The 225,514-nt window shown below is 68.7% G+C and carries 215 protein-coding genes, 11 tRNA genes, 2 pseudogenes and 1 riboswitch (1 of these 229 cut by a window edge); of the genes and pseudogenes, 89 read left to right on the top strand and 139 right to left on the bottom strand.

All coding sequences use genetic code 11. The features are described from left to right. The 7 genes from sdhA to pstB form a co-directional block, all read left to right on the top strand. Positions 1-961, top strand: partial view of a succinate dehydrogenase flavoprotein subunit gene (sdhA, locus tag DTO57_RS12560; RefSeq protein ID WP_114118570.1) — the 3' portion only. The gene continues 866 nt to the left of window position 1, outside the view; the window shows 961 of its 1,827 coding nt (coding positions 867-1,827); its start codon lies beyond the left edge, outside the window; its stop codon occupies positions 959-961. Continuing rightward, entirely contained in the window at positions 961-1,719 is a 759-nt protein-coding gene (locus tag DTO57_RS12555; RefSeq protein ID WP_114118569.1) for a succinate dehydrogenase iron-sulfur subunit, read from the top strand. The genes sdhA and DTO57_RS12555 overlap by 1 nt, the downstream gene beginning before the upstream one ends. A gap of 66 nt (positions 1,720-1,785) precedes the next feature. Beyond that, a complete protein-coding gene (locus DTO57_RS12550) occupies positions 1,786-2,655 on the top strand; it encodes an exodeoxyribonuclease III (protein WP_114118568.1) in 870 nt (289 codons plus the stop codon). Positions 2,656-2,791: 136 nt separating this feature from the next. Beyond that, on the top strand, positions 2,792-3,916 hold the full coding sequence (locus DTO57_RS12545) for a phosphate ABC transporter substrate-binding protein PstS (protein ID WP_114118567.1): 1,125 nt from the start codon (positions 2,792-2,794) through the stop codon (positions 3,914-3,916). Between the two features lie 96 nt (positions 3,917-4,012). Next, a complete protein-coding gene (gene pstC, locus DTO57_RS12540) occupies positions 4,013-4,996 on the top strand; it encodes a phosphate ABC transporter permease subunit PstC (protein WP_114118566.1) in 984 nt (327 codons plus the stop codon). Between the two features lies 1 nt (position 4,997). Then, positions 4,998-6,104, top strand: a complete 1,107-nt coding sequence (pstA, locus tag DTO57_RS12535) for a phosphate ABC transporter permease PstA (RefSeq protein WP_114118565.1) — start codon at positions 4,998-5,000, stop codon at positions 6,102-6,104. 30 nt (positions 6,105-6,134) lie between these two features. Beyond that, on the top strand, positions 6,135-6,914 hold the full coding sequence (pstB, locus tag DTO57_RS12530; protein ID WP_114118564.1) for a phosphate ABC transporter ATP-binding protein PstB: 780 nt from the start codon (positions 6,135-6,137) through the stop codon (positions 6,912-6,914). Between the two features lie 305 nt (positions 6,915-7,219). On the opposite strand, the gene DTO57_RS12525 is transcribed toward pstB, so the two are convergent. Continuing rightward, on the bottom strand, positions 7,220-7,849 hold the full coding sequence (locus DTO57_RS12525; RefSeq protein WP_114118563.1) for a DNA-directed RNA polymerase subunit beta: 630 nt from the start codon (positions 7,847-7,849) through the stop codon (positions 7,220-7,222). A 73-nt stretch (positions 7,850-7,922) separates the two neighbouring features. On the opposite strand from DTO57_RS12525, the gene DTO57_RS12520 reads away from it, so the two are divergent. After that, a complete protein-coding gene (locus DTO57_RS12520) occupies positions 7,923-8,906 on the top strand; it encodes a pirin family protein (protein ID WP_114118562.1) in 984 nt (327 codons plus the stop codon). Positions 8,907-8,914: 8 nt separating this feature from the next. Further along, positions 8,915-9,244, top strand: a complete 330-nt coding sequence (locus DTO57_RS12515) for a GNAT family N-acetyltransferase (protein ID WP_114118561.1) — start codon at positions 8,915-8,917, stop codon at positions 9,242-9,244. A gap of 499 nt (positions 9,245-9,743) precedes the next feature. Here DTO57_RS12515 and phoA read toward each other — a convergent pair whose 3' ends face one another. Both phoA and DTO57_RS12505 read right to left on the bottom strand, forming a co-directional pair. Then, on the bottom strand, positions 9,744-11,204 hold the full coding sequence (gene phoA / locus DTO57_RS12510; protein WP_114118560.1) for an alkaline phosphatase: 1,461 nt from the start codon (positions 11,202-11,204) through the stop codon (positions 9,744-9,746). A 164-nt stretch (positions 11,205-11,368) separates the two neighbouring features. Continuing rightward, on the bottom strand, positions 11,369-14,170 hold the full coding sequence (locus DTO57_RS12505) for an FAD-binding and (Fe-S)-binding domain-containing protein (RefSeq protein ID WP_222843273.1): 2,802 nt from the start codon (positions 14,168-14,170) through the stop codon (positions 11,369-11,371). Positions 14,171-14,277: 107 nt separating this feature from the next. On the opposite strand from DTO57_RS12505, the gene DTO57_RS12500 reads away from it, so the two are divergent. From DTO57_RS12500 to DTO57_RS12475, 6 genes are all read left to right on the top strand, one after another. Then, positions 14,278-14,751, top strand: a complete 474-nt coding sequence (locus DTO57_RS12500) for a tRNA (cytidine(34)-2'-O)-methyltransferase (RefSeq protein WP_114118558.1) — start codon at positions 14,278-14,280, stop codon at positions 14,749-14,751. Between the two features lie 39 nt (positions 14,752-14,790). Next, on the top strand, positions 14,791-15,423 hold the full coding sequence (locus DTO57_RS12495) for a hypothetical protein (RefSeq protein ID WP_114118557.1): 633 nt from the start codon (positions 14,791-14,793) through the stop codon (positions 15,421-15,423). 135 nt (positions 15,424-15,558) lie between these two features. Continuing rightward, a complete protein-coding gene (locus tag DTO57_RS12490) occupies positions 15,559-16,173 on the top strand; it encodes a copper resistance CopC family protein (protein ID WP_114118556.1) in 615 nt (204 codons plus the stop codon). Between the two features lie 34 nt (positions 16,174-16,207). Continuing rightward, entirely contained in the window at positions 16,208-16,750 is a 543-nt protein-coding gene (locus DTO57_RS12485; protein ID WP_229730595.1) for a copper chaperone PCu(A)C, read from the top strand. Further along, positions 16,750-17,997 (top strand): Dyp-type peroxidase, encoded by a 1,248-nt coding sequence (locus DTO57_RS12480; RefSeq protein WP_114118555.1) that lies wholly within the window; start codon positions 16,750-16,752, stop codon positions 17,995-17,997. The genes DTO57_RS12485 and DTO57_RS12480 overlap by 1 nt, the downstream gene beginning before the upstream one ends. A gap of 13 nt (positions 17,998-18,010) precedes the next feature. After that, positions 18,011-19,477: a PepSY-associated TM helix domain-containing protein gene (locus tag DTO57_RS12475; protein ID WP_114118554.1), complete on the top strand. Its 1,467-nt coding sequence runs from the start codon at positions 18,011-18,013 to the stop codon at positions 19,475-19,477. Positions 19,478-19,531: 54 nt separating this feature from the next. Here the strand turns inward: DTO57_RS12475 and DTO57_RS12470 are convergent. Further along, positions 19,532-19,604 (bottom strand) — tRNA-Lys (locus tag DTO57_RS12470). A 46-nt stretch (positions 19,605-19,650) separates the two neighbouring features. Then, positions 19,651-20,295 carry an SDR family oxidoreductase gene (locus DTO57_RS12465; RefSeq protein ID WP_114118553.1) on the bottom strand — a complete coding sequence of 215 codons (645 nt, stop codon included), beginning with the start codon at positions 20,293-20,295 and terminating at the stop codon, positions 19,651-19,653. A gap of 85 nt (positions 20,296-20,380) precedes the next feature. Between DTO57_RS12465 and DTO57_RS12460 the strand changes: the two genes are divergently transcribed. After that, complete coding sequence (locus tag DTO57_RS12460) at positions 20,381-20,989, top strand: rhomboid family intramembrane serine protease (RefSeq protein WP_114118552.1); 609 nt, start codon at positions 20,381-20,383, stop codon at positions 20,987-20,989. A 72-nt stretch (positions 20,990-21,061) separates the two neighbouring features. Then, positions 21,062-21,592 (top strand): thioesterase family protein, encoded by a 531-nt coding sequence (locus DTO57_RS12455; protein ID WP_229730596.1) that lies wholly within the window; start codon positions 21,062-21,064, stop codon positions 21,590-21,592. A 31-nt stretch (positions 21,593-21,623) separates the two neighbouring features. Here DTO57_RS12455 and DTO57_RS12450 read toward each other — a convergent pair whose 3' ends face one another. Beyond that, a complete protein-coding gene (locus tag DTO57_RS12450) occupies positions 21,624-22,508 on the bottom strand; it encodes an aldo/keto reductase (RefSeq protein ID WP_114118551.1) in 885 nt (294 codons plus the stop codon). Between the two features lie 27 nt (positions 22,509-22,535). Continuing rightward, the gene (locus DTO57_RS12445) at positions 22,536-23,945 is read right to left on the bottom strand and encodes an MFS transporter (protein ID WP_114118550.1); all 1,410 of its coding nucleotides are present in this window, start codon (positions 23,943-23,945) and stop codon (positions 22,536-22,538) included. Positions 23,946-24,061: 116 nt separating this feature from the next. Here DTO57_RS12445 and DTO57_RS12440 point away from each other — a divergent pair, with 116 nt between their 5' ends. Then, the gene (locus tag DTO57_RS12440; protein WP_114118549.1) at positions 24,062-24,928 is read left to right on the top strand and encodes a helix-turn-helix domain-containing protein; all 867 of its coding nucleotides are present in this window, start codon (positions 24,062-24,064) and stop codon (positions 24,926-24,928) included. Positions 24,929-24,981: 53 nt separating this feature from the next. On the opposite strand, the gene DTO57_RS12435 is transcribed toward DTO57_RS12440, so the two are convergent. The 4 genes from DTO57_RS12435 to ispG form a co-directional block, all read right to left on the bottom strand. Beyond that, a tRNA-Thr gene (locus DTO57_RS12435) sits at positions 24,982-25,054 on the bottom strand. Between the two features lie 94 nt (positions 25,055-25,148). Next, the gene (locus DTO57_RS12430; protein WP_114118548.1) at positions 25,149-26,672 is read right to left on the bottom strand and encodes an alpha/beta hydrolase; all 1,524 of its coding nucleotides are present in this window, start codon (positions 26,670-26,672) and stop codon (positions 25,149-25,151) included. After that, complete coding sequence (locus tag DTO57_RS12425; RefSeq protein ID WP_114118547.1) at positions 26,669-27,820, bottom strand: DNA polymerase III subunit delta'; 1,152 nt, start codon at positions 27,818-27,820, stop codon at positions 26,669-26,671. The genes DTO57_RS12430 and DTO57_RS12425 overlap by 4 nt, the downstream gene beginning before the upstream one ends. Positions 27,821-27,876: 56 nt before the next feature. Then, a complete protein-coding gene (gene ispG, locus DTO57_RS12420) occupies positions 27,877-29,004 on the bottom strand; it encodes a flavodoxin-dependent (E)-4-hydroxy-3-methylbut-2-enyl-diphosphate synthase (RefSeq protein ID WP_114118685.1) in 1,128 nt (375 codons plus the stop codon). A 236-nt stretch (positions 29,005-29,240) separates the two neighbouring features. On the opposite strand from ispG, the gene DTO57_RS12415 reads away from it, so the two are divergent. The 3 genes from DTO57_RS12415 to DTO57_RS12405 all read left to right on the top strand — a co-directional run bounded on the left by DTO57_RS12415 (position 29,241) and on the right by DTO57_RS12405 (position 33,774). Continuing rightward, positions 29,241-31,166, top strand: coding sequence for an anthranilate synthase family protein (locus DTO57_RS12415; RefSeq protein WP_114118546.1), 1,926 nt, complete (start codon positions 29,241-29,243; stop codon positions 31,164-31,166). Positions 31,167-31,285: 119 nt separating this feature from the next. Beyond that, positions 31,286-32,698, top strand: coding sequence for a phytoene desaturase family protein (locus DTO57_RS12410; RefSeq protein ID WP_114118545.1), 1,413 nt, complete (start codon positions 31,286-31,288; stop codon positions 32,696-32,698). Between the two features lie 101 nt (positions 32,699-32,799). Further along, the gene (locus tag DTO57_RS12405; protein ID WP_114118544.1) at positions 32,800-33,774 is read left to right on the top strand and encodes a zinc-binding dehydrogenase; all 975 of its coding nucleotides are present in this window, start codon (positions 32,800-32,802) and stop codon (positions 33,772-33,774) included. 240 nt (positions 33,775-34,014) lie between these two features. Here the strand turns inward: DTO57_RS12405 and DTO57_RS12400 are convergent, their stop codons facing one another. From DTO57_RS12400 to DTO57_RS12385, 4 genes are all read right to left on the bottom strand, one after another. Further along, positions 34,015-35,298, bottom strand: coding sequence for a M50 family metallopeptidase (locus tag DTO57_RS12400; RefSeq protein WP_114118543.1), 1,284 nt, complete (start codon positions 35,296-35,298; stop codon positions 34,015-34,017). Next, a complete protein-coding gene (locus DTO57_RS12395) occupies positions 35,298-36,857 on the bottom strand; it encodes a Mur ligase family protein (protein WP_114118684.1) in 1,560 nt (519 codons plus the stop codon). The genes DTO57_RS12400 and DTO57_RS12395 overlap by 1 nt, the downstream gene beginning before the upstream one ends. Positions 36,858-37,052: 195 nt before the next feature. Further along, complete coding sequence (gene dxr / locus DTO57_RS12390) at positions 37,053-38,129, bottom strand: 1-deoxy-D-xylulose-5-phosphate reductoisomerase (RefSeq protein WP_114118542.1); 1,077 nt, start codon at positions 38,127-38,129, stop codon at positions 37,053-37,055. 6 nt (positions 38,130-38,135) lie between these two features. After that, positions 38,136-39,116, bottom strand: a complete 981-nt coding sequence (locus DTO57_RS12385; RefSeq protein WP_114118541.1) for an FKBP-type peptidyl-prolyl cis-trans isomerase — start codon at positions 39,114-39,116, stop codon at positions 38,136-38,138. Between the two features lie 143 nt (positions 39,117-39,259). Here DTO57_RS12385 and DTO57_RS12380 point away from each other — a divergent pair, with 143 nt between their 5' ends. Then, on the top strand, positions 39,260-40,012 hold the full coding sequence (locus tag DTO57_RS12380; protein WP_114118540.1) for a lysophospholipid acyltransferase family protein: 753 nt from the start codon (positions 39,260-39,262) through the stop codon (positions 40,010-40,012). Here the strand turns inward: DTO57_RS12380 and DTO57_RS12375 are convergent. Beyond that, positions 39,981-40,463, bottom strand: coding sequence for an OsmC family protein (locus DTO57_RS12375; RefSeq protein ID WP_114118539.1), 483 nt, complete (start codon positions 40,461-40,463; stop codon positions 39,981-39,983). The two genes, DTO57_RS12380 and DTO57_RS12375, sit on opposite strands and share 32 nt — an antisense overlap. A gap of 28 nt (positions 40,464-40,491) precedes the next feature. Between DTO57_RS12375 and DTO57_RS12370 the strand changes: the two genes are divergently transcribed. Then, positions 40,492-41,484 carry an asparaginase gene (locus tag DTO57_RS12370; RefSeq protein WP_114118683.1) on the top strand — a complete coding sequence of 331 codons (993 nt, stop codon included), beginning with the start codon at positions 40,492-40,494 and terminating at the stop codon, positions 41,482-41,484. A 16-nt stretch (positions 41,485-41,500) separates the two neighbouring features. Here the strand turns inward: DTO57_RS12370 and DTO57_RS12365 are convergent, their stop codons facing one another. The 17 genes from DTO57_RS12365 to prmC all read right to left on the bottom strand — a co-directional run bounded on the left by DTO57_RS12365 (position 41,501) and on the right by prmC (position 57,945). Beyond that, entirely contained in the window at positions 41,501-44,326 is a 2,826-nt protein-coding gene (locus DTO57_RS12365) for an FtsK/SpoIIIE domain-containing protein (protein ID WP_114118538.1), read from the bottom strand. Positions 44,327-44,413: 87 nt separating this feature from the next. Then, positions 44,414-45,226 (bottom strand): PP2C family protein-serine/threonine phosphatase, encoded by an 813-nt coding sequence (locus DTO57_RS12360; RefSeq protein WP_373285674.1) that lies wholly within the window; start codon positions 45,224-45,226, stop codon positions 44,414-44,416. Positions 45,227-45,343: 117 nt separating this feature from the next. Further along, complete coding sequence (locus DTO57_RS12355; RefSeq protein ID WP_114118536.1) at positions 45,344-46,315, bottom strand: hypothetical protein; 972 nt, start codon at positions 46,313-46,315, stop codon at positions 45,344-45,346. Positions 46,316-46,367: 52 nt separating this feature from the next. Beyond that, a complete protein-coding gene (locus DTO57_RS12350; protein WP_114118535.1) occupies positions 46,368-47,147 on the bottom strand; it encodes a YaaA family protein in 780 nt (259 codons plus the stop codon). A gap of 81 nt (positions 47,148-47,228) precedes the next feature. Continuing rightward, positions 47,229-47,492 (bottom strand): F0F1 ATP synthase subunit epsilon, encoded by a 264-nt coding sequence (locus DTO57_RS12345; protein ID WP_114118534.1) that lies wholly within the window; start codon positions 47,490-47,492, stop codon positions 47,229-47,231. A 2-nt stretch (positions 47,493-47,494) separates the two neighbouring features. Next, the gene (gene atpD, locus DTO57_RS12340; protein ID WP_114118533.1) at positions 47,495-48,940 is read right to left on the bottom strand and encodes a F0F1 ATP synthase subunit beta; all 1,446 of its coding nucleotides are present in this window, start codon (positions 48,938-48,940) and stop codon (positions 47,495-47,497) included. 24 nt (positions 48,941-48,964) lie between these two features. Next, complete coding sequence (locus DTO57_RS12335; RefSeq protein WP_114118532.1) at positions 48,965-49,864, bottom strand: F0F1 ATP synthase subunit gamma; 900 nt, start codon at positions 49,862-49,864, stop codon at positions 48,965-48,967. A gap of 18 nt (positions 49,865-49,882) precedes the next feature. Further along, entirely contained in the window at positions 49,883-51,526 is a 1,644-nt protein-coding gene (gene atpA, locus DTO57_RS12330; protein ID WP_114118531.1) for a F0F1 ATP synthase subunit alpha, read from the bottom strand. A gap of 53 nt (positions 51,527-51,579) precedes the next feature. Further along, the gene (locus DTO57_RS12325) at positions 51,580-52,362 is read right to left on the bottom strand and encodes a F0F1 ATP synthase subunit delta (RefSeq protein WP_114118530.1); all 783 of its coding nucleotides are present in this window, start codon (positions 52,360-52,362) and stop codon (positions 51,580-51,582) included. After that, a complete protein-coding gene (locus DTO57_RS12320; protein ID WP_114118529.1) occupies positions 52,362-52,913 on the bottom strand; it encodes a F0F1 ATP synthase subunit B in 552 nt (183 codons plus the stop codon). Before DTO57_RS12320 ends, DTO57_RS12325 begins: the two co-directional genes overlap by 1 nt. Positions 52,914-52,945: 32 nt before the next feature. Beyond that, positions 52,946-53,191, bottom strand: a complete 246-nt coding sequence (atpE, locus tag DTO57_RS12315; RefSeq protein ID WP_114118528.1) for an ATP synthase F0 subunit C — start codon at positions 53,189-53,191, stop codon at positions 52,946-52,948. 47 nt (positions 53,192-53,238) lie between these two features. Continuing rightward, complete coding sequence (atpB, locus tag DTO57_RS12310; RefSeq protein ID WP_114118527.1) at positions 53,239-54,012, bottom strand: F0F1 ATP synthase subunit A; 774 nt, start codon at positions 54,010-54,012, stop codon at positions 53,239-53,241. A gap of 195 nt (positions 54,013-54,207) precedes the next feature. Then, a complete protein-coding gene (locus DTO57_RS12305) occupies positions 54,208-54,636 on the bottom strand; it encodes a Cg1360 family ATP-synthase-associated protein (protein WP_114118526.1) in 429 nt (142 codons plus the stop codon). 98 nt (positions 54,637-54,734) lie between these two features. Next, entirely contained in the window at positions 54,735-55,166 is a 432-nt protein-coding gene (locus tag DTO57_RS12300) for a hypothetical protein (protein WP_114118525.1), read from the bottom strand. Further along, the gene (locus tag DTO57_RS12295; protein WP_114118524.1) at positions 55,166-56,335 is read right to left on the bottom strand and encodes an MraY family glycosyltransferase; all 1,170 of its coding nucleotides are present in this window, start codon (positions 56,333-56,335) and stop codon (positions 55,166-55,168) included. Before DTO57_RS12295 ends, DTO57_RS12300 begins: the two co-directional genes overlap by 1 nt. Then, the gene (locus tag DTO57_RS12290) at positions 56,332-57,018 is read right to left on the bottom strand and encodes an L-threonylcarbamoyladenylate synthase (protein WP_114118523.1); all 687 of its coding nucleotides are present in this window, start codon (positions 57,016-57,018) and stop codon (positions 56,332-56,334) included. Before DTO57_RS12290 ends, DTO57_RS12295 begins: the two co-directional genes overlap by 4 nt. A gap of 45 nt (positions 57,019-57,063) precedes the next feature. Then, positions 57,064-57,945: a peptide chain release factor N(5)-glutamine methyltransferase gene (gene prmC / locus DTO57_RS12285; RefSeq protein ID WP_114118522.1), complete on the bottom strand. Its 882-nt coding sequence runs from the start codon at positions 57,943-57,945 to the stop codon at positions 57,064-57,066. Between the two features lie 141 nt (positions 57,946-58,086). Between prmC and cysK the strand changes: the two genes are divergently transcribed. Then, positions 58,087-59,022 carry a cysteine synthase A gene (gene cysK, locus DTO57_RS12280; RefSeq protein WP_114118521.1) on the top strand — a complete coding sequence of 312 codons (936 nt, stop codon included), beginning with the start codon at positions 58,087-58,089 and terminating at the stop codon, positions 59,020-59,022. Positions 59,023-59,096: 74 nt separating this feature from the next. Beyond that, the gene (epsC, locus tag DTO57_RS12275) at positions 59,097-59,660 is read left to right on the top strand and encodes a serine O-acetyltransferase EpsC (protein ID WP_114118520.1); all 564 of its coding nucleotides are present in this window, start codon (positions 59,097-59,099) and stop codon (positions 59,658-59,660) included. A gap of 757 nt (positions 59,661-60,417) precedes the next feature. On the opposite strand, the gene DTO57_RS12270 is transcribed toward epsC, so the two are convergent. The 7 genes from DTO57_RS12270 to argS all read right to left on the bottom strand — a co-directional run bounded on the left by DTO57_RS12270 (position 60,418) and on the right by argS (position 71,149). Then, positions 60,418-62,142, bottom strand: coding sequence for an amidase (locus tag DTO57_RS12270; RefSeq protein WP_114118519.1), 1,725 nt, complete (start codon positions 62,140-62,142; stop codon positions 60,418-60,420). Positions 62,143-62,149: 7 nt separating this feature from the next. After that, a complete protein-coding gene (gene prfA / locus DTO57_RS12265) occupies positions 62,150-63,292 on the bottom strand; it encodes a peptide chain release factor 1 (protein WP_114118518.1) in 1,143 nt (380 codons plus the stop codon). A 3-nt stretch (positions 63,293-63,295) separates the two neighbouring features. Continuing rightward, positions 63,296-65,644, bottom strand: coding sequence for a transcription termination factor Rho (rho, locus tag DTO57_RS12260; RefSeq protein ID WP_229730600.1), 2,349 nt, complete (start codon positions 65,642-65,644; stop codon positions 63,296-63,298). A gap of 156 nt (positions 65,645-65,800) precedes the next feature. Further along, positions 65,801-66,745 carry a homoserine kinase gene (gene thrB / locus DTO57_RS12255; protein WP_114118517.1) on the bottom strand — a complete coding sequence of 315 codons (945 nt, stop codon included), beginning with the start codon at positions 66,743-66,745 and terminating at the stop codon, positions 65,801-65,803. Continuing rightward, positions 66,742-68,031: a homoserine dehydrogenase gene (locus DTO57_RS12250; protein WP_114118516.1), complete on the bottom strand. Its 1,290-nt coding sequence runs from the start codon at positions 68,029-68,031 to the stop codon at positions 66,742-66,744. Before DTO57_RS12250 ends, thrB begins: the two co-directional genes overlap by 4 nt. A gap of 26 nt (positions 68,032-68,057) precedes the next feature. Then, entirely contained in the window at positions 68,058-69,461 is a 1,404-nt protein-coding gene (gene lysA / locus DTO57_RS12245; protein ID WP_114118515.1) for a diaminopimelate decarboxylase, read from the bottom strand. A gap of 38 nt (positions 69,462-69,499) precedes the next feature. Next, complete coding sequence (argS, locus tag DTO57_RS12240; RefSeq protein ID WP_114118514.1) at positions 69,500-71,149, bottom strand: arginine--tRNA ligase; 1,650 nt, start codon at positions 71,147-71,149, stop codon at positions 69,500-69,502. 109 nt (positions 71,150-71,258) lie between these two features. On the opposite strand from argS, the gene DTO57_RS12235 reads away from it, so the two are divergent. Next, entirely contained in the window at positions 71,259-72,011 is a 753-nt protein-coding gene (locus DTO57_RS12235) for an SGNH/GDSL hydrolase family protein (RefSeq protein WP_114118513.1), read from the top strand. Positions 72,012-72,017: 6 nt separating this feature from the next. Here the strand turns inward: DTO57_RS12235 and DTO57_RS12230 are convergent, their stop codons facing one another. The 6 genes from DTO57_RS12230 to DTO57_RS12205 form a co-directional block, all read right to left on the bottom strand. Further along, positions 72,018-72,368: a cupin domain-containing protein gene (locus DTO57_RS12230; protein ID WP_114118512.1), complete on the bottom strand. Its 351-nt coding sequence runs from the start codon at positions 72,366-72,368 to the stop codon at positions 72,018-72,020. 62 nt (positions 72,369-72,430) lie between these two features. Beyond that, positions 72,431-72,503: transfer RNA gene (locus DTO57_RS12225), tRNA-Arg, on the bottom strand. A 69-nt stretch (positions 72,504-72,572) separates the two neighbouring features. Further along, positions 72,573-73,205 carry a YcnI family copper-binding membrane protein gene (locus DTO57_RS12220; protein WP_114118511.1) on the bottom strand — a complete coding sequence of 211 codons (633 nt, stop codon included), beginning with the start codon at positions 73,203-73,205 and terminating at the stop codon, positions 72,573-72,575. Positions 73,206-73,264: 59 nt separating this feature from the next. Then, positions 73,265-73,903 carry a hypothetical protein gene (locus DTO57_RS12215; protein ID WP_114118510.1) on the bottom strand — a complete coding sequence of 213 codons (639 nt, stop codon included), beginning with the start codon at positions 73,901-73,903 and terminating at the stop codon, positions 73,265-73,267. 30 nt (positions 73,904-73,933) lie between these two features. Continuing rightward, positions 73,934-74,656: a tRNA (guanosine(46)-N7)-methyltransferase TrmB gene (trmB, locus tag DTO57_RS12210; protein WP_114118509.1), complete on the bottom strand. Its 723-nt coding sequence runs from the start codon at positions 74,654-74,656 to the stop codon at positions 73,934-73,936. 27 nt (positions 74,657-74,683) lie between these two features. After that, positions 74,684-75,523: a DUF3097 family protein gene (locus DTO57_RS12205; RefSeq protein WP_114118508.1), complete on the bottom strand. Its 840-nt coding sequence runs from the start codon at positions 75,521-75,523 to the stop codon at positions 74,684-74,686. Positions 75,524-75,618: 95 nt separating this feature from the next. Here DTO57_RS12205 and DTO57_RS12200 point away from each other — a divergent pair, with 95 nt between their 5' ends. From DTO57_RS12200 to DTO57_RS12190, 3 genes are all read left to right on the top strand, one after another. Continuing rightward, positions 75,619-77,610 carry a TPM domain-containing protein gene (locus DTO57_RS12200; RefSeq protein ID WP_114118507.1) on the top strand — a complete coding sequence of 664 codons (1,992 nt, stop codon included), beginning with the start codon at positions 75,619-75,621 and terminating at the stop codon, positions 77,608-77,610. Between the two features lie 74 nt (positions 77,611-77,684). Beyond that, positions 77,685-78,416 (top strand): PspA/IM30 family protein, encoded by a 732-nt coding sequence (locus tag DTO57_RS12195; RefSeq protein ID WP_114118506.1) that lies wholly within the window; start codon positions 77,685-77,687, stop codon positions 78,414-78,416. Positions 78,417-78,491: 75 nt separating this feature from the next. Next, complete coding sequence (locus DTO57_RS12190; RefSeq protein ID WP_114118505.1) at positions 78,492-79,304, top strand: arginase family protein; 813 nt, start codon at positions 78,492-78,494, stop codon at positions 79,302-79,304. Positions 79,305-79,310: 6 nt separating this feature from the next. Here DTO57_RS12190 and DTO57_RS12185 read toward each other — a convergent pair whose 3' ends face one another. Both DTO57_RS12185 and DTO57_RS12180 read right to left on the bottom strand, forming a co-directional pair. Further along, a complete protein-coding gene (locus DTO57_RS12185) occupies positions 79,311-79,781 on the bottom strand; it encodes an SIP domain-containing protein (RefSeq protein WP_114118504.1) in 471 nt (156 codons plus the stop codon). 36 nt (positions 79,782-79,817) lie between these two features. Further along, complete coding sequence (locus DTO57_RS12180; protein WP_114118503.1) at positions 79,818-80,282, bottom strand: carboxymuconolactone decarboxylase family protein; 465 nt, start codon at positions 80,280-80,282, stop codon at positions 79,818-79,820. 186 nt (positions 80,283-80,468) lie between these two features. Between DTO57_RS12180 and DTO57_RS12175 the strand changes: the two genes are divergently transcribed. From DTO57_RS12175 to DTO57_RS12150, 6 genes are read left to right on the top strand one after another with little or no spacing between them, the layout of a single operon-like run. Further along, on the top strand, positions 80,469-81,371 hold the full coding sequence (locus tag DTO57_RS12175) for an alpha/beta fold hydrolase (RefSeq protein WP_162785767.1): 903 nt from the start codon (positions 80,469-80,471) through the stop codon (positions 81,369-81,371). A gap of 3 nt (positions 81,372-81,374) precedes the next feature. Beyond that, complete coding sequence (locus DTO57_RS12170) at positions 81,375-82,862, top strand: ABC transporter substrate-binding protein (protein ID WP_114118501.1); 1,488 nt, start codon at positions 81,375-81,377, stop codon at positions 82,860-82,862. 1 nt (position 82,863) lies between these two features. Then, entirely contained in the window at positions 82,864-83,814 is a 951-nt protein-coding gene (locus DTO57_RS12165; RefSeq protein ID WP_114118500.1) for an ABC transporter permease, read from the top strand. Then, a complete protein-coding gene (locus DTO57_RS12160; protein WP_114118499.1) occupies positions 83,811-84,659 on the top strand; it encodes an ABC transporter permease in 849 nt (282 codons plus the stop codon). The genes DTO57_RS12165 and DTO57_RS12160 overlap by 4 nt, the downstream gene beginning before the upstream one ends. Further along, the gene (locus DTO57_RS12155) at positions 84,656-85,438 is read left to right on the top strand and encodes an ABC transporter ATP-binding protein (protein ID WP_114118498.1); all 783 of its coding nucleotides are present in this window, start codon (positions 84,656-84,658) and stop codon (positions 85,436-85,438) included. Before DTO57_RS12160 ends, DTO57_RS12155 begins: the two co-directional genes overlap by 4 nt. Beyond that, positions 85,431-86,213, top strand: coding sequence for an ATP-binding cassette domain-containing protein (locus tag DTO57_RS12150; RefSeq protein ID WP_114118497.1), 783 nt, complete (start codon positions 85,431-85,433; stop codon positions 86,211-86,213). Before DTO57_RS12155 ends, DTO57_RS12150 begins: the two co-directional genes overlap by 8 nt. Here the strand turns inward: DTO57_RS12150 and DTO57_RS12145 are convergent. From DTO57_RS12145 to DTO57_RS12135, 3 genes are all read right to left on the bottom strand, one after another. Next, positions 86,210-87,526, bottom strand: coding sequence for a M23 family metallopeptidase (locus DTO57_RS12145; protein WP_162785766.1), 1,317 nt, complete (start codon positions 87,524-87,526; stop codon positions 86,210-86,212). The genes DTO57_RS12150 and DTO57_RS12145 overlap by 4 nt on opposite strands. A 143-nt stretch (positions 87,527-87,669) precedes the next feature. Next, complete coding sequence (locus DTO57_RS12140; RefSeq protein WP_114118495.1) at positions 87,670-88,350, bottom strand: uracil-DNA glycosylase; 681 nt, start codon at positions 88,348-88,350, stop codon at positions 87,670-87,672. Positions 88,351-88,353: 3 nt separating this feature from the next. After that, entirely contained in the window at positions 88,354-89,124 is a 771-nt protein-coding gene (locus tag DTO57_RS12135) for an SDR family oxidoreductase (RefSeq protein WP_114118494.1), read from the bottom strand. A gap of 115 nt (positions 89,125-89,239) precedes the next feature. Here DTO57_RS12135 and DTO57_RS12130 point away from each other — a divergent pair, with 115 nt between their 5' ends. Continuing rightward, positions 89,240-90,541: a bifunctional o-acetylhomoserine/o-acetylserine sulfhydrylase gene (locus DTO57_RS12130; protein WP_114118493.1), complete on the top strand. Its 1,302-nt coding sequence runs from the start codon at positions 89,240-89,242 to the stop codon at positions 90,539-90,541. A gap of 89 nt (positions 90,542-90,630) precedes the next feature. Then, complete coding sequence (gene metX, locus DTO57_RS12125) at positions 90,631-91,836, top strand: homoserine O-acetyltransferase MetX (RefSeq protein WP_114118492.1); 1,206 nt, start codon at positions 90,631-90,633, stop codon at positions 91,834-91,836. An 11-nt stretch (positions 91,837-91,847) separates the two neighbouring features. On the opposite strand, the gene DTO57_RS12120 is transcribed toward metX, so the two are convergent. From DTO57_RS12120 to DTO57_RS12110, 3 genes are read right to left on the bottom strand one after another with little or no spacing between them, the layout of a single operon-like run. After that, complete coding sequence (locus DTO57_RS12120) at positions 91,848-93,068, bottom strand: MFS transporter (protein ID WP_229730602.1); 1,221 nt, start codon at positions 93,066-93,068, stop codon at positions 91,848-91,850. After that, positions 93,065-94,258, bottom strand: a complete 1,194-nt coding sequence (locus DTO57_RS12115; RefSeq protein ID WP_114118681.1) for a glycosyltransferase 87 family protein — start codon at positions 94,256-94,258, stop codon at positions 93,065-93,067. The genes DTO57_RS12120 and DTO57_RS12115 overlap by 4 nt, the downstream gene beginning before the upstream one ends. Then, positions 94,258-95,145, bottom strand: coding sequence for an ADP-dependent NAD(P)H-hydrate dehydratase (locus DTO57_RS12110; RefSeq protein WP_114118490.1), 888 nt, complete (start codon positions 95,143-95,145; stop codon positions 94,258-94,260). Before DTO57_RS12110 ends, DTO57_RS12115 begins: the two co-directional genes overlap by 1 nt. A gap of 45 nt (positions 95,146-95,190) precedes the next feature. On the opposite strand from DTO57_RS12110, the gene DTO57_RS12105 reads away from it, so the two are divergent. Next, entirely contained in the window at positions 95,191-96,267 is a 1,077-nt protein-coding gene (locus DTO57_RS12105; protein WP_114118489.1) for an NADH:flavin oxidoreductase/NADH oxidase, read from the top strand. Positions 96,268-96,333: 66 nt separating this feature from the next. Here the strand turns inward: DTO57_RS12105 and DTO57_RS12100 are convergent, their stop codons facing one another. Beyond that, entirely contained in the window at positions 96,334-100,020 is a 3,687-nt protein-coding gene (locus DTO57_RS12100; protein ID WP_187346625.1) for a multifunctional oxoglutarate decarboxylase/oxoglutarate dehydrogenase thiamine pyrophosphate-binding subunit/dihydrolipoyllysine-residue succinyltransferase subunit, read from the bottom strand. 235 nt (positions 100,021-100,255) lie between these two features. Here DTO57_RS12100 and DTO57_RS12095 point away from each other — a divergent pair, with 235 nt between their 5' ends. Together DTO57_RS12095 and DTO57_RS12090 are read left to right on the top strand one after the other, a co-directional pair. Next, a complete protein-coding gene (locus DTO57_RS12095) occupies positions 100,256-101,575 on the top strand; it encodes a hemolysin family protein (RefSeq protein WP_114118680.1) in 1,320 nt (439 codons plus the stop codon). Then, positions 101,572-102,618 carry a hemolysin family protein gene (locus DTO57_RS12090; RefSeq protein ID WP_114118487.1) on the top strand — a complete coding sequence of 349 codons (1,047 nt, stop codon included), beginning with the start codon at positions 101,572-101,574 and terminating at the stop codon, positions 102,616-102,618. The genes DTO57_RS12095 and DTO57_RS12090 overlap by 4 nt, the downstream gene beginning before the upstream one ends. Before the next feature lie 61 nt (positions 102,619-102,679). Here the strand turns inward: DTO57_RS12090 and DTO57_RS12085 are convergent, their stop codons facing one another. Further along, on the bottom strand, positions 102,680-102,934 hold the full coding sequence (locus DTO57_RS12085; RefSeq protein ID WP_114118486.1) for an alpha-ketoglutarate decarboxylase: 255 nt from the start codon (positions 102,932-102,934) through the stop codon (positions 102,680-102,682). After that, complete coding sequence (locus DTO57_RS12080; protein WP_187346627.1) at positions 102,931-103,530, bottom strand: sigma-70 family RNA polymerase sigma factor; 600 nt, start codon at positions 103,528-103,530, stop codon at positions 102,931-102,933. Before DTO57_RS12080 ends, DTO57_RS12085 begins: the two co-directional genes overlap by 4 nt. A gap of 109 nt (positions 103,531-103,639) precedes the next feature. On the opposite strand from DTO57_RS12080, the gene aroA reads away from it, so the two are divergent. The 6 genes from aroA (at position 103,640) to DTO57_RS12050 (ending at position 110,020) form a co-directional block, all read left to right on the top strand. After that, positions 103,640-104,977, top strand: a complete 1,338-nt coding sequence (aroA, locus tag DTO57_RS12075; protein WP_114118679.1) for a 3-phosphoshikimate 1-carboxyvinyltransferase — start codon at positions 103,640-103,642, stop codon at positions 104,975-104,977. Next, a complete protein-coding gene (gene rsgA, locus DTO57_RS12070) occupies positions 104,974-106,014 on the top strand; it encodes a ribosome small subunit-dependent GTPase A (RefSeq protein ID WP_114118484.1) in 1,041 nt (346 codons plus the stop codon). Before aroA ends, rsgA begins: the two co-directional genes overlap by 4 nt. Positions 106,015-106,074: 60 nt before the next feature. After that, the gene (locus tag DTO57_RS12065; protein WP_114118483.1) at positions 106,075-107,652 is read left to right on the top strand and encodes an HNH endonuclease signature motif containing protein; all 1,578 of its coding nucleotides are present in this window, start codon (positions 106,075-106,077) and stop codon (positions 107,650-107,652) included. Beyond that, the gene (gene bcp / locus DTO57_RS12060; protein ID WP_114118482.1) at positions 107,652-108,125 is read left to right on the top strand and encodes a thioredoxin-dependent thiol peroxidase; all 474 of its coding nucleotides are present in this window, start codon (positions 107,652-107,654) and stop codon (positions 108,123-108,125) included. The genes DTO57_RS12065 and bcp overlap by 1 nt, the downstream gene beginning before the upstream one ends. 37 nt (positions 108,126-108,162) lie before the next feature. Continuing rightward, entirely contained in the window at positions 108,163-108,651 is a 489-nt protein-coding gene (locus DTO57_RS14515) for a TetR/AcrR family transcriptional regulator (RefSeq protein WP_187346624.1), read from the top strand. Between the two features lie 67 nt (positions 108,652-108,718). Beyond that, positions 108,719-110,020 carry an ABC transporter substrate-binding protein gene (locus DTO57_RS12050; RefSeq protein ID WP_114118481.1) on the top strand — a complete coding sequence of 434 codons (1,302 nt, stop codon included), beginning with the start codon at positions 108,719-108,721 and terminating at the stop codon, positions 110,018-110,020. Here DTO57_RS12050 and DTO57_RS12045 read toward each other — a convergent pair. Beyond that, a complete protein-coding gene (locus tag DTO57_RS12045) occupies positions 110,017-110,895 on the bottom strand; it encodes a J domain-containing protein (protein ID WP_114118480.1) in 879 nt (292 codons plus the stop codon). The genes DTO57_RS12050 and DTO57_RS12045 overlap by 4 nt on opposite strands. 29 nt (positions 110,896-110,924) lie before the next feature. Beyond that, positions 110,925-111,539, bottom strand: a complete 615-nt coding sequence (aztA, locus tag DTO57_RS12040; protein ID WP_114118479.1) for a zinc ABC transporter ATP-binding protein AztA — start codon at positions 111,537-111,539, stop codon at positions 110,925-110,927. A gap of 51 nt (positions 111,540-111,590) precedes the next feature. On the opposite strand from aztA, the gene aztB reads away from it, so the two are divergent. The 4 genes from aztB to DTO57_RS12020 are packed head-to-tail and all read left to right on the top strand — an operon-like array spanning position 111,591 to position 115,790. Then, entirely contained in the window at positions 111,591-112,463 is an 873-nt protein-coding gene (gene aztB / locus DTO57_RS12035) for a zinc ABC transporter permease AztB (protein ID WP_114118478.1), read from the top strand. Continuing rightward, positions 112,460-113,659 carry an ABC transporter gene (locus tag DTO57_RS12030; RefSeq protein WP_114118477.1) on the top strand — a complete coding sequence of 400 codons (1,200 nt, stop codon included), beginning with the start codon at positions 112,460-112,462 and terminating at the stop codon, positions 113,657-113,659. Before aztB ends, DTO57_RS12030 begins: the two co-directional genes overlap by 4 nt. After that, positions 113,656-114,543 carry a zinc ABC transporter substrate-binding protein AztC gene (gene aztC / locus DTO57_RS12025; protein WP_114118476.1) on the top strand — a complete coding sequence of 296 codons (888 nt, stop codon included), beginning with the start codon at positions 113,656-113,658 and terminating at the stop codon, positions 114,541-114,543. The genes DTO57_RS12030 and aztC overlap by 4 nt, the downstream gene beginning before the upstream one ends. A 26-nt stretch (positions 114,544-114,569) precedes the next feature. Next, positions 114,570-115,790 carry a hypothetical protein gene (locus tag DTO57_RS12020; protein ID WP_114118475.1) on the top strand — a complete coding sequence of 407 codons (1,221 nt, stop codon included), beginning with the start codon at positions 114,570-114,572 and terminating at the stop codon, positions 115,788-115,790. 98 nt (positions 115,791-115,888) lie between these two features. On the opposite strand, the gene DTO57_RS14720 is transcribed toward DTO57_RS12020, so the two are convergent. The 5 genes from DTO57_RS14720 to DTO57_RS11995 all read right to left on the bottom strand — a co-directional run bounded on the left by DTO57_RS14720 (position 115,889) and on the right by DTO57_RS11995 (position 119,312). Then, positions 115,889-116,179 carry a hypothetical protein gene (locus tag DTO57_RS14720; protein WP_229730605.1) on the bottom strand — a complete coding sequence of 97 codons (291 nt, stop codon included), beginning with the start codon at positions 116,177-116,179 and terminating at the stop codon, positions 115,889-115,891. Between the two features lie 40 nt (positions 116,180-116,219). Continuing rightward, on the bottom strand, positions 116,220-116,909 hold the full coding sequence (locus DTO57_RS12010) for a nucleotidyltransferase domain-containing protein (RefSeq protein WP_114118474.1): 690 nt from the start codon (positions 116,907-116,909) through the stop codon (positions 116,220-116,222). 189 nt (positions 116,910-117,098) lie between these two features. After that, positions 117,099-117,653: a DUF402 domain-containing protein gene (locus DTO57_RS12005; protein ID WP_114118473.1), complete on the bottom strand. Its 555-nt coding sequence runs from the start codon at positions 117,651-117,653 to the stop codon at positions 117,099-117,101. Positions 117,654-117,814: 161 nt separating this feature from the next. Further along, positions 117,815-118,405 (bottom strand): HAD-IA family hydrolase, encoded by a 591-nt coding sequence (locus tag DTO57_RS12000; RefSeq protein WP_114118472.1) that lies wholly within the window; start codon positions 118,403-118,405, stop codon positions 117,815-117,817. A gap of 277 nt (positions 118,406-118,682) precedes the next feature. Then, a complete protein-coding gene (locus DTO57_RS11995) occupies positions 118,683-119,312 on the bottom strand; it encodes a DUF998 domain-containing protein (protein WP_244909104.1) in 630 nt (209 codons plus the stop codon). 62 nt (positions 119,313-119,374) lie between these two features. Here DTO57_RS11995 and DTO57_RS11990 point away from each other — a divergent pair, with 62 nt between their 5' ends. The 5 genes and pseudogenes from DTO57_RS11990 (at position 119,375) to DTO57_RS11970 (ending at position 124,012) form a co-directional block, all read left to right on the top strand. Continuing rightward, positions 119,375-120,004 carry a TetR/AcrR family transcriptional regulator gene (locus tag DTO57_RS11990; RefSeq protein ID WP_051997857.1) on the top strand — a complete coding sequence of 210 codons (630 nt, stop codon included), beginning with the start codon at positions 119,375-119,377 and terminating at the stop codon, positions 120,002-120,004. Positions 120,005-120,140: 136 nt separating this feature from the next. Beyond that, positions 120,141-121,317, top strand: a pseudogene (locus DTO57_RS11985) (IS3 family transposase). A 79-nt stretch (positions 121,318-121,396) separates the two neighbouring features. After that, a riboswitch (TPP riboswitch) is annotated at positions 121,397-121,492 on the top strand. A gap of 52 nt (positions 121,493-121,544) precedes the next feature. Further along, positions 121,545-122,330 (top strand): 3-oxoacyl-ACP reductase, encoded by a 786-nt coding sequence (locus DTO57_RS11980; protein WP_114118471.1) that lies wholly within the window; start codon positions 121,545-121,547, stop codon positions 122,328-122,330. Then, positions 122,330-123,628 carry an LLM class flavin-dependent oxidoreductase gene (locus DTO57_RS11975; protein WP_114118470.1) on the top strand — a complete coding sequence of 433 codons (1,299 nt, stop codon included), beginning with the start codon at positions 122,330-122,332 and terminating at the stop codon, positions 123,626-123,628. Before DTO57_RS11980 ends, DTO57_RS11975 begins: the two co-directional genes overlap by 1 nt. 30 nt (positions 123,629-123,658) lie before the next feature. Beyond that, a complete protein-coding gene (locus DTO57_RS11970; RefSeq protein WP_114118469.1) occupies positions 123,659-124,012 on the top strand; it encodes a Fe-S oxidoreductase in 354 nt (117 codons plus the stop codon). Between the two features lie 51 nt (positions 124,013-124,063). Here the strand turns inward: DTO57_RS11970 and DTO57_RS11965 are convergent. From DTO57_RS11965 to galU, 5 genes are all read right to left on the bottom strand, one after another. Continuing rightward, a tRNA-Ala gene (locus tag DTO57_RS11965) sits at positions 124,064-124,139 on the bottom strand. A gap of 49 nt (positions 124,140-124,188) precedes the next feature. After that, positions 124,189-125,124, bottom strand: coding sequence for a large exoprotein (locus tag DTO57_RS11960; protein WP_114118468.1), 936 nt, complete (start codon positions 125,122-125,124; stop codon positions 124,189-124,191). Positions 125,125-125,176: 52 nt separating this feature from the next. Next, the gene (poxB, locus tag DTO57_RS11955; protein WP_114118467.1) at positions 125,177-126,892 is read right to left on the bottom strand and encodes a ubiquinone-dependent pyruvate dehydrogenase; all 1,716 of its coding nucleotides are present in this window, start codon (positions 126,890-126,892) and stop codon (positions 125,177-125,179) included. Between the two features lie 49 nt (positions 126,893-126,941). Then, complete coding sequence (locus tag DTO57_RS11950; protein ID WP_114118466.1) at positions 126,942-127,586, bottom strand: GNAT family N-acetyltransferase; 645 nt, start codon at positions 127,584-127,586, stop codon at positions 126,942-126,944. Positions 127,587-127,619: 33 nt separating this feature from the next. Then, complete coding sequence (gene galU / locus DTO57_RS11945; RefSeq protein ID WP_114118465.1) at positions 127,620-128,507, bottom strand: UTP--glucose-1-phosphate uridylyltransferase GalU; 888 nt, start codon at positions 128,505-128,507, stop codon at positions 127,620-127,622. 59 nt (positions 128,508-128,566) lie between these two features. Here galU and DTO57_RS11940 point away from each other — a divergent pair, with 59 nt between their 5' ends. The 3 genes from DTO57_RS11940 (at position 128,567) to mscL (ending at position 129,861) form a co-directional block, all read left to right on the top strand. Beyond that, positions 128,567-129,136, top strand: coding sequence for a 5-formyltetrahydrofolate cyclo-ligase (locus DTO57_RS11940; RefSeq protein WP_114118464.1), 570 nt, complete (start codon positions 128,567-128,569; stop codon positions 129,134-129,136). 43 nt (positions 129,137-129,179) lie between these two features. After that, positions 129,180-129,413, top strand: coding sequence for an FmdB family zinc ribbon protein (locus tag DTO57_RS11935; protein ID WP_114118463.1), 234 nt, complete (start codon positions 129,180-129,182; stop codon positions 129,411-129,413). A 73-nt stretch (positions 129,414-129,486) separates the two neighbouring features. Further along, the gene (gene mscL, locus DTO57_RS11930; protein ID WP_229730607.1) at positions 129,487-129,861 is read left to right on the top strand and encodes a large conductance mechanosensitive channel protein MscL; all 375 of its coding nucleotides are present in this window, start codon (positions 129,487-129,489) and stop codon (positions 129,859-129,861) included. 57 nt (positions 129,862-129,918) lie between these two features. On the opposite strand, the gene DTO57_RS11925 is transcribed toward mscL, so the two are convergent. Together DTO57_RS11925 and DTO57_RS11920 are read right to left on the bottom strand one after the other, a co-directional pair. Next, positions 129,919-130,116: a hypothetical protein gene (locus DTO57_RS11925; RefSeq protein WP_114118461.1), complete on the bottom strand. Its 198-nt coding sequence runs from the start codon at positions 130,114-130,116 to the stop codon at positions 129,919-129,921. Beyond that, positions 130,113-133,769: an AAA family ATPase gene (locus tag DTO57_RS11920; RefSeq protein ID WP_373285675.1), complete on the bottom strand. Its 3,657-nt coding sequence runs from the start codon at positions 133,767-133,769 to the stop codon at positions 130,113-130,115. The genes DTO57_RS11925 and DTO57_RS11920 overlap by 4 nt, the downstream gene beginning before the upstream one ends. Positions 133,770-133,930: 161 nt before the next feature. Here DTO57_RS11920 and DTO57_RS11915 point away from each other — a divergent pair, with 161 nt between their 5' ends. Further along, positions 133,931-134,527, top strand: a complete 597-nt coding sequence (locus DTO57_RS11915) for a DNA-3-methyladenine glycosylase I (protein ID WP_114118460.1) — start codon at positions 133,931-133,933, stop codon at positions 134,525-134,527. A gap of 243 nt (positions 134,528-134,770) precedes the next feature. Here the strand turns inward: DTO57_RS11915 and DTO57_RS11910 are convergent. From DTO57_RS11910 to DTO57_RS11875, 8 genes are all read right to left on the bottom strand, one after another. Beyond that, positions 134,771-134,843 (bottom strand) — tRNA-Arg (locus DTO57_RS11910). 57 nt (positions 134,844-134,900) lie between these two features. Then, positions 134,901-135,248, bottom strand: a complete 348-nt coding sequence (locus DTO57_RS11905) for a histone-like nucleoid-structuring protein Lsr2 (RefSeq protein WP_114118459.1) — start codon at positions 135,246-135,248, stop codon at positions 134,901-134,903. A gap of 53 nt (positions 135,249-135,301) precedes the next feature. Continuing rightward, a complete protein-coding gene (locus tag DTO57_RS11900) occupies positions 135,302-135,799 on the bottom strand; it encodes an HNH endonuclease (protein ID WP_114118458.1) in 498 nt (165 codons plus the stop codon). Positions 135,800-135,997: 198 nt separating this feature from the next. Continuing rightward, positions 135,998-136,954 (bottom strand): M23 family metallopeptidase, encoded by a 957-nt coding sequence (locus DTO57_RS11895; RefSeq protein WP_114118457.1) that lies wholly within the window; start codon positions 136,952-136,954, stop codon positions 135,998-136,000. 117 nt (positions 136,955-137,071) lie between these two features. Next, positions 137,072-137,770, bottom strand: coding sequence for an iron-dependent transcriptional repressor DtxR (locus DTO57_RS11890; RefSeq protein WP_114118456.1), 699 nt, complete (start codon positions 137,768-137,770; stop codon positions 137,072-137,074). Further along, a complete protein-coding gene (serC, locus tag DTO57_RS11885; RefSeq protein ID WP_114118455.1) occupies positions 137,770-138,885 on the bottom strand; it encodes a phosphoserine transaminase in 1,116 nt (371 codons plus the stop codon). The genes DTO57_RS11890 and serC overlap by 1 nt, the downstream gene beginning before the upstream one ends. 29 nt (positions 138,886-138,914) lie before the next feature. Then, positions 138,915-139,430: a DUF3027 domain-containing protein gene (locus DTO57_RS11880; RefSeq protein ID WP_114118454.1), complete on the bottom strand. Its 516-nt coding sequence runs from the start codon at positions 139,428-139,430 to the stop codon at positions 138,915-138,917. After that, a complete protein-coding gene (locus tag DTO57_RS11875) occupies positions 139,414-139,794 on the bottom strand; it encodes a cold-shock protein (protein ID WP_114118453.1) in 381 nt (126 codons plus the stop codon). Before DTO57_RS11875 ends, DTO57_RS11880 begins: the two co-directional genes overlap by 17 nt. Positions 139,795-139,895: 101 nt before the next feature. On the opposite strand from DTO57_RS11875, the gene DTO57_RS11870 reads away from it, so the two are divergent. From DTO57_RS11870 to DTO57_RS11860, 3 genes are read left to right on the top strand one after another with little or no spacing between them, the layout of a single operon-like run. Then, complete coding sequence (locus DTO57_RS11870; protein WP_114118676.1) at positions 139,896-140,135, top strand: multidrug ABC transporter ATPase; 240 nt, start codon at positions 139,896-139,898, stop codon at positions 140,133-140,135. After that, the gene (locus DTO57_RS11865; RefSeq protein ID WP_187346623.1) at positions 140,132-141,820 is read left to right on the top strand and encodes a helicase-associated domain-containing protein; all 1,689 of its coding nucleotides are present in this window, start codon (positions 140,132-140,134) and stop codon (positions 141,818-141,820) included. The genes DTO57_RS11870 and DTO57_RS11865 overlap by 4 nt, the downstream gene beginning before the upstream one ends. A gap of 11 nt (positions 141,821-141,831) precedes the next feature. Then, positions 141,832-143,457: a DNA repair helicase XPB gene (locus tag DTO57_RS11860; RefSeq protein WP_114118452.1), complete on the top strand. Its 1,626-nt coding sequence runs from the start codon at positions 141,832-141,834 to the stop codon at positions 143,455-143,457. Here DTO57_RS11860 and DTO57_RS11855 read toward each other — a convergent pair. Genes DTO57_RS11855 through DTO57_RS11835 form a run of 5 tightly spaced genes read right to left on the bottom strand, consistent with a single transcriptional unit; the run spans position 143,433 to position 148,916 of the window. Beyond that, positions 143,433-144,914: an inositol monophosphatase family protein gene (locus tag DTO57_RS11855; protein WP_114118451.1), complete on the bottom strand. Its 1,482-nt coding sequence runs from the start codon at positions 144,912-144,914 to the stop codon at positions 143,433-143,435. The genes DTO57_RS11860 and DTO57_RS11855 overlap by 25 nt on opposite strands. Further along, positions 144,911-145,969 carry an ABC transporter ATP-binding protein gene (locus DTO57_RS11850; RefSeq protein ID WP_222843271.1) on the bottom strand — a complete coding sequence of 353 codons (1,059 nt, stop codon included), beginning with the start codon at positions 145,967-145,969 and terminating at the stop codon, positions 144,911-144,913. Before DTO57_RS11850 ends, DTO57_RS11855 begins: the two co-directional genes overlap by 4 nt. 6 nt (positions 145,970-145,975) lie before the next feature. After that, positions 145,976-146,794, bottom strand: a complete 819-nt coding sequence (locus tag DTO57_RS11845; RefSeq protein ID WP_114118450.1) for an ABC transporter permease — start codon at positions 146,792-146,794, stop codon at positions 145,976-145,978. After that, positions 146,794-147,720, bottom strand: a complete 927-nt coding sequence (locus tag DTO57_RS11840) for an ABC transporter permease (protein WP_229730609.1) — start codon at positions 147,718-147,720, stop codon at positions 146,794-146,796. The genes DTO57_RS11845 and DTO57_RS11840 overlap by 1 nt, the downstream gene beginning before the upstream one ends. Before the next feature lie 35 nt (positions 147,721-147,755). Then, positions 147,756-148,916: an extracellular solute-binding protein gene (locus tag DTO57_RS11835; RefSeq protein ID WP_114118449.1), complete on the bottom strand. Its 1,161-nt coding sequence runs from the start codon at positions 148,914-148,916 to the stop codon at positions 147,756-147,758. A 174-nt stretch (positions 148,917-149,090) separates the two neighbouring features. Between DTO57_RS11835 and DTO57_RS11830 the strand changes: the two genes are divergently transcribed. The 4 genes from DTO57_RS11830 (at position 149,091) to DTO57_RS11815 (ending at position 153,103) form a co-directional block, all read left to right on the top strand. Then, complete coding sequence (locus DTO57_RS11830) at positions 149,091-150,188, top strand: LacI family DNA-binding transcriptional regulator (protein ID WP_114118448.1); 1,098 nt, start codon at positions 149,091-149,093, stop codon at positions 150,186-150,188. 63 nt (positions 150,189-150,251) lie between these two features. Beyond that, complete coding sequence (locus DTO57_RS11825) at positions 150,252-150,944, top strand: response regulator transcription factor (RefSeq protein WP_114118447.1); 693 nt, start codon at positions 150,252-150,254, stop codon at positions 150,942-150,944. A gap of 81 nt (positions 150,945-151,025) precedes the next feature. Continuing rightward, the gene (locus tag DTO57_RS11820; RefSeq protein WP_229730614.1) at positions 151,026-152,690 is read left to right on the top strand and encodes a sensor histidine kinase; all 1,665 of its coding nucleotides are present in this window, start codon (positions 151,026-151,028) and stop codon (positions 152,688-152,690) included. A gap of 125 nt (positions 152,691-152,815) precedes the next feature. Next, the gene (locus tag DTO57_RS11815) at positions 152,816-153,103 is read left to right on the top strand and encodes a WXG100 family type VII secretion target (RefSeq protein ID WP_114118445.1); all 288 of its coding nucleotides are present in this window, start codon (positions 152,816-152,818) and stop codon (positions 153,101-153,103) included. A 59-nt stretch (positions 153,104-153,162) separates the two neighbouring features. Here DTO57_RS11815 and groL read toward each other — a convergent pair whose 3' ends face one another. From groL to DTO57_RS11795, 4 genes are all read right to left on the bottom strand, one after another. After that, positions 153,163-154,779: a chaperonin GroEL gene (groL, locus tag DTO57_RS11810; protein ID WP_114118444.1), complete on the bottom strand. Its 1,617-nt coding sequence runs from the start codon at positions 154,777-154,779 to the stop codon at positions 153,163-153,165. Positions 154,780-154,890: 111 nt separating this feature from the next. After that, entirely contained in the window at positions 154,891-155,436 is a 546-nt protein-coding gene (locus DTO57_RS11805; protein WP_162785765.1) for a LytR C-terminal domain-containing protein, read from the bottom strand. A gap of 42 nt (positions 155,437-155,478) precedes the next feature. Beyond that, entirely contained in the window at positions 155,479-155,724 is a 246-nt protein-coding gene (locus DTO57_RS11800) for a DUF3263 domain-containing protein (protein ID WP_114118442.1), read from the bottom strand. A 128-nt stretch (positions 155,725-155,852) separates the two neighbouring features. After that, positions 155,853-156,803 carry a DUF2332 domain-containing protein gene (locus tag DTO57_RS11795; protein ID WP_114118441.1) on the bottom strand — a complete coding sequence of 317 codons (951 nt, stop codon included), beginning with the start codon at positions 156,801-156,803 and terminating at the stop codon, positions 155,853-155,855. Positions 156,804-156,883: 80 nt separating this feature from the next. On the opposite strand from DTO57_RS11795, the gene msrB reads away from it, so the two are divergent. Next, complete coding sequence (gene msrB, locus DTO57_RS11790) at positions 156,884-157,288, top strand: peptide-methionine (R)-S-oxide reductase MsrB (RefSeq protein WP_114118440.1); 405 nt, start codon at positions 156,884-156,886, stop codon at positions 157,286-157,288. 54 nt (positions 157,289-157,342) lie between these two features. On the opposite strand, the gene DTO57_RS14580 is transcribed toward msrB, so the two are convergent. The 10 genes from DTO57_RS14580 to DTO57_RS11740 form a co-directional block, all read right to left on the bottom strand. Then, the gene (locus DTO57_RS14580) at positions 157,343-158,200 is read right to left on the bottom strand and encodes a sunset domain-containing protein (RefSeq protein WP_222843270.1); all 858 of its coding nucleotides are present in this window, start codon (positions 158,198-158,200) and stop codon (positions 157,343-157,345) included. Positions 158,201-158,287: 87 nt separating this feature from the next. Then, positions 158,288-159,277 (bottom strand): LacI family DNA-binding transcriptional regulator, encoded by a 990-nt coding sequence (locus DTO57_RS11780; protein ID WP_114118439.1) that lies wholly within the window; start codon positions 159,275-159,277, stop codon positions 158,288-158,290. Beyond that, a complete protein-coding gene (locus DTO57_RS11775) occupies positions 159,277-160,107 on the bottom strand; it encodes an inositol monophosphatase family protein (protein WP_114118438.1) in 831 nt (276 codons plus the stop codon). Before DTO57_RS11775 ends, DTO57_RS11780 begins: the two co-directional genes overlap by 1 nt. Continuing rightward, positions 160,104-160,868, bottom strand: a complete 765-nt coding sequence (locus DTO57_RS11770; protein ID WP_114118437.1) for an HAD family hydrolase — start codon at positions 160,866-160,868, stop codon at positions 160,104-160,106. Before DTO57_RS11770 ends, DTO57_RS11775 begins: the two co-directional genes overlap by 4 nt. Then, positions 160,865-161,938: an ABC transporter ATP-binding protein gene (locus DTO57_RS11765; protein ID WP_114118436.1), complete on the bottom strand. Its 1,074-nt coding sequence runs from the start codon at positions 161,936-161,938 to the stop codon at positions 160,865-160,867. The genes DTO57_RS11770 and DTO57_RS11765 overlap by 4 nt, the downstream gene beginning before the upstream one ends. A gap of 26 nt (positions 161,939-161,964) precedes the next feature. Further along, positions 161,965-163,134: an ABC transporter substrate-binding protein gene (locus DTO57_RS11760; protein WP_114118435.1), complete on the bottom strand. Its 1,170-nt coding sequence runs from the start codon at positions 163,132-163,134 to the stop codon at positions 161,965-161,967. A gap of 50 nt (positions 163,135-163,184) precedes the next feature. Continuing rightward, entirely contained in the window at positions 163,185-165,023 is a 1,839-nt protein-coding gene (locus tag DTO57_RS11755; protein ID WP_222843269.1) for an ABC transporter permease, read from the bottom strand. Positions 165,024-165,177: 154 nt separating this feature from the next. Then, positions 165,178-165,711: a gamma-glutamylcyclotransferase family protein gene (locus DTO57_RS11750; protein WP_114118434.1), complete on the bottom strand. Its 534-nt coding sequence runs from the start codon at positions 165,709-165,711 to the stop codon at positions 165,178-165,180. Between the two features lie 4 nt (positions 165,712-165,715). Then, a tRNA-Thr gene (locus DTO57_RS11745) sits at positions 165,716-165,788 on the bottom strand. Positions 165,789-165,816: 28 nt separating this feature from the next. Continuing rightward, positions 165,817-166,647, bottom strand: a complete 831-nt coding sequence (locus DTO57_RS11740) for a DsbA family protein (protein WP_162785764.1) — start codon at positions 166,645-166,647, stop codon at positions 165,817-165,819. Between the two features lie 177 nt (positions 166,648-166,824). Here DTO57_RS11740 and DTO57_RS11735 point away from each other — a divergent pair, with 177 nt between their 5' ends. Continuing rightward, the gene (locus tag DTO57_RS11735; RefSeq protein ID WP_114118432.1) at positions 166,825-167,910 is read left to right on the top strand and encodes an ABC transporter ATP-binding protein; all 1,086 of its coding nucleotides are present in this window, start codon (positions 166,825-166,827) and stop codon (positions 167,908-167,910) included. A gap of 61 nt (positions 167,911-167,971) precedes the next feature. Here the strand turns inward: DTO57_RS11735 and rlmB are convergent, their stop codons facing one another. From rlmB to DTO57_RS11715, 4 genes are all read right to left on the bottom strand, one after another. Further along, the gene (gene rlmB / locus DTO57_RS11730) at positions 167,972-168,940 is read right to left on the bottom strand and encodes a 23S rRNA (guanosine(2251)-2'-O)-methyltransferase RlmB (protein ID WP_114118431.1); all 969 of its coding nucleotides are present in this window, start codon (positions 168,938-168,940) and stop codon (positions 167,972-167,974) included. Beyond that, on the bottom strand, positions 168,933-170,318 hold the full coding sequence (gene cysS, locus DTO57_RS11725) for a cysteine--tRNA ligase (RefSeq protein WP_114118430.1): 1,386 nt from the start codon (positions 170,316-170,318) through the stop codon (positions 168,933-168,935). Before cysS ends, rlmB begins: the two co-directional genes overlap by 8 nt. 9 nt (positions 170,319-170,327) lie before the next feature. Continuing rightward, positions 170,328-171,533, bottom strand: coding sequence for a 2-C-methyl-D-erythritol 4-phosphate cytidylyltransferase (gene ispD / locus DTO57_RS11720; protein WP_114118429.1), 1,206 nt, complete (start codon positions 171,531-171,533; stop codon positions 170,328-170,330). A gap of 78 nt (positions 171,534-171,611) precedes the next feature. Beyond that, a complete protein-coding gene (locus tag DTO57_RS11715) occupies positions 171,612-172,109 on the bottom strand; it encodes a CarD family transcriptional regulator (protein ID WP_114118428.1) in 498 nt (165 codons plus the stop codon). Between the two features lie 162 nt (positions 172,110-172,271). Here DTO57_RS11715 and DTO57_RS11710 point away from each other — a divergent pair, with 162 nt between their 5' ends. Next, a complete protein-coding gene (locus tag DTO57_RS11710; protein ID WP_114118427.1) occupies positions 172,272-172,799 on the top strand; it encodes a DNA modification methylase in 528 nt (175 codons plus the stop codon). 75 nt (positions 172,800-172,874) lie between these two features. Here DTO57_RS11710 and phoU read toward each other — a convergent pair whose 3' ends face one another. Then, entirely contained in the window at positions 172,875-173,579 is a 705-nt protein-coding gene (phoU, locus tag DTO57_RS11705) for a phosphate signaling complex protein PhoU (protein WP_114118426.1), read from the bottom strand. Between the two features lie 181 nt (positions 173,580-173,760). Between phoU and DTO57_RS11700 the strand changes: the two genes are divergently transcribed. Together DTO57_RS11700 and DTO57_RS11695 are read left to right on the top strand one after the other, a co-directional pair. Next, positions 173,761-174,981 carry a sensor histidine kinase gene (locus DTO57_RS11700; protein WP_114118425.1) on the top strand — a complete coding sequence of 407 codons (1,221 nt, stop codon included), beginning with the start codon at positions 173,761-173,763 and terminating at the stop codon, positions 174,979-174,981. Next, a complete protein-coding gene (locus tag DTO57_RS11695; RefSeq protein WP_114118424.1) occupies positions 174,978-175,661 on the top strand; it encodes a response regulator transcription factor in 684 nt (227 codons plus the stop codon). Before DTO57_RS11700 ends, DTO57_RS11695 begins: the two co-directional genes overlap by 4 nt. A gap of 57 nt (positions 175,662-175,718) precedes the next feature. Here DTO57_RS11695 and DTO57_RS11690 read toward each other — a convergent pair whose 3' ends face one another. From DTO57_RS11690 to DTO57_RS11660, 7 genes are read right to left on the bottom strand one after another with little or no spacing between them, the layout of a single operon-like run. Further along, a complete protein-coding gene (locus DTO57_RS11690; protein WP_114118423.1) occupies positions 175,719-176,459 on the bottom strand; it encodes a phosphoglyceromutase in 741 nt (246 codons plus the stop codon). Next, positions 176,456-177,466, bottom strand: a complete 1,011-nt coding sequence (locus DTO57_RS11685) for a class I mannose-6-phosphate isomerase (protein ID WP_114118422.1) — start codon at positions 177,464-177,466, stop codon at positions 176,456-176,458. The genes DTO57_RS11690 and DTO57_RS11685 overlap by 4 nt, the downstream gene beginning before the upstream one ends. Continuing rightward, positions 177,463-178,725, bottom strand: coding sequence for an ADP-dependent glucokinase/phosphofructokinase (locus DTO57_RS11680; protein WP_114118421.1), 1,263 nt, complete (start codon positions 178,723-178,725; stop codon positions 177,463-177,465). Before DTO57_RS11680 ends, DTO57_RS11685 begins: the two co-directional genes overlap by 4 nt. Continuing rightward, positions 178,725-179,630, bottom strand: coding sequence for a ketose-bisphosphate aldolase (locus tag DTO57_RS11675; protein WP_114118420.1), 906 nt, complete (start codon positions 179,628-179,630; stop codon positions 178,725-178,727). Before DTO57_RS11675 ends, DTO57_RS11680 begins: the two co-directional genes overlap by 1 nt. A 25-nt stretch (positions 179,631-179,655) precedes the next feature. After that, positions 179,656-180,564 (bottom strand): carbohydrate ABC transporter permease, encoded by a 909-nt coding sequence (locus tag DTO57_RS11670; RefSeq protein ID WP_114118419.1) that lies wholly within the window; start codon positions 180,562-180,564, stop codon positions 179,656-179,658. 4 nt (positions 180,565-180,568) lie between these two features. Then, entirely contained in the window at positions 180,569-181,513 is a 945-nt protein-coding gene (locus DTO57_RS11665; RefSeq protein WP_114118418.1) for a carbohydrate ABC transporter permease, read from the bottom strand. Between the two features lie 4 nt (positions 181,514-181,517). Continuing rightward, positions 181,518-182,789 carry an ABC transporter substrate-binding protein gene (locus DTO57_RS11660; RefSeq protein ID WP_229730616.1) on the bottom strand — a complete coding sequence of 424 codons (1,272 nt, stop codon included), beginning with the start codon at positions 182,787-182,789 and terminating at the stop codon, positions 181,518-181,520. A 167-nt stretch (positions 182,790-182,956) separates the two neighbouring features. On the opposite strand from DTO57_RS11660, the gene DTO57_RS11655 reads away from it, so the two are divergent. Continuing rightward, positions 182,957-183,778, top strand: coding sequence for a DeoR/GlpR family DNA-binding transcription regulator (locus tag DTO57_RS11655; protein ID WP_114118416.1), 822 nt, complete (start codon positions 182,957-182,959; stop codon positions 183,776-183,778). A gap of 6 nt (positions 183,779-183,784) precedes the next feature. On the opposite strand, the gene ygfZ is transcribed toward DTO57_RS11655, so the two are convergent. From ygfZ to DTO57_RS11640, 4 genes are all read right to left on the bottom strand, one after another. Then, positions 183,785-184,885, bottom strand: coding sequence for a CAF17-like 4Fe-4S cluster assembly/insertion protein YgfZ (gene ygfZ, locus DTO57_RS11650; RefSeq protein ID WP_114118415.1), 1,101 nt, complete (start codon positions 184,883-184,885; stop codon positions 183,785-183,787). Further along, positions 184,885-185,490, bottom strand: coding sequence for a heme-binding beta-barrel domain-containing protein (locus tag DTO57_RS11645; RefSeq protein ID WP_114118414.1), 606 nt, complete (start codon positions 185,488-185,490; stop codon positions 184,885-184,887). Before DTO57_RS11645 ends, ygfZ begins: the two co-directional genes overlap by 1 nt. A gap of 77 nt (positions 185,491-185,567) precedes the next feature. Next, a complete protein-coding gene (locus DTO57_RS14780; protein WP_268235373.1) occupies positions 185,568-185,702 on the bottom strand; it encodes a hypothetical protein in 135 nt (44 codons plus the stop codon). Between the two features lie 20 nt (positions 185,703-185,722). Continuing rightward, positions 185,723-186,079, bottom strand: coding sequence for a hypothetical protein (locus DTO57_RS11640; RefSeq protein ID WP_114118413.1), 357 nt, complete (start codon positions 186,077-186,079; stop codon positions 185,723-185,725). 105 nt (positions 186,080-186,184) lie between these two features. Here DTO57_RS11640 and DTO57_RS11635 point away from each other — a divergent pair, with 105 nt between their 5' ends. The 5 genes from DTO57_RS11635 to DTO57_RS11615 are packed head-to-tail and all read left to right on the top strand — an operon-like array spanning position 186,185 to position 191,597. Then, a complete protein-coding gene (locus DTO57_RS11635; RefSeq protein ID WP_114118412.1) occupies positions 186,185-186,850 on the top strand; it encodes a response regulator transcription factor in 666 nt (221 codons plus the stop codon). 46 nt (positions 186,851-186,896) lie between these two features. After that, positions 186,897-189,083 carry an RNA degradosome polyphosphate kinase gene (locus DTO57_RS11630; RefSeq protein ID WP_114118411.1) on the top strand — a complete coding sequence of 729 codons (2,187 nt, stop codon included), beginning with the start codon at positions 186,897-186,899 and terminating at the stop codon, positions 189,081-189,083. Between the two features lie 5 nt (positions 189,084-189,088). Next, the gene (locus tag DTO57_RS11625; protein WP_114118410.1) at positions 189,089-190,024 is read left to right on the top strand and encodes an NUDIX hydrolase; all 936 of its coding nucleotides are present in this window, start codon (positions 189,089-189,091) and stop codon (positions 190,022-190,024) included. Between the two features lie 12 nt (positions 190,025-190,036). After that, positions 190,037-191,038, top strand: coding sequence for a tryptophan--tRNA ligase (gene trpS, locus DTO57_RS11620; RefSeq protein WP_114118409.1), 1,002 nt, complete (start codon positions 190,037-190,039; stop codon positions 191,036-191,038). Further along, complete coding sequence (locus tag DTO57_RS11615) at positions 191,031-191,597, top strand: GNAT family N-acetyltransferase (protein WP_114118408.1); 567 nt, start codon at positions 191,031-191,033, stop codon at positions 191,595-191,597. The genes trpS and DTO57_RS11615 overlap by 8 nt, the downstream gene beginning before the upstream one ends. Positions 191,598-191,646: 49 nt before the next feature. Here the strand turns inward: DTO57_RS11615 and DTO57_RS14415 are convergent, their stop codons facing one another. The 7 genes from DTO57_RS14415 to serS form a co-directional block, all read right to left on the bottom strand. Next, complete coding sequence (locus DTO57_RS14415; RefSeq protein WP_162785763.1) at positions 191,647-192,558, bottom strand: hypothetical protein; 912 nt, start codon at positions 192,556-192,558, stop codon at positions 191,647-191,649. Positions 192,559-192,812: 254 nt separating this feature from the next. Continuing rightward, a tRNA-Ser gene (locus DTO57_RS11610) sits at positions 192,813-192,904 on the bottom strand. A gap of 69 nt (positions 192,905-192,973) precedes the next feature. Beyond that, positions 192,974-194,215, bottom strand: coding sequence for an LCP family protein (locus DTO57_RS11605; RefSeq protein ID WP_114118407.1), 1,242 nt, complete (start codon positions 194,213-194,215; stop codon positions 192,974-192,976). Positions 194,216-194,256: 41 nt separating this feature from the next. Beyond that, complete coding sequence (locus DTO57_RS11600; protein WP_114118406.1) at positions 194,257-195,507, bottom strand: LCP family protein; 1,251 nt, start codon at positions 195,505-195,507, stop codon at positions 194,257-194,259. 19 nt (positions 195,508-195,526) lie between these two features. After that, positions 195,527-195,614: transfer RNA gene (locus DTO57_RS11595), tRNA-Ser, on the bottom strand. Positions 195,615-195,702: 88 nt separating this feature from the next. Continuing rightward, positions 195,703-196,563, bottom strand: coding sequence for an HAD-IIB family hydrolase (locus tag DTO57_RS11590; protein ID WP_229730618.1), 861 nt, complete (start codon positions 196,561-196,563; stop codon positions 195,703-195,705). After that, on the bottom strand, positions 196,560-197,831 hold the full coding sequence (serS, locus tag DTO57_RS11585; RefSeq protein ID WP_114118405.1) for a serine--tRNA ligase: 1,272 nt from the start codon (positions 197,829-197,831) through the stop codon (positions 196,560-196,562). Before serS ends, DTO57_RS11590 begins: the two co-directional genes overlap by 4 nt. Before the next feature lie 22 nt (positions 197,832-197,853). Here serS and DTO57_RS11580 point away from each other — a divergent pair, with 22 nt between their 5' ends. Further along, positions 197,854-198,843 (top strand): diacylglycerol/lipid kinase family protein, encoded by a 990-nt coding sequence (locus tag DTO57_RS11580; protein WP_114118404.1) that lies wholly within the window; start codon positions 197,854-197,856, stop codon positions 198,841-198,843. On the opposite strand, the gene cls is transcribed toward DTO57_RS11580, so the two are convergent. Continuing rightward, positions 198,824-200,230, bottom strand: a complete 1,407-nt coding sequence (gene cls / locus DTO57_RS11575) for a cardiolipin synthase (RefSeq protein WP_114118670.1) — start codon at positions 200,228-200,230, stop codon at positions 198,824-198,826. The two genes, DTO57_RS11580 and cls, sit on opposite strands and share 20 nt — an antisense overlap. 92 nt (positions 200,231-200,322) lie before the next feature. Next, a complete protein-coding gene (locus DTO57_RS14510; protein ID WP_187346622.1) occupies positions 200,323-200,496 on the bottom strand; it encodes a hypothetical protein in 174 nt (57 codons plus the stop codon). Positions 200,497-200,613: 117 nt separating this feature from the next. On the opposite strand from DTO57_RS14510, the gene DTO57_RS11570 reads away from it, so the two are divergent. Next, positions 200,614-201,747, top strand: coding sequence for a DUF4192 family protein (locus DTO57_RS11570; RefSeq protein ID WP_114118403.1), 1,134 nt, complete (start codon positions 200,614-200,616; stop codon positions 201,745-201,747). Here DTO57_RS11570 and lysS read toward each other — a convergent pair. From lysS to tilS, 12 genes are all read right to left on the bottom strand, one after another. Further along, positions 201,740-203,251, bottom strand: coding sequence for a lysine--tRNA ligase (gene lysS / locus DTO57_RS11565; protein ID WP_114118402.1), 1,512 nt, complete (start codon positions 203,249-203,251; stop codon positions 201,740-201,742). The two genes, DTO57_RS11570 and lysS, sit on opposite strands and share 8 nt — an antisense overlap. Positions 203,252-203,512: 261 nt before the next feature. Then, a complete protein-coding gene (locus tag DTO57_RS11560; protein ID WP_114118401.1) occupies positions 203,513-204,208 on the bottom strand; it encodes a DUF2520 domain-containing protein in 696 nt (231 codons plus the stop codon). Between the two features lie 10 nt (positions 204,209-204,218). Continuing rightward, entirely contained in the window at positions 204,219-205,907 is a 1,689-nt protein-coding gene (locus DTO57_RS11555; RefSeq protein WP_229730620.1) for a PH domain-containing protein, read from the bottom strand. After that, complete coding sequence (locus tag DTO57_RS14575; protein ID WP_222843268.1) at positions 205,904-206,842, bottom strand: PH domain-containing protein; 939 nt, start codon at positions 206,840-206,842, stop codon at positions 205,904-205,906. Before DTO57_RS14575 ends, DTO57_RS11555 begins: the two co-directional genes overlap by 4 nt. Then, on the bottom strand, positions 206,793-207,281 hold the full coding sequence (locus DTO57_RS11545; RefSeq protein WP_114118400.1) for a DUF3180 domain-containing protein: 489 nt from the start codon (positions 207,279-207,281) through the stop codon (positions 206,793-206,795). Before DTO57_RS11545 ends, DTO57_RS14575 begins: the two co-directional genes overlap by 50 nt. Next, on the bottom strand, positions 207,278-207,745 hold the full coding sequence (gene folK / locus DTO57_RS11540) for a 2-amino-4-hydroxy-6-hydroxymethyldihydropteridine diphosphokinase (protein WP_114118399.1): 468 nt from the start codon (positions 207,743-207,745) through the stop codon (positions 207,278-207,280). The genes DTO57_RS11545 and folK overlap by 4 nt, the downstream gene beginning before the upstream one ends. After that, positions 207,742-208,110 carry a dihydroneopterin aldolase gene (folB, locus tag DTO57_RS11535; protein ID WP_114118398.1) on the bottom strand — a complete coding sequence of 123 codons (369 nt, stop codon included), beginning with the start codon at positions 208,108-208,110 and terminating at the stop codon, positions 207,742-207,744. Before folB ends, folK begins: the two co-directional genes overlap by 4 nt. Then, positions 208,107-208,904: a dihydropteroate synthase gene (folP, locus tag DTO57_RS11530; protein WP_162785762.1), complete on the bottom strand. Its 798-nt coding sequence runs from the start codon at positions 208,902-208,904 to the stop codon at positions 208,107-208,109. Before folP ends, folB begins: the two co-directional genes overlap by 4 nt. Then, positions 208,901-209,527: a GTP cyclohydrolase I gene (gene folE / locus DTO57_RS11525; protein WP_114118397.1), complete on the bottom strand. Its 627-nt coding sequence runs from the start codon at positions 209,525-209,527 to the stop codon at positions 208,901-208,903. Before folE ends, folP begins: the two co-directional genes overlap by 4 nt. A gap of 14 nt (positions 209,528-209,541) precedes the next feature. Continuing rightward, entirely contained in the window at positions 209,542-211,542 is a 2,001-nt protein-coding gene (gene ftsH, locus DTO57_RS11520) for an ATP-dependent zinc metalloprotease FtsH (RefSeq protein ID WP_114118396.1), read from the bottom strand. Between the two features lie 463 nt (positions 211,543-212,005). Next, on the bottom strand, positions 212,006-212,557 hold the full coding sequence (gene hpt / locus DTO57_RS11515; protein WP_114118395.1) for a hypoxanthine phosphoribosyltransferase: 552 nt from the start codon (positions 212,555-212,557) through the stop codon (positions 212,006-212,008). A gap of 63 nt (positions 212,558-212,620) precedes the next feature. Further along, the gene (tilS, locus tag DTO57_RS11510) at positions 212,621-213,631 is read right to left on the bottom strand and encodes a tRNA lysidine(34) synthetase TilS (protein ID WP_187346621.1); all 1,011 of its coding nucleotides are present in this window, start codon (positions 213,629-213,631) and stop codon (positions 212,621-212,623) included. Positions 213,632-213,691: 60 nt separating this feature from the next. On the opposite strand from tilS, the gene DTO57_RS11505 reads away from it, so the two are divergent. Beyond that, positions 213,692-214,183, top strand: coding sequence for an inorganic diphosphatase (locus DTO57_RS11505; protein ID WP_114118393.1), 492 nt, complete (start codon positions 213,692-213,694; stop codon positions 214,181-214,183). A 123-nt stretch (positions 214,184-214,306) separates the two neighbouring features. On the opposite strand, the gene DTO57_RS11500 is transcribed toward DTO57_RS11505, so the two are convergent. Next, positions 214,307-215,839 (bottom strand): peptidoglycan DD-metalloendopeptidase family protein, encoded by a 1,533-nt coding sequence (locus tag DTO57_RS11500; RefSeq protein WP_114118666.1) that lies wholly within the window; start codon positions 215,837-215,839, stop codon positions 214,307-214,309. Positions 215,840-216,052: 213 nt separating this feature from the next. On the opposite strand from DTO57_RS11500, the gene DTO57_RS11495 reads away from it, so the two are divergent. From DTO57_RS11495 to DTO57_RS11470, 6 genes are all read left to right on the top strand, one after another. Next, positions 216,053-216,125: transfer RNA gene (locus DTO57_RS11495), tRNA-Glu, on the top strand. A 42-nt stretch (positions 216,126-216,167) separates the two neighbouring features. After that, a tRNA-Asp gene (locus DTO57_RS11490) sits at positions 216,168-216,241 on the top strand. Between the two features lie 68 nt (positions 216,242-216,309). Beyond that, positions 216,310-216,382, top strand: a tRNA-Phe gene (locus DTO57_RS11485). A 348-nt stretch (positions 216,383-216,730) separates the two neighbouring features. Beyond that, positions 216,731-217,366, top strand: a complete 636-nt coding sequence (locus DTO57_RS11480) for a type IV toxin-antitoxin system AbiEi family antitoxin (protein ID WP_114118392.1) — start codon at positions 216,731-216,733, stop codon at positions 217,364-217,366. Positions 217,367-217,458: 92 nt separating this feature from the next. Then, entirely contained in the window at positions 217,459-218,154 is a 696-nt protein-coding gene (locus DTO57_RS11475) for a nucleotidyl transferase AbiEii/AbiGii toxin family protein (protein WP_222843267.1), read from the top strand. Between the two features lie 186 nt (positions 218,155-218,340). Continuing rightward, on the top strand, positions 218,341-219,837 hold the full coding sequence (locus DTO57_RS11470; RefSeq protein ID WP_114118390.1) for a P-loop ATPase, Sll1717 family: 1,497 nt from the start codon (positions 218,341-218,343) through the stop codon (positions 219,835-219,837). Between the two features lie 331 nt (positions 219,838-220,168). Here the strand turns inward: DTO57_RS11470 and DTO57_RS11465 are convergent, their stop codons facing one another. Further along, a complete protein-coding gene (locus DTO57_RS11465; protein WP_114118389.1) occupies positions 220,169-220,582 on the bottom strand; it encodes a hypothetical protein in 414 nt (137 codons plus the stop codon). 845 nt (positions 220,583-221,427) lie between these two features. Next, positions 221,428-221,844 (bottom strand): hypothetical protein, encoded by a 417-nt coding sequence (locus DTO57_RS14410; RefSeq protein ID WP_162785761.1) that lies wholly within the window; start codon positions 221,842-221,844, stop codon positions 221,428-221,430. Between the two features lie 86 nt (positions 221,845-221,930). On the opposite strand from DTO57_RS14410, the pseudogene DTO57_RS11455 reads away from it, so the two are divergent. The 3 genes and pseudogenes from DTO57_RS11455 to DTO57_RS14405 all read left to right on the top strand — a co-directional run bounded on the left by DTO57_RS11455 (position 221,931) and on the right by DTO57_RS14405 (position 224,433). Continuing rightward, positions 221,931-223,319, top strand: a pseudogene (locus DTO57_RS11455) (ISL3 family transposase). A gap of 358 nt (positions 223,320-223,677) precedes the next feature. Further along, the gene (locus DTO57_RS11450) at positions 223,678-223,992 is read left to right on the top strand and encodes a hypothetical protein (RefSeq protein ID WP_114118387.1); all 315 of its coding nucleotides are present in this window, start codon (positions 223,678-223,680) and stop codon (positions 223,990-223,992) included. A gap of 9 nt (positions 223,993-224,001) precedes the next feature. Further along, the gene (locus tag DTO57_RS14405; RefSeq protein WP_162785760.1) at positions 224,002-224,433 is read left to right on the top strand and encodes a hypothetical protein; all 432 of its coding nucleotides are present in this window, start codon (positions 224,002-224,004) and stop codon (positions 224,431-224,433) included. Positions 224,434-224,452: 19 nt separating this feature from the next. Here the strand turns inward: DTO57_RS14405 and DTO57_RS11440 are convergent, their stop codons facing one another. Further along, entirely contained in the window at positions 224,453-225,331 is an 879-nt protein-coding gene (locus DTO57_RS11440; RefSeq protein WP_114118385.1) for a restriction endonuclease, read from the bottom strand. Positions 225,332-225,514: the final 183 nt, after the last annotated feature.

The following is a 225,514-nucleotide window of genomic DNA, read 5'->3' as shown; positions in this document are numbered from 1 at the left end:
CTACGCCCCGACGATTAAGGACCTCGCGCCGCGTGACATTGTCGCGCGTTCGATGGTCAAGGAGGTCCTCGACGGCCGCGGCGCCGGCCCGAACAAGGACTACGTCTACCTCGACTGCACCCATCTGGGTGCCGAGGTGCTCGAGACGAAACTCCCCGACATCACCGAGTTCGCGCGCACCTACCTGGGCGTCGACCCGGTCGTCGAGCCCGTTCCCGTGATGCCGACGGCGCACTACGCGATGGGCGGCATCCCGACGAACAACGAGGGCGAGGTCCTCGCGAACAACGACGAGATCGTCCCCGGCCTCTACGCGGCCGGCGAGTGCGCCTGCGTGTCGGTGCACGGATCCAACCGCCTCGGCACCAACTCGCTGCTCGACATCAACGTCTTCGGTAAGCGCTCCGGCCGTAATGCCGTCGCCTACGCGAAGACCGCCGACTTCGTTCCCCTCCCCGCGGATCCCGCGAAGGAGGTGCGCGACATGGTCGAGCGCCTGCGCAACTCCAACGGCACCGAGCGCATCGCGGACATCCGCCGCACGCTGCAGGAAGAGATGGACAAAAACGCTCAGGTGTTCCGCACCGAGGAGACCCTGACGAACGTCATGGGCACCATCCACGAGCTGCGCCAGCGCTACATGAACGTCTCCATCGACGACAAGGGTAAGCGCTTCAACACCGACCTGCTCGAGGCCATCGAGCTTGGTTTCCTCCTCGACCTCGCGGAGATCGTGGCGTACGCCGCGCGTAACCGCAAGGAGAGCCGCGGCGGACACATGCGCGAGGACTACCCCGACCGCGATGACGCCAACTACATGAAGCACACGATGGCGTACCTCACGGGCGACCCGCACTCGCCGAACCCCGAGGACCACATCACGCTCGATTGGAAGCCCGTCGTCTTCGTCAAGGACGAGAACGGCAACTTGCGCTACCCGCCGAAGGAGAGGAAGTACTGATGTCCGCAGCTGTGGCAGAAGCACCTGCCGAGGAGCAGGCAATCCAGTCGTACCTCGTCACCTTCATGGTGCGTCGCTTCGACCCGGAGAAGGACAGCGAGCCCCGCTGGGTCGACTACGACGTCGAGATGTACCCGACCGACCGCGTTCTCGATGCGCTTCACCGCATCAAGTGGGACATGGACGGCTCGCTCGCGTTCCGCCGCTCGTGCGCGCACGGCATCTGCGGATCCGACGCGATGCGCATCAACGGTCGCAACCGTCTCGCGTGCAAGACGCTGATCAAGGACCTCGACATCTCGAAGCCCGTCTACGTTGAGGCGATCAAGGGTCTCCCCCTCGAGAAGGACCTCATCGTCGACATGGATCCGTTCTTCGCCGCGTTCCGCGAGGTGCAGCCGTTCCTGCAGTCGCGTTCGACGCCGGAGAAGGGCAAGGAGCGCTTCCAGTCGGTCGAGGACCGCGCGCGCTTCGACGACACCACCAAGTGCATCCTCTGCGCCGCGTGCACCTCGTCGTGCCCCGTGTTCTGGACCGATGGCCAGTACTTCGGCCCCGCCGCGATCGTGAACGCTCACCGCTTCATCTTCGACTCGCGCGACGACGAGTCGCAGGTGCGTCTCGACATCCTCAACGACAAGGAAGGCGTGTGGCGCTGCCGCACGACCTTCAACTGCACCGAGGCATGCCCCCGCGGCATCGAGATCACCAAGGCGATCGCCGAGGTGAAGCAGGCCGTGCTCAAGGGCGGCCGCTGATCTAACGCCACGAGAACGGGGCTCGACCTTCTGGTCGGGCCCCGTTTCGTCGTTAGGCTGGTGGGTATGACTCGCATCGCCTCCGTCAACGTCAATGGAATCCGCGCCGCAGCCCGCAAGGGAATGGCCGGCTGGATCGAGTCGAGCGGGGTCGACATCCTGACAATCCAGGAGGTGCGCGGCCAGCTCGAGCACCTCGAGGCCGTTCTGCCCGGCTGGCACATCTTCGAGGAGGAGTCGCCGCAGAAGGGCCGCGCGGGCGTCGCGATCGCGTCTCGCGAACCCGCCATCGCGCACCGCACCGGCCTCGGCGAGGGCGTGGACGCCCAGGGCCGCTGGCTCGAGGCCGACTTCCAGATCGGCGACCGCGTCGTGACCGTCGTGAGCGCATACGTGCACTCGGGCGAGGTCGACACCCCGAAGCAGGACGCGAAGTGGCTGTTCCTCGACGCCATGGCTTCGCGACTGCCCCAGCTCGGCGAGTACGCCGTCGTCACGGGCGATCTGAACGTCGGCCACCGCGAGTTCGACATCAAGAACTGGAAGGGCAACGTTTCCCGCGCCGGCTTCCTCGCCCGCGAGCGTGCCTACTTCGATCAGTTCCTCGGCGCCGCGGGCGAGCCCGTCGTCGGCCAGTTCAGCGGATCCCGCGGCAAGGTGGGCGAGCTCAGCGACACCCGCCCGTATGCGGCCGGCCGCACGGGCCTCGGCTTCGTCGATGTCGGCCGCGCCTTCGCGGGCGAGGTCGAGGGTCCCTTCAGTTGGTGGTCGAACCGCGGCCAGGCCTTCGACAAGGACACGGGCTGGCGCATCGATTACCACCTCGCGACGCCTGCCCTCGCGGCGCTCGTCGAGGGCTACCGCGTCGATCGCTACCCCTCGTATGACACGCGCTGGAGCGACCACGCGCCGGTCGTCGCCGACTACGCCCTCTAAGCAACTTCACATTCTCGTTAATCATCCGTTTACCTTCCGTCTGGAGTTCAGTTAGCAAGCGCGCTTAGCGTCTGTCATTGCTGGGTGTCCCTCCCAGCACCAGAACTTCCTTCTCTCTTATGGAACGGATTCTCTCGTGAAGCTCACCCGCCTCTCCGGTATCGCCGCACTCGGCGCCGTCGCCGCTCTCACGCTCGCTGGCTGCGCCGCGAACGAAGACACCACTCCCGCGTCGTCCTCGGCCCCCGAGGGCTCCTCCTCGGAGGCTCCCGCGGGCGGCGCCACGGGCACGATCGGCGCGACCGGAGCCTCGTCGCAGGCTGCCGCCCAGGCTGCGCTCGTCGCCACCTTCCAGGGCAAGAACCCCGGCGTGACCGTGAACTACGAGTCGACCGGCTCGGGTGCAGGCCGCGACAACTTCCTCGCCGGTGCCTCCGACTTCATCGGTTCGGACCGTGCCTACCACGTCGAGGAACTCTCGGCCGGTTTCAAGGGCTGCGCCACGGACAGCATCGTCGAGGTTCCGACATACATCTCGCCCGTCGCCGTCGCGTTCAACCTTCCCGGCATCGACACGCTCAACATGGATGCCGCGACGATCGCCGGAATCTTCGCCGGCGAGATCACGCAGTGGAACGACGAGGCGATCGCGTCCCAGAACGAGGGCGTCGAACTGCCCGACTCGGCCATCACCCCGGTCAACCGCTCGGACGCGTCCGGCACGACCGAGACCTTCGTGAGCTACCTCTCGGCGACCGCCGGCGACGTGTGGACCTACGAGGTCGGCGACGAGTGGCCCATCAACGGCACCGAGCGCGCCCAGGGCACGCAGGGCATCGCCCAGGTGCTCGGCTCGAGCGAGGGCACGATCGGCTACCTCGACGCATCGCAGATTCCGGCCGACGCCGGCCAGGTGGCCGTGGGAGTCGACGGCGAGTACGTTCCGTACTCGGCCGAGGCTGCCTCGAAGCTCATCGAGAACTCGCCGCTCGAAGAGGGCCGCGAGCCCCAGGACCTCGTCTTCGCGGTCGACCCCGCGTCGGCGTCCGACGGCGCCTACCCGATCGCCCTCGTGTCGTACCTCATCAGCTGCACCGAGTACGAGGATGCGACGAAGGCTCAGCTGGTGAAGGACTACTTCACCTTCGTGGCTTCCGCCGAGGGCCAGGAGATCTCGGCGGCCGAGGCCGGCAGCGCCCCGATCTCCGACGCACTGCGCGAGCAGGTAAGCGCCGCGATCGACGCGATCGTCACGGAGTAATCTCTGTGCTCGGAGCCCCTGGGACGGCCTCACGAAACGTGGGATCCGTCCCGGGGGCACCCGCATGACTACACACTTCACGAAAACCTGGAGCTCATGAGCACGACCGAGAAGGCGCCTGCACGGCAGGCACCGCCAGAAGGCAGTATCAAAGCGAAGAAGCGCCCCGGCGATCTCGCTTTCTCCGGCAGCTCGCTCGGCGCCGGCATCATCATCCTGATCGTCCTCGCCGCGACCGCCGTCTTCCTCGTCGTTCAGTCGATTCCCGCCATCGCGGGAGACGCGGACACGAACCCCATCCTCGGCGGCGAGAACTTCTGGAGCTACGCGTTGCCGTTCCTCTTCGGCACGCTCTGGTCGGCGCTGCTCGCGCTCGCGATCGCCAGCCCGATCGCCATCGGCATCGCGCTGTTCATCTCGCACTACGCGCCCCGACGCCTCGCGGCCGTGCTCGGCTACATCATCGATCTGCTCGCCGCGGTGCCGTCGGTCGTGTTCGGCCTCTGGGGCGCGCTGTTCTTCTCGGGCTTCCTCCAGCCGTTCTTTGCGACGCTGACCGACACGATCGGCACGTGGCCGATCCTGAATCTGTTCTTCAGCGGCCCCGTCTCCGCCACCGGTCGCACGGTCCTCACGGCCGCGCTCGTCCTGTCCGTCATGATCCTGCCGATCATGACCGCCATCTGCCGCGAGGTATTCCTGCAGACTCCGAAGCTGCACGAGGAAGCCGCGCTCGCGCTCGGCGCGACCCGGTGGGAGATGATCCGGATGGCGGTGCTCCCGTTCGCGCGCGGCGGCATGGTCTCGGGCGCCATGCTCGGCCTCGGCCGCGCGCTCGGAGAGACCATGGCCGTGACCATGGTGCTCTCGGGCTCGCCGATCGTCGCGTTCCAGCTGCTCCAGTCAGGCAACCCGCAGTCGATCGCCGCGAACATCGCGCTGCACTTCCCGGAGGCGTTCGACACTGGCGTGAACACCCTCATCGCCACCGGTCTGATCCTGTTCATCGTGACCTTCGCGGTCAACGCCGTCGCGCGCTGGATCGTGAACCGCCGTGCAGAGTTCTCGGGAGCCAACTGACATGACTGCCCCCACCACCGAAACGGTCGTCGTTCCGCCCTCGCGCATCTCGACGGGCCGCCTGCCCAAGGGCTCTCCCTGGGCGATCCTCGCCGGCGCCATGGTCGTCTCTTTCGCGATCTTCGCCGTGATGAACGCGGGATCGCCGCTCGCCGACCTGAACGTCGCGGCCGCGCTCTTCATCGGCATGGTGCTGTACATCGTGTTCGTCTACGTGCTCTCGCTCATCGCGGAGAGCCGACGTCACGCGACCGACCGACTCATGACGGCGCTCATCTCGACGGCGTTCGTCATCGCGTGCCTGCCGCTCGTCTCCGTGCTGTGGACGGTGATCTCCAACGGCCTCGCTCGAATGGATCCGACGTTCTTCAGCTGGTCGATGCGCAACGTCATCGGTGAGGGCGGCGGCGCCGTCCACGCGATCTGGGGCACCCTCATCGTCACGGGGCTCGCGGCCATCATCTCGGTGCCGATCGGACTCATGACGTCGATCTACCTCGTCGAGTACGGCAACGGCAACCGCCTCTCCAAGGGCATCACGTTCTTCGTGGACGTCATGACGGGCATCCCGTCGATCGTGGCCGGCCTGTTCATCTACTCGGTGTTCACGATCTTCTTCGGCCCCGGCATCCGCATGGGCATCATGGGCGCGCTCGCCCTTTCAGTACTCATGATTCCCGTCGTGGTGCGCGGATCCGAGGAGATGCTCCGCATCGTCCCGAACGAACTGCGCGAGGCTTCGTACGCGCTCGGCGTGCCGAAGTGGCTCACGATCATCAAGGTCGTCCTTCCGACATCGATCGCCGGCATCACCACGTCGATCATGCTCGCGATCGCCCGCGTCATCGGCGAGACCGCTCCCCTGCTGCTCACGGTCGGCGTCACCGCCAACTTGCAGATGAACGCGTTCCAGAGCGACAACGGCCAGATGATGACCCTGCCCGTGTTCGTCTATAACGAGTTCATGTATCCGAGCGCCTCGTCTCCGAATGCCTCACTCGAGCGCGCATGGGCCGCAGCCCTGACGCTGCTCATCATTGTGATGCTGCTGAACCTCATCGGCCGCGGCATCTCCAAGTTCTTCGCCCCCAAGACCAGTGGTCGCTGAGCGGCGCGACTCAAGTAAAGGATCCTCCAGATGTCCAAGAGCATCGAAGTCAACGACCTCAACGTCTACTACGGTGACTTCCTCGCCGTCGAGGGCGTGTCGATCGACATCCAGCCCGGCACCGTCACGGCGTTCATCGGCCCCTCGGGCTGCGGCAAGTCGACCTTCCTGCGCACCCTCAACCGTATGCACGAGGTCATCCCCGGCGCACGCGTCGAAGGCGAGGTGCTGATCGACGGCAAGAACCTGTACGGCTCGGGCGTCGACCCCGTTCTCGTCCGCCGCCAGGTGGGCATGGTGTTCCAGCGCCCCAACCCGTTCCCCACGATGAGCATCAAGGAGAACGTGCTGGCAGGCGTCAAGCTCAACAACCGCCGCATGGCGAAGAGCGACCAGGACGCCCTCGTCGAGAAGTCGCTCCGCGGAGCGAACCTCTGGAACGAGGTCAAGGACCGCCTCGACAAGCCCGGCTCCGGCCTCTCGGGTGGACAGCAGCAGCGCCTCTGCATCGCCCGCGCGATCGCCGTATCGCCCGACGTGATCCTCATGGACGAGCCCTGCTCGGCCCTCGACCCGATCTCGACCTTCGCGATCGAGGAGCTCATCGAGGAGATCAAGCACGAGTACACCGTCGTCATCGTCACGCACAACATGCAGCAGGCGAGCCGCGTCAGCGACAAGACGGCGTTCTTCAACATCGCGGGCACCGGCAAGCCCGGCAAGCTCATCGAGTTCGACGACACCACGAAGATCTTCACCTCGCCGTCGGTTCAGGCGACCGAAGACTACGTGTCGGGACGCTTCGGATAAAACGTGATGGCCGGCTGGGAATACCCCAGCCGGCCATTCGTTACACTGATACTGCCGGGCCGCACATTACCCCGGGCTCCAAATTTTGCCGCTTCGAGCGGCCTTCCGCCGTGAGGCGTACTTGTGCGGCTCGGCTTTTTCGCACCCTCATTCCCGCACAAAGTGGGACACGCCTCAGGGCATGTCCCAGTTGAGGTAGGAACGGCGGGCTCATTCCCCCACAAAGTGGGACACGCCTCAGGGCATGTCCCAGTTTTGGCCGGAATAGCGGGCCCATTCCCGCACGAAGTGGGACACGCCTCGGGTTAGATCAGGTCGCCGCGGCGCCAGAGGCGCGAGGCCATCGCCAGCTCGTCCGCGAAGGCCGCGAGGCGCGAGGCCCGGTTCGTCAGGGTCGTCGCGCGCTCGGGCTCGGTGCCCTCATAGTCGTCGGCGAGGTGCGTGGATCCGGACGCCTGCACGCGGCAGAACGCGGCCGCGCGGTCGAGGGCGACGGCGAAGTCGCCCGTGAAGGCGCCGCGGAGGATCGTGTCGATCAGCGCGACGAGCTCCGCCGGCCCCGCGGGCACCGGTGCCCCCGCGACTATCGGGTCGGTTGAGGAGAGCTCGACCCGCCCGCGCTCGTACAGCAGCGCCGCGGTCTGCGGATCGTCGTGGATGCTGAGCTGAATCAGATACATCCGCCACAGCGCGCCCGGCAGGCTCTTGGCCGGCGAGCGCGACCACAGATGCGCGATGTCGTCGATGCCGTTGACCGCGGCGAACGAGATGAGGCGTTCGACGGCGTCCGGATCCGCTTCGCTCCGCACGCGCGCGAGCAGGGTCGTCGCGGTCGCGTGCGCGGCGCGCGATACCTCCGCCGGATCCTCAGATTCGAACAGTCGGTCGAAGGTCTCGGAGGGGCGGAAAACGGGGCGCGAGAAGTCTTTGGGCATCGGGATACAGGCTACGCGCCGCACCCGAGCGCGATCCCTTCCCATTCACATGCATAGACTGTAGGCTGGGAATATGAGCAATGAAGAGCTCTCCCCCGCCGTCACCGTTCTCGAGCCCGGCGTCGAGTGCACCGAGGTCGAGGTGCTCGAGCCTCGGGCCGTCCCGCTCGGCGGGCCCCGGGCGATGCCAGTCTCGCGCACCCTCCCCCAGCGCAGGCGCTCGCTCGTCGGATCATGGTGCTTCATCGATCACTACGGCCCGGATGACGTCTCGGAAACGGGCGGCATGGACGTTCCCCGCCACCCACACACGGGGCTTGCGACCGTCTCGTGGCTCTTCTCGGGTGAGATCGATCACCTCGATTCCGCGGGCAACGCCGCCCGCGTGCGGCCGGGCGAGCTCAACCTCATGATCGCCGGGCGCGGCATCACCCACCAGGAAATCTCGGCGCCCGAGACGCGCACACTGCACGGCGTGCAGCTCTGGTACGCGCTCCCCGATGCGACCCGCTTCAGCGACAACCATTTCGAGCACTACGTTCCCGACGCGATCCCCGCCGCGCCCGGCGCGACCGCCCGCGTCTTCATCGGCTCGCTCGCCGGATCCGCGTCGCCGGTCGAGACCCGCACGCCCGATCTGCTCGGCGCCGAGCTCGTGCTCGCGCCCGGCGCGAGCGCGACGTTCGAGGTGAGGCGCGACTTCGAGTTCGCTGCCCTCGCCGAGACGGGCGACATCGCCGTGAATGGCACGCCCGTCGCACATCGCGAGCTGGGGTACGTGCCGACCGGATCTGACACCCTCACGATCTCGTCAGCCGCGGGCGCGCGGGTGATCCTGCTCGGCGGCGTGCCGTTCGGCGAGCAGATCGTCATGTGGTGGAACTTCATCGGCCGCGACCACGACGAGATCGCCGACTACCGCCGCCGCTACCAGGCCGAGATGGGATTCGAGGCCGACGAGGTCGCGGATCCGCTGTTCGGTTCCTTCCCCGCGGGCCAGCCCGCACCGCTTCCCGCGCCGGCGCTGCCGAACGCGCGCCTGCGACCCCGCGACTAGGAGAGACGATGGCCACCGTCGAAGACCGCCCGTCCGAGCTGCGCTACGTTCTGCTCGACGAGGGCACCGAGATCGGCGAAGAGGCGTACGTCGACACCGGCGACGAGCGGATCCTCTTCCACACCCTCGTCGCCGAGAGTCACGCGGGCAAGGGTCTCGCCTCGGTGCTGGTGCGCGCGGTAATACGCGACATCGTCGATCGCGGCATGAAGGTCGTACCCGTGTGCCCGTATGTGAAGGCGTGGTTGCCGAAGCACCCGGAGTACGCAGAATTCGTCGTCGAGCCCACCCGCGCGCACCTGCGGGCGATCTCGGCGCGGCCCCGCGTGGCGGAATAGGCGCTCTCGTGGCGCCCCGCGCCGCGAGGTTCTGACGATCGCGTGAGATTCTGACGATTATCGCGATAACGCCGGATCTCGGCCGAAAGTCAGAATCTCAGCACGCCCGGCAGCGCCGCCCACGGCACCGCCGGCGCGATTCCTCGCACCACGGATCCGGATCCGGGCGGGCCTCCCGCGCCACGAGATTCTGACGATCGCGCGAGACTCTGACGACTATCGCGATAACGCCGGATCTCGGCCGAAAGTCAGAACCTCAGCGCGGCGGGGCGTGCGGCGGGCCCGCGGATCCGCGACTGCCGCACTGCCTGGAAGTTGCACCCTGACGATCCCTCCCGCGCCGCGAGGTTCTGACGATCGCGTGAGGTTCTGACGATTCTTGCGATATCGCCGAATCTCGGCCGAAAGTCAGAATCTCAGCGAGAGCGACAGCGCACGCAAGCGACAGCGCACGCACACGCAAAAGGCGCCCTCCCCGGGAGGGCGCCTTCGCGTGGCGTTACTCGCCCAGGCCGAGCGCGTCTTCGATCGTGAAGAACAGGTCGGTCTGGTCGGTCAGGCCCACGGCGTTGGCCGCGCGGGGGCCGTACGCGGCGATGCGCAGCTGCGCACCCGTGTGGCCCTGCGAGGCCTGGTCTTCGGCGGTGCCGTAGAGGATGCCCATCTCGGCGCCGTCGGCGGTCACGATGCGCGAGGTCAGCGCGGGCGCCTCGGTGTCGAGCGAGACGATCTGGCTCGTGTGGGCGTGGTCGGCGGTGACGATGACGAGCGTCTCGCCGTCCTTCTTCGCGAACTCGAGCGCGACCTGCACAGCCTCGTCGAGGTCGACGGTCTCACCGATCTGACCGCAGGGGTTCGCGGCGTGGTCCTGCTTGTCGATCGAGGCGCCCTCGACCTGCAGGAAGAAGCCCTTGTCGTTCTCGCTGAGGAGCTCGATGGCCTTGTCGGTCATCGTCGCGAGGTCGGGGGCCTGCTCGGGGTCGCGGGCGGGGTTGTCGGTGCAGGTCTGCGCGGCCTGGGCGATGCCGCCCTGCGTGGCGAAGTCGCCCGTCCAGCGCACCTCCATGTTGCCGTCGGCGAAGAGGCCGAGCAGCGGCTCGTCCTGGTTCGCGACGTCGATGCCCTTGAGGCTCGTGACGTCGTTCACGACCGTGTAGCCGCGTTCCTCGGCCTGCTCCATGAGGGTCTTGCCCTCGTACTCGCCGGCGACGGCGGTCTCTGCGAAGGTCTCCGCGCCGCCACCGAGCACGAGGTCGGGGCGCGTGGCGAGCATCTGCTCGGTGATGGATCCGGCGCCGCCGTTTTCGAGGGCGTTGTCGGCGCAGTCTTCGCTCGTGGCGACGGGGCCGTAGCACTTGCGGCCCGTGACGTGCGAGTACTGCACGGCCGGGGTCGCGTCCTGGATCTCCGACGTCGTGACGATGCCGGTCGCGAGGTCGGCCTCCTTGGCCTTCTCGAGCAGCGTCTGCTGGGCTTCGCCCTCGATGTCGACCGAGATCGCGCCGTTGTAGGTCTTGGTGCCGGTCGCCCAGGCGCTGCCGCTCGCGGCCGAGTCGGTCACGTAGTCGGGCTTGCCCGTCTCCTGGTCGAGGGCGTAGTGCGTGTACTGGCCCGTGAAGGGAAGCGCGTCGAGGCCCTGGAAGGCGCCGCCCGCACCGACGGCGACGTTGCGCGCCGCGGTGATCTCCGAGTCGCCCATGCCGTCACCGATGAGCAGGATCACGTTCTTCGCGCCCGCGGCGTCAACCGCCGCGCGGATGGCCTCGCTCTGGTCGCCGTCGACGCGGCGAGCGCCGCCGTGCGTCGTGATGTCGCCCGATGCCGAGCGGTCGAAGATGATGTCGGCGTCGGACACCGTGCTCGAGGCGGATCCGTCGCTCGCGCAGCCCGCGAGCGAGATCGCGGCGGTGGCGGCGGCGAGGATGCCGAGTGCGGCGCGTCCCTTACGTCCAAGATTCATGTGATTATCAGCCCTTTTGCGTCGTCATTCGCTGTAGATGCGATGCCAAGAGTGGTTGGCACGCGTCGCCGAGTCTGGAGAGGCTGGGTCAACACGGCGTGAACGCCGAGTGGCCCGGCGATGACCTCACGATGACGCGAAGCTCCCCCGGGCGTGGCGCCGAATCAGGCGGTTGCGTCGTCGAGGAGCTGCAGGATATGACGGTATTCGTGACCCGTCGCGCGGGTCATTCCAAGCTCGCACGTGCGGTTGAGCGAGGCGTGCACGGCGGATCCGGCGGCGGCGACATCGGCCGCCTCGGCCGCGGTCGCGGAGGCCGTGAGCTCGGGATGCAGCATGCCGCGATCGCCCGCGAAGCCGCAGCATCCCCAGTCGTCCGGCACGACCACCTCGTCGGCGGCGGCACCCGCGACCCGTGTGAGCGCGTCGACGATGCCGAGGTGTACCGACGAGCACGTCGGGTGCACCGTGACCGAGGCGACCTTCTGCCCCGCGGGCAGGTGCGGCAGGATCCGCTCGTCGACGAAGGCGACCGCGTCGATCACGCGGATCCCGTGCTCCTTGGCCATGGGTACCAGCCCCTCGGTGCAGCTCGACGCGTCGCAGACGACGGGCAGTCGGCCGCCGTCGGTCGCGCGGAGGAGCGACGCGCCCACCCGCGCCCTCATCTCGGCGTAGCCCTTCGACAGCCCCTTCGACTTCCACGGCGTTCCGCAGCACAGCGAGGGCAGGTCGTCGGGCGTCGCGACGCGGACGCCCGCGCGCTCGCAGAGCCGCAGGAACGACTGCGCGACGCCGTCGCCGCCGACGGGGCCGAACATTGTCGTCGTGCACGACGAGAAGTAGACGGCCTCCGCGTCCGGATCCGCGACGAGCGCCCGGCGGGATCCGCCGCCCGGCAGATCGGCGGTGTACAGCGGCACGGTGTCGGATCCGAGGATCGCGCGCCCCGCCCGGGTCGCGAGGATCGGGAGCGCGGCCGGGAGGCGCCCCGCGAACGACAGCGCCGCGCCGCCCATGCCGCTCACGGACTCCCAGTGCTTCGCGGCGAGGTTCCACCCGCCCTGCGCGAGCGCGTTCTGGTTCTCGGCGCGGAGGCGGCGCACGAGATCGCCCGTGTTGATGCGCACGGGACAGGCGATCTGACACATGCCGTCGACGGCACATGTGTCTATGCCGTCGTAGCCATATTCCTTTTCGAGCGTCTTCGCGAGGGCCTCGTCGCCCGCCTCGCGGGCCCGCTCCATCTCGCGGCGCAGCACGATGCGCTGTCGCGGCGTGAGGGTGACGTTCTTCGACGGGCAGGCGGGCTCGCAGTACCCGCACTCGACGCAGCGATCGACCTCACTCTCGACCGTCGGCGCGGTCTTGAGGTCGCGCGTGTAGCCGCGTGGATCCTCCGGCAGCAGCACCCCGGGGTTCAGAAGCCCCTCGGGGTCGATGAGGCGCTTCACCTGCCACATCACGTCGTAGAGCTCGTCGCCGTATTGCCGGTTCACGAACGGCGCCATGATGCGCCCCGTGCCGTGCTCGGCCTTAAGCGTGCCGCCGCGCGAGAGCACGAGGTCGATCATCTCCTCCGTGAAGGCCTCGTAGCGCGCGAGGTTCGCGGCGTCGTCGAAGCGCTCGTTGATGAGGAAGTGGATGTTGCCGTCCTTCGCGTGCCCGAAGATCACGCTCTCCTCGTAGCCGTGCTTGTCGAACAGCTCGATCAGCCGTTCGCACGTCTCGCCGAGGCGCTCGACCGGCACCGCGATGTCCTCCAGCAGCGCGTTCGTGCCCGACGGCCGCGCCTCGGCGACGGTCGTGAAGAGGCCCTTGCGGATGTGCCAGAGCTGCGCCCTGATGACGGCGTCGGAGGAAAGTGCCGCCGCGGAGGAGAGCGGCAGGCCCACGAGGAGTTCCGCCGCAGCCTCCTCGCGCGCGGCGAGCGCGGCGGGCGTCGCCTCCTGAAACTCCACGAGGAGCGCCGCGTGCGAGTCAACCGACAGCGCGCGGAGCTCTGCCGGCGCCTCCGGGTCGCGCTGCGCGACGCGGAGCGAGGCGGCGTCGAGCAGCTCGATCGTCGCGAAGCCCGCGGCCACGAGGGCGGGGAGCGCCGCGGTAGCGTCGGCGAGACTCGAAAACACCAGCAGGCCCGTCGACACCTGCGGCAGGATCGGCACCGTGCGGAAGGTCGCCTCCGCAACGAACGCGAGGGTTCCCTCGGATCCGATCACGAGGTGCTCGAGGATCTTCACCGGCTCGTCGAAGTCGAGGAACGAGTTGAGCCCGTAGCCCATCGTGTTCTTGATCGCGTGCAGGCGCCTCAGGGTCGCGACCGACGCGGGGTTCTGCCGCACGCGGTCGCGGATCCGCTCGAGCCCCTCCACGAGGCGCGGTTCCGCGGCGCGCAGGCGCTCCCCCGCGTCCGGCGCGCCCGTGTCGACCACGGTGCCGCTCGGTAGCACGAGGACGGCCGACTCGAGCGTGCGGTAGGTGTTGGCGTGCGTCCCGCACGACATCCCCGAGGAGTTATTCGCGACGACGCCGCCGATCGTGCAGGCGATCTCGCTCGCCGGATCCGGGCCAAGCTTGTGCGCCCTCCGCACCAGGCGCATGTTCGTCGCCCGGACGGTCGCGCCGGGCTGCACCCGCACGCGGGCGCCGTCGTCGAGGACCTCGATGCCGCGGAAGTGGTGACGAGTATCGATCAGCACGCCGTCGGATCCGGCCTGGCCCGACAGGCTCGTGCCGCCCGAGCGAAAGGCGACCGGCACCCCCTGCGACCGCGCGGTGCGGAAGACCGCCGCGACGTCGTCGGCCGTGCGTGCCGTCACGACCGCGCGGGGCGTCAGGAGATAGTGCGAGGCGTCGTGCGCCGCCGCGAGCCGGTCGGTCGCGCGGGCGCCGACCGCGGCCCCGATCTGCTCGAGCGCCTCGACGAGCAGCGGATCCACCGGTTCGAGGGCGGTGCGGGTAGTCATCGGAGAGCCCCTTCGTGTGTCGACTCTGACGCCACTCATCGTACCGGTTAACCAGTTGCGGTTCAGCCTCCCGCGCAACGCACGGCTGGGGGCGGTAGCGTCTAGGGGTGTTCCACATCGTCTTCTTTGAGCCCCGGATCCCCCAGAACACCGGCAACGCGATCCGCACCTCGGCCGCGACCGGCAACATGCTGCACCTCGTCGAGCCGCTGGGCTTCGAGATGAGCGACACCAAGCTCAAGCGCGCCGGGCTCGACTATCACGATCTCGCGCACGTGATGATCCATCCCGACTTCGACGCCCTCATGGCCTATCTCGAGTCCGAGGGCACGGGTCGCGTCTACGCCTTCACGGGCCACACCGACAATCGCTACACCGACGTGTCGTACCAGCCGGGCGACGCCCTGATGTTCGGTCCCGAGCCGACGGGCCTGCCCGACGAGATCATGGCGGACCCGCGCATCACCCGGCTCCTCCGCATCCCGATGCGCCCCGGGATCCGTTCGCTCAACCTCTCCAACTCGGCCGCTATCGCGACCTTCGAGGCGTGGCGCCAGAACGACTTCGGCGGCGGCGTCTAAGCCCAGCGCGACCCGAGGCAGTATGCGAGGATAGACCTCGTGTATTCGTCACGACAAGGCCGCGCGCTTCGCGGCATTGCCGTGGCGTCAGCGGCGACGATGCTCGCGCTGTTCTCGCACGTCATCGGCGGCGGAGAGAGCCCTCATCTCATTGGCCTCGCGATGCCATGGCTATTGTCGCTCCCCGTCTGTGTGGGGCTGACCGGCAAGAAGTTGTCGTTCTGGAAGCTGCTGATCGCCGTGAGTGCGAGCCAACTGCTCTTCCACACGCTTTTCGTCCTCGGCACCCCAACATCGGGCGCCTCTCAGCTGAATCCTCACGCTGGGCACGGGGGAATTCCCCTCGTTCTTCCGCCGGCGGATCCGTCGTCGACTGTATCGACGGCGCTCGCGGCCACTCCAAGTATGTGGGTGATGCACGGTCTCGCGGCGATTGCGACAGCAGCCCTCGTATACCGAGGTGAGCGCGCAGTCCTTCGCCTCCGTGACGTGATCGCGCTGACGGTGCGCTGGTTCTGCCACCGCGTCGCGACATACGTCGTTCCTGTGTCGCTCACGGCAGGGCGCGCACGGCACTTCGTGCCGCAAGAGCAAGCCGTCCCCGCACACGCGAAGAGTGCCGCGCTGGCCCCCCTGCGGCGCCGCGGCCCGCCTCCTCTCCACGCTCTCTAACCACCGCGCGATCACTGTCTGTGATCCGGCGCGGCTTTTCCGCATGCCGGCGGCTCACTTCGCTGTGCCCCGCCGGACGTTATGAGCGTTCTTGTCGATCCCGCTGCGGCGGTATCGATGAGGGAGGAGTGAAGTATGCCCTTTTTCCGAAGAGTTCTCGGCGGTGTGGTGCTCGGCATCGCCGTGGTTCTCGCAACGAACCTGCCCGCGAGTGCGCACGACGAGCTCGTCGCGAGCACTCCCGAAACCGATGCGCGGCTCAGCACACCGCCGGGCGAGGTCGTCCTGACCTTCTCGGACGAACCGCTCGCGCTCGACGGCGCGGGCGTAGCGCTCGTCGTGACAGACATCGACGGCGCAGACTGGCTGGCTGGATCACCCACCGTTAGCGAACGAACCGTTTCCGCGCCGGTCAAGGACGGAATGCCCAGCGCGGGATACGAGATCCGATGGCGCGTCGTCTCCGCGGATGGCCACCCGATCTCGGGAGTCATCCCCTTCACCATCGGAGACGCCATACCCCTGGCGGAGGCGGCCGTCGACACGTCGACGGCACCCACGCGAACTGAGGGCGATACGGGCCTTTCCGCCGCACAAATCGAGGAGCAGAGCGCCGAGGAAACCGCACGGATCCTTCGCGTCACGCTCATCGGAGCAGGCGGCGCCCTCATGGCGGGCGCCGCGTACGTTCTCATCACCATTTTTCGGCGCCGCGATCGTGGCGCTTCGAACAGCTCGGCGTCTTCGTAAAGCGCCCGCTCGACACCTTCTGAAAGGCACACCTGTGACTATTTCCTACGACCGCATCGTCCGCGTCGGGGCGATCGCCGCCTTCTCGACCCTCCTGCTCGCCGCGTGCTCTGCGAATACCGACGCCCCCGAGGCCACGAGCGGCCCCGCGGCGGAATCCGTGACGATCACTGACGCCTGGGTCAAGGCGGCCGACGAAGGCATGTCTGCGGCCTTCGGCGAGCTGCACAACTCGGGCGCAGACGACGTCACCGTCGTGTCCGCGACGACCGACGCGGCCGACATGATCGAGCTCCACGAGACCGTGGAGAACGAGGCCGGCGCCATGGTCATGCGCGAGATCGAGGGTGGTTTCGTCATCCCCGCCTCCAGGGCTCTCGTCCTCGAGCCCGGTGCGGACCACATCATGTTGATGGGGCTCACCGGGGCGATGGCCGCGGGGCAAGAGATCTCCTTCACGCTCACGTTCTCCGACGACTCCACGTATGAGTTCACCGCACCGGTAAAGGACTATGCCGGCGCCAACGAGTCGTATGAGGACGATATGGACCACGCGGCGGAAACGGACGCGGAGTAATGGCCGCCTCCCGCAACGGTCAGAGCCCCGGCGTCTTTCGAGCGAATCGTCGCCACTTCCTTCTCGGAGGAGCCATCGCCGGAATCGGGGCGACGACCGCCGTCGCGGCGGACTACGCGCTCGGTTCCGGTCGGCGACCGGAACAGGATCCCACGCCCACGCCATTGAACGGAAGCAACACGGTCCCGTTCTACGGCGAGCATCAAGCCGGCATCGCTACCGACGCACAGGCTTATGCGACCGTCCTCGCTCTCGATATCCGCGCTGGAGTCGATCGCGACGGGCTGCGCCGCATGATGCTGATCCTGACCGATGACGCGGCGCGCCTGACGCAAGGCCAGAGTGCGCTTGCCGACGCCGAGCCCGAGCTCGCTGTCGCGCCGGCTCGTCTCACGGTGACGTTCGGGTTCGGCCAGCGTTTTGTCGAGATCGCTCAGGCCGAGGCACCGGGATGGCTTCGACCACTTCCGAGCTTCGGCGTCGACCGCCTCGAGCCAGCGTTTTCCGATGGTGACCTGCTCATCCAGGTCGCTGCCGATGACCCGCTGACCATCGCCCACACGGCGCGAATGCTCCTGAAGGATGCGCGGACCTTCACGACCGTTCGTTGGACACAGAACGGTTTCCGGCGGGCCCACGGCAGCGTCAAAGCGGGTACGACGATGAGAAACCTCTTCGGGCAGGTCGACGGGACGTCGAATCCGGTTCCCGGCACGGACGGCTTCGATCACGTGGTGTGGAACACCGACGGCTGGCTCGCGGGCGGAACGAGTGTGGTTGTGCGTCGGATCTCGATGGATCTCGACAAGTGGGATCGGTTGGACCGCGGCGGCAAGGAACAGTCGGTCGGCCGATATCTGTCGAACGGTGCCCCCTTGACGAGTTCGTCCGTCGGAGAAGCGGCGGAGTTCGACGAACCGGACTTTGCGGCGACATCTCGCGCCGGATTCCCGGTCATTCCTGAGTTCTCGCATATCGCGCGCGCCCGGTCTGACCACGAGGATGAGCGGATCTTCCGCCGCGCATACAACTACGACGACCGCCCAGCGGACGACGCGATCTCCAACTCTGGATTGTTGTTCATCTCGTTCCAGGCCGACGTCGATGCGCAGTTCGTCCCTATCCAGGACCGTCTCGACCAGCTCGATCTCCTGAACGAATGGACGATTCCCATCGGTTCGGCCGTGTTCGCCGTCCCACCCGGGTGTCTCGACGGTGGGTACGTCGGCGAGACGATCCTGGGCTAGGTGAGGACGTCACATGAGTACGACACTTTCGATTCCGTCGGAATCCCTCCGAACCGACGACGCGGAGGGCCAGCGTCATCGCCGTCAGAAAGGATGGCTCGCGGCGTTGCTCCTGCGCCTGCATTTCTACGCGGGAATCCTCGTCGGCCCGTTCATCCTGATTGCGGCGTCGAGTGGCGCGCTGTACGCGATCGCGCCTTCACTCGAGCAGGTCGTGTACAAGCACGAACTACACGTGCCCATCTCGAGCGCACAGCTTTCGCTCGCTGACCAGATCGATGCCGCGAGAAACTATGTCGGCGGTGACGAAAGCAACACGCTTTCCGCCGTCCGACCAGCACCGGAACCGGGCGACACGACACGCGTCATGTTCCAGGTCGACGGCCTCGGGGAGAGCGAGTCTCGCGCCGTATTCGTCGATCCCGGTTCCGGCGAGATCCGGGGCGACATGACGGTCTACGGCACAAGCGGTGCCCTTCCGCTTCGCACCTGGATTGACCACCTCCATCGCAATCTGCATCTGGGCGATGTCGGGCGACTCTACAGCGAGCTCGCCGCATCGTGGCTCGGGATCGTCGCGCTCGCAGGTCTCGTGTTGTGGGGCGTTCGCATCCGTAAGACGCGGAGGAAGCGAGAAATGGTGTTCGTCAATCTGAAGCGCACGGGGTATCGCCGTGTCTTCGGCATGCACGCCTCGCTCGGGGTCTGGGTGCTGCTCGGTGCCCTCTTCCTCTCCGCGACGGGCATCACCTGGTCTCAACATGCGGGCGCGAACGTCTCTCAGCTTCGCAGCGCGCTCGACTGGGGAACGCCTAGCGTCACCACGGACCTGTCCGGAGACGAGACGTCCGTAGATGAGCATGCCGAGCATCACGGCGCTCATAGTCACGACGCCCCGACGGGAGCCGCCAACCCGGCGACGTTCGACGCCGTGCTCGCCATCGCGCAGCGCATCAACGTGAACACCGGGCTCGTCGAGATCAAGCCGCCCGCCTCGCCGGGCACCGCGTGGGTCGTCCAAGAGATCCACCGCAGCTACCCGACCGAGGTCGATGCCGTTGCGGTGGATGGGACCACGATGGAGGTCGTCGACCGCGTCGACTTCGCGGACTTCCCCCTCGCGGCGAAGCTCTCGCGTTGGGGCATCGACATTCACATGGGCTCGATGTTCGGACTCGCCAACCAGATCGTGCTGTTTCTGGTCGCCGTCGGCATCGGCACCATGGTCGTGCTCGGCTATCTCATGTGGTGGAAGCGGCGCCCCACTCGCGAACCGCGGCGGCTCCTCGGCGCTCCTCCGCGACGCGGCATCCTCCGCGGTGCCCCGTGGTGGGGCGTCGCGACAGCCGGTGTCGTGGCTGTCATGATCGGATTCATGCTCCCGCTCGTGGGCTACACACTCGCGGGCTTCATCGCGCTCGACATCGTCATCGGCGCGCTGAGATCTCTCCGGGCGAAACGAGCCTCGCCACCCGCCTAAAACGAACGCAGCACCCCGCACGCGATGTACGGGGTGCTGCGTTCGTTTTTACAGTGGGCCCAGCGGGGATCGAACCCGCGACCCGCGGATTAAAAGTCCGATGCTCTGCCAGCTGAGCTATAGGCCCGCAGAAGAGCTTAGTTCACGCCCGCTGTGCGTCCCAATCGAATTGCTCAGGCCGCGATCGCCTCGGCGATCGGCACGGATCCGTTGCCGAAGGCGATCGTGCGACCGATCGTCGACGGATCCGCCAGCGCCGCGGCCGCGACCGCAGCAACGTCGGCGCGGCTCACGCGGCCGTCGCCCGGATCCGCCGTCTCGATGAGGCCCGTCGGCTCGTCGAGCGTCAGCGGGCCGGGGGCGAGGATCGTCCACTCGAGGTCGGTGCCGCGCAGGTGCTCGTCGGCGATCGACTTCGCCTCGGCGTAGGCGTAGAACGAGTTGTCCTCCGGGATGCCGTGGTCGCGGCTCGAGCCGAGGTACGACACCATGACGTAGCGCGAGACGCCGGCGTCGGCCGCCGCGGTCATCGATCGCACGGCGGCGTCGAGGTCGACCGCGCGGGTGCGCTGCGGATCCCCTCCCCCGGCGCCCGCCGACCAGACGATCGCGTCGTGTCCGCGGAAGACCTCGGCGAGCGCCGCCTCGTCGAGAGACTCGATGTCGGCGACCTGCGGGCTCGCGCCCGTCTGGCCGACCTCGTAGGCGTGGTCGGGGTTGCGGATGAGGCTCGTGACCTCGTCGCCGCGTTCGACGAGAAGCGGCGCGAGCCGCATCGCCACCTTGCCGTGTCCGCCGATGATGAGAACGCGTGCCATGGGATCCTCCTCGAGATCTCGGTGTGTGGGTTCCACGCTACGCGGCGCCGCCGCCGCGGGGGCCGTTCGGTGACAGACTGGTGCCATGACCAAGCCGACGCCATCGCCGCGCCGCCCCTTGCTCGAAGCCGCGCTCCAGCCGCTCATCCTGCTGGCCGTCATCTGGGCGGTGCAGATCGTCAACGCGCTCTTCGGGTACCGCCTCAACCGCACCTTCGGCCTCGAGTCGTGGGAGTTCAGCGGGCTGATCGGCATCGTCGGTTCGCCCTTCCTCCACGCCAGCTGGGGCCACATCATCTCGAACAGCGTGCCGTTCGCGATCCTGGGCGTGATCATCGCGTTCGAGGGCTCGCGCCGCTACTGGCTCGTGACGGGCATCACCGCGCTCTCGAGCGGCCTGTTCGCGTGGGTGATCAACTCGCCCCATACCCTTACCGTCGGCGCATCGGGCGTCGTGTTCGGCTACTTCGGCTACCTCATGGTGCGCGCGTTCTTCGCGCCCTCGCTCGGGCGCGGGATCCTCTACGGCGCGATCGCGCTCGTCATCGGCTCGATCTATGGCGTCACGATGCTCACGGGCATCTTCGCCGCGGGCGCCAACATCTCGTGGCAGGGCCACCTCGGCGGCGCGATCGGCGGCGCGATTGCGGCCTACGTCCTGCGCCCGAAACGCAAAGTTGTGGGATCCGCATAACGCTTTCGCGGATCCGTCACGTGCGTCGATAACGTGGCGCGCGTGAACGTACTCTGGCGAACCCTCCTCACCATGCTTCGCGCGAAGCTGCGCCTTCGCCGCGACGGTGCACTCCCCCTCGACGCCGTCACGAAGGTCAGGCTCACGACCCTGCCGACCGATATCGACCTGCTCCGTCACATGAACAACGGCCGATACCTGTCGCTCTTCGACCTCGGCCGGTGGGACATGACGACCCGCACCGGCCTCGGCGACGTCTTCCGCGAGAACGGCTGGTACGCCGTCGTCGCGAACGAGACGATCACCTTCCGCAAGTCGCTGAAGCTCTTCACCCGCTTCGACATCGAGACGCGGTGGATCGGGCACGACGAGCGCGCGCTCTACATGGAGCACCGCGCCGTGGTGAACGGTGAGGTCTACGCGAGCGCGATCATCCGCGGCCGGATCCTCAGCCGCTCGGGCGGATACGTCACGCACGAGCAGCTCTTCGGTGCGCTGGGCTACGAGGACACCCTCCCCGAGGCGCCCCAGTGGGCGCACGACTGGGCCGAGGCGACCCGCCTGCCCTCGACGCGCAAGCCCGCGCCGAGCGTCTGGGAGTAACGGGAGGGCCCATCCGGGCCCTCCCATTGAATTACGCCTCGTCGATGACGACGTCGAAGAACGCGTCGCGGCGCTCGTCCGGATCCGGACCCCCGCGCACGCCCGTGTCGAGCGCGTCGATCCGCGCGAGATCGTCGGTGCTCAGCTCGAAGTCGAACACGTCGAAGTTCTCGGCGATGCGGGCCGGGTTCGTCGACTTGGGGATCACGGAGCGGCGCTGCTGGATGCCCCAGCGGAGCATCACCTGCGCCGGCGACTTGCCGTGCGCCGCGGCGATCTCGCCGATCGTCGGATCCTGCAGCACGCTACGCTTGCCGTCGCCCCAGCCCGGGTAGAACGTGATGCCGCCGATCGGCGACCACGCCTGGGTGAGCACGCCGTGCTTCGCGTTGGCCTCCCGCACATCGCGCTGCGAGAAGTACGGGTGCAGCTCGACCTGGTTGACCGCGGGGACGATCTCGGTCTCCTCGAGCAGGCGCTCGAGGTGGTGGGGCATGAAGTTGCTGACGCCGATGGCGCGCACGCGGCCCTCGCTCAGCAGGGTCTCGAGCGCCTTGTATGCGGCGACGGTCTTCTCGAAGCGCGAGGGAACCGGCTGGTGCAGGGTCAGCAGGTCGAGCGTGTCGATGCCGAGCTTGCCGGTCGACTTCTCGAAGGCGTGCAGCGTCTCGTCGTAGCCGTAGTCCGAGACCCAGACCTTCGTCTCGACGAAGACGTCGTTCCGGTCGACTCCCGAGCGGCGCAGGCCCTCGCCGACCTCGCGCTCGTTGCGGTACGCGGCCGCGGTGTCGATGTGGCGGTATCCGACGCGCAGCGCCTCGGCGACCGCCGCGGCGGTCTCCTCGGGTGCGCTCTGGAAGACGCCGAGCCCGAGCTCGGGCAGGGTCGCGCCGTTATTGAGGATGAGATCAGTCATGCGTTTTTCTCCAATGTGTGGGTGTGGTCAGGGGCGCTTCTTCGTCGCCGGGGCGACGAGGGCGACGGCCACGATGAGGGCGATGAAGAGGAAGATGCTCGCGGTCTCGAGCGCCGTCGAGGCCTCCGACGAGATGGCGAGCGGCGCGTTGTCGATGCCCGACGCCGCGGAGGCGCCGACGGCGACGAGCACGCCGAGGCCGAGCGAGGATCCGACCTGGTGGAACGTGTTCACGATTCCCGAGGCGGCCCCCGCGTCGCTCGCGGTCGCGCCGCGGATGCCGAAGTTCGTCAGGGGCGCGAACGCGAAGCCCTGGCCCACGCCGACGACGAGCATCGGCAGGGCGACGGCCGTGAGGTAGCTGCTGTCGACCGTGATGCGGCTCAGCCAGAAGATTCCCACGAGCGTGAGGGCGACGCCGACGATGAGCGTCGCCGCGTCGCCGAACCGGCGGGAGATCCGCGGGATGAAGACCGCCACCGCGAAGTTCACGAGCGTCATCGGAAGGAAGGCGAGCCCGGCCTGCAGGGCCGAGAAGCCGAGCGCCTCCTGCATGTACTGGCTGAGGAAGAAGAAGAACCCGATCATCGTCGCCATGTACAGCAGGCGCGCGACGTAGGCGCCCGTGCGGACGCGGCTCGCGAAGAGGCGCAGCGGCATGATCGGCTGCGCCGCGCGCGCCTCGGCGAACACGAAGGCCGCGAGGATCACGGCCGCGGCGATGAAGCCGGCGATCGTGGCCGGCGTTCCCCACCCGTTTTCGGCCGCGTTGAGGATCGCGAAGACGAGGGATCCGATGCCGAGCGTCGAGGTGATGGCTCCCGCGATGTCGAAGCGGCCGGGCAGCTTCGGCGTGTGCGGCAGGTACTTCGGCGCGAGGAGGATCATCGCGAGCCCGATCGGGACGTTGATGAAGAAGCCCGCGCGCCACGAGAACCACGAGGCGGCGGCGCCGCCCACGACGAGGCCGAGGCTCGCGCCGATGCCCGCGGTCGCCGAATACCAGGCCACCGCGCGGGTGCGCTCCTCCCCCTCGAAGCTGACGGTGATGAGCGAGAGAGCCGACGGCGCGACGATCGCCGCGCCGATGCCCTGCAGGGCGCGCGCCGAGATGATCCACCACGCGGCCGGCGAGAGGGCGATCAGAAGCGAGGCCACCGCGAAGACGACGAGGCCAAAGATGAATACGGGCTTGCGCCCGAGGATGTCGCCGGCGCGGGCGCCGAGCAGGAGCAGGCCGCCGAAGACGAGCGTGTAGGCGTCCTGCACCCAGGCGAGTTCCGCCGACGAGAGCCCCAGGTCAGCCTGGAGGCTCGGTAGCGCGGTGAAGATGACCGAGTTGTCGAGCAGGATCATGAAATAACTGACCAGCACGATGGTCAGGATCGCGCGCTTGTGGAGCGTGCCCGTCGGCGCGGTGGCGGTGTTCGTACTCATTGATTCTCCCTTTCCTCATCTATGCCACCACCGCGCCGAGCCCCGTAACAGTGACGGGTATCCCAGGTACTGGCAGACCCTCCCTCGCGCGCCGATCACGGGCTAGCGTGGGTGCGATGGATCACCGCAATGAGGTTCGCGAGTTCCTGTCGACTCGCCGAGGCCGTATCACCCCCGACATGGCAGGCCTGCCCGCATTCGGCGGCAACCGGCGCGTGCCCGGGCTCCGCCGCGAGGAGGTCGCGCTGCTCGCCGGCGTGAGCGTCGACTACTACACGCGCCTCGAGCGCGGCGACCTCTCGGGTGCCTCCGATGCCGTGCTCGAGGCCCTCGCCCGCGCGCTACAGCTCGACGAGGCCGAGTCGGCCCACCTCTTCGACCTCGCGCGCACGGCGAACGCCTCCCCCGTCATGCGCAAGCCGCGCAAGCGCGCGAACGCGATCCGCCCGAGCATCCAGCGGCTGCTCGACGCGATCACCGACGCACCGGCTCTGGTGCGCAACGGCTACTACGACTACGTCGCGACGAACCGCATGGGCCGCGCGCTCTACGCCCCGGTGCTCGCGTCGCCGGATCCGAACGCCGCCCGCTTCGCGTTTCTGAACCCCGCCGCGCAGGACTTCTATGTCGACTGGGATAAGAACACCCAGGAGCTGGTCGCGGCGATGCGCGGCGATGCCGGGCGCAACCCCTTCGACAAGCGCCTCACCGACCTCATCGGCGAGCTCTCGACGCGCTCGGAACGCTTCCGCACGCTCTGGGCCGCCCACAACGTGCGCTACCACCGCACCGGGGTCAAGCGCATGAACCACCCCGTCGTCGGCGAGCTCGAGCTCAGCTACGAGGCGTTCGAGCTGCCCGCGGATCCGGGTTTCATGCTCGCGACCTACACGGCCGAGCCCGGATCCGCGTCCGCGGACGCGCTGCGGATGCTCGGCAGCTGGGCGGCGACGCAGGAGGCCGCCGCGGAGCTCGCATCGTAGCATCGAGCAAACGACAAGAGGCCTCCGGTAAGAACCGGAGGCCTCTTTAGCTGAGCCACCTGTGGGATTCGAACCCACGACCTATTCATTACGAGTGAATCGCTCTACCAACTGAGCTAAGGCGGCATTCCCGCGCCGCGTGAGCGGCACGAGTATTCATGTTACTCGCTCGTGCGGGCGCGCGCGAATCGGTCGCGATTCCCGGGCGTGCCGCCGCCCGTCACGAGCAGACCAGGCCCTCCTCCGGCATCGTGCCGTCGATGAGGAAGGACTCGATCGCGTCGTCGATGCACGCGCTTCCGGATCCGTAGGCCGTGTGCCCCTCACCCTCGCGGGTCAGCAGCTGGCCCGACTCGAGCTCGTCGGCGAGCGCCTCCGCCCAGGCGAACGGCGTCGCCGGGTCGCCCGTCGTGCCCACGACGAGGATCGGGGCCGCGCCGGCCGCCGTGATCTCGCCGCGCTCGCCCGTCGGCGGAACCGGCCAGTACTGGCACGGGTCGGCGCCCAGCATGTACTGCCACGTGATCGGCGCGTTCTCGGCGAGGTATTCCTCGTCGGCCTGGTACTGCTCTTCGGTCTCAACCGGGTAGTCCATGCAGTTGTAGGCTGTGAACGCCTCGGTCGAGTTCGAGAGGTAGCCGCCGCCCTGCGCACGCTCGTTGTAGAAGTCGGCGAGGTACATCGCCATCTCGGGGTCGCCCTCGGATGCTCCGCTCAGCGCCTCAGTCAGCGTCGGCCAGTTCTGCTCGTTGTAGAGCGCCACGACGATGCCGAGCATCATCGCGTCGCCGCCGAGCTCGCGCCCGTCTTGCGTAGGCAGCGGCGATCGGTCGAGGCGCGCCAGCAGCGAGGCGACGCCGTCGTAGGCCTGGTCGAGCGTGCCGCGGAAGGGGCAGGCCGACGAGTCGAGGCACGCCTCGAGGTAGGAGCCGAGCGACTTCTCGAACGCGACGACCTGCGAGCGCCCGACCTCGCTCGACGAGACCGCCGGATCCATCGCGCCGTCGAGCACGAGGTTGCCGGTGTTCTCGGGGAACAGCTCGGCGTACGTCGCGCCAAGGAAGGTGCCGTACGAGAAGCCGAGGTAGTCGAGCTTCGTGTCGCCCAGCACGCCGCGCAGCAGGTCCATGTCGCGCGCCGACTGCTCGGTCGTGATGAACGGCAGGAGGTCACCGGACGAGTCGTCGCAGCCCTCGGCAAACGTCTTGGCCGACGCCTCGAGGTCGGCCTCCCACTCGTCGGATCCGCGCGTGCCCGACGGGATGTCGTAGAGGTACGCGTCCATCGCGTCGGCGTCGAGGCACGTGACGGGCGTCGACTCCCCCACCCCGCGCGGGTCGAAGCCCACGATATCGAACGTGTCGAGCAGCGCCTCGCCGAAGCCGTCGTAGTCGATCGACGACTGCACGTATTCGATACCGGATCCGCCCGGGCCGCCGGGGTTCACGAGCAGCGAGCTCTTGGGCTCTGCGGGGCGATCGGCCGGACGCGTCATCGCGAGCTCGATCGTGCCGTCGTCGGGGTTGGCCCAGTCGCGGGGCGCGTCGATCGTCGCGCATTCGAAGCCGTCGGCGCAGTCTTCCCACTCGGGCTGCTGCTCGTAGAACGACAGCAGCTCGTCGGGCACGCCGTCGGTGACGGGTGGCTTGTTCGGCACCTCGTCGCGGTCGGGCTCGGGGGTGCACGCCGCGGTGGCGGCGAGCAGGCCGACGGTGGCAAGGACGGCAAGAAGTCGACGGGTCACGGTTTCCTTCCGGTGACGACGGTGAGGAGCAGGCTCTCGAAGGCGAGCGCCGGCTGCACGTTGCGTTCGAGCGCGACGCGGGTCTCGGCGAGGTGGTCGAGGATCGTGAGCGTGCGCTCCGGCGTCCACTTCTCGGCTTTGACGCGCATCTCGTCGAGGTATTCGAGGTTGATGAGGGCGTTCTCGCGGCCGAGCTGCACGAGCACGATGTCGCGGAACAGCGATTGCAGGTCGGTCAGTACGCGATCGAGCCCGTCGCGCACGCTGCGCTTCGAGCGCTTGTCCTGCTCGTCGGTGAGGGCGCGCAGCTGGCTGCGCACCGGCGGCGGGATCCGGGCGCCCTCGGCGACGCCGACGGTGCGCAGGAAGGCGGCCTTCTCGGCCTCGTCGCGCTCGATCGTGAGCGCCTTCGCGTCGTCGTTCGCCGCAGTCACGATGCGGGCCGCGACGTCGACGACGCCACCCACGCCCTTGAGCGCCAGCACGTCGCGCATCGTCTCGTCGCGGCGGATGCGCGACGCCTCGTCGGTCACGAGCCGCTGCGCCATGCCGATGTGGCGCTGCGCGTGACGGGCCGACTGCTCGGCGAGCACCGGATCCGCCCCTGTGCGCGCCATGAGCAGACTCGCGACGTCGCTCGTCTCGAGCTCGCGCAGGCGAAGCATGCGAACGCGCGAGCGGATCGTCGGCAGGAGGTCGGCGTCGCTCGGCGCGCACAGCACCCAGATCGTCTGCTCCGGCGGCTCCTCGAGGGCCTTCAGCAGCACGTTGGATGTGCGCTCGACCATGCGATCGGCGTCTTCGATGATGACGACGCGGTACCGGCCCGCGCTCGGCGCGTAGTACGAGCGTTCGACCACCTCGCGAGCGTCGTCGATCCTGATGATCACGCCCTCGGTCTTCAGCAGCGTGAGGTCGGGATGGGTGCCGGCGAGCACCTGTTTCATCGTCGCCTCGTCGTGCTCGCCGTCGGCGATCAGCGCCGCCGCGAAGGCGCGCGCGAGCGTCGAGCGACCGGATCCGGGAGGGCCCGTCAGGAGCCAGCCGTGTGCGAGCTTCGACGGATCGGCCGCGGCCTCACGCAACACCTCGACGGCGGCCTCCTGGCCGAGGGCGTCGCCCCAGGGAACGGCGGGTGCTGTGGTCATGGATCCAGCCTACGGGGGACGTCCGACACGCGAAGCGGCGGTGTGTCGGGCGGCGCTTAGGCGGTGATGACCTGCGCGGTACCGAGCTGTGCGTCGGGGCCCATCTCGTCGGCGAGGCGGTTGGCCTCCTCGATGAGCGTCTGCACGATCTCCGACTCGGGCACGGTCTTGATGACCTCGCCCTTCACGAAGATCTGGCCCTTGCCGTTGCCGCTCGCGACGCCGAGGTCGGCGTCGCGCGCCTCGCCCGGGCCGTTCACGACGCAGCCCATGACGGCGACGCGCAGCGGAACGGTCATGCCCTCGAGGCCCTTCGTGACCTCCTCGGCGAGCGTGTACACGTCGACCTGTGCGCGACCGCACGAGGGGCACGACACGATCTCGAGCGTGCGCTCGCGCAGGTTCAGCGACTGCAGGATCTGGTGGCCGACCTTGACCTCCTCGGCGGGCGGTGCCGAGAGCGAGACGCGGATCGTGTCGCCGATGCCCTCGCCCAGCAGGATGCCGAAGGCGGTGGCCGACTTGATGGTGCCCTGGAAGGCGGGGCCGGCCTCGGTCACGCCGAGGTGAAGCGGCCAGTCGCCGCGCTCGGCGAGCATGCGGTAGGCCTGCACCATGACGACGGGGTCGTTGTGCTTCACGGAAATCTTGAAGTCGTGGAAGTCGTGCTCCTCGAACAGCGAGGCCTCCCACACGGCCGACTCGACGAGCGCCTCCGGCGTCGCCTTGCCGTACTTCTCGAGCAGGCGGCGGTCGAGGGATCCGGCGTTCACGCCGATACGCAGCGAGACGCCCGCGTCCTTCGCGGCCTTCGCGATCTCGCCGACCTTGTCGTCAAACTTGCGGATGTTGCCGGGGTTCACGCGCACCGCGCCGCAGCCGGCGTCGATCGCCTCGAACACGTACTTCGGCTGGAAGTGGATGTCGGCGATGACCGGGATCTGGCTCTTCATCGCGATGATCTTCAGCGCCTCGGCGTCCTTATCGGTCGGACACGCGACGCGAACGATCTCGCAACCCGACGCCGTCAGCTCTGCGATCTGCTGAAGGGTCGCGTTGATGTCGTGGGTCTTCGTCGTGGTCATCGACTGCACGCTCACGGGCGCACCGCCGCCGACCTTCACCTTTCCCACGTTGATCTGGCGCGACTTGCGACGCGGCGCAAGGGTCTGGGCGGTGGGCATACCGAGGTTCACTGCTGGCACGCCTCCAAGACTACGCCGCGCGGCCGACAACCTCGCTCTAGTTGCACGGATCCTCAGGGAGTGTGTAGCGTCAGTCATATGTTCACGAACCTCACCTGGTGGCGCGCCTCGTAGGCGGCCCGTTTCGTGAACCCAATTTCTAACGACCGCCCCTTCACCAGGCGGTCGTTTCGTTTTATGCGCGGCCTCCGCCCCAGATAGATAGAGAGACCCCCTTGGCTGAGACCCCCGTATCCCTCATCTCCGCGCTCGCGGCGGATCCCTCCCGCTCGTTCGCCCTCATAGCGCGCGACGGCGCCGAGACCGTCGAGGTGCTGACCGGCCCCATCGTCGACGTCGACAAGCTGGCCGACATCCCCCTGACGGCCGCCGACGGATCCGCGCAGGAGGTTCTCGCGATGGTGCCGTACCGGCAGGTCGCCGAGCGCGGCTTCGAGGCGCACGATGACGGCGCGCCGCTGCGCTGCCTCGTCGTCGAAAACCACGACCGGATCCCGTCGGCCGATGTGCTCGCCGAGCTGCCGACGGCGCAGGTGCCGCTGACGGACGCGGGCTTCGACATCGACGACGAGAGCTACGCCGCGATCGTGCGCACCGTGATCCGCGACGAGATCGGCCGCGGCGAGGGCGCCAACTTCGTGATCCGCCGCGACTACCGCGCGAACGTCGACGCGGATCCGCGGATCGCCGCCCTCACGTGGTTCCGCGCCTTGCTCGAGCACGAGCGCGGTGCGTACTGGACCTTCGCGATCGTCACCCCCGACCACATCGCCGTGGGCGCGAGCCCCGAGGCGCACGTGACGGCGAAGAGCGACGGATCCGCCGCCCGCGTCGTCGAGATGAACCCGATCTCGGGCACCTTCCGCCACCCCGCCGGTGGCGCGACCGTCGAGACGCTCAGCGCCTTCCTTCGCGACACGAAGGAGACCGAGGAGCTGTTCATGGTCGTCGACGAGGAGCTCAAGATGATGAGCGCCGTCTGCAGCGACGGCGGCCGCATCACGGGCCCGCACCTCAAGGAGATGTCGCGCCTCACGCACACGGAATACGTGCTCCGCGGCCGCTCGCAGATGGATCCGCGCGACATCCTCCGCGAGACGATGTTCGCCCCGACCGTCACGGGCTCGCCGATGCAGAACGCCTGCACCGTGATCCGCCGCCACGAGACGACGCCGCGCGGCTACTACTCGGGCGTCGCCGCCCTGTTCACGCCCACCGTATCGGGCCACGACCTCGACGCGCCGATCCTTATTCGCACCGCCTACATCGAACAGGGCCAGCTGCGTGTGCCGGCCGGCGCGACGCTCGTGCGCCACAGCGACCCGTACGGCGAGGTCGCCGAGACCCACGGCAAGGCCGCCGGCGTGCTCGGCGCGATCGGCGCGATCCCGCGCCAGGCGACGACGGTCGACGAGGACGCCCCCGGATCCGAGCCGCGCCGCCTGTCCGAGGATCCGGAGATCGCCGAGCTCCTCGCCTCCCGCAACTCGCGCCTCGCCCCGTTCTGGATGGAAGACCAGTCCGGATCCGCCGCCGCGCCCCTCTCGGGCCACCGCGCCCTCGTCGTCGACGCGGAGGACCGCTTCACGACGATGCTCGCGCATCAGCTGCGCCACCTCGGCCTCGAGGTCGACATCGAGCACTGGTCGACCGTCACCGACGCGCAGATCGACGCGGCCGAGCTCGTCGTCTCGGGCCCCGGCCCCGGGGATCCGCTCGACGGCGACAGCCCCCGCGTCGCCCGCCTGCGCGACGTCGTCTCGCGCCGCCTCGCCGCGCACAGCCCGCTAATCGCGGTGTGCCTGAGCCACCAGGTGCTCGCGACAGCCCTCGGGCTGTCGATCGCGCCGCTCGCGTCGCCGCACCAGGGCCTGCAGCTGACGGTCGACGTGTTCGGTGAGCCCGCCGCCATCGGTTTCTACAACACATTCACGGCGCGCGTGCTGCCCGGGGTCGCGAAGCTCACGCCCAGCACCAGCCGGTGCGACGCGGGCGAGGTCGAGATCGCGGCGAGCACCGACGGCGACGTGTACGCGCTCCGCGGCAAGGGCTTCGCGAGCGTGCAGGGCCACCTCGAGTCGATCCTGTCGCGCGACGGCATCCGCACGCTCGAGCGCCTCGTCACGCACGCGCTGGCGTAGCGCCGCGGCGCCCGGCGCCGCCTCACCCCGCCGAAAGAACAAGGTTTACGCGAACGCCTACGTTATTTCGTATCCGTTCGCGTAAACCTTGTGCGCTCGGCGCGCCCTAGGCTGGGGTTATGAGCGCATACGATGTCGACGCCGTGATCGTCGGCTCCGGGCCCAACGGGCTCGTGGCCGCCGTGACCCTCGCCGAGGCGGGATGGCGAGTCGTCATCTACGAGGCGCAGGACACCCCGGGCGGCGGCCTCCGCAGCGAGGAGGTCACCCTCCCCGGATTTCTCCACGACTGCTGCGCCTCGAACCACCCGATGGCGCTGTCGTCGCCCGCATTCCGCGAGCTCGGCCTCGAGCGCGAGGGCCTCGCCTTCGCGCAGAACGACATCCCGCTCGCCCACCCCATCCGCCCCGGCGAGACCGGCTACCTGCGGCGCAGCGCCGCCGAGACGGCCGCAGGTTTCGGATCCGATGAGAAGCTCTGGCGCGCCGTCATGGGCACCTTCGGCGACCGGTGGAAGCAGCTCGGCCGCGCGATCGGCAACCCCCTGCGCCCGACGCCCGACCTCATCGCCCTCGGAGCCGCGAGCGTCTGGCCGACGCCGTGGCTCCTGAAGCTCCTGCGCGACGAGCGCAGCCGCGCCGTGCTGTCGGGCCTCGCAGCGCACTCGATCGTCGACCTGCGCCAGCCCGCGACGGCGCTCGTGGGCGTCGCGCTCGGCGCCTTCGCCCACGGCGTCGGCTGGCCCGTCGCCGTCGGTGGCACGCGGTCGATCGCCGATGCCCTAATCGCACGCCTCACCTCCCTCGGCGGCGAGATCATCACGGGCACCCGCGTGGCCCGGATCGAGGATCTCCCCCGCGCCCGCGCCGTCCTCCTCGACACCTCCCCGCGCGATGCGCTGAAGATTGCCGGCCACCGGTTCAGCGCCTCCTACGCGAACTCCCTGCACCGGATGCGGTACGGATCCGCCGCCTACAAGGTCGACTGGGCGCTCGACGGCGAGGTGCCGTGGGTCGACGAGGAGCTCCGCGACGCCGGCTTCGTGCACCTCGGCGGCCCCGCCGAGCAGGTCATCGAGGCCGAGCGCCTCGTCGCGAAGGGCCGCATGCCCGACGAGCCGTTCCTGCTGCTCTCGCAGGCGTCGAAGCTGGATCCGTCGCGCGCGCCCGAGGGCAAGAGCGCGTTCGGCGGCTACGCGCACGTGCCGTTCGGATTCGACGGCGACATCACCGACGCGATCGAGGCGCGGATCGAGAAGTTCGCCCCTGGCTTCCGCGACCGGATCCTCGCCCGGCACGTCACGGATCCGCGCGCGCTCGAGGCCCGCAACGCGAACCTCGTGGGCGGTGCGATCGACGGCGGCGTGCCCGACCTGTTCCAGCTCATCGCGCGCCCGCGGCTGAGCCTCAACCCGGCCGAGACGAGCGACCCCGGGATCTTCCTCTGCTCGGCCTCGACGGTTCCGGGCCCTGGCGTGACTGGCATGCCGGGCCGCCTCGCCGCGCAGCTGGCGATGAAGCGCCTCGGCTAACTGTTGGGTCGCCAAAAAATGCCGCCTCCGAGCGGCATTTTCTGGCGACCCTCACAGCTTCGTGCAGGAATGAGTGGCGCCGGGCGGGCGCTACACCCCGTATGCGTGCATTGATCCATCACACTTTCGCTGAACCCGCCTCCGCCCTCAAGGTCGAGGAGGTTCCGGATCCCGTCGCCGGCCCCGGCGAGGCCGTCGTCCAGATGACCTCTTCTGCGATCCACAATCACGACCTGCTGACCGTCTCGGGTGACTACGGCTTCAAGCCCGAGTTACCCGCCCGTTCCGGCACCGAGGCGACCGGAACCGTCATCGCCGTCGGCGAGGGCGTCACGAACGTCGCCGTCGGCCAGCGCGTCGTCGGCAACACCTTCGGCGTCTGGGCCGAGAAGTTTGTCATTCGGGCCGCGGCCCTCATCCCCGTGCCCGACGCGATCTCGGACGATTCGGCCGCCCAGCTCGTCTCGATGCCCGCGAGCGCGCTCGCGCTGCTCAACACCCTCGGCGTGGACGAGGGCGATTGGATCATCCAGAACGCCGCCGGCGGCGCCGTCGGCCGCCTCGTCGCGCAGTTCGCGAAGAGCCGCGGCATCAACGTCGTGGGCCTCGTGCGCCGCACCGACGCGATCGCCGAGCTCACCGGATCCGGCATCACCGGCATCGTCGCGACCGACCAGGCCGACTGGCGCGACCGCGTCGTCGAGCTGACGGGCGGCGCCCCGATCGTGCGCGGCGTCGACTCGGTCGGCGGATCCGCGACCGGCGACCTGCTCTCTGTGCTCGCCGACGGCGCGCGCCTCAGCCTCTTCGGCGGCATGGGATCGTGGAACTTCGAGGGGTCGATGAACGACGTCATCTTCCGCGGCATCACGATCGATGGCTTCTGGGGATCCAAGGTCATGCCCGCACTCAGCGCCGAGGAGCGCACGGCGCTGTTCGGCGAGATCCTGACGAAGGTCGCGACGGGCGCGATCACGCTGCCCGTCGACGGATCCTTCGCCTTCGCCGACATCGCGGACGCCGTCGCGGCCCACAACCGCAAGGGCCGCATCGGCAAGATCCTCCTCCACCCGTAACCCCACCGGGCCCGGGGCTTCGCCCCGGCCCCTCCCCGCGAGATCTCACCCATCTCGCGAGGTCTCACCCAATTCAGTGAGATCTCAACAAAAGAGTGAGACCTCGCGGAATCGGGTGGCACCTACCAAAGTCACTCCCTCGCGAGGTCTCACCTTTTTCGCGAGGTCTCACCCATTTCAGTGCGATCTCGCGAAAAGAGTGCGATCTCGCGGGAATGGGGCCCGCGGAAAAGAGACTCGTTAGCCGCCGAAGAGGTCGACAGGGTTGAAGATGTCGGCAGCGAAGAGCAACGCGCTCATGCCGACCATGAGCACGACCATCACGAGGGTGAGCGGCACGAGGCGCGTGGCGTCGGCCGGTGCGGGCTCGGGGCGCCCCGCAATGCGCGCGAAGAGGCGCTTGATGCCATCCCAGAGCGCGATGACGACGTGGCCGCCGTCGAGCGGCAGCAGCGGAATCAGATTGAACACCATCAGCGCGATGTTGAGCGCCGCGATGAGGTTCACGAGCACGGCCACTCGGTCGAGGATCGGGGCCGGCGTCGAGGCGATCTCGCCCGCGATGCGGCCGACGCCGATGACGCTGATCGGCCCGTCGGGATCGCGGTCGGCACCCGTGACGAGGTCGACGGCGATGTCGTAGAGCTTCACCGGCAGGTGCACGATGACGTTCGCGACCGAGCCGACGCTGTCGATGGCCTCTTCCGTTCCGGCCCACAGCGGCTGCCGCACGCGGTCGTAGACGGGGCTGAAGCCGACGAATCCGACCTCGTCGGTGACGAGCTCGCCCGAGTCGTCGGTGTACGTGTTCGACGCGAGGATCGGCGTGATCTGCAGCGTCTGCGCGGATCCGTCGCGCAGGATCTCGACGTCGAGCGTCTGGTCGGCGTGCGTGCGCACGATGGCCGAGGCCTCGTCGAAGTTCGCGACCTCGACGCCGTCGATGGCGGTGATGGTGTCGCCCGGAAGCAGCCCCGACTCCGCCGCGGGCGTGGGGGTGTCGCCCTGCGCGCAGGTCGTCTGCGTGGATCCGGCGGGCAGCACGCACTCCGACACGCTCGCGACCGTCGCGGTTGCCTGCGTGATGCCGATGCCGCTCAGCAGCACCGTGAACGCGACGATCGCGAGCACGAAGTTCATGAACGGTCCGCCGAGCATCACGACGACGCGCTTCCACGTCGACTGGCTATAGAGCGTGCGTCCGCCCGCGGCCTCGATCGTCTCGTCGTTCTGCTCGCGAGCGTCCTGCACGAGCGTCGCGAAAAGGCGCGGCTTCTTGCCTGTTCCGGGAGGGTACATGCCCGCGATCGAGATGAACCCGCCGAGCGGCAGCGCCCGGAACCCGTACTCCGTCTCGCCGATCTTCTTCGACCACAGGCGCGGCCCAAAGCCGATCATGTACTGGCCCACGTGCACCCCGAAGAGCTTCGCGGGCACGATGTGTCCGAGCTCGTGCAGGGCGATCGACAGGCCGAGCCCGATCAGCATGACGAGCACGCCGACGACGAAGAGAATGACGGTCATCAGTCGCCGTAGGGGTTCGGCCAGACGCGCTCGGGGGCGTCGTAACCCGCGGCGATGAGGGCGCGGCGCGAGAGCTCACGGGCCGAGTACGACCACTGGGTGCCCTCGATGTCGCGGTAGTTTTGGTGGCCGGGGCCGCACCAGACGATCGCGTCGCCGTCGCCCGCGAGCGAGACGGCCGTCACGATGGCGGCCTCGGGCGGAGACACCTCGTAGAGCTCGTGCGCCGGATCCACGTCGCGAGCGGCCTCGACCAGCGTGCGGCGGATCGACTCGGCGTTCTCGAAGCGCGGATGGTGGTCGGTGATGACGAGGATGTCGGATCCCTCCACCGCCGTGCGCGACATGTCGTAGCGCTTGGTCGCGTCGCGGTCGCCGTCGGCGCCGAAGAGCATGATGACCTTGCCGGGCGTGACGCGGCGCACGGCCGCGAGCGTCTTCACGAACGCGTCGGGCGTGTGACCGAAATCGACGTAGACGGCCGGGCCGGCGGATCCGGAAACCAGCTGGGTGCGGCCGGGCACCCAGGCGCGGATCCCGTCGGCGAGCGCCGCGCGGATCCGCTGCCAGTCGTATCCCGCCTCGAGCATCATGACGATGCCGAGGCCCGCGTTCGCGGCCATGTGCGCGCCGATGACGGGCACGACGGTCTCGAGGGATCCGGCGGGGCCGGTCAGACGGAATCCGGTGCCAGCCTGCGCCTCCGAGGTGACCTCGACGTGCCAGTCGGCCGCGGCGTAGGCCTCCTCCGTGGCGATGCCGCGGGTCGCTATCGTCGTCACGGGGATGTCGGCCTCGGCTGCGATGCGCAGCCCAGGCTCGGAGTCGAACGACACGACACCGCGGCGGCTGCGGTCGGCGTGGAAGAGCGGAGCCTTCGCCTGGTAGTAGGTCTCCATGTCGCCGTAGTCGTCGAGGTGGTCGTGCGTGAGGTTCGTGAATCCCATGACGTCCCACACGACACCGTCGACGCGGTGACGGGTGACGGCCTGGGCGCTGACCTCGACGGCAAAGGCCTCGACGTTCTTCTCGCGCATGCGCGCGATGAGGGCGTGCAGCTCGCTCGCCTCGGGGCTCGTGAGGCCGGCGACGACGCGCTCGCCCGCGACGACGCGCTCGGCGGAGGTCGAGGCCCCGGCGACGACGCCGATCTGGGTGAGCATGCCCTCGAGCAGGTGGGTGACGCTCGTCTTGCCGTTGGTACCCGTCGTGGCGAGCAGCAGCGGGCGCTCGACGTCGGTGCGGTAGACGGCCTGTGCGACGGCGGCGAGCGCGCCCCGCGGATCCTCGACGACGAGTGCCGGGAGGCCCGACGGGGCCGCGATCGCGGCGCCCTCGGCGTCGGTGAGGATCGCGGATGCCCCGTTCGCGGCGGCGGTCTCGGCGAACTCGGCGCCGTGCCGGTTGACGCCGCGGATGGCGACGAACATGTCGCCGGGTGCGAGGTCGTTCGACGACACGGTGACGCCCGTCACCTCCGCCTCGTCCGAAGCGGATCCGCCCGTCAGGGCGGCAAGGTCAGTGAGGCGGCTGGTGGTGGGCCGCTCGGGGCGCAGCATCACGGGTGGTGTGCGGCGGATGCGAGGCGTGTCGATCACGCCTGTCATCGTCTCACGCCCCGTTCCGAGATCGGCTGAATGGTGCCCCGTACATAACGACGCAAATTTTTGGCTGGACCACCCGAAAAGTGGGACAAATCGGCACCTCGGCAGAAAATTTGCGTCGTTGTGTACGGGGGCGGAGGGAGAGTGGGTCTAGCCGATGAGCTGGTCGGCGGTGCGGCGGGCCCAGGCCTCGGCCTCGGCGAGCGACTCGAGGGTCAGCTCGGCCGGGGGTTCGTGGCGCTCCACCACCTCGGCGATGGTGTCGACGATGCCGAGGAACGGCAGGCGCCCCTCGTGGAAGGCATCGACCGACTGCTCGTTGGCGGCGTTGTAGACGGCCGGGTACGTGGATCCGGCGGATCCGACCCGCTTCGCGAGGGCGACGGCCGGGAAGGCGGTCTCGTCGAGCGGCTCGAAGGTCCAGCTCGCGGCGGTCGTCCAGTCGATGGGCGCCCCGACCCCTGGCACGCGGCGCGGCCACGCCATGCCGAGGGCGATGGGCAGCCGCATGTCGGGCGGCGAGGCCTGCGCGATCGTCGACCCGTCGACGAACTCGACCATCGAGTGCACGATCGACTGCGGGTGCACCGCCACGTCAATCTTCTCGAAGGGCACGTCGAAGAGCAGGTGCGCCTCGATGACCTCGAGGCCCTTGTTCACGAGCGTCGCCGAGTTGGTCGTGACGACCCGCCCCATGTCCCACGTGGGATGGTTGAGCGCCTCGGCCGGCGTGACGTCCGCGAGCGACGCGCGCGTGCGGCCGCGGAACGGCCCGCCCGAGGCGGTGACGACGAGGCGGCGAACCTCGTCGGCGGATCCGCCGCGCAGCGCCTGCGCGATCGCGGAGTGTTCCGAGTCGACGGGGACAATCTGCCCGGGCGCGGCGGCCCGCTTCACGAGCGGGCCGCCGACGATGAGGGATTCCTTGTTGGCGAGGGCGAGCGTGCGCCCCGCCTCGAGGGCCGCGAGGGTCGGGCCAAGGCCCACGGATCCGGTGATGCCGTTGAGCACCACGTCGGCGTCGACGTCGCGCACGAGCTGCGCGGCCTCCTCCGAGCCGAGCGCCGTGTGTGCGACGCCGAACTCGGCGGCCTGCTCGCGCAGCACGCGCTCCTGCGATCCGGTCGCGAGCCCGACGAGCTCGAAGAGCTCGGGGTTCGCCCGGATCACGTCGAGCGCCTGCGTGCCGATGGATCCGCTGGATCCGAGGACGATGACCCTACGCATGGCGGCTCAGCTCGTCGCGGTGTGCGCGGTGCCGAGGATGTCGACGACGAAGATGAGGTCTTCGTCGGCGAGCTCGCTCGTGCTGCCCTCGGTGCCGTAGGCCTCGGCCTTCGGGATGACGGCGACGACCTGCGAGCCGACCTTCTGGCCGACGAGGGCCTTCGAGAAGCCCTCGATCACGCCGGTCGTCGGGAACGACGTCGGGGTGCCGCGGCTCCAGCTCGAGTCGAACTCCTCGCCGTCCGAGACCTTCACGCCCAGGTACTGCACGAAGACCTGGTCGCCCTCGGCGACGGTCTCGCCGTCGCCCTGCTTGAGCACCTCGATCGAGGTCGTGTCGCCGACCTTCACGTCGTCCGAGACCGTGACGGTCGGGGTGCCGTCGTCGCCGATCTTGACGGTCGGGAAGCCGTCCTCGGGCTCGACGTCCTCGCCCCATGCCGCGGTGGGCGTCGTCTCGAACACGTCGATGACCGCAACGGCGGCCGAGACGGTCTGGCCCGAGGTCGAGGTCTGCTCGGGGATCGTGAAGGCCATGCGTGAGCCGAGCGGCACGTCGATGAAGGCGTCGAGGTAGCTGCCCTCGATGATGCCGAGCGGCAGGGTCGAGAACTCCTCGTAGCCCTCCGAGCCGAGCTCGTCGCCCGTCTCGGCGTCGTACATCGTCGCGGCGTAGGTGACGTAGTCGCCCGCGGCGATCTTGTCGCCGTCGCCCTCGCTGATCACAGAGCTGGAGATGTCGGGGATCCCGAGGGGCGCCTCGAACGATACGGTCGCCTCGGATCCGAAATCGCCGGAGACGTCGACGCAATCGATCGCCTGGCCGGACTCTTCGCCGGCGTCGCACATCTCGACGTTCGCGGCGGCGTCGGTCGCGGACGGCGTCGCGGTCGCGTCGGCATCACCGTCGGAGGTGGAGCCGCAACCCGCGAGCGCGAGGGCGACAATGGCGGAGGCGGACAGGGCCGCGATGGGGCGAAGGCGCACGATGAAAACCTCGATTTTCGTTGACTGGCGTGCCCATTTTGCCGCATTCGGCTATGTGCGCTCACATTCGCGGCCGGATCCGGGACTCTTCCCGGGAGAAAGCTGATTCCCGTACCGGCATATACGCGCCGTATCCTGGCAGGATGACCGAATCGCGTGAAGAGAGCCCCCGCACGCCCAGTTGGGTATATACCTTCGGCCGCAACGTGCTCGCCCCCATCGCGCGCATCGTCTATCGCCCCCGGGTCGAGGGCAAGGACCTCATCCCCAAAGAGGGCGCGGTGATCTTCGCGAGCAACCACCTGTCGTTCATCGACTCGATCGTCATCCCGATCGCCGCCGCTCCCCGCCCCGTGCACTTCCTCGCCAAGTCCGAGTACTTCACCGGCAAGGGCATCAAGGGCTGGTTCTCGCGCGTCTTCTTCACCGCCGTCGGCGCGACGCCCGTCGAGCGCGGCGTGGGCCAGGCCGCCATGGACGCCCTCGACCAGCAGAAGGAGATCCTCGCCTCGGGCGCCGCGATCGCCCTGCACCCCGAGGGCACGCGCTCGCGCGACGGACGCCTCTATAAGGGCCGCACCGGCATCGCCTACCTCGCGCTCGAGTCCGGCGCGCCCGTCGTGCCCATCGGCCTCATCGGCACCGACAAGGTCATGCCCGTCGGTGCGAAGCTTCCCTCGCTCAAGGAGCGGGTCGTCGTGAAGTTCGGCGAGCCCCTCGACCTCACGCGCCACGGCGCGGCCACGAGCGGCAAGGCGCGGCGCCTCGCGACCGACGAGATCATGGCGGCGATCCACGCCCTCTCGGGCCAGGAGCTCGCCGGCGTCTACAACGAGCTGCCCCCTCAGGGCGCCGTCGAGAAGATCAAGCGCGCCCTTCCGCACGAGCGCAAGTAACCACGGGCTCGATCTCGACCTCGAAGTTCAGGCTGTTCGAGATGAAGCACCACTCGTGCGCCTCCTCGTGCGCCGCGATGGCCTCGTCGATCATCGACTCGTCGGCGACCTCGACGCGCGGGTGTAGCGTCGCGCCCGTGAAGCGCCCGCCGTTGCCGACGACCTCGATCTCGGCGGTCGCCTCGTCGACGTAGCTCGTCACGACAACGCCGCGCAGAACGCAGGCGTGGAAGTAGGACAGCATGTGGCACTCGCTGGCTGAGGCGAGCAGCAGCAGCTCGGGGTTCCACTTCACCGGGTCGCCCCGGAACGGTACGTCGGCCGAGGCCTCGATATCGGGGCGCCCCTCGGTACTCAGCCTCACGTCGCGCGTGTAATCGCGGTACCCGCTCGTGCCGGTGCCCTGGTTTCCCGTCCAGGTCGAGGTGAGTGTGTATCCGTGAGTGCTCATGCGGCGAGTCTAGGCTGGAGTCGTGGCCATCGCAGAAACCTTCCCCGCATCCGCCGCCGCCGAGCTCGCTGTCGTCGAGCGCGGCGGGTTCGTCGAATCCCGTCACATCGGATCCGCGATCGTGCTCTCGCCCGACGGCGAGACGCTGATCTCGCACGGGGATCCCCACGCGCTGATCCTGCCCCGCTCGTCGCTCAAGCCGCTGCAGGCGATCGCGAGCGTCACGGCCGGCGCGACCCTGACGGGCGAGCGCCTCGCGATCTCGACGGCGAGCCACGACGGCACGGCGCGGCACGCCGAGCTCGTGCGCGCGATGCTCGCCGACGTCGGGCTCACGGAGGACGCGCTGCGCTGCCCGCCCGCGTGGCCCGCGAACGTCGAGGCGCGCCGCGCACTCATGATCGACCACGCCGAGAAGTCGCCGCTGCACCACAACTGCTCGGGCAAGCACGCAGCCATGCTGACGGCCTGCCGCGCGAACGGCTGGGACCTCGAGACCTACCTGCACCCTGAGCACCCGCTGCAGGTGCACACGCGCGAGGTCGTCGAGCGCCTCACGGGCATGAAGATCGCCGCCTCGGTCACCGACGGCTGCGGCGCGCCCGTGCACGCCATGAGCCTGCTCTCGCTCGCCCGCGGCCTGAACCGCGCCGGCACCTCGGCCGAGAGCTCGCCCTTCGCCCTCTACCGCGTCGCCGCGCAGCTGCTGCGCGCGGCCCGCGAGAACGCCTGGGCGATCGAGGGCCCCGGCGGCGACGACACGCTCACGATCGAGCGCTTCGGCGTCTTCTCGAAGAAGGGCGCCGAGGGCGTGCAGACCATCGTGGCGCAGGACGGCACGACCGTCGCCGTCAAGATGCTCGACGGTTCGAACCGCGCCGCGTCGCTCGTGGCCCTCGCCCTGCTCGCGCGCACGGGCGCGGTCTCGGTCAAGGAGGTCGCCGCGGCTGCGGCCGAGCGCCCGAACCTGCGCATCACGGGCGGCGGCCGCACCGTCGGCGTCATCCGGGCGACCGTCTGATCACGTAAACGTCCGTTCACGGCAGCACCACCCGCCGCGGCGGTAATCCCCCGCCGACGTGCCACGCCCGCGCAGCGCGGGGACGCGCGTACGGCGGGAGCTCGCGCTCGCCGACGAGGGTGCGCAGCTCGGTCGCGCAATCGGATCCGACGACCATGTCGCCCGACACCCGCACCGCCTGCAGGGTGACGTATTGCCGCTGCCACGCGTCGGCGTCGCCGACGATCGCGAGCGGCACCCCGCCCGTCTCGGGCAGCGGCCCCGGCGGCATCTCGTCGACGAGCATGACCCGCACGGCGTCGCCCCAGGCCGCGCGAAGCGCCTCGGCCCGGCGCGCGGCCGCCCGGATCACGAAGCCCGTCAGCGGCGCGACCGGCCGCCACCGCACCGGATCCGGATCCTCTGCCTGCTGCGGCGCCGGCTCGGGCATCGCGAGCTGCGCCTCGTGCCCGTCGACCACGGCGCGGCCCGGCCTGCGGCGTGCGTCGTAGAGCTCGCGATCAGCCCCCACGGCGGTGTGATCGTGCACGGCGGGCAGCGCCAGCACGACCCGGCGCGGCAGCACGTCGGCGATCTTCGAGATCGCGCCGGTCATCCGCGCGGCCGTCAGCACGACGGTCGTGCCGGTCGAGCCGGCGTCGCGCACGATCTGCTCGAGCCTCTCCCCCGCCGCCTGGCCGTACTCGCTCGGGAAGCGCGCGATGAGGGCGTCGGCGTCGTCGACGACAAACAGCTCCGGCGGATCCTGTTCGGCCCGCTCGAGCGCGTCCCACGCGCCCTCGCTGTCGCGCGGCACGTGCACGACGCGGTAGCCGCCCGCAACGCCCGCCTCGGCGACCCATCGCGCGAAGCTCGTCTTCCCGCTGCCGGCGCCGCCGATGACGAAAAAGCCGCGGTCGGTCCCCGGCGCGAGCGTCACGGGCGTCTGCCGCTGCGCCTCCGGCTCGTCGGCAAGCCCGCACACGAGCGCGCCCGTGACGTCGGTGACGGCCTGGGGACTCCACACCTCGGGCAGCGGATCCAGCAGCGGGCCCGGCGCCGGCCGCACGCCCGCGTGCGCGTGCTCGAGCGCCGCGACGTCGGGCGGCGAGACGAGCGCGAAGCGCGCGAGCTGCGGGCCCGCGTCACCCGCGCGCCGCACGTAACCGACGCCGCGGTGCGCCGCGTCGCCCGGGACCTCCGCCGCCGACTTCGCGCCGATGAGCTGCGAGCTCTCGCGCTCCTCCGCCACCCGCAGCGCGATCCGCAGCGGACTATTGGCGAGCAGGGCGTCGCGCAGGATGCCCGAGGCGCGCTGCGTGCCGAGCACGAGGTGCATCCCGAGCGCCCGGCCGCGCGCCGCGATGTCGGTAAAGACCTCGTGCAGATCGGGGTGATCCTGTAGCAGCGCCGCGAACTCGTCGATCACGATCACGAGGCGCGCCAGCCCCACCCGGGGATCGGCGATGTCGCGCGCACCCGCGCCGGCGATCACGCGCTCGCGCCGGTGGATCTCGGCGCGCAGCCCCTCGACCGCGCGCCGCGCGCCCACGCCGTCGAGGTCGGTCAGCACGCCCGTGACGTGCGGGAGGGACCGCAGGTGGTCGAAGGCCGTGCCGCCCTTGAAATCGCCGAGGAGGAACACCAGCTCGGAGGGCGAGTGAGCGGCCGCGAGCGCCGAGATCCACGTCGTCAGCAGCTCGCTCTTGCCCGCGCCCGTCGTGCCGACGACGACGGCGTGCGGACCGTCGGCGACGATGTCGACCTCGACGAGCGGCGCAGGCTCATCGCTCGAGTGCAGGCCCAGCCCGATCGCGGCCGCAAGGCCCGCGGGGCGGCGCTCCATGTCGCGCTCGTTCCCCGCGCGCTCGCGCACGTGCGCGAACGGGATGGGGCCCGCCGGAAGCGAGATCTGCGCCTGGCGGATGCGCCCCGTCATGGTCGCGCTGACGCGCCTGGCCTGCCCAATAGAGATGGCCTCCGCCTCGAGCGCCACGTCGCCGCCATCGGCAACGAGCCGGCCGACGAGCCCCTCGTCGAGCTCGATGAGTGCCGCGCACTCGTGCGGCACGGCGTCGCGAGCGCCCACGAGGGCGATGACCGTCTCCGCGCCGTCCGGCACGGCCTCGCCCGGTTCGAGCACCGCGACGCGGCGCGCGCCCTCGCCCGCGCCCTGGAGGTGCGGGATCCCGTCGGCCCAGTCCTCCCCGAGCGGCCGCCCCACGAGCGCGACGGCCGTCGGCGGGTGGCGCAGCACCAGCTGGGCGACGAGCGCGCGGACGACGGCCCGGCCCACGATGCCGTCGCCGCGCACGCAGATCCCGTGCTCCCACGCGATCGTCACGGGCGCGGCCTCGAGCGTCTCGGCCTCCGCCCGCAGGCGCTCGGCGCCCTCGCCCTCGCCGCCCGTCACGACGACGATGCTGTCGGCGTCGCCCCTGCCCACCGCCAGCGCGCCCTGGCGGCGCCACAGCCAGCCGTCGTGCGTCGCGGCCCCGTGGGCGTCGGGCGTCGCGGCCCGGCGTAGCTCCCGCTCCTCGTCGTGCCGCCGCTCGACCTCCGCGCGCATGCGCCCGCAGGCCTCGTCGAGGCGCTGCTCGGCAACCCGCCGATCGCGCCGCGCCCCGCGCGCGCTGTCGAGCATGGATCCGACCGCCATGAACGGCCCGAGGGCCGCAAACCACAGCATGAAGATCGACCCCGTCAGCCGCCACATGACGACGGCGCCGATGACGGGCACGATCGAGGCGACGAGCGGGAATGGGCGCCGCGACGGCGGCTCAGGAAGGTCTGGAAGCTCGAGCGGCTGGGCCAGCCTGCGGGTCGCCGGGGCCACCGAGGTTTCGGCGGGTGCAAAGGTCATGCCGCCATACAACAGCGTTCGACCCCTCCCCGTAGGCGGGAAGGGGCCGATTGTGGAGAGATCGCCCGCACGGCGGGCTGTGGATCGTTACGCGGTCGGTTCCGAGACCTCGAGCACGTCGACGATCACGATCGACACGTTGTCGCGGCCGCCGTTCTCGAGCGCCGCGATCATCATCGCGTTCGTCGCGTCGGCCGGATCCGGGTTGTCGTGCAGGAAGTGGAGGATTCCGTAGTCGGTGAGCTCCTTCGTCAACCCGTCCGAGCAGATAACGTAGCGGTCGCCCGCCTGCACGTCGATGCGCACGTAGTCGGGCGTGACGTGCTCGGTCGGGCCCACGGCGCGGGTGATGACGTTGCTGTACGGGTGCGTCTCGGCCTCTTCTTCGGAGAGCCGGCCCGCCGCCACGAGCTCCTGCACGAGCGAGTGATCGGTCGTTACCTGCATGAGCTGCTCGCCGCGCTGCAGGTAGACCCGCGAGTCGCCGACGTTCATCGCGACGACCGACAGCGCGTCGTCATCGCTATCGATGTAGATGCCCGTCAGGGTCGTTCCCGTGCCCTCGTCGGTCGCCTCGGGGTGCTCGGTGATGTCGCGCACCGCGCGCACGAGCGCCTCCGAGATGCCCTCGGGCGACACCGTGCCGGCCTCGGCCATCTCGCCCATGCGCGTCACGACCGACTGGCTCGCGATCTCGCCGCCGATGTGGCCGCCCATGCCGTCGGCGACGATGAACAGCGGGTAGGCCGCGTAGAACGCGTCCTGGTTGTTCTCGCGCTTGCGGCCGGGATCCGTCGCGCCCGCCCAGCGAAGCGACAAAGAACTGCCGTTGCCGAACGCGGCATCGCGGCTGTGGGTGTCGGGCCTCGCGGGCAGTGTGTAGGTGGGCTCGTCAGACACGGGAATGGCCTTTCCGGCTTTGTCTCGCGGCGTCGCGTGCGACGCTGCAGGTGTACTCCAGTTTACGCGGGATGACGGCATGGCCCCGCCCGCACGGACGGGGCCATGCCGAATCCATCAGGAGCGCTGTTCGGCGGGCGGATCGGTCTCGTCGTCGGGCGTCGAGGCCTGCTCACCGAAGTCGATGCTCGGCTCGGATGAGGCGGGCTCGGTGGGCTCAGTGAGCTCCACGAACGGATCCGCGGGCGCCTCGGCCGCGGGCTCCGCAGCGGCGGGCTCCGCGGGGGCCGCGAACGGATCCGCGGGAGCCGCGGGCGCCTCGGGCGCGGCGGGCGCCGCGAACGGATCCGCCGGCGCGGCCGGGGCGTCGGGCGTCACGTACGAGTCCTGCGGGGCAGCGGGCGCGGCCGGCGTCTCACCGTAGGGCGCGGCGGGCGCGGCGTAGCCCTGCGGGGCGCCGTACGAGTCGGCCGGAGCGGCCGGGGCCGCGTAACCGGGTGCCGCCGGGTAGCCCGGTGCCTGCTGGCCATAGCCGTAGGGCTGCGCGCCACCGTATGCGGGTGCGGGCACGCCACCGAAGGGCACGCCCTGCCAGTTGGTCTTGTCGCCGAGGAAGGTGTTCGCCCACTTGGCCTGCGGGATCTGCGGCTGCCACGGGTCCTTCGAGAACGCCATGATGCCGAGCCAGATGATGCTGCCAAGCCCCGGGAGTCCGAGCGCGAGGGCCGCCCATGCGGCCTCGTTCTTGGCCTTGAAGCTGATGCGGATGACCGCCATGGCCCAGAAGATCGTGAAGGCCGCGAGGAGCAGCGAACCGATGTAGATGATCGACAGCACGCCGCCGCCAACCGCGAAGATCAGCACGAGCCACGGGTTCATGTCACCGATCTTGAAGAAGATCATCTCGCGGTACACGGGAATCCACGCGCGCCACTTGTCGTTGACGCCGGCCTTTTCAAACAGCTTCATGTAGAAGACCGAGAACAGAACGTATGCAATGAGGAGCGGCACGATGAGCACCGCGGCCAGCCCTGCGATAAAGGCGCCGAATGAGGCGCCGAGCACGGCAAAGGGATCGGGGTCGTACATGTCTTCCTTCAGGTCGATGCCGAATCCGGCATACGTACAGGATGCCCCCAGACTAGCGACCCGCGGGCTCGATCGCGAAGATTTTCGCCTCGGGGATCGAGGAGGCCTCGCCCAGCACGATCTCGTCGCCGTCCCGCGAGACGGTAAAGCCCGCCCCATCGGCCCAGTCGACGAGCTCGTCGAGCGAGGCGAACCGCTCCCCCGCGAGCGCGAGGGCGCGGGCGAACACGCCCTTCGTCTGCTTGTTGAAGTGGTTGAGCGCGCGGCCCTCGCCGTTTACGACGCGCACGTATGCCTGTTCGGCACCGGCCGGCACGGGGCCGAGCGCCCGGTATGCCTCCGAGCGCATATCGAGCACGGGCCCGCGCCCGGCGAGCTCGGCCGTCGTCGCCTCCGCCCAGTGGCGCTTGAGCGGCGCGAGGCCCGGCAGGCGCTGGCCTGCCGAGAATCGGAAGGCGGGGATCTGGTCCAGCGCCCCGACGGGGCCGAGGAGCGCGGTCTGGATCGCAACGTGCTCGCCCATCCAGGCGCGCGCGTCGGCGCCCAGGGTCTGCGCGTCGAGCGCGTCGAACAGCACACCCGTGAAGCGATCGATCGCCGGCATCGTCGGCGACGCGCTCACGGCGGCGTTCGTGTCGACCTCGCCCAGCTGCCGCGCCGAGAGCTTCAGCACCCGCGCCATCTCCCCCGGATCCTTCGCGAGCTCCTCGAGCGCGCCGACGGCGGCCGCGCGCTGGGGCGCGAGCCCCGCGAACGCGAGCTCGCCGACGCGCAGCGGGTCACCGGATCCGCCGGGCCGCTTGGTCTCGGACGGCGGGAGCAGGATAAGCACGAAGAACCTCCGGAAAAACAGGGATGAAACGACGAACGGGGCGGGAACCCGAAAAGGTTCCCGCCCCGAACCGCTAATGCGTCAGGCGACCAGCTGTGCCTGGCCCGCAACGATGTTGATCGTGTCGCCGATCTCCATCGAAATGAACCCGTCGCTCGCGTCGGCCACGACCTTGGTGCCGTCGGCCTGCGTGATGCGAACCTGGCCGCTCGCGAGGACCGCGAGCGTGGGCTCGTGACCGGCCATGAAACCGATCTCGCCCTCGACAGTCTTCGCAACGACGAGGTTCGCCTCGCCCGACCAGATCTCGGCCTCGGCCGACACAAGGTTCACGGTGAGAGCCATGATCAGCCGTTCTCCTTCTGGATCTTCGCCCAGTTCGCCTCGACGTCGCCGATGCCACCGACGTTGAAGAACGCCTGCTCAGCAACGTGGTCGAACTCGCCCTTGACGATCGCGTCGAACGACTCGATGGTCTCCTTGAGCGGAACGGTCGAACCCTCAACACCGGTGAACTTCTTCGCCATGTAGGTGTTCTGCGAGAGGAACTGCTCGATGCGGCGCGCACGCGACACGACGATCTTGTCCTCTTCCGAGAGCTCGTCGACACCGAGGATGGCGATGATCTCCTGGAGTTCCTTGTTCTTCTGGAGAACCTGCTTGACGCTCGTCGCGACGCGGTAGTGGTCCTCGCCCAAGTAGCGGGGGTCCATGATGCGGCTGGTCGAGGTCAGCGGGTCGATCGCGGGGTACAGACCGCGCGACGCGATCTCACGCGACAGCTCGGTCGTCGCGTCGAGGTGCGCGAACGTCGTGGCCGGGGCCGGGTCGGTGTAGTCATCGGCCGGCACGTAGATCGCCTGCATCGAGGTGATCGAGTGACCGCGCGTCGAGGTGATGCGCTCCTGGAGCACACCCATCTCGTCGGCGAGGTTCGGCTGGTAACCCACGGCGGAAGGCATGCGGCCCAGAAGGGTCGACACCTCCGAACCGGCCTGCGTGAAGCGGAAGATGTTGTCGATGAAGAGCAGCACGTCCTGGTTCTTCACGTCGCGGAAGTACTCCGCCATCGTCAGCGCCGACAGGGCCACGCGAAGACGCGTTCCCGGCGGCTCGTCCATCTGGCCGAAGACAAGTGCGGTCTTGTCGAAGACGCCCGCCTCTTCCATCTCACCGATGAGGTCGTTGCCCTCACGGGTACGCTCACCGACACCGGCGAAGACCGACACGCCACCGTGGTCCTGCGCAACACGCTGGATCATTTCCTGGATGAGGACGGTCTTACCGACACCCGCACCACCGAACAGACCAATCTTTCCACCCTGAACGTAGGGGGTCAGCAGGTCGATCGACTTGATGCCGGTCTCGAACATGGTGGTCTTCGACTCGAGCTGGTCGAAGTTCGGGGCCTTGCGGTGGATGGGCCAGCGCTCGGTCACCTCGAGGGTCTCGCCCTCGCCCAGGTTCAGGGCGTTACCGGTGACGTCGAACACCTTGCCCTTGGTCACGTCGCCGACGGGAACCGAGATCGGTGCGCCCGTGTCGCGAACTTCCTGGCCGCGGACCATGCCGTCGGTCGGCTTCAGCGAGATGGCGCGAACCATGTCGTCGCCGAGGTGCTGAGCGACCTCAAGGGTGATCTCGGTGGACGTCGAGCCCGTCGAGATCGTGGTCTTGAGAGCGTTGTAGATCTCCGGAAGCGCGTCGTGAGGGAACTCGACGTCGACAACCGGACCCGTGACGCGGGCTACACGCCCAACGACCGCGGTGGTTGAATCAACCGTGGTGGTCATGATTTTCGTCTCTTTCTGAGGGTCTTAGGACGCCAGAGCGTCCGCGCCGCCGACGATCTCGGCGATCTGCTGCGTGATCTCGGCCTGGCGCGCGTTGTTGCGCAGGCGCGTGTAATCGGTGATGAGCTTGTCGGCGTTGTCCGAGGCCGACTTCATCGCCTTCTGCGTGGCGGCCTGCTTGGCAGCGGCCGACTGCAGGAGAGCGTTGAAGATGCGGCTCTGGATGTACACCGGCAAAAGCGCGTCGAGAACATTCGCGGGCTCGGGCTCGAACTCGTACAGCGGGTAGACCTCGCTGGTCGAGTTGTCCGCGGCCTGGTCGGCCTCAACAACCTCGAGAGGGAGCAGTCGGACCTGTTCGGCCTCCTGCACCATCATGCTGACGAAGCGGTTGTAGACGACGTGAATCTCGTTCACGCCACCCTCTGCCTCGTCGAGGTTGTAGGCGGCGAGGAGCGCGTCAGCGATCTCCTTCGCCGTCTCGAACGTCGGCGTGTCCGCCTCGCCCGTCCACTCCTGCTCCGCCACCATCTGGCGGAACTGGAAGTAGCCGACGGCCTTGCGACCGAAAAGGTAGAACACGACCTCCTTGCCCTCCGAACGAAGCAGTTCGGCGAGCTCGAGAGCTTCCTTGATGACCTGCGAGTTGAACGCGCCGGCAAGACCGCGGTCGCTCGTCAGCAGCAGGACGGCCGACCGGGTGACCGTTTCCGGCTCCCGCGTGAGCGGGTGGTCGATGTCCGTGTGCGTCGCAACGGCGGAGACGGCTCGCGTCACGGCGCGGGAGAAGGGCGACGACGCGCGCACGCGCGCCATCGCCTTCTGGATCCGCGAAGCCGCGATGAGTTCCATCGCCTTCGTGATCTTCTTCGTCGTCTGAGCAGAAGAAATCTTCTGCTTGTACTCCCTGAGTTGTGCACCCATTATGCGTCCCTCAGGGGATTAGGCCTTACGGCCCTTGACGATCTGCTCCTGGCCGATCTCTTCGTGCTGAGCCGCGGCGTGCTCTTCGTGACCCGGCGCACCGATTCCCTGGCCCGAGCCCTGCTGGAACTCGAGGATGAAGGTGTCGACGGCCTTCTCCATGTCGGCGAGCACGTCGTCCTCGAGCTTGCCCGACGAGGCGAGGCGGTCGAGAACGTCGGTGTTGCGGCGCACGTAGTCGAGAAGCTCGCGCTCGAAGCGGAGGACGTCCTCCACCTCGATCGTGTCGAGCTTGCCGTTCGTACCGGCCCAGATCGACACGACCTGCTCCTCAGCCGAGTACGGGGAGTACTGCGGCTGCTTGAGCAGCTCGGTCAGGCGGGCACCGCGGTCGAGCTGACGACGCGAGGCCGCGTCGAGGTCCGACGCGAACATGGCGAACGCCTCGAGCGAACGGTACTGGGCGAGCTCGAGCTTCAACGTACCCGAGACCTTCTTGACGTGCTTCTGCTGCGCGTCGCCACCCACTCGCGAGACCGAGATACCCACGTCAACGGCGGGGCGCTGGTTCGCGTTGAACAGGTCGGACTGCAGGAAGATCTGGCCGTCGGTGATCGAGATCACGTTGGTCGGAACGTAGGCCGAGACGTCGTTCGCCTTGGTCTCGATGATGGGCAGACCCGTCATCGAACCGGCGCCGAGCTCGTCCGACAGCTTCGCGCAACGCTCGAGCAGACGCGAGTGCAGGTAGAAGACGTCACCCGGGTAGGCCTCGCGCCCCGGCGGACGACGAAGGAGAAGCGACACGGCGCGGTAGGCCTCTGCCTGCTTGGTCAGGTCATCGAACACGATGAGGACGTGCTTGCCCTGGTACATCCAGTGCTGGCCGATGGCCGAACCGGTGTACGGAGCGAGGTACTTGAAGCCGGCCGGGTCCGAGGCGGGAGCGGCGACGATCGTCGTGTACTCCATGGCACCAGCGTCTTCGAGCGCGCCCTTGACGTTCGCGATCGTCGAGCCCTTCTGGCCGACGGCGACGTAGATGCAGCGAACCTGCTTGTTGACGTCGCCCGACTCCCAGTTGGCCTTCTGGTTGATGATCGCGTCGATCGCGATCGCCGTCTTGCCGGTCTGGCGGTCACCAATGATGAGCTGGCGCTGACCGCGACCCACGGGGATCATCGAGTCGATCGCCTTGATGCCGGTCTGCAGCGGCTCGTGCACGCTCTTGCGGTGCATAACGCCAGCGGCCTGGAGCTCGAGCTCGCGCTCGCCCTCGATGCCGGTGATCTCGCCGAGGCCGTCGATGGGGTTACCGAGCGTGTCGACGACGCGACCGAGGTAGCCCTCGCCGACCGGAACCGAGAGGACCTTGCCGGTGCGGGTGACCTGCTGGCCCTCCTCGACGCCCGAGAACTCGCCGAGAACGACGGCGCCGATCTCGTGCTCGTCCAGGTTCTGGGCGAGGCCCAGGGTGCCATCCTCGAAGCGGATAAGCTCGTTCGCCATCACGCCCGGGAGACCCGAGACGTGAGCGATGCCGTCGGCCGCGTCGGTGACGGTGCCGACCTCGCTCGCGCCAGAACCGGTGGGCTCGTAGGCGGAGACGAAGTCCTTCAGCGCGTCACGGATGACGTCGGGGCTGATGGTGATGTCTGCCATTGTCTTCCTTCGTTGTGCGGGCCAGTGGGCCCGGGGGCTTCCTTCCGGAAGCGTTAGCCTGCGAGCCTCGACCGGAGGTCGGTGAGGCGGGTCGAGATGCTGCCGTCGATGACATCGTCGGCGATCTGCACGCGGATGCCGCCGACGATCGAGCGGTCGATGACCTCGTTGATCGAGACGGCGGTGCCGTAGGTGCGGGACAGCGAGTCAGCGAGACGCTGGCGCTGCGCGTCGGTGAGCGCGGTAGCCGTGTGCACGGTCGCCACTCCGCGTCCCCGCTGAGCGGCGACGACCTGGATGGCGTCCTGCAGCGCGGCGCGGACGCGACGTCCGCGGGGCTGCTCGGCGATCGAACCGGCGATGAGGAGCGTGCCAGCCGACACGGAGGATCCGAGGATCTTCTCGAGCAGCTCGCTCTTCTTCGACGGCTCACCGAGGCGTGAACCGAGCGAAAGCTCGAGCTCCGGGTTCTCCGCGATGATGCGGATGACCTGGAACAGCTCGCCCTCGACGCCGGCCTGGTCGGCCTTCGCGACCGCACGGATCGCGAGCGTCTCGATGCCATCGACGAGGTCGTCTGCCGACGACCAGCGCTGTGCGGCGATCGTGCCGAGGAGGTTCAGTGCCTCCGGCGACAGTGCTCCGAAGACACGACCCACGAGCGCCTGACGCGCCGCCGGGTCGGCCGACTGATCAGCGAGCGCGCCGCTCAGAGCAGCGGATCCGCCCGCGGCACGAGCGGCGGCGAAAAGCTCGCGCGCCGTGTCGAGGGTGACCGTCGCAGTCGTGAGTGCCTCGGCACTCGCCGCGAGAGCCTGAGTGGTCGCGCTACCCATTACTGGGCCGCCTTCTCAGACGCCTCGAGGTCGGCGAGGAAGCGGTCTACGACGGCCTGGGCCTTCGCGTCTTCGCTCATCGTTTCGCCGATCACGTTGCCCGCGAGGTCAAGTGCGATGGATCCGACATCCTGGCGGAGCGAGATCATCGCGGCCTGACGCTCGGCCTCGATCTGAGTCTGTGCCGACACCGTGATGCGCTCGGCCTCAGCCTGAGCGTTCGCGCGTGCCTCATCGACGATCTTCTTACCGTCGACGCGGGCACCCTCACGGATCTCGCCGGCCTCGCGACGCGCATCAGCGAGCTGCTGCGTGTACTCGGCCAGCGCGGCTTCTGCCTGACGCTGCGCTTCGTCTGCCTTTTCGATGTTGCCCTCGATGGCCGCCGAGCGGGCATCGAGCACCTTGTTGAGGCGCGGGATAGCGACTGCGATAACCACAATCGCGATGATGACGAAGCAGACCGCGGACCAGATGATGTCGTACGTTGCGGGAATCAGCGGGTTGTGCGCTTCTTCCTCAGCAGCGACAGTGACAAGAGCGTTCAGCATCCTGTCTCCTTATCTGTGAAGCGGTGGGTGAATTAGGCGCCGGTCGTACCGAAGATGAAGGGCGTCGCGATGCCGATGAAGGCAAGGATCTCGATGAAGGCGACACCGATGAACATCAGGGTCTGGAGGCGGCCAGCAAGCTCAGGCTGGCGAGCCGTCGACTCGATGGTCTTGCCGACCACGATGCCCAGACCGATGGCCGGGCCGATCGCTGCGAGGCCGTAGCCGATGGTCGCGATGTTGCCGGAGATTTCCGCGAGAACCGTCGTAGCGTCCACTGGGGGTTTCCTTTCATAGGGCGAATAGCCGGTCGGCTATCCGTCAGTCAGTGCTCGTCTGCAACCGCGAGCTGGATGTAGACCGCGGTGAGGACCATGAAAACGTACGCCTGGAGGAAGGCGACGAAGATTTCGAACAGGGTGAAGGCGAAGCCGAGTGCCAGCGTGAACGGCGACAGGATCGTCAGCGCGTTGAAGCTCAGCAGGAAGAACTGCGTCGCGCTGAAGAACAGCACGAGCATCAGGTGGCCGACCATCATGTTCAGCAGGAGTCGCAGCGTGAGCGACACGGGGCGGAACACGAAGGTCGAGATCAGCTCGATGACCGAGATGATCGGGACGAGGTATCCGGGAACGCCGCCGGGAACCAGCGAGTTCTTCATGAAGCGGCCGAAGCCGTGCTTGCGGATACCGGCGTAAATGAAGCCGACGTAGGCGACAACCGCGAAGAGCAGCGGCGTACCGATGACGCTGGTGCCCTGGATGTTCAGGCCCGGGATGATTCCCATGAGGTTGAAGAACAGAACGCCGAAGAAGATCACCGTCAGCAACGGGACGAACTTCTTGCCTTCCTTCTCGCCGATGACCTGCGTGGCCTGGCTGCGGACGAAACCGAAGCCGAATTCGACGACCTGCTGGAAGCGCCCGGGGATCACCTTGAGGTTGCGGGTACCGAGCACCAGGAACAACACGAGCAGCACGGTCGCGATGACCTGGATCATGTTGATTCGAGTGAACTCGAACGGGGTGCCCTCAAAGAAAAGCGCGTCCGGGAAGAAGTCGCTAATCGACGGCGGGTGGAACTCGACCTCATCGGCCATCGGTGCGATTATGCTCGCCTGAGTCAACGCGTGGCTCCTGCTTCTCGCGCAGGAACATGCCTGCGGGTTGTGCGGTGGGAGTGGGCAACTACTTCAGACCAGCGCTTCACCGTGCCGGGACCCTCAGCAGAACCGTACCTAGCCTATCAAAAAGTTGGGAGTGGTTTTGACGCGCTGTAGAAATGACCGCTGTGGTCAGACCTCAGCGTCGTCGTCGCCCGGCAGCGAGATGTCGCTGACGGCCGGGATTCGCATCTTCGCGATGACCGCGATGTCGACGACGATCGAGCCGATCGCTGTTGCCAGCAGGGCGCCGTAGAGCACCCCGGGCACGATCCAGTCGAGGCCGAAGACGATCTTGAGCGCGATGATGAAGGCGATGATCTTCACGAGGAACACGCCCATGAACACGCCGAAGAAAATCGTCAGGTAGTTCGGCGTTCCGAAGAATTGGTTCGCGAAGAGGATCGTCGCGGCCGTCAGCGCCGGGAAGAGGAACCCGATCACGGTGCCGAGCACCGCGCTCCACAGGCCGGCGGATCCGCCGACGATGACGCCGATCACGCCCGTTACGACGAGCACGGCCCCGCTCATGATCGCGCTCCAGATGAGCACGTTGCGCATGATGGGGTTACTCGAAACGGGTGAGGGGGCCACTGTGGTCTCCAGACATCGCGGATGCGGCGCGGAATATGCGCCTCAACGAGGGTAGCGGGCCGAGCTTAGGAAGACTCCCGGGCCAAGCGCTCGTCGGCGGGGCTGCGGATCCCGTTCGCGACGAACACGTCGATCGCGAGCGAGACGAGCGCGGTCGCGAGGAGCGCGCCGTACGCCGCTCCCCCGACGACCTCGACGACGTCGAGGAGGATCAGCAGGGCGACGAAGAAGAGCGCGACCTTCAGGACGAAACCGACCAGAAAACCGAAGAACACCCGCGCGGCGTAGGGGGCGGATCCGTACCCGCGATCGGGGACCGCGATCGCGAGCACCGTGAGGATCGGGAACACGAGGCCGGCGCCGGCGGCGACGGCCGCGCTGCCGAGCCCCGGGAGGCCCGCGACGAAGAAGGCGGCCAGGCACGCGACGAGCGACGCGCCCGTCCAGGCGAGCGCGCTCGTCGCGACGGTGCGGAGCACGACCGGGTTGCGGAACATCAGGATCCCTTCACCGCTTCGGGCACCGAGCGCGGCGGCTTCGCGGGGACGATCGCGAGGACCAGGCACGCGGCGAAGCCGATGACGCCGTAGGCGACCGCGATCCAGTACTCACCGAACCAGTGCCGGCCGAACCAGTCCTGGCCCGTGAAGATGTACATCATGAGCATCGTGAGCGAGGCGATCGCGCTCAGCGCGTAGAACACGAGCACCGCCTGGCGCACCGTGTGCCCGCGGTCGATCATGCGGTGGTGCAGGTGCTCGCGATCGGGCGAGAACGGCGACTTTCCGCGGGATGTGCGCCGGATGATCGCCATGCCGAAGTCGGCGAGCGGCAGCCCCACCACGATGAGCGGCAGCAGGATCGGGATGAGCGTACCGATGATCTGCGAGCGGCCCGTCAGATCCTGATCGAGCGCCGCCGGGGGCAGCTGCCCCGTGATCGCGATCGCGCTCGTCGCCATGAGGAGGCCCACGACGAGGGCGCCCGTGTCGCCCATGAACATGCGGGCGGGGTTCCAGTTGATCGGGAGGAAGCCCGCGCACGCGCCGACGAGCACGACCGCGAGGAACGTGCCGAGGTTCGCGTAGCTCGTCGCACCCGCGTCGCGCACCAGCAGGTACGAGTAGATGAAGAACACGCCGTTGGCGATGAGGCAGACGCCCGCGACCAGGCCGTCGAGGCCGTCGATAAAGTTGACGGCGTTCATGACGACGACGATCGCGAACATCGTGAGGCAGATGCTCATGCCGCTCGAGAAGAGCGTGATGCCGTTGATCGGCAGGGCATAGATCTGCACGCCGCCGCCGACCGCGATGATCGCGGCGGCGATGAACTGTGCGCCGAGCTTCAGGAACCAGTCGAGATCCCAGATGTCGTCGGCGAGGCCGACGAAGGCGATCAGCAGCGTCGCCGCGAGAACCGACCACACGACGCGGGGCTCGGCCCAGAAGATGTCGAAGAACCCGACGAACCTCGACAGCAACAGCACCGCGACGATGCCGAGGAGCATCGCCACACCGCCGAGGCGCGGGGTCGGCCGCGTGTGCACGTCGCGCTCGCGAACGGCCGGGTACCACTTGAAGCGCAACGCGACGCGCCACACCACGAACGAGAATCCGCACGTGATGAGGGCCGTGATGAGCGCCGTCAGGAGATAGAGCTTCACTGAGGCGGATCCTCGCCCGCGTCTTCCTCCAGCAGGTCGCCGAGCACCTCGCGGAGCTCGTCGCGCGTGATCGCGCCGTCGCGGAGGACGCGCACGATCCGCTCGCCGCGGCCGGCGAGCCCCGTCGCGTCGATGATCGTCGAGGCGATGCCCGTCGAGACGGGTCCGTCGTCGAGGAAGACCCCGACGCGCTCGCCCAGCATCGAAGACGCCGACATCGCGTCGATCGCGGCGGGCTGGCCCGTGAGGTTCGCGCTCGACACCGCGAGCGGGCCGGTCTCGGCCAGAAGCTCGAGCATGATGGCGTTGTTGGGCTGGCGCACCGCGACGGTGCCCTTCGTCTCGCCCAGGTCCCACGTCAGCGAGGGTTGCGCGGGCAGAACGATCGTGAGCCCGCCGGGCCAGAAGCGCTCGACGAGCGCCGTGACCTCCTCGGGAACCTGCTCCACGAGCGCGTGCAGCGCTTCGGTGGATCCGACGAGAACGGGCGGCGGCTGCTGCCGCGAGCGCCCCTTCGCCTCGAGAAGCCGTTTCACGGCCGCCGGGCTGAAGGCGTCGGCCGCGACGCCGTAGACGGTATCGGTCGGCGCAACGATGACCTCGCCGCGGGCGATCGCCTGGCGTGCGGCGCGCATACCGGCGAGCATCTGCTCGCGGTCGCTGCAATCGTAGGTACGTCCCATCACGCCCTCGATTCTACGGATGTGTCGCTGTGCATCACGGAAGGATCACGGCCGGATCGCGGTCGTCGCGCGGTCGCGACCTGTGAGATCCGGGTGCGTGGCGGATCCGAGCCAGCCGTCGGCCGCGAGGATTTCGCGGATCGGCGCGCCCTGCCACTCGCCGTGCTCGAGCACGATCGTGCCGCCCGGGCGCGCGAGATCGAGGCCGACGCGGCTGATGATGCGCACGACATCGAGCCCGTCGGCGCCGCCATAGAGCGCGAGGGCGGGGTCGTGGAGGCGCACCTCCTCGTCGCGCGGGATCGCGTCGTCCGGAACGTACGGCGGGTTCGAGGCGACGACGGCCACGCGGCCCTGAAGGTCGCCGAAGGCGGTGGCGAGGTCGCCGTGGCGCAGGTCGACATGCGGGGCGATCGCCTCGACGTTGCGACGCGTCCACGCGATCGCCTCATCGGACTTCTCGACGGCGTACACCCTCGCGTGGGGCACCTCGGTCGCCATCGCGAGCGCGATCGCGCCGGATCCGGTGCCGAGGTCGACCGCGATCGGATCCGGCTCCGCGGCGTTCGCGAGCGCGTCGATCGCGAACTGCGCGACGATCTCCGTCTCGGGGCGCGGGACGAAGACGCCGGGGCCGACCGCGAGGGTCATGTGCCTGAACGGCGCGGATCCGGTGATGTGCTGGAGCGGCTCGCGCAGCGCGCGCCGCGAGACGAGGCCGCGGAAGCGCTCGTGCTCGTCGGCGCTGAGCGCGTCGCCGCGGATGATGCCGGCGTGCACCTCTCCCCTGCTGACCTCCGGACCGATCGTCCAGGCGAGCAGCAGCTCCGCGTCGACCACCGGATCCGGAACCCCCGCACCGGCGAGCACGTCGGCCGCGCCTCGGAGGGCGTCGCGGAGGGGGATGCGGGCTGGATTCGTCGTCACGAGACTCGACTCTATGGGGCATCTCCGTGAAACCGTCCGTCATACTCGGCACCCGCGCCCACAAATCGCCCTAGAGTGACTCTCAGGTTCGGCGACGTACCCGCTCGGCCGCTTACTCCACCCTGTCGAAAGGCGCCTTCCATGGCTGGAATCCACAACGACATCTCGAGCACGTTCGGCAAGACGCCGCTCGTCCGCCTCAACCGCGTCACGGACGGCGCCGAGGCGACCGTTCTCGCGAAGCTCGAGTTCTTCAACCCCGGCTCGTCGGTCAAGGACCGCATCGGTGTCGCGATCGTCAACGCCGCAGAAGAGTCGGGCGCGCTGCCCGCCGGCGGCACGATCGTCGAGGGCACCTCGGGCAACACGGGCATCGCGCTTGCCCTCGTGGGCGCCGCCCGCGGTTACAAGGTCATCCTGACGATGCCGTCGTCGATGTCGAACGAGCGCAAGGTGCTGCTGCGCGCCTTCGGCGCCGAGCTGGTGCTCACGGATCCCGCGAAGGGCATGAACGGCGCCGTCGAAGAGGCGAAGCGCATCGTGGCCGAGACCCCCGGCGCCGTGCTCGCGAGCCAGTTCGCGAACCAGGCCAACGTCAAGGTCCACCGCGAGACGACGGCCGAGGAGATCCTCGCCGACACCGACGGCAAGGTCGACATCTTCGTCGCCGGCATCGGCACGGGCGGCACCATCTCGGGTGTCGGCCAGGTGCTGAAGGAGCGCGTGCCCGGCGTGCAGGTCATCGCCGTCGAGCCCGCCGACTCGCCCATCCTCACCGAGGGCAAGGCCGGCCCCCACAAGATCCAGGGCCTCGGCGCGAACTTCATCCCCGAGATCCTCGACCGCGAGGTCTACGACGAGGTCATCGACGTGCAGCTCGACGACTCCGTCGCGACCGCCCGCGACCTCGCCGCGAAGGAGGGCGTGCTCGCCGGAATCTCGTCGGGTGCCGCCGTCTGGGCCGCCGTTCAGGTCGCCAAGCGCCCCGAGAACGCCGGCAAGACCATCGTCGTCGTCGTGCCCGACACGGGCGAGCGCTACGTCTCGACGCTGCTCTGGGAGGGCTACGGCGAGTAATCGCTCACGCTTTCACAGAGGTGCCGGTCGTCATATTGCGACCGGCACCTCTGGCGTTGGGTAAGTTTTAACATATGGGTTTAGGTATCCGTGAAGACATCGTCGCCGCTCGCCGACGCGACCCCGCCGCTCGCGGATCCGTCGAAATCGGCCTGCTCTATCCCGGCCTCCACGCGATCTGGACCCATCGCATCTCGCACGCCCTGTGGATCCGCGGGCTGCGCTTCCCCGCCCGCGCGCTCTCGCAGATCGCGCGCTGGGCGACGGGCATCGAGATCCACCCCGGCGCGACGATCGGCCGCCGCTTCTTCATCGACCACGGCATGGGCGTCGTCATCGGCGAGACCGCCGAGGTCGGCGACGACGTGATGCTCTACCACCAGGTCACCCTCGGCGGCGTCTCGCTCAACCACGGCAAGCGCCACCCGACCCTCGAAGACGGCGTCGTTGTCGGATCCGGGGCGAAGGTGCTCGGGCCCGTCACCATCGGGGCGCGGAGCGCCGTCGGCGCGAACGCCGTCGTCACGAAGGACGCCCCGGCGGACAGCATCCTCGTGGGCATCCCCGCCACGGCGCGCCCCCGCAAGGTCAAGGACGACGTCGCGGCCGTGCTCACGACGCCTGACTATCAGATCTAGCGCGGGCCTCGCGCGGGCCGAGATTCTGACGATCGCCCCAGATTCTGACGATCATCGCGAAAACGCTGATTCTCGAGCGATCGTCAGAATCTCGGCACGCCTGCCGCCCCGCCCGCTTCGCTACGGCCACCGCACATCACCACAGGCAAGCACCCGCAGTGCTCCTCTGCCCTGCGCCGAGATTCTGACGATCGCTTGAGACTCTGACGATTATCGCGAGAACGCCCAATCTCACGCGATCATCAGAATCTCAGCACGCGCATGCGACCGCGAAGCGGAGCGGGCGGGGATCCGCCGCGAGCTGGCTCGGGGCTGGCGGGCGAAGCCGCGCAGCGGCGGAGCGGGAGGCGAGCCGCGGATCCCCGCCCGCGAAGCGCCCCACGCGAGGGCAGACAGCCACCCCACCCGCGCCGAGATTCTGACGATCGCTCCAGATTCTGACGATTATCGCAATAACGGCTAATCTCGCCCCATCGTCAGAATCTCAGCACGCGCATGCGACCGCGAAGCGGAGCGGGCGGGGATCCGCCGCGAGCTGGCTCGGGACTGGCGGGCGAAGCCGCGCAGCGGCGGAGCGGGAGGCGAGCCGCGGATCCCCGCCCGCGCAGCGGCCCTAGAGCCGTTGACATACGGATCCGCGAAGCGCCTCACACAGGGCAGGCTCCGCAGCGCCGAGATTCTGACGATCGCTCCAGATTCTGACGATTATCGCGAAAACGCCCAATCTCGCGCGATTGTCAGAATCTCAGCACCGCGCTTAGAAGCCCGGAGGGTACGGCAGCGCGCCGCGCGCGGCCTCGAGTTGGAGGGCGAGCTGCAGGATCCGGGCCTCGCCGCCGGGGCGTCCGACGAGCTGGACGCTCCACGGGCGCTCGCCCGCGGGCGCGGGCACGGGGATCGTGATGGCCGGGAGCCCAGAGACGTTCACGAAGCTCGTGTGGGGCGCGTATTGGCACTGGCGCGCGAAGTTTTCCATCGGGGTGGTGCCGTCGGCGGTCCAGCCGATCGCCTGCGGATCCATCGCGAGCGCGGGCGTGAGCACCGCGTCGAAGGGGGCGAGGGCCGCGATGGTCTCGCTCTCGAATTGGCCGGCGGCCTGGTATCCGCCGAGGGCCTCGTATGCGCTCATCGAACGCCCCTCGCGCACCATCCACGCGGTGAACGGCTCGAGCAGGTCGTCGAGGTCGGCGTCCGCGACGGGCAGGCGCGCCGCGGACGCACGCCAGATGGTCGTGAAGAGTTCGGGGTATCCGCGGGGGTGCCAGTCGGCGTCGGTCACGTCGTGGCCGTTGCCGGTGAGCGCCCGCGCGGCCCACTCCCATGCGTCGCGGGCACGCGGATCGAGGGTCGTATCGGTCCAGCCGTCCCACGGGGTAACGAGGGTGACGCCGATGCGCAGGCGCCCCGGATCCTCCAGCAGCGCCCGCGAGAACGGCCCCGCGGATGCAAGAAACGAGGCCGCGCGCGGATCCCGCGAAGCATCGCCCGCCCCCACCGCACCCACAAACCGCGCGTCTCGGTCGGCATCGCCCGCAGTCGCACCGCCCCGCCCCGCATCGCCCGCAACCGCGCCAGCCTCTCCCACAAAACGCGCGTCTCGCCCAGCGTCGCCCGCAACCGCCCCCGCCGCGCCCACAAACCGCGCGTCTCGCCCAGCGTCACCCGCGACCGCGCCGGCCTCCCCCGCCGCGCCCGTGGCAGAACAGCTCCGGTGCTCCGCCAACGCACCGCGCCCGCCGTGGCCCACGGACGCGCGGTGCGGATCCGGGGCCGCGGTCGCGTGCACGCGCGGGGCGGATCCCACGAGCGCGTCGAGCACATAGGCCGCGTCGGCGACGGTGCGGGTGATCGGGCCCGCGGTCGCGAGGCCGCCTGGCGAACCCAGGCCGTTCGAGAACGGGAGGCGCCCGCGGGCGGGTTTCAGCCCCACGACGCCGACGGTCGCGGAGGGGATCCGGATGGATCCGCCCGCGTCGGAAGCGGTCGTCGCGGGGAGCATGCCGGTCGCGACCGCGATCGCCGCTCCCCCGCTGGATCCGCCGGCGCCCGTGGCGGGATCCCACGGGTTCCGCGCGGGGACGCCCGCGGCGGGCTCCGTGTACCCCGTCATGCCGAACTCGGGGGTCGAGGTCTTGCCGAGGCTCACGGATCCGAGGCGGTCGAGGGCGGCGGCGAGCGGATCCGAGACGTCGGGCACGTAGTCGCGGAATGCGGCGGATCCGTACCGGGTGGGGACGCCGGCGCGGGCGACGAGGTCCTTATCGGCCATCGGCACGCCCCACAGCGGCTGCCCCTCGAGGGGCGCGGATCCGAGGGCCGCCGCCTGTGCGAGGGCCCGCTCGCGCGTGACCTCCACGAAGGCCCCGAGATCGCCCTGCTCCTCGATCCGGTCGAGGAAGTGCCCCGCAACCTCGGCGGGAGACACCTCCCCCGCCCGCAGCGACAACACAAGCTCCACCAACGTCACGCGCGAAAGATCCACCCCTCCATCATGCCGAGTGGGTCGCCAAAAAATGCCGCCTGCAACGGAGTTGCGGGGGGCATTGTTTGGGACCCAACAAAACGCCCCGGGGTTGGGGGGGGGAGGGCGCGTCGGCCGTGATGCAGCTCTCGACGACGGGCTCGAGGGCGCCGTCGAGCACCTGATCGAGGTTGTAGGCCTTGTAGCCCGTGCGGTGATCAGCGATGCGGTTCTCGGGGAAGTTGTACGTGCGGATGCGCTCCGAACGGTCCATACCCCGGATCTGGCTCTTGCGCGCGTCGGAGGCCGCCGCGGCGATCTCCTCCTGCTGCTTCGCGAGCAGTCGGGCGCGCAGCACGCGCATCGCCGCGTCGCGGTTCTGCAGCTGCGACTTCTCGTTCTGCATCGACACGACGATTCCCGACGGGAGGTGCGTGATGCGCACCGCCGAGTCGGTAGTGTTGACCGACTGTCCGCCGGGGCCGCTCGAGCGGTACACGTCGATCTTCAGGTCGTTCTGATCGATCTGCACCTCTTCAGGCGCGTCGACCTCGGGGAAGACGAGCACGCCCGTCGTCGAGGTGTGGATGCGCCCCTGCGACTCGGTCGCCGGCACGCGCTGCACGCGGTGCACGCCACCCTCGTACTTCAGGTGGGCCCAGACGCCCTGCGCGGGGTCGTTCGAGGATCCCTTGAACGCGACCTGCACGTTCTTGTACCCGCCAAGATCCGACGCGTCGGACTCGATGATCTCGGTCTTCCAGCCCTGATGCGCGGCGTATTGCGAGTACATGCGCAGCAGGTCGGCAGCGAACAGCGCACTCTCCGCGCCGCCCTCACCGGCCTTGATCTCCATGATGACGTCGCGGGCGTCGTCCGGATCCCGGGGGATCAGCAGGCGGCGCAGGCGCTCCTGGCTCTCGGCGAGGTGCTCCTCGAGGGCCGGGATCTCCTCAGCGAAGGCGTCGTCCTCGCTCGCGAGCTCGCGGGCGGCGGCGAGGTCCTCCCCCGCCTGCGTCCACTCCTCGTGGGCGCGGACGATGCGGGCGAGCTCGGCGAAACGACGGTTCACGCGCTTGGCGCGCGCGGCGTCGGCGTGCACGGCCGGGTCCGAGAGTTCCTCCTGGACCCGGGCGTGCTCGTCAATCAGAGACTGGACAGACTCGAACACGCGTCAGCGACCGTTTTCCGCCGCGACCGAGCTCTTCTGCATCTGGACGAGGAACTCGACGTTCGAGCTCGTCTCCTTGAGCTTCTCGAGGATGACGCCGAGCGCGTGCTGCTGGTCCATGCCCGCGAGGGCGCGGCGCAGCTTCCACGTGATCTTGACCTCGTCGGGGCTCAGCAGCATCTCCTCGCGACGCGTCGACGATGCGGCAACGTCGACGGCGGGGAAGATGCGCTTGTCCGCGAGCTGGCGCGAAAGGCGCAGCTCCATGTTGCCGGTGCCCTTAAACTCCTCGAAGATGACCTCGTCCATCTTGGATCCGGTCTCGACGAGCGCGGTCGCGAGGATCGTGAGGGATCCGCCGTTTTCGATGTTGCGCGCGGCACCGAAGAACTTCTTCGGCGGGTAAAGCGCGGAAGCGTCGACGCCGCCCGACATGACGCGACCCGAGGTCGGCGCCTGCAGGTTGTAGGCGCGGCCGAGGCGCGTGATCGAGTCGAGCAGTACGACGACGTCGCGACCCAGCTCGACGAGGCGCTTGGCGCGCTCGATCGCGAGCTCGGCGACCGTCGTGTGGTCTTCCGCGGGGCGGTCGAACGTCGAGGCGATGACCTCGCCGTTCACCGTGCGCTGCATGTCGGTGACCTCTTCGGGGCGCTCGTCGACGAGAACGACCATGAGGTGAGCCTCGGGGTTGTTCTGCGCGATAGCGTTCGCGATCTGCTGCAGCACGATCGTCTTACCGGCCTTCGGCGGCGCGACGATGAGGCCTCGCTGGCCCTTGCCGATCGGGGCAACGAGGTCGATGATGCGCTGCGTCGTCTTCTCGGGGGCCGTCTCGAGGCGCAGGCGCTCCTGCGGGTACAGCGGCGTCAGGTCGTTGAACTCGACGCGGCCCGCGGCGTCCTCGACCGACAGGCCGTTGACCGAGTCGACCTTGACGAGCGCGTTGTACTTCTGGCGGCTGTTCTGCTCGCCCTCGCGGGGCTGCTTGATGGATCCGACGACCGCGTCGCCCTTGCGCAGGTTGTACTTCTTGACCTGGCCGAGCGAGACGTAGACGTCCTGCTGACCGGGCAGGTAGCCCGTCGTGCGCACGAACGCGTAGTTGTCGAGAACGTCGAGGATTCCGGCGATCGGGATCAGCACGTCGTCCGCGCCGATCTCCGGCTCGAACTCGTCCTGGCCGCGGCGGCCGCGGGCGTTACGCGTGCCGCGGTTCTGCTCCTGGCGGCCGTTCTGCTGCTCGCGCTGCTGCTGGCCGCGCTGGTTACCGTTGCCGTTGCCGTTCTGCTGGCCGCGCTGGCTGCCGTTGCCGTTGCCGTTCTGCTGGCCATCGGCCTGCTCGGCGTCGCCCTCGGACGCGCCGTTCTTCTTGCGGCGGTTGCGGCTGCGGCGGTTGCGGCTGCGACCCGAACCCTCCGAGTCGTCGCCCTCGGATCCGTCGCCCTCGCCGTTCGCGGCGGCGTCGGCCTGCTCGGCCTCGCCCTGCTCGGCGTCGGCGGCGGGCTTGGTGGTGCTGTTCTTGGGGGCGCTGTCCTTGGCGGCGCTGTCCTGGGAAGCGCTGTCGTCCGACGCGGCGTCGGCCGAAGCGGCCTCATCCGAGGACGAAGACGACGAAGAAGACGCGGACGCGGCCTCAGAAGCGGCGGCCGCCTGCGTGCCCGGTGCGGACACGCGGCGCGAGCGGGTGCCGCGCGCGGGGCGCGACGGCGCCTCGGCTGCGGCCTCCTCGGCGGGCTCGGCGTCGGCCGGAGCCTCCGCGGGCACCGCCTCGGCGGCGGCGGCTGCTGCCTCAGCCTCGGCCTTGTCGGCGGCGATCTGGGCCTTGGTGCGGCGCGTGCGCGTCGTCTTCTTCGGCGCGGCGGGCGCCTCGTCCGACGACGACGATGCGGCCGAAGTGGCGGCGTCGGCGGCCGGGGCCTCCGAAGCGGCTGCGGCCTCCGCGGCGGCCTTGTCGGCCTCGATCTGAGCCTTGGTGCGACGCGTGCGCGTCGTCTTCTTCGGCGCGGCCGGCGCCTCGTCCGACGACGACGATGCAGACGAAGCGGCCTCGGCCGCGGCCTTATCGGCCTCGATCTGAGCCTTGGTGCGACGCGTGCGCGTCGTCTTCTTCGGCGTGGCGGGCGCCTCGTCCGACGAAGCCGAGGCGGCGGGCGCAGCCTCGCCGTCCGAGGTTGCCGAGCTAGCCGAGGTAGCAGCGGCATCCGTCGCCGCGGATCCGCTCGAGCTCGCACGACGCGGTGCGCGCTTACGTGCCGGACGCGTCGCCGCGTCGGCCGCCGCGATCGCGGCGTCGATCTGTTCCTGCAGGGTTGCGGCTTCGCCGCCGGTGTTCTCAGTGGTGGAATCCACGAGTGCTCCTTAAGAAAATGATGTGCTGTCAGAGCCCATGCGCACAGGAGATATTGCGACGTCGGCATGCAGATAGCAGGCCGACCATCCGGGCGTTACGCGAGAACGCATCCCGTCGGATGACCGTGCGGGGCTTCGCAGAATTGCGACGGAGGTTCAGAGTTCGTGCGACGAGGCACCCTCCGCTGATGCCTTTACTGTACCACCGAGGAAGTCGACGGCGAGCATCAGCGGCTGCCACGATCCCGACGTGTGTTCCTCGGCGACCGCGAGGGCCTCGAGGCGTCGGCCGGGGCCGTCTGCGAGCACGAGAACGCTGGGGCCCGCGCCCGAAACGACGGCGGCGAAGCCCGCGGCGCGCAGCAGGCGCACGAGCTTGTCGGTCTCGGGCATCGCGGCGGCGCGGCTGTTCTGGTGCAGGCGGTCTTCCGTCGCGGCCATCAGCAGGTCGGGGCTCTGGGTGAGCGCGGCGATCAGCAGCGCCGAGCGCGACACGTTGAAGACGGCGTCCTCGCGCGAGACCGCCGGATCCAGCACGCTGCGCGCCGTCGACGTCGACATCGTGCGGTCCGGCACGAAGACGAGCGGCGAGACACCGCGGTGCACCAGCAGCTTCTTGTGCCAGGGCGTCTCGTCGTCGGTCCACGCGATCGTCAGGCCGCCGAAGAGCGCCGGCGCGACGTTATCGGGGTGGCCCTCGATCTCGGTTGCGAGGCGCAGCAGGTCGGCGTCGCTGAACGCCGCGACGCCCTCGAGCAGGCCCTTGGCCGCGAGGAGGCCCGCGACGACGGCGGATCCGCTGGATCCGAGACCGCGCCCGTGAGGGATCCCGTTGCGCGCGCGGATCCGGATGCCGGGGGCCTTGCGGCCCACGGCCTCGTACGCGTAGCGGATCGTGCGCAGGATCAGGTTGGACTCGTCGGTCGGGATCTCGGCCGCGCCGGTGCCCTCGACCGCGATGTCGATCTCGGGGCCGTCGAGGGCCGAGACCTCCAGCTCGTCGTAGACGCTGAGGGCGAGGCCCAGCGTGTCGAAACCGGGGCCGAGGTTCGCGCTCGTCGCCGGTACGCGCACCTCGACGGTGCGCACGGCGGCGCTCACTCGCCCTCCACGCGGAGGACGGTGACGACGCCGTCGACGACGTCGCTCGCGCCGAGCTGCTCGACGGTCTCGCGCAGCGACTTCTCGAGCGCGCGGTGCGTGCCGATCACGAGGCGGGCGCCCGACTCGGTCTCGGTCTGCTCGAAGGTCGCGATCGAGACGCCGCCGCCGGCGAGGATCCCGGCGACCGTCGCGAGCACGCCCGGCTCGTCGACCACGTCGAGCGTGATCTGGTAGCGCGTGGTGATGCGGCCGATCTCGGCGATCTGGTGCACGCCGCGGGCCGATTCGCCGACCCCGCCGCCGCCGGCGACGTGGCGGCGCGCCGCCGACACGACGTCGCCGAGGATGGCGGATGCCGTCTGCACCCCGCCGGCGCCCGCGCCGTAGAACATGAGGGGGCCGGCGGCCTCGGCCTCGACGTAGACGGCGTTGTTGCCGCCGTGCACGCTCGCGAGCGGGTGGTCACGGCCGATCAGCGCTGGGTAGACGCGCACCGAGATGTCGTCGCCGCCCGGGAGGCGCTCGCACGTGGCGAGAAGCTTGATGACGTAGCCGGCCTTCTTGGCGTTGTCGATCGCCGCGGCGTCGATGCTCGTGATGCCCTCGCAGTGCACCTTCTCGAGCGGAACGTCGGTGTGGAAGGCGAGGCTCGCGAGGATCGCGGCCTTCTGCGCGGCGTCGTGGCCCTCGACGTCGGCCGTCGGGTCGGCCTCGGCGTAGCCCAGCGCCTGCGCGTCGGCGAGGACGGCGTCGAAGTCGGCGCCCTCCTTGTCCATGCGGTCGAGGATGTAGTTCGTTGTGCCGTTGACGATGCCGAAGATGCGCGTGACGATATCGCCCGCGAGCGAATCCTTCAGCGGGCGCACGATCGGGATCGCGCCGGCGACGGCGGCCTCGTAGGAGACCGACGCGCCGACCTGGTCGGCGGTGTCGAAAATCTCGGCTCCGTGCGTCGCGATGAGGGCCTTGTTACCCGTGACGACGTCGGCGCCCGACTGCAGCGCCTCGAGGATGTAGCTGCGGGCCGGTTCGATGCCGCCCATCAGCTCGATCACGATGTCGCTGCCGACGATCAGGTCGCTCGCGTCGGTCGTGAACAGCTCGCGGGGCAGCTCGACGTCGCGCTGCGCGTCGATGTTGCGCACGGCGATGCCGGCGAGCTCGAGGCGCGCACCCGCGCGCTCTTCCAATTCGTCAGCATGCTCGATGAGCAGGCGCGCGACCTGCGCGCCCACCGATCCGGCGCCCAGCAGCGCTACTCGCAGCGTACGGTGATCGATCATTCTTCTCCCTCGAAGGGTGCAGGGGGCTAGCGGTCGAGGCCCTCGGTGATTCCGGTGTCGCGTGCGAGAAGATCGTTGATCGTCTCGCCGCGCAGAATCACGCGGGCCTCGCCGTCGCGCACCGCGATGACGGCGGGGCGCGGAACGTGGTTGTAGTTGCTCGCCATGGCCGCCGAGTAGGCGCCCGTCGAGGCGACGGCGACGAGGTCGCCCGGGACGATGTCGCCCGGCAGGTATTCGTTGTCGACGACGATGTCGCCCGACTCGCAGTGCATGCCGACGACGCGCGCGAGCGCCGGGGCGGCGTCGGAGGCGCGCGACGCGATGCGCGCCGAGTACTGCGCGCCGTAAAGGGCGGGGCGCACGTTGTCGCTCATGCCGCCATCGACCGCGACGTAGAGGCGATCGGCGGATCCGTCGTCCGTCTCTACCGTCACGGGCTTCGTCGTGCCGACCTCGTACAGCGTGATGCCGGCGGATCCGATGATCGAGCGGCCGGGCTCGAACGCGAGGGCGGGCATCTCGATGCCGCGCGCCGCGCACTCGTTCGCGACGGCGTCGACGATGCCGTCGGCGAGATCCTCGATCTCGGCGGGGGTGTCGACGCGGGTGTAGGCGATGCCGAAGCCGCCGCCGAGGTTCATGAGCGGCACGGGCCCGCCCTCGAGCAGGCGCTCGTGCAGCTCGAGCACGCGCGACGCCGACTCGCGGAAGCCGCTGACGCCGAAGATCTGCGAGCCGATGTGGCAGTGCAGGCCGACGAACTCGACCGACGGGAGCTCACGGATCCGCGCGACCGCGCTCTCGGCCTCCTCGAGCGAGAATCCGAACTTCTGGTCTTCGTGCGCCGTCGCGAGGAAGTCGTGGGTGTCGGCGTGGACGCCGCTGCGCACCCGGACGAGCACGCGCTGCGAGGTGCCGAGGCGCTCGGCGATCGCGCTGATCCGCTCGATCTCGATGGGCGAGTCGACGACGATCGTGCCGAGGCCGACGTCGATGGCGCGCTCGAGCTCCGAGACGCTCTTGTTGTTGCCGTGGAAGCCGATGCGATCGGCGGGCACGCCCGCGGCGAGCGCCGTCTCGAGCTCACCGCGCGAGCAGACGTCGACGTTCAGGCCGGCCTGGATCATCCAGCGCGCGATCTCGGTCGTGAGGAACGCCTTGCCGGCGTAGTACACGCGGGCGGATCCGTCGTGCCGGGCGGCCGCCGCCTCGAACGCGCGGCGGGTGCGCTCGGCGCGCTCGCGAACGTGCTGCTCGTCGAGGACCATGATCGGCGTGCCGAAGGCCTCGACGATCTTGCTCGCCTTCATCCCCCCGACCGAGAGCTCACCCTTCTTGGTGCGCTTGATCGAGTCGGGCCACACCAGGGGGGCGAGATCGTTGGCGTCGTCGGGCTCGGTAAGCCAGGCGGGCGCGAGCGGATTCATGGGTGTGATCACATTCCTCGTCGTAGGCGTGCGGGTCGTTACATTCGCTCGGGCGCGCTCACGCCGAGCAGGGACAGGCCGTTGCGGAGCACCTGGCCGGTGGCGTCGTTCAGCCACAGGCGGGTGCCGTGCACGGGCTGGATCTCCTCGTCGCCCTTGGGGGTGACGCGGCAGTTGTCGTACCAGCGGTGGTACAGGCCCGCGAGCTCCTCGAGGTAGCGCGCGACGCGGTGCGGCTCGCGCACCTCGGCGGCGAACGCGACGATGCGCGGGAACTCCTGGAGCGCGCCGAGGAGCGCGGCCTCGGTCTCGTGCTCGAGCAGCTCGGGCGCGAAGGTGTCGCGCGTCACGCCGGCATCGGCGGCGTTGCGGCCGACGTTGTGCGTGCGGGCGTGCGCGTACTGCACGTAGAAGACGGGGTTGTCGTTCGTGCGCTTCTGCAGCAGCTCCGGATCCAGCGACAGCGGCGAGTCGGCCGGCGAGCGCTCGAGCGAGTAACGCAGGGCGTCGGTGCCGATCCAGTCGCGCAGGTCGTCGAGCTCGATGATGTTGCCGGCGCGCTTGGACAGGCGGGCGCCGTTGACGGACACGAGCTGGCCGATGAGCACCTCGATGTCCTTTTCGGGGTCGTCTCCCGCGGATCCGGCGAGCGCCTTAAGGCGGTGCACGTAGCCGTGGTGGTCGGCGCCGAGCAGGTAGATCTTGTGCTTGAAGCCGCGGTCGCCCTTGTTGAGGTAGTAGGCGGCGTCGGCGGCGAAGTAGGTGTAGATGCCGTTGCCGCGGCGGATCACGCGATCCTTGTCGTCGCCGAAGTCGGTCGTCTTGACCCACACGGCGTCGTCGGCGTCGTAGACGTGGCCCTGCTCGCGCAGGCGCTCGACGGCCTGGTCGATGAGGCTCGGGTCGCCGGCGTGCAGCTCGCGCTCCGAGAACCATACGTCGAAGTGCACGTTGAACTTCGCGAGCGACTCCTGAATGTCGGCGAGCTGGATCTCGTACGCGGCGTCGCGCACGGCGTCCTGCGGGTTCTCGGCGCCCAGGATGTCCGGGTGGGCGGCGACGACGCGCTTGCCGAGGTCGTCGACGTAGGCGCCCTTGTAACCGTCTTCGGGGGCCTCGGCGCCCGTGATGGCGGCAAGCACGCTCGCGCCGAAGCGGTCCATCTGCGCGCCGGCGTCGTTGATGTAGTACTCGCGGGCGACGTGGGCGCCGGAGGCCTCGAGGAGGCGGCCCATCGAGTCGCCGAGCGCGGCCCAGCGGGTGTGGCCGATGTGCAGCGGGCCCGTGGGGTTGCCGCTCACGAACTCGAGGTTGATGCTGTTGCCGGCCTGCGAGTCGTTGCGGCCGTACTGCTCGCCCGCCTCGACGATGGTCTTCGCGAGCGCGCCCGCGGCCGCGGCGTCGAGGCGCACGTTGATGAAGCCGGGGCCGGCGACGTCGACCGACGCGATGCCGTCGACGGATCCGAGCTCGTCGGCGATCTGCTGCGCGAGCTCGCGCGGGTTGGTTCCGAGCTTCTTCGCGAACTTCATGGCGACGTTCGTCGCCCAGTCGCCATGGTCGCGGTTCTTGGGTCGCTCGACCGTGATGTCGGCGGCGGTCGCGCCGAGCGGCTCGCCCGGGCGTCGCTGTTCTGCGACGGCGTCGAGAACGGTCAGCAGGACTGTGGCGAGGGCATCAGGGTTCATAGATCGTTAATTCTAGTGGCGACCGGCCCCGGATCCTGCACGGCACCCGATCTTGCCCGCGCGGGCGCGCGAGGCACGGGCGCGCGGTGCGACCGAATACGCTGGAGGGATGCCTCGTGTGATCCGCTCCGCGACCGCGCTCTGCGGCGTCGTGACGGTGCTGGGCGCGCTCACCGCCTGCGCGTCCACGCCCCTGTCCGACGCCGAGGCGACCGCCCGCTGGCAGGTGCCGACGACCGCGAGCCCGACCCCGACACCGGATCCGGTGCCCCTCATGCTCGTCTTCGGCGACTCGTGGACGTATGGGCTCGCGGCGACCGACGCGGCGCACGCCTACCCGCACCTCACGGGCGAGATCCTCGGCTGGGACGTGGACGCGATCGGCGAGAACGGCAGCGGCTACCTGCACCCCGGCCAGAACGGCGGCTTCTACGGCACGCGCGTCGCCGAGCTCGACCCGGATCTCGAGCCCGACATCATCGTCGTGCAGGGCTCGATCAACGACCGTGGCGAGTCGCTCTCGGCGCTCCCCCGCGCGGCGAAGGCCGTGTGGCAGGCGTTCGAGCACACCTACCCCGACGCCGATCTCGTCGTCCTCGGCCCCGCGCCGAGCGTGCTCCCGATCGAGGAAAACGTCGAGAAGATCGACGAGGCGCTCTCGCAGCTCGCGGCCGACGAGGGCCTCGACTACATCTCTCCGATCGCCGAGGGCTGGCTCACCGACGACAACATCGGCGACTACATCGACGCGTCGGCCGCCAACCACCCGTCCGACGCGGGCCACGCCTACCTCGCCGAACGCCTCGCGGCCGACCTCAGCCAGCTCGACCTGCTGAGCCCATTCGTCGCGGTCGAGGAATAGCCCGCGCTACGCGCGCCTCAGGCTCAGCCCCACCCGCGGCTTGCGCTGGTGAATCGAGAGGTAGCGCAGGCCTTCCTCCCCCGCCGTGAACGCGCGACGCGACCGCTTCGGCAGCCACACGAGCGCGCCCGGCACGAGCGCGATGTCGCCGCCCTCGGTAGCGAGGACGCCTCCGCCCTCGATCACGTGGATCAGCACGTCGAGCTCGGGCCCCGCGTGCTCGGCGATGCCGTCGCCCGCTGGCAGGTGGATCACGTTCGCGTCGAGCGTGCGCTCGCCCGGCTCGAGCCGCCAGACCGCGCCGGATCCGTCGCCCGCGCCCGCGTCGCCGACGACGACCGGAATGTTCTCTGCCATGGGACGCCCTTCCGATGAAAAAGAGGGGATGACCTGACGGCCATCCCCTCTTCACATATCCGCGCCCCTGGAGGGAATCGAACCCCCGACCTTTGGTACCGGAAACCAGCGCTCTATCCCCTGAGCTACAGAGGCGGACCACACGAGCTTATCAGCGCGCGCGGCCCGCCTCGTCCAGGAAAACTCCCGGGTGCGTCGCGCGGGTTAGCGGCGGCGCGCCGCGACGACCATGCCGAGCGACACGAGCGCGATCACGAGCGCCGCGCCGGAGGCGGCGTAGCCCGCGATCTCGAGCGCGCCGGGGCCCTCGTCGACCGCCTCGGGCTCGGCCGTCGGCGTCGCCATCGCGAGCGTCGGGGCCGGGGCCTCGAGGTCGTGCGCGTCCTGGCCCGCCTCGGCGACCTCGGACCACGACGTGGATCCGGCCTCGCACGTCTGCTCGACGGGGAAGACGAGCTCTCCCGCCGCGTCGTCGGCGAAGCCCACTAGCATCTTCACCTCGCCGCGGATGTCCGACGGCAGCGGGTCGACCGCCGTGTAGGTCACCGTCGACACGCGGCCGGCGTCACCGGCGCGCTCGACCTCGATCGTCCAGCCCGCGTCGGCGATGGGGTGCACGCCGCTCAGTCCCTCGGGGATCGAGACGGCGACCTTCGTCGTCGGCGAGCCGTCGCAGCCGTGGTTGACGCCGAAGGTGAGCGTCGTCGACTCGCCCGCGAGCGGCTCGGTCGACGGGTCCACGCTCACGTGCGCGAACGCGGCGGCGGGTGCGAGCACGAGGCCCGCGGCGAGAGCGGTGGCGGCGAGGCCCTGGGCGAGCTTGTTGTTCTTCTTCATTTTTTCTCCTGTGAATGCATGCGAAAAGCACCGGTCGGTGACCGGTCGGATGGTGTTTCTCAGGAGAAAACGGGCGGGCCGCGAAGCCCGACGGGCGGCGTCCACGACGCCACCTCGCGGATCCGCAGGCGCGCGGAGGCGAGCACCCGCGGGATCCGCCGGAGGGGTGCCGCGGGCGCGAACACGCGCGCGGCGCGGCGGATCCAGCGCGCGCCCCGCCGGATCACGCTCTCGCCGTACGCGAGGATCGCGATCGTCGTGAGCGCCGCGACGGCGTGCGCGGCGAACATGCCGGGATCCTCGACGTGCGGGGCGCCGCCGCTCAGGACGATGGCGCCGTGGTGGTGACCGCCGACGACGGAGCTGCCCTCGAGCGGGTCGCCGAGCGCCGAGAACGCGGCGTGGAACGCCAGCTGGGCCGCGATCGTCGTGAGCGCGATGCGGGCGAGCCCGCCGGTGCGCCGCGCGCGGAACCTGCGGGGCACGGGCGCGCGCAGCAGCAGGGCCGAGGGCGCGATGAGCAGCACCATCATGCCGAAGACGATCGACGGCGCGGGCGCGGGGCCGCCTCCCACCGTGTGGGAGACCGCGACGAGCATCGTCGTGACGATCGAGGCCGCGGTGCCGCGGCGCACGAAGGCCGCGCGCGCCTCACGCGCCTTGAGGTGCGCTTCCGGGCACGCCGAGGCAGGCGGCATGCCGCCTGTGCCCCGGACGCGCGTCATCGATTAGCGCGCGACGCGGCGGTAGGTGAGGTCGCGGATGTCGCGGCCCTTGTCGAGGCCCTTCTTCTCGAAGGCCGTCATGGGGCGGCCGGCGAACCGCTCGTCCCACTCGCCCTCGAAGACCCGCTCGAACTCGGGCTCGGCGTCCATGACCTCGCGCATCTGCAGCGCGTAGTCCTCCCAGTCGGTCGCGAGGCGCAACAGGCCGCCGTCGCGCAGCACGCGGCCGACGACCGCGCCGAAACCGGGGCTGATCATGCGGCGCTTGTTGTGGCGCTTCTTGTGCCACGGATCCGGGAAGAAGATGCGCACCTCGTCGGCCGAGCCCTCGGGCAGCAGCGTCTGCATGACCTCGGGGGCGTTGGCCTCGATGAGGCGGATGTTGGTCAGGCCGTTCTTCTCGGCCTCGAGCATCGTGCGGGCGAGGCCGCCGTGGTAGACCTCGACGCCCAGGAAGTTGGTGTCGGGGTTCTCGGTGGCGGCGTGCAGGATCGCGTGGCCCTGGCCGGTGCCGACCTCGATCACGAACGGCGCCGTGCGGCCGAACTCGTCGGCGGGCGCGATGCGCGCGTCGGGGTGCACGCTCGTTTCCGCGACGTCGCGCGGCACGTCGACGACGTAGGTGGGCGCGAGCTCGCGCCACGCGCGCTCCTGCGCGTCGGAGATGCGGCCGTTGCGGCGAACGAACGAGAGTGTGCCCTTGCGCTGGGTGCCGGGTTCGGTCATAGCGTCAAGCGTACGGGCGACCACTGACTATTCACCGACGGTGACGAAGTCGATGAGCTCCTCGACGCGGCCGAGGAGGGCCGGCTCGAGGTCGCGGAAGGTCGTGACGCGCGACAGGATCCGCTGCCACGCGATGCCGATGTCTTCCTTCGACTCGGCGGGCCAGCCGAGGCCCCGGCAGATGCCGGTCTTCCAATCCTGGCCGCGCGGAACCACGGGCCAGGCCGGGATGCCCATGGCCTGGGGCTTCACGCACTGCCACACGTCGACGAACGGGTGGCCCACGATCTTCAGGTGCGCGCCGTGGCGGCCCGCGAGGATCTTCCGCGCGATCCGCTCCTCCTTGGATCCGGAAACCAGGTGGTCGACGAGCACGCCATACCGGCGCTTCGCGCTCGGCGGCTCGACCTCGAGGAGGTCTTCGAGCAGGTCGAGGCCCTGCAGGAACTCGACCGCGACGCCCTCGGCCCGGAGGTCGGCGCCCCACACCTTCTCGACGAGTTCGGCGTCGTGCTTGCCCTCGACGAGGATGCGGCTCGGCAGCGCGACCTTCGCGCGGTCGTCGGCGGCGACGAAGGATCCGGAGGCCGTGCGCGTGCGGCCCTGCTGCTTCGCGAGCGCCTTCTGCAGGATGACGGGCTCGCCATCGATGAGGAAGCCCGCGCCGAGCGGGAACTGACGGCGGCGGCCCTTCCAGTCTTCGAGCTCGACGTTGCCCGCCTCGACGCGCGTAATCGCGCCGCACCAGCCGTCACCCGCGACCTCGACAACGAGGTCGATCTCGGCCGCGACCGGCTTCGATACCTTCTTGCCCGCGGCCCGCCAATTCCCGGCGAGCACATCGGATCCATACCTGTCTTCGACCATCTCCCCCAGAGTACGTGGATCCGTGACGCGCCGAACTATTCGTTTGTCGCCGCTTTTCTCTAGGATCGTTTTCACAGGCATCCGAAGGGGGACCCATGCGCAGACGGATCACACACCTACTCGCCGCGCTCGGGCTGGGATCGGTGCTGGCGCTTGCCCCGCTCGCCGCCCACGCCGAGGAGCCGCCGCGGCTGGGCGATTCGTACGTCTACGACGGCGCGGATGTCCTGAGCGACGCGGAAGAGCAGGCGGCAGACGCGCGCCTCGACGCGCTGAAAGACGAGACGGGCCTCGACCTGTGGGTCGTGTATGTGTCGAACTTCGAGTCGCCCTCCGCCTCGGGCGATTGGGCGAACGCGACGGCCGACCTCAACGGCCTCGGAAACGACCAGTACCTCCTCGCGATCTCGACCGAGGGCAGGCAGCTGTACCTCGCGAAGCCCCTGAACGGTGGGCTCGCCGAGTCGAAGCTCGTCGCGATCGAGGACGCCGCGGGCACGGCCCTCGGCGACAACGACTGGGCCGGCGCCGTCGACCTCGCGGCCGACGAGATGGCGCAGCAGGTCAAGCCGAGTTACACGATCTGGTACGTGCTCGGCGGCGTCGTCGTCGTGGCGGCCATCGTCATCGTCGCGGTCTCCGCGGCGAAGAAGGCCAAGAGGCGCCGCGGCGAGCAGGAGGCCCGCGAGACGCTCGCGGCCGAGGTCGAGAAGTTCCGCACGCAGGCCACGGGCCTGCTGCTCGAGATGGACGACTCGCTGCGCACCGCCGAGCAGGAGATGGGCTTCGCGACCGCGCAGTTCGGATCCGAGGCCGTCGGCGAGTACGAGACCGCCGTGACGAACGCCCGCCAGGCGCTCAACCGCTCGTTCACGCTGCAGCAGCAGCTCGACGACCGCACCCCCGAGACCCTCGAAGAGCAGCACGCGATGTACTCCGAGATCATCCAGCTGCTCGAGACGGCCGACGCCGACCTCGACGAAAAGGCCGAGGGCTTCGAGCAGCTGCGCGCGATCGAGAAGAACGCGCCGCAGGTGCTCGAGCAGCTCACGGCGCGGCGCGCGAGCGCCGCCGACGGCCCCGAGCGCATCACGGCAGAGATCGCCCGCCTGCGCCAGACCTACGCCGCCCCGGTGCTCGACGACGTCGACGACAACGACGACGAGGCCGCCAGCCGCCTGCAATTCGTCGACGCGCGCCTCGCCGAGGCCCGCGACCACGTCGCGCAGGGCGACTCGGGCTCGGCCGCACTCGACCTCCACGAGGCCGAGCAGGCGCTCGGGCAGGTCGACGAGCTCGTGTCGGCCGTCACGGGCCTGCAGAAGCGATTCGCCGAGGCCGAGAAGGACGCGCGGGCGACGATCGCCGACCTCGAGAACGACATCGCGCAGGCGCAGGGGCTCACCGACAACGACGGTTCGCTCACCCGCGCGATCCAGGCGACCCGCACCCACATCGAGCAGGCGCGCACGAACCTGTCCGGCAGCGAGCGCACTCCCCTGCTCGTGTTCGAGGCGCTCACGAACGCCAACACGCAGATGGACCAGATCCTCGAGAGCGCCCGCGCCGCCGAGGAGGCGCGACGCCGCGCGGCCGCGCAGCTCGACCAGACGCTACGGCAGGCGATGGGCCAGTTACAATCGGCCGAGACCCTCGTGAACACCCGCCGCGGCGCCGTCGGCGCCGAGGCCCGCATGTCGCTCAGCCAGGCCCAGGGCGAGATCAACTCGGCCATCGCTCAGCGCGAGTCCGACCCGACCGCGGCCCTCGCGGCGGCCCAGCGCGGGCTGCAATACGCGCTGAGCGCGTCGAAGAGCGCCCGCGCCGATATCGGCGCGTACGAGGCGCCCGCTTCCTATTCGCAGGGCTCCTCGTCGGGCATCGGCGAGCAGATCGTCGGCGGCATCATCGGCGGCCTGATCGGCGGCTCGCTGTCCGGCGGCTCGCGCCGCGGATCCGGTTGGGGCGGCTCGTCGCGCTCGAGCTTCGGCGGCTCGCGCGGCGGCTCATTCGGCGGCGGATCCCGCGGCCGGTCCGGCGGCGGTGGCGGATCCCGCTCGCGCTCGGGCGGCGGCCGCCGCTTCTAGGTTCGAACCCAATTCTTAACCTTCCTCCGGCATACTTCCCCCAACATCCACCGCACCCCTGAAAGGCACTCATCATGAGCAAGCAGTCCATCTTCGGTCGCATCTCGACCCTCATCCGCGCGAACGTCAACGCCCTGATCGACCAGGCCGAAGACCCGCAGAAGATGATCGACCAGCTGATCCGCGACTACACCAACAACATCGCCGAGGCCGAGTCGGCCATCGCCGAGACGATCGGTCAGCTGCGCCTTCTCGAGCGCGACACGGCCGAGGACCGCACCGCCGCGGCCGAGTGGGGCAACAAGGCCATCGCCGCCAGCCGCAAGGGTGACGAGCTTCGCGCCGCCGGCGACGCCGCCGGTGCCGACAAGTTCGACAACCTCGCCAAGGTCGCGATCCAGCGCCAGGTGCAGACCGAGAACGAGATCAAGGCCGTCGAGCCGCAGATCACGCAGCAGCAGCAGGTCGTCGACAAGCTCAAGGGCGGCCTCGACGGCATGAAGCAGAAGCTCACGCAGCTCAAGGCCAAGCAGAGCGAGCTCGCGTCGCGCGCCAAGCTCGCCGAGGCGCAGAACAAGGTGCACGACGCCGTCAAGTCGATCGACGTCATGGACCCGACGAGCGAGCTCGGTCGCTTCGAGGAGAAGGTGCGCCGCCAGGAGGCCCTCGCCGCCGGCAAGGCCGAGCTCGCCGCCTCGAGCCTCGACGCGCAGTTCGAGTCGCTCGAAGACATCGGTGAGCTGACCGAGGTCGAGGCCCGCCTCGCCGCCCTCAAGTCGGGCAACGCGGGCGCCCTCGAGGCGTAAGCGGTTCCGAAGAGGCACCGGGGGTTTCCCCGGTGCCTCTTCTTCTTTCACCCCAGAAAGAGAGAAGATCGTCTCATGGCTCGTTTCATCGTCGTTCCGCAGTGGCAGGGCTCGCCGTCGCCCCGCGCCATGAGTCTCATCGATGGCGCCGAACTCATCGCGGGCGACCTGCCGAGCTCGGCCTGTCACCGCGTCGACGTGCCCGTTGAGGCGGGCGAGAGCCTCGACACGGGGGTGCTGCGCGCGAGCACGCTCCGCCGCGTGGCCCTGCACACCCGCGAGGAGCTCGAGGCGTTCCCCGGCGAGCGCCTCGTCGTCATCGGCGGCGATAGCGGCGTCGCGGTCCCCGCGATCGCGCACGCGGCCGGCTCTTCCGGCGATCTCGCGATCGTCTGGTTCAGCGCGCGCGGCGGCCTCCATACGCCCGAGACCTCGCCCACCGGCGCGTACGCGAGCATGGCGCTACGCGCAGTGCTCGGCGAGGCACCCGAGGGCCTCGCGCTCGCGGCGGGATCCGTCGCCCCGGAGAGCATCGTGATGGTGGGCTCGCGCGACCTCGACATCGCGGAGGAGATCTTCGTTCACGACGCCGGCGTGCGCGCGGCGGAGATCGCCGAGCTCGGCGAGGCCCTCGCGGCGACGGGCGCCCGGCGGGTGTACGTGCACGTCGACCTCGACGTGCTCGACCCGGCCCACATCGAGGGCGTCTCCGCTCCGCAGCCGTTCGGCCTCGAGCCCGCGGCCCTCGTCGAAGCGATCGCGGCGATCCGCGATCAGCTACCCATCGCGGGCGCCTCGCTCGCGGGCTTCGCGCCGCGCTCGGCAGACGCGGGCGTGACCGACATGGGCACGATCCTGCGGATCATCGGGGCACTCGCGAAGGCGTGAGGCGCCTTACACGTAGTGCGAGAGTGCCTCGGTGACCGTGATCGACTCGCGGTCAATGCCGCGGCGGGTCGTCAGGTGCTCGACGATGTCGGCCGTCGCGACGTAGCCCGCGAGGAGCGTGACGTTCGTCTCGCACGCGTCGTCGTCGCACAGTACCTCGTCGGCGTAGGCGATCGCGGCGCGGGTCATGGCCTGGCCGGGGCGGCACAGCTCCGCGCTTCCCACCTCGCCGCGGCGAACCGAGCGGTCGAGCCACGTGACGCTCATGCGCGGCGGGGCCTGCAGCGTGCCGATCCACGACGCGTCCGGAACCTCGATGAACACGCGGCCCGACGCGCAGATCGGCAGCGCCACGAGCGCCAGCTCGAGCTCGGCGAGCGACCGCTCGTCGGCGACGATGAGGTACTGGGCGCGCGCGTGCCGGCGCGAGCGACAGGAGCTGTCGTCGTGGGCTGCGAAGTCGGGGCGTGAAGTCATGGTGAGACCATGATACGCCCATTAGTGAAGGCTTGCCTAACCCTGGAGGGGCGGCACGGGGTATCGACCGGCAATCGTCAGCCGGTTGAAAGCATTGATCGAGATCGCCGTCCAGCTGATCGCGACGTACTCCTCCTCCGTCAGCACGGATCCGACCCGGTTGTAGACGTCGTCGGAGATGCCGTCGGCGTGAATGAGCGTGTGTGCCTCGGCGAGCTCGAGCGCCGCGCGCTCGCGCTCGGTGAAGACGCCGGACTCGCGCCAGGTCGAGAGCTGGCCGAGCTCGTCCATCGTGATGCCCGCCTTCTCGGCGCGCTCGACGTGCACGCGCATGCAGTAGGCGCAGCCGTTGATCTGCGAGCAGCGCAGCTGCACGAGCTCCTTCAGGCGGTCGTCGACGCCGTTCTCCCGGCACACCGCTCCGACCTGCTTCGAGAACGCCTCGAGAGAGCGATAGACGTCCATCGCGCTCTTGGCCAAATGCACACGCTGTTCGGTCATGTTCGAACCCTATCGGCCGTCGTCCAAAAATGACCCAAAAATCAATATGCCAAATCTGCGTTCAAAAATATGAACACAGTGATGGATTGTGACAAAAATAGTTGTGCACTTTTTCGCTGAGTTTCGCGGCGGCCCGCGTGGGGCCTCAGAATGGGCCTTGCCGCAAACCCTCCAGAAGGACACCCCGTGACCGCACCTGCAGCTCTCGACGAGTTCGCGTTTTTGATCGACGACGCTCGCGACCAGCACGCCGCAGTTCCCACCGTACGCCGAGAGCAGCTCGCGCTCGACGGATCCCTCGTTCTCAGCGCCCTTGTCTTCGGCGACGACCGCCCGCGCGCGGTCTTCGTGCACGGCGCCGGCCTCAACGCGCACACGTGGGATCGGACGATCATCGACCTCGGCGAGCCCGCCCTCGCGATCGATCTGCCGGGCCACGGCGACTCGCCCTGGCGCGACGACGCCGACTACTCCCCCGAGACCAATGCCGACGCGGTGATCCGCGCGATCGAGCACTGGGCGCAGGCCCCGGTGTCCCTCGTCGGCCACTCGCTCGGCGGACTCACCGCGATCCACGTCGCCGCCCGCCGCCCCGATCTCGTCTCGCACCTCACGCTCGTCGACATCCTGCCGGGCATCGGCGGGGTCGGGCGCTCCGCGCTCGCGCCCTTCTACGAGCGGCTCGAGTTCGCCTCGGTCGACGATGTGCTCGACCACGCGGTCTCGTTCGGCCTCGGCGGCGAGCGCGAGAAGGCACGCCGCAGCGTCATCCTCAACACCCGCACCCGCGGCGACGGCGTCGTCGAGTGGAAGCACCACATGGCACGCATCTTCTCGAACTCGGCGCCGGATGACAGCCCCGTCGAGATCGACGACGACCGCGACGCGCGGGCACTCGCATCTATCGAGGTCCCCGTCACCCTCATCGCCGGCTCCCACGGCTTCCTCTCGCCCGAGCGGATCCGCGACTTCGCGGCCGCGCGCCCCGAGAACGAGGCGATCGTCCTAGACGCCCCTCACAACGTGCAAGAAACCAGCCACCTCGACCTCGCGCACTCGGTGCGGGCGAGCCTCCCCGGAAGGAACTGACCGATGTCTCGCGCCAGTCGCATCCTCCCCGCCGCCGCCCTCGCGGGCGTCCTCGTTCTCGCCGGCTGCGCCGGTGGATCCGGCGGATCCGCAGACACGACGCTCGACGTCGGTCTCGTGCTCGAGCCGAGCAACCTCGACATCCGCCACACCTCGGGCGCCGCGCTCGAGCAGGCGCTCGTCGACAACGTCTACGAGGGCCTCGTCACCCGCGGCGAGGGCGGCGAGGTCGTCCCGGCGCTCGCGAGCGAGTGGCAGATCTCGGACGACGGCCTCACCTATACCTTCACCCTGCAGGACGGCGTGACGTTCCACGACGGATCCGCCATGACGGCCGACGACGTCGTCACGAGCCTCACCGACACGAAGAACGACGAGTCGAACACGGGCGCGAAGGACCTCGCCGCGATCCAGGACATCGCGGCGCCCGACGACTCGACCGTCGTCGTGACGCTCGCCGAGCCGAACATCAACTTCCTATTCCTGCTCACGGGACCGGGCGGGCTCGTGTTCAAGAGCGGCGACGAGACCGACCTCAAGACGGCGGAGAACGGCACGGGCCCCTTCACGCTCGGCGAGTGGATCCAGAAGGACAGCATCTCGCTCGAGCGCTACGACGACTACTGGGGCGAGCCCGCCGGCACCGACGAGGTCGTGCTGCACTACATCCCCGACGCCAACGCGCTCGTCAACGCGGGCCTCGACGGCACGCTCGACGTGCTCACGGGCGTGAACGCCGACCTCATCCCGCAGCTGGAGGACGACTTCACCGTCACGCAGGGCGAGACGACCGACAAGTTCATTCTCGCCTTCAACGGCAAGGACGACGCCCTCAGCGACCTGCGGGTGCGCCAGGCGCTGCGCATGGCGATCGACCACGACGCAATCCTCGCGACCGTCGGCGCCGGCCAGACCCAGTTCGGCCCGATCCCGCGCCTCGACCCCGGCTACGAGGATCTCTCCGACACGACGAGCTTCGACCCCGAGGGCGCCCGCGCGCTGCTCGCGGAGGCGGGCGTGAGCGACCTCACGCTGACGCTGACATTCCCGAATGTGTATGACTCGCAGCTCTCGTCGCTCCTCGTGTCGATGTTCAAGGACATCGGCGTGACCCTCAAGGTCGACACCGTCGAGTTCTCGGCCTGGCTCAACGACGTCTACACGAACCGCGACTACCAGCTGAGCTTCGTCAACCACGTCGAGCCGCGCGACTTCGACTCGTGGTCGAACCCCGACTACTACTACTCGCTCACCGACGCCGACGCCCTCGCCGAGGTGCAGGACCTCTACGCCGACGCGATGCGCCAGACCGACACCGACGCGTCGGCGAAGCTCCTCGCAGAGGCCGCGCGCGTCGTCGCCGAGCAGGCCCCGGCCGATTGGCTCTTCACCCGCGCCGACATCATCGCGACCGCGCCGGGCGTCGAGGGCTTCCCCACGGCCGCGACCTCGACGCGCCTGAAGCTCGCGGGCGTGACGCTCGCCGAGTGACGTGATCCGATACGCCCTCACGCGGATCCTGCTGCTCGCGCTGGGTCTGATCGCCTCCAGCGTGCTCATCTTCGCGGCGCTCCGGGTCCTCCCCGGAGACGTCGCGCAGATGATCGCCGGATCCGACGGTACGGCCGCGCAGGTCGCCGCGATCCGCAGCGATCTCGGGCTCGACCGCTCGCTCCTCGCCCAGTACGGCGACTGGATCGGCGGCGTGTTCACGGGCGACCTCGGCTCCTCCCTCGTCACCGGATCCCCCGTCGCCGATCAACTCGCGCAGAAGGCGCGCGTGACGGTCCCGCTCGGGATCCTCTCGCTCGTCATCGCGCTCGCGATCGCGATTCCGCTCGGCATCGTCGGCGCCCAGCGCCGCGACCGCGCCGCGGGCGCCGCGCTGAACGTCGTCGCGCAGCTGCTCGCGGCGGTCCCCGTGGTGTGGGCGGGCCTGATGCTCATCGTCGTCTTCGCGGTCGGGCTCGACTGGCTACCCGCGCAGGGCTTCCCGCGCGCCGGCTGGCGGGATCCGATCGCCGCCCTGCGCGCGCTCGTCCTGCCGGCCGTCACGATCGGCGTCGTCGAGGGCGCCCTGCTCATGCGCCTCGTGCGCAGCGCGACGCTCTCGGCGATGGGCGAGGACTTCGTGCGCACCGCAGCGGCCAAGGGCCTGACCCGCAATAGCGCGCTCGTGCGCCACGGCCTCCCCGCCGTGGGCCTGTCGATCATCACGGTGCTCGGCGTGCAGATCGCGGGCATCATGGTCGGCGCTGTCGTCGTCGAGCAGGTCTTCTCGCTCCCCGGCATCGGGCGCATGCTCGTCGCCGATGTGGGCGCCCGCGATCTCACGATGGTGCAGGGCGAGCTGCTCGCGCTGACGGCGTTCGTGCTCGTCACGGGCTTCGTCGTCGACCTCGTCCACCACGCAATCGACCCGCGATTGAGGGAGCACGCATGACCGCCCTCCGAAACCTCTGGCGGATCCCGACCGGCCGCGCCGCGGCCCTCGTCGCCACCTCGATCCTCGCGATCGCCGCGGTGTCGCTCGTCTGGACGCCGTTCGACCCGGCCCGTGCCGACGCGTACTCCGCGTGGACGGGCCCCAGCTGGCCGCACCTGCTCGGCACCGACGGCACGGGCCGAGACATCCTCTCGCTGCTCATGGCGGGCGCGCGCTCGACCGTCGTCGTCGCCGTCGGCGCGAGCGTCGTCGCCGTCACCGTGGGCGTCGCCCTCGCGGCGCTCGGCGCCCTGACGGCCCGCCCCGTGCGCGAGGCGGTCGCGGTCGCGGTCGACATCCTCATCGCCTTCCCCGTCCTCCTCATCGCGATGATGGTCGCCGCGGTCTGGGGTGGCTCGCTCTGGGTCGTGATCTGGTCGGTCGGCATCGGCTACGGCGTCAACATCGCCCGCGTCGCCCGCGGCGAGCTACGCCGCATCGGGCGCGCGGAGTTCATCCTCGCCGCCCGCGCGAACGGCCTCACGAGCGGTCAGATCCTCGTCCGGCACCTGCTGCCGAACGCCGCGCCCGTCTTCATCGTGCAGCTGTCGTGGTCGATGGCAGCGGCGGTGCTCGCCGAGGCGGGCCTGTCGTTCCTCGGCTTCGGCGCCCCCGTGACCCAGCCCAGCTGGGGCCTGCTGCTCAGCCAGCTGCAGTCGTACGTCGCGATCCACCCGCTGAGCGTCGTGTGGCCGGGCCTCGCCATCACCCTCACGGTGCTGTCGCTCAACCTGCTCGGCGATGCGCTCCGCGACGCGACCGATCCCACGCTCACCCGCTCCCGTTCGGAGGCCAGCGCATGAGTCTCAGCGTCCGCGACCTCCGCATCGACATCGGCGGCTCCCGCGTCGTCGACGGCGTCTCGTTCGACGTGCCGAGCGGATCCCGCGTCGGCATCATCGGCGAGTCCGGATCCGGCAAGTCGCTCACGGCGCTCGCCGTCGTGGGGCTCCTCCCCCGCGGCGCCCGCGCGACCGGATCCGTCACCTGGGACGGCCGCGAGATCCTCGGGATCCCGGACCGCGAGCTCGCCGAGATCCGCGGATCCGAGATCGGCATGGTCTTCCAGGAACCGCTCACGGCGCTCAACCCGATCCGCCGGGTCGGCGGGCAGATCTCCGAGGCGGCGCGGATCCACCGCGGCGTGCGCGGCGCGGACGCCCACACGCTCGCGGCCCGGCTCGCCGCGTCGGTCGGGCTGCCGGATCCGGAAGAAATCGTGCGGCGCTACCCGCACCAGCTCTCGGGCGGGCAGCGCCAGCGCGTCGGCATCGCGGCGGCGCTCGCGGCCGAGCCGAGCCTCATCATCGCCGACGAGCCCACCACGGCGCTCGACGTGACGGTGCAGAAGGGCATCCTCGAGCTACTCGGCTCGCTCGTCGCCGAGAAGGGCGTCTCGCTGATGTTCATCACGCACGACCTCGCGGTGCTCGCGCAGGTCGCGACCGACGCCGTCGTGATGGAGCGCGGCCGCATCGTCGAGGCGGGCCCCGTCGCGGGCCTCCTCACCGCGCCCGCGCACCGGGTCACGCAGGGCCTGCTGCGCGACTCGAAGGCCACGCTCTGGAGGAAGAATGACTGACCCGATCCTCCGCGCCTCGGGGCTCACCCGCACCTTCTACGCGCCGCGCCGCGACATCTTCTCGCGCCGCGAGGCGTCGTTCACGCTGCACCCCGCCGACATCGAGGTCGCGGCCGGATCAAGCCTCGGGATCATCGGCGAGTCCGGATCCGGGAAGTCGACGCTCGCGCGCCTCCTCCTCGCGCTCGATACGCCCGACGCGGGCGGCCTCGAGGTCGCGGAGCGCGCCGTCGACTTCCGCGCCGGGGCGCGCGAGATGCGCTGGCTGCGCGCTTTGACGGGCGTCGTGCTGCAGGATCCGTACGGCTCGCTCGACCCGCGCATGAGCGTCGGCCGCATCGTCGGCGAGCCGCTGTGGGCGCTCGACGTGGCGGGCGACCGGAGGGCGCGCGTGCGCGAGGTGCTCGCCCGCGTGGGCCTCGACGGCGCCGCCGACCGCTACCCGCACGAGTTCTCGGGCGGTCAGCGCCAGCGCATCGCCCTCGCGCGCGCCCTCGCCCACCGCCCGAAGATCCTCGTCGGCGACGAACCGCTGAGCGCGCTCGACGTGACCGTGCGGGCGCAGATCCTCGAGCTGCTCGCCTCGATCCGCCGCGACGAGGGTCTCACCCTCATCATGGTGAGCCACGACCTCGGCGTCGTGCAGAACGTGTGCGACGAGGTGCTCGTCATGACCGACGGCGCGGTCGTCGAGCAGGGATCCACGCGCGAGGTCCTCTCGCGCCCGGCGCACCCCTACACGCAGAAGCTGCTGTCGGCGATCCCGACGATCTAGGAGGCGTCGGCCGGCGGCGTCGTTTCGGGTGCCGTGGTCTCGGGTGCCGCAGTTTCGGGTACCGCGGTCTCGGGCGTTGCCGACTCGGTCTGCTGTGGCGTCGCCGAGGGTTCGGCGGACTGCGTCGGCTGCGCGTCCTGCGTGGGCGCCGCCGACGGGGTCGTCGTCTCCGGAGGCGTGCTCGGGCTCGGCGGCGTCGTCGGGCTCGGCGGCGTCGTTTCAGGCGGAGTCGTCTCTGGCGGCGTGGTCGGCTGCGTCGTCTCGGGAGGAGTTGTCGGCTTCTGCGTCGGCGTCGGGTCCTTCGTCGGGGTCGGCGACGGATCCTTCGTCGGCGAGGGGCTCGGCGACTTCGTGGGGCTCGGCGAGGGTGTCTTGCTCGGCGACGGGCTCGTGGACGGCGTCTCGGACGGCGTCGGCGATTGTGAAGGCGTCTCGGACGGCGTCGGCGATTGTGAGGGCGTCTCGGACGGCTCGTCGCTCGGCGTCGGCTCCTCGCTCGGCGAGGGCTGCTCGGTGGGCCCCGGGTCCGGCGGAACGGGGAGGGCGGGCTTGATCTCGTCCGGCGCCGCGGATCCGCCTGTGAGGAGCGGGTACGGGTCGACCGGCACGCCGTTCTTGCGCACCTCGAAGTGCAGGTGGTTGCCGAAGCTGTGGCCGGTGTTTCCGACGCCGCCGAGGTGGTCGCCGGTCTCGACCCAGTCGCCGACCTCGACGGTGCGGGATCCGTAGGTCATGTGGCCGTACACGCTCTGGTAGCCGTCCGCGTGCTGGATGACGACGGCGGATCCATAGCCGAAGTAATAGTCCTGCGACACGATCACGACGCCGGGGGCAGCGGCGCCGATGGGCTCCATCGCGGCGGCGGCGAGGTCGATGCCCATGTGGCGCCCGCCACGGGTGCCGAAGTAGTCGCTGATCGTATAGTGCGCGACGGGCCAGGCGAGCAGGCTGCCGGGGCTGAGGGTCGCGTCGTCTTCGAGCCACTTGGGGTCGATGGGCAGGCCCTTGGCGATCGCCTCCTGCACCAACTTCTGCCGCGCCTCGCGGCGCATGTCTTCGAGCTCGTCCTTCGTCGAGGCGGCGTAGGTGCTGTGCGCGAGCTCGGCGACACTCGCCGCCACGTCTTCTTCGCTCACGCCGCCGTGGGCGTGCTCGACCTCGCCCGTCAGGGCCTCGGGAGTCTGCGAGGGGGTCGCGGTGGGCGCTGCCACGAGAGTGTCGGCCGCAGCGAGGGGCGTGACGCGGTTTCCTTCGCCGAAGGTGCCGGCCACCGCGACGGTGCCGAGGGTTGCGACGAGAAGGCCCGCGCCCAACAAGATGTGCGTGCGCCTGAGCCGTTTAGCCGAGCGAATAGACCGCCGTGACGTCATCGATTTGCCTCCCCGCACACCATCCTGACCCGAAGTCACGATTATGTAAACCCTCTGCGTTTGCACAGAGGTTCCGGCGTGTCGCGTTACCGCACGGTCCAGTCGATCGCATCGGCGCCCTGTTCCGCGAGCAGCTCGTTCGCCCGCGAGAAGGGCCGGGATCCGAAGAAGCCTCGTCGCGCGGAGAGCGGCGAGGGGTGCGCGGACTCGATCCGCGGGGCGGATCCGAGAAGCGGCGCGAGCTTCCGCGCCGGATTTCCCCAGAGGATCGCGACGAGCGGGGCGTCGCGGGCGGCGAGCACCCGGATGGCGTGCTCGGTCACGGCCTCCCAGCCCCACCCCTTGTGCGAGTCGGATTCGGCGGGCGACACCGTGAGCACCCGGTTCAGCAGCATGACGCCCTGATCGGCCCAGCTCGAGAGGTCGCCGTGTTCGGGCGGCGTCAGCCCAAGGTCGTCGTGCAGCTCCTGGTAGATGTTGCGGAGGCTCCGCGGCACGGGCCGCACGTCGCGCTCGACCGAGAACGAGAGCCCGACGGGGTGCCCGGGCGTCGGGTACGGATCCTGCCCGACGATCAGCACGCGGACGTCTGAGAGCGGCCGCTGGAAGGCGCGGAGGATCCGGTCGCCGCCCGGCAGGTACGGCTTCCGCTCGGCGCGCAGGCGCTCACCGATCCCGGCGATCGTTCCGGCGACGGGTTCGAGCGCTTCCGCCCACCCGTCGTCGATGGGGCCGGCGGCAGGAAACCCCGGGAGGCGCGTCGACATCGTTCAGTCGCGGGGCGTGAGCGGGCCGCGGTGCACGAGGTGCTGGGCGGCCTGCGCGACGGGGCGCACGGTGACGAGGTCGAGATTAACGTGGCCGGGCGCGTTGAGGCTGTAGGAGACGACGTCGGCGACGTCGTCGGCCGTCAAGGGCTGCTCGACGTTGTCGTACACGGCGTCGGCCTTCGCCTGGTCGCCGAGGCGCACGAGCGAGAACTCCTCGGTGTGCACCATGCCAGGGGCGATCTCGATGACGCGGATGGGCTCGCCCACGAGCTCCTGGCGGAGCGCGTTCACGAGCATCGACTCGCCGGCCTTGGCGGCGTTGTAGCCGGCGCCGCCGGGGTAGGCGACCTGGGCGGCGGTCGACGTGAGGAAGAGGGTGTCGACGTGTGTGGCCTCGGCGCGCGAGGTGGCGCGCAGCTTCGGCAGGAGGGCCTTGACGAGGCGGTGGGCCGAGAGCGTATTCATCTCGTACATGCGCAACCACTGCTCGGTGTCGCCGTCTTCGATGCGGTCGGCACCGAGGGCGCCGCCGGCGATGTGCACGAGCGAGTGCACCGGATCCGCCCCGATGCGCTCGGCGAGCGCGTCGATGTCTTGCTGCTTCGTGAGGTCGGCGGCGAAGACCTCGGCGCCGGTTTCGGCTGCGAGCTGCTCGAGTCGTTCGGCGCGGCGGGCGACGCCCAGCACGTCCCATCCGCTCCTTCGGAGGGCCACGACCGTTGCCCTGCCGATGCCGGAACTTGCTCCCGTAACCACTGCGCGTCGCGTCATGGTTCCAGCCTAGTCATCCGCATATGACGCAACATTTCCCGGGTGTTGGCGCGCGCGCAAAGCGGCCGTATCGTCGTCTCAAACGACCACAACCATCAGTGACAGGGGAACACCCATGACCGACTCCGCTCAGTGGGCCTTCGAGACCCGCCAGATCCACGCGGGCGCGCAGCCCGACCCGACGACGGGCGCTCGCGCGACGCCGCTGTATCAGACGACCGCCTACGTGTTCCGCGACTCGGATCACGCGGCGAACCTGTTCTCGCTCGCCGAGTCGGGCAACATCTACACCCGCATCATGAACCCGACGCAGGACGTCGCCGAGCAGCGCATCGCCGCGCTCGAAGGCGGCACGGGCGCGCTCCTCGTGGCGAGCGGCCAGGCGGCCGAGACCTTCGCGGTGCTGAACATCGCGCAGGCGGGCGACCACATCGTGTCGTCGGGTGCCATCTACGGCGGCACCTTCAACCTCTTCAAGTACACGCTCGCGAAGCTCGGCATCGAGACGACGTTCATCGAGAACCAGGACGACCTCGACGAGTGGCGTCGCGCCGTACGCCCCAACACGAAGCTGTTCTTCGCCGAGACGATCGGCAACCCGCAGGCCAATGTGCTCGACATTCGCGGTATCTCCGACATCGCGCACGAGAACGGCATCCCGCTGATCGCCGACAACACGATCGCGACGCCCTACCTGGTGCGTCCGTTCGAGCACGGCGCCGACATCGTCGTGCACTCGGCGACGAAGTTCCTCTCGGGCCACGGCACCGTCGTGGTCGGCGCGATCGTCGACGGCGGCACCTTCAAGTGGTCCGAGAACGCCGAGAAGTTCCCCGAGCTCACCGAGCCGGACCCCTCGTACCACGGCATCAGCTACACCGGCGCTCTGGGCGACGGCGTCGCCTACATCACGAAGGCCCGCGTGCAGATGCTGCGCGATCTCGGTTCGTCGGCGTCCCCCAACAACGCCTGGCAGCTGTTGCAGGGCATCGAGACCCTGTCGCTGCGCATCGAGCGTCACGTGCAGAACACGCAGGCGATCGCGGAGTGGCTGGAGCAGCACCCCGACGTCGCAACCGTCAGCTACTCGGGCCTGCCCTCCTCGCCCTGGTATGAGGCGGCCCAGAAGTATGCGCCCCGCGGCGTGGGCGCGGTTCTCTCGTTCGAGCTCAAGGGCGGTGTCGACGCGGGCCGCGCGTTCGTTAACTCACTGACCCTGTTTAGCCACCTCGCCAACATCGGTGACGTGCGCTCGCTGGTCATCCACCCTGCCTCGACGACCCACTCGCAGCTCACCCCGGAAGAACAGCTGGCCGCGGGCGTCACCCCGGGCCTCGTCCGCCTCTCGGTGGGCCTGGAAAACGTCGAAGACCTCAAGGCCGACCTAGCCCAGGCCTTCGACAACGCCAAGGCCTAATCAAGAGCAAGCGGTAACAAGCGAGAAGTCCCGGGGCACACCCCGGGACTTCTCGCTTTCCCAAGAAACACGGCAGAATAGACCCCACCATGGACTGGCAAATCTCGGAAGACACTGTCCCGTCGGCATTCGTGACGGAGGCTGACGCGCGCTTGATGGCGGGACGCCCGCCGGCGAGTGGTGCGTGGCAGGACGGGGACGCGTTGGGCCAGCGGAAGTTTGCGCGTCTGGGGCTGTTCACGACGGAGCGGGGCGATGAGATCCCGCATATGCGTCTGGCGTATGAGTCGTGGGGCGAGCTGAACGCGGACCGGTCGAACGCGGTGCTTGTTCTGCACGCGTTCACGGGAGATAGCCACGTGCGAGGCGAGGCGGGCCCGGGGCATCAGACGGCGGGCTGGTGGGAGGACATTGTCGGGCCGGGGTGTCCGATCGATACCGACCGCTTGTTCGTGATCGCGCCGAACATCCTCGGCGGGTGTCAGGGTTCCACGGGGCCGTCGAGCATTCATCCCGATGGGGATCATTGGGGGTCGCGGTTCCCGTTTGTGACGATCCGGGATCAGGTGGACGCACAGCGGGCGCTGGCGGATCATCTGGGGATTGATCGCTGGCATGCGATCGTCGGCGGATCCATGGGCGGGATGCACGCGCTGGAGTGGGGCGTGACGCACGCGGATCGCGTGGAGCGGCTCGCGGTGATTGCGTCGCCGCCGGAGACGAGCGCGGATCAGATTGCGCTGAACACGACGCAGCTGGAGGCGATTGAGATCGATCCGGGCTTCGCGGGTGGCGAGTATTACGAGTCGGGGCCGGGTGAGGGCCCGCACCGAGGGCTGGCGCTTGCGCGCCGGATGGCGATGCTGAATTACCGCGGCGTGGTGGAGCTGAATAAGCGTTTCCAGCGGTCGTGGCAGTCGGATGTGAGCCCGCTCGGGTACGGCGGCCGGTATGCGGTGGAGTCGTATCTCGATTTCCACGGCAACAAGTTCACGCGCCGGTTCGACGCGAACACGTATACGCGGCTGATCGAGGCGATGAACTCACACGATGTGGGCCGCGGCCGGGGCGGCACGGAGGATGCGCTGAAGCGGGTGACGGCGCGGACGCTCGTCGTCGGCATCGATACCGACCGGCTGTTCCCGATCGAGGGTCAGCACCGCATCGCGAATGGCATCCCGTCGACGATTCATGGCGACGAGGCGGTGGTGATCCGCAGCGATTTCGGCCACGACGGCTTCCTCATCGAGACGAGCGTGCTGGGCCACCACCTGCGGGCGCTGCTGTCGGAGTAGCGCCCCGGGCGTCAGGCCGCGAGCGAGACCTTCTGCTTGTCCATTGCGAAGGATGCCATGGCGATGAGGATTCCGAGGGCCGACAGGATGATGCCGAGCCACGCGGGCGCCGCGTAGCCGAAGCCCGCAGCGATGACGACGCCGCCGAGGGCGGCGCCGATGCTATTGCCGATGTTGAGCGCGGAGTGGTTGAGCGCGGCGCCGATCGACTGGTACTGGCCGGCGACGTCGAGCAGGCGCAACTGGATCGACGGCACCGTGATCTGACTCGTCGCACCAAAGAGGAAGAGCCCGACGAGCAGCGTGACGGGGTGTGCGGCGGAGACCGCGACGACACCCGACATGATCGCGACGATGCCGAGGCCGATGATCAGGGTTCGCTTGACGCTCTTGTCGGCGAGGCGCCCACCGATGATGTTGCCGACGACCATGCCCAGGCCGATCGAAACGAGCGCGAGGGGCACGGCCCACTCGGGCCCTCCGGCTGCCTCGGTCATGAGGGTCGAGATGTAGCTGTAGATCGCGAAGAACGCGCCGAAACCGATCGCGCCAAGCGCGACCGTCATCCAGACCTGCGGGATCCGGAAGATCCGAAGCTCGCCGAGGAAGGATCCGCCCTTGTCGCCCTCGTGGGCGGGGATGAAGATGGCGCACATGACGAGCGCCAGCGCGAAGACGATGACGACGACGGCGTAGGCGATGCGCCAGCCGAAGAACTGGCCGAGGAAGGTGCCGCCGGGCACGCCGACGACGTTCGCGATCGTGAGGCCGCTCATGACCATCGCGATGCCGTGACCGCGGCGGCTGGGGCCGAGGAGCTCGCTCGCGACGACGGTCGCCATGCCGAAGTAGGCGCCGTGCGGGAGGCCCGCGAGGAATCGGGCGATCGCCATCGTCTCGAACGTCGGCGCGATGACCGCGAGCCCGTTGGTGACGAGGAGCGCGACCAGCAGGCCCATCATCACGCGGTTGCGCGGGAATCGGGCGACGAACGCGGCGATGGTGGGCGCGCCGATGACGACGCCGAGCGCGTAGAGGCTGATGAGCACGCCCGCCTGCGCGATCGCGTCCTCCTGCCGTGTCTCGTAGAGGCCGTGCAACAGGTCTCCGGCGATGCCGGGGAGCAGGCCCATCGACACGAACTCGGTCATGCCGATGCCGAAGGCGCCGATGGCCATCGACGTGAGGGCCAGGCCGATGCCGCCTCGGGGCGCAGGGGTGGGTGTCGTCACACTACAAGCGTAGAAGACGACGGCTGGGGTCGCGCCGACCATACCCCGACGATCGCCCACACGAGCAGCGCGACGACGGCGAGATTACGCGCCGCAAGCACCAGCAGGGCGGGCGTCTGCGTCTCGAGAATCTGCTGGTAGACGATCGGGTAGACCACCTGCGTCAGGCCGGCGATCACGAGCGTGAGCACCGCGGGCCCCTTCGCGCGGTCACGGTCCCACACGATCCACAGCACGATCGGCACCGCGAGCCATGATTGGAACTGCGGCGAGCCAACCTTGTTGGTGACGATAAACGTCGCGACGAGCGCGAGCGCAAGCGGCGGCAGCAGGCGCAACGCCGTGGCGCCCTGGCGCACGCGCCAGGCGCCGATGACGCAGACCGCGAGCATCACGAGCCCCATGATCGGCGTGAGCGCGTCTGAGACGTCCTGGGTGCCGGATCCGGTGACCTGGAAGGTGAGGATCTCGTAGCTGTACTCGACAACCGCGCCGCCGAGCCCGAAGAGGAACGGTGCCGCGGCGACGGCCTCGATCTGCAGCCCCCTGCCGCCCTGCTCGGCGACGAAGCTGAGGAGGTTTTCGGATCCGCCCGCGGCGACGACGACGAACGCGATGACGAGCGAGACGACGGCGCCGCCCCAGATGATGCTGAGGCGCCGGCGGAGCGCGACGACGAGCGCCGCGACGAGCGCCGCCGGCCACACCTTGATCCAGGTCGCCACGCCCACGAGGGCGCCGGCGACGCGCGGGTGGCGGGCGGCGAGCAGCAGCCCGACGAGCGCAATGGGCACCGAGATCGCGTCGATCCGGAAGATCGCGATGGGGCCAAGCAGGGTGATGAAGACGACCCAGTAGCCGGCCGCGATCAGCCGCGGGCGCGAGGATCCGCGGCCCAAGAGCAACGCGAAGGCGCCGGCGTTCAGGATGGCGACGAGGATGGCCCAGGCGAGCGAGTACGACGAGAACCACACGAGCGTCTTCGCGATGATCATCGGCGCGAGCGCGAGGGGCGGGTACACCCACGACGAGTCGACGCCCACGACGCCGCCGCCCGTCAGGGCCGCCGTCGCCCACGGCTCGTAAACGAGGTAGGTGTCGCCCATCGGCTGGTTCGGCCACAGCCACCCGAGGGTGATGGCCCACATGTGGGCGGCGGCGAAGGCTACCCAGAGCCCTGCCCGCGCCATCACGCGTAGGCCTCGACGAGCGCCTCGGGCAGCGACTGCGCGACGTCGAGCGCCGTGATCGGCATGCCGGGTCCCGCCGCGATGCGGCCGGCCGTGCCATGCAGCCACGCGGCCGTCGCCGCGATCGGGCCGAGGTCTTCAACGTCGATCTCGCCGCCGCGGGCGCGGCTCGCGGTCGCCGCGATGGCGCCCATGGCCCCCGCGAGCACGTCGCCTGTGCCCGCGGTCGCGAGCCACGGTGTGCCGGAGCGCACGACCGTCCACCAGCCGCCCGGCGTCGCGACGATCGTGTCCGATCCCTTCAGCAGCACCACTCCCCCGAGCGCAACCGCGGTCTCGCGCACCACAAGCACCCGCTCGCGAAAGTCGCCCGAGAGCCGCTCGTTCAGCGGGTCGACCTCGATGTCGTCGACGCCGAGGCCGAGCGGGATGCGAACTTCTTGTAATTCACCCGCGTGCGGCGTCACGACGAAGGGGCCGCGCGCCCGCGAGGCCAAGTCGAGCGCTCCGGCGTCGATGATGGCAGGGGCCGGGGAGGAGAGGAGGCCGGTGATGAGCTTCGTCTGCTCCTCGCCGCGCGTGCGCCCGTCGATTCCACTGCCGACGACGAAGGCGTCGGCGGCGCGCGTACCCATGACCGTCTCGGGGCGGCGCTGCAGCACGAGGCGGGCGACACGGCGGTCGCCGAGCCACGTCACCATGCCGACTCCCGCGCGCCACGCTCCCTCGACCGACAGCACGGCCGCGCCGGGGTATCGCCCGCTTCCGGTCAGGAGCGATACCGTGCCCCGGGAATACTTGTAGTCATCGTGCGTTGGCGTGCGGAGAACGCTTCGAGCGTCTGCCGCCGTCCATTCGGACGAGTGTAGATCGTGTCCACCGGGCATGATGCAACATTATCCGGCGCCACCGACAACCCATGAAAGGCCGCGATGAGCCTGCTCTTCTCGCCCCTCACCATCCGCGGAATCACCCTGCGAAACCGACTCTGGGTCTCGCCCATGTGCACTTATAGCGCGAAGGACGGCGTGGTGAACGACTGGCACCACGTGCACCTCGCCCAGTTCGCGTCCGGCGGCGCGGGCCTCGTCGTCTCGGAGGCCACCGCCGTCGTCCCCGAGGGACGCATCTCGCCCGAGGACGCGGGCATCTGGAACGACGAGCAGGTCGCCGCCTGGCGCCCCATCACGGCGTCGATCGCGGCGCGCGGATCGGTCGCCGGCATCCAGCTCGCGCACGCGGGCCGCAAGGCGTCGACGTACGCGCCGTTCGCGGGCGAATCCGGATCCGTCTCGGTTGACCAGGGCGGTTGGGTCACGGAGGCGCCGTCGGCGATCGCGTACGACGGCTTCGCCGAGCCGGAGGAGATGACGCTCGAGCGGATCCACGAGGTCGTGGAGGCGTTCCGCGCGGGCGCGCGCCGCGCGCTCGACGCGGGCTTCCAGGTGCTCGAGGTCCACGCCGCGCACGGCTACCTCCTGCACGAGTTCCTCTCGCCGCTCACGAACACCCGCACCGACGAGTACGGCGGATCCCTCGAGAACCGCGCGCGCTTCGTCCTCGACGTCGTGCGCGCCGTCCGCGCGGAGGTCGGCGACGACGTTCCCGTCTTCGTGCGCTTCTCGGCGACCGACTCGGCCGAGGGCGGCCTCGTCGTCGACGATGTCGCGGCCGTGGCGGAGTGGGCCGTCGAGGCCGGCGCCGACCTCTTCGACGTCTCGACGAGCGGGCTCGTCGCGCACCAGCGGATCGACGTGTTCCCGGGCTACCAGGTGCCCTTCGCGGCGCGCGTGCGCGAGCACACGGGCGCGCTGACGGCCGCCGTCGGCATCATCACGAACGGAGAGCAGGCCGAGAACGTCCTCGCCTCCGGCCAGGCCGACGTCGTCTTCGCCGCCCGCGAGTGGCTGCGCGACCCGCACTTCGGGCTGCGCGCCGCGACCGAGCTGGGCGAGGATCCGACGAGCATCTGGCCGCCGCAGTACATCAGGGCGCACCGCGCGCGATAAGCGGCGCTCTAACGCGACGAAGCGGCCGGGTCCCCGAGGGGATCCGGCCGCTTCGTTATGCGCGGGTTAGCGGTTCAGCGCGCGGCGGAGCAGGTCGGCCTGCTCTGCCTGGTGCACCTTCGACGAACCGGTCGACGGCGCGGCGGCCGCGGGGCGCGACACGACGCTGATCGCGCGGCCGACGGGGCCCTGCACCCACTGCTGGATGAACGGCCATGCGCCCTGGTTCTCAGGCTCGTCCTGCACCCACACCAGCTCGGCGTTCGGGTACTGGGCGACGATGTTCGACAGCTCGTCGATCGGCGCCGGGTAGAACTGCTCGAGGCGCACGAGCGCGATCGACGGATCGGCGTTCTTCTGTAGCTCGGAGGCGAGATCCCAGTGGATCTTGCCCGAGTGCAGGAGCACGCGCGTGATCTGGCTCTTGTCGATGCCGCGGTCGTCGTCGAGCACCGTGTGGAAGCTGCCCGTGGCGAAGTCGGCGACCTCGCTCGTCGCGCCGCGCAGGCGCAGCATCGCCTTCGGCGTAAAGACCACGAGCGGGCGGCGCGGACGCGAGTACGCGTGGCGACGCAGCAGGTGGAAGTACGACGCCGGGGTCGACGGGCGCGCGACGGTCATGTTCTCCTGCGCGCAGAGCTGCAGGAAACGCTCGATGCGTGCCGACGAGTGGTCGGGGCCCTGGCCCTCGTAGCCGTGCGGCAGCAGCAGGACGACGCCCGACTCCTGGCCCCACTTCTGCTGGGAGGACGAGATGAACTCGTCGATGACCGACTGGGCGCCGTTGACGAAGTCGCCGAACTGCGCCTCCCAGAGCACGAGCGCCTTCTCGTTCTCGACCGAGTAGCCGTACTCGAACGCGAGGGCTGCGTACTCGCTCAGGAGCGAGTCATACACGCTAAAGCGCGCCTGGTTCTCGGCGAGGTTCGAAAGCGGCAGCCATTCCTGGCCGTTCACGCGGTCGTGGAACACCGCGTGGCGCTGCACGAACGTGCCGCGGCGCGAGTCCTGACCCACGAGGCGCACCGGGGTTCCCTCGAGCACGAGCGAGCCGAGCGCGAGGAGCTCACCGAAGCCCCAATCGATCTTGCCCTGGCGGCTCATCTCGACGCGCTTGTCGAGCAGCTGCTTGAGCTTCTGGTGAACCGTGAAGCCCTCGGGGATGTTGGCGTGAGCGTCGCCGATCTGCGCGACGACGTCGGCGCCGACGCCAGTCTGCTCGGGCTCGCCCTCGATCGCGGGGCGGAGCTGGTCGGGCGTGACGACCGAGATCGCGCCGGTCTCGGCGGCGTGGGTCTCGGCAAAGGCGACCTCGAGGCGATCCTGGAAGTCGGCCTTCGCGGCCTCGTATTCTTCCTCGGTGATGTCACCGCGGCCAACGAGCGCCTGCGTGTACAGGCGGCGCACCGAGCGCTTGTTCTCGATGAGGCCATACATCAGCGGCTGCGTCATCGACGGGTCGTCGCCCTCGTTGTGGCCGCGGCGGCGGTAGCAGACGAGGTCGATGACGATGTCGCGGTGGAACTTCTGGCGGTACTCGAAGGCGAGCTCCGCGGCGCGCACGACCGACTCGGGATCGTCGCCGTTCACGTGCAGGATCGGGGCCTCGATCGTCTTTGCGACGTCGGTCGCGTACTTCGAGGTGCGCGAATCCTGCGGCAGGGTCGTGAATCCGACCTGGTTGTTGACGACGACATGGATCGTGCCGCCGGTGCGGTAGGCACGCAGGTTCGACATCTGCAGGGTCTCGACGACGACACCCTGGCCGGCGAAGGCCGCGTCGCCGTGGACGAGGATCGGCAACCACGGGAAGGTGCCGTTCGGGAACTCGTCCTGCTTCGCGCGGACGATGCCCTCGAGCACGCCATCGACGGTCTCGAGGTGCGACGGGTTCGCCGCGAGGTACACGTCGATCTCGTTGCCGTTCGAGCCGCGGAAGGTGCCCTCGGTACCGATGTGGTACTTCACGTCACCGGATCCGCGCTTGTTACCCGGCTGCGCACCCTCGAACTCGCTGAAGACCTCGCCGTAGGTCTTGCCCGCAATGTTCGTCAGCACGTTGAGGCGGCCGCGGTGGGCCATACCGATCGCGGCGCCCGAGAGGCCCTCGGCGGCGGCGCCGTCGATGATGCGGTCGAGCAGCGGGATCAGCGACTCGCCGCCCTCGAGCGAGAAGCGCTTCTGACCGACGTACTTGGTCTGCAGGAAGGTCTCGAAGGCCTCGGCCTGGTTGAGCTTGCCGAGGATACGGAGCTGCTCGTCGTGGTCGGGCTTCTCGTAGGGGCGCTCGAGCTTGCCCTGGAACCAGTCGCGCTCTTCGTGGTTGCGGATGTGCATGTACTCGATGCCGATAGTGCGGCAGTACGTGTCGCGCAACACGCCGAGGATGTCGCGGAGCTTGGCCTGGCGCTTGCCGCCGAAGCCGCCGACGACGAACTCGCGCTCGAGGTCCCAGAAGGTGAGGCCGTGCGACTCGATCTCGAGGTCGTGGTGCTCGCGCTGCACGTAGGCGAGCGGGTCGATGTCGGCCATGAGGTGGCCGCGAACGCGGTACGCGTTGATGAGCTCCTGCACGCGGGCGGTCTTGTCGACGCGCTCGGCGATGTCGACGGAGACGTCGGCGTTCCAGCGGATCGGCGCGTATGGGATGCGGAGCGCCGCGAAGATGTCTTCGTAGAAGTTGTTGCCGCCGATGAGCAGCTGGTGCACGATCTTCAGGAACTCGCCCGAACCGGCACCCTGGATGACGCGGTGGTCGTAGGTGCTCGTGAGCGTGATCGTCTTGCCGATCGCGAGCTCGTTGAGCGTCTTCTGGCTGGATCCGGCGAACTCGGCCGGGTAGTCGAGGGCACCGGCGCCGATGATGCAGCCCTGGCCCTGCATGAGGCGGGGCACCGAGTGCACGGTGCCGATTCCGCCCGGGTTCGTGAGCGACACGGTCGTGCCGGCGAAGTCGGCACCCGTCAGCTTGTTGCCGCGGGCGCGCTTGACGAGGTCTTCGTACGCCGCGAGGTACTCGTTGAAGGTCAGCGTCTCGGCCTTCTTGATGCTCGGCACCATGAGGGCGCGCGTGCCGTCGGGCTTCGGCAGGTCGATCGCGATACCGAGGTTGACGTGTGCCGGAGCGACGACGCTCGGCTTGCCGTCGATCTCGGCGTAGTAGACGTTCTGGCTCGGGAACGCCTTGAACGCCTGGATGAGCGCCCAGCCGATGATGTGGGTGAACGAGACCTTGCCGCCGCGCGTGCGCGCCATGTGGTTGTTGATGACGATGCGGTTGTCGATCATCAGCTTCGCCGGGATCGTGCGGACGCTGGTCGCGGTCGGGACCGTCAGCGACTGGTCCATATTCTTCGCGAGCGTCTTGGTCATGCCCTTAAGGACGGTGACCTTGTCTTCCGCGGCGTCGGCCGACTCGTCGGCCTTTTTCGCGACCGGCTGCGCGGGAATCGGCGCGGCGGCGGCGGGCTTCGCCGTCGTCTTCGCGACGGGCTGCGACTGCGCGGGCTTCGCGACGGGCTGCGACTGCGCGGGCTTCGCGGCCGGCTGCGCCGGGGCTGCAGGTGCCGTGCTCGCAGGTGCCGCGGGGGCGGATCCCTGGGACGCGGCGTACTGCTCCATTACAGGCCACCATTCCTTGTCGACGGTGTTCTTATCGACCTTGTACTGCTGATAGAGCTCGTCGACAAGCCACTGATTGGCCCCGAAGTCTCCCTCATTCGATGTACCGACACCCGTCACCTGACTCGACACGGCCAGACCGCCTACTTTCATCGATGAATGTTGCTCGACATTTGCGCGTGATTGTCAAGCGCAAGCCGGCATCAAGCCTAACCCAGTCCAGCTGAGTTGAGACGCGACGCACGGGTGAACTCATCGCGTATGCTATGAGGACTATGGACGACCCTCCGAGTTGTAGATCCTTTTCAACCCCCTCACTCGCGGCCGCCCGCGCGCGTCGTACCAAGGCAGGTGCGACGAAGCAGTGATCGACTGGATCATGTTGGCCGTCGGCATCGTGCTGATCTTCGGCACGGGCATCTTCGTCGCCAGCGAGTTCTCCCTCGTTAACCTCGACCGCGCAGACCTCGAGGCCCGCAGAGATCGCGGCGAGAACGGCCTGAACGCCACCATCTCGGCGCTCCGCCACACTTCAACCCATCTCTCGTCGGCGCAGCTGGGCATCACCCTCACGACGCTCCTCACCGGATACACGATGGAGCCGGCGCTCTCGCGTCTGCTCTCGCCGCTCCTGGAGTCGTGGCTTCCCGAGGCCGCCGTCGCCGCCATCGCAACGATCATCGGCATGGCGATCGCGACGATCGCGTCGATGATCCTCGGCGAGCTCGTGCCGAAGAACTTCGCGCTGGCGCTCCCGCTCCACACCGCGAAGCTCGTCGCCCCGCTGCAGATCGCGTTCACGACGGTCTTCCGTCCCGCGGTCTCGGCGCTGAACGGCAGCGCGAACGGCATCCTGCGCGCGATGGGCATCGAGCCCCAGGAAGAGCTCTCGGGCGCGCGAAGCGCCGAGGAGCTCTCGAGCCTCGTGCGCCGCAGCGCCACCGCGGGCGTCCTCGAAGAGGACACGGCGACGCTGCTCGACCGCTCGCTCACCTTCACGCGCCTGTCGGCCGGCGACGTCATGACGCCGCGCCCGCGCATGCACGCGATCGCCGTCGGCGAGTCGGCGAGCGACGTCATCGTGCGCGCCCGCGAGACCGGACACAGCCGCTTCCCCGTCTACGACGACGACCTCGACGACGTCGTCGGCATCGTGCACCTCAAGGCCGCGATCGCGGTCCCGCGCGAGCGCCGTAGGGAGGTGCCCGTCGGTGCCCTGCGGTCCGACGCGCTCCGCGTGCCCGAGACGGTAAAGCTCGACCAGCTCCTCGCGGAGCTCCGCACCCGCGGCTACCAGATGGCCGTCGTCGTCGACGAGTACGGCGGAACCGCCGGCGTCGTCACGCTCGAAGACCTGGTCGAGGAGATCGTCGGCGAGGTCTCCGACGAACACGACCGCCGCAGGGCGGGCGTGGTCAGGCACACCGGTTCCGTGACCTTCCCCGGCCAGCTTCGCCCCGACGAGGCCCGCGAGCGGGTCGGCATCATCGTCCCCGAATCCGACGACTACGACACCGTCGGCGGATACATCATGAGCGAGCTCGAGCGCGTCCCGGCCGTGGGTGACACGGTCCGCGTCGAGCACGGGTCCCTGGAGGTGGTCCGGATGGACTCGCGGCGCGTCGACCGCGTGCGCTACATCGCGGATCCCGTACCCGCCGCCGCAGAAAGCGAGGGCCAGCGATGAGCGATTGGGCCGGACTTGCATGGCTTGTCGTGCTGCTGCTCGGCAACGCCTTCTTCGTCGGCGCCGAGTTCGCCGTCATCTCCGCGCGCCGCTCGCAGATCGAGCCGCGCGCAGAAAAGGGATCCAGCGCCGCGAAGACCGCGCTCTACGCCATGGAACACGCGACCGCGATGCTCGCGACGAGCCAGCTCGGCATCACGATCTGCTCGCTGCTGATCTTGAACGTGTCGGAGCCCGCGCTTCACCACCTGCTGATGGCTCCCCTGGGCATCACGGGCCTCGGCGAAGCCGCGGTCGACACGATCGCGTTCGTCATCACGCTCGTGTTCGTGTCGTACCTGCACGTGGTGTTCGGCGAGATGGTCGCGAAGAACCTCGCGTTCAGCGTTCCCGACCGCGCCGTGCTAATCCTCGCGCCGCCCCTCGTCTGGGTCTCGAAGGTGTTCCACCCCGTGATCTGGATGCTTAACGGCATCGCGAACGCCGTGCTGCGACTGTTCCGCGTCGAGCCGAAGAACGAGGCCAACTCGACCTTCACGCTCGAGGAGGTCGCGACGATCGTGAGCCAGTCGCGCCTCGAGGGGGTGCTCGACGATTCCTCTGGAACCGTCGTCGCCGCCCTCGAGTTCACCGACAAGCACGCGTCCGACATCGCGGTGCCCCTCACCGATCTCGTCACGCTGCCGCAGAACGCGACGCCCGCCGAGATCGAGCGCGCGGTCGCCCAGCACGGCTACTCGCGCTACGTGATCATCGACGAGGCGCACGAGCCCATCGGTTACGTGCACCTCAAGGACATCCTGCGGGCCTCCGACGAGCAGGCCGACAATCCGATCCCGGCGAAGCGGATCCACCACATGGTGCCGATGAACGAGACGACCGACCTCGAAGACGCGCTCGCGCAGATGCGTCGACAGGGCCGCCACCTCGGCCGCGTGCGCTCGCGCACGGGCGAGACCGTCTCGGTGCTGTTCCTCGAGGACATCCTCGAGGAGCTCGTCGGCGAGGTCCACGACGCGACGGAGCGTGGGCACAGGAGGTAGTAGCCCCTGACGCACAAAAAGAGCCGCAGTCCTTCGACTGCGGCTCTTTTTGTCATGTCGCTCAGTGAGGCTCCGCCTGCACGTCCTTCAGGCTCGAGACGATGCGCCGGCGGAGCTCGTCGGGCGCCACCTCTTCGCGGCAGGCGCGCTGAATGGCGACCGTCATCGTGCGCGCGACGGTCGCCTCGTTCTGGCAGCCCGTGCACGTCTCCATGTGCTCGCGAATCTCGGCCTGCGCCGTGTGGCAGTAGTCGAGCTCACCCCGCACGAACGCTTCGAGGTCGGCGCGTGCCTTCTCACACCCGCAATCGTTCACTTCTTTGCTCCTGTCTGTGCCGCGACGATGCCTCGCTCAGCCGCGTAATCCTGTAGTTTCTCGCGCAGCAGCTTCCTGCCGCGGTGCAGACGACTCATGACCGTGCCGATCGGCGTCTGCATAATGTCTGCGATCTCTTGGTAGGCGAAGCCCTCGACGTCGGCGAGGTAGACGACCATGCGGAAATCCTCCTTGAGCTCCTGCAGGGCGTCCTTCACCGCGGACGAGGGCATGTGGTCGATCGCCTCAGCCTCGGCGGAGCGGTGGCTCGACGACGTCGTCGATTCCGCGCCGCCGAGCTGCCAATCCTCGAGGTCGTCGATCGCGCTCTGGTACGGCTCGCGCTGCTTCTTGCGATAGCCGTTGATGTAGGTGTTGGTGAGGATCCGGTACAGCCACGCCTTCAGGTTCGTTCCCTGCGTGAATCGGCTCCACGCGGCGAACGCCTTCACGAAGGTGTCCTGCACGAGATCGGCGGCGTCCTGCGGGTTGCGCGTCATGCGCATGGCCGCGCCGTAGAGCTGGTCCATGAACGGCAGGGCCTGCTCCTCGAACTGCGTCCGCGGATCGGCTGGGGTCTGATCGATGTCGTCCATCCCTGGCCACACTACGCCGAGTTCGTCGACGAGCCGCTGGGTATCGTCGGCGACGCACACGGGTGCTGACATAGGCGCTCCTCTCGAAAACTTCACTATGGTTGAACCGATGACCACGCGAGGCTATTCCCCAACGTCCGCCGCAGCGGCCGCGCCGCATGCCGGCCGCTTTGACGCGCCCACCGTTTCGGTGCCCCTCGAGGCCACAGTTGAGGTCCCGGGTTCCAAGTCGCTCACCAACCGTGAGCTGATCCTGTCGGCGCTCGCTGACTCCCCCAGCCGGCTCCAGTCGCCCCTCCACTCCGCCGACTCGTCGCGCATGGAGGAGGCCCTCCGCGCCCTCGGCGTCGGGGTCGAGCGCGTGCCGGGCACCGGATCCTTCGGCGACGACCTCACGATCACGCCGGCGCCGCCCCTGCGCGGCGGCTGCACGATCGACAGCGGCCAGGCCGGCACGGTCATGCGCTTCATCGCGCCGCTCCTCGGCCTCGCCGAGGGCGACGTGCACCTGACGGCGGCGGACAACGCGCTGCACCGCCCGATGGGCACGATGATCAAGGCCCTGCGCGACCTCGGCGTCGACATCGACGACGGCGGCAATTGGAGCCTGCCGTTCACGGTGCACGGCCGCGGCCACATCCGCGGCGGCGAGCTCGAGATCGATGCCTCCGAGTCGAGCCAGTTCGTCTCGGGTCTGCTGCTCGCGGCGCCGCGCTTCGACGTGGGTCTGCACCTGATCCACCGCGGCGAGCGCCTGCCGAGCGTGCCCCACATCGAGATGACGATCGAGACGCTCGCGCACCGCGGCGTGCACGTCGAGCGCGTCGCGCCCGGCGAGTGGATCGTGCCCGCGGGCGCGCCACGCGGCAAGACGATCGACATCGAACCCGACCTGTCGAACGCGGCGCCGTTCCTCGCGGCCGCGATGGTGGCCGGCGGATCCGTGACCGTGCCGAACTGGCCGGCGCACTCGACCCAGCCGGGTCACCAGCTCACCGACCTGCTCTCGCTGCTCGGCGGCCGCGTGACGCGCCGCGCCGGCGCCGTCACTGTGACGGGCGGATCCGTCATTCACGGGGTCGATCTCGACCTATCGGCCGTCAGCGAGCTGACGCCCACGCTCGTCGGGCTCGCGGCCTTCGCAGACGGCCCGTCGTCGTTCACCGGCATCGGCCACATCCGCGGACACGAGACCGACCGCCTCGCGGCGCTCGTGGCGAACCTCCGCGCGGTCGGTTGCGGCGCCGAGGAGCTGCCCGACGGGATCCGCATCATCCCGCAGCCACTGCACGGCGGCGAGTGGGGCGCGTTCCACGACCACCGCCTCGCGACGACCGGCGCGCTCGTCGGCCTTAGAGTTCCCGGCGTCGTCGTCGACGACATCGGCACGACCGCCAAGACCATGCCCGAGTTCGTGACGATGTGGCAGGGGATGCTGGGCGCGTGAGCGCGAGCTGGTGGGACGCCGACGACGACGAAGACGACGAGTTCTTCGACGAGTCGGATATTCGGGTGCGCCCGAACCCGAAGGCGAACCGCCCACGCACGAAGATCCGCCCCGCGCACAGCGACGCGATCATCGGCCGGATCCTCGGAGTCGACCGCGGCCGATACCGCGTTCTCATCGACGAGGATCTCGAGACGGAGCACGAGATCACGGCGGCCCGCGCCCGCGAGCTGCGCCGCACGCCGATCGTCACGGGCGACCGGGCGAAGATCGTCGGCGACACGTCGGGCGACGAGGGCACCCTCGGCCGCATCGTCGGCATCGAGGACCGCTCGTCGCTCCTGCGCCGATCGGCCGACGACACCGACAACGTCGAGCGCGTCATCGTTGCGAACGCCGACCAGATGCTGGTCGTCGTCGCGGCCGCGGATCCGCCGCCCCGCCCGCGACTCGTCGACCGCTACCTCGTCGCCGCGCTCGACGCGGGGATCCGCCCGCTGCTCGTCGTGACGAAGACCGACCTCGCGGATCCGGCCGAGTTCCTGAGCCACTTCGAGGGCATCGACGACCTGCGCGTGTTCCGCTCAGCTCAGGACGCCTGGCCCGTCGACGAGATCGGCGCCGCCCTCGAGGGGCACTCGACGGTGTTCGTGGGCCACTCGGGCGTCGGCAAGTCGACGCTCGTGAACGCCCTCGTGCCCGACGCGAAGCGCGCGACGGGCCACGTCAACCAGGTCACGGGCCGCGGCCGCCACACCTCCTCGTCGACGGTGTCGCTGCGGTACCGCTCGGCAACCGGCTCCGGCTGGGTCATCGACACCCCGGGCGTGCGCTCGTTCGGGCTCGGGCACGTGGATCCGGAAAACATCCTGCGCGCGTTCGCCGACCTCGCCGAGGCCGCCGAGAACTGCCCGCGCGGCTGCACGCACCTGCCGGACGCGCCCGATTGCGCCCTCGACGAGGCCGACGTCGCCCCGGCGCGCCTCGCCTCGCTCCGCGGCCTGCTCGAGACCTTCGCTTCGCGCGAGGAGCACTAGTTTAAATATTCGAACAGATCAACCCTTGTTTATCGAATCTAGTTTCGATAGAATGGGGGCATGAACGAGACGTTCGAAGACCAGCTGGCCGGGCTCACGCCCGAGCAGGTCAACGAGGCTGTCGCGATCATGGACGAGCTGGGCGCCGCGCGCGAGGCGATGGCGATCGTCGAGGGGCACGTCGCCGGCCTCCTCGCACAGCTCGGCGCCCTCGCCGACGCGCAGGCCGCGGCGTCGAAGAACTCCCACGCCGGGGCCGACGCCCGCCGCTCGCTCGCGGCGCAGGTGGCGATCGCCCAGGGCGTCGCGCCGGGCGAGGCACGCGCACACTTCGAGCTCGCCGAGCGCCTCCAGGGCGACTACCCCGAGACGCTCGCGGCCCTGCAGGAGGGGTCGTTCTCGCTCCGCCACGCCGAGCAGGTCGTGCGCGCGGGTGCGGGGCTCGACGCCGACGCCCGCGCCGAGCTCGACCGCACCGCCGTCGAGCTCGCGCCCGGCCGCACGTCGCGGCAGCTCGGGCGCCTCCTCACGAAGCGGGCCGTCGATCTCGATGAGCGTACGTTCCGCGAGCGCCACGCGGCCGAGCGCGCCCGCCGTCACGTGTACATCCGCGACGAGGGCGAGGGCATGAGCACGCTCATGGTCTACGGGCCCACGCTCGAGATCCGCGCGGCATACGACATCCTGAGCAAGCGGGCGGGCGAGATCCGTAACGACCGCCTGCGTGCGCGCCGCATCTACGAGAACGCGCACGGCCACCTGCCCGAGCAGGGGTGGACGGCCCCGGTCTCGGGCGCCGTCGACACGACGGACGCGTTCACGATCGCCGCGAGCGACGTGCGCTCGCTCGGTCAGATCCGCACCGATCTCCTGCTCGACACGCTCCTCACCGCCGAGCCGACGGGCCACCAACTGCTCGCCTCCGGCACCGGCGAATCGCTCTCGAGCGTGCAGGCCACGGTTCACGTCACGATCCCGGTGGCGCAGCTCATCGACCCGAACATCGGGGCGGGGTGGATGGACGACGGCACGCTCGTTCCGCCCGACACGCTCCGGATCCTCGCTGGCAACAGCCCCGGCTGGGAACGGATCTTCTTCCGAGAAGACGACGGATCCATCGAGAAGGTCGACCACTACCGAGCAACCGCCTGGCAGCGCCGCATCGTCGGCGCGCGCGACATGACCTGCCGCGTGCCCGGGTGCGACGTGCCCTCGCGCTCGTGCGACATCGACCACGGCCTCGCCTATAGCGAGGGCGGCGAGACCCACACCGGCAACCTCGAATCTCTCTGCCCCGCCCACCACCAGATGAAGCACCAGGCGGGCTGGAAGGTGCGGCAGGTGGCGGGCGGCGTCATCGAGTTCACGACTCCGCTGGGCCACGTCGTCACCGACGAACCGATGAGCCGCGTGTTCTTCCAAGACTCCGCCGCGTGCGAGGCCGAGCAGGTGCTCCTCGAGGCCGAGCACGCCGAGGAAGACCTCCGGCGGGCCGCCGATGAGCTCGACGAAGACCGGCTCGACGTCCTCCGCCGCGAGGCCGAGCAGCTTCGCGCCGAGCGCCGCGAGGCCGCGGCCGAATACGACGAGATGATGGCGGCGGCCCCTCTCCCAGACCGCGCCGATAGGCTGATCTGATGACTTCCACGCGCCTCGAACCCGGTACCGCAGCCCCCGACTTCACGCTCCTGAACCAAGACGGCGAGACCGTGAAGCTCAGCGACTTCCGCGGCCAGAAGGTGGTTCTGTACTTCTACCCCGCCGCCATGACGCCGGGCTGCACGACCGAGGCATGCGACTTCCGCGACTCGCTCGCCTCGCTCCAGGGCGCCGGATACGCCGTCGTCGGCATCTCGCGCGACGAGCCCGCGAAGCTCAAGAAGTTCGCCGAGCGCGACGGCCTCACCTTCCCGCTCCTGAGCGATCCCGATGCCGAGGTGCACCGCGCCTACGCGACCTGGGGCGAGAAGATGAACTACGGCAAGGTCATCGAGGGCGTCATCCGCTCGACCTTCGTGATCGACGAGGCGGGCACCATCACGCTCCCGAAGTACAACGTCAAGGCGACCGGCCACGTCGCCCGCCTGCGCCGCGAGCTCGGCCTCGACTAATTTGCCTGGCGGGTAAACACCTGTTTACTCTGGAGGGATGACCTCTCCCGACTCGGATCCGATCGTCCGCGCCGCCGTGCTGCGCTTCGCCGTCGAGGGATTCGAGGCACCGTTGCGCGGCATCGGCGCCGACGCGGGGGTCTCCGCGGCGCTCATCATGAAGCGCTTCGGATCCAAGGAGGGCCTGCGCGAGGCGACCGACGCGTTCGTGCGCGAATGGATCCGCGACGTGCGAAGCGACATGCGTGCCGACACCCTCGCGGGCGACGCCAGCGCCGACTTCCTCGCGCGCCTCGCGACGCACGACGAGCACGCGGCACTCGTGATCTACCTCGTGCACTCGATCCTCGAGGGTAGCGACCTCGGCCGCGACCTCATCGAGGAGCTCGTCGCGGACGCGGGCGACACCCCGCGCTACAAGGTTATCGACGGGGTCGGCGGCTTCTTCCTCACGATGCTGCTGCGCGGCGACGACCCCACCGACCTGCCGACGCTCGCGCGCCGATTCCTCGCCGAGCGCGCGTAGATTTCTCCCCGCGCGCGCGCACAAAACGACTTCCGCCGGAAACCGATTTCCCGCTACACTTCCTGGCATGACTGCTTCGAAGAAGAACATCACGCGGCTGGGCGCGCTCGCGCTCGCGGCGATCACCGTCGGCACGCTCGCGGGTTGCTCGAGCGACAGCGCCCCGGCAGAGCTGAGCGACGGCCCCGTCACAATCGGCTTCACCTTCTGGGGCGGCGACGCCCGCGTACAGGACACGACCGAGGTGATCGCGGCCTTCGAAGCGAAATACGACAACATCACGGTCGACGTGCAATCGGCCGACTGGACGGGCTACTGGGATCAGCTCGCGACCCAGACCGCGGCCGGCGAGATGCCCGACCTCGTGCAGATGAGCGACCTCTACGTCTCGTCCTACGCCGACCGCGGCACGCTGCGCGACCTCGAGGAGCTCGACATCGACACCTCGAAGATCGACCCCGCCGTGCTCGACCTCGGCCGCGTCGGCGGCACGCTCTACGGCCTCACGCAGGGCACCGGCATGTACGCGCTCGTCGCGAACGTCGACCTGTTCAACGAGTACGGCGTCGAGCTTCCCGACGACGACACCTGGACGTGGGACGACTACGCCGCGACCGCGCAGGAACTCAGCGAGAAGAGCGGCGGCGCGATCACCGGGTCCGACCAGACCGGCGGCTTCGACGTGCACGGCCTGCGGTACTGGATCCGCTCGGCCGGCGGCGAGCTCTTCGACGACGAGGGCAACGTGGCGATGGATCCGCAGGCGCTCGCCGACATGTGGCAGTTCGAGCTCGACCTGCAGGCATCGGGCGGCATGCTCTCGTCGTCGGCGATCACCGAGAGCTTCAACGCGGGCATCTCGGGCAACGCCCTCGCCTCGAAGCAGGTGGCCCTCGGCGTCGCGACCGATAACCAGCTCACGGCCCTGCAGGAGTCGACCGGATCCGAGCTGCGCCTGCTGAAGCTGCCCGAACCCGAAGGCGTGCACCCCGCCTTCTTCGGCCCGACGATGTACTGGAGCGTCGCGACGACGAGCGAGCACCCCGCCGAGGCGGCCCTGCTCGCCGACTTCCTCGCGAACAGCCTCGAGGCGGGCCAGATCATCCAGACCGAGCGCGGCCTGCCCGCCAACAGCGAGGTGCGCGACGCGATCTCGGCCGACCTCCCCGAGGCCGCGCAGGCCGCGATCGACTTCGAGGCCTCGGTCGAGACGGGCGAGGCGCCGCTCGTCGCCCCGAACGGTGCCTCGACGCTCGAGACGATCCTGCAGCGCTACACGCAGGAGGTACTGGCCGGCCAGTCGGCACCGCTCGATGCCGCCGAGGCCTTCGCCGCCGAGCTCCAGTCCGAGATCGACAACGCGCGTTAGCGCACCCGCACGGCGGCCGCGAGGCGCGTTCGCACGTCGAAGACCTCGTTACCGCCGACGGGGCGCGCGCCGGGGATCCCCTGGCGCAGCGCGATCGAGAGCGCGCTCCGGCGAACGGCCGCGACGAGGATCCCGCGCGCCTCGCCGAGCACGATCGCCGGCTCGCCGAGGTCGTCGTCGGGGAGGATCAAGATCGCGCCGCCGAAACGCACGCGCGCGGCCCGCGCCACGGCCCGCGCTCGGCGCACGAGGTCGTCGACGGGCGTCTGCCCCGAGGTTCCGGATCCGATCGGCTCGCCGCCGCGGAAGCGCACGGGCCCGCCGAAGTCTTCGGACGTGAGCGCGTAGAGCCCTGTCGGCCCGAGCACGACGTGGTCGAGCACCTCGTCACCGAGGTCGATGCCGTGCCAGGCGGTGAAGCCGATGCCCATCTGATCGATCGCCGCCGCGGTGGCCTCCTCAGCGAGCGCGTCGGCGAGCAGGCGGCGCTGATCCCACGGCGCCTCGCGCACGATGCGCGACGAGTACACGTCGGCGTCGCCCGCCCACTCCCCGACCATGCGGGCGTAGAGCTCGCGCCGCCACCCGCCGGCCGTGCCGAAGCTCTTCGCCCCGAGGCGGGATCCGCGCCGGGCGCGCTCGCGCCTCGCCCAGCTCGTCTCGCCCGCGCCGCGGTCGTAGGCGGCGCGCGCGGCCGCGGATCCGAGCAGCTCCCACGCCTGCTGCACCTGGATGAACTCGGCCGCGTCTCCCCCGACGTCGGGGTGGGTGTGCCGGGCCCTCCCGCGGTACGCGCGGCGGATCTCGTCGTCGGTCGCGGAGGGCGCGACGCCGAGGACCTCATACGGCGAGGCCGAGAGGGGGCTCGTGAACATCCCTCCAGGATCCCACAGCCCCGCGGTGCCTACGCGACGCGGCGCCCGTCGACGAGGTGCACGAGGTCGTCGGACGCGTCGACGTCTTCCTCGTCGTGTGTGACCCAGCCGATGGCCCTGCCGGCGGCGGCCTCGGCGGCGAGGATCTCGCGCGTGCGCTGGCGGCTGCGCACGTCGAGGCCGGCGGCGGGCTCGTCGAGGAGCAGGATCTCGGCGTCGCGGGCGATCCCCTGGGCGATGAGGGCGCGCTGGCGCTGACCGCCCGAGAGGGAGTGGAGCGAGCGCTCGGCGAGGTGGTCGAGCCCCACGCGGTCGAGCGCGGCCTCGACTGCTGAGACCACCTCGCGGCGCGGCCGGCGCTTCCCCCACGTCCCCATCGCGACGGTCTCGCGCACCGTGAGCGGCAGCGCCTGAGGGATCTTGGGGCGCTGCACGACGAGGGCGACCTCGCCGGCGCGCGAAACGCCTCCCCGGGACGGCTCGCGGACCCCGGCGAGGAGCTCGATGAGGGTGGATTTGCCGGCGCCGTTGGGGCCGATAATCGCCGTGACACGCCCGGGCAGGAGCGCGGCGTCGACGCCGTGGAGCACCTCCGCCCCGGCGTAGGAATAGCAGAGATCGGTGGCGGAGAGCACGACAGACATGCCTCCACTGTAATTGATAACCGTTACCGTTTACGTATAGGCTCGTTTCTCGTGTCTTGGCTTGTCTCCCCCTTCTCCGCAGATTTCATGGTTCGCGCGCTGCTCGGCGGCCTGCTGATCGCCGCCATCTGCGCGGTCGTCGGAACCTGGGTCGTCGTGCGCGGCATGGCGTTCCTCGGCGAGGCGATCGGCCACGGCATGCTGCCCGGCGTCGCGATCGCGACCCTCGTCGGCGTTCCCCCGATCATCGGCGCCGCCGTCAGCGCCGCCGCGATGAGCGGGGCGATCGGCATGCTGCAGCGCCGGGGCAAGCTCTCGTACGACACGAGCATCGGCCTGCTGTTCGTCGGCATGCTCTCGCTCGGCGTCATCATCGTGTCGCACTCCGGGAGCTTCGCGACCGACGCGACCGTCATGCTCTTCGGCGACGTGCTCGCTGTCTCGTGGCTCGACCTCGCAACGCTACTCGCCGCCCTCGTCGTCACCCTCGTGCTCGCGGCGCTGCTGCACCGCGCGTTCGTCGCGGCGGCGTTCGACGACCGCATCGCGACGACGCTCGGCCTGCGCCCGCGCCTCGCGCACATCGCCCTCACGGCCCTCGTGACCCTCGCCGTCGTCGCCTCGTACCAGGCCGTCGGCACCCTGCTCGTCGTCGGCATGCTCATCGCCCCCGCGGTCGCCGCGGGCCGCTGGACCCGGTCGATCGTCTCGACCATGATCCTCGCCGCCGCCTTCGGCATGGTCTCGGTCGTGGTGGGCCTGCTCGTGTCGTGGCACGCCGCGACCGCCGCGGGCCCCTCGATCGCCGGATCCGCCATCGCCCTCACGGCGCTCTCGGCCGCCGCGGCGAGCGCCGTGCAGCGATCCGCCTCGCGCACCCACGCACTCGAATCCCGTACCCCCGTTCCGGAAAGCGTTTCATGATCCGTCGTTCCCTGATCGCCGCGACCGCGGCCATCACCCTTCTCACCGGATGCGCCGCGGAGGCGCCTGCCAACCAGCCCGCGCCGAGCGCGGATCCCGCCGTCGAACCCGAGGCCACCGAGTCGGGGCACGGTGCCCGCGCCGGCGCCGAGGAGATCGGCGAGCCGCAGAACGGCATCCTCACGATCTCCGCCAGCGGCGAGGCCAGCCTCATCGACCTCGTGTCGGAGGAAGAGACCTCGATCGGTCAGATCGGCGCCCCCGAGGCGCTCGCCAGCGAGGGCCGCTACGGCTTCGTCACCACCGCCTCCGGCATCGACATCGTCGACGGCGGCGCCTGGAGCTGGGACCACGGCGACCACTTCCACTTCTACCGCACGACGCCGTCGGTGCGCGGCTCGGTCGAGGGCTCCGGCCCCGTCTCGATCACGCCGCCGCAGCTCTCGACCCAGGGCGCCACCGGCATGTTCTTCGCCGACGGCACCGCCGTCGCCCTCGACATGGCCGCCCTCGACGAGGGCGAGGTATCGGAGTGGTTCCGCATCGACACGGGCGAGGATTCGGGTGTCGTCGCCCCCGCGGGCGATCACGCAATCGTCGCGGCCGGGTCCGAGGCCCGCGTCTACGACGCCAGCGGCGAGCCGCAGGGCGACGCGGTCGCCTGCGAGGATCCGTCGGGCGCGATCGCGACCCGCGTCGGCACCGTAATCGGGTGCGCCGACGGGGCGCTGCTCGCGACGAGCGATTCCGGATCCGTGAGCATGGAGATGATCGAGGCGCCCGAGGGCTTCGAGCGCGCGACCGCCTTCGACGGCCGCAAGGGCCGCCCGACGGTGTCTGCACTCTCGGGCGAGAACGGCTTCTGGCTGCTCGACACCCGCGCGAAGGCCTGGACGCACGTCGACGTCGACGCGACGCTGCGCACCGTCATCGCGGCCGACGACAACGACGACAACGTGCTCGCGATCGACGACGAGGGCGTGTTGCACGTGTACGGGCCCGACGGATCCGAGCGCGGGGCCACCGAGCCCATCGCCGATGAGGCGTCGACGCTCGTCGTCGACATCCAGCGCGCGTACCTGACCGCGCCCGAGTCGGGCCTCGTCTACGAGATCGACTACCGCGACGGCGCGCGCATCGCCCGCGAGCTCGCACCCGCGGCGGGCCTCGCCGTCGGCACGGAGGTCGGCCGATGAGGGCCGCCGGAGCGGGCCTCGCCGCCCTCGCGGTCCTCGGCCTCGCGGGCTGCGGCGCCGACGCCTCGGGCGGCGAGAAGCCCCAGATCGTCGTCACGACGAACATCCTCGGCGACGTGACGCGCCAGCTCGTCGGCAATGTCGCCGAGGTGACGACCCTCATGAAGCCGAACGCGGATCCGCACTCGTTCGAGATCTCGGCGCAGGAGGCCGCGAAGCTGCAGAGCGCCGACCTCGTCGTCTCGAGCGGGCTCGGGCTCGAGGAGGGCGTCGAGCAGCACCTCGAGGCCGCGGGCGCCGCCGGCGTCGACCGGTTCGTCGCCGCCGACCACATCGACGTCCTGCCCTACACCGGGGAGGCGAGCGGGCCGGATCCGCACTTCTGGACAGACCCCGCCCGCATGGTCGACGTCGTGGCGGCGCTCGGCGACGAGCTCGACTCGCTCGGCATCGAGAGCGAGGCCGACGCGTACCTCGCGGAGCTCGACGAGCTCGACGCCGAGATGACGGCCGAGTTCGCGACGATCCCCGCCGAACACCGCGCGCTCATCACGAACCACCACGTGTTCGGCTACCTCGCCGACCGCTTCGGGTTCGAGCTCATCGGCGCCGCGATCCCGGGCGGATCCACGCTTGCGTCGCCCTCCGCGGCCGACCTCGCCGAGCTGGTGAGCGCGATCGAATCGAGCGGCGTTCCGGCGATCTTCGCGGAGTCGTCGCAGCCCGACCGCCTCATGCAGGTCTTGAGCTCGGAGGCCGATATCGACGTCGACGTCGTCGAGCTCTTCACCGAATCCCTCACCGCCGAAGGCGGCGGTGCCGATACCTATCTCGCCATGATGCGTTCGAACACCGAGCGCATTACCGAGGGCCTGAGCCCGTGATCCGGGCTCCCTTTCGAAAGGAAAACATGTCCATCAAGCAACGACTCCTCGCAGGCAGCGCACTCACAGCCATCGCTCTGCTCGCCGCGGGCTGCGCGTCCGACGGGGCCGCCGAGCCCGCCGCGTCCGAGCCCGCATCCTCCTCCACCTCCGCCGCCACCGCGGCAGACGTCGCCCCAGGATCGCGGGTCGCCGTCTCGCTCGAGGGCGAGGTGGCCGTCCTCGACGCCGCCACGCTGCAGATCATCGAGACGTTTCCGACGGAGGACTTCACCCGCGTGAACGCCGTGGGCGACGGCCGCAACGTCTTTGTGACGACCTCCGAGGGCTTCCAGGTTCTCGACACCGCCGAGCCCGCCCTCACCGACACGCTCTTTCCCGCCGACGCGGCCGGCCACGTCGTGCGCCACGCGGGCAAGACCGTGCTGTTCTCGGACGGCTGGGGCGAGACGACCATCCTCGACACCGACGCGCTCATCGAATCGAACGGCGCCCTGCCCGAGATTCAGCAGTACGAGGCACCCGACGCCCACCACGGCGTCTCGATCGTGCTGAGCGACGGCACGCTCGTCACCTCCGTCGGCACGACCGACTCGCGCTCGGGCGCCATCGCGCTCGAGCCGCACGACGACCATTACCACGAGCTCACCAGCTCGAACGAGTGCCCCGCGATCCACGGCGAGGGCACCGCTGCCGGCGAGGTCGCCATCTTCGGCTGCGAGAACGGCGCCCTCATGTTCAAGGACGGCGAGTTCATCAAGCTGTCGGCGCCGGACGAGTTCGGCCGCATGGGCAACGCCTACGTGTCGGAGGAGAGCCCGATCGCGATCGGCGACTACAAGAACGACCCCGACTACGAGGGCTACCTGCTGAACAACATCGCCGTCATCGACACCGAGGCCGAGACCTACGACGTCGTGAACCTCGGCGACGTCGAGTTCACGTGGCGCGGCGCGGGCCGCGGCCCCGACGGACTGTTCTACATGCTCGCGACCGATGGATCGATCCACGAGTTCGACCCGGCCACGTCGGAGTTCACGGGCGAGGTCTTCCCCGTCATCGGCGAGTGGGAGGGACCGGACGACTGGCAGACGCCCCACCCCGGCATGATCACCGTGGGTGACATCGCCTACGTCGTCGACGTCGAGAACCAGCGCCTCGTGTCGGTCGACCTGACTACGGGCGAGATCATCACCGAGGGCGAGGAGCTCTCGTCGTTCCCGAACGAGGTCGCGGTCAACCTCTAAGCTGACGCACGAAAGGGGGGGTGAGTGTCTCGTTACGGACACCCACCCCACTTTTTGTTTATGACTTGCAGCGATAAGTGTCGTGGTTCCCGCGTCGATTATCGTCCGATGAGGAGTGCTTCTTGGGCGGCGTCGACGGCCTCGGGGATGAGGTGCGTCTGCTTGTTGATGTCGGGTATGCGGTTGAAGAAGCAGATCGCCGAGTTGGAGAAGGCGAACGAGATCCTCCGGTCAGCGAGCATGTTGTTCGCGACCGAGCTCGGCCGCCCCTCGTAGAGATGATCGCGTTCGTCGACAAGATGCGTGGTCGTTTCGGGGTCGAGCTCGTGTGCCGTGTGATGCGGCAGGCCGAGGTGGGGTTCCTTACCCCCCCGCGGATACCGGGCCACGAAAGCGCGTTCGGCGTCGGCGCGGCAGCAGCGCGATGAGCTATCGATGGAAGCCCTCCTGAACGCGACCTCCAGCACGGTCGAGTTCGATCTCGATCTGAGTCGCAAAACGATCGTGCTGACTCTCCGTTAGGGGAGTGGCCAAAGCGGAAGCGCGATCTGGATCGAACTCTGTGAGCCGTCGCGGGAGGTACTTGCCCGCGCCGATCCAACGCGAGTTCGAGAGCAGTATGAGTTCAGCCGTTTTCTCGTAGAGGAGGGCCGCAAGTATGTGACGTTCAACCGGGTCGGTTGCGTCACGATAGTCATCCAGCAAGTCCGTTATGACGTAACGACGGAACGTTGCTTCCGCAGGGTCAAGGCTCGGCCCAGCCGCGTATTTAGAAGACCACTCGTGTTTGTACCTCTCGTGTTCGGTTGCGCCACGGACAGCGATCCCATCAATAAGCATCTGGACAATCACTGGTCGATGCTGTTCGAACCCGCGGTTCGCCCAGACCGTGAAGCCCGCTTCGGTATACGCGAAGACCTCAAAGATCTCGTCCTCGAAGCGGTACGTCGCCGCCAGGCTCGTGCGGTCGTCGGCGAAGATCTCTTCACCGAGAAGGAGAAGGTCGATGTCGCTGGTCGAGGTCCTCGTTCCGCGAGCCGTGCTTCCCGCGAGCAGCGCGACACTCGCGTGCGGAAAGTGATGTGAGACGAAGCGTTCGACGATAGCGAGATAACTCATGAGATAAGAGCATAGGAGCTGGGCTCAAAGCCGCGTCACACCGCTTATGCTTCCGCCGGAAACGATCGTTTCTGGAGGGTCGGGGCAAAAGTCCGTGCGCTGACCCCGCAAACGCCCGCCATAACCGCCAGCTATCACCGGCTTCCGGCAGGCTGCGATTGCACGAGTCCGTGACTGGGGCCGCCGCCCTCAACCTGGCATAACTGCGGCCGCCTCCAAATGGTCTAACCACGCGTCGGCTGTCGGGCCGTCGAACGGCGATACGTGAGCACGCAATCGACGCTCCAAGGAGATCGCGAGCGTTTCGAGATGGGAGATGACGTCGAGCGGATACTTGTACCGGCACTGGTTCTCCAGCCACTCATCGCCGTCATCGATGTAGATTCCACGGTCGTCGAACCGTTGAACGACATCAAGGTCCATGTCGATACCGGTCACCAGCCCGGAGTGCTCCCATCGAAGAGCATGTGCGAGATCGACATATACGCCGAGTGCCCGCGGGTGCCGCCGGTTGAAGGTCACCGTATGATCGGCATGCCCAACCGGGAGCAACGTGACGGCAATATTCTCCGCCGTGTACTCTGCCCCCGGGCGCGTGTACCTCCACCCGGTTTTCTTCCCAAGCCAATCACCGCGGTCATCCGAACCAAGATAGACACACTGCCCACCCCAGTGCAGAGAGCCATCCCACTTGCGCCATTGCATGCGGACGATCGTTCCGGGGGTCGGACGCTGCACATTCATGAAAAGAGCCTATGGGTGACGGTCGTGCCCGTTGCGTCTCCGATTCAAGAGTCGCTTCCGGCAGGCGCCAGCGCGCGGCACGTTCGTTCTGCCGGAAACGATCGTTATCGGCAGGTGCTCAAACATCACCTTCTACGCCGAATGGGTGTGAGCCGTGTTGCTCAAACTGCGACGCCCTCGGCGATGAGCCGAGTTCGAAGGCCTTCGACGCCCTCGAACAAATGGGTGCGCATCGAGAGACTGGCAGCACCGGAACGATTCGATGCAGAGTCATCTGTGAAGAAGATCTCGCCTGGTCCCACGTCAAGTGCATCCAAGACGTGTCTGAAGGCACGCACATCTGGCTTCGTGAAGCCGATGTCCGCCGAGTTGAAGATCGCATCAAACCTCTTCGCAATGCCCATCGCAGCGACCTCCGCGGGGATGGTGTCCGTACCGTTCGTGAGCACTGCCGTTCGAAGACCAAGGCTGCGCACCTTGTCGGCCAACTCCAAGACGGCGACGTCTAGGGCTGCAGGTTGGACTCCCCACTCGTCAGCAGCCTGGACGCTACCGGCACGGTCACCGACCTGTCGGATCCACTCGGCTCTGGAGATCCGACCAGTGGTTACCGCTTCAATCAATGGTTTCGCGAAAGCGATGCCTTCGAGAGACCCGGGAGCCAGCCCGTGTCTGAGCTCTATGCCGGTCGTGTAATCCCGATCGAAGTGACGAATGACGCCGTCGAGGTCGAACAGCACGACGCGAATCATGCGGCAATTATTCCACTGGTTGCAAGACCATAACGTCGACCGGCTGTCAATCAACCCAACCTCCACCAAAAACGCCTGCCGATTCGTGGTTGCGACGAGCGTTAACGGCACCCCTGTCGTGTGACTTCGTCCGCTCATTGGCGGGGATCTTCCGACGCTTGATGGCGGCCCCGTCGTTGTGGCTCCGGAGCGATGGCTGCGGGACGGCGTCCCGCAAGACGATCGCCAACACGTAGCGGGAACGGTGAGCCCCCTTCTGTTTTGGACCGACGATCTGTCAGCAGGCGCTGGTTGAAGCCTTATCGCGAACTCCGCGGCTTGTCATGAGAGCTACACCGGCAAGGGCCGTCCAGAGGCTAAGCGTGTCAAAGGAGATCCGTTCGGCGCCGCCGAGCCCCAACCAAGGCACCTCGGCCCCCTCCAGCGCCGCGAGGAACGCTGCGAACCCGACTATTGACACCACCAAGGCCACAATTGTGAGCTGGCGGAAGCGCCCCGGCCCAGCAGCTGCGGCGAGCATGCCCATTGCCAGCCACTGTGCGACCGCTTGGCCGAGTGCGGCACTATCGTGCGCCCCGGGATATATGTCCCACGGCGCCAGGCCGACGATCGAGACCAAGAGCCCGGTCAGCGCCATCAAGATCATCCCAGCTCGACCTGAGCGGCTGTCCCACCAGCCGTACATCAAGATCGCGCCGATCATGATCAGCACACCGGATGCGGCCATGCCGGCGTTGAACAGCGGATGCCATGGAGAGCAAACGTCGCGCACCTGCTGGCCCTGTTCGGAGAATTGCCCACAACCGACGACCCCGAGGTCGCTGATGGCGTTGTGCGTCACCGAGTACCCCTGGGGCCACCGCCGCGCGACCAGCAGCTGCACAGGGAATATCACAGCGCTGGCCATCCAAGCCACGGCTCCGGCGCGGTATCGATTCACTACGTCCCCCTCATGTACCATACGAACGTATGGATACCGTAGCAATGACCGGAAGTGGCCGCAACTCCGTCCGGGAGCTGGTGATGGACGCTGTCGTGCAAGTGCTGGTCCGTGACGGTCTTGACGGCCTGTCAGTGCGGCGAGTGGCTGCTGAGGCAGGTGTCTCTATTGGTGCCGTTCAGTATCATTTCGCCACCAAGGATGCTCTGTTGGTCGCCGCCGCCAATCACGTAACCGCCCAGTTCAAGTCGCGTGCTGAAGAGTTGACCCATCGGGTGCTGGCCGAGGAGGGGGCAGCTGCTGCATTCCTCGCCTTCTGTCAACTCCTGGCCAACGCGATTGAGGCTCCCGATGGAGAGGCCGGGGACACTAACGCCACGATCGTCTGGTTGTGGTTCGCAGCGAAGGCTACGCAGTGTGGCGCCGTCGCCGATGCCTTTGCTGCCGGATGGTCACTGACAGAGAACTACCTGCGCGGCCTCATCGCCGACCTCTTCCCACAGCTCGACGCGGCCGAGGAAGCCGGGCATCTGCTCGCCGTCCTCGACGGTCTCGCAGTCGCTCGAGCCTCCGAGCCCGACCGGATGCCGCCGCACCGCGCCGCCACCATCGTCCGTCGCCACTTCGCCCACCTGAGCGGCGGAGATCCGGCCAGTTGACCGAGAGGTGGCGTGCATCCCACATGGGGAACCCTCACCGGACACTACCGCTGCTTATCGGGAGGAGGGGCGTGAGGAACGAATCGGTGACAACTGATCGTTAGTGCCGGGAGGCGCTGGCGGGGAGGATGTCATCATGCCCGGTCCCTATCCCAGAGAGTGCCGCGAGGACGTTGTCGCGGTCGCTCGTAGCCGTGAGAGCGGCGTCACCATCAAACAGATCGCCACTGACTTCGGTATCAGCGAAGCAACGTTGCAGAACTGGCTCCGCCAAGCTGACGTCGAGGAAGGCAACCGTCCTGGCCAGACCGCCGCGGACGCGGCTGAGACCCGTGAGCTGAAGAAGCGAATCCGGCTGCTCGAGCAGGAGAACGAGGTGCTCCGGAGGGCGGCGGCGTATCTGTCGCAGGCGAACCTGAAACTCGGTGGCTCCCCAAAATGACGTACCCGCTCGTTGCTGAGCTCGCCGACGCGGGGATCCCCGTGACGGTGTCGTGCCGGGTCCTCACGCTCGCCCGCCAGCCCTACTATCGCTGGCGAAACGACCCGGTGCGGGATGCCGATGTGCTCCGCGCGTATCGGATCAACGCGCTGCACGACGCGCACCACGACGACCCGACGTCCGGCTATCGATACCTCGCCGACGAAGCGCGGCGGGCGGGGTGGCGGATGAGTCGGCGGACGGCGTGGAAGCTGTGCTCGCAGGCCGGGATTCTCTCGTCCGCGCAGCGCCGACGGCGCGGGAAGGGCAAGAAGGCCGGCCCGCCCGTGTTCGACGATCACGTGCAACGAGTGTTCCGCGCAGACGCGCCGAATCGGCTCTGGCTCACGGATATCACGGAGCATTGGACGAGCGAAGGCACGCTCTACTGTTGCGCGATCAAGGATGCCACTCCAACCGGATCGTGGGGTACTCGATCAGCGACCGGATGACCGCGAAGCTCGCCGTCGATGCCGTCCGCAACGCCGTCGCCCGCCGCGGTGAGATCGCCGGGTGCATCCTGCACGCCGACAGGGGCAGCCAGTTCCGCAGTCGTGCCATGGCCCGCGAGCTACGCCGCCACGACATGGTCGGATCGATGGGCCGTGTCGGCGCCGCCGGGGACAACCCGGCCATGGAGTCGTTCTGGTCGCTCGTGCAGACCAACGTCCTCAACCAGCAGCGCTGGACAACACGGCAGGAGCTGCGTCTCGCGATCGTCGTCTGGATCGAGCGGAAGTACCACCGCCAGCGCGCCCAGGACACCCTCGGCGGGTTGACTCCCATCGAGTTCGAAGCCAAGCTAGCCGAGCCGCTCACACTCGCGGCCTAAACCGAACCTGTCACCAGTTCGTTCCTCACGCCAACCGCCAAGACGACCGCGCTGCGGGTCGAACCGCGCTAGGCTTGCGGGCAGTGACACGGGGTGCCGCGGAAAGCGGCTGAGACTACACCCGTCGAACCTGATCCAGTTAGTACTGGCGAAGGGATTGTCCGGCTCGCTATGCGCCTTCTTGGTGTGGTGCGGCCTTCCTTCGCCGTAGAAGGAAAGGCACGCGCATGACCACCACCACCCGCACCATTCCGGCGATCGCCGACCAGATCGTCCTCGTCACGGGCGGCGCCCGCGGGCTCGGCCGCGCCATCACCGAGGCGTTCCTGCGCGAGGGCGCCCGCGTCGTCATCGACTACGTCACGAGCGCCGACGCCGCCGCCGAGATCGTCGCCGCCCACCCGGGCCGCGCGGTCGCGGTGCGGGGCGACGTGCGCGACCGCGCCCAGGTCGAGGCGCTCTTCGCTGCCGGTCGCGAGGCGTTCGGCGCGCCCGTCACGACCGTGGTCAACAACGCGCTCGCCGATTTCTCGTTCAACGGCGACGCCCGCGCGAAGGCCGACGAGATCGACTTCCCCGCCTTCGCGGGCCAGTTCGCGAGCGCCGTGCAGGGCGCGCTCCACACCGTCCAGGCCGCCCTCCCCGGTTTCGACGAGGCCGGATCCGGTCGCGTGATCAACGTCGGCACGAACCTATTCCAGTACCCCGTCGTGCCGTACCACGACTACACCGCCGCGAAGGCGGCGCTGCTGTCGCTCACGCGCACCTTCTCGGCCGACCTCGGCCCGCGCGGCGTCACCGTCAACATGGTGAGCGGCGGCCTGCTGCGCACGACCGACGCGAGCGCCGCGACGCCCGACGCGGTCTTCGACGCGATCGCGGCCGGCACACCGCTCCTCTCGGTCACGACGCCCGCCGAGTTCGCCGACGCCATCTTGTTCTTCGCCTCGCCGTGGTCGCGCGCGATCACGGGACAAAACCTCGTCGTCGACGGCGGGCTGGTCAAGGACTAATGCCCCGGCATGTTCGGCTGAACCTCTTCGCCCACGCGGTCGGCCACCACTCCGCCGCGTGGCGGGTGCCCGGATCCGGCGTCGATCGCCTCGGCGACATTGCCTACTGGGAGTCGCTCGCGCGGACGGCCGAGCGCGGCAAGCTCGACGCGATCTTCCTCGCCGACGGGCAGTCGCTCTCGATCGACGCCGCCCGGCGCGGGCCCGTCTGGCACCTCGAGCCGATCACGGTATTGACCGCGATCGCCCGCGCGACCGAACGGGTCGGGCTCGTCACGACGGTGTCGAGCACGTTCTGGGATCCGTTCCACGCAGCCCGCCTGCTCGCGAGCCTCGACCACATCTCGCGGGGCAGGGCGGGCATCAACGTCGTCACCTCGATGACCGACGAGGAGGCGCGGAACCACAGCATGCCCGCCCTCCCCGGGCACGACGAGCGCTACGCGACGGCGCACGAGTTCATCGAGATCGTGCAGGGTCTCTGGGATTCGTGGCCCCTCGAGGCGATCACCGCCGACCCGCGGGGCGCGTACGTCGACGCCTCGAGGCTGCGGCCCATCGATCACCGCGGTGCAAGCTTCGAGGTCGCGGGGCCGCTCAACGTGCCGCGCACCCCGCAGGGGCGCCCCGTGCTGTTCCAGGCGGGAGCCTCGGAGCCGGGGCGCGACCTCGCGGCGCGATACGCCGAGGGGATCTACGCCGTCGCGTGGGACCTCGAGTCGGCCCTCGCCTACCGCGCCGACATCCGCTCGCGCGCGGGCGCCGCCGGCCGCGACCCCGACGGCATCGCCGTCATGCCGGGGCTCGTCACTTACCTCGCCTCGAGCGAGGCCGAGGCGAGGCGGAAGCAGCGCGAGCTCAACGAGCGGCTCCCCGTGGCCGACGCCCTCCAACAGCTGTCGTCCTTCGTCGGCACCGACACCTCGGGGTGGGACCTCGATGCGCCGGTGCCGCCCCTCCCGCCGCTCGAAGAGTTCACGGGGCCGAAGGGCCGGTACGCCACGGTGCTGCGGATCATCGAGAGCAGGCGCCCCACGGTGCGGGAGCTGCTCGGTTACCTCGCCGCCGGTGGCGGTCACGCGACCTTCGTCGGCACGCCGGAATCGGTCGCCGACGAGATCGAACGCTGGGTCGACGCCGGCGCGGCCGACGGCTTCAACCTCATGCCGCCCACCCTGCCCGGCGGCATCGACGACATCGTCGACCACCTCGTCCCCGTACTACAGGCCCGCGGCCGCTTCCGCCGCGAATACGACACGACAACGCTCCGCGGACACCTCGGGCTGCCGACGGTGTAAGCATGGGAGTGGCGTAACAAGGGAGACGACGTGGGCATCAGGCAGGCCGGTTTTGTCATCGCGACGGCGTTCGGATTCGTCTGGGGCGGGATCTGGAGCACGGGACGCGTCGAGAGGCACGGCGAGCTCTTCGTCTTTCGGGGCATGCCCCGCTGGACGCATGCGCGAGGCGGCGTCTGCATCGGCCGCTGCTACCTCACGCATGCGTCCCGCGAGAGCCCGCGCGTCATCGCCCACGAGCTCGTGCACGTGCGCCAATGGCGCCGCTACGGCCTGCTCCTGCCGGTGCTCTACGCGCTCGCCGGGCGGGATCCGCTCCGCAACCGCTTCGAGATCGAGGCAGGGCTCGAAGACGGGGGCTACGCCAGTCGCGCGAAAGACTAGTCGGACAAAAGACTAAAGGGCCGGTCAGAATCCTGACCGGCCCTTCGGTTTTGGTGGAGCTAAGGGGATTCGAACCCCTGACCTCTTCATTGCGAACGAAGCGCGCTACCAACTGCGCCATAGCCCCTTACAACTCGATCTACATTACCGGTCGAGCCTGCAAATGAAAAATCGGGCTAGCCCGCGGCGCGTCGCGCGAGCATCTCGCGCACCTGGCGCTCGATCTCGGCGTCTTCCTCGCGGTGCTCGTCGAGCGAGATCGGGCGCGGCTGGCTCGCGGCGAGGCGCTGGCGGGCGGCCTCCTCGCGGGCGGCCTGCTCGAGCTTCTCGCGCGCACCCGCGGCGGCCACCTCGTCGGCGGCCCGGGATCCGGCGGTCGCCGTGAGCGGCGCCGGCAGGCGGCGCGGCACCCAGCCGCGGTCGGTGGGGTTGAGGAGAACGGGCTCGGGGCGCTCGCGCGCCTCCTGCACCGCGACGGGGGCCGTCATCGGGGCACGGCGCGCGCGCTCGGCGACGGCGGCCATGCGGCGAAGCGCGAGCATGCCGAGGGCCGTCACGACGACGCCGACCGCGAGCCACGCCCACACGCCCGTGGCGATGGCCTGCCAGGTCCCCAGCCCGATCGCGACGAGGCCGGCGATCGTCGTCGCGGTCGCGGCGAGCCGCCCCCGGCGACGGGCCGTCTGCAGCCGCACTCGCGGATCCCTCTTGAGAGCCTCGATCTCGCGCTTGCGCTCCTCGGCCTCGAGGGCCCGGGTGAGGCGGGCCGCCTCGGCGTCGCGCCTCGTGCGCTCGAGCTTTTCCTCGTTCTCCTCGCGGCGGCGCTCGGTCTCGGCGCGCTCGTACTCCTCGCGCAGGCGCGCGTCTTCGGCCTCGAGCTTCTTCACGAGGCGCTGCTGGCGCGCGACCTCGCGGGTCGAGAGCTGGATCCGCACATCATCGGACGCCTCGCTCGACTCGGCGAGCACGCGGAGCGCCTGGTTGAGGCGCACCGCGTTGCGCTCGGCGGCGTTATCGCGCACCCGGGCGTACCAGGTCGGCAAGAGGTAGATTAGCCACAGCAGCACGACAACTAGAGCGATAACACCGCCACCGAGAATCTGCCCACCCATGCGATAAACGGTAGGCCATCAGGCCTAAACGGAGCCCGTCCGCACGGCGTGTCTAGAACAACTGCCGCAGATTGGTCTTCGCGAGGTCGATCAGCTCGTCGCCCTTACCGGAAAGCACCGTGCGGATCGCGTAGAGCGCGAAGCCCTTCGCCTGCTCCATCGTGATGGTCGGCGGCATCGAGAGCTCCTGGCGCTCGGTCGTCACGTCGAGCACCGCGGGGCCGTCGTGGGCGAGGAACTCCTCGACCGCGGCCGGAAGGTCGGCCGATTTCTCGACGCGGATGCCCTTGATGCCGACCGCCTCGGCAACCTTCGAGAAGTCGGGGTTCTCGAGGCCCGTGCCGAAGGTCACGAAGCCCGCCGCCTTCATCTCGAGCTCGACGAAGTTCAGCGACGCGTTGTCGAACACGACGACCTTCGCGTTCAGGCCGTTCTGCGTGAGCGTGATGAGCTCGCCGAGCAGCATCGCGAGCCCGCCATCGCCCGCGAGCGCGATCACCTGGCGCGACGGATCCTGCGCCTGCGCGCCGACCGCCTGCGAGAGCGCGTTCGCCATGGATCCGTGGGTGAAGGATCCGATGAGCCGGCGGCGGCCGTTCATCGTGAGGTAGCGCGCGGCCCAGACGGTGGGCGATCCCACGTCGGGGATGAAGATCGCGTTGTCGTCGGCGTGGTCGTTGATGAGCTTCGCGAGGTACTGCGGGTGGATCGTGCGCTTCGACGGCGTCGCGAGCGAGTCGAGGTCCTTCCGCGCGCGGCGGTAGTGCTTCACCGCGGCGTCGAGGTGGCCGCTGTCCTTGTCCTCGGTCAGCCGCGGCAGCAGCGCCTCGACGGTCTCGGCCGTGCCGCCCACGAGCCCGACGTCGACGTGCGTGCGGCGGCCGATCTGCTCGCCGCGGATGTCGACCTGGATGACCTTCGCGTTCTCGGGATAGAACTGCTGGTACGGGAAGTCGGTGCCGAGCATCAGCAGCGCGTCGCACTCGCGCATGGCCGCGTAGCCCGACGAGAAGCCGATGAGGCCCGTCATACCCACGTCGAAGGGGTTGTCGTACTCGACGAACTCCTTGCCGCGCAGGGCGTGCACGACGGGCGCCTGCAGGCGGTCGGCGATCGCGATGAGCTCGTCGTGCGCGCCTTCAACGCCCGCTCCCGCGAGGATCGTGACCTTCTTCGCGCTGTTCAGGATCTCGGCGGCGCTCTCGAGCTGCGACTCGGCGGGGATGACGCGCGAGGCGTATCCGCGCACCTCCTCGATCTGCGACTCGACGTCGGCGAGCGCGATGTCGCCCGGGATCACGAGCACGGCGACGCCGCGCTTCTCGATTGCCTCGCGCATCGCGATGCGCAGCATGCGCGGCATCTGCGCGGCGTTCGACACGTACTCGGCGTAGACGCTGCACTCGCGGAAGAGCTCCTGCGGGTGGGTTTCCTGGAAGTACCCGGATCCGATCTCGTCGCTCGGGATGTGGGCCGCGATCGCGAGGACGGGCACGCGCGAGCGCTGCGCGTCGAAGAGGCCGTTGATGAGGTGCAGGTTGCCGGGGCCGCAGGATCCGGCGCACACCGCGATCTCGCCCGTGAGGGCCGCCTCGGCCCCCGCGGCGAACGCCGCCGCCTCCTCGTGGCGCACGTGCACCCACTCGATGCCCGACGTCACCCGCAGCGCGTCGGTGAAGCCGTTGAGCGAGTCGCCCGGCAGGCCGTAGACGCGTTTCACCCCACTCGCGAGAAGAGAATCGACGATGTTCTTAGCGAGCGTGGGCATGAGGTGAATCCCTTCTGCAAGGCGGCGCGGATGTGCGCTACGCCCGAGCCTACGCCGGTTCGGTGCCCGTCGGGCCAACCGGAATCGAACCCGGCACGGATCCCATTCCCTCGGGCACCTGCCCGCGGATCCAGCGTTGCAACACGCCCTGCGGCACGTCCTCGCGCGTCAGCGCGAAGGCGTGGTGATCGCGCCACTCGCCGTCGATGTGGATGTACCGCACGCGGTAGCCCTCGTAGCGGAAGCCGAGCTTCTCGACGACGCGCAGGCTCGGCGCGTTCTCGGGGCGGATGCAGATCTCCATGCGGTGCAGGCGCAGGCTGCGGAAGCACAGGTCGGTCGCGAGCGCGACGGAGGTGGGCGTGATGCCCTTGCCCGCGAACCTCTCGTCGATCCAGTACCCGATCGTGCCCGACGACATCGAGCCGCGCGAGATGCCCCACACGTTCAGCTGCCCGGCGATCTCGCCGTTGTATTCCATGACGAACGGTACGCCGCTGCCGTCGCGGTACTGCTGCAGGAGCCGGCGGATCGCGCCGCGCATCTCCATCGGCACGGCGCCGTCGGGGTTCGTCGCCTCCCATGGCACGAGCCACGAGCGGTTATCGATCAGCGACTGCTGCAGGGGGCGGGCGTCCCGGGAACGAATAAGCCGGATGGACACCGCCCCGTGCGAGGCGTAGGGCGTGTCCATCCGGCTCTCCTTATCGTCTGGTGACGGGCAGGATTACAGCGTAGCGGCGAAGTCCTTGATCCACGGACGCAGGTCCGGGCCGAGGTCCTCGCGGTCGCTCGCGAGCTGCAGGATCGCCTTGATGTAGTCGAGCTTGTCGCCCGTGTCGTAGCGACGGCCGCGGAAGATCACGCCGTAGACGTCGACGTTGTCGTCGTCGGTCGCGACCTCCTTGAGGGCGTCGGTCAGCTGGATCTCGTTGCCCTTGCCCGGCTGCGTGTGCTCGAGCACGTCGAAGATCTCGGGGGTGAGCAGGTAGCGGCCGATGATGGCGAGGTTCGAGGGGGCCTCTTCCTTCGCCGGCTTCTCGACGAGGTCGAGGATCTTCACGACGTCGGGGTCGTCGGTCGCCTCGACCGAGGCGCAGCCGTACATGCTGATCTGCTCGGGGTCGACCTCCATGAGGGCGATGACCATGGCCTTCTTCTGCTCGTTGACCTCGATCATCTTCGGCAGCAGCGGGTCGCGCTCGTCGATGAGGTCGTCGCCGAGCATGACGGCGAAGGGGCTGTCGCCCACGTGCGACTTCGCACGGAAGACGGCGTGGCCGAGGCCCTTGGGCTCGCCCTGGCGCAGCATGTGGATGTCGGCCAGCGAACTCGAGTGCTGCACGTGACCGAGCTTGCGGTCATCGCCCTTCTCCGTGAGCTTGCCCTCGAGCTCGGGCATCGCGTCGAAGTGGTTCGCAATCGCGTTCTTGTTGCGGCCGATGATCATCAGCACATCGCGGATGCCGGCAGCGACGGCCTCTTCCACCACGTACTGAATGGCGGGCTTGTCGACGACGGGAAGCATTTCCTTCGGCGTCGCCTTCGTCGCGGGCAGGAAGCGGGTACCGAGACCCGCAACCGGCATAACGGCTTTGATCTTCGCAGGTTCCATCCGAACACCATAAGCGACTCAGGTGGGAATTCCTGACTTTGTCCACTTAGCCTGAACGGATGGACGGCGAAAAGAACGAACTGCGCCAGCGGATCCGTTCCTCGCGGGCCGCGCGCGGCCCCCGTGAGCGGGCGGCGGCGGACGCCGCGATCGCCGCGCGAGGCATCGCCCTCGCGGAGCGCGCGGGCGCCCGCACGCTCGCGTGCTACCTCTCCGGATCCGCCGAGCCGCCCACGCGCGCCCTCATCGACGCGGCGACCTCCCGTGGGATCCGGGTGTTGCTCCCCGTGATCCGCCCGGGCCGCGTGCTCGAGTGGGCCGAGCACGACGGATCCGAGCGCCAGGCCCGGCTCGGCGTGCCCGAGACGGCCGCGACCCCGCTCGGCGAGGGCGCGCTCGCGGAGGCCGACCTCATCCTCGCGCCCGCCTGCGCCGTCGACGAGCGCGGCTTCCGACTCGGCTGGGGCGGCGGGTTCTACGACCGCGCGCTCGCGGGCGCGGGATCCGGGATCCCCGCATACGCGGTGCTTTATGATTCTGATGTGGTCGCGCGCGTGCCTCACGAGGCTCACGATGTTGCCGTAACCGGCGTCATTACGCCGACCCGCACGCTGACATTCGACCGGTGAGACGCGACGACATCGCGAACCGGTGCATCCGGGAGGCCCTTCTATGCCCACGTACGCCTACGCCTGTAAGAACTGCGGGCACGCTTTCGATGCCGTGCAGTCGTTCAGCGACGCGGCCCTGACCGAGTGCCCCGAGTGTGGCGGCGAGCTGCGCAAGCGCTACGGCACCGTCGGCGTGACGTTCAACGGATCCGGCTTCTACCGCACCGACTCGCGCGCGCCTTCTGGCGCTGGGGCCTCGCCTGCGGCATCATCGTCTTCGTCGGCTTCCAGCTGACGGCTCCGGCCGGATAAGCCGGCGGACCGATTCTCGAAGGGGGACCATGTTCCAGGGATTCAAAGAATTCGTCATGCGCGGCAATGTCATCGAACTGGCCGTCGCGGTCGTCATCGGTGGCGCGTTCGGTGCGATTGTTACCGCCGCAGTTGACTCGATCATCAACCCGCTGATCGGCGCCTTCGTGCCGTCGGGTGACCTCGCTGGCTGGACCATCACGATCCCCGGCCTCGTCGACGACGCTCAGCTCGGAATTGGTGCATTCATCTCGGCGCTGATCAACTTCATCGTCATCGCCGCGGTCGTGTACTTCGCGCTCGTCATGCCGATGAACAAGCTCGCCGAGCGCCGCGCCCGCGGCCAGGTCGCCGAGGACGTTCCCCCGACGCAGGAAGAGCTCCTCGCGCAGATCCGCGACCTGCTCGCCGCGCAGAAGAACACGCCGTAAGGCAGACACAAAAAATGCCGCTCCCTCGGGGGCGGCATTTTTTGTGCGTGTGACGGATCAATAGTGGGGCGGCTTGTCGCCGAAGAGCCGAGCGTCGTTCGCGCCGGCGGGCCCCACGGGCTTCGCCTCGGGCTCCTCGCCGCGCAGGGTCGCCTCGGCCTCGGAGTCGCTCAGCGTGCCCTCCACGCGCGTGAGGCGCGCCCTGCGGGATCCGCGGACCTTCTCGACCCGCTGGCGCGGCTCGTCGCCCGTCACGGCAGCGGCGCGGTGTCGTCGTCGACGCGCGCGACCTCGTCGCCGATCCCGAGGACCGACGCGACGCGGGCCGCAACGGCGCGCGGGTCACTGTAGAGGTCGAACGCGTGCACTCGCACGTAGTGCCAGCCGAGGCGGCGCAGCACCTGCGGGCGCAGGCGTAGCGTCTCGCGCAGCGACTCGTGCTGCGCCTCCGGATCCGACTCGACGATGAGGGCCTTGCCGTTCGCCTGCGCGACGAGCGGCAGGAGACCGCGGTAGTCGACCTCGACGGCCACGCCCATGCGGCGCAGCTCGCGGGCGAGCACGAGCGTCAGCGGATCCGCGTCGTCCTCGCGGCGCGGGGTGCTGCGGCTCTCCTCGTAGGAGCGCAGTATGTCCATCAGCAGGGCCGCGCCGTTCGAGAAGCGGCCGTCGTCGATGTCGGGCGGTCGCACGCACGAGACGACGACCATCGAGCGCCGGGCGCGCGTCATGCCGACCGTCAACAGGCGTTCACCGTCGTCGCTCGACAGGTCGCCGAGCTCGCTGAGCACGCGGCCGTGGCGGGTCTTGCCGTAGCCGAGCGAGAAGATCACGCGGTCGCGGCTCTCCGCGACCGACTCCTCGAGCGTCAGCACCGCGAGCGGCTCGGCCGTCTCGCGCCCGACGAAGTCGGCGACGTCGCTGCGGCCCGCGAAGGCGGCCGTCACGGCGGCGCGCACGCGGTCGGCGTGCTTGCGGCTCGCCGTCACGACCATGAGCGACTCGTTCGGGCGGTTGACGGCGTGCTCGACCACGAGGGTGACGACGCGCGCGACCTCGGGATCCGGGCTCTCGACCGCTCCCGTCTCGGGATCCGGGGCGCCGGATCCGCCCTCGACGAAGTCGACCGTGAGGCTGCCCCGGCCGAGGTACGAGCCGGCCCACGGGAGCGAGTGGATCTCGCCGCCGTAGAAGGCGTCGTTGACGAGCTTCGCGAGGTCCTCGCCGCCCGCGCGGTAGCTGCGGGTGAGGGTCTCGACGGGCAGGATCTCTGCGAGCTGCTCGAAGGCGCTCGGCTCCTCCGAGAGTCCCGCGTGCTGGGCCGGGACGGCGGTCGACACGTCGAACGACGTCGGGCGCTGCGTCACCGGGTCGCCGAACGCGACGAGTTGCGTGCCGCGGCGGATCGCGGGGGCGACCTCCGCGATGTCGAGGGCGGCGCAGTCGACGAGGATCACGGTGTCGAAGCGCTCGTTCTCGGGCAGCAGCGGCACGTCGTACGGCGAGCAGAGCCAGACGGGCGCGAGGATCCGCATGAGGCGCGGGGCGTCGGCGAAGAGTTGGCCCGGCGTCACCTCTCCGCGCATGAGCGCGCGGCGCAGGCGGTCGGACTCGTCGGGCTCGTCGACGATGCCGATCTTCCACTCGCTGGCGAGCTGCCAGGCGAGGAGCTCGCCCGACGCCGCGGCGTGCGCGCCGTCGACGAGGCGGAAGTCCTTCTCGAGGCGGTCGACGACGGCCGTCGAGGCGCCGAGGAGCGCCGGATCCGATCGCATCGCGTGCTCGAGGGCCGACTGCCACCAGGCGAACTCGAGTTCCTCCCCCACGCGCGCCTCGTCGACGTGGCGCACCGACAGCTCGGTGAGCAGCGGCGACAGGCCCCACGAGTCGAGCGTCGTGCGCAGCTCGGCGCGCTCGACGATGTTCTCGAACACGTCGGACTCGGCGGCGAGGCCCGCGATGGTGCGGATCAGCCGGTCGATGGGGAGCGAGGCGAGGCGGGTGCCGCGCGCGAGGTCGCGGTCGAGCGCCGAGAGTTCGGCCTCGACGGCGCGCCACTCGTCGTGCGCCTCGGAGAGGCCGAGCGGGATCTCGGGGGCGCTGACGCCCTCGACGAGGTCCTTCCACTGGGCGCGCTGGTGGCGGATCCGCGTGAGCGAATCGTGCATGTCGGCGATGTGGATGCCCGGGCGGACGAGTTCCTTCGACAGGCGCTTGAGGCGACGGCGCTGCGAGCTCGACATGCCTGCGGCGTCGCGGCGCGAGCCGTGCGCCTTGATCATGTCGTTGAGCGGGCGCGAGAACGCGGCCGGCTGGAACCGGTCGAGCGAGTCGCGGATGCCCTCGAGCAGCGTGAGGTATTCGCCCAGCTCGTCGACCGTCGTGAACGGGCGCATGCGGGTCTGTGAGATCAGCGAGTAGCCGCGCTCGAGCACCGCCGGCACGAGCTTCTCGTGCAGGCGCTTGGCGCGGGCGTGCGCGTCGCGGGCGCGCTGCGTGGTCGTGAAGCTGACGCCGTACCAGGGCGAGTCGTCGGGGCCGACACGGAACTCGCCGAGGCGGGCGGCGAGGGCGAGCGTGCGCGCGGCCTCGGCGCGGTCGCCCGCGAGCTTCTCGAGGGCCTCGGGCGACAGGCGAGCCGAGGAGGTCGGCGGGATCGGGAGCGAGGCGAGGCGCGTGAGTTCGCGCGTCATGTCGAGCACCGAGACGCCGAGCTCGCGGCGCGGCTCGGCGAGCGCGCCGCGATAGTCGCGCAGCATGCCGCGCAGGCGCACGAGCGCCTCGTCGATGTCGCTGACCTTGGGCTGCTTCGCGCGCTCGTTGCGGCCGATCGCGCGGATCAGGTCGGCACGGAGCGTCGTCGGCGAGACGGCGAGGCCGTCGAGGTGGATCCCGCGGAGGCGGTGCGCGACGCCCTCGAGCGTCGAGCGGCGGGCGCTGACCACGAGGGTGCGCTTGCCCGCGCGGACGAGCTCGCCGACGGCGTTGATCGTGGTCTGCATGCTGCCGGTGCCGGGCAGGGTGTGCACGACGAGCGACTGGCCGCCGATGATGCGGGCGAGCACGGCCTCCTGCTCGGCGTCGGCGTCGAGAAGCAGGGTGTCGGACGAGGGCGAGCGGTCGTCGGGGTCCGTCGGCATCGCGACGGGCCGCGTCTCCTGCACCATGCGCAGGTCGTCGGGCTGGCCTGCGAGGGCGCCGAGGATCGGGTGGTCGATGCGCTGCAGGTCGCGCACCATGTCACCGGCGACGTCGGCGAAGGTCGACACGACGAGGCGGGCCTTGACCGAGAAGCTGTCGACGTGGCTCGTCAGCTGGCGCAGGCGGTCGATGACCGGCTGGGGCTGGAAGAGGCCGTCGTCGTAGGCGAGGGAGGCGAGGGAGGCGCCGTCGAGTTCGACGCCGAACTGTTCGCGCACCGCGCGGACGAGCTCGGGGTTGACGCTGAAGTGGCCGCGCAGCTTGAGCTCGAAGTCTGCGTGGTGGCGGCGCAGGCCGAGCGGGCGGAGCAGGACGGGTGCGGTGAACTGGCGTCCGCCGAAGCGCCACGAGGCGACGCCCACGGCGAGGCGCACGGCGTCGATGCCGCGGGAGGTGCGGAGCTCGACGTTTTTGGCGGCGATGCGCTCGGCCGCGAGGCGTGCGCCGCGGAGCGCGACCTCGTCGCGGAAGAGGTTCGACAGCAGCGTCGAGCGGCCCGTGATGAACTGGGGAAGGCTGCCGGGGTGCGCGGTCGTCATCTCGATGAACGACTCGGGGGCCTCGTGGTAGTGGAGGAGGGTGGAGCTGCCGCCGAGCCCTCCGGCGACGTTTCTGACGCGCTCGCCGAACGCCCCGCTCACGGGGTCGTTCGTCGTAACGCTTTCTTCCGTTCCGGACAGCGCCGCCGAGCCTCTGATACGCCACACACGCGCAAGGGTACGTGGTATGGGGCCATTTTTGCGTGGGGATCGCCGCGATTCGGCAATGTCGTGGCGTGAGACGATCCACAATGCCGAATTTCGCCGTTTTCTCCACATTCCGCGCCGCGGCCGAACGGGGCGTGCGATCGGCCCCGCAAGATGGATCCATGAGTGATTTCACCTTTCCTGCCGGGTTCATTACCGGTTCAGATGGCGTCTCGCGCCCGCCGTGGGCCGAGCAGACCGAGCTGCTGCGCGACTATTACGACACCGAGTGGGGTGTCGCCGTGACCGACGAGCAGGGCGTGTTCGAGCGGCTGAGCCTCGAGGCGTTCCAGTCGGGCCTCAGCTGGGTGACGGTGTTGCGCAAGCGCCCGGCGTTCCGCGAGGCGTTCGCGGGCTTCGACCCGGATGCGGTCGCGGCGTTTGATGAGGCGGACGTGGAACGGCTGATGGCGAACGAGGGCATCATCCGCAACCACGCGAAGATCCTCGCGACGATCGACAACGCCCGCGCGACGGTCGCGCTGCGCGAGACCGGCACCGACCTGGCGAAGCTGGTGTGGAGTTTCCGCCCCGAGAACCAGGAGCTCCCCACATCACTAGAGACGATCCCGTCGACGAGCCCAGAGTCCCTAGCGCTCTCAAAGACCCTGAAGGCGGCGGGCTTCCGCTGGGTAGGCCCCACCACAATGTTCGCCCTCATGGAAGCGATAGGCCTAGTCCCCAAAGCCCAGCGCCCGTTCCTGGAAGGCCAGTCCTAACAACGAGCAACGACTCCCCGGCGCCGGCGAAGCTCGGCGCAGGCGCCGGCAAAGCCGGCCGCCAAAACGCAACCACTTACCAAACGCAAGCGACCGCCCGCAGGCGACGGAGCCGGAATCTGGGAGCCGAAGGCAACCAGATTGCGGCGACGTCGCCGAGGACTCCAAAAAGCACCGAGGGGCTCTTTGCGGCTCTCGGCCGCAAAGAGAGCAAATCCTCGCGGCGACAGCCGCGAAGATTTGCGCCCCCGATTGGATTCGAACCAACGACACCCGCTTTAGGAGAGCGGTGCTCTATCCCCTGAGCTACGGGGGCGAAACGCGTAACGCGCCCGACCCATATTACTGGGCCGGGCGCGTTACGCGAACCGGGTTAGTTTGCGGCGTCGTATGCGTCGAGGATGGTCTGCGGGATGCGGCCGCGGTCGCTGACGGTGTGTCCCTGCTCGCGGGCCCATTCGCGCACCTTCTGGAGGTTGCGGATGTTTCCGGTGACGCGCGGGGTGCGGGTCGTCTTCGCGGAGGCTACGGAGCCGATCGTGCGACGGCCGGCACCGATGTACGGGGCGAGGAGTTCGCGGAGCTGCGTTGCGTTTGCGTCGGTGAGGTCGATTTCGTATCCGCGACCGTCGAGTGCGAACTGAACGCTCTGGCCCTCACCCGGCTCAAGAACGGTTCCGTCGATGTCGTCGACAAGCTGGTGAATGATCTTACGTGCCATGTCCGCAACAGTAGCGCATATTGCACCGTTATCGGTAACGATTGTTTTTGAATTCAGGCCGCCATTTGCAGATAGGGTTCCCAGGCGGGTTCTGCCTGTTCGGATCCCCGGACTTCCCATGCGGTTCCGTGTGGAGCGGTGGGGCGGAATCGCAATTCCCATCCCATCTCCGCGGGTGTGCGGTCGCTCTTTATGTTGTTGCATTTGACGCAGGCGGCGACGAGGTTCTCCCAGGTGTTCTTTCCGCCGCGTGAGCGCGGGAACACGTGGTCGATGGTGTTGGCGGATCGTCCGCAATATGCGCAACGGTGTCCGTCTCGGCGGAGAACTCCGCGCCGTGTGACGGGCACCTTCTGTGCACGGGGAACGCGCACGTATCTTGTCAGCACTATGACGGCTGGTCTATCGAAGATCTCGGTGGCTCCCCAGACCGGCGATTCTTCATCGCATTCGACCATGTTGGCCTTCTGATTCATCACGAGCATCAGCGCGCGCTTGAACGAGACGATTGCGAGGGGTTCATATCCTGCATTGAGTACAAGTGTGCGCATACCGGTCGCCCTTCTTCGTGCCCCGGATGGCTTCCGGGGACAAGACCTGTGCTCGCGCGGTGCGATTGGCGCACGGCGCGACAGGACGAGAGTAACCCATTCGACACGCCCGGGGGATGTCGACAAGGTAAATTCTTCCGGAAACGACATTGGGCCCCCGTTCCGAATGGAACGGGGGCCCAATGTATGAAAGGCGAATTAGCCGATCGGCAGGTACGAGCGCGGCTCGACGAGCTGGCCGTTGACGCGCACCTCGACGTGGAGGTGGTGTGCCGTCGAGCGACCGGTCGAACCGACGTAGCCGATGATCTGGCCCTGCTCGACGTAGTCGCCGGCCTGCACCTGGCGCGAGCCGTAGGTCATGTGGCCGTAGAGGGTGGTGGTGCCGTCGCCATGGTCGATCTGCACCGCAACACCCCAGCCGTAGTGTGCCTCGCTCGAGACGACGACGGTGCCGGACTTGGCGGCGTAGATCGGGACGGTCCAGTCTGCCTGGCTCGTCGTCACCATGTCGGTGCCGTCGTGGCCGCTCGAGAGCGAGCGGCTGATGTAGTAGCCGGCGCTACCGAGCGGATTGATCCAGCCGTTCTGCGCCTCGGTGGGCGCGGCTTCCTGGTCGCTCGAGGTGTCGGGCGTGACCGCGGCGGGCGAGCCTTCGCTCTCCTGTGCCTGCTGCTGCTGGGCCTGCTCTGCGAGCTCTGCCTGGCGGGCGCGCTCTTCCTCGGCGCGCTCGAGCGCGATGCGCTCGGCGGCGACCTGGGCGATCTCGGTCGCGCTGCGGGCCGAGTAGCTCGTCGCCGCGACGTCGGCGCCCTGCGCCTCATCGCCCGCGGCGAACGACTGCGCGTCTTCGGCGGCCTCGTCACGAACGGTGGCGGATGCCGCGACGTCGGAACCCTGCTGGGTTGCGGCGTATGCGGGGATGGCGACTCCGGCGATCAGGGCGCAGACGGCGATGGCGGTGCCGACGGCGCGAACGCCGCCGACGCGGCGCTTCGGCGCCGCGGCTACTGCCTTGCGGCGCTCGCTGCGCTCGACGCGTCGTGCCTGCTTGCGCGCTTCCGCGACGAGCTTCCTGCTGCTGACCGAACGGTCGGCGGATTCCGGTGCGTCCGTACGGGCGATGTCGTCATTCGCCGCTTCGTTCTCTGCCACGTGTTTTCCTCCGCCGGGTGCCCGGCTCATGCTTGGTGTCACTCTACGGTAACGAAAGATAACGAATCTGTCACGCTCAGAGTCGATATTCTTCCGGACGTACCGATGTTTCGGAGGTCACTCAGAGACAAGGAACACGTGCGAGGCCAGGTCGATGGGCAGTTCGAGGCCACCCTCGACACCATCCATCTGCATCAGCACATAGCCGTCGTTGAACTGGAACGAGCCGTGCGCGCCGGGCACGACGCCCGCCTCGCGCAGCTGGCGCAGGAGCTCGGGCTCGACCTGAATCGGCTCCGCGAGGCGGCGCACGGTTCCGGTGATCGGGCCGCCCTCCGCCTCGAGGCGCTTGACGACGCAGACCACGCCCTCGTCGAAGGTGCCGGCGGCCGAGGTCTCGCCGAGTCCGCCGAGGCCCGGAATGGGGTTGCCGTAGGGCGACTCGTCGGGGTGTCCCAGCAGCTCGACGAGGCGGCGCTCGACGAGCTCGCTCATGACGTGCTCCCAGCGGCAGGCCTCGTCGTGCACGAAGGCCCAGTCGAGACCGATGACGTCGCTCAGGAGGCGCTCGGCGAGGCGGTGCTTGCGCATCACCTCGATCGCCTTGCGGCGGCCGTCATCGGTCAGGACGAGGCGGCGATCCTCAGCGACACGGATGAGGCCATCGCGATCCATGCGGCCGATGGTCTGCGAGACCGTCGGGCCCGAGTGCCCGAGGCGCTCGGAGATGCGCGCGCGCAGCGGCACGATCCCCTCCTCCTCCAGCTCCAGGACGGTGCGAAGGTACATCTCTGTCGTGTCGATGAGGTCAGCCATTACTGCTCCCGGTTGGCGAGGATGAATTCGATGCTCTTGACGAGCTGTCGCACGTCGTTCGGCTCGATCGAGACGAACGTGGCGACGCGCAGCTGGTTGCGGCCGAGCTTGCGGTAGGGCTCGGTATCGACGATACCGTTGGCGCGCAGGGCCTTGGCGATCGCGGCGGCATCGATGCTGTCGTCGAAGTCGATCGTCGCGACGACGGGCGAGCGGTGCTCGGGGTTCGCGACGAAGGGCGTCGCGACGTCGGACGCCTCGGCCCAGTCGTACAGCACGCTCGACGACTCGCGGGTGCGCGCGTCGGCCCAGCTGAGGCCGCCATTGTCGAGGATCCAGCCGAGCTGGCTGTCGAGCAGGTGCAGGGTCGTCACCGCGGGGGTGTTGTACGTCTGCTCCTTGCGCGAGTTGTCGAGCGCCGTCGCGAGGTTGAGCGACTCGGGGATGTAGCGGCCCGAGGCGGCGATCTTCTCGATGCGGGCGATCGCGGCGGGCGACACGGCGGCGAGCCACAGGCCGCCGTCCGAGCCGAGGTTCTTCTGCGGTGCGAAGTAGTAAACGTCGGCCTGCGCCATGTCGAAGTTGATGCCGCCGGCGGCGCTCGTCGCGTCGATGACCGTCAGGGCGCCCTCGTCGCCGACGACGCGCGTGATGGGTGCGTAGGCGCCCGTCGACGTCTCGTTGTGCGGCCAGGCGTAGAGGTCGATGCCCTCGGTCGGCTCGGGCAGAGCGATAGAGCCGGGCTCGGCCGAGATGACCGACGGGGCCTCGAGCCAGGGGGCCTTCGCCGCGGTGGCGAACTTGCCGCCGAACTCACCGAACGTGAGGTTCTGGCTGCGCTTCTCGATCAGGCCGAAGGCCGCGGCGTCCCAGAACGCCGTCGAACCGCCGTTGCCGAGGATGATCTCGTAGCCCTCGGGCAGGTTGAACAGCTGCGCGAGGCGCTCGCGCACGGATCCGACGAGGTTCTTCACGGGAGCCTGGCGGTGCGACGTGCCGAGCAGCGAGGCACCCACCTCGGCGAGCGCGGCGACCTGTGCGGGGCGGACCTTCGAGGGGCCGCAGCCGAACCGTCCGTCAGCGGGAAGGAGGTCGGAGGGGATCTGGAGCGTCATGCAGTCAGTTTAGCCGCGCTCGAGGGCCCCTACTCTTCCTCGTCGCCCGCCTCGTCGTCGAGCTCGTCGATGTCGACGCCGTCGACGTCACCGGCGTGGAGGAACTCCTCGCCGTCGTCGTCGTGGTCGTCGTCATCCTCGTCCTCGCCGTCGTCGTCGAAGTCGTCGTCCGCGTCGTCGTCCGAGTCGGCGTCGTCGTCTTCCGCGTGCTCCTCGGCGGCGAGCGCCTGCTGTGCTTTGAACTCCTCGAGGCGCTGCGACCACGGGATCCAATCGGGCGCGACGAGCGCACCCTCCCCGGGCAGCAGCTCCAGCTCGAGCACGGTCGGGTCGGATCCGTCGACCGCGGCGAGCGCGACCGTCCAGAACCAGCCCGGGTAGCCCGCGAGCTTCGTCTCGAAGCGCAGCAGCGTGACGCCGTCTTCGGTGACCTCGTGGCCGGCGTACTCGCCGATGCTCTCGGCGGGCGTGACCTCACGCAGCGCGGCGAGCGCCAGCTCGCGCTCCTGGGCGAGGGATCCGGTGGTGTCAGGCGTCGATGTCATCAGCGACCTTTCGCAGCACGGCGGCGACCTTCCGCGCGTGCGAGTTCGAGGGGTAGCGGCCGCGGCGCAGATCGCCGCCCATGCCGTCGAGCAGTGTCACGAGGTCTTCGATGATGACGGCCATGTCGTCGGCATTCTTGCGCTGGGCCTTGACGGCGCTCGGCGGCGCCTCGAGGGGCGTCACGGCGAGGGCCGAGGGGCCCCGCCTGCCGTCGGCAACACCGAACTCGACCCGGGATCCCTTGCGCACGCTCACGCCCTCGGGCAGGGCACTCGCGTGAAGGAAGACGTCCTGTCCGTCGTCGGAGGCGATGAAGCCGAAGCCCTTCTCCTCGTCGTAGAACCTGACCTTGCCGGTGGGCATGGCGCACCTCACTGAAACTGCGGCGAACAAAGAAATGAGGGATCGAGCGATCCCCCGCTCCCAGACTACCGCGCACAGGCGGGGAAGGTATCGTGGGCACGATGAGCAAAAACGACGACGGCGCGCCAGTAGTTCGCCGTATCGACAGAATCCTGGCGTTCATGTCGCTCGGCCTGCTGCTGGTGTCAGTGGGCTGCTTCTTCGCGACGATGATCATAGGCGAGGGCATCTGGCCCGTCGTCCTCGTCGTCCAGGCCTACGGCCCGATCGTCGCGTTCCTGCTCTTGCTCGTTCTGCTCGTCATGAGCTTCTCGCGGCGGGGCAAGGCCAACAAGAGGTGACGGGTTCAGGCAGCACCGCGCAGCGCGTGGTTGCGCAGCGGCTCTCTGCCGCGAGCGACCGCGCCCTCTCGGAGCTGTTCCGCGCACGGCGCATCGCCGTGAACGCGGCCCCGGCAACGGGGTGGCACGACTTCTTCGACGCCGCCGAGCACCTGCTCGAGCCGGCGTCGATCGATCTGGGGCTCGCGGCGCTCCCCCGCAACGATCTCGCGGCGCTCGCGAGCGGCGGATCCGGCGAGCTGCTCGCCCTGACCGACGCCGAGGGGCGCGCGCTGGGCGCCGTCGCCGAGCGGCTGGCCCCGCACGCGATCGATCCGCTCCCGCCGACGGATCCGCGACCGGCCGACGAGGCCGCGTCCGCGCGCGCCGCCGAGCGCGCGTTCCAGACCCTCGGGGGCCTGGCCGACGTGCTGATCCATGCCCTGCAGACCCCGCTCGCCCGCATCGGGACGGGCGCGCTCAGCGTCACCGAGCGGCGGCGGCTCGTCGAGCAGGGCTTTGCCGACTCGACGGGCGAGGCCGAGATTCTCGTGCGCATCGCCGTCACCGCGGGGCTACTGGTGGGCAGGGACCGGCACCTCGGCGTGACCGAGTCCGGCCGGCACTGGCTCGCGCTGTCGACGCCCGAGCGGTGGGCGACGATCGCCGTCCGCGTGCGCGCCGCGCTCCCCGGGGGCCTGCGCACCGACAACGGCGGCTGGATCGCGCCCGAGCTCTGGCCGCTCGCCTATCCCCTCGATACCTCGTGGCCCGCGAAGGCCCGCACCTGGCTCGACCTCTGCGAGGCGCTCGGGATGACCGCGGGCGACGCCGAGCCGGCGTGGTCGGAGGGCCTCCGCACGGGCTGCGCACCGGATCCGGCGCCGCTCGTCGACCTCATGCCGCATGAGGTCGACAAGGTCTTCCTGCAGAACGACCTCACCGCGATCAGCCCCGGGCCCCTCGCGCCCGTGTTCGACGCCCGGCTGCGCTCGATGGCGGTGCGCGAGAGCCGCGCCCAGGCGTCCGGCTACCGCTTCACCGAGGCCTCGATCGCGCGGGCCCTCAGCTCCGGCGAGAGCGCCGAGAGCCTCCGCGCCTTCCTCGGCGAGCTCTCGCTCACGGGCGTCCCGCAGCCGCTCGGTTACCTCATCGACCGCGAGTCGTCGCGGCACGGGCTCGTCCGCGTGACGACCGACCCCGCGCTGGGGATGACCCGCGTGCTGAGCTCCGACGAGACGCTGCTGCGCACGCTCGAGGTCGACCAGTCGCTCACCGGCATCGGCCTCGCACCCCACGGGGGCGAGCTGCGCACCCGCACGCCGCGCGACGTCGTGTTCTGGGCGCTGTCGGACGCCCGCTACCCGGTCGTCGCCGAGAACGCGCGGGGCGAGGTCGTCCGCGCCGATCGGCACAGCGTCTTCGACGACGCGGCCCCCGCGGATCCGTATGCCGGCCTCGTCGAGCGGCTACGCGAGCGCCAGGGCGAGGACACCGAGGCGGCGTGGCTCGAGCGCGAGCTCGCGACCGCGATCCGCGAGAAGACCGCCCTCGCGATCGTCGTGAACATGCCGGGCGGATCCACCCGCGAGCTGCTGCTCGACCCCATCGGGGTCGGCGGCGGGCGCCTGCGCGGGCGCGACGCGGCCGCCGACGTCGAGCGCACATTGCCGCTCTCGCTCATCGCGTCTGTTCGGCCCGCGTAAACTTGTCGGTTATGTCCGGCCCGCTGATTGTCCAGAGTGACCGCACGGTACTGCTCGAGGTTGCGCACCCCGATGCCGAGGCCGCCCGTCACGCCCTCGCGGTCTTCGCGGAGCTCGAGCGCGCGCCCGAGCACATCCACACCTACCGCATCACGCGGCTCGGCCTCTGGAACGCGCGCGCCGCGGGCCACACGGCCGACGACATGCTCGCGACGCTCGACCAGTACACGCGCTTCCCTGTGCCGCCGTCGGTGGCGCTCGACCTGCGCGAGACCGTCGATCGTTACGGCCGCTTCACGATCGAGCGGAACGACGAGGGCGAGCTGCTGCTCCGCTCGGCCGACCGTGCCGTGATCGCCGAGGTCGCCCGCAACAAGAAGATTCAGAACCTTCTCATCGGGCACCCGGATCCGGAAACCTTCGTGATCGACGCGTGGGCGCGCGGGCAGATCAAGCAGGAGCTGCTGAAGATCGGCTGGCCCGCGGAGGACCTCGCGGGCTACACCCCCGGCACGCCCCACGAGATCACGCTCGACGAGGACGGCTGGGAGCTGCGGCCCTACCAGCGCGAGGCCGTCGAGGTCTTCTCGAAGGACGGATCCGGCGTCGTCGTGCTCCCCTGTGGCGCAGGCAAGACGCTCGTCGGCGCCGCGGCGATGGCGTCGGTCAAGACGACGACCCTGATCCTCGTGACCAACACCGTCTCGGCGCGACAGTGGCGCGACGAGCTGCTGGCCCGCACGACCCTCACCCCCGACGAGATCGGCGAGTACTCGGGCCAGGTCAAGGAGATCAAGCCCGTCACGATCGCGACCTACCAGATTCTCACGGCGAAGCGGAAGGGCGTGTACGCGCACCTCGACGTGCTCGACGCGCTCGACTGGGGCCTCATCCTGTACGACGAGGTGCACCTGCTCCCCGCGCCCGTGTTCAAGCTGACGGCCGACCTGCAGGCGCGCCGCCGCATGGGCCTCACCGCGACCCTCGTGCGCGAGGACGGCCGCGAGGGCGACGTCTTCAGCCTCATCGGGCCGAAGCGCTACGACGCCCCGTGGAAGCAGATCGAGCAGCAGGGCTACATCTCGCCCGCCGCCTGCTTCGAGGTGCGCGTCGACCTCACGCCCGACGAGCGGCTCGAGTACGCCGCCGCGGCCGACAACGAGCGCTACCGCCTCGCGGCGACGGCGCCCGAGAAGCTCGACGCCGTGCGCGAGATCATCGCGCGCCACCCCGGCGAGCAGATCCTCGTGATCGGCCAGTACCTCGACCAGTTGCAGGAGCTCAGCGACGGCCTCGGCGCGCCGCAGATCACCGGCGCTACCCCCGTCGACGAGCGCGAGCGGCTCTTCCAGGAGTTCCGCGAGGGCACGCTCAACCTGCTCGTCGTCTCGAAGGTCGCGAACTTCTCGGTCGACCTGCCCGACGCCTCGGTCGCGATCCAGGTCTCCGGATCCTTCGGCTCGCGGCAGGAGGAGGCGCAGCGCCTGGGCCGCCTCCTGCGCCCGAAGTCGAACGGTCACACGGCGAGCTTCTACACGCTCATCGCCCGCGACACCGTCGACCAGGAGTTCGCGCAGAACCGCCAGCGGTTCCTCGCCGAACAGGGTTACAGCTACACGATCCTCGACGCCGCGTAGGCCTCGGCGAGCGCGGCCGCGGCCGAGGCGGTGCCCGTGAAGACGGGCGCGGCCTGCGGCGCGAGGGTCGCGGATCCGGTCTCGTCGAGCACGGCGCCGCCGGCCTCGGAGACGACGAGGATCGCCGCGGCGTGGTCGATCGGGTTGTAGCGGTGCACCATCGCGGCGACCCCGCGGCCGAGCGCGACGCCCGCGAGGGTGGCGGTGCCGGATCCGGGAACCCGCGTCGTGCAGTGACGGGCCGCGAGGCGCTCGAGGAGCGGCACGAAGCCCGGCCACGGATCCGCGCCCGCGAGCTCCGTCGTCACGATGCGGCCCGAGAGCGGATCCGCCCCGCCGGGGTCGGCGATGCTCAGTCGCTCGCCCGCGCGCCAGGATCCGCGGCCCTCGGCTGCCACTATCGGGACCCCGCCGACGGGGTCGAGCACGGCGCCGACGACGGGCCGGGCGCCCTCGACGAGGGCGAGCGAGAGGCTCGTCCACGGCACGCCGTTCGCGAGGTTGGCGGTGCCGTCGACGGGGTCGAGGTACCAGCAGGGGCGCTCGGCGGTGGCGGATCCGCCGTATTCCTCGCCGACCATGTCGTGCTCGGGGAACTGGGCGCCGATGACGGCACGCACCCAGCGCTCGACGCCGCGGTCGACCTCGGTGACGTGGTCGGCGGGACTCGCCTTCGTGTCGATGGCGCCGACGCCCTCTCGCCGCGCGCGGGCGACGATCTCGGCGCCGTGGCGCGCGAGTTCCTCGACGATCGCGAGGCGGCGGGACGGCTCGTCGTTCTCGGCGCCGCGCACGGCGGCGAGGTCGTTCGAGGTGATCGAGTCGACGCCGAGGGCGGCGAGGTGCGCCGCCTGGGCGGGGGTGTCGACCGTCCAGCACGCGGCGCGGGCGCCGGCCGCGTGGACGGCGTCGATGAACGCGCGGCCGACGAGCAGGTGCTGCGCGTTGACGAACGCGGGCTCGAGCTCGGCGAGGTCGGCGGGGGCCGGTGGCTCGGCCGTGTACCAGGCCTGGTGGATCACGGCGCCGGGAAGCGCGCCGCGCACGAGACGCATGGCGGGGGTCATGCCGCACCACTCGACGTCGCCCTCGGCGCCGGCCTCGCGGACGACGTCGACGGACGGGAGCGCGGGCGCCTCGTGATCCATGTCGATGAGCAGCGGCACGCCGGATCCGCGGAGCGCGGCGAGCGCCTCCGCGAGGGTCGGGATCCGGCGGTCGCCGCCGCCGAACTCGCGCACCTCGGCGAGGCTCAGGTCGGCGACGCGGCGGGGGTCGCCCCAGATCCGCTCGAGCGTCTCGTCGTGCAGGAGCACGACCTCGCCGTCGCGGGTGACGCGCACGTCGATCTCGACGACGTCGGCGCCGAGATCGAGGGCGGCGCGGATCGCGGCGAGGGTGTTCTCCGGCGCGGCGGCGGAGTGCGCGCCGCGGTGGGCGACGTAGCGGGCGCTCACGCGGCGACCCTCTCGGCGCTCTCGAGGGACGCGCTCTCGAGGGATGCGTCTTCGAGCGACGCCTTGTCGAGCACGCCGTTCTCGTAGCGCAGCGCGCGCTCGATGCGCACGCCGACCTCGGCGCCGACGGCCGGCACCGCACCGTTGACGTAGGCGCGCAGCTCGGTGTCGCGGGCGACGACGGCGACCTCGGCGAAGTGGCCGTGCGGCAGCACGCGGGTCACGCGGCCGGGGATACCCTCGCCCGCATCGAGGAGGGCGACGTGCTCGGGGCGCACCATCCAGTGCACGCCCTCCTCCGCCACGCCCAGCTCGGGCGTGGCGACGCGGTTGCTCGAGCCGATGAAGCCCGCGACGAAGTCGGTCGCCGGGGCGCGATACAGCTCGGAGGGCTCCGAGACCTGCTCGATGCGCCCGCCGTTCATGACGGCGACGCGGTCGCTGACCGCCATCGCCTCCTCCTGGTCGTGCGTCACGAGCACCGTCGTGATGCCGAGGCGCTGCTGGATGTCGCGGATCTCCTCACGCACCCGCACGCGCAGCTTCGCGTCGAGGTTCGACAGAGGCTCGTCGAGCAGCAGGAGCTTCGGGCGCTGCACGAGCGCGCGGGCGAGGGAGGCGCGTTGCTGCTCGCCGCCCGAGATCTGCGCGGGGCGGCTGTTCGCGTGGTGCGAGAGGCCGACGAGCTCAAGCACCTCGGCGACGCGCTCGGCGATCTCGCGGCGCGGCACGCGCGCGACCTTCAGGGGGTAGGCGACGTTCTTCGCGACCGTCATGTGGGGCCAGAGCGCGTAGTTCTGGAACACCATGGCGCTCGGGCGCTTCTCCGGCCCGAGGGCCGTGACGTCGGATCCCTGCACCTCGATGGATCCGTCGTCAGGCGTCAGGAAGCCGGCGATCATGCGCAGCGTCGTCGTCTTTCCGCAGCCCGACGGGCCGAGCAGCGAGACGAGCTCGCCTGGCTCGAGGTCGAGCGAGAGGTCGTCGACGATCGTGCGACCGCCGAGAATCTTCGTGAGGCCCGCGAGGCGCAGGCCGGGTGTCATCGAGTTCATGGGGTCCTACCGAATCTGGAAGCCCTCGGCCAGCTGCCCGCCCATGATGTATTTGCGGGTCAGCAGCAGGAGGACGACGGAGGGGATGGAGAGCAGGATCGCGAACACGGCGGCGACCTGCGTCGGGTAGTTGAGAACGAGCGAATACATCTCGGTCGGCATCGTCATGTACGACGGCGCTCCGACGAGGTACGTACCCTGGGCCTCGTCGAACGAGGCGAGGAACGACATGACGGCGGCGACGAGGATGCCGGGCAGCGCCATCGGCAGCGTGACGGTGAGGAACACGCGGATCTTGCCGGCGCCCGCGTCGCGGGCCGCCTCCTCGAGCGAGCGCGGCACGGCGCTGAACGCGGCGGCGGGGATCCACGTCATGAAGACGACGGTGCCGATCACGTGCACGATGACGATGCCGAGCGTCGTCTCCATGAGGTTGAGGCCGTAGAAGATCGTCGCCATCGAGACGAAGAGGCCCATCTTGGGGAACGCGTTGGTCGCGAAGAGCCCGACGAGGAAGAACCGGCGGCCGGGGAAGTCGAAGCGCGAGAACGCGTACGCGGCCGGCAGGCACACGATCGCCGAGACGACCACCGTCACGGGCGCGAAGAACAGCGAGTTGCGCATCGACGAGAACAGCCCCGGATCCGCGAACACGGTGCGCCACCAGTCGAGAGTGAGCCCCGATGGCAGGAGGTTCGGGTAGCGCCACTCGGTCGCGAACGCGTGGGCGGCGAGCCAGATCAGCGGGCCGAGGATGAAGGCCGCGACGATAAGGACGAGGACGACGATGAGGGCGCGCCCTCCGGCGCGGCGAGCGGCGAGCATCAGACCCGGCCCTCCTTCTTGGCGCTGCGGAAGTTCGCCCACACGTAGAGCGCGGCGACGCCCGAGGCGAGCACGAACACGACGACCGCGAGGGCGGCGGCCTGCTGCGGCTGGTTGAACGACTGGAACTGGTTGCTGATCGAGACGCCGAGCTGCTGCGGGGCGTTGGGGCCCACGAAATACGGCACCGTGAACTGACCGAGCACGCCGATGGCGGTAAAGGTCGCCGCGATGATGAGCGGGATGCCCGCCATCGGGATCAGCACGGTGCGGATCACCCGTATCGTCGACGCGCCCGCGTCGCGCGCGGCATCGATGAGCGCCTGCGGCACGCCCTGCATGCCCGAGGTCGCCATGAGCAGCGCGAACGGCAGGTTGACCCAGACCGACGCGATGATGACGCCCGTGATGGTGAAGCCGAAGGTCGGGAATTCGATGCCCCACTGCGCGAACAGGCTGCGGAGGAAGCCCGTGCCCGAATAGAACTGCAGGATCGCCCACGAGGCGATGACGACGGGGATGAACATCGGCACGATGCCGAGGCCCGCGAGGATCGCGCCGAGGCGGCCGCCGCGGAGGCGGAGGAACACCGCGATGCCGGTCGCGATTCCGAGGGTCACGAGCGTCGTCACGACCGTGACGAGGATCGTGGCGAGGAGGTCGCGAGGGAAGCGCGCGTCGGCGAACAGCTGCCGGTACGCGTCGAGGGTGATGAGGCCGTCGGCCTCGTGGACGTTTTGTCCGATGGCGGCCGAGGTGCTGTTGAGGCCGCCGGTCATGCCGAAGCTGAAGCCGATGGCGAGCAGCACGGGGAATCCGACGAAGAGGGCGATAATCACGACGGGCGGAAGCGCCATCGAGAAGCCGGTCCATCGCCGGCGGTTCTCAAGGCGCTTCGCCGCCGAGCCGGCGGGGCGTGCGCTCACGGCGCGTGCCCCACCGGCTACGGGAGCGGTAGCGGTCACGGAACCAGCTGGTCCCACTGGTTCGCCATCTCCGAGCTGACCTCGCTGTAGTAGCCGGGGCGCAGCGCGCTCGGGTCGGCGTCGACGAACTGGTCCTGGACCTCCTGCGGCAGCGTCGACAGGTCGACGACCGGGTAGCCCGAGATCTGCTCGGCGATGATCTGCTGGCCCTCGCTCGAGAGCACGAAGTTCACGAGGTCGATCGCGGCGTCGGTGTCGTCGCTCGTCTTGGGAATGCCGAGGTACGAGGCGTTACCCGTGAAGCTCGGGTCCGAGATCTGCGCGAACGAAATGTTCTCGCCGATGAGGCCGCTCTGCTGCGAGGTGAGGAACTGGTCGCTCCAGACCGGGGCCATCGAGATCTCGCCCGAACCGAGCATCTCGAGCACCTGGGTGTTGCCGTTGGGGTAGACGCCCTCCTGGTAGGTCGAGGGGCCGAGGGCCTTGAGCTCGTCGAAGCCCTCGCTCCACTTGGCCATGATGTCGGCGTCGGCCTCGGTGCGCAGGGTGTCCTGCTCGTCCTGCGTCAGGAAGCTGTCGAGCACCGTCGTCACGAACGCGCCGCCGGATCCGCCGGTCGAGGGCGAGTTGTACGCGAACTCGCCCGGGTTGTCCTGGATCCACTGGGTCAGGTCGGCGAGCGTCTCCGGCACGTCGGTGACGGTGTCGGTGTCGTACGCGAGGAGCACCGAGGAGGCGCGGTACGGGATGCCGAAGCCGCGGCCCGCGGCGACGGTGGTCTCGGGCACGTCGGCGAGGCCCGAGACGGTGTCGGCGTCGATGTCGAGGAGCGTGCCGGCCTGCGCGGCGCTCGAGGTGACGAAGCCCGCGTCGATGAGGTCGTAGCCGGGGTCGTCGCCCGCCTCGGTCGCGGTCGTGAGCTTCGCGACCGTCTGCTGGTCGTGCTCGCCGTGGAGGTCGATCGTCGTGTTGACGGTGACGTTCGGGTTCTCGGCCTCGTACGCGGGGATGATGCCCTTGTCCCAGAGGTCCTGCACGTTGGTGTCGCCGGAGATAAAGACGGTCAGGGTCGTGCCGTCGCCGTCGCTCGACGCGTCGGCCGAGGTGCCGGTGGCGGCGACCGGCGCGCAGGCGGTGAGGGCGCCGGCGGCGCACAGGGCGAGGAAACCTGCCGCGAGGGAACGCTTGTGAGTCACGATGCTCGTGTCCTTTGTGTGGGGGAATGCGAGGGAAAAGTGGGAGTGCGATCGGCATCGCACCGTTTCGATGATTCGGGCGTCGTGTGGCCGCGAGGTGAACGGACGGTGGCCATTCGTGAGGTTCGAGGCAAACGAATCGAAACGTTGCGATATGCGACTACTGTGAGACGCATGCCTTCCAGAACACCGGGTGGTCGGGGGCGCGCGGGGCGCGTCACGATCGCCGATGTCGCCGCCAGCGCGGGGGTCTCGACCTCGACGGCGTCGCTCGCCTTCCGCGGATCCGATCGCGTGCTCGGCGAGACCCGCGACCGGATCCTCGCCGCCGCGGCCGCGCTCGGCTACGACGGCCCGCACCCGGTTGCGAGCTCGCTGCGCAGCGGGCGCAGCGGCATCGTCGGCATCGTCGTCGCGGAGCGCGTGGGCCTGGCGTTCCAGAACCCCGTCGCCCTCGCGACCATGGACGGCCTCTCGGAGCGGCTCGACTCGGTCGGCTACGGGCAGCTCCTGCTCCCGGGCCGGGCGCGCCCGCTCCCCCACCCGGATCCGCTGCGCTCGCTGCCCGTCGACGCCGTCGTCTTCGCGACGCGCGGCGAGGAATTCGACCAGCTCCTCCCCCTCGTGCGCGCCCGCCGCGTCCCGATAGTCGGCATCGAGGGTCCGCACGCCGACGACGTGACGCTCGTCGAGATCGACGACGCCGGCGGCATGACCCAGATCGCCGAGCACGTCGCGACCCTCGGCCATCGCCGCGTCGGCGTCGTGATGCGCACGACCCAGCCCGGCGAGACGCACGAGCCCGGCCCCGCCGTGCCGATCCTCGAGGGCATCGACGAGATCACGAACGAGACGATCCGCGGGCGCCTCGAGGCCGTCGCCCGTGTCTTCCCCGGCGCCGTGCGCGTCGAGGCGGGCGGGCGTGACTCGGCCGCGGGCAACGCCGCCGCGCACGCGCTGCTCGCCCTCGGCGACGCGCCGAGCGCGATCCTCGCGCAGAACGACATCCTCGCCGCCGGCGCAGTGTCCGCGGCGCGCGAACGCGGGCTCGACGTGCCCCGCGACGTCACCGTCACGGGCTTCGATGGCATCGAGGTGCCATGGCTCGACATCCCCCTCACGACCGTCAAGCAGCCGCTGCGCGGGCGCGGGCGCGAGGCGGGCCGCATCGTCGACGAGCTGCTGAACGGCGGATCCCCCGCGAGCGTTATGCTGCCCGTGTCGTTCCGCGCGGGCGCCACGGCGGCACCGCCACGGGTGCTTACGAGCTAGACGATCGCTATGCGATGACCGGATATCACACACTTCTGTAGCTACACCCGACATAATGGGGACATGACCGCAGCGCGCATTCTCGTAGTCGACGACGAACCCAACATCCGTGATCTGCTCTCCCAGAGCCTGCGATTCGCAGGTTTCCAGGTGCGCACCGTTATCAACGGTGCCCAGACGATCTCGGCCGTCCTGGAAGAGGAGCCCGACCTGATCGTGCTCGACGTGATGCTTCCCGACATGAACGGGTTCAGCGTCACCAAGCGTCTGCGCGACGCCGGCTACACGGCCCCGATCATCTTCCTCACGGCGAAGGACGAGACGGAAGACAAGATCAAGGGCCTCAACGTCGGCGGCGACGACTACGTCACCAAGCCCTTCAGCCTCGACGAGATCGTCGCGCGCATCCAGGCGGTCCTCCGCCGCACGATGCAGACCGAAGACGAAGAGTCGGTCATCCGCACCGGCGAGCTGACGATGGACCAGGACACGCACGACGTCTATGTCGGCGAGACCGCCATCGACCTCAGCCCCACCGAGTTCAAGCTCCTGCGCTACCTCATGCTGAACCCGAACCGCGTGCTCAGCAAGGCGCAGATCCTCGACCACGTCTGGGAGTACGACTTCAACGGCGACGCCGGCATCGTCGAGAGCTACATCTCGTACCTGCGCCGCAAGATCGATCCGCACGCCGCTGAGTCGCTGATTCAGACCAAGCGTGGCTTCGGGTACATGCTGAAGGTCGACAAGCTCTAAGAAGGACGAGCCCTGGCCGCGCGAGTAGATCCGTTCACTCGGTGGTGGCGACGCACGAGTCTGCGCGCCAAGATCACCGGTGTGACGGTCGGCGTTCTCGCGGCCGGGCTGCTCGCCGCCGGAATCGGCACGCTGCCCGTGCTGCAGGGCATGCTGCGCGCCAACATTGACTCGACCGTCAAGCAGCTCGCGGGCACCAATATCTACGAGACGCTGTTCGACGTCGATTCGGGTCCGTCGGGCGCGCCCGTCCTTGACGAGAAGTCGGCGCCGCCGCGCACCGACTACATCATCGCGATCTATGACGTCGATGGCGAGCTCGTGGCCGTCGCCGGCGGCACCGAGGGCTCGCGCCGCTACCCGACGTTCCCCACGAAGCTGACGGTGCAGGACGCGTTCCTGAACCAGAACGAGGCGTTCACGCTCCACGCCCTCACCGGATCCGATTATCGCGCCGCGGTGGCACCGATCGAGATCGCGGGCGACAGCACAAACGCCCTCTACGCGCAGCTCGTGGCGCAGCCCGTCGGCGACGCCGACTCGTTCGTGGGCACCTACGTGGGCGTGTTCACGACCATGACCGTGATCACGCTGATCCTCGGCGCCCTCGGCACGCGCATGCTCGTGACGCTCGCGTTCCGCCGTCTCGGTCAGGTCGAGGAGACGGCGATGAGCATCGCCGAGGGCGACTTCTCGCAGCGCCTCACCGAGATCGAGCCGACGACCGAGGTCGGCCGCCTCAAGATCGCCATCAACACGATGCTCGAGCGGGTCGATGAGTCGTTCGCCGAGCGCGACGCCGCCGTCGTCAAGATGCGGCGCTTCATCGGCGACGCGAGCCACGAGCTGCGCACGCCGCTCGTAAGCGTGCGCGGGTACGCCGAGCTGTACCGCATGGGCGCGATGCAGACCGAGGAAGACACCGCGAAGGCGATGGAGCGCATCGAGAAGGAGGCCAAGCGCATGTCCTCCCTCGTCGAGGACCTGCTCTCGCTGGCCCGCCTCGACGAGCGCCGCGCCCTCGAGATCGTCGACGTCGACCTGCGCAAGGTCGCAAGCGACGCCGCGCTCGACGTGCGGGTCTCGGATCCGGGACGCAACGTGACGGTCATCGACACCACCTTCGTGGCCCTCACGGGGCCCGTGAAGGTGCTCTCCGACAACGAGGTCGCCACGGTCTCGGAGGAGCCTCCCGTGACGACCGCTCCCCTGCCGCTGCCGAAGAAGGAGACCTCGACGGGTCTCCTCAACGTCATCACCACGAGCACCGCCGCCCTCGGCCGCGCCTCGCGCAAACGCCGCAAGGCGGCTCAGGCCGAGGAGGCCCCCGCGAAGGCACCCGCCGTCGACTTCTCCGGCCCCGCGGAGGGCAAGGTCATCGACATGCCGCCCATCGTGGTCGGCGCCGAGGAGCCCATCCAGCAGGTCGTCGCGAACCTGCTCGGCAACGCGCGCCGCTACAGCGCGCCCGACGCCCCCATCGAGATCGAGGTCGGCGTCAACCCCGAGACCCGCATGGGCTGGATCGCCGTCGTCGACCACGGTGAGGGCATCCCGCCCGAGATCCGCGACAAGATCTTCGAGCGCTTCTGGCGCGCCGACACCTCGCGCACGCGCGAGACGGGCGGATCCGGCCTCGGGCTCGCGATCGTGTCGTCGATCGTCGAGCGCCTCGAGGGCGCCGTGGAGGTCGTCGAGACGCCCGGCGGCGGCGCGACCTTCCGCATGTCGTTCCCCCTCGCGTAGGCCCCTCAGCGCGTCCACAGGGGCGCTTTACGGGGAAGTTATCCACCGATCGCGTTCTCGGCGAGCGGGCGGGCCGTCCCGGCTCCTAGCGTGGTGCGCACACCACCAGAAAGGAGCCATCCGAAATGGCACAATTCACCGTCGATAGCGATTCGCTCTTGCACACCAAGGCGGAGGTCGCGCAGGGATCGGAACGCCTGCGCGGCGACGTCGCCTACATCATGGGCCGCGTGCACTACCTCGAGGGCACGTGGCAGGGCGCCGCGTCGCAGGCCTTTCAGGGCCTCGCCACCGAGTGGCAGGCGCTACACCTGCAGGTCGAGAACGCGCTTGCCGACCTCGCCCGCCGCCTCGAGGTCGCCGGCACCGGCTACCAGCAGGTCGAGCACGACGTCGCCGGCATGTTCCGCTAAACGAAAAGCAACCGCCCCTCTCCCGAAGGAGAGGGGCGGTTGCTACCGGAGTGGCTGGATCAGAAGTCCATGCCGCCCTCGGCCGGAGCGGCGGGCGCGGCCGGGGCCGGCTTCTCCGCGACGACGGCCTCGGTCGTGAGGAACAGACCCGCGATCGACGCGGCGTTCTGCAGGGCCGAACGCGTCACCTTGGCGGGGTCGATGATGCCCGCTTCGAGCATGTCGACGTACTCGCCCGTGGCGGCGTTGAGGCCCTGGCCCGAGGGGAGCTCGGCGACCTTGGCGGCCACAACACCCGGCTCGAGGCCGGCGTTGAGGGCGATCTGCTTCAGCGGAGCCTCGATGCCGATGCGAACGATCTTCGCACCCGTCGCCTCGTCGCCGTCGAGCTCGAGCTTGTCGAACGCGGTCGTCGCGGCCTGGAGCAGCGCAACGCCACCACCGGGGACGATGCCCTCTTCGACGGCAGCCTTCGCGTTGCGGACGGCGTCCTCGATGCGGTGCTTGCGCTCCTTGAGCTCGACCTCGGTCGCGGCACCAGCCTTGATGACGGCCACGCCACCGGCGAGCTTCGCGAGGCGCTCCTGGAGCTTCTCGCGGTCGTAGTCGCTGTCGGTCGCCTCGATCTCACGGCGGATCTGGGTCACGCGACCCTCGATCTGACCGGCGTCGCCGGCACCCTCGACGATGGTCGTCTCGTCCTTGGTGACGATGACCTTGCGGGCACGGCCGAGCAGGTCGAGGTCGGTGTTCTCGAGCTTGAGACCCACCTCTTCCGTGATGACCTGGCCACCGGTGAGGATGGCGATGTCCTGCAGCTGAGCCTTACGGCGGTCGCCGAAGCCCGGAGCCTTGATGGCGACGGCCTTGAAGATGCCACGGATCTTGTTGAGCACGAGGGTCGCGAGAGCCTCGCCCTCGACGTCCTCGGCGATGATGACGAGCTCGCGGCCCGCCTGCATGACCTTCTCGACGACGGGGAGGAGATCCTTGATGTTCGAGATCTTCTGGTTCGCGAGGAGGATGTACGGGTCCTCGAACACGGCCTCCTGGCGGTCGGGGTCCGTGACGAAGTAGGGGTTCAGGTAGCCCTTGTCGAAGCGCATACCCTCGGTCAGCTCGAGCTCGGTGCCGAAGGCCTGAGCCTCCTCGACCGTGACGACGCCTTCCTTGCCCACCTTGTCGATGGCCTCGGCGATCAGCGCACCGATCTCGGGGTCAGCGGCCGAGATCGACGCGGTCGCGGCGATCTGGTCTTTGGTCTCGATCTCGCGGGCGTTCGCCTGCAGCTCACCGATGACGGCCGCGACGGCCTTCTCGATGCCGCGCTTGAGGCTCACGGGGTCGGCGCCGGCGGCGACGTTGCGGAGACCCTCGCGCACGAGTGCCTGAGCAAGAACGGTAGCCGTCGTCGTACCGTCACCGGCGACGTCGTCGGTCTTCTTGGCGACCTCCTTGACGAGCTCCGCACCGATCTTCTCGTACGGGTCGTCGAGCTCGATCTCCTTAGCGATCGACACACCGTCGTTGGTGATCGTGGGGGCGCCCCACTTCTTCTCCAGAACGACGTTGCGGCCGCGCGGGCCGAGCGTCACCTTGACGGCGTCGGCCAGCTGGTTGAGGCCGCGCTCGAGGCCGCGACGGGCCTCCTCGTCGAAAGCGATCATCTTTGCCATGTGTGTTCGTCCCTCCCGGACGTAAGGCCTGTGTTTTTTAGCACTCACCGATAGCGAGTGCTAAGAGCATTCTGGCACTCGATAGGTGCGAGTGCAAACCGCGGGGAGGGATTACTCAGAGATGTGGTCGAGGCCGACGACGATCGTGAAGCCGTCCTCGCTCTGGTCCTTGAACTCGTCGCTCTGCACGACCTCGGCGCCACCGATCGACTCGGCGACTCCGAGCGCGCGGGCGCGGTCGTCCTCCGTGACGTAGTACACCGTCGTGACCTCGAAGTCCGTCGTGTCGGAGTCGAACACCGCGACCATGTCGTCGGCCCAGCCGGCGCTCATGAGCTGCGCCTCGACGTCGGTTCCGGCGTTCGGATCCGAGGTGCCGTTCAGCACGACGAGGAACGCGCTCGTGTCGACCTCGGGCTCGACCTCGGCGGTCGGGGTTGCCGAGGCCGTCGCGGTCGGGCGCTCGATCGTGCCGGTGTTCGACAGCGCGAGGAAGGCGAAGATGCCGCCGCCCGTCAGGACGATCACGGTGAGCAACCACCAGAGCAGCGTGACCAGCCAGCGCAGGCGGGGGCGGGGCGCTCGGTGCGCGCCAACCCGCGACGGATCGCGGGGGACCTCGTCGAAGCGGTCGCGCGGAAAATTGTGCTTCGGCATCCGGGACATTGTAACGACGTAGCTGAGGGATACCCTGCGTTATCAGCGCAGGAGGCTCGCGCGTCGCGAGCTGCCCTTTTCGCGCAGGCGCCGCAGCCGCCCCACGAGGAGGGGCGCGTACTGCGCGGCCGCGGGATCCTCGACCAACCGGCCGAGCTGCTGGTAGTACCGCGCCGGCTCGATCTCGAGCCGCGCCCGGATGGCGTCTTCCTTCGCCGGGCCGTCGGCGGGCCACTCCCCCTCGAAGTCGAGGATCGCGCGCGAGCGCTCACTCAACTCGGTACCCATCCCCCCAGGCTACCCCGCGCCGGCGCGGCCGGCCTGCGCCGCCCCTCCGCCCTCAGCCGAAAGAACAAGATTTGCCCGAACGCACATGAAATAACGTAGGCGTTCGCGTAACTCTTGTGCGTTCGGGGTCAGAGGGCGGCGATCCAGCCGCCCAGCGGATCCACCTCGGCGAGCGGGCGGCCGTCGAGCGCGAGCAGGAAGCCACGCTCGCCCTCGGGCGCCGGATCCCAGGTGTCGTGGAGCGCCGCGCTGTCGATCGTGATCCAGCGCGCCGGGAGCCCCTGGATCGTGGCGATGAGCCGCTCGCGCGCCTCGCGCGGGATGTGCGGCAGCACGCCCGGCGTCGTGATGACGATCGTCGCCCCCTCGGGCGCCCGTGCGACAAGCTCCTCGAGCGCGCCGGGCTCCGATGCGTCGCCGGCGACCATGAGGGGCGGATCCGCGGCCGCGATGTCGAGGGCCGCGTGGATCCGCTCGGCGCGCTCGGTCTCGCCGGGCCACACGAGGCCCTCGATCCACGCGCGGTCCTGCGGATCCCGCGCGTCGCGCGGCTGGATGTCGATCCCCGCGCGCCACACGATCTCGGGGATCCGCGAAGGGCCCGCGATGTCGCCGCGCAGCACGCTCGCGAGCTCGACGGAGCCGGATCCGAGAGGGGCCTCGTCGCCGTAGCGGTACGCGTAGCGGTCGGGGAACAAGCACAGCCCCGCCGAAGCGCCGACCTCGATGAGCGCGATCGGGCCGCGCACCCGCGTGAGCGCGAGCATGAGGGGCGCGCACCGCAGCGGTTCGTTGGTCTGCGTCGACCGCGCGGCGCACTCGGCGACGACGCGGTCGGCGTTCGCGCGCACGAAGGCGGCCCACTCGGCGTAGGTGCCCTCGCCGGATCCGAGCATGCGCGTCGCGGCGAAGACGACCGGCGGCTGGCGGTGCGGTGAGGGAAGCTGCGAGAGGATCGCCAGGATCTCGTCGTCGGTCGCGACGCCCTCCGCCCACTCGCGGTAGACCTCGCTGCGGCCGGGGGCCTCGTTCGCCGCGAAGCGCTCGTACCGGGCCCGGGCGTCGTTAATATCACTCACTCCCCTATCCTGCCCGACGGGTTACGGCGTGTGTCAGAGGCTCGGGAATAGTTCCGAGGCCCCCGGCGTAGTCTGTTGGCATGGGATACGACGTTTCGAAGACCGATGAGGAGTGGCGCGCTGAGCTCACTCCCGAGCAGTACGCGGTGCTCCGCGAGCAGGGCACCGAGCGTGCGTGGACCGGAGAGCTCCTCGACGAGGACCGCGCCGGCATCTACACCTGTGCCGCCTGTGGCGCCGAGCTCTTCAAGAGCGGCACGAAGTTCGACTCGCACTGCGGCTGGCCGAGCTTCTACGAGTCGGTCAACCCCGAGGCGGTTCAGCTGCTCGAGGACAACAGCCTCGGCATGGAGCGCACCGAGGTGCGCTGCGCGAAGTGCGGCGGCCACCTCGGCCACGTCTTCCCCGACGGCTTCGGCACCCCGACGGGTGACCGCTACTGCATGAACTCCCTCTCGCTGAACTTCACGGCGGACGAGGCGTAAGCAGCACGAAAAACGGCCACCCGCTCGGTTGAGTGGGTGGCCGTTTTTGCGCTGTTAGATCTTTGCCTTGCGGTAGCCCGCGCGCTGGGCGTCGGCCTCGTTGGCAAAGCATTCCTCGGGCTTCGTGCGGTCGTAGAAGCGCTGACCGGGCACGTGGTAGATCCCGCTGTCCTTGTTGCCCTTGATCGGGTATCCCTCGGGGCAGCTGTACCCGTTGCCGGGCTTGCTCTGCCCGGGCCCGGGCTGGGCCGGCTTGGGCGCCGCCGGGCCCGTGAGCTGGGGCGAGGATCCGCCGGACGTCGGCGAGTACATCGCGATGCCCTCGTACGTCCAGTTGCGGTCGCCGCGGCGCAGCGCGTCGGCCTCGGACTGGTTCGCCGTGTAGAAGTGCTTGCCGAACTTCGACGACCAGAAGCGGTAGACGGGCTGGGTGCCCTTCGTGCCGGGGGTCGCGGTGCAGAACGCGGCGCCCTCATACGACCAGTTCTTGTCGGTGCGGCGCACGAGGTCCGACTCGACCGTGCTCGTCGTGTAGAAGTGCGACTCGAACTTCGACGACCAGAAACGGTAGACGGCGATGGTGCCGGCCTGGCAGCCGCCGTTCACGGTCGGCCAGACGCGGAAGTCCTGGCCCTCGTAGGCCCAGTTCGGGTCCTTCGAGTAGATGCCCTGGGCCTCGCTCTGGCTCACGGTGTAGAAGTGAGCGTTGTCGAACTTCGACGACCAGAAGCGGTAGACGGGGCGGCTATCCGCGACGTTCGCGATCATGTCGAGCTCCTCCGTGGGAGCGGCGACGGAATCGGTGACGGCGGTTTCGGCGGGCTCGTCGCTCGCGAGGGCCGGGGCCGTCGGGAGGACGAGGGCGGCGATCAGGGCGGTGACGCCACACAACTTCAATGCGAAAGAACGCATGCGCAGGGGCCTTTACAGTAAAAGGGCAAGAGAAACCCCAGTAGATATCTTGGGATTCCTGTGATCGTACCGAATGCCGGTTAACGGTTAGCGACGGAACGTGCTGCCCCGCACGAGCAGGGTCGGCTCGTACCAGGCGCGCTCCGGATCCGTGCGGCCGTCGCGCCGCTCGGAGATGCACTCGATCGCGCGGCGGCCCATCGCGCGCTGCGGCTGGTTCACGCTCGTGAGCGCGGGCGACACGATGCGGGCGAGCGGGGTGTCGTCGTAGCCGACGAGCGCGATGTCGCCCGGCACGTCGATGCCGCGCTCGCGCGCCACCCGCAGGATCTCGGTCGCCGTGAGGTCGTTGTTCGCGAGCACGCCGTCGACGCCGGAGCGCAGGATCCGCTCGATCTCCTCGTCGTCCTCGGGGCCGACGCGGTACTCGGCCAGCTCGAGGCCCACCTGCTCGATCGCGGTGCGGACGCCGCGGCCGCGCGCCGCGCTCGTCACGCTCGTCGAGCGCGTGACGTAGGCGATGTGCCGGCACCCGATCGCGAGCAGGTGCTCGGTCGCGGCGCGCGCGCCGTGGGCGTCGTCGCTCGCGATCATGTCGAGGCTCTCGGGCGGCTCGTCGAGCCGCGCGACGACCGCGACGGGCGTCAGCTGCGCGGCGTGCTCGAGAACCTCGCGGGGCGCCCAGCTGCTCACGACGACGATGCCGTCGACGCGCAGCTCGAGCATCGTCTCGATCTGGCGGGCGAGGTCGGGGGCGGATCCGGCGCCGTGCCCGATGATCGTGCGCAGCCCGCGCTCGCGCGCCTCGGCCTCGGCGCCCGCGACGACGCCCGTGAAGTGCGGGTTGCCGATGTCGTTGAGCACGATGCCGACGATGCCCGATTGGCCGCGCGCGAGCGAGCGCGCGGCCGAGTTGATGCGGTAGCCGAGCTCGGCCGCCGCGACGTGGATCCGGCGGCGCGTCTCGTCGGCGACGCCGCGCTCCCCGCGCAGCGCCCGCGACGCGAGCGACTTGGAGACGCCGGCGCGCGCCGCGACCTCGATGATCGTCGGCGCGCGCCCCGCGGGAGTGCTCATCAGCCGCGTCGCCGAGCGACGATCGCGCGCGAGACCTCGTCGAGCACGGGGTACTCGGCGCCGGCGCGCAGCGCGACGTAGCCGGGCGCGAGGTGCGCCCCGCCGGTGGGGGCCTCGTCGTACCAGAGCGGGCGGTAGTCGCCGCCGGCGCGGAGGAGGATCAGCATCGACGCGGCGACGTCCCACGGGTTGACCGAGGATCCGAGCGCGCTATCGGTCCAGCCGGCCGCGACGTGCGCGATCGAGAGGGCACCGGATCCGGTGCGGCGCACCGAACTGAAGGTGTCGACGAGCGAGCCGAACTCGGCGAGTGCCGCGGGGCCGTCGGCCTCGAGGTCGCGTGCCGTCGGGAACCCGGTGATGAGCGTCGCCGCCTCGGCGGGCAGCGCCGGGCCCGTGACGAGCGACTCGCCGTCGAGGAACGCGCCCTCGTCGCTCGCCGCGAAGAGGCGGTCGGCGATCGGGTCGTACACGACGCCCGCGACGATCTCGCCCTCGACCTCGGCGGCGACGACGACGCAGAAGAACGCGAGGCCCTGCGCGAAGTTGCTCGTGCCGTCGATGGGGTCGATGTACCAGGTGACGGGGCCGGATCCGCCGCGCACGCCGCCCTCTTCGCCGACGATGCGGGATCCGGGGGCGCCCTCGAGGAGCAGCGGCACGATGATCTCTTCGCTCGCGCGGTCGTGCTCGGTGACGAGGTCGTGGCGGTCGCGCTTGTGGTCGATCGTCATGTCGCCGCGGAAGACGCCCTTGAGGTATGCGCCGGCGGTGCGGGCCGCGTTCTCGGCGATGCTGCGGAGCTCGAGGGATGAGGGTGTGAGGGTCATGCCATCTCCTTCATGACGGCCAGGAGCCCGGCCGGGTCGGTCGTCGTGATGTCGGCGGTGATGCCGAACACCTCGGGGTGTGCCGCGGCGTAGGGCGACGGCATGAGCACGTTCGCGCCGATGCCGGCGCGGGTGCCGCAGAGCACGTCGCGGTCGAGGTGGTCGCCCACGTACCAGCACTCGCTCGCGGGCACGCCGACAGCCTCGCAGCCCATCAGCAGGAAGTCGGGGTTGGGCTTGCGGACGCCCACCTCGTCGGAGTAGATCTCGGCGACGAAGTAGTCGGTGAGGCCCTCCTGCGCGAGGTAGTCGCGGTGCACCTGGCCCGAGAGCGCGTTCGACACGATCGCGACGGGGATCTCGGCCTCGCGGCAGAACTCGAGCAGCTCGCGCATGCCGGGGCGCAGCTCGCGCTGCTCCTTGGTCGCCGAGACGCGGTACGACAGCTCGGTGACGTGCGGCTCGATCGCCGCGCGCTGCGACTCCGTCCAGTCGGCGGCGATGAAGTCCATCACGAACTCCCGCTGCGACAGCTCGCGCGGGCGGAGCGGGCGCGACATCGCGTTGCGCCACTGGCCCGCGGCCTTCGCGCCCGCGGTGATGTCGGCGACGAGGCGCTCGCGCGACGGGAGGTTGTCGGATCCGGCAAGCTCGCGCGCGGTGTCCGCGACGATCTCCTGCCAGCCGGCGGGCTTCTTCGAGGCCACGATCACACCGCCGAAGTCGACGATGAGGGCGCGGGGCAGCTTCAGGGAGGTCATGCGGTAATCAGGCTTTCTGCAATGCGGGATCCGTCGTCCGAGAAGAAGAGCGCATCGCTCGGCGAGACCGAGCAGGTCGTGCGCTCGCCCTCGCGGACGGCGGGGAGAGAGGTGGTGGTGCCGAAGAGGCGGCGGGCGCCGTCGGAGGCCTCGACGATCCAGGATCCGCCGGTCGGCAGGAGGGCCTCGATCGTGACGGGAAACTCGAGCGGCCCGGCGGCGCCAGCGCCGAAGCGCAGCGCCTCGGGGCGGAGGCCCGCCGACGCCGCGGCGGGGTTCGCGTCGAGGACGCGGGCGGAGGATCCGGTCTCGCCCCGCTCGATGACGTTGAGGGGCGGGCTGCCCATGAACTCGGCGACGAATCGGTTCGCCGGATCCTGGTACACGTCGAGCGGCGAGCCGACCTGCTGCACGCGGCCCTCGTTCATCACGACGATGCGGGTCGCGAGGGTCATCGCCTCCCACTGGTCGTGCGTGACGAAGACCATGGTCGTGCCGGTCTCGCGGTGGATCCGCTGGAACTCGGCCCGCATCTCGAGGCGCAGGCGCGCGTCGAGGTTCGACAGCGGCTCGTCGAGGAGCATGACGGAGGGACGCGCGGCGAGCGTTCGCGCGATGGCGACGCGCTGCTGCTGACCGCCCGAGAGCGCCGCCGGGAAGCGGTCGGCGTAGGGCGCGATGGCGAGCGTCTCGAGCGCGTGGTCGACGCGTTCGCGCCGTTCGCGTGCCGACACCTTCTGGATCGTGAGCCCGAACTCGACGTTCTGGCGCACCGTCAGGTGCGGCCAGAGCGCGTAGCTCTGGAAGACGAATCCGAGGCCCCGTCGCTCGGCCGCCGTGTGGATCCCACGGGCCGCATCGTCGACGACGGCGTCGCCGATCGTGATCCGGCCCTCGGTCGGCATTTCCAGACCGGCGATCATCCGCAGCGTCGTCGATTTGCCGCAGCCCGACGGGCCGAGCAGGCAGAGGAAGTCTCCCTGCTCGACCGTGAGGCTGAGGTCATCGACGCTCGGCGCTGCGCTTCCGGCGTACGTCTTCGCGACTCGTTCGATCGTGATGGCGCTCATCGCGCGTTCCCTTCGTCAGGCGTGAATTAGCGTGCGGAGACGCGCCAGAGGTCCTGCCACGACTCGCGGTTCGCCCAGTCGGTGTCGAGGCCCGCGTTGTCGAAGAAGTAGAGCGAGTCGAGGTGGTCGGCGGTGTGGGCCGGGTCCTCGGGCTGCACGACGGTCGAGTTCGACGAGATCTTGCCGTCGGCGATCTGGGGCTCGATGCCCTCCTGGGTCAGCGCGTAGTGCACGAACAGCATGGCGGCGTGGGGGCTCTTCGTGCCCGTCGCGATCGCGATGCCCTTGGGGGCGGCGCGGCCCGTGAACGGCTCGAGGCCCTCGCAGACCGAGAGCGCGTAGCCCTTCTCGTCGATGTTGCGGTACTTGGCGCTCGACATCAGGCCCATGGGCGGATCCGTCTGGCCGAGGGCGCCGACGGCCTCCGAGGCCTCCTCGCCGGACTTCGTGACGATCGGCGAGTTGCCCGCGAGGCGCGCGACCCACTCGGCCGTCGCCGAGTCCTGCTCGGTCTCGAGCGGCTCGCCGTACAGGTCTTCGTAGGCCTGGGCGAGCGCGTCGTCGTCGAACTGCGACATCTGGCTAAACCAGTCGAGGGTCGCGTTCGAGCCCACCGGGTCATCGATCGCGAACTTGCCGGCCCAGTCGGCGTCGGTCAGCTGCCACACGTTGCTGATGGGGCAGGCGTCGTAGACCTCGGTGTTGTACGTGAAGAACGCCGGGTCGGTGATCATGACGAGCGGCTCGCGCATGTTCTCGGGGATGTTCTCCTCGAGGTCGGCGGGCACGTAGGTGGTGACGAAATCGTTCGGCAGCAGCTGGCTCTTGAGGGCCGGCAGGTCGCTCAGCGCGACGACGTCGCCGACGATGTTGCCCGACTGCGCCTCGCGCGTGGTCTTCTCGATGACCTCGGCGGCGTCGGCCTTCACGCCGGTCGCCTCGATGCCGTATTCCTCGGTGAAGGCGGCGGCCATCTCCTCGATCTTCGACGTGCCGTCGTAGATCGTGATCGGGCCTTCTTCCTTCGCCGCCGCGATGAGCTCGTCGAGCGTCATGTCGGTGTCGAAGACGTTTTCGGTCTCGGTGTCGGTCTCGGCGGCGGTGCTGGTGGGCTGGCCAGCGCAAGCGGTCGCGGCGAGCGCGACGCCGAGCAGAGCGCCGGTGACGCCGGTGAGGCGGCGGGCAGTGCGGTTCATGTGAACTCCAGATGGGGTGAAATGCGGTGGAAAGGAGCGGAAGGGAAAGGTCAGGATCCGAGGCCGGACGACAGGTCGGCGCGGAATAGCTTCTTCGCCGCCCACGTGCCGGCGAGGGCCACGGCGCAGATGATGATCACGACGCCGTTCGCGGCGTGCGTGTAGCCGTTGTCGACGAGGTTCATCGACAGGGTCGTGAGCAACTGGGTGCCCGGCGTCGCCAGGATGATGACGAGGCTGAGGCCCTGCACGCCCGAGACGAAGGGCAGCAGGATCGCGCTCGCGAGGGCGTTTCGCTGGATCGGCAGGACGATGCGGCGCATGCGGGTGAGCCAGCCGGCGCCGAGCGTCTGCGCGGCCTCCTCCGGCTCGCGGCCGAGCTGCATCATGGCACTGGATCCGGCGCGCGAGGCGAAGGGCATCTCGTCGGCGATCATGACGATGATCAGCAGCAGCGACGTGCCGTAGAGCGCGGGGATGGGGCCGCGCTGCACCGCGAAGAGCGACAGGATCGCGACGGCGAAGGCGATGCCGGGCACGAGGTAGGGCATGAAGGTGACGGCGCGGAGCGTCGTGCCGAGCCAGCGCGCCGGCGCCCGCGACACCACGTAACCGACGAGCATGCCGAGCACGCCTGCCGCGATGGCGGCGATGCCGACCATCCAGATCGTGTTCCACGCCGACTCCCACGTCTTGGGGTTGACGAGGATGCCGTCGGCGAAGCCCACGGTCGGCAGGTCGTGCCCGATCCAGTAGTCGAGCGTCACGTTCGACCACTCGAAGCGGCCGGGCACCCGCATGACGGTCGAGAGCGCGAGCACGCCGAGCGGCACGAGGACCGACGCGGTGAAGAGCGCGCTCACGGCGGCGAGGGCCGGGATCCGGCGCCAGCCGAGGCGCTGCGGCACGCCGCGCATGCCGCGGCCCGACACGGTCGCGAACCGCTTCATCTCCTTGAGGAAGCGCACGTCGACGTAGACCGAGGCGGCTCCCAGCACGACCATCACGGCGGCGACGACCGCGGCGACGCCGGGCTGCTGCGTGCCGATCGCCTGGTAGAGCGTGGTCGACAGCACCGAGAAGCCCGCGGGCGTTCCGAGCACGTAGGCGACACCGAACTCGCCGAGCGCCTTCGCGAAGATGAGGGTCGCGGCCGACAGCACCGCGGGGGTCAGCAGCGGCAGGATGATCTTGCGGGTGCGAAGCGCCGAGGAGGCACCCAGCACCTGCGCGGCCTCGGAGAGGTCGTCGGGCACGTTCTTGATGGCGTTCGTCGTCAGCAGGATGACGAACGGCACGAAGTGCATCGTGAAGATGATGAGGATCGGCACGGGGCCGTACGCCAGCCAGTCAGGCGGCGTGAGGCCGGCGGCCTCGAACCAGCCCGGGGCGCCGCCGATGCGGCGGTTCTTGAAGATCGTGGTCCACGCGAGCGCGAAGGTCCACGCCGGCAGCATGTACGGCACGATGAGCGCCGTCGAGAACCAGCGGCGGGCCGGCAGATCGGTGCGGGCGAGGAGCCACGCGACCGGAACGCCGATCGCGAGGGCCGTGACGATCGCGCCGAGGGCGAGCAGCAGGGTGTTGCGCAGCGGCTCGTAGAAGATGATGTCCGCGACGGGCGAGGCGAAGACGCGCTCGAGGTAGTAGCTCGTGAAGCTGCCCGCAGGCGAACCCGTGCGCACGTCGTCGCCGAAGCCGACCTGGATCGCGCCCAGCAGCATCGAGATGACGGGCGCGACGATGAGGTAGCCGAAGACGGCGATGAGGATCAGGCCGAGGAGCGTCGCAGGGTGGGCGAGCGCGAGGCGCGCGCGGTGGCGCCACGGCATGGTGCGGCGCGGCTCGTTCGCGCGCCGTTCCTCCGGACGCGTTGTGGAGCGTTCCACCTCGACGAACATCTCGATCCCTTCGATTGACAACGTGTCAACGGTAGGAATCGGTCACGAATGACAGGCGGCGCGCTCGTGACGCATTGGTGAACGCATGTGGAACGCTCCACACGCAAAGTTACAAGAGAGAAACCCTCTCCCCCGCGGGCCGCTACGGCCGGGCCGCGCGCTCCTGCGCCGGATCCGCGAAGCGGTATGCGCCGTCGTGCGTCGGCAGATCGGCGGGCGCCGTCGTCGCCCAGAACTCGTCGGCGAACGCCTCGCCGCGCGTCGCGACGGCGCCGGTCACGAGCTCGAGATAGCGCGTCGGCAGGACCATGTCCGGGTACGCGCGATGCTCCGCGCGCCCCATGAACGCGAACACCGGCCCCGAGAGCTCGATCTCGGCCGTAATCGAGTCGGTAACCTCGACGGTGTCGTACTGCGCCTCGCGGCCCTCGAGCATGCGCAGCTCCGCGGGCGAGACCGCGAGCAGCGCGCCGAGCACCGCGGATCCGGGATGCGGCTGCACGTCGAGGAAGCCGCCGGTCGCGCGGGTGCCGTCTTCGAAGACGATCGGCGCGCCGATCCGCCAATCGCGGCGGTGGCCCGCGAGGCGGGCCGCGGGGAGGGCCTCGACGTCGCGGAGAAGCGTACGGCCGGCGCTTGCCGGCGAGACGAGGGAGCCATATCCAAAGACGTACATAAGGTGCCGGCTGAGGGGCTCGAACCCACGACCCCCGCTTTACAAGAGCGGTGCTCTACCAACTGAGCTAAGCCGGCCAGGCCCGCGAACGGGCCAGGAGATATCCTACTCGGAGTCTCCCTGACTGGTGTCACCGTAGTACTGCTCGCTCTGCAGCGTCAGCAGGAACTGGCTGAAGTCGGCGGGGTCGTCGAGGCCGCCGTCGTACAGCTTGTGGTCGGCGAGCACGATCGGCGTCGTGACGCGGATGCCGTCGGTGTCCGGCAGGTCGCTCGAGGTCGCGCGGGTGGTCGCCTCGCCGATCCACGGTGCGTAGGTGTGGTCCGAGATGCAGTCGTCGAGGCCCGGGGCGCCGGCGTCGCTCGCGATCTTCGCGAGCTCCTCGTCGGTCGGGCCCTCGGTGCCGATCTCGGGCTGCGCCGTGAGGAGCGCGGTGTTGAAGGTGCGGAACGCCTCGGGCGCCTCCGACACGACGCACATCGCGGCGGCGGCCGCGCGCGTCGAGTACTGCGAGCCGTTCGACTCGTTGGGGATCAGCGAGAGCGGGTGGTAGGTGAGGGTCACCACGCCCTCGTCCATCAGCTCGTAGATCTGCGGCGCGAGGTTCTGTTCGATCACGCCGGCGTCGGGCGACATGTAGTCGAAGTAGACGTCGATCGCGATCGGCTCGTCGGCCATCGCAGGGCGCTCGTCTTCCGGGATGAGCGACAGCATGTCGACGCCGTCGCCCGTGAGGTTCTTGGGCTCGACGACGGGACGATCGAGCTCGGGGGTGACGGTCTTCCACACCCACCAGCCGGCCGCGCCGACGGCCGCGATCACGACAACCGTGATCAGCGTTCGGCGCGCGACCTTGCGGCGCCGGATCCGCGCGCCGACCTTTTTGGCCTGTGCTCGCACGGCATCGCGTCGCTCGTTGCTCACATCGTTGCTCATCGATAGCCCCCTCGTGGTACCCCGCAGATCATAGTGAGACCCGCTGTGAATCGCCCTCGGTTGAAACGTATGCAATACTGATCGGGCACCCAAAGACGGGTGCGCGGAGCGCTTCGGCGCCTCGCTCATTCACAAAGGATCGTCCGGCACGTACCTGCCGGTGAAGGAGAAGCAGTTATGGCAACTGTGACGTTTGACAACGCAACCCGTGTCTACCCGGGCGGTACCCGTCCGGCTGTCGACAAGATCAACCTCGAGATCGCCGATGGCGAGTTCCTGGTCCTGGTCGGCCCCTCGGGTTGCGGTAAGTCGACGACGCTACGTATGCTCGCAGGCCTCGAAGAGGTCAACGACGGCGCGATTCGCATCGGTGACCGCGATGTCACCGACGTTCCGCCGAAGGACCGCGACATCGCGATGGTGTTCCAGAACTACGCGCTCTACCCCCACATGACGGTTCGCGACAACATGGGCTTCGCGCTCAAGATCGCGGGCGTCAGCAAGGAAGAGCGCAACAAGCGCGTGGAAGAGGCTGCGAAGCTCCTCGACCTCGAGCCCTACCTCGACCGCAAGCCGAAGGCCCTCTCGGGTGGTCAGCGTCAGCGTGTCGCGATGGGTCGCGCTATCGTCCGTGAGCCCCAGGTGTTCCTCATGGACGAGCCGCTGTCGAACCTCGACGCGAAGCTCCGCGTGCAGACCCGTACGCAGATCGCGTCGCTGCAGCGTCGTCTCGGTGTCACCACCGTGTACGTCACGCACGACCAGACCGAGGCCCTCACCATGGGTGACCGCATTGCGGTTCTGAAGGATGGCATCCTTCAGCAGGTCGGTTCGCCGCGTGACCTCTACGAGACGCCGCAGAACGACTTCGTCGCAGGCTTCATCGGTTCGCCGGCTATGAACCTGTTCCCCGCCGCGGTCTCGGGCGATGCTGTCCAGATCGGCACGAGCGTTGTGCCGGTTGCGCAGAACGTTCAGGCGGCTACGGGCAACACGGTCACGGTCGGCGTGCGCCCCGAGGACTTCACGGTGGTTTCGGCCGCCGAGGGTGGTCTTCAGGTCACGGTGAACCTGGTCGAGGAGCTCGGCTCGGACGGTTACCTCTACGGCAACGCCGTCATCGACGGCAACGAGACGGAGATTGTGGTCCGCGTTGACGGCCGCAACCACCCCTCGGCCGGTGACGTCGTCACGATCACCCCGAACGCTGCCCGCGTGCACGCGTTCGACGCATCGACCGGCGAGCGTCTCCCGCTGAAGTAAGCGGAAACCAAGAAGGGCCTTCCCACTCGAGAGTGGGAAGGCCCTTCTTGCGTGTGCGGCGTTACTCGCCCTGCGCCTGGCGCATCGTCGAGACCTGGTAGAGCGCCACCGACGCGGCGATACCGGCGTTGAGCGACTCGGTCGCCGACGAGATCGGGATCGAGACGATCTGGTCGCAGTTCTCGGTGACGAGGCGCGAGAGGCCCTCGCCCTCGCTGCCGATGACGATCAGCAGCGGGCGGTCGGCCAGCTCGATGTCCGGCATCTGCACGTCGCCGCCACCGTCAAGGCCGAGCACGAACACGCCCTGCTTCTTGAACTCCTTGATGATGCTCGTGAGGTTCGGGGCCATCGCGACCGGGATCCGGGCCGCGGCGCCCGCGCTCGTCTTCCAGGCGGCCGAGTTGAGGCCCGCCGAGCGACGCTGCGGGATGATGACGCCCTGGCCACCGAACGCCGCCGTCGAGCGGATGATCGCACCGAGGTTGCGCGGATCCGTCACGCCGTCGAGCGCGACGAACAGCGGCGTCTCGCCGCGGTTCACGACCTGCTCGAGAACGTCCTGCGGGTGCGGGTACTCGTAGGGCGGCACCTTCAGCGCAACGCCCTGGTGCACGCCGTCGAAGCCGGCCATGCGGTCGAGCTCGGGGCGGGTGACCTCGAGGATCGGCACATCGCCGTTCTTCGCGAGCGCGATCATCTCCTTGACGCGGTCGTCCATCTCGACGCGGTGCGCGATGTAGAACGCCGTCGCCGGGATCTTCGTGCGCAGCGCCTCGAGCACGCTGTTGCGGCCCGTCACGTACTCGTTGTCGTCGTTCGGGCGGCGGCGCGGCGCGGCGGCGCGCTGCGGCCGCTTCGCCGCGGCGCGCTCGGCGAGCTGCTTCTGCTTGTAGGCCTTGTGGTAGGTGCGGTCCTCGGCCTTCGGCGTCGGTCCGCGGCCCGCGAGGCCGCGCTTGTTCTTGCCGCCCGTGCCCTTGGGCGCGCCCTTCTTGCCCTTAGCGGCGCCGGGCCGTCCTGGCTTAGCCATCGATGCTCCAATGTGTTCCGGATGGGGTGTCTTCAAGGGTGATGCCGGCCGCCACGAACGTGTCGCGCAGGCGGTCGGCCGTCGCCCAGTCCTTCTCGGCGCGCGCGGTCTGTCGCTGCGTGAGGAGGTGGTCGACCAGTGCGCCCAGCGCCTGGTCGGCGGATCCCGAGGATGCCACAGCACTCGAATAAAGAGGCAGCCCCAGCACGTCCATCATGCCGAAAACAGCTGAGAGAGCGCCCGCGGCGGCCTCACGATCGCCCGCATCGAGCGCCGTGTTGCCCGCGCGCACGGTCTCGTGCACGACGGCGAGCGCCTGCGGAACGCCGAGATCGTCGTCCATCACGCGGACGAAGGCCTCGGGGAGCTGCGACGGTTCGAACGGGCCGATCTCGCGCAGGCCGCGCTGGGCGAAGCCCTCGATGCGGTCGAGCGCGCTCGACGCCTCGGCGAGCGCCTGCTCCGACACGTCAAGGCTCGAGCGGTAGTGCGCCGCCGAGAGGGCGTAACGGACCACGCGAGCGGGGTTCTCCGCGAGGAGGTCGGCCGCGAGTACGAAGTTGCCGAGCGACTTCGACATCTTCTGGCCGTTCACCGTCACGAGGCCGTTGTGCACCCAGTAGCGCGCGAAGCCGTGGCCCGCCGCCGTCGACTGCGCGAGCTCGTTCTCGTGGTGCGGGAAGCGCAGGTCGAGGCCGCCGCCGTGGATGTCGAACTCGTCACCGAGGTAGCGGCGCGACATCGCGGAGCACTCGATGTGCCAGCCGGGGCGCCCGGGGCCCCACGGCGAGGGCCACGACGCCGTCTCGGGCTCCCCCGCCTTCGTCGCCTTCCACAGCGCGAAGTCGTGGGCGTCGCGCTTGCCGCGCAGATCGGCGTCGACGTCCGGATCCATCTCGTCGGGCCGCTGGCGCGTGAGCGCGCCGTACTCCGGCCACGAGCGCACGTCGAAGTAGACGTCGCCCTCCGACGCGTAGGCGTGCCCGCGCTCGATGAGGCTCGCGATGAGCTCCTGCATCTGGTCGATGGATCCGGTCGCCCGCGGCTCGTAGGTCGGCGGCAGGATCCCGATCGCGTCGTTCACGGCCGTGAACTCGCGCTCGACGCGGTACGCGAGCGCCCACCATGGCTCGGCCTCGGTCGCGTTCGCGAGGGTCTTGTCGTCGATGTCGGTGACGTTGCGCACGAACGTCACGCGGCCGTAGCGGTGTTCGAGCCAGCGGCGCAGCAGGTCGAAGGCCAGCGAGGCGCGCAGGTGCCCCACGTGGGGGCCCGACTGCACGGTCGGTCCACAGACGTACATCGTGACGTTCTTCTCGTCGAGCGGGGAGAAATCGCGAAGCGCCTGGGCGCGGGTGTCGTACAGCCTAAGAGTCACGTACCAAGACTACGCGGGCACGACCATCGCCACGGCGAACACCTGCACGCCTTCCGCGCGCCCCGTGAAGCCGAGGCCGTCGGTCGTCGTCGCCGACACCGAGACTGGTGCGCCGAGGGCCGCCGAGAGCGCTGCTTCTGCCTCCGCGCGGCGGTGCGAGAAGCGCGGGCGCTGCGCCTGCATCTGAACCGAGACGTTGCCGATGACCCACCCGGCGTCTCGCGCGATGCGGGCGGTCTCGGCGAGGAATGCCTCGGCGTGCGCGCCCGCGAACTCCGGGCGGTCGACGCCGAAGTGGGTGCCGATGTCGCCGAGGCCCGCGGCGTTCAACACGGCATCGACGATCGCGTGCCCGACGGCGTCGCCGTCGGAGTGGCCCGAGAGGGCGGGCTCCCCCGGCCACTCGAGCCCCGCGAGCCAGAGGTTGCCCTCTCCCCCGAAGGCGTGAACGTCGGTCCCCACGCCCACGCGCGGGTATCGCTTGTCGTCGGCCATGGTGCCCTCCTCGTGACCTTCTTCGCGGATCCGCGGGGCGCGGCGAACGAGGTCGCGCGCGCGGGCGAGATCGGCGGGGGTCGTGATCTTGAAGCTGTCCTCGGATCCGGCGACCCGGCGCACCGGCAGGCCCGCCTCGGCGACCACCGCGGTGTCGTCGGTGAAGTCTGTCGTCGCGTTCTCGTAGGCGTCGAGGAGCGCGCGCCGCGGGAAGCCCTGCGGCGTCTGCGCCGCGGCGAGCTCCGACCGGTCGACGCTCGCGGCGATGAAGTCTCCCTCGGTGCGCTTGATCGTGTCGACGACGTCGAGCACCGGCAGCACGCCGTGGCCCGTCGCCCGCACGGTGTCGGCGACGCGGTCGATCACCTCGGGCGGCGTGAGGGCGCGCGCGGCGTCGTGCACCAGCACCGTCGCGACCTCCGGATCCAGCGCCGCGAGGCCCGCGGCGACCGACCGCTGGCGGGTGGATCCGCCCGCGACGATCGTGACGCGGCCGGCGGCGGATCCGGCCTCGGCGAGCGCGACCCGCCGCGCCTCGTCGAGGTGCGACTCGGGCGCGACGACGATGACCTGCGCGGGACGCGCGCGGAACACGCCGCGGAGGCAGTGCGCGAGGATCGACGCGTCGTCAACCTCGACGAAGGCCTTGGGGGCCGCCGCGCCGAGGCGCGTTCCGCTGCCCGCGGCGACGACGACGATGGCGGTGTCGATATCGGTCATGCTCACCCTTACGAAAATAGCCGCAGACAGAACCGCCCCGCACCGAGACACGGTGCGGGGCGGTTCGTGAAAAGACGGTCAGGCCGCCGCGACGTCCTGCGCGAGGGTCTCGTCGAGAATCTTCGCGGCATCTTCCTCGGACACCTTCTTCGCGAGCGCGACCTCCGACTCGAGCACCTGGCGGGCCTTCGCGAGCATGCGCTTCTCGCCGGCCGACAGCCCGCGGTCCTGATCGCGGCGCCACAGGTCGCGGACGACCTCGCTGACCTTGATCACGTCGCCCGAGGCGAGCTTCTCAAGGTTCGCCTTGTAGCGGCGCGACCAGTTCGTGGGCTCTTCCGTGAAGGGTGCCTGCAGCACCTCGAACACGGCGTTGAGCCCGCCCTCGTCGATAACGTCACGAACGCCGACAAGGTCGACGTTCTCGGCGGGGACCTCGATCACGAGGTCGCCCTGCGTCACGTTGAGCTTGAGGTACGTCTTCTCCTCGCCCTTGATGACTCGAGTCTTTACCTCGGTGATGGTTGCAGCCCCGTGGTGGGGGTAGACGACAGTTTCGCCGACCTCAAAAAGCATATGGATTACGTCCTTCCCAGCGACCGCTAGTTTATCACAGCGCGATGTGTACTAGGATTACGCGCCCACTGCCCTGGCGCCGCGGGTAGGAGCATTCAGTCGCACCCGATAAGATGGCGACGGCCCGCCTCCCGTGCGGGAATCGCACCACCTGGAGGATCCGTGAAATCGCGCATCATCGCGTCCCTCGCCGCTGCCGGCGCCGTGCTTCTATCCGCCACGGGTTGCGGAATGGTCGCACAGCAGGCAACGACCATCGAGTACACCGCTTCTGACGGTGTCAACCTGCCGCACTCTGACACGCCTGGTCTCGACGTTCGCAACGCCTTCGTGGTCGCCGACGAGGACGGCCGCCAGGGCAACCTCGTCGCGGTTCTCGTGAACAACACCGACGCGAACCAGACCTTCGGCCTCGACTGGGACGGCGGAAGCGTCTCGATCGACGTCGCCGCGGGCGAGACCCTGAGCCTCGGCGCGAAGGATGCGCCCGAGCTGCTCGACAACATCGACACGATCCCCGGCTCGACCCTCGAGGTCTACGCGCAGCCCGGCGACTCCGACGGCGTCGAGATCAACCTGCCCGTGCTGAACAACTGCCTCACCGAGTACAGCGACCTCGCGCCGAACGACGTCTACGACGCCGAGGCGTGCACGCCCGTCTCGATGGTCACCGAGCACGGCGAAGAGTAAGACTCCGGAACGCAAAAAATGGGATCCCCCGAGGGGATCCCATTTTTTGTGCCGTTGTTTTTCGTGCCGCTGCGTTTACGCCTCGGTGTTCTCCGGGGCCTCGGCCGGCGCCTCGATCTCGTCGAAGTCGTCGTCGGCGCCCGACCAGTCACCCGTCGCGAGGTACACGACCTTCTTCGCGACCGACACGGCGTGGTCGGCGAAGCGCTCGTGGTAGCGGCTCGCGAGGGTCGCGTCGATGGCGTGAGGGATCTCGCCGCCGAACGAATCGCCGAGGACGCGCTCGTACACGCTGGCGTGCAGCTCGTCGATCTCGTCGTCGGTGTCGCGGATCTGCGTTGCGTACTGCAGGTCCTGCGTGCGCAGCAGCGTGGTCAGCGTGCGCGCCACCTGCACGTCGAGGCGACCCATGCGCTCGAACACCGGCATGAGGCCCTGCGGGATCGCGCGCTCGGGGTAGCGCGAGCGCACGAGCTGAGCGATGTGGTCGGCGAGGTCGCCCATACGCTCGAGCGACGCGCTCGCGCGGAGGGCCGAGACGATGACGCGCAGGTCGTGCGCGACGGGCTGCTGCATCGCGAGGGTCTCGATCGCGATCTCGTCGGTCGTAAGAACGAGATGGTCGATGTAGTCGTCGTTCGCGATGACCTCTTCTGCGAGGGCGACATCGCGGGTCGCGAAGGCACGCGTGGCCTTTTCAATCGCCTCTGCGACGAGCTCAGAGATCTCGACGAGTCGGTTCTGGATGTCTTCGAGAGTGTCGTGGAACACTTCACGCATTTTTGGGCGCCCTTTCGTGTGTCCGTGGATCGCGCGACGCTTCGAACGCCCCACGTGGCGAGCCCGATTCTCGCCTCCGAAGGTTAACGGACGATGGAGTGATTGTGAATACACGCCGCGCGGGTCCGCGATATCCGTTAGTTCATCAGCGTGTCAGCTCACGTCCACGTACCCTGGAATTATGCCCGGATCCCTGCTTGCGATGTTCGTTGGGATCGCGATCGGCACGCTCGTCACCCTTGTCATCGTCGGAGCGTTCCAGCTCCGCGATCGCGCCATGCGATCGGCGAACCCTCAGGTGCCCGCTGCCGTCACATCGATGCTCGATGTTCTCGAAGATGCCGCGGTCGTGACCGACGCCTCCGGCATCGTCCTCGCGGCCTCCCCCTCCTCTCGATGGCTCGGGGTCGTCGCCGGCCGCCGCCTCGCCCAGGAGGAGCTGCGCGGGCTCATGAAGCTCGCCCGCCAGAACGGCCGCTCCCCCGCCCAGACCATGCGGATCCGCGTGAGCCGCGTCTCGAGCGACACCCGCCTCGTGATCGGCCGCGCCGCCGCCATCTCGGACGAGTTCATCGCCATCTTCGTGCGCGACATCTCCGAGCAGGAGCGCGTGCAACAGATGCGACAGGACTTCATCCAGAACACGAGCCACGAGCTGAAGACCCCCGTCGGCGCCATCGGGCTGCTGGCGGAGGCGCTCGTCGTGGCCGCCGACGACCCCGACCAGGTGCGTCACTTCTCGGAGCGCGTGTCGGCCGAGGCCGACCGCCTCGGCCAGCTCACGGCGCGCATCATGAACCTGTCGCGCCTGCAGGCCGCCGACGAGCTACTCGATGTCAGCGACGTGTCGGTCGACGAGATCGTCGCCCGCACCGTCGACGCCCATCAGACGACGGCGCGCGCCGCAGACGTCGAACTCGTCACGGGCGGCGAGACCGGGATCCGTGTGCACGGCGACGCCCGCGTGCTCGTCGAGGCGCTCAGCAACCTCGTCTCGAACGCGATCGCCTATTCGCCCGAGGGCTCGCACGTCGGCATCGGCGTGAAGCAAGACGAAGACATCGTCGAGATCGCCGTCACCGACCAGGGTCTCGGCATCTCGGAGGCCGACCAGAAGCGCATCTTCGAGCGCTTCTATCGCGCCGACCAGGCGCGCTCGCGGCACACGGGTGGTACGGGCCTCGGCCTGTCGATCGTGAAGCACGCCATTCAGCGGCACGGCGGCGAGGTGCGCCTGTGGTCCCGCGAGGGGCAGGGATCCACGTTCACGATCCGCCTGCCGCTCGGTGGGCCGCTCACGGGCGCCGTGCCGCTTAAGCTCGATAAGAAGTCGAAGAAGCAACGAGAGAAGAAAAAGCGCGCCGCCGAACGGGCGGCGAAGCGAAAGGAAAGCTCTGCATGACCCGCGTGCTGCTTGTAGAAGACGAACCCGATCTCGCGGATCCGCTCGCGTACCTGCTCGGACGCGAGGGCTTCGAGGTCGAGATTGCAGACGACGGTGAAAAGGCGCTGCGGCTGTTCCAGGAGCAGGGCGCCGACGTGATCCTACTCGACCTCATGCTGCCCGGTATCCCGGGCACCGAGGTATGTCGCCAGATCCGCACGACCAGCCAGGTGCCGATCGTCATGCTCACCGCGAAGGACTCTGAGGTGGACATCGTCGTGGGGCTCGAGCTCGGCGCCGACGACTACGTCACGAAGCCCTACTCGTCTCGAGAGCTGCTGGCGCGCATGCGCGCCGTGCTTCGCCGCTCGGCCCAGCCCGAGGAAGACTACGAGGAGCACGTGCTCGAGGGCGGGCGCGTCACGCTCGACATCGACCGCCACACCGTCGCCGTCGAGGGCGAGCAGATCAACATGCCGCTGAAGGAGTTCGAGCTTCTCGAGCTGCTCATGCGCAACACGGGCCGCGTGCTCACGCGAGGCCAGCTCATCGACCGCGTGTGGGGATCCGACTACTTCGGTGACACGAAGACGCTCGACGTGCACATCAAGCGCATCCGCTCGCGCATCGAGGAGACCCCCTCGAAGCCGACGATGCTCGTCACCGTGCGCGGCCTCGGATACCGCTTCGAGGGCTGAGGAACGCGAAAAAGGATGGGATCCCCCTTGGGGATCCCATCCTTTTTGCGTCGGGGCTTACTTGCCCTGGTTGGCGACCGCGGCGGCTCCGGCAGCGGCGGCCTCGGGGTCGAGGTAGCGGCCGGGGCCCGTGGGCTGCAGGTTGTCGTCGAGCTCGTACACGAGCGGGATGCCCGTGGGGATGTTGAGCGCGGCGATGTCGTCGTCGCTGATGCCCTCGAGGTGCTTCACGAGCGCGCGCAGCGAGTTGCCGTGGGCGGCGACCATGACGGTCTTGCCCGACTTCAGGTCGGCGGCGATGTCGCTCTCCCAGTAGGGCAGAAGGCGGTCGATCACGAGCGCGAGCGACTCGGTCGCGGGCAGCTCGCCGTCGATGTCGGCGTAGCGCGGGTCGTGCGTCTGCGCGAACTCGTCGTCGGCGTCGATCGCGGGCGGCGGAACGTCGAACGAGCGGCGCCACTCCATGAACTTCTCCTCGCCGAACTCGGCGAGGGTCTGGGCCTTGTCCTTACCCTGCAGCGCACCGTAGTGGCGCTCGTTGAGGCGCCACGAGCGCTTCACGGGGATCCAGAGGCGGTCGGCCGAGTCGAGCGCGATGTTCGCGGTCTGGATGGCGCGGCTGAGCAGCGACGTGTAGAGCACGTCGGGCAGGACGCCCTCTTCGGCGAGCAGCTCGCCGCCGCGCTTGGCCTCGCCGCGGCCCTGCTCGGTGAGTCGGACGTCCACCCAACCGGTGAACAGGTTCTTTTCGTTCCATTCGCTCTGCCCGTGGCGGAGCAGGATGAGGGTGTGCGTCATGGTTCTAGCCTACCTGGGGCGTGGACCTCATTCGGGTGCGGCGGGCGGCACCTGATCGCACGCAGGTCGCCCACCAGCTGCAACGGCCCCGCCGAGTGCGGGATGACGACGGTGGCGCCGCGCGCGACGGGAACCTCCCTGAGGGATCCGGCGCCCTCGAGCACGACGACGACGCTGAAGCCGGCGTCGAGGATGTCGCCGCCGCGCACCTGCTCGGCGCGGTAGAACGGATCCGCCGCCAGTGGCAGGAACGAGCCGTCGACGACGGCGCCGTGAAGCGCCGACGGATCCGTGCGGTCGCGCGACACCGCGGCGAGCGCCGTCTCGACCGGTAGCCCGAGAAGCGCCGCCTCGCGGTCGAGCGCGGGGAAGGGCGCGTACTCGAGGATGATCGAGAGATCGACGGGTTCTTGTAATTCGACGAGGGTGATGCCCTCGCCGATCGAGTGCGGTGTCCCCGCGGGGACGTGGATCCACTCGCCCGCACGCACCGTCACGTGGTTGAGCGCGGCCAGCATCCCATCCGAGTCTTGCCGCGCGAACCACTCCGCGATCTCGCCCTCGGTGACCTCGCGGTTCCACCCGAGCCATACGTCAGCGCTCTCGCGTCCGCCCGTGTCCGTAATGATCCAGGCCTCGGTCTTGCCGCGGCCGATCCCGAGGTGTGCTTCCGCGAAGACCGCGTCCGGGTGTGCGTGGTTGAACAATCGCTCACCCGTGTGCAGGAGCTTCACGAGAAGCGCGGTCTCGCCGCCGAATACCGCGACGTGCTCGGCGCCAAGCCAGGCTGCGGGGTCGGCCGCGATCGCGTCGCGGAGGAGTGTGCCATCCGGGAGCCTGCTGAGCCCCACGGTGTCAGATCCGAAGGTGCAGGTCGTCGACGCGACGAAGTCTTCCGGGGCGTACACGTCTTCCGAGCCCGTGCCGCGTAGCTCCCGGATGCCCGCTCCCCCGCGATACGGCCGCGCGGGCGGCTGGTTCGGGCCGAGAATCACCGGTGCGCTCATGACAAGATCCTCTCCGATGCGCGCGCGAGGGAGCCAATGAGGCCGCCAATAAAGGTATCGCCGAGGCCGATCGTCGTCGGGCTCGGTGGGTCGATGTGGAAGCCCGGCAAGACGCGGCTTCGCGCCCCGAGCCTCGCCTCGAGATCGCTCGCGAAGGCGATGCTCTCCGCCTGCCGCGGCCCGGCGGCGATCGCGTCGATGTCCGCGGCCGTGACGTCGTCGCCGTGGGCGTAGCGGCCGGCCGCCGTCGCATCGCCCGCGTCCGCGGCGGTCGCGACGCGATCGAGGATCCGTTCGCGGCTCTCGGACGCCCATACGGCGGTCCAGTATCGCGTATGGACGACGAGGACCGGATCCGGGATCCGGGAGCGCAACTCGCGGAGCGCGTCCTCGATCTGCGCGGCATCGCGGAGATCGAGGGCCCGACCGAGCCGCGCCTGTAGCTCGTCCTCATTCATGCTGAAGACGTCGACCGCGGGACCGATCGCATCGGCGACCGCCGGCTGGAAGCCGGCGTTGTGGAAGCCGGCGTCCTCGTAGACGCTGATGCCGTCCTCCGGCAGCCGCGCCGCGACCGTGCGGATTTCATCGAGACGACGGTGCAGGATCGCTTCGTCCGCGATCGCGTTGAAACCGGAGATGAGGAAGACGCGCGATGCACCAACGCGGTCGCCGAGCTCGTCGCTCAGCACCAGGTTGGCAGCGGGCGGATCGTTGGCGATGATCAGGCGGTTCGCCTCTCGCACCGCGTATTCGCGGTCGCCGACGCGGGCGCCATCGCCCGGCCGGAACTGAATGATGAGGTGCGGGTCGAGCGTGTCGTGCGTCGCGCTGGTGATGTAGTCGATGTCATCGGGGAGGAGCCGGCGCACGTTCGCGTCGGTGCTCACGAGATGCAAGAGCGACGGGATCCCGAGCTTGCGGAGCACCAGCGCCGCGCGCACGCCGGTGCCGCCGAGCGTAATCTCCCGCGGGAATCGCGCCGCGAAGCGCTCCACGATCTCGGACGAGGCGGCGTGGCGTTCGCCGCCGACCCCCGTCGCGAGAAAGCCGAGCACCGAGACCAGCAGGGTGCGCTCGTCGACGACTGCGATGCCCGCATCAATCTCGCCCTGTTCGATGCCGTACTCGGCGATGAGCGTATCGATCGCCTCGCGGTCCCAGGCGATCTCATAGTCGACCGTCCCCTGAAGCCCGAGGACGATCTCGCCGGGAGCGACGGTGCGGTCGCCGCTCCCGGTGAGGTCGTGCGGGGTCATCAGTACGTCTCGCCCTGTCCGGATCCGAAGAGGTTCACTTTGTATGCCGCGGGCGAGGTGTATAGCGAGGCCTTCCCCGCCGCGCCGAAGAGGTCGATCTTCTGCGCCGCGACGGCCTTCATCGCCTCGAGAGCCGGGGGCATGATTGCGTCGGGCTCGCGGAGCCCGCGGTCTTCGAGCACTTCGCGCAGCTTCTCAAAGAAGGCGACCTTCACGTCGCTCGAAATGTTGATCTTGTTGACGCCGCTTCGAGCGGCCTCACCGATCTCGTCATCGGGGTTGTTGGATCCGCCGTGCAGCACAAGCGGGATTCCGACGGCTGCCTTGATCTCGCGGAGGAGGTCGAGCTTCAGCTCGGGCTTGATGTCAGCCGGATAGATGCCGTGGCGGGTGCCGATCGCGACTGCGAGCGAGTCGACGCCCGTCTGCTTGACGAACTCGACGGCGTCCGCCGGATCCGTGTAGATGATGCCACCGTCTGCCGACTCCATCTTGCCGATGGTACCGAGCTCCCCCTCAACCGAGACGCCCACCACGTGGGCGATGTCGACGGCGCGCTTCGTCTGGGCGACGTTCTCCGCGAACGGCTCCGCCGAGGCGTCCAACATCACGGAAGTGAAGCCGCCCTGCACGGCTGCGATCATCTGTTCGGTCGTCGCTCCGTGGTCCCAGTGGATCGTCGCGGGGACGGGCGAGCGGTGCAGGCGCTCGCGGATCGCGCGCAGCACGTCGAAGCCCAGCAGGTTGATCTCATTGGGGTGGATCGCGATGATGACCGGCGAGTTCTTCTCCTCGCTGATCTCAATGAGGCCGTTGAACATGTGGTAATCGGCGACATTGAACGCCGGAATCGCGAAGTTGTTCTTGTGGGCGACGTCGAGCAGGTCGTGTCCGGAAATGAGCATTCGGGTTCTCCTTTGAATGGGGTTGTTAACTCTTGACGGATCCAGCGGTGAGCCCACCGATGAAGTACCGCTGGAAGAAGAGGAACAGCACGAGAACGGGAATCGAGCCGACGATGCTCATCGCCATCATCTCGTTCCACTCGTACGAGTGCTGTCCCATGAGCAGCTGAATTCCGATAGGCACCGTGCGCATTTCGACGGTCCGGGTCAGGGTCAGCGCGAAGAGGTATTCGTTCCACGCGAGAACGAAGGTGTACATGCCGGCCGACACGATTCCGGGCGTCGCGACGGGAACCAGGATCCGCCAGAGCGCGGTCCAGGATCCGCCGCCGTCGACGCGCACCGCCTCGTCGAGCTCTCGCGGGAGCGAGTTGAAGTAGCTCGTCATCATGATCACGGCGTAGGGAAGCGTGAACACCATGTAGGTGAGGATCAGGCCTGGGTATGAGTCGTACAGGCCGAGCAGGACGATGAGTCCGAAGTACGGAATCAGCAGCGTGATCGGCGGCACGGCCTGGACGCTGATGATGACGACGTTTAGGATCTTCTTGCCGCGGAACTCGAACCTGCTGAACGCGTACGCCGCGAGGATCGCGACGACGAGCGTGCAGGCGACGACCGAGAGCGCGACGACGTAGCTGTTGACGAAGAATCGCACTTTCTCGGGGTCGGTGAAGATCGTGACGTATGCGTCGAGGCTGAACGTCTCGGTGATGAGCCGCGGAGGGTTCTCGAAGATCTGCGTGTTCGACTTGAACGAGCTCGAGAGCATCCAGAGCACGGGGAGACCGGCGAACAGGGCCCCGAGGATCAGCCCGACGACCGTGAGCGTCTTCGCCGTGCGGCGCCTCGACCGGGCGGTGACCGCGCGGCGCGGCACGTGCCGCTTGGTGACGAGTGTCTGCGTCGTCGCGGGTGCTTCCGTGAAGACCATGGCTCTAGTCCTTGTCTCTCTGGTGCCGCACGTAGGCGACGGCGAGGATCATCGAGAGCGCGAGCACGATAACGGCGGCGGTCGATGCCGCTCCGAACTCGTAGCGCGTAAACGCGAGCTTGTAGGTAAAGGTGCTGACGAGCTCCGTCGCATCGACGGGGCCGCCGCCCGTCGTCATCCAGATGAGCGCGAACTGCTGCGACGTCCAGATGAGGTCGAGCAGCCCCATGCTGATGATGATCGGCTTCAGGCTCGGCAGGGTCACGGCTCGGAATCGCTGCCACGCGCCGGCGCCGTCGACTCGCGCCGCCTCGTAGAGGTCGGCCGAGATGCCCTGCAGGCCAGCCAGCATGCTCACCATGAAGAACGGGTAACCGCACCAGATGTTGATGAAGGTAACCGTGCCAAGCGCGAGCGCCGGGTTGCTGAGCCACTCGGTCTGCCCCATGCCGAGGAAGCCGAGCAGATAGTTCACGATGCCGTTAGGGTTCAGCAGCATGCGCCACAGCACCGCAACGATCGCAATCGTGAAGAGCCACGGGAGAACGTAGATCGCCCGGAAGATCGCCGTCGTCATGCGCCCGACGAGGGGCGAATTTAGCAGCAGGGCGAAGGCAAGGCCGATCGTGAAGTGTGCGACGACACTGACGACCGTGAAGATCAGGGTGTTGCCGATCGACTTGTAGAACCCCGTGTCGGTGAGTAGCTCGGTGTAGTGAGCGAGCCCGACGAATTTCGGGTTCGGGTTCGTGATGACGTTGTCGAAGAGCGAATACCCGATGACGGTCACGACGGGAACGACGAGCAGGATCCCGATGAGGATGACCGTGGGGCCAACGTAGAGGAACGGTGCGGTGCGCGAGACGCCCGGCGCTCCGCTCCGGCGTCTGCCCTGGGCACCGCCGGGGGCGGGCGTCGCCGCGCCCCGGCGTTCGGACAGGAGAGTCATACGATCAGAACTCCGCCGACCAGGATTCCTGCGTGTTCTTGAGCATCTCGTCGACCGAGATGTCGCCCTGCAGGAGCGATTGGAACTGCGTGTTCATCTGCCGCATGAGTTCCTCGGCGACGGGAAGGCCCGTGAACTCGTTGGCGGGGTAGCCGTCCTGGTAGATCTCGAAGGCCTTCGCCATGAGGTCGTCGTCCTCGACGAAGTCGGGGACCGAGTCGACGTTGCCGGGGAAGGCCTTTGCCATCGACGAGAGCTGCGAGTTGGCGTCCTCGCTCATGAGGAATTCGAAGAGCTTCCAGGCTTCCTCCGGGTGCTCGGTGCTCGACGAGATGCCGAGGCCCCACGAGGCGTAGGGGATGCCGCGCTTGCCGTCGTATCCGTCCTCGGCGGGCAGCGCGCTGATGCTGAACTCGAGGTCGGGGTTCGACTCGCGAATCAGGTTGAGGTGCGCGAGCGAGTCGACCATCATGCCGACGCGGCCGTTCGTGAACTCCTCGACCATGTCCTGCTCCTTCATCGTGAAGGCGCCCGGCGCGAAGACGCCCTCCTGGTACAGGTCGTCGAAGTAGGTAATGGTGTCAACCACGCCCTGGTTCGTCAGGTCCGGCTCGCCGTCCTTTAGCATCGAGCCGCCAGAGGCCCAGAGCCACGACATGACCTGGTTCTGCACGCCGCTCGGGGTCTCGAGCGAGAGCGGCATCGCGGTTCCCGCGGCGTCGGTGCTCTCGGTGATGGCCCGCGCGGCGTCTGCGAACTCGCTCCGGTCGCTCGGCGGCGCATCGACGCCGGCCTCGGCGAGGAGGGCGTCGTTCGTGTAGAGGGGGTACACGAAGTTGACCGCCGGGACCATGTAGGTCGCGCCGTTCACCTGAACCTGCGAGGCGAGCTGGCTGTCGTCGTACCCGTTCTCGTCGATGAGTGCGGAGAGGTCGGCGATCGCACCCTGTTTGGCGAAGTCGTTGACCCAGGCGCCGTCGAGGCCCACGACGTCGGGCATCGTGCCCGAGGCAGCACCCGCCACGAGCTGCTCGCGCGTCGAGGCGTAGGGTCCGCTGAGCAGGTCGACCTTGATGCCGGGGTTTGCGTCTTCGAACTGGTCGATGAGTGCGCGCAGCTCGCCATCCGGCAGCTCGGGTTCCCACCACTGGGCGAGCTCGATCGTGACGTTGCCATCGGCATCGACGCCGCCACTTCCGCCGCTACAGCCTGCCAGAGCGAGAGACGCCACGGCAACGGCCGAGACGCTGAAAAGGATCTTGCGCTTCTGAGTCATGTGAGCTCCCTTGCCCATCCATAAACTGCGGCCCTTTGCTGATTCTTGCTGTTTTACGCCGCTGAATGCATGAAACACGAGAATCTGGGAGCTGTCAAGTACTCTGAGATTACGAAAGCGCGGTAATCTCAGCGTCGAGACCGCGGATTACGGAGGAGACGGGACACATGACGAGCAGCCAAGCCGATGGAAAACGCAAAGATCGGCAACTTCCCGCAGGAAGGAAGGCGGACCTCGCGGCCTACGTGACCTCGCGCGGCCAGGTGACGGTCGCCGAGCTCGCCGAGGAGTTCTCGGTCTCAATCGACACCGTGCGCCGCGACCTCGACCGGCTCAACGCCGAGGGGCGACTCATCCGCACCCACGGCGGCGCCGTCAGCAACGATGTCGGCGCACCACCCGACCAAGGCCTCGGCGTGCGCCTGCACATCAGAGCTAGCGAAAAAGACGCGATCGGTGCCGCCGCGGCGCGACTCGTCGCCGATGGCTCGGTCGTCTTCGTCAACGCCGGCACGACCACTATGGCGTTCGCCCGCCACCTGCGCGACCACCACGACCTGACGATCGCGACGAACAGCGTTGTTCTTCCCGGCGAGGTCTCCCCGTCGTCGGTCCGCGAACTCTTCCTTTTCGGCGGATCCGTGCGCACCGTCACGCAGGCGACGACGGGACCGGTGAGCTTCCGCCCCACCGCCAATGGCCCCGCCATGGAGGTTCAGGCCGACCTCGCGATCATCGCCGTCGGCGCGGTCTCATCGGCCGGATACAGCACCAGCAACCTGGGCGACTCGGCGATGATGTTCGAGATGATGCAGCACGCGAACAAGATCGCGGTGCTGGCCGATAGTTCGAAGTTCGGGCACCGCCTCTTCGCCCGCATCGGCGGGCTCGAGCTCGCCGACTACTTCGTGACAGATCGCGAGCCCGAGGGCGAACTACGCGAGGCCCTCGCGGCGGCGGGCGTCGAGGTTATCGTCGCCGCCGCCTAGCGAGAATCACGCGGGCGGATCAACCTGCTTGCGGCGCGACAGGCGCGTCAGCTTCGGGATGTCGGCCGTGCGGCCCGCGTCGGCCGGCACGATGATCTCCTGCGCCGCCGCGATGCGGGATCCGTCGGTCTCGACCTGCAGCTCGTGGTCGCCGGGCGTGCGGCGCGAGAGCACCGCGAGCGCGATCGGGCCGAGCTCGTGGTGGCGGGCCGCCGAGGTGATGTGGCCGGCCTCGTTCTCGCCGTCGAAGACAACGTCGCCCTTTTCGGGGAGCACCGAGTCGGATCCATCGAGGTGCAGCATCGCCAGGCGGCGCGGCGGGTGGCCGAGGTTGTGCACCTTCGCGACGGTCTCCTGCCCGCGGTAGCACCCCTTGTTGAGGTGCACGGCGGTGCGCAGCCAATCGGCCTCGTGCGGGATCGTGCGCTCGTCGACCTCCGCCGCCCAGCGCGGACGCCAGGCCGCGACGCGCAGCGCGTCGACCGCGAGGGATCCGGCGATCGGCAGCTCCGCGAGCGGCGCGGGGTCGGCCACGACAGCCTCGACCCAGTGGAACTGCGCGCCGGGGTGCTCAGCGACCTCGGCGTACTGCCAGCCGCCCGCCGTGACCGACGGCCACGGATCCGACCACACCACGGGGGCATCGCCCGCGCGCACGGCGGCCGCGACGAGCGCGTCTGCCGCCGCTCCCCCGCGCATCGCGCCGATGACCGTGACGTTTTCGGGGATCTCGATCTGCACGTCGGCGCGGAAGCGCATCATCGTGAGCCACTTCACGAGCGGGGCCGCGTCGCCGGCGTCGGCGATGAGCCACAGCTCGTCACCCGCGTCGACGACGGCGGCCGCATGCTCGACGCGGCCCTGCGGATCCAGAACCAGAAGCTCAGTGCTGTCACCCGGGGCGAGCGAGGTGAGCGCCTGCGACGTGATCGAGTCGAGCCAGCTCTTGCGCTCGGCGCCCGTGAGCCGGATCGCCGTGCGATCCGCGCGGGGCGCGATCGCGGATCCGAATTCGAGCTGCCGCTGCTCGCGGACGGGGTTACCGGCGTGCGAGATCACGCCCGCGTCGTCGGAGACGACGCCCTCGCGGGAGAGGAACGGATCCATTAGGCGACCTTGTCGAGCTCGGCGGACGCGTGCGACGCCATCTCGGCGCCGAGCGCCGCGATGTCCCACACCCAGAACAGGCGGCCGCCGACGAGGCCGTACATGCGGGTCGCGGCGCCGTAGTGCTTCGCGCTCGCGGAGCGCACGACGGCGTCGGTGCCGATCTGGATCCGCGGGCCGTTGATTTCGCCGACGTACAGCTCCTGCACGCCGTCGGAGTGGCTGAGGGCGACCTCGATCGGGAACGCGCCCTCGGCGTTACGGAGCTTCTCGACATCGTCGGCCGAGCGCTTCTCCTCCGCGGCGAGCGCCGGCAACAGGCCAGGGCCGGGCGCCGCGTCATGCGCGGGACGCGCGAGGCGCCAGAAGCCGCTCTCGGAGGTGAGGAGCTGCTCGGGGCGCTCGTCGGTCGCGATGAGCGTGGCCGTCGCGGAATAGTTGAGGAACGGCCCGCCGTCGTGGCTGAAGCTCACGCGGTGGCGGAACTCGCCCTCGAAATGCGTGTCGCCGGCGGTGTAGTTGATGACGCCGGTGCCTTCCCACACGCCGATCAGCCACGAGAGCGGAACGAGGTCGGCGGGGGTATCGGTGGGGATCTCAATCATGGTGCTTCCAGCGTATCTGCCGGGCACAGCAAAAGGGCCGGATCCCGCTGAGCGGACCGGCCCGAGAGGTGGCGTCGTTACTTCTGACCCCGGAAGAGGTTCACGAGAACCGACACCGAGCAGAATGCAATCGCAACGCCCGCAAGGCCGAGGAGGCCAACGAAGAACATTTCGAGGGCAAAGACGTCGATACCGCGAAGAAATTCGAGCATGGTCCTATCCTACGCCGCCGTCAGCTCGCGCCGAAATCGGCGGGGAACAGCGACAGGCCCGCGCCGGATGCCGAGAAGAGCGCGCCCACGAACGACACGATGCCGACGATCAGCACGCTGCCGAGCGCGGAGGTAGAGGTGCGGAGGATGAACCCGTCGGGGCGCGCGATGGTGATCTGCACGAGGAAGGTGACGATGACGGCGACGCCGGCCGCCGCGGCGAACCAGTCCCACCGGTGCGACACAGGGGCGAAAATCTCGACCGTGATCGCGAGAACCAGTGCGACGCACCACGGGACGATGAGCCCCTGGCTACGGGCGACACGCCCCACGACACTGCGACGCTGCTGCGGCGCTTTTCCCGCGCTCTGCACCATCAGGTCCTCCCCTTACACGCGGCCTCTCGAGTGGGCCTGTCGTCCATTGTGCCGGATCCGCGCCGTGGACACGCATAAGATGGAACCTCACGAGAGGAAATCCGCGTGGCACATCTACTCAGCCTGAGCTCAGCTCCCGAGTCAGACGCGCCCCTTCCGGCGCTCGAGCTCCTGAGTCATCAGGTCACCGCGCTGGCGGCGACACCCGCGATGCTCGTCTCGGCCCCCGCGGCCGACGTCATCATCGTCGACGCCCGGCGCGACCTCGCACAGGCCAAGTCGCTGTGCAAGATCCTGCGAACGGCAGGGCATGTGGCCCCCGTTCTGCTCGTCGCAACCGAGGGCGGCCTGGCCGCGATCTCGCCCGATTGGGGCATCGACGACCTCGTCCTCCCGGGCGCCGGACCCGCCGAAATCGACGCGCGGATCCGCCTGCTCACGGCCCGCACCGTCACCGAGCAGGAGACGACGCGCGTCAGCACGTCGGGCATCACGATCGACGAGGCCTCGTACTCGGCGAAGGTGCGCGGCCGGCCGCTCGACCTCACCTTCAAGGAGTTCCAGCTCCTCCACTTCCTGGCGACGCATCCCTCGCGGGTGTTCACGCGCGAGCAGCTGCTGAGCGAGGTGTGGGGCTACGACTACTTCGGTGGCACCCGCACGGTCGACGTTCACGTGCGACGCCTCCGCGCAAAGCTCGGCGACCTCGACCACCTGATCGGCACCGTGCGCAACGTCGGCTATCGCTTCACCGCCGACGACTCTGATTGATTTTTGTTCACCGGCGCTTCCCCTGCCGGGTGTAAGGATGGATCCCATGACCGACACTGCAATCGTCGATGCTGGCCTGAGCGGCGAAGACGACGACTTCGATGAACTCTTCGAGGTCGACGCCCCTGACCTTCCCGAGCACCGCTACGTTGACCGCGAGCTGAGCTGGCTCGCCTTCAACCAGCGCATTCTCGAGCTCGCCGAGGATCCGAACGTGCCGCTCCTCGAGCGCACGAACTTCCTCGCGATCTTCGCGAGCAACCTCGACGAGTTCTTCATGGTGCGCGTCGCGGGCCTGAAGCGCCGCATCATGACCGGTCTCGCGGTGCCGACCAACGTCGGCACGCCCCCGCAGAAGGTCCTCGAGGCCATCAGCGAGAAGGCACACGAGCTGCAGGAGCGCCACGCCCGCGTCTGGCAGGACGACCTGCGCCCCGCCCTCGCCGCCGAGAAGATCGAGTTCGTCGAGTGGTCAGACCTCGACGAGGCCGAGCGCGAGGGCCTCTACTCCTACTTCCAGGAGCACGTCTTCCCCGTGCTCATGCCCCTCGCCGTCGACCCCGCGCACCCGTTCCCCTACATTTCGGGACTGTCGCTGAACCTCGCGGTGCGGATCCGCCACCCCCGCAACGAGCGCGAGGAGTTCGCGCGCCTCAAGGTGCCCGCGATGCTGCCCCGCGCGATCCAGGTGCCGACCGTCGACGGCGACGGCGACGCCGTGCGCCTCATCCCGCTCGAGAGCCTGATCGCCGAGCACCTCGACGAGCTCTTCCCCGGCATGGAGATCATCGAGCACCACACGTTCCGCCTCACGCGCAACGAAGACATGGTGATCGAGGAAGACGAGACCGAGAACCTCATCCAGGCCCTCGAAGAGGAGCTCCTGCGCCGCCGCTTCGGCCCGCCGATCCGCCTCGAGATCACCGAGGACATGGACGACGTGACGCTCGACCTGCTGCTCGGCGAGCTCGGCATCTCGGAGCAGGAGGTCTACCGCCTCCCCGCTCCCCTCGACATGCGCGCGTTCTTCGAGCTCGGCCGCGTCGACCGCCCCGAGCTGCGCTTCAACAAGCACGTGCCCGTCACGGCGCTCGACCTGCAGCCCGTCGACAGCGACTCGAAGCACCCGAAGGCCGACATCTTCGGCGCGATCCGCCAGGGCGACGTGCTTGTGCACCACCCCTACGAGTCGTTCGCGACGAGCGTTCAGGCCTTCCTCGAGCAGGCCGCCCGCGACCCGCAGGTGCTCGCGATCAAGCAGACGCTGTACCGCACCTCGGGCGACAGCCCCATCGTGAAGGCGCTCATCGACGCCGCCGAGAACGGCAAGCAGGTTCTCGCGCTCGTCGAGGTCAAGGCCCGCTTCGACGAGGCCAACAACATCGAGTGGGCGCGCGTGCTCGAGAAGGCCGGCGTGCACGTCGTGTACGGCATCGTCGGTCTCAAGACGCACTGCAAGATCGTCTCGGTGCTCCGCGAGGAGAACGGCCAGCTGCGCCACTACACGCACGTCGGCACGGGTAACTACAACCCGAAGACGAGCCGCCTGTACGAAGACTTCGGCCTCTTCACGTGCGACCCGGTCGTCGGCCAGGACGTCACGCGCCTGTTCAACGAGCTCTCCGGCTACGCGCTCGAGAAGAAGTTCAAGCGCCTGCTGACGGCGCCGAGGCACCTGCGCAAGGGCCTGCTCAAGCTCATCGAGCGCGAGCGCCAGAACGCCCTCGCGGGCAAGCCCGCGCACGTGCGCATCAAGGTCAACTCGATGGTCGACGAGGAGATCATCGACGCCCTCTACCGCGCCTCGCAGGCCGGCGTTCCGGTCGATGTGTGGGTGCGCGGTATCTGCAGCCTCCGCGTCGACCTGCCGGGCGTCAGCGACAACATCCGCGTGCGCAGCGTCCTCGGCCGCTACCTCGAGCACTCGCGCATCTTCTCGTTCGGCAACAACGGCAAGACCGAGATGTACATCGGCAGCGCCGACATGATGCACCGCAACCTCGACCGCCGCGTCGAGGCCCTCGTGCAGATCACGCGCCCGTCGCACGTCACCGAGCTCAGCCGCTTCTTCGACCTCGCGATGGACGAAGGATCCGCGACCTGGCACCTCGGTGCCGAGGGCACGTGGGAGCGCCACCACCTCGCCGAGGATGGCACGCCGCTCATCGACGTGCAGGACACGACGATGTCGAAGATCCAGCGCCGACGCCGCGCCCGCGTCGCCCGGAGGTAACGCGAGTGCCGAGCCAAACAGTGCTCGCCGCCGGCGGCGTCGTGTGGCGCCAGACCGACGAAGGCATCCGCGTGCTCGCCGTGTGCCGCAAGAAGTACCGCGACCTGTCGTTCGCGAAGGGCAAGCTCGACCCGGGCGAGACCTTCGCGGAGGCGGCCGTGCGGGAGATCCTCGAGGAGACCGGCATCGCCGGTGTCCTCGGGGCCCCGCTCGGCGCGGTGAAGTACCGCCTGCCGTCCGGGCGTAAGAAGCACGTCGCCTACTGGGCCGTGAAGGCCACGAAGGCCGCCATCGCGGCGTCGAAGTTCTCGCCTAACCACGAGATCTCCGAGATCGCCTGGCTGACGCTCGACGAGGCCCGCGAGGGCCTCAGCTACCCCGCCGACGTCGATATCCTGAACCGCTTCGAGCAGCTCGTCGCGGCCGAAGGCCTCGACACGTACCCCGTCGTGTTCCTGCGGCACGCGAAGGCCGGAGCCGCCCCGACCGATTCCCAGCGCCCCCTCACCGAGACGGGCCAGGAGCAGGCGCGCGCGGCCGTCGGGCCGCTGCGCGCCTTCGGCGTGCGCCGCGTCTTCGCGTCGACGGCGCTGCGCTGCCAGCAGACCGCCGAGCCCATCGCCCAGGCGATCGGGCAGGAGGTGCACGCCGAGGAGGCGATCAGCCAGGCGGCGTGGGAGCGCGGCGAGGACGACCCGACCACGATCATCGCGAGCCGCGTGCAGAAGGCCAAGCCGGTCGTGCTCTGCTCGCACGGCCCCGTGATCCCGGCGCTCATGGAGGCCCTCGCGGCCGAGACCGGCACGGGATCCTCGCGCGAGCTGCGGGAGGCATCGTCGCTCTCCACCGGATCCTTCACGGTCGCGCACGTGCGCCGAGGAGGTCAGATCGTCGCGATCGAAACCCACTCGCCGTTGGATGAGCGCCGCCCACCGAAGTAGGCTGTCAGGGTGATGAAACCGCGCCTGTTCTCTGGAATGCAGCCCTCCGCCGATTCGCTTCAGATCGGTAACTACATCGGGGCGCTCAAGCAGTGGCGTGACATGCAGGACGACTACGACGCGTTCTTCACGGTCGTCGACCTGCACGCGATCACCGTCCAGCAGGATCCGCAGGAGCTGCGCCAGAAGACCCGGCGCACCGCCGCCCAGTACATCGCCGCGGGCATCGACTCGACCAAGTCGACGCTCTACGTGCAGTCGCAGGTGCCGGCCCACGCCGAGCTCGCCTGGGTGCTCTCGACGATCACGGGCTTCGGCGAGGCCGGCCGCATGACGCAGTTCAAGGACAAGTCGCAGCGCTACGGCACCGACAAGACGAGCGTCGGCCTGTTCACCTACCCCGTGCTCATGGCCGCCGACATCCTGCTGTTCCAGGCCGAGGCCGTGCCCGTCGGCGACGACCAGAAGCAGCACGTCGAGCTCACCCGCGATCTCGCCGAGCGCTTCAACTCGCGCTTCGGGGAGACGTTCACGATCCCGACCGCGACGATCCCCGGCGAGACGGCCCGCATCTACGACCTGCAGAACCCGTCGTCGAAGATGTCGAAGTCGGCCGAGTCGCAGGCCGGTGTGCTGTACCTGCTCGACGACATCAACGTCACCGCGAAGAAGATCATGCGCGCCATGACCGACTCCGAGGGCGTCGTCCGCTACGACCGAGAGAACAAGCCCGGCGTCTCGAACCTGCTGTCGATCCAGTCGGCCCTCACCGGCCAGACGATCACCCAGCTCGAGGAGGAGTACGCCGGAAAGCAGTACGGCCACCTCAAGCAGGGTGTCCGCGACGCGGTCGTCGCCGAATTCGAGCCCGTGCGCGCCCGCGCGCTCGAGCTGCTCGAGGATCCGGCCGAGCTCGATCGCGTGCTCGCAGACAACGCCGACCGCGCGGCTGAGGTCGCCGAGGAGACCCTCAAGAAGGTCTACGACCGCGTGGGGCTCCTGCGTCGTGGCTGAGCCGGTCACGCTCACCACTCCCCGACTCACGCTCCGCGCGCCCGTTGCCTCCGACGCCGAGGCGATCTACGAGGCGTGCCAGGATCCGGACATCCAGTACTACACGACCGTCCCCTCCCCCTACACGCGCGCCGACGCGGAGGCCTTCGTCACGCTCGTCGACGGCTGGTGGGACGACGGCTCGGAGTACGTCTGGGCCCTGCACTCCCCCGAGGGCTTCGCGGGCATGGTCGGGTTGCACAAGATCGGCGACGGCGGGAGCGAGCTCGGCTTCTGGGCCGCGCCCGAGGCCCGCGGCAACGGCTACATGACCGAGGCCGCCCGCGCGGTGCTCGACTTCGCGTTCGGCCCGATGCGGCTCGAGCGCGTCACCTGGCGCGCCGTCGTGGGTAACCGGGGCTCGGCCCGGGTCGCGCAGAAGCTGGGCTTCCAGTTCGAGGGCGTGCAGCGCAAGGGGCTGCCCCACCACGGCATCGGCGGCGCCCACGGCCGCACCGACGGCTGGATGGCCGGCCTGCTGTCGACCGACCCCCGAGTCCCCACCAACTGGGAAATCTGACCCCACGGTCTCGTTTCCCCGTACACAACGACGCAAATTTTTGGCTGGCTCAGGCTGAGAACCGGTTTCTCGTACGCCCAGCCCGAGAATTTGCGTCGTTGTGTACGGAGGAGGGGCCGACGGCACGGAGGCCGCGGACGGCATCCGTCAGGCGATGCGGGGAGTTAACCAGCTGATTCGCCGTCGGGCGGAGGGTGGCGTAGCCCTGTGCCGCGGCGGCGAGGTCGCGCATCCGGTCCTTCGACTGCTGATCCCACCCGCCGTGGAAGGCCCGGCTATCGCACTCGACGATGATCCAGCCGTCGACGAGCAGGTCCACCCTGCCGACCCCGCTAATCTCGACCTGCAGTTCGATCGAGCAGTCGAGCGTGCGCAGGAGCAGCCGCGCCAGCGTTTCCGGCCCTGACTCGGCCCGGCCGTCAATCAACTTGCGCAGCTTCTGCAGGCGCTCGGGAAGGTAGCCGAACACCTCGCAGAGATCTGCCTGCCCAATCACGCCCAGGTGCAGGGCACTGTCGAGCGTGGCGATCGCGGCCCTGGGTGATTGACAGAGCACGGCCTGGGCGACGGCCCGTGGCAGGTAGGCGATCGTCGAGTGCTCATCCACCGGATCCGGGCGCCAGTGCGTCACGATCTTGGCGTTCGTCTCGGCGAGGCGGATCGATCGCGAGCGCGGCGCGCGCAGCCAGTGGCGCCCCTGCTGGATATGCACGTGGATGGCCGTCGGTGGGAGCAGGACGAAGACGCCGAGCTCGCGCATGAGGGAGACACAGTCGAGGTGTCCCCCGACCCTGACTGCGGATTTGATGGCGTCGCTCGCCGTTCCATCCACGTAATAGTCGCGACGGGCGTGGAACAACGTGCCGGAATCGATGTTGTCGCGAATGCCGCGCCGTGTCGTTCCGTCGGCCCGAAGATCGGCGTAGGAGAGGGATCTGAGATGGGACTTGTCGGGAGTCATGAGCCGACACTGCCCGAATTGAGAAATCCGCCGAGATTAACTTCCGCATGATTCCGCGGCCCTGTGGACAACTGGCCCAATTTCCGGACCTGTGGACAAGCTACCCCATGTACACAACGACGCAAATTTTAGGGTGGATGGCGTCGGAAACCGGTCTACGGGCCACCTGGGCCAAAAACTTGCGTCGTTGTGTACATGGGGCACCGGGGAAGGGCCCGGAAACGGAAATACCCCCTGCTCAGCAGGGGGTATTTTGGCGGAGACGGGGGGATTTGAACCCCCGGTTAGGTTTAACCCCAACCCTTCATTAGCAGTGAAGTCCGTTCGGCCGCTCCGGCACGTCTCCTCATGATCGCCAAGGCGCGCATGTCCTCTTATCCTACAGGCCCGACCCGCCCCGCACGAAATCGAGCGGTCAGAAAAGACCCTCGGGCGTGCCGCAGTTTCCGGCGTTGTTCGAGGCGTTGGATCCGCGCAGATAGCCCGGGATCGTCACGCGTTCGTCGTCCGGCGAGGGCGAGACCGTGGGCGTCTCCGAGGGTGAAGGCGTAGGCGTCGCCGTCGGCTCGTCCTCCCCCAGCTCGATCACCTGGTTCTTCTCGAGCGCGTCGGCGATGAGGTTCCAGGTGTCCATCACGGGCAGGATCCGGTTGCTGTCGGCCGGGTCGTCCATCGCCGGGAACTGGATAAACGTGTAGTCCTCGGTCGGGATGCCCTGCAGTGCTCCGGCGATCGAGACGAGCGCCATCGGGTTTGTGATGCCCGACGACACCTGCGCGTTCGACGTCACGGCCTTCGCGAGGCGCAGGAGCTTTCCGACGTCGCCGAAGGTGTCCTCGCTCGTCATCTGGCGCACCAGTGCGCCCATGTAGAGCTGCTGATTGCCGATGCGATCGAGGTCGGATCCGGTGGCCAGCGTCTTGCGCGTGCGCAGGAACTGGAGCGCCTGATAGCCGACGAGCGTGTGCGTGCCCGCCTTGAGCTCGAGCTCGGTCTCCTTGTCATACGGAATATCCTGCTCGAGGCACACCTCGACGCCGCCGATCGCGTTCGTGATCTCGATGACGCCGTTCCAGGTCATGAGCGCCGCGTGGTCGATCTCGAGGCCCGTGAGCAGCGACGCCGAGCGCGCGACGCAGTCGAGACCGCCGTTCGAGTACGCCGAGTTGAACTGCGCGAGCGAGGATCCGGGGGTGTCGACGCCGCGGTGGTCGTCATAGCAATCGGGCCGCGCCGTCATGAGGTCGCGCGGCAGGCTGATGACGGTGACGTGGCGCGGCTCGGGCGAGATGTGGATGATCATCGTCACGTCGTTGAGCTGGCCGCCGTACGACGTCTTCTGCTCGTCGATGAGCGACTGCGGGCAGCGATCGCCAAACTGCTCGTACGAGCCCTCCTCGCACTTGTCGACGCCCGTCACGAGGATGTTCAGGTCTTCGTTCGCGAGCACCTCGACGGCGGGCGGATCCGTGTCCTGCCCCGAGAGCACGATGGAGTTCTGCTGCAGCGTGCCGAAGTAGTCCTGGTACGCATAGGCGCCGACGCCGATCGCGGCGACGAGGACCGCCGAGAGCGCGAAGGCGACGCCCTTCAGAAACCCGACAAAGGGATTCGGGCGACGAAGCTTCGTGTGTCGCGCGAAGGGCACCTGGCTCATGCGGGTCTCCTGGATAGGGGCACGTGTGTGCCCCTATCAAATCAGAAGATGGTGCCGCTGTTCGAGCAGGTTGCCTCGTCGGCGCTGGATCCGCGGATGTTGCTGGGCAGCACGATCTGGTTCGGATCCGTGGTCGGCTCGACCGTCGGAGTCTCGGTCGGCTCGTCGGTGGGCTCTTCCGTCGCCGTGTCGTCGGCGATGACCGACTGGCCGGCGTCGAGCGCGGCCTTGATCTGCTCCCACGTGTACGTGTCGGGCGCGACCTTGTTGGGGTTCGGCGCGTACTCGACGTACGGGAACTGGATGAACTCGTACTCGCTCGTCGGCACGTCCTTCAGCGCGCTCGCGATCGACACCATGGTCGAGGGCTTCGCGAGGGCGTCGTCGAGCGTCGTGTTGTGCACAACCGCGTTGGCGAGGCGCAGGAGCGCACCGAAGTCACCGAGGGTCTCGTCGCTCACGAGCTTGCGCACGAGCGCGCCCATGTAGACCTGCTGGTTGCTGATGCGCGAGAGGTCGGATCCGTCACCGACGCCGTGGCGCACGCGCAGGAACTGCAGCGCCTCGACGCCCACGAGGGTGTGCTCGCCGGCGGCGAGGTCGAGGTGCGTGTGGATCGGATCCTGGATCGGCTGCGCGATGCAGACCTCGACGCCGCCGATAGCGTTGGTGACGTCGATGACTCCGCCCCACGTCATGAGCGCGGCGTGGTCGATGTGGTAGCCCGTGAGCTCCTCGGCCGTCAGCGCCACGCAGGCCAGGCCACCCGTACCGTACGACTCGTTGAACGGCATCGCGCTGGCGGCGGCCGTCGTGTTGCCGTCGATGTCCTGGCACTCGGGGCGCGCCGTGACGAGGTCGCGCGGGATGCTGATGACGGTGACGCGACGGGGCTCGGGCGAGATGTGAATGAGCATGTTCACGTCGTTGAGCTGGCCGCTGTACGAGTTCTCCTGCTCCGCGGCCATCTCCTCGGTGCATCGGCCCTCGAACTGGCCGATCCACTCGGCCTCGCACTTGTCGATACCGGCGACGAGGATGTTGATCTCCTCGTCCGGCAGCACCTCGATGTCGGCGGCGCCGACCTCCTGGCCCGCGAGCGTCACCGAGTTGCTCTGCAGCGTGCCGAAGTACTCCTGGTATGCGTACGCGCCGACGCCGGCCGCGGCGACGAGCACGGCCGAGACGATGAAGGCGAGGCCCTTGAAGAATCCTGCGACGGGGCTCTTGCCGCGCAGCGTGGAGTGGCGCGCGAACGGCTCCCGGTAGACGTTCTTCGAGGAGTAACTCACACAGGATCCTTCGATGATGTGGCGGAGAGTGTGGGATTCGAACCCACGAAGCATTTCTGCTTACTGGTTTTCAAGACCAGGTCCTTCGGCCGCTCGGACAACTCCCCAGTTCGCGTAAAGCGGACCCAGCAAGCTTAGCGGACGAAGCTGTCGCCGATTCTGCACGGCCCAGCTGTGGGAGAGGTTCAGGATCGCTTAGCGTGCGGTGACACCGAGCGCCTCGAGGGCCGCAGCGACGCCGCCCTCGTGAACCGTGCTCGTCACCCGCGTGCCGTGTACCCGCACCTCGTCGATCGCCTGCCCCATCACGACGCCCTCGCCACCGCCGGCGCGCGCCCAGTCGAGCATCTGGATGTCGTTGCGGCCATCGCCGATCACGATCACGCGCCGTGGATCCATGCCGAGGCGCTCGCGCACCTGCTCGAGCGCCGTCGACTTATCGATGCCCTGCGGCGCGATGTCGAGCCAGGCCGACCAGCCGACGGCGTACGACACCTGCTGCAGGCCCATGCTCTCGACGAAGACGGCGAAGTCGTCGCCCGCGTGCTCGTCGGAGACGACGACGACGCGGGTGACCTCGCGGCCCTTCATCTCGTCGACGTCGACGTGGTGCGCGTTCGGCGCCGACAGATCCCAGTCATCGACGAAGTTGTTGTAGAGGCGCGTGCCGTCGCCGAGCTCGACCAGGAAGTTGGCCTCAGGCAGGTGTTTCTCGAGCTGCGTCAGCACCTCGGTTGCGTCGAAGGTCTCGACGACGTCGCGCACGTATCCCTCGGGCGCCGATTCGTCGCGCGCCATGATCGTCGCGCCGTTGGCCGTGACGATCAGCTCGGGCGAGATGCCCAGCCACTCGACGACCTTGCGGGTGCTGAGCCAGCTTCGGCCCGTCGCGATCGTGACGATGTGCCCCGCCTCGACTGCCGCCGAGACGGCGTCCGCCGCGCCCGGGCTCAGCGACTCGTCCTCGAGCAGCACGGTGCCGTCGATGTCGAGCGCGATCAGGAAGCGGGCGTCGTTCGAGCCGGTCTCGACGACTTCGAGCAGGGAGTCCGTCACGCGATGGGCTCCAGCACCTCGAGTCCGCCGAGGTACGGGCGCAGCACCTCGGGCACGACGACCGATCCGTCGGCCTGCTGGTGCGTCTCGAGGATCGCGACGATCCAGCGCGTCGTCGCGAGGGTGCCGTTGAGCGTCGCGACGGCCTGCGTCTTGCCGCCTGCCTCGGGGCGGTGACGCACGTTGAGGCGGCGCGCCTGGTAGGTCGTGCAGTTCGAGGTCGACGTGAGCTCGCGGTACGCGTCCTGCGTCGGAACCCAGGCCTCCGTGTCGAACTTGCGCGCGGCGCTGGATCCGAGATCGCCGGTCGCGACGTCGATCACGCGGTACGCGAGGCCGAGCGACGAGAGCATCTTCTCTTCGAGCGCGATGAGCTTGTCATGCTGCGCCTCGGCGTCGGCCGGGTCGCAGTAGACGAACATCTCAAGCTTGTTGAACTGGTGCACGCGGATGATGCCGCGGGTGTCCTTGCCGTACGAGCCCGCCTCGCGGCGGTAGCAGGTCGACCAGCCGGCATACTTCAGGGCGCCGTCGGCTCCGAGGTCGACGATCTCGTCCTTGTGGTAGCCGGCGAGCGCGACCTCGCTCGTACCGACGAGGTACATGTCGTCTTCCTCGAGGTGGTAGATCTCGTCGGAGTGCTTGCCGAGGAAGCCCGTGCCCGCCATGATCTCGGGGCGCACGAGCGTCGGCGTAATCATGGGCGTGAAGCCCTCTTCGAGCGCGGTATTGAGCGCGTAGTTCATGAGCGCGAGCTCGAGGCGCGCACCGACGCCCTTCAGGAAGTAGAAGCGGGCGCCGGAGACCTTGGCCCCGCGCTCCATGTCGATCGCGCCGAGCATCTCGCCCAGCTCGAGGTGATCGCGCGGCTCGAAGTCGAAGGTCGGGATCTCGCCGACCTCGCGTAGCGTGACGAAGTCGTCCTCGCCACCCTCGGGCACGCCGTCGATGACGACGTTCTCGATCTTGTCGAGCGCGAGACGGAAGGCCGCCTCGGCCTCCTTCGCGGCGACGTCGGCGTCCTTCACCTTCTGCGCGAGATCCTTCACCTGCGCTATCAGGGCGGGCTTTTCGTCCTTCGGAGCCTTCGAGACGACCTTGTTGAAGGAGTTCTGCTCGGCGCGCAGCGACTCGAACGCGGTCAGGGCCTCGCGACGCGACGAGTCTGCGGCGAGCGCTTCGTCGACGGTGTCGGGCGAGTTCCCGCGCGCAATCTGCGAACGCTTGACGGCCTCGGGGTTTTCGCGAAGAAGAACGGGATCGATCACACCCACAGTCTAGAGTGACGGTATGAATGCTGGGCGTGCGGCTCTCCTCTATAACCCCGTCAAGGTCAAGAGCGGTCCCGAGTTGATCGCCGCCGTGACGAATCGTTCGGCGCGCGCGGGCTGGGCGGATCCGCTGATCCTCGAAACCTCGGTCGAGGATCCGGGGCAGGGCATCACGCGCGAAGCGCTCGAGCAGGGCGCGACCGTCGTGCTCGTCGCCGGAGGCGACGGCACCGTGCGCGCGGTCTCGGAGGCGATGCGCGGATCCGGGGTGCCGCTCGCGATCGTGCCGAGCGGAACCGGCAACCTGCTGGCGCGCAACCTCAACCTGCCGCTCTCGGGCCACGACGCGATGATCGACGCGGCCTTCGACGGATCCGTTTTGCCGATCGACATCGGGATCGCGGAGCTCACCCGCGAATCGGGCGAGCAGGAGCAGCACGCCTTCGTCGTGATGGCGGGCATGGGCGTCGACGCCGCCATGATCGCGAACACGAACCCGCGCATGAAGAAGCATCTCGGCTGGGTCGCCTACGTCGACGGGGCCGCGCGGTCGCTGCCGAGCGCGAAGCCGTTCCGCCTCGCGTACCAGATGGACGGCCTGAGCCTGCACATGGCGAAGGTCAACAGCGTGCTCTTCGCCAATTGCGGCGCCCTGCCAGCAGGCATCGACCTCATACCCGACGGGCTCGTCGACGACGGCCTGCTCGACGTCGCGCTCATCCAGGCCCGTGGCCCCTTTGGATGGCTCGCCGTGTGGCGCCAGCTCTGGTGGCACAACTCGGTGCTCGCGAAGTCGCGCGTGGGCCGCAAGGTCGTCGCGCGGGCGAACAACCAGTCGATCCGCTACCTCGTCGGCACCGATGCCGAGGCGGCATCGCCCCACCCGCAGCCCGTCGAGCTCGACGGCGACGAGTTCGGCGAGGCGGCGCGGATCCGGTGCAGGGTCGACCGGGGAGGCCTGCTCATCGCGGCCCCCGCCGGACACAAGATCACTGCAGCGCGCTCGTAAGCCGCGCGACGTTGTCGAGCACGCGCGAGCGGATCGGCTGCTTAAGCCACTCCTCGAGCGTCAGCTCGCGGCTGTTCTCGCGATAGTTCTCCTCAACCGCGCGCAGCTGGTCGACGAACGCCGTGCCGCGCACGAGCAGCGAGATCTCGAAGTTGAGGCCGAACGAGCGCATGTCCATGTTGCTGGATCCGATGACGGCGGTCTCCTCGTCGATCGACAGCGACTTCGTGTGCAGGATGTAGGGCGACTTGTAGAGCCAGATCTTGACCCCCATGCGTAGCAGGTCTTCGTAGTAGCTGCGCTGGGCGTGATAGACCATCGCCTGGTCGCTCGTCTCGCTGACGAAGAGCTCGACCTGCACACCGCGGCTGCAGGCAGCCGAGACGGCGCGCAGGAGCGCCTCGTCCGGCACAAAGTAGGGGCTGACGAGGATCGCACGATCCTGCGCCGCGTAGAGCAGGCTCAGGAAGAGCTGCAGGTTGTTCTCGCTCTCGAACCCCGGCCCGCTCGGCACCACCTGGCAGTCGAAGTCGTCGCTCCCCGGTTTCGGATCCGCGAGGTCGATGCCCTCGGGGATCGTGCCGACCTCGCTGTAATAGTCGGTGAGGAAAACGGCCTCGATGCTGCGCACGACGGGGCCATCGACGCGCACCATGAGGTCGACCCACGTGAGGCCGCGCCGGATGTTCGAGCGCACGTTATACGACGCGTGGGTGAGGTTCTGGGATCCGATGAACGCGACCTCGCCGTCGACGACGAGGAGCTTCCGGTGGTTGCGCAGATCCGGGCGCTGGAACTTGCCCTTGAGCGGCTGCAGCGGGAGCAGGAAGTGCCAATCGGCGTTCATGCGGTCGAGACGTTCCTTCGTCTCCTTGTGCAGCGGCTTCGACAGGTTCGCCCAGTGATCCATGAGCACGCGCACGTGCACGCCGCGGGCCGTCGCCTCCTCCATCGCGCGGAAGAAGTCGTCGGTCGCCGCGTCGGACTTGAGGATGTAGAACTCGATCTGCACGTAGGTCTTCGCCTCGCGGATCGCCGCGGTCATCGCCGCGAGCGACTCGTCGTAGTCGGAGATGATCCGCGCGCTGTTATCGCCCGAGAGCGGGAGCGCGCCGAGCTGCCGGTTCATGCGCACGATCTGGTCGAACCACGGCGGCGGGTTCGGCAGGAGCGAGCCGAGCTCGAGGTGCTCGTTCGACTGGCGCAGCACCTCGTTGACCTCGGACTGAATGTCGCGCCGCTTCTTCGGCAGGCGCGGGTTGCCGATGAGCATGAAGAACAGCACGCCAGGAACCGGCAGGAAGAAGATCAGCAACAGCCAGGCCATCGCCGAGGTGGGACGCCGCCCAGGCGGCACGAACATCACCGCTGTGATGCGAATCACCATGTCCAGCGTGAAGACGAAGGCGGCCCACACGGCCGACCACGAAAACCAGTCCACTGATCCTCCTTGCCGGCGGCGTGCCGGCTCAGATCAGCTTAGTCGCGCGGCGCCATCCCGCGCTTCGCGCGCTCCTCGGCCTCGATCTTCGAGTAGACGCGTCGCTCGGTGCGGTCGAACTTCAGCACGTTGCGCAGGATCCAGAAGAAAATGGCCGCGATGATGACCGTGGGCGCGATGGTGATAAGCGCCGTCACCCAGTACTGATCCATGGTTTCAGTCTACTCGGGGCGGCCTCGGCGGCGGCTGAAACTATACACAGCCCCTTTCCGGCCCCTTTCGCCTGTGGACAGCCGTTTTCGGGCGTCGATGTGGCGAAAGATCGCTTCATGGACACCATTCTTCGCCATTCTTCCGCCGTCAAACTCCTCGCGAGCATCCCCCGCCAACTCGAGCGCGAGCCGCGCGGCAGCCTCGTTCTCATCCCGATATCCGGGCGCGAGACGCTCGGGGCCCTGCGGCTCGACCTCCCCCTCGACGCGGGCGCCGACGCCGTGGCCGACCTCGCCATCGGCTACCTCTGCCGCATCCCGAACGCCGAAGACGTCATCACGACGATCTGGACCGACAGCCCCGCCCTCGACGGCGATGGCGTCGCGCACGAGGCCCTCGCGATCGCGATCGCGGAGCGCGCCGAGGCGGCGGGCCTCCGCGTCACCGGCGAGTACTGCGTCGGCGACGACGGCTGGACCTCCTACGCCCGTCCCGAGCTGCGCTCGCTCGCCGAGCTCGCCGAGGCGGATCCGGATCCGCACGCGGCCCGCGCGCGGCACCCGCGGGCGGGCGCGGCGCTCCCCCGCGCCGACGCCGCCGACCGCGAGGAGGTCGCGCGGCAGCTCGTCGCCCTCGAGGAGCTGCCGACGGATCCGTTCCGCCGGATCTGGGAGGGGCCGCGGCCGCCCGCGGCCGTCGCGGAGGCCGACGACGAGCTGCGGATCTTCGACGCGGATCCGTTCGCGGGGGTGACGCCCGCGCTGATCTCGACCGACGCCGCGCCGGCGCGGGCGGCGATGTGGATGTGGATCTTCCGGTGCCCCGCGCTGCGCGACGTGATGCTCACGGCGTGGGCGGGCGGCGTCGACGAGGGCCGCCGGGCCTGCGAATGGCAGCAGGAGTGGATGGCGGGGTCGCAGGAGACGCCGGAGTTTCCGATCCGGCTGGCGGGCGAGGGCGCGCGCCCCTCGGCCCACCGGCTGCGCGCCGCGCTCGACTTCTGCCGCGGGCTCGCCGCCCGCGCGCCCCGCACGCACCTCGCCGCGTGCCTCGCGGTGTGCGGCTGGCTCTCCTGGGCGCTCGGCAACTCGACGCACGCCGCTGAATACGCCGACCGGGCGCTCGAGATCGACCCGCGCAGTTCGTTCGCGACGCTTATCCGCACCATGACCGACAGAGGCATCCTTCCCGGCTGGGCGTTCGACCCGGCCGGAAGGGATGCTTCTGTGAGAACGGAAAGGGTTACTTGACGAGCGGGAAGAGGATCGTCTCGCGGATGCCGAGGCCCGTGAGGCTCATCAGCAGGCGGTCGATGCCCATGCCCATGCCACCCGACGGCGGCATGCCGTGCTCGAGCGCGCGCAAGAAGTCTTCGTCGATGCGCATGGCCTCGTCATCGCCGCGGTCGGCGAGCTTCGCCTGCTCGACGAAGCGCTCGCGCTGGATCACCGGGTCGACCAGCTCGGAGTAGCCCGTGGCCTGCTCGTAGCCGTTGATGTACAGGTCCCACTTCTCGACGACGCCGGGGATCGAGCGGTGCTCGCGCACGAGCGGGCTCGTGTCGACCGGGAAGTCCATGACGAAGGTCGGGGCCGTGAGGTGGTCGCCCACGAAGTGCTCCCAGAGTTCTTCGACGAGCTTGCCGTGCGTCGCGTGCGCGGGAACCTCGACGCCGCTCTTCTCGGCGAACGCCTCGAGCTCGGCCTGGGTCGTCTCGGGGGTGATCTCGATGCCGGCGGCCTCGGAGAGCGACGGGTACATCGAGATGCGGGCCCACTCGCCGCCGAGGTCGTACTCGCTGCCGTCGGCGTGCGTCACGAGGGTCGTGCCGTGCACCGCGAGGGCCGCGTTCTGGATGAGCTTCTGCGTGAGGTCGGCGATGCCGTTGTAGTCGCTGTATGCCTCGTACGCCTCGAGCATCGCGAACTCGGGGCTGTGCGTCGAGTCGGCACCCTCGTTGCGGAAGTTGCGGTTGATCTCGAACACGCGGTCGATGCCGCCGACGACGGCGCGCTTCAGGTAGAGCTCCGGCGCGATGCGCATGTACAGCTCGGTGTCGAACGCGTTCGAGTGCGTGATGAAGGGGCGCGCCGCGGCGCCGCCCGGCTGCACCTGCAGCATCGGCGTCTCGACCTCGAGGAAGGCCTCGTCTTCGAACGTCTGGCGCAGGCTCTTCATCACGGTCGAGCGGGCGCGGGCCGTCTCGCGGGCCTGGTCGCGCACGATGAGGTCGAGGTAGCGCTGGCGCACCCGCGTCTCCTCGTTCAACTCGGAGTGCAGGTTCGGCAGCGGCAGCAGCGCCTTCGCGGCGATCTGCCACTCGGTCACCATGATCGACAGCTCGCCGCGGCGGCTCGAGATGACCTCGCCCGAGACAAACACGTGGTCACCGAGGTCGACCAGCTCCTTCCACGCGGCGAGCGACTCGTCGCCCACGTTCGCGAGCGACACCATCGCCTGGATGCGGGATCCGTCGCCCGCCTGCAGCGAGGCAAAGCAGAGCTTGCCGGTGTTGCGGCTGAACACGATGCGGCCCGCGACGCCCGCGGTAACGCCGGTCTCGGCGCCCGCCTCGAGCTCGCCGTACTGCTCGCGCAAGGCAGGGATCGTGGTGGTCACGGGGAGCGACACGGGGTACGCCCCGCCGGCCGCCGATTCGCGCTGCTCGATGAGCTTCGCGCGCTTCGCCAGACGCACGGCCTTCTGCTCGAAGATGTCCTCTTCGGGGGCGGCGGTTTCGGGCGAATCAGTCATGCGCGTGTTCCTCGAGTGTCGGGGCGGAATCTACGCGCACCATCCTATTGCCCACCCGCTGAGAACAAGGGTCGCCACAAATTGTCGCCTCAACGTACCCCGAGGCGACACTTTGTGGCGACCCAAATGATGGGTGTGGGTCGCCACATATTGTCGCCTCGACGTGCCTTGAGGCGACGATTATTGGCGACCCAAATGATGTGTGTGGGTCGCCACAAATTGTCGCCTCGACGTGCCTTGATGCGACGATTATTGGCGACCCTAGAGGGTGTCGGGGATGGCCGGGGTGGCCTCGGCGAGCGCCTGGTCGACCGTCGAGCGCACGAGCGACGAGAGGAACCCTCCGGGGTTCTCGACGCCGATCTCGCGCAGGTTTCCCGTGGCCTGCTGCACGATCTGGCGCGAGAACTGCGTAACGGTCGCGATAGCGTCGGCGTAGGCCTCGCGGTCGCCCTCGGCGATGACGATGGGCTCGCAGCCGAGCTCGACCGCGAGCGCCTGCGCGATCGGCAGCACGGCAGCCGGGGCCGAGACCCCGGCGTACGTCGCGGCGAGCTGGCGCAGGTCCATCGACGTGCCCGTGAACGTCATCGCCGGGTGCACCGCGAGCGGGATCGCGCCGCGTTCGGCCGCGGGGCGCAGCACCTCGTACCCGAAGGCCGGATCCGTATGCAGCAACAGCTGCCCCATCTGGATCAGCCCCGCCTCCGCGAAGCCCGCGGCCGTCGGCGCGAGCTCGCCGTGCGGCACGGCGAGGATCACGAGCTCGCTGCGACGCAGCACCTCGGGCGCCTCGAGCACGGGCGCGCCGGGGAGCACGGCGGCGACGCGCTCGTCGTCGGATCCGTTCGTGATCCCCGTGATCTGGTGCCCCGCGCCCGCGAGCGCCGCCCCGAGCACGGGGCCCACGCGGCCCGCGCCAATGATTCCGACGCCGAGCCGTCCATCCCGCTGCATACGTTCCAGCCTATGCCGAGGCCGACGCCCACCGGTGGGTGTGGTCGCGCTCGGCGGCCGCCACCGCGCCGCGGCGGGTGAGCTCTGCCAGCGCCTGCGCGTCGGAGGCGTCGAGCGCCGAGACCTCGCCGGCGACCGGGCCCGGAACCGTGTGCACGCGCAGGTGCGCGAGCTTCTGGCCGCGGGCGAGGAAGCCCTGCGTCACGCCGACGCCCTGAATGCGAGCGAGGGGGAAGATCGCGAGGCGGCGCCCGAGGCGTCCGCGGCGGATCAGCAGCGCGTAGTTCGTCACGCGCACGCCGAGCCGGCGGCGCTGCAGCCAGTGCCAGAAGTATCCGCGGCGCGGGATCGTCGTGAACGAGTCGGGCTTCTTCGGCCCGAGCACGCCCTGCTCCCACACGAAGACGGCGTCGTTCGCGGGCGCGTCGGGCAGCAGCAGCGCGACGACGCGCTCGACGTCGGCGCGCGTGCCGACGGGCAGGACGACCGCGGCGGCAGCGGCGTTCTGGCCGTTATTCTTCGACGCCTCGCTCTGACCGCCCATGCGGTTGATGCGCACGCTCCACCAGCCAAACGGGCGCCAGAGCAGGTTCTGGGTGATCTCGACGGCGTGGATGCGCCCCGGGGGCAGGGTGCGCGACACCGTCGTGAGCAGGCCGCTCGAGATGCGCACGCCGTCGGGCGTCGGCGCGATCGAATACCGGAAGCCCTTCTGCAGCGCGCCCCACACCACCGCAATAAGCGCGATGGTGATGGGGATTCCGGTGCTGAGCAGGGCAATGCCGAGCCCGATCCACTTGCCCGTGCTGTTCTCCATGAAGAGGAACGGCACGATGATGACACCGCCGATGATCAGGACGAAGAACAGTGCCCACAGCACCGCCGAGATCGCCTGCGAGCCGATGAGGCGCGCGATCGGGATCCGCACGACCGTCTCGGGGACGACGTCGGCGTTATCGACTCCGTCGACGAGGTTCGACACGCTCTGGTTGAACGTGCCGCTGACGGTCGCGGGCGCGACCGGCGCGTTCTGCTCGGCCTTCGCCTGGCGGATGCCGGAGGCGAGGCGCAGGATGTCGGCCCGCACCTGCTCGGCCTTGGTCGTGTTGAGGTACTCGAGCGCGACATCGGATCCGCTACCCGCGCCCTCGAGGGTGAGCTTCGCCATCCCGATCAGTCGCGCCGGGAAGGGGCGCGTGAGGTTCACGCCCTGCACGCGGTCGAGCGGCGCGCGCCGCTGCGAGCGGAACACGATGCCCTTCTTCACCTCGACGTTCTCGGCCGTGATGCGGAACTGGTGGAACCGCCACACGAGCCAGTAGCTCAGGATCACGAGCGCGACGATGACGAACAGCGCCAGCAGGGCGAGCACGATGTAGTTGTTGACGACGACGTAGTCGATCGCGAACGAGATCGGGTCGTCGGAGTCGATGCGGATCTCCGACGACATCTCGTCCGGCGCGAACAGGCCCACGACGAGGTAGATGAGCCGGTCGCGCATGTTTGCGAGGATGATGCCGAGCACCACGATGAACACGAGGCCGCCCTTGAACAGCGGCGTCAGCGGGTGCATGCGGTGCCACTCGCCGTCAGCGAGGTCGCTGGATCCGCCGTCGAGGATCAGCGCGCGAACGCGCGCGGCCGCGGGCCCCGAACGGTGATCCGGATCCGCGGGCGGGCCGGGAGGGAGGTGCGTCACAGCCCGGTCCTCCGGGTCTCGGCAACCTCGATGAGGGTGTCGCGGAGCGCCTCGGCGCCCGCGGTCGTCAGGCCGGGGATCTCGATGCCGGTCGACGCCGCGGCGGTGACCATCTTCAGCTTCGAGACGCCGAAGACGCGGTCGAGCGGGCCGTGCGTGATGTCGATGAGCTGCATGCGACCGTAGGGAACGGCGACCATGCGCTGCCAGACGATGCCCTTGCGGAACACGATGTCGTCGCCGCGCAGCATGTAGCCGAGCGCCTTCGCCTGGCGCGGGATGAAGATGAGGCTCACGAGGTTTGCAAGCGAGATGACGCCCGCGGGGATCCACGCCCACGGCTCGCCCAACGCCGTCGTCACGACGGCCGCGCCGATGAGCACGACGGCGATCCAGAACACGTACTGCACGACCTGCGAGATCACATACTTTTTCGAGATCTGGTGCCACGTGCCGTCGAGGGCGAGGCCCTGGCGGTGCGGCTCGCGGATTCGGTCGAACGTGCCCTCGTCAAGCACCGGCGGCGTCGCGAGCGGCGGGTTGGCCGGGCCGAAGTCGGGCTCCGCCGGCGCGGACTGCGCGGCGGGCGGCGGCACGATGCCGGGCTGCGGTGCGCCGGGGTACGTGACGGGCTGCTGAGCACCCGGGTACGCGGCGGGCTGCGCCGCCTGCGGGTTCGCCGACGGATCCGCGGGGAACGCGTACTTCTGCTCCGGCGCGTAGGCCGCGGGCGGCACGGGCGCCGGCGGGACCGGCGTGGTGGCCTCGGGCTGCGCGGCCGCGTCGGGCGCCGGGGGAACCGGCGCGGGCGAGCCGGGCGCGGGCTGCGCGGCGGCGGCCGCTCCCTCCGCCCTCAGCTCGCGGCGGCTCGTCGGGGCAATCGGCTCAGAACTGGGGTTCTGCTCCGGCGGAGTCGGCGTCGGATTCTCGCTCATCGGGATCCTTCGGAAGGGTGCACATGTGTTCGGCGATGAGCGCCAACACCATGAGGACTCCCCCTGCGATGGTCGTGACGATCTCCGCTGTCAATGAGCCTAGCCCGACGGCGACGGGGCGCGTGAGAACGTATCCGATAAGCCCGAGGGCGAAGCCGCCCGTGGCGGCGCCCAGCATGCTCGACGCCTTCGCGAGCGCGGCGACCCGCACGGCGCGGAACGGATCCGGCCGAGGCGCCTTCGGATCCCGCACCGCGCGGCGGATCGGCCACGCGAACGCGAGGCAGAACAGGCCCAGCAGCACGAGCAGGATCGGCAGCATGTAGGGCGGCGTGAACGTCGCGCGCGACGCCGCCGTCAGGGCGACGTCGAGGACGACGCCGACGGCCGCGCCGATGACGGCGCAGACGATGAGGGTGACGGCCGAGGTGCGCTTCACGGCAGCGCCCGGCGAAGTTCCGCGATCGGGCCGAGGCCCGGGAGTGTCGCGTCGGGATCGATCTCGAGCCACGGATCCAGCACGAAATCGCGCTCGTGCGCGCGCGGGTGCGGCAGGGTGAGGTGCGGATCCTGCGACGTCACGCCGCCGTAGGCGACGACGTCGAGGTCGAGGGTGCGGTCGCCCCAGCGTACGTCGCGCACGCGGCCGTGGCGCGCCTCGATGTCGTTGAGCGCGGCGAGGAGCACGGTCGGGGCGAGATCGGTGTCGACGAGCGCGACCGCGTTGGCGTAGCGGGGCTTGTCCGGATCCGGACCGTCGAGGGTGATCGCGATCGACGAGATGACGCTCGACGCCGTGACGCCGCGCACGAGGGGCAGCGCGCGGATATCGGCGAGGGCCTCGTCGAGCGTCGCGGAGCTATCGCCGAGGTTCGAGCCCAGGGCGACGACGGCGATGCTCACGCCGACGCCCGTCGGCGGCGTGCCGTCACCGACACGTCGGTGAACGCGTGCGTGATCGGGGCGTGCGGCTTGTGTACCGTGACGGCGGTTTCGATGACCCGCGGATCCTCGAGCACTGCCACCGCGAGCCGGTCGGCGAGCGTCTCGATGAGGTCGTACCGCTCGCCCGTGACGATCGCGACGACCTTGTCGGCGAGCTCGCCGTAGTGCACCGTGTCGGCGATATCGTCGGTCGCGGCCGCGCGGGCCGTGTCGACGTCGAGCGAGACGTCGATCGTGAACTCCTGGCCGTCGCGCTTCTCGTGCTCGAAGACGCCGTGGTAGCCAAAGGCCACGAGGCCCGTCAGGGTGATGGTGTCGTTCATCGGTCTCCGTCCCAGGCGTCGAGAACCGCGAGCGCGTCGCGGGTGGCCGTCACGTCGTGCACGCGCACGCCCCAGGCGCCGGCGCGCTGGGCGAGCACGCTCGTGACCGCGGTGGCGAGGTCGCGGCGATCGCGCGACGCGTCGGATCCAAGCGCCTGCTCGAGGAAGCGCTTGCGCGAGGTGCCGATCAGCACGCGGAAACCCAGCGCCGTGACGGCCTCGATCTCGCGCAGCATCGCCCAGTTCTGCTCGCCAGACTTCGCGAAGCCGATTCCCGGATCCAGAATGATGCGCGACGCGTCGATACCCGCGGCGAGCGCTTGGTCAACGCGGCGAGAGAGCTCGGCGGCGACCTCGGTGCCGATGTGCTCGTACGTCGCCTTCGCGTACATGTCGGCGGACGGGCCGCGCCAGTGGCCGATCAAAAACTCGGCGTCGGAGGCGGCCGTGACGCGGAGGATCTCCGGATCCGCGAGCCCGCCCGAGACGTCGTTGATGATCGTCGCGCCCTCGTCGATCGCACGCGCGGCGACGGCCGCGCGATACGTGTCGACGCTGATCCGGTACCCGTCGGCGGCGAGCTGCGTGATCGCGGGCAGCGCCCGGCGCAGCTCCTCCTCGGCACCGACCGGCTGGGATCCGGGGCGCGTCGACTCACCGCCGACGTCGAGGATCGTGGCGCCGAGCGCCATGAGGTCGCGACCGTGCTCGATCGCGGTGTCGCGCGTGAAAAACTCGCCACCATCGCTAAACGAATCGGGTGTGACGTTGACGACGCCCATGATCTCGATCACGCGTCGCGCCCCTTCACCCCGGTCGTGGCCTTGTTCTGCTCACCGATGATGATGTACGCGGCCATCTCGGCGCGCGCCGCCTGCGTCGCGAGGTCGCCGCGGGCGGCGACCGTCACGGTCGAGGCATCGGGGCGCTTCTCGCCGCGGGTGCGCAGACACTGGTGCTCCGCGTCGAGCATGACGAAGACGCCGCGGGCGTCGAGCGCGTGCTCGATCGCGTCGGCGACCTGCTCCCCCAGGCGCTCCTGCACCTGCGGGCGGGCCGAGCAGATGTCGAGCACGCGGGCGAGGGATCCCAGCCCCACGACCGCGTCGGCCGGCAGGTACGCGATGTGCGCGCGGCCCTGGAACGGGAGGAGGTGGTGCTCGCACACCGAGCGGAAGGTGATGTCGCGCACCAGCACGGCGCCCGTCGGGACCGTCTCGGGGGCCGGCCCGCGCGACACATCGATCGTGCGGCGCAGCGGCTCCTCCGGATCCTGCCCGATGCCGGCGAACAGCTCGGCCATCGCGCCCGCGACGCGCTCCGGCGTCTCGCGAAGCCCGGCGCGATCGGGGTCCTCCCCGATCGCGACGAGCAGCTCGCGCGTCAGCTCGGCGATGCGCGTCGTGTCGACCGCCATCTCGCCCCCTTCGGTTACGCCGTCGCCGGGCGGGTGGATCCGCCGGGCTCGGGTGCCGTGTGCGGCGCGGCCGGGAACTGTTCGGCCGCCGCCTGCTGCGGTGCTTCCGTCGACGCCGCGCGCGGCACCTGAATCGGGGGCATCGCCGACACCGGACGCTCGCTCGACGACAGCCACTGCGGGCGCTCGTCGATCTTCTTCACGTCGCGGAAGATCTCGGCGATCTGCTTGTAGTCGAGCGTCTCCTTCTCGAGCAGCTCGTGCGCGAGCTTGTCGAGGATATCGCGGTTGGCGTTGAGCACCTGGTAGGCCTCGTCGTGCGCCTGCTCGATGAGCGCGCGCACCTCGCGGTCGACGCGCTCGGCCATCGAATCCGAGTAGTCGCGGCCGTGACCCATGTCGCGGCCCATGAACATCTCGCCCGACGAACCCGACAGCAGCACGGGGCCCACGTCACGGGTCATGCCGTACTCGGTGACCATCTTGCGGGCGATGCCCGTGGCCTTCTCGATGTCGTTCGACGCGCCCGTGGTCGGGTCGTGGAAGACTATCTCCTCCGCGACGCGGCCGCCCATGGCGTAGGTCAGCTGATCCTGCAGCTCGTTGCGCGTCACCGAGAACTTGTCGTCCACCGGCAGCACCATCGTGTAACCCAGCGCCTTACCGCGCGGCAGGATCGTGATCTTGTTCACCGGATCCGAATAGTTCATCGCCGCCGCGGCGAGCGCGTGACCACCCTCGTGGTACGCCGTGATGAGCTTTTCCTTGTCCTTCATGACGCGCGTGCGGCGCTGCGGACCCGCGATCACGCGGTCGATCGCCTCGTCGAGCGCACGGTCATCGATCAGCTGCGCGTTCGAGCGCGCTGTGAGAAGCGCCGCCTCGTTCAGCACATTCGCGAGATCCGCACCCGAGAAGCCCGGCGTCTTGCGCGCGACGTCCTCGAGATCCACACCATCCGCGAGCGGCTTGCCGAGCGCGTGCACCTGCAGAATCTGCAGGCGGCCCTTCATGTCCGGGGCGTCGACACCGATCTGGCGGTCGAAACGGCCCGGGCGCAGCAGCGCCGGGTCAAGGATGTCGGGACGGTTCGTCGCCGCGATGACGATGACGTTCGCCTTCGGGTCGAAGCCATCCATCTCGACGAGCATCTGGTTCAGCGTCTGCTCGCGCTCATCGTGACCGCCACCCATGCCCGCACCGCGGTGGCGACCGACCGCGTCGATCTCATCGATGAAGATGATCGCCGGCGAATTCTCCTTCGCCTGCGTGAACAGATCACGCACACGGCTCGCACCGACACCCACGAACATCTCGACAAAATCGGATCCCGAAATCGGGTAGAACGGAACGCCTGCCTCACCCGCGACCGCGCGGGCAAGCAGCGTCTTACCCGTACCGGGAGGGCCATACAGCAGCACGCCCTTCGGGATCTTCGCGCCGAGGGCCTGGAACCGCGTCGGATCCGACAGGAACTCCTTGATCTCCTGCAGCTCCTCGACCGCCTCGTCGGAACCCGCGACATCCGCGAACGTCACATCGGGGTTCTCCTTCGTGACGTTCTTCGCGCGCGACTTACCGAACTGCGCCATCTTGCCGCCACCCTGCGCGCTCGACAGCAAGAACCAGAACAGCAGACCCAGCAACACAATCGGGATCAGCAGCGACAGCAGGCTGCCGAAGAACGAACCCTGCGGAACAGCATCGTCGTAGCCATCCTTCGGATCGGCCTTCGCCACCGCGTCTACCACGTCCGCCGCACGGGCGCTCACGTAGTAGAACTGCACGTTCTTCGCGCCCTCGAACTCCTCCGACAGAGTCAGATCCACCCGCTGATCACCATCCGTGACCGTCGCCTCGGTGACCTTGCCCTCGCTCAGCAGCTCCAGGCCCTCCTGGACCGTCACATGCTTCGGCCCGCTGAAGGCCGTGAAGAGCGAGAAACCGGCAATCAACAGCGCCGCGATCAGCAGCACATAGACAACGGGATGGCGGAAGATCTTCTTCGCGTTCATAGTGCGTCGGTAATCCGACTCCTCCTGGATCTCAACGCGGGGGCGGGGCCCATCGCAAGTCGTTTCAGGTTACCCGCGCACCCTATGCACCGTCGCGAGATTCGCCCACGGCGGAACGTCTACTGGGGCCGTCGTCCGCTTGGCTTGTTTCGTCCGCTACGGCGGGGCATGCCTGCCGCGGTGCGTCCCGGCTTGGCTTGTTTGTCGTCCGCTACGGCGGGGCGTGCCTGCCGCGGTGCGTCCCGGCTTGGCTTGATTGTCGTCCGCTACGGCGGGGCATGCCTGCCGCGGTGCGTCCCGGCTTGGCTTGTTTGTCGTCCGCTACGGCGGGGCATGCCTGCCGCGGTGCGTCCCGGCGGCGCTGCGCGCCGCCCCGCCAGACCCGAAGCCAGCACCGCGGCGGGCATACCCCGCCTTCGCTTCGCTCGTCGGCGGAGGTGCTGCGGCTTACCTGGCCTGTTGCTTACGAGTAGACGTGGGGGGCCAGGACCGCTACGTCGCGGAGGCCGCGGTAGCGCTCGGCGTAGTCGAGGCCGTAGCCGATGACGAAGTCGCTCGGGATGTCGAAGCCGATGTACTTTGCGTCGATCTCGACCTTCATGGCGTCGGGCTTGCGGAGGGCAGCGAGGACCTCGATCGAGGCAGCGCCGCGCGTCTCGAAGTGCTCGAGAAGCCAGTTGAGGGTCAGGCCCGAGTCGATGATGTCTTCCACGACGAGGACGTGCTTGCCCTCGAGGGGGGTGTCGAGGTCCTTGCGGATCTGCACGACGCCGCTCGATTTGGTCGAGGCGCCGTAGCTCGAGACGGCCATCCAGTCCATGGGGGCGTCGATCTGCAGGTGGCGCACGAAGTCAGCCATCACCATGACTGCGCCCTTCAGAACGCCGACCAGGAGGATGTCCTTGTCGGCGTAGTCTGCGTCGACCTGCTTCGCGAGTTCCGCGAGGCGGGCCTGCATCTGCTCCTCGGTGACGAGGACTCGGTCAAGGTCTTTTTCGATGTCTGCCGCACGCATGGGGAAAGCCTATGCGGCAGACCTTCACGAACGCACAAGATTTCCGCGAACGAACACGTTAATTCATGTGCTTTGGGTGATTTCTTGTGCGCTCGCGGTGAAGATCACGAGGTTACCCCGGCGTGAGGCCTGGAAGCCCGGCAGATCTAGCGGGCCCTGGCCCTTCCAGTCGGTGACCAGGCGCGCGATTTCCAGGGTCTGGAGGCGAGTGAGACTGACGCCGAATTCCGACTCGACCACGTGGCGGATGATGCGGTGGCGCAGCGCCGTGGGGTTGGCGTGGAGCGCCGGCACCGACACCGCGATGCCCGCCTCGGCGTGCTCGACAATGTCTTCGATCGTCTCGTCGATCATGTCGGCGAACGCCTCGTCGTCTTCGCGCAGCTGCTCGGCCGTGCGCCAGAGCGCCTCCGCGATGCCGGGGCCGAGCTCCGATTCGAGCACCGGGAGCACGCGCTCGCGCACACGGACGCGCGAGAAGCGCTCGTCGGAATTGTGCGGATCCTGCCACGGCTCGAGGCCCTCCGCCGCGCAGAACGCGGCCGTCGTCTCGCGGCGCAGCCCGAGCATCGGGCGGATCCACGCAAGCCCCAGCCCGTCGAGCGAGTGCGGCGACATCCCCGACAGGCTCGCGGATCCGGATCCGCGTGCGAGACCCAAGAGCACCGTCTCGGCCTGGTCGTCGAGGGTGTGGCCGACGAGCACCGCGACCGCGTCCTCTTCCGACGCGACCCGGCGTAGCGCGGCGTAGCGCGCGTCGCGCGCCGCCGCTTCCGGCCCGCCCGCGGATCCGACCTCGACGCGCTCTATCCGCGCCGTGCGGATCCCGAACCCGCGGGCGAGGTCGGCCGCGCGCTCGGCGATCTCGGCGGATCCGTCTTGCAGCCCGTGATCGATCGTCACGGTTATCGGCTCGAGGCCGACCTTCGGGGCCTCGTGCGCGGCCGCCGACGCGAGCGCGAGCGAATCGGCACCCCCGGAGAGGGCGATGAGGATCCGGGCGCCCGAATCCGCGAACGGGGCAAGTGCTTCGCGCACTGCGCGGCGAACATCTGCGACGGCGGGATCCAGCATGCGTACCAACGTAGCGGCTATTGTTGCGCTGACCCCTCCCATCCGAACTCAAGGAGCAACATGGGTGCGTATGACGCAGTAATCGAGATCCCGCGCGGCAGCCGCGTGAAGTACGAGGTCGACCACGAGACCGGTCGCGTCTTCCTCGACCGTGTTCTGTACACGACCTTCGGCTACCCCTCGGACTACGGATTCTTCGAGAACACCCTCGGCGAAGACGGTGACCCGCTCGACGTGCTCGTCATCATGGACCACTCGGTCTACCCCGGCGTTGGCGCCAAGGTTCGCCCCGTTGGCGTGCTCAAGATGAGCGACGAGGCCGGCGGCGACGACAAGGTCGTCGCGGTTCTCGCGAAGGACCCCCGCTGGGAGCACATCCAGGACGTCTCGGACCTCGGCGAGTTCCAGCGCAAGGAGATCGAGCACTTCTTCGAGCACTACAAGGACCTCGAGCCCAACAAGTGGGTCAAGGTTGACGAGTGGGCCGGTGCCGAAGAGGCCGAGCGCCTCGTGAAGGAAGCCTTCGAGCGCGCCGCCGCCGAAGGGCACTAATAAGTCGTCCCAACTCAAAAAAGCACCCCTCACGGGGAGCCTTTTTGAGTTGCTAGGTGCCGTTTCACACCGCACAAAAAGGGCATCCCTCGCGGGATGCCCTTTTTACGTTGCCGGTCCGACTTAGACCGAGATGCCCTTGCCGGCCATGAAGTCGATCGGGTTCGTCGTAGCGCCGTTGATGTAGACCTCGAAGTGCAGGTGGCAACCGAACGAGTTGCCGGTGTTGCCCTCGTAGGCGATGAGCGTGCCAGCCTCGACGTACTGGCCGTAGCCGACGAGAACGCCGCCGTTAACGATGTGGGCGTAGCCCGTCGAGACGCCGCCGCCGTGGTTGATGCGGATGTAGTTTCCGTAGCCGCCGTTGTATCCGGCGTACTCGACCGTGCCCGCCGATGCCGCGACGATGCTCGCGCCGCAGCCGGCGGCGAGGTCGACGCCCTCGTGGAACGAGCTCGAGCAGTACGAGGAGCCGCAGATCTGCGAGCGCCAGCCGTAGCCGGCCGTCTGGACACCCGAGTTCGGGCGCACCCAGCCGGTCGCCGGCTGCACGGGGGCCGGATCCGGCGCCGCGGGGGCCGCGGGCTGCGCCGGCGATGCGGGGGTGCCCTGGTTGAGTTCTGCCTGGCGCTGGCGCTCGGCCTCAGCCTGGCGGGCGGCCTCTTCCTCCGCGGCCTTGCGCGCGGCCTCCTGGCGCTGGCGCTCCTCCTCGGCGCGGCGTGCCGCTTCTTCGGCGGCCTTGCGCCGACGCTCCTCCTCGAGGCGGCGCTGTTCGGCCTCGTAGGCCTCGCGCTGCGCGACGCCGTCCTTGTATTCCTGGAGCGTCTTCGACGAGTTGTCCTGGAGGGCGGCAAGCTGCTGCTCGAGCGTGATGAGGTAGCTCTGCTGATCGGCGAGGGCCTGCTCTGCCGCGGCCTGCGCCTGGCGCGCGATCTCCATCTTCTCTTCCGCGACCTTCTGCAGGCGGTCGCGCTCCTTGCGCGCCTCCTCCGCCTGATCGGTGAGGTGCTGGGCCGAGTCGCGCGCCGCGACGGCGTCGGCGTAGATCGACTGGTTGCGCTCGGCGAGCTTGTCGAGCTGGCCGAGCTGCGCGAGGATCTCGTCGGCGTCTTCACCGGATCCGGCGAAGAGCACGTCGTATGCGGTGCTGTCGCCGCCCGAGCGGCTGAGCTTCGCCGCGACCTTCGCGGCCGCCTGGGCGGCCTCATTGGCCTTCGTCGACTGCTCGTCGGCCTGCGCCTGGAGGTCGTCGGCCCGGCGAGCGGCCTCGAAGAACTCCTGCTGCGCGGCGTAGTAGTCGTCGGCTGCCTGCGTCGCGGCGGCCTGCGCGGCCGCGACCGCATTCTGCAGCTGCGTGATGAGCCCCTGGATCCGCGTGACCTCTCCCGCCTTCGCGGACTCGTCGTTGCGCGCGCGCTCGACGTCGTCCCACGTCGGGTAGTCGTCGGGGTTGTACGTGATCGCCGCCTGCGCGGGGGTCACACCGCGGAACGCGGCAATGGCGCCGATGGTCGCGATCGAGAGGGCTCCCACCGTGATGGCGCCGCGACGGGTCAGCGGCGACCAGAGGCTACGGCGTTCTTCGGCGGTCGGTGCGCAGTCGCACGGGACGTCGTCGATGTCTTCGTGCGCGTGCGCGCGCTGGGGGGAGTTCACATCCGTCACACTAACAAGCCTTACTTTTTACTCGGTCTGAGGGTGTTCGGTTTTGGGCGTCTACCGGGCCTTCGCGCCAGACACACGCCCACTCAGCATCCCACTGCGACACGCCCGAAGTGCCGAAGACGCGCCGCCGTTTTGCGATCCGGATCGACATCTGCCTAAGATAAACGGGTTGGCAGGTGAGCCGCGAGGAACACCAAGACTAACGGCCCCATCGTTTAGTGGCCTAGGACGCCGCCCTTTCACGGCGGTAGCACGGGTTCGAATCCCGTTGGGGTCACTGAAACACCTTATAATCGAATATTGTGCACATGCACACTATGGCCCTGTAGCGCAGTTGGTTAGCGTGCCGCCCTGTCACGGCGGAGGTCGCGGGTTCAAGTCCCGTCAGGGTCGCTCTAGGTGAGGGGCCTTCTTTCTAGGAAGAAGGCCTTTTGCGTTAGGATGCGACACATGTATCGCATGGCTCTGTAGCTCAGTTGGTAGAGCGTTCGACTGAAAATCGAAAGGTCACCGGATCGACGCCGGTCGGAGCCACAAGGGTGATCGTTACAATCACTCCAGAAACCCCCGCGTAGCTTCTACATCGCGGGGGTTTTGCCTTGCCCCTGGAAACACCGGAGTTATGGAGGCCCCCAGGGGGCGAGGGATGAGCGGGCCGTTCGGCTTCCTGCGCATCACGCCCGCGACGACTCGCGGGCTCTGCGCCGACTTCCCGTCGAGCTTGTACCGGTTCTGTGCCGGCTCACCTACGAAACACCTCAACCCGCCGCTCTCGCTCGCCTCGAGCATCCAAGCCGCGTGCGCGTCATCAGCTCAGAGATGCCGCTTGACATTGCTATACCATACCTCTGAAGTATGCTTCAGCAATGTTAGGAGGACGCCATGCGTGATACCGAGCTCGTTCAACACATCGCGCGGATGCCGCTGCGAACAACACGATGGCAAGACGTTGATGACGTCGAGGCCAACGCGGCGCGCAAGCTGAAGCGACTCGAGGAGCTGGGAGCCGTGACCAGAATCGCAAACGGCGTGTACACCGTTCCACCCAACGGGGCCGATGGACGGCGCTGGAAGGCACCGCTCGAAGCCGCCGCGCTCGCCCTCGCCACGGTTCGGTTCGGTGAGCGGCAAGCGGTCCTGATGGGTCCGAGCGCGGCGCGACACTGGGGGGCGATCCCCCGCGCACTTGGTGAGGCTCAGATCGCTATCAGCGGAGCAACCACGCGCCCGATGAGACTCGTCGACGGAACCGCGGTGACATTCGTGGTGCGCGACCTCACCCGGTTGGACACGGTCGCGGAACGAACAGCGCTCGGCGACGCACTCATCACGACGCCCGCGCAGACGTTCTATGATCTATTGGCCCGTGGCCGACACAACGATGATGCTGAAGCAACGCGGGAAGGCATCACGAACCTCGCCCATCGCGTGACCCAGGACGAGATCGCCGCGATCGCGGATCGGCATCTGCGGGTTGCCCCCACGATTCGCGAGTTCATCAGGACCGGCGCGCTGTGAGCGAGGCACGCCCCCGCCGAGTTCGTCGCCAGGGGCCCATCCCAGGAATCCTCTCCACAGAGGACCTACACACGGTCCAAGACGCGTTCGGCGTGGACGAGGCGCAGGTACGTCGCGACCACGTCATCTCGCACTGCCTGGCAGGTCTCACCACCATCGACGATGACCGCTTGACTTTCTTCGGCGGCACAGCGCTCTCGCGAACACGCCTGCCTGATCTGCGCCTGTCGGAAGACATCGATCTCATTGCGCGTGTGCCGCGCACCGACATCGCAAAAGAAATTCAAGACGTGTTGACCATAACGCTGCGACCACTGATCGGTACGCCAGTTTTTGAGCCACCTCTCACGCAAACGCGGGGCGCACAAGCATCCGTCATGCGCCTCGCCGACGTCCGTGTGCAGATCCAGCTGCTTGCGTCAGAGGGGTACCCACAGTGGCCGACTGAGGTCGCTGAACTCCATCAGAGATATGCCGATGCACCGTCCGCTCGAATGCGTGTGCTCACTCGGCCTGCAGCGGTGGCTGCGAAGTTGTCGGCGTGGGTGAACCGAAGTGCACCCCGAGATCTATACGACCTCTGGGCTCTCGCCACACGCGGCGACATGGACGCGGATGCCGTCGCGCTGTTCGCAACGCATGGACCCTTCACGGACGCGAAGCGGATCTCGTTTAATCACGTGCCAAACAGGGAGCGCTGGCATACCGCTCTCAGCCACCAGGGTCGAGTGCACGTCGGACCTGACGAGGCAGCGGACGTCGTACGCAATATCATCGCTGACCTGTGAAAACTTTCTAGACTCGTTCAAGGCCGGCCTCCGGCGTGCGCCGTAGCCAACTGCGGTGCGTCCGGTCCTCGCTTCGTTGCGGTCCGGGCGCTCCTCGTCGGCGAGCACGCCGATCGGCTCGAAGATCGAGGTCTGTATGTGGCCCGAGCGACGAGGCCGACTTACTCACTCCGCTACTGTTCCTACATGACCATTGAACCTGCCGAGAATGCACTCCTCACACGAGTCAGCCTGGGGCGCCTCGACGCTGAGCAAGACGAGAACCTGCTGCAATACTTCCTCGATACGGGCTCAGTTGACGAAGTGCGCGCAGGAAAGTTCCTCGTCGTCGGTAGAAAAGGATCGGGCAAGACCGCGATCTTCCGCCATCTTGCGGCTACACTTCCCGGCGAAGTCGTGCAGATGGATCTCGACCGATACGTGTTTCAAGCACATCGAAAACTGATCGATGGAGGTGTGACCCCAGCGAGTGCGTACACAGAGTCCTGGCGAGCGGCGATCGTAATCGCAATGTTCGCCGCCCTCTCGCCAAAGCTTCGCTGGCTCCGGAGGCGCCGCGGAATCAAGATCCTCCGAAAGATCGGTGCAGGGCCCAACGCGGGGCCGTTTGGCGCGATCCTTGAATGGCTAGCGCGAGTTCGCAATATCAAGTTGCCATCGGTCACGGGTGTGTTTGACCTTGGCCAGATTCAGATTGAATCACCGAGCGAGGCCTTGATCGAAGCAACAACGACGAGACTGGTCGATGAACTCCTCGAGCTAATCGCTCCGCAGATTACAGCGATGCAGGCGACGACTCTTATCGACCGTCTCGACGATGCCTGGGACGGAGAGCCCGACTCCCTCCGCCTCATCGCCGGTGCAGTGCGAGCAGCCCGTGACCTTGCGCTCAAATTCCGAGAAAAGGGCAGGGCGCTGCCCCCAGTAGTGGTGTTCCTACGTTCAGATCTGTGGGACAAATGCACGTTCAACGACAAGAACAAGATCCCACCAGACACGGTCGAGCTCAACTGGGATGATGATGAACTTGCAAGCATATTTGCAAGGAGAGTCGAAGCGTCCACCGACCTCCCCGCGGACCAGGCATGGGAGACCCTGTTCACCGCAGATCGAATGCGACAGAGTGTCACAGCAAAGAGTTACGTCCTCAAGAGAACCCTCGGGCGCCCCAGAGACGTAATCGCCTATACGCAACATGCCGTTGATGTCGCTCGCGACAATAGTCACGACGTTATCGCCAAGGATGACGTCTACGAAGCCGAGCGCCGCTATAGCCGCCACGTTATTCGCGAACTTCAGGATGAAATCGCTGAGCATGTTCATGATTTCAACAACGTGCTGAACGCGATGAAGGCACTGAGAAAACGAACCTTTTCGCGCGACAAGTGGCTGGAAGTCTCCAAGAACTCTGGGATCCATGCTGACGAAGCCGGCAACATTCTGCAGATGCTCTTCGAGGCCGGAGTCATCGGGCTGCTACGCTCGGGTGGCTCAGGCGGAGGCCGAACGACGATCTATCATTATCAGGAGCGACTTCTCCAACTCAATGCGGCCGACACACAACTTCAGGTCCATCCTGCCCTCACCCGTGAACTGAACCTCACGGAGAAGTACTCAAAGCGTAGGTCTACGCTCACGGATGGTGCCGAAGACGATCAACCTGAAGCCGGTATGGAAACCTGATCCGCGTGCCGGTTCCGTGCCGGTAGCTCCGCTGAAACCACCCTCAACCAGCCGCAACCAACGATGACAACTTCCGCGGAATCACGCGGCAAACAGCGACCAACGAGCACCCGTTGCCCCGGCGCAGCCAACTGAAAATCGAAAGGTCACCGGATCGACGCCGGTCGGAGCCACAAGGGTGATCGTTACAATCACTCCAGAAACCCCCGCGTAGCTTCTACATCGCGGGGGTTTTGCGGCTCATCGTGTTGGAGGGCGTAGCGCCCGCCTGACGGGCCGGCGGCGTGGCGGTCGCGGAGACGAGGTCGAGGCCTTCCGATGATGGGAGTTCCTACGCTCGCCATCCGAAAGACCTCGACGTGTCCCACGGTACCTTCGCCCACAGCGACGAATGGTCCCCCTCCCGTGCAGTCACGTCCGCAAGCACCTCCGCAACGCGGTCCGACATGGGACGGTCGCCAAGCGAGGCCAGATACGCCTCGACCTCAGCGGGCGCAGCAGGTGCTTCTTCGCGGGGCTCCCGGCCGTTGCCGGTCGCCACGCCGGGTATGTACGTCGTCCCCTCGCGGAGCCACCGGCGGAGCGTGTCGGAGTCCGTCGTGGCCGTGTACACGCCTCCAACGGGTGATTTCGGGGGCAGAGTGCGGCCGTCTACCTCTGCGTCAACGGTGCGGGTACGGAGCACGGGGAGGCCGAGCGCGGCCAGGCCGAGCGCCTTCTCGAGAGCGGAGAGCGTGAGGGTCATCGTGCACCTCGGATCTTGTGAGCCGTGCGCACCTCGTGAGCCTGAACTGAAAACGTCTGCTCGTCAGCGAGCGTGAGAGTTACGGAGGACTTGTGGATGAGACGGCCGATAAGCTCCTCGGACTCAGGCACCACAGAACCCGCGCCGTCCGTCCGCGCCGCGAACGTTTTGCGCACAGGAAGCAGGGCGTAAGTCGCCCCGATCTCCAGTGCTTGCCACTGACGATCTGACATTGCCACGCTCATCGGGTCACCTCCGCCGGGGTGTAGCGACGAACGGTCTCGAAGTACTTATCCGGCACGCGGGCGGTGAGCGACTGGATCGAGGCCCAGGGGTAATACTCGAAATCAGGGCCCTAAGCTCGTGTAATCGCGATGCCGTTACCATCCGCGAAGAAAACACGACCCTCTGCGGCGATGGGTGCGTGAACATCCTCGGAACGGAGGTTGAGAGTTACCGGGGCACCAGGGCTCACAGTTTCAGTGAACTTAAGCATGAAAAAAGCTCCAATCAGTTAATGAGTTGGAGCCTCCGAGTACCTTCACGCGAAGGTAGCCCGATCTATGGAGATCGAAAGAGGCTCTCACACTAGTCGAACACAGCCGTCAACCCGGTTATTCCCCGGGAGCGTTACGAGCTGATACCTCAATTCTACGTAGTGCGATCGTTCGACCCCTAGACCACAATCCACTTCCGCCCGATACGCCCGTGCCTTGACGGCTTACCGCCCGGTCAAGGGTGCTTTCCGGCGCAGGGGTAGAGTCGCATAGTGGCGTGTGAGCCGCGCGGGCGCATGTCGGGATATTGTGCCCCTCCACATGATTAGCGCTCTTAAGATCGACGGATTAAGCATTTTCTTCGTCACACGCGTAAAGCAAATTGTCGGTCGCTACGGAAAACTCGGCCCACGAAGGCCCCTCAAAGCTGCCTAGCTTACCCGTAACACCCGAGCCAGCAAAAGCATTTTCGACAGTCTCCGTGAAAGCAAATGCAGCCCTTACCCATTCATCCCGCGCGATTCGCAGATCAGAGGAATCAAGTTCTATTCTAGACGTTTTATCCAGGTGCCTGGTTACGGCACCCGCATACACTTGAGCTTCTGCGCTACTACTCGACTTTACCAGGTCCGAAAACGTTTCAGCGACCTTCGTGGCTTGCGATATAATATCGGCACAACCTTGCTCATCCGTCGAAGATGAACACCCCGGAAGAAATAGCAAAAGACCGACCGAAGCTACAATCACATTGACGCGAAAAGTCATTTTCATATGCTCAATATAACACAAAATACAGCTTTTTCAGGCTTATCGTGTTTGAGGGTGTAGCGCCCGCCTGACGGGCCGGCGGCGTGGCGGTCGCGGAGACGAGGTCGAGGCCTTCCGATGATGGAAGTTCCTACGCTCGCCATCCGAAAGACCTCGACGCGTCCCACGGTACCTTCACCACCCCCGATCTCTCTGCGTTCTGCTTCCTCGACGACCACGGCCTCACCGTCACCGGTCAGGAGATCTCGCCGGACAAGGCGGTGCTGGAGTGCCGTGTCACCGACCGCGACCCGTTCTGTCGCGGCTGCGGTGCTGAGGGCGTAGCCCGAGGAACGCAGGCACGCCGTCTCGCGCATGTCCCGCTGGGTTGGCGGCCGACGACGCTCCTGGTCCGCGTCTGCCGCTTCGCCTGCTCCTCGTGCGGGACGATCTGGCGCGAGGACACCACGGCGGCTGCCGAGCCGCGCGGGAAGCTCACGCGCGCCGCTGTCCGGTGGGCGCTCGAGGCGGTCGTCTGCCAGCACCTACCGGTCACCAGAGTCGCGGAGTCTCTCGACGTGTCCTGGCATGCCGCTGGCGACGCGATCCTCGCCGAAGGGCGGCGCGTCCTGATTGACGATCCCGCCCGGTTCGACGGGGTGACCACGATCGGTGTCGACGAGCACGTCTGGCGCCACACGCGCCTCGGCGACAAGTACGTGACCGTGATCATCGACCTCACCCCGACCCGCGAGAAGACCGGCCCCGCCCGGCTGCTCGACATGATCCCGGGCCGGTCGAAACACGCCTTCAAGACCTGGCTCTCCTGACGCCCCGAGGCCTGGCGGGACGGGGTCGACATCGTCGCGATGGACGGGTTCACCGGCTACAAGACCGCCGCCGGCGAAGAGATTCCCGACGCGGTTGCGGTAATGGACCCATTCCATGTCGTCGCCCTGTTCGGCGACGCTCTCGACAAGACCCGTCAGCGTGTTCAGCAGGAGACCCTCGGGCATCGAGGCCGGAGGGGTGATCCGCTCTACGGTTGCCGGCGCCTGCTCAGGACGGGGCTCGGCCTGTTGACGCAGCATCAGCTCGCGAAGCTCGAGGACGTATTCGAGCACCACCCCGACCACCTCGCCGTCGAGGTGACCTGGGATATCTATCAGCGCGCCGTCGCCGCATACCGACACAAGGATCCGGCGCGCGGGAAGAAGATCCTCGAGGCCGTGATCGCTGGGCTCACCAGCGGTGTTCCGAAGGACCTGCCCGAGCTAATCAGCCTCGGCCGCACGATCACGCGCCGCGCCGCCGACGTCCTCGCGTTCTTCGACCACCCCGGCACGTCCAACGGGCCGTCCGAGGCGATCAACGGTCGCCTTGAGCACCTCCGCGGCACCGCGCTGGGCTTCCGGAACCTGACCCACTACATCGCCCGATCGCTACTCGAGGCCGGCGGCTTCAGACCAGTCCTACACCCTCAAATGCGATGAGTCGGCTTTGCTTTATCTGACCAGGGGTTTCTCAATCGTCTGGCTGATGACACATTGCGCGGTGGGCTCGACCGACTCGAACCCGCCGCCGTAGGTGCCTCGCCAGGTGTAGCCACAGGTGTAGCCATTCTTTTCGGCTCGATTCCTCGGCGCGTCGCGCGCTAATCTCTCGGTATGAGCACCACTCCTCCCCGCGTCCCGTCTGCTCTGAGGTGCGTGATCTGCTCGACATGACGGGCTGTGTCGACGTCGCGGAGCTGATCGGGGTGCTCGAGGCGTGTCGGGATGATCCGCTACTTCCGAATGAACCGGTCGATAGCGTCGAATAGTTTCGAACATGTGTTCTATACTCGGGCGCATGGGATCGAACCGCCGCTACCCCGAACACGGCGCGAAACTGATGGAACACCGCGACCTCCGCACCGCCGCACAAAAGGGCGAACTACAGACCCTCACGGCCATACAGCTCGGCCTCGACCGTACACCCGTCACGATCGCGCCCGAAAAGACCCACATCGCCGGTACCGCATGGCTCCGGTTCGGCACCATCGACGTACACGCCGAAGTTCGCATCGAACGATGGACCGACCGTGCCGTCGGCGTCAGCTTCGAAATCGACGGCCGCCCCATGCGCTGCTGGCTATGGCAGGGCGCCGTCACATTCAAGGAATAGCCTGAACCCGTGCCTCACGCTTCCGACTCTACCGAGCAACGTCTTGCCGAGATCGCGATCATCGCGGCCGTAAGTGCCGCGATCGACGTTCCTCTTGCGCCCGCTCGTATACCGATCGCCGGTGCACGAGTAGAGATCGATGGCGCGAGCGATGACCGCACTGTGCTCGTGGAGGCCTACGCGCGAATTGGTGCTCTCCGTGGCGGTCAGCCGAAGAAGCTTGCGACCGATGCCTTCAAGCTCGCATGGGCCGGGCAGAAACTCGGATCCCAACGCCTCATCATCGCGGTTGCCGGCGAGGAAGCCGCGGCCTACCTGCAGCGCCCCGGCGCGTGGCTTACAGCCGCGATCCGAGACGCAAACGTCGAAGTGATGTACGTGCCACTCGAGGCCGCGCTGCAGGCATCCCTCACAGACGCACAGGCACGGCAGTACCGCTGATGTCAGGTGCTCTTGCGACTCAACGCGATACGGTCAGCCCCTGGGCACGAATCGATCGGCCATGGCCGTTCACTCCGTCTAGCGTCCCTCGCATGGCGTCATAGGTGAAGAGCGCGATTCCCGCCCGGTCGGCGAACTCCAGACCGCTCGCAGTGTAAGAACCTGAGGTGAAAAAAAGAGCCTGTCGCCGGTCGTGTGCCGCGACGCCGGCGAGCTCGCGGATCTGGGCGACTGGCACTCTGTAACCCGCAGAAAGATTCTTAACTTGGGCGATGTGAGTTGTGCTGACCACGTCTATGCCACCGTCCGCGGAGTATCTCGTCACCTCAGCATCGGCAGCACCGAGGAAACGCATCCACTCCGCGACGAGCCACTCGGCTTCCTCCGGGCTGACCCCATTGGGGCGGGGCTGTGGCGCGGGGAAAGAGACAAGAAGAGGGAAGGCCGGTGGGAGACGCCCTGGACGTCTAGCTTCAGCCATGGCGGAAGAGAAAGCCAGACTACGGACCTCGTCCGTCAGCGCTCGAGCCGCGGCGACAGCGAGTCCGAGCTCTCGATCGTAGGGGAATCGTTTCCACGCATGGAAGACCCCGAGGCACGTTGCTCCGACGAAGACAATAGTCGTCATGAAAAGCGAAACGAGCGGGCCAGCCCCGAATACGGCCTCAGTGCCGGCTCCCACGGCGATAACTCCGAAGCTGAAGACAACCCACCAATACCAGAAAACTGGACGAGGCCCGATCCGGGGCGCTGCCGCGGGAACCTCTTGGCTCACTGTCCTCCACACTGCTTCGGCAAGGACAGCATCCGGCAGCTTGAGCGGCGCACGAGCGCCAATGTAGCGGCCGAAATCTTGCGCGTAGGACTGTGGAGTCGCCTGTGACGGCGGAAAACTCATGTAGCCATCATATTCCCGCCTTCGGTGTGACCCCGTCGCGCCGACAGCGACCTAGGTGTGATGTCCAGGGACGTTGTTCTGCCCCCGCGCGCAATGACACCGTGCTGATTCAAGAAGCATCTGTCCAGACCGCTCACCATTGAAGGCATGTAGAGTTTGGGGCATGTCGAGTCCCGAATCAGA

It is taken from the genome of Microbacterium sorbitolivorans, assembly GCF_003327285.1.
Taxonomy (GTDB): Bacteria; Actinomycetota; Actinomycetes; order Actinomycetales; family Microbacteriaceae; genus Microbacterium; species Microbacterium sorbitolivorans.
Note: the sequence above shows the minus strand (reverse complement) of the source record. Positions and strands in the feature narration are given on the sequence as shown.

Bases quoted from the DNA above. Each gene is read 5' to 3' on its own strand.
- DTO57_RS12555 (WP_114118569.1), top strand. From the start codon at position 961: ATGTCCGCAGCTGTGGCAGAAGCACCTGCCGAGGAGCAGGCAATCCAG.
- DTO57_RS12550 (WP_114118568.1), top strand. From the start codon at position 1,786: ATGACTCGCATCGCCTCCGTCAACGTCAATGGAATCCGCGCCGCAGCC.
- pstC (WP_114118566.1), top strand. From the start codon at position 4,013: ATGAGCACGACCGAGAAGGCGCCTGCACGGCAGGCACCGCCAGAAGGC.
- pstA (WP_114118565.1), top strand. From the start codon at position 4,998: ATGACTGCCCCCACCACCGAAACGGTCGTCGTTCCGCCCTCGCGCATC.
- pstB (WP_114118564.1), top strand. From the start codon at position 6,135: ATGTCCAAGAGCATCGAAGTCAACGACCTCAACGTCTACTACGGTGAC.
- DTO57_RS12525 (WP_114118563.1), bottom strand. From the start codon at position 7,849: ATGCCCAAAGACTTCTCGCGCCCCGTTTTCCGCCCCTCCGAGACCTTC.
- DTO57_RS12520 (WP_114118562.1), top strand. From the start codon at position 7,923: ATGAGCAATGAAGAGCTCTCCCCCGCCGTCACCGTTCTCGAGCCCGGC.
- DTO57_RS12515 (WP_114118561.1), top strand. From the start codon at position 8,915: ATGGCCACCGTCGAAGACCGCCCGTCCGAGCTGCGCTACGTTCTGCTC.
- phoA (WP_114118560.1), bottom strand. From the start codon at position 11,204: ATGAATCTTGGACGTAAGGGACGCGCCGCACTCGGCATCCTCGCCGCC.
- DTO57_RS12505 (WP_222843273.1), bottom strand. From the start codon at position 14,170: ATGACTACCCGCACCGCCCTCGAACCGGTGGATCCGCTGCTCGTCGAG.
- DTO57_RS12490 (WP_114118556.1), top strand. From the start codon at position 15,559: ATGCCCTTTTTCCGAAGAGTTCTCGGCGGTGTGGTGCTCGGCATCGCC.
- DTO57_RS12480 (WP_114118555.1), top strand. From the start codon at position 16,750: ATGGCCGCCTCCCGCAACGGTCAGAGCCCCGGCGTCTTTCGAGCGAAT.
- DTO57_RS12475 (WP_114118554.1), top strand. From the start codon at position 18,011: ATGAGTACGACACTTTCGATTCCGTCGGAATCCCTCCGAACCGACGAC.
- DTO57_RS12465 (WP_114118553.1), bottom strand. From the start codon at position 20,295: ATGGCACGCGTTCTCATCATCGGCGGACACGGCAAGGTGGCGATGCGG.
- DTO57_RS12460 (WP_114118552.1), top strand. From the start codon at position 20,381: ATGACCAAGCCGACGCCATCGCCGCGCCGCCCCTTGCTCGAAGCCGCG.
- DTO57_RS12455 (WP_229730596.1), top strand. From the start codon at position 21,062: ATGCTTCGCGCGAAGCTGCGCCTTCGCCGCGACGGTGCACTCCCCCTC.
- DTO57_RS12450 (WP_114118551.1), bottom strand. From the start codon at position 22,508: ATGACTGATCTCATCCTCAATAACGGCGCGACCCTGCCCGAGCTCGGG.
- DTO57_RS12445 (WP_114118550.1), bottom strand. From the start codon at position 23,945: ATGAGTACGAACACCGCCACCGCGCCGACGGGCACGCTCCACAAGCGC.
- DTO57_RS12440 (WP_114118549.1), top strand. From the start codon at position 24,062: ATGGATCACCGCAATGAGGTTCGCGAGTTCCTGTCGACTCGCCGAGGC.
- DTO57_RS12425 (WP_114118547.1), bottom strand. From the start codon at position 27,820: ATGACCACAGCACCCGCCGTTCCCTGGGGCGACGCCCTCGGCCAGGAG.
- ispG (WP_114118685.1), bottom strand. From the start codon at position 29,004: ATGCCCACCGCCCAGACCCTTGCGCCGCGTCGCAAGTCGCGCCAGATC.
- DTO57_RS12410 (WP_114118545.1), top strand. From the start codon at position 31,286: ATGAGCGCATACGATGTCGACGCCGTGATCGTCGGCTCCGGGCCCAAC.
- DTO57_RS12405 (WP_114118544.1), top strand. From the start codon at position 32,800: ATGCGTGCATTGATCCATCACACTTTCGCTGAACCCGCCTCCGCCCTC.
- DTO57_RS12400 (WP_114118543.1), bottom strand. From the start codon at position 35,298: ATGACCGTCATTCTCTTCGTCGTCGGCGTGCTCGTCATGCTGATCGGG.
- DTO57_RS12395 (WP_114118684.1), bottom strand. From the start codon at position 36,857: ATGCTGCGCCCCGAGCGGCCCACCACCAGCCGCCTCACTGACCTTGCC.
- dxr (WP_114118542.1), bottom strand. From the start codon at position 38,129: ATGCGTAGGGTCATCGTCCTCGGATCCAGCGGATCCATCGGCACGCAG.
- DTO57_RS12380 (WP_114118540.1), top strand. From the start codon at position 39,260: ATGACCGAATCGCGTGAAGAGAGCCCCCGCACGCCCAGTTGGGTATAT.
- DTO57_RS12375 (WP_114118539.1), bottom strand. From the start codon at position 40,463: ATGAGCACTCACGGATACACACTCACCTCGACCTGGACGGGAAACCAG.
- DTO57_RS12365 (WP_114118538.1), bottom strand. From the start codon at position 44,326: ATGACCTTTGCACCCGCCGAAACCTCGGTGGCCCCGGCGACCCGCAGG.
- DTO57_RS12355 (WP_114118536.1), bottom strand. From the start codon at position 46,315: ATGTACGACCCCGATCCCTTTGCCGTGCTCGGCGCCTCATTCGGCGCC.
- DTO57_RS12345 (WP_114118534.1), bottom strand. From the start codon at position 47,492: ATGGCTCTCACCGTGAACCTTGTGTCGGCCGAGGCCGAGATCTGGTCG.
- atpD (WP_114118533.1), bottom strand. From the start codon at position 48,940: ATGACCACCACGGTTGATTCAACCACCGCGGTCGTTGGGCGTGTAGCC.
- DTO57_RS12335 (WP_114118532.1), bottom strand. From the start codon at position 49,864: ATGGGTGCACAACTCAGGGAGTACAAGCAGAAGATTTCTTCTGCTCAG.
- atpA (WP_114118531.1), bottom strand. From the start codon at position 51,526: ATGGCAGACATCACCATCAGCCCCGACGTCATCCGTGACGCGCTGAAG.
- DTO57_RS12325 (WP_114118530.1), bottom strand. From the start codon at position 52,362: ATGGGTAGCGCGACCACTCAGGCTCTCGCGGCGAGTGCCGAGGCACTC.
- DTO57_RS12320 (WP_114118529.1), bottom strand. From the start codon at position 52,913: ATGCTGAACGCTCTTGTCACTGTCGCTGCTGAGGAAGAAGCGCACAAC.
- atpB (WP_114118527.1), bottom strand. From the start codon at position 54,012: ATGGCCGATGAGGTCGAGTTCCACCCGCCGTCGATTAGCGACTTCTTC.
- DTO57_RS12305 (WP_114118526.1), bottom strand. From the start codon at position 54,636: ATGCGCAACGTGCTCATCTGGAGCGCGATCATGAGCGGGGCCGTGCTC.
- DTO57_RS12300 (WP_114118525.1), bottom strand. From the start codon at position 55,166: ATGTTCCGCAACCCGGTCGTGCTCCGCACCGTCGCGACGAGCGCGCTC.
- DTO57_RS12290 (WP_114118523.1), bottom strand. From the start codon at position 57,018: ATGGGACGTACCTACGATTGCAGCGACCGCGAGCAGATGCTCGCCGGT.
- cysK (WP_114118521.1), top strand. From the start codon at position 58,087: ATGGCTGGAATCCACAACGACATCTCGAGCACGTTCGGCAAGACGCCG.
- epsC (WP_114118520.1), top strand. From the start codon at position 59,097: ATGGGTTTAGGTATCCGTGAAGACATCGTCGCCGCTCGCCGACGCGAC.
- DTO57_RS12250 (WP_114118516.1), bottom strand. From the start codon at position 68,031: ATGATCGATCACCGTACGCTGCGAGTAGCGCTGCTGGGCGCCGGATCG.
- lysA (WP_114118515.1), bottom strand. From the start codon at position 69,461: ATGAATCCGCTCGCGCCCGCCTGGCTTACCGAGCCCGACGACGCCAAC.
- argS (WP_114118514.1), bottom strand. From the start codon at position 71,149: ATGAACCCTGATGCCCTCGCCACAGTCCTGCTGACCGTTCTCGACGCC.
- DTO57_RS12235 (WP_114118513.1), top strand. From the start codon at position 71,259: ATGCCTCGTGTGATCCGCTCCGCGACCGCGCTCTGCGGCGTCGTGACG.
- DTO57_RS12230 (WP_114118512.1), bottom strand. From the start codon at position 72,368: ATGGCAGAGAACATTCCGGTCGTCGTCGGCGACGCGGGCGCGGGCGAC.
- DTO57_RS12220 (WP_114118511.1), bottom strand. From the start codon at position 73,205: ATGAAGAAGAACAACAAGCTCGCCCAGGGCCTCGCCGCCACCGCTCTC.
- DTO57_RS12215 (WP_114118510.1), bottom strand. From the start codon at position 73,903: ATGCCGCCTGCCTCGGCGTGCCCGGAAGCGCACCTCAAGGCGCGTGAG.
- trmB (WP_114118509.1), bottom strand. From the start codon at position 74,656: ATGACCGAACCCGGCACCCAGCGCAAGGGCACACTCTCGTTCGTTCGC.
- DTO57_RS12205 (WP_114118508.1), bottom strand. From the start codon at position 75,523: ATGGTCGAAGACAGGTATGGATCCGATGTGCTCGCCGGGAATTGGCGG.
- DTO57_RS12200 (WP_114118507.1), top strand. From the start codon at position 75,619: ATGCGCAGACGGATCACACACCTACTCGCCGCGCTCGGGCTGGGATCG.
- DTO57_RS12195 (WP_114118506.1), top strand. From the start codon at position 77,685: ATGAGCAAGCAGTCCATCTTCGGTCGCATCTCGACCCTCATCCGCGCG.
- DTO57_RS12190 (WP_114118505.1), top strand. From the start codon at position 78,492: ATGGCTCGTTTCATCGTCGTTCCGCAGTGGCAGGGCTCGCCGTCGCCC.
- DTO57_RS12185 (WP_114118504.1), bottom strand. From the start codon at position 79,781: ATGACTTCACGCCCCGACTTCGCAGCCCACGACGACAGCTCCTGTCGC.
- DTO57_RS12180 (WP_114118503.1), bottom strand. From the start codon at position 80,282: ATGACCGAACAGCGTGTGCATTTGGCCAAGAGCGCGATGGACGTCTAT.
- DTO57_RS12170 (WP_114118501.1), top strand. From the start codon at position 81,375: ATGTCTCGCGCCAGTCGCATCCTCCCCGCCGCCGCCCTCGCGGGCGTC.
- DTO57_RS12160 (WP_114118499.1), top strand. From the start codon at position 83,811: ATGACCGCCCTCCGAAACCTCTGGCGGATCCCGACCGGCCGCGCCGCG.
- DTO57_RS12155 (WP_114118498.1), top strand. From the start codon at position 84,656: ATGAGTCTCAGCGTCCGCGACCTCCGCATCGACATCGGCGGCTCCCGC.
- DTO57_RS12150 (WP_114118497.1), top strand. From the start codon at position 85,431: ATGACTGACCCGATCCTCCGCGCCTCGGGGCTCACCCGCACCTTCTAC.
- DTO57_RS12140 (WP_114118495.1), bottom strand. From the start codon at position 88,350: ATGTCGACGCGCCTCCCGGGGTTTCCTGCCGCCGGCCCCATCGACGAC.
- DTO57_RS12135 (WP_114118494.1), bottom strand. From the start codon at position 89,124: ATGACGCGACGCGCAGTGGTTACGGGAGCAAGTTCCGGCATCGGCAGG.
- DTO57_RS12130 (WP_114118493.1), top strand. From the start codon at position 89,240: ATGACCGACTCCGCTCAGTGGGCCTTCGAGACCCGCCAGATCCACGCG.
- metX (WP_114118492.1), top strand. From the start codon at position 90,631: ATGGACTGGCAAATCTCGGAAGACACTGTCCCGTCGGCATTCGTGACG.
- DTO57_RS12115 (WP_114118681.1), bottom strand. From the start codon at position 94,258: ATGGCGCGGGCAGGGCTCTGGGTAGCCTTCGCCGCCGCCCACATGTGG.
- DTO57_RS12110 (WP_114118490.1), bottom strand. From the start codon at position 95,145: ATGCCCGGTGGACACGATCTACACTCGTCCGAATGGACGGCGGCAGAC.
- DTO57_RS12105 (WP_114118489.1), top strand. From the start codon at position 95,191: ATGAGCCTGCTCTTCTCGCCCCTCACCATCCGCGGAATCACCCTGCGA.
- DTO57_RS12090 (WP_114118487.1), top strand. From the start codon at position 101,572: ATGAGCGATTGGGCCGGACTTGCATGGCTTGTCGTGCTGCTGCTCGGC.
- DTO57_RS12080 (WP_187346627.1), bottom strand. From the start codon at position 103,530: ATGGACGACATCGATCAGACCCCAGCCGATCCGCGGACGCAGTTCGAG.
- aroA (WP_114118679.1), top strand. From the start codon at position 103,640: ATGACCACGCGAGGCTATTCCCCAACGTCCGCCGCAGCGGCCGCGCCG.
- DTO57_RS12065 (WP_114118483.1), top strand. From the start codon at position 106,075: ATGAACGAGACGTTCGAAGACCAGCTGGCCGGGCTCACGCCCGAGCAG.
- bcp (WP_114118482.1), top strand. From the start codon at position 107,652: ATGACTTCCACGCGCCTCGAACCCGGTACCGCAGCCCCCGACTTCACG.
- DTO57_RS14515 (WP_187346624.1), top strand. From the start codon at position 108,163: ATGACCTCTCCCGACTCGGATCCGATCGTCCGCGCCGCCGTGCTGCGC.
- DTO57_RS12050 (WP_114118481.1), top strand. From the start codon at position 108,719: ATGACTGCTTCGAAGAAGAACATCACGCGGCTGGGCGCGCTCGCGCTC.
- DTO57_RS12045 (WP_114118480.1), bottom strand. From the start codon at position 110,895: ATGTTCACGAGCCCCCTCTCGGCCTCGCCGTATGAGGTCCTCGGCGTC.
- aztA (WP_114118479.1), bottom strand. From the start codon at position 111,539: ATGTCTGTCGTGCTCTCCGCCACCGATCTCTGCTATTCCTACGCCGGG.
- DTO57_RS12030 (WP_114118477.1), top strand. From the start codon at position 112,460: ATGATCCGTCGTTCCCTGATCGCCGCGACCGCGGCCATCACCCTTCTC.
- aztC (WP_114118476.1), top strand. From the start codon at position 113,656: ATGAGGGCCGCCGGAGCGGGCCTCGCCGCCCTCGCGGTCCTCGGCCTC.
- DTO57_RS12020 (WP_114118475.1), top strand. From the start codon at position 114,570: ATGTCCATCAAGCAACGACTCCTCGCAGGCAGCGCACTCACAGCCATC.
- DTO57_RS12010 (WP_114118474.1), bottom strand. From the start codon at position 116,909: ATGAGTTATCTCGCTATCGTCGAACGCTTCGTCTCACATCACTTTCCG.
- DTO57_RS12005 (WP_114118473.1), bottom strand. From the start codon at position 117,653: ATGAATGTGCAGCGTCCGACCCCCGGAACGATCGTCCGCATGCAATGG.
- DTO57_RS12000 (WP_114118472.1), bottom strand. From the start codon at position 118,405: ATGATTCGCGTCGTGCTGTTCGACCTCGACGGCGTCATTCGTCACTTC.
- DTO57_RS11995 (WP_244909104.1), bottom strand. From the start codon at position 119,312: ATGGCCAGCGCTGTGATATTCCCTGTGCAGCTGCTGGTCGCGCGGCGG.
- DTO57_RS11990 (WP_051997857.1), top strand. From the start codon at position 119,375: ATGGATACCGTAGCAATGACCGGAAGTGGCCGCAACTCCGTCCGGGAG.
- DTO57_RS11980 (WP_114118471.1), top strand. From the start codon at position 121,545: ATGACCACCACCACCCGCACCATTCCGGCGATCGCCGACCAGATCGTC.
- DTO57_RS11975 (WP_114118470.1), top strand. From the start codon at position 122,330: ATGCCCCGGCATGTTCGGCTGAACCTCTTCGCCCACGCGGTCGGCCAC.
- DTO57_RS11960 (WP_114118468.1), bottom strand. From the start codon at position 125,124: ATGGGTGGGCAGATTCTCGGTGGCGGTGTTATCGCTCTAGTTGTCGTG.
- poxB (WP_114118467.1), bottom strand. From the start codon at position 126,892: ATGCCCACGCTCGCTAAGAACATCGTCGATTCTCTTCTCGCGAGTGGG.
- DTO57_RS11950 (WP_114118466.1), bottom strand. From the start codon at position 127,586: ATGGACACGCCCTACGCCTCGCACGGGGCGGTGTCCATCCGGCTTATT.
- galU (WP_114118465.1), bottom strand. From the start codon at position 128,507: ATGGAACCTGCGAAGATCAAAGCCGTTATGCCGGTTGCGGGTCTCGGT.
- DTO57_RS11940 (WP_114118464.1), top strand. From the start codon at position 128,567: ATGGACGGCGAAAAGAACGAACTGCGCCAGCGGATCCGTTCCTCGCGG.
- DTO57_RS11935 (WP_114118463.1), top strand. From the start codon at position 129,180: ATGCCCACGTACGCCTACGCCTGTAAGAACTGCGGGCACGCTTTCGAT.
- mscL (WP_229730607.1), top strand. From the start codon at position 129,487: ATGCGCGGCAATGTCATCGAACTGGCCGTCGCGGTCGTCATCGGTGGC.
- DTO57_RS11915 (WP_114118460.1), top strand. From the start codon at position 133,931: ATGAGTGATTTCACCTTTCCTGCCGGGTTCATTACCGGTTCAGATGGC.
- DTO57_RS11905 (WP_114118459.1), bottom strand. From the start codon at position 135,248: ATGGCACGTAAGATCATTCACCAGCTTGTCGACGACATCGACGGAACC.
- DTO57_RS11900 (WP_114118458.1), bottom strand. From the start codon at position 135,799: ATGCGCACACTTGTACTCAATGCAGGATATGAACCCCTCGCAATCGTC.
- DTO57_RS11890 (WP_114118456.1), bottom strand. From the start codon at position 137,770: ATGGCTGACCTCATCGACACGACAGAGATGTACCTTCGCACCGTCCTG.
- serC (WP_114118455.1), bottom strand. From the start codon at position 138,885: ATGACGCTCCAGATCCCCTCCGACCTCCTTCCCGCTGACGGACGGTTC.
- DTO57_RS11880 (WP_114118454.1), bottom strand. From the start codon at position 139,430: ATGACATCGACGCCTGACACCACCGGATCCCTCGCCCAGGAGCGCGAG.
- DTO57_RS11875 (WP_114118453.1), bottom strand. From the start codon at position 139,794: ATGCCCACCGGCAAGGTCAGGTTCTACGACGAGGAGAAGGGCTTCGGC.
- DTO57_RS11870 (WP_114118676.1), top strand. From the start codon at position 139,896: ATGAGCAAAAACGACGACGGCGCGCCAGTAGTTCGCCGTATCGACAGA.
- DTO57_RS11860 (WP_114118452.1), top strand. From the start codon at position 141,832: ATGTCCGGCCCGCTGATTGTCCAGAGTGACCGCACGGTACTGCTCGAG.
- DTO57_RS11850 (WP_222843271.1), bottom strand. From the start codon at position 145,969: ATGAACTCGATGACACCCGGCCTGCGCCTCGCGGGCCTCACGAAGATT.
- DTO57_RS11845 (WP_114118450.1), bottom strand. From the start codon at position 146,794: ATGCTCGCCGCTCGCCGCGCCGGAGGGCGCGCCCTCATCGTCGTCCTC.
- DTO57_RS11830 (WP_114118448.1), top strand. From the start codon at position 149,091: ATGCCTTCCAGAACACCGGGTGGTCGGGGGCGCGCGGGGCGCGTCACG.
- DTO57_RS11825 (WP_114118447.1), top strand. From the start codon at position 150,252: ATGACCGCAGCGCGCATTCTCGTAGTCGACGACGAACCCAACATCCGT.
- DTO57_RS11815 (WP_114118445.1), top strand. From the start codon at position 152,816: ATGGCACAATTCACCGTCGATAGCGATTCGCTCTTGCACACCAAGGCG.
- groL (WP_114118444.1), bottom strand. From the start codon at position 154,779: ATGGCAAAGATGATCGCTTTCGACGAGGAGGCCCGTCGCGGCCTCGAG.
- DTO57_RS11805 (WP_162785765.1), bottom strand. From the start codon at position 155,436: ATGCCGAAGCACAATTTTCCGCGCGACCGCTTCGACGAGGTCCCCCGC.
- DTO57_RS11800 (WP_114118442.1), bottom strand. From the start codon at position 155,724: ATGGGTACCGAGTTGAGTGAGCGCTCGCGCGCGATCCTCGACTTCGAG.
- msrB (WP_114118440.1), top strand. From the start codon at position 156,884: ATGGGATACGACGTTTCGAAGACCGATGAGGAGTGGCGCGCTGAGCTC.
- DTO57_RS14580 (WP_222843270.1), bottom strand. From the start codon at position 158,200: ATGCGTTCTTTCGCATTGAAGTTGTGTGGCGTCACCGCCCTGATCGCC.
- DTO57_RS11780 (WP_114118439.1), bottom strand. From the start codon at position 159,277: ATGAGCACTCCCGCGGGGCGCGCGCCGACGATCATCGAGGTCGCGGCG.
- DTO57_RS11775 (WP_114118438.1), bottom strand. From the start codon at position 160,107: ATGACCCTCACACCCTCATCCCTCGAGCTCCGCAGCATCGCCGAGAAC.
- DTO57_RS11770 (WP_114118437.1), bottom strand. From the start codon at position 160,868: ATGACCTCCCTGAAGCTGCCCCGCGCCCTCATCGTCGACTTCGGCGGT.
- DTO57_RS11765 (WP_114118436.1), bottom strand. From the start codon at position 161,938: ATGAGCGCCATCACGATCGAACGAGTCGCGAAGACGTACGCCGGAAGC.
- DTO57_RS11760 (WP_114118435.1), bottom strand. From the start codon at position 163,134: ATGAACCGCACTGCCCGCCGCCTCACCGGCGTCACCGGCGCTCTGCTC.
- DTO57_RS11750 (WP_114118434.1), bottom strand. From the start codon at position 165,711: ATGTACGTCTTTGGATATGGCTCCCTCGTCTCGCCGGCAAGCGCCGGC.
- DTO57_RS11740 (WP_162785764.1), bottom strand. From the start codon at position 166,647: ATGAGCAACGATGTGAGCAACGAGCGACGCGATGCCGTGCGAGCACAG.
- DTO57_RS11735 (WP_114118432.1), top strand. From the start codon at position 166,825: ATGGCAACTGTGACGTTTGACAACGCAACCCGTGTCTACCCGGGCGGT.
- rlmB (WP_114118431.1), bottom strand. From the start codon at position 168,940: ATGGCTAAGCCAGGACGGCCCGGCGCCGCTAAGGGCAAGAAGGGCGCG.
- ispD (WP_114118429.1), bottom strand. From the start codon at position 171,533: ATGACCGATATCGACACCGCCATCGTCGTCGTCGCCGCGGGCAGCGGA.
- DTO57_RS11715 (WP_114118428.1), bottom strand. From the start codon at position 172,109: ATGCTTTTTGAGGTCGGCGAAACTGTCGTCTACCCCCACCACGGGGCT.
- phoU (WP_114118426.1), bottom strand. From the start codon at position 173,579: ATGCGTGAAGTGTTCCACGACACTCTCGAAGACATCCAGAACCGACTC.
- DTO57_RS11700 (WP_114118425.1), top strand. From the start codon at position 173,761: ATGCCCGGATCCCTGCTTGCGATGTTCGTTGGGATCGCGATCGGCACG.
- DTO57_RS11695 (WP_114118424.1), top strand. From the start codon at position 174,978: ATGACCCGCGTGCTGCTTGTAGAAGACGAACCCGATCTCGCGGATCCG.
- DTO57_RS11690 (WP_114118423.1), bottom strand. From the start codon at position 176,459: ATGACGCACACCCTCATCCTGCTCCGCCACGGGCAGAGCGAATGGAAC.
- DTO57_RS11685 (WP_114118422.1), bottom strand. From the start codon at position 177,466: ATGAGCGCACCGGTGATTCTCGGCCCGAACCAGCCGCCCGCGCGGCCG.
- DTO57_RS11680 (WP_114118421.1), bottom strand. From the start codon at position 178,725: ATGACCCCGCACGACCTCACCGGGAGCGGCGACCGCACCGTCGCTCCC.
- DTO57_RS11675 (WP_114118420.1), bottom strand. From the start codon at position 179,630: ATGCTCATTTCCGGACACGACCTGCTCGACGTCGCCCACAAGAACAAC.
- DTO57_RS11670 (WP_114118419.1), bottom strand. From the start codon at position 180,564: ATGGTCTTCACGGAAGCACCCGCGACGACGCAGACACTCGTCACCAAG.
- DTO57_RS11665 (WP_114118418.1), bottom strand. From the start codon at position 181,513: ATGACTCTCCTGTCCGAACGCCGGGGCGCGGCGACGCCCGCCCCCGGC.
- DTO57_RS11660 (WP_229730616.1), bottom strand. From the start codon at position 182,789: ATGACTCAGAAGCGCAAGATCCTTTTCAGCGTCTCGGCCGTTGCCGTG.
- DTO57_RS11655 (WP_114118416.1), top strand. From the start codon at position 182,957: ATGACGAGCAGCCAAGCCGATGGAAAACGCAAAGATCGGCAACTTCCC.
- ygfZ (WP_114118415.1), bottom strand. From the start codon at position 184,885: ATGGATCCGTTCCTCTCCCGCGAGGGCGTCGTCTCCGACGACGCGGGC.
- DTO57_RS11645 (WP_114118414.1), bottom strand. From the start codon at position 185,490: ATGATTGAGATCCCCACCGATACCCCCGCCGACCTCGTTCCGCTCTCG.
- DTO57_RS14780 (WP_268235373.1), bottom strand. From the start codon at position 185,702: ATGCTCGAATTTCTTCGCGGTATCGACGTCTTTGCCCTCGAAATGTTC.
- DTO57_RS11640 (WP_114118413.1), bottom strand. From the start codon at position 186,079: ATGGTGCAGAGCGCGGGAAAAGCGCCGCAGCAGCGTCGCAGTGTCGTG.
- DTO57_RS11630 (WP_114118411.1), top strand. From the start codon at position 186,897: ATGACCGACACTGCAATCGTCGATGCTGGCCTGAGCGGCGAAGACGAC.
- trpS (WP_114118409.1), top strand. From the start codon at position 190,037: ATGAAACCGCGCCTGTTCTCTGGAATGCAGCCCTCCGCCGATTCGCTT.
- DTO57_RS14415 (WP_162785763.1), bottom strand. From the start codon at position 192,558: ATGACTCCCGACAAGTCCCATCTCAGATCCCTCTCCTACGCCGATCTT.
- DTO57_RS11605 (WP_114118407.1), bottom strand. From the start codon at position 194,215: ATGAGCCAGGTGCCCTTCGCGCGACACACGAAGCTTCGTCGCCCGAAT.
- DTO57_RS11580 (WP_114118404.1), top strand. From the start codon at position 197,854: ATGAATGCTGGGCGTGCGGCTCTCCTCTATAACCCCGTCAAGGTCAAG.
- cls (WP_114118670.1), bottom strand. From the start codon at position 200,230: ATGGTGATTCGCATCACAGCGGTGATGTTCGTGCCGCCTGGGCGGCGT.
- DTO57_RS14510 (WP_187346622.1), bottom strand. From the start codon at position 200,496: ATGGATCAGTACTGGGTGACGGCGCTTATCACCATCGCGCCCACGGTC.
- DTO57_RS11570 (WP_114118403.1), top strand. From the start codon at position 200,614: ATGGACACCATTCTTCGCCATTCTTCCGCCGTCAAACTCCTCGCGAGC.
- lysS (WP_114118402.1), bottom strand. From the start codon at position 203,251: ATGACTGATTCGCCCGAAACCGCCGCCCCCGAAGAGGACATCTTCGAG.
- DTO57_RS11560 (WP_114118401.1), bottom strand. From the start codon at position 204,208: ATGCAGCGGGATGGACGGCTCGGCGTCGGAATCATTGGCGCGGGCCGC.
- DTO57_RS14575 (WP_222843268.1), bottom strand. From the start codon at position 206,842: ATGAGCGAGAATCCGACGCCGACTCCGCCGGAGCAGAACCCCAGTTCT.
- folB (WP_114118398.1), bottom strand. From the start codon at position 208,110: ATGAACGACACCATCACCCTGACGGGCCTCGTGGCCTTTGGCTACCAC.
- folE (WP_114118397.1), bottom strand. From the start codon at position 209,527: ATGGCGGTCGACACGACGCGCATCGCCGAGCTGACGCGCGAGCTGCTC.
- ftsH (WP_114118396.1), bottom strand. From the start codon at position 211,542: ATGAACGCGAAGAAGATCTTCCGCCATCCCGTTGTCTATGTGCTGCTG.
- hpt (WP_114118395.1), bottom strand. From the start codon at position 212,557: ATGCGTGCGGCAGACATCGAAAAAGACCTTGACCGAGTCCTCGTCACC.
- tilS (WP_187346621.1), bottom strand. From the start codon at position 213,631: ATGCTGGATCCCGCCGTCGCAGATGTTCGCCGCGCAGTGCGCGAAGCA.
- DTO57_RS11505 (WP_114118393.1), top strand. From the start codon at position 213,692: ATGGGTGCGTATGACGCAGTAATCGAGATCCCGCGCGGCAGCCGCGTG.
- DTO57_RS11480 (WP_114118392.1), top strand. From the start codon at position 216,731: ATGCGTGATACCGAGCTCGTTCAACACATCGCGCGGATGCCGCTGCGA.
- DTO57_RS11470 (WP_114118390.1), top strand. From the start codon at position 218,341: ATGACCATTGAACCTGCCGAGAATGCACTCCTCACACGAGTCAGCCTG.
- DTO57_RS11465 (WP_114118389.1), bottom strand. From the start codon at position 220,582: ATGACCCTCACGCTCTCCGCTCTCGAGAAGGCGCTCGGCCTGGCCGCG.
- DTO57_RS14410 (WP_162785761.1), bottom strand. From the start codon at position 221,844: ATGACTTTTCGCGTCAATGTGATTGTAGCTTCGGTCGGTCTTTTGCTA.
- DTO57_RS11450 (WP_114118387.1), top strand. From the start codon at position 223,678: ATGGGATCGAACCGCCGCTACCCCGAACACGGCGCGAAACTGATGGAA.
- DTO57_RS11440 (WP_114118385.1), bottom strand. From the start codon at position 225,331: ATGAGTTTTCCGCCGTCACAGGCGACTCCACAGTCCTACGCGCAAGAT.